The sequence below is a fragment of the Thermosulfurimonas sp. F29 genome, from assembly GCF_019688735.1.
In the GTDB taxonomy this organism is placed as follows: domain Bacteria; phylum Desulfobacterota; class Thermodesulfobacteria; order Thermodesulfobacteriales; family Thermodesulfobacteriaceae; genus Thermosulfurimonas_A.
Map to the genome: position 1 here is coordinate 499,837 of NZ_JAIFYA010000001.1, position 225,133 is coordinate 724,969.

The window sequence follows — 225,133 nt, forward strand, 5'->3', positions numbered from 1 at the left end:
TTCCCGAACTCAGAGGGGCCATCCTTTTTCTTGAGGACACGGGGGAGGCTCTCTATCGTCTGGATCGCTATCTCACTCACCTGGCCCTGGCCGGAATCTTCCAGAAAATAAAGGGCCTGGTACTGGGGGATCTGGGGCACCCTCTGGAGGCCATCTTCCCCATCCTGGAGGAGATCCTTCCCTCTCACCTCCCGGTGGCTGCGGGTTTTCCCCTGGGACACTTGCCCGGGACTCAGGCCTTTCCTCTGGGGGAAAGGGCACGCCTTGAGGTGAGGGGGGGAAGGGCCTTTCTAACTCAGGCGTACGATTAAAGGGATCACATGGAGCTCCTCGTGCACCTCCTCGGTGGGGCCGAGATCCCAGTCCGCCACCCGGAGTCCGTCGGGAAGGAGATCCTCCAGCGCCTTCACCACCCCGGAGAGATTTAGCGCCGGATGACGCTTGAAAACCTCCGGGAGGCCCCAGGTCAGGTTGCAGGCCAGACACTGCCCGGGCCGGGCCTTGAGACGAAGCTCTAGACGTACCACCCGGCGTTCCGGGTCAAAATGTCCCAGGCCGAGCTCCATGTCGTAAGCCGGCTCTTCTCCGAAATAAAAGGCCTCGAAGAACTCCCTAACCTTTTCCGGAGGGAGAAGAGCGCGCACGCGTAATTCATCTATCATCATCTCCCTCCCCAAAAGTTTGATCTAGTAGGAAGTCACCCTTATGTCCGTGAGAAGTACATACCTTCCGGTCTCAATGTCGGCATACCCGGAACCCAATATAAAGTACAGAGCGGAAGGAAGTCGATCAAGGGCCAGGGGATCGGCCCTGTCGGACAAAAGCTTCTTTCCGTCAAAAAAGATGCGTATGGTATCGCCCTTCTTCTGCAGGGCTACTCGATGAGGCCTTCCCACTATGTCCTGGTCAAGCGGGATGGGCTTGTTCATCCACTTAAAAGAGGTGTCTTGAGCGGTGGCTCCTTTGGCCAGGTAAAGGTAAAAAGGGGCATCGAACCGTCCCAGGCGCACAGAAGCCTGTCCGTGGGGAACATAGGTTCCACAATAGAAAGTGTACTCAATGGCCCAGTCTCCGGACCAGCGAAATCTTTGCAAATTTTTATAGAAAACTGTCTCTCCCTTAATCGTGGCCAGCCACTTCTTGCCCTGAAAGGAGACGCACTCCGCGGTCCCCTTAACTATTCTGATGGAGGAGGGGACCTCCGTGCATCGAGAAAAGTCCTCCTGCCATACCACCTTTTTTCCCGGCTCGAACCGGGCCTCCGGTCGTACCAGCCCTCCGGTGGGGGCAGGAGCCACCGAGGAGTCCCGGGGGGCCGAAGTCGCCGCCGGACGGGGAGCCGCCGAGGGATTGTTATATCCCTGGGTGTCCGAACCCCAGCGATAATAATTTTCCGGTACCATCTTGGCGATGGCGTCCACGGCGTTGTAAAGCATCACCCGGATGGCCTTCTCCATGGGGGTGTTCTTGTAGGCCCCCAGAGCCCCGCCCAGGGCTACGGTCCCCAGAATGGTGCCCATTCCACCGCCCACCTTCCAGGAGGTGGCCTTCCCCTCCACACTGGTGGCATTTATGACCCGCCCGGTGCGCACATCCACCAACCGGATGTCCGCGGCAATGTACGCTTCTTTCTTGGAGATCTTGGCCCCCCCGATAAGGGGAATATTGAAAGGCACCACTATACCGCCCCCTCCCACTCCCGAGGCGTTGGGCTCGAAGGCGGTGATGGCTCCGATGACCAGAATGTCCGCCCCCTCCATGAGCCCGGTCTTGGGGCCGGCCCCCTGCCTCACATATCCGGACTGGGCCAGGTTAAGTTCCTCCTGAATGGCCTTCAGTCCCTCTCCCCGTTCGAGCACTATGAAACGACCGGTTCGGAAGAGGGCCGTGGCCAGCATGTCCGCCAGACCATCTCCTATGGCCCCGCTGCACTTGGCGGCCTTGCACCTGAAACTCGCTACCGCTATACGGGCCTTGGGCCCCCTATAGGTGATCACCTCCTGTACCGTTGGCCCGGTACTCTCCACGCGAGTCTGAACCCCGGAGGATACACAGGAGGTCAAAAAAAGAAAAATTCCCAAGCCCAATAAAACCGATACTCTCTTCTGTAAAGCGTCCATAATACCCCCCTGCAAATTCGACATTTGTTTTTTAAATACAAAAAAGAAAAGTCTCTGTCAAGCTTGACGGGGCGGGACTTTTCAACCTATTATAAGTCGGGAGTTTCAAGGGGTGAGGTTTCATAAAAATTGGACGCTACACTTTTTGAAAAACTCCTGAAGCAAGAAAAAAAGGCACTGGTTACGGCCTGGGAAAGTTTTCTCTCTATACAGAAGGAGGGGAAGGTTCCCTATCCATCGATTTACTCTCAAGTCTTCACCAGAAAACAGGGGGAAACTAAAACCGAAGAGCCTGAAATTCTTGAAATTTTTGAAGAAGCCAGACAATTTTTGGACAATATTCTCAAAAAAGTCCGCAAAGAATCGGTCAAGCGTTTCTCTGTAACCTTTAAGACAGAGGAAGTACTCACGCTATACCAATTACGAAAGCGCATAGAAAAACTGGAAAAGGAAATTGCTTTTCTGAAGGAAGAATTGCTTAAGGATCCCCTTACTAATTTCTGGAACCTTCGGGGGCTACAACGCATCTTTGATTATGCAGTAAGGCCACACATTTATAGCGAGGACTACAGTCTTCTGGTCTTTCATCTTCTTTTACCAGAAAAAGAATATGCCGCTTTCACAGACAGAATAATTCTGGCCTGTGCGCATTTTCTAAGAAGTCTTTTTTCTCCTCGTGACTTTTTCTGTCGCCCTTCGGAAAAAACCTTTGCCATCGTATGTGTTGGACAACGGGTGGGCGAGGCCCGCAGATTGATCGAGCTGTTGAGGGAGAAGACCTTCCCCTGCCGCATAAAGGGCCGCCCTCTGGCCGTGCGTTACAAGGTGGGGGGAACAAACATTTTGGGGGCTGACCACCTTCAGGTGGTACTGGAGAGGGCCCTTTCCGCTGCGGAAAAGGGAACCTTCATTCGGGTCTAGCCGTTTCGGTAAAGATCCATTCCAGGAAGGGCCCATGACCTCCGGATACCGGTATTATGAGCACACACGGACAGGAGTAGGAATGGTGCCTGACGATTTCCTCCCGGGCCGGTTCAGCCAGTCTCTGAGTGGTCTTAACGATGAGTACGGCCTCCCGGGAACTTTCGATCTTACCCTCCCACCAGTAAAAGGATCGCATCTCGGGAAAGATGTTCACACAGGCGCAGAGTCTTTTTTCCAGTAGGATTCTTCCCAGTGTCTCGGCCTCCTCGAGTCCCGAAACGGTGACATAAAGGAGCACCACCCCGCTCATGTCTTAACCTCCCTCGGCAAGCTCTTCGCGAAATTTTTGGGTCTCTTCTTTCAGGGGATGCCCCTCCGGGAGCTCGGCCCAGAAGGCTTCCACCAGGGTACGCACCCGCCTCCGGTATCCATTCAGGGGATACCCGTGTCTCTTGAGAAACCGACACAGCCGATTCCAGTTGATCCGGGCTCGCTCCGGTCCTCTATAAAAGGATTTATTCATATTCTCCACCCGCAGGTCCCGCTCAATGATGAGGATATAACGGCGAATTACGGCTTCCCGCAGGGTGGCTTCCTCCTCTACCCGGAGTACCAGTCCGAGTCCCTCGGGAGGAGCCCCGGTAAGATAAAACCAGGCGTTCCAGAAGGCCACCTCCGGAATCTCTCCACCTTCATGTACTATGAGCTCGGCTTCCTCAAGCACCTCCGTTCTTATCATGTCCGTCCCGCAAGTTTTCTAATTTCCTCAAGAGGGGGAAGGTCCTGGAGACTTTTGAGACCGAAGAATTCCAAAAAATAATTCGTGGTTCCGTAAAGAAGAGGACGTCCGGGAACCTCCTTGCGTCCCACCACCCGGACAAATCCCGTCTCCAGCAGAAAGCGGAGCGGCCCAGAGGAGTCCACACCCCGGGCGGCCTCTATCTCGGCCCGGGTCACCGGTTGCCGATAGGCCACCACCGCGAGGGTCTCCAGGGCAGCGGGAGATAACCGTCGGGGTTTGGGCCGAAGATAGATTCGCACATATTCAGCCACCTCCGGAGCCGTCTCCAGTCTCCAACCTCCGGCTACCTCCCGAATACGCATCCCCCGCCCCCGGTAAGACTCACTCAGCTCCCGGAGGATCTCTTCGAGTTCCGACTCGGAGATCCCTGGGAAAACCTCCCGCAAATCCCTAACCCGCACCGTACGCCCTGCCGCAAGAAGAATGGCCTCGATCGCCTTTGCCAGGAGCCCCCGATCCATCACTATTCCAGAAATCCCTTGTCCCGCAGGAATTCCTCGGTGAGATCCCGGGTGTAATAGGGTCGGAGGAAATTCTCTACATATTTGGCCAGAAGATCAGCCTCCAGGTTCACCCTGTCGCCGGGTTTGCGGAACCCCATGGTGGTGACTCGGGCCGTGTGCGGAATAATAGCCAGCTCGAACACGGGGCCCTCCACACGGTTTACCGTTAGACTCACCCCGTCTACCGCCACCGACCCCTTCTCCACCAGATAGCGGACCACATTTTCCGGGGCCCGAATACGCAAAAAAAGAAATTCACCGGTCTCCTCCCGGCTCAGGACTTCCCCTACTCCGTCCACATGTCCGGTCACTAGGTGCCCTCCCAGACGATCCCCCAGGCGCAGGGCCCTTTCCAGGTTGACCCGTTCACCGGATCGCAGATGCCCCAGGGTGGTCCGACGCAGGGTCTCGGGGGAGATCACAACCTCAAAAAAAGGTGGAGAGAGCGCCGCAACCGTAAGACAGGCCCCGTTCACGGCAATGCTGTCCCCCACCCGGGTATCCTCAAGGGGGAAGGGAGCCTCTATTCGCAAAACAAGTCCCCCTTTTTGGGCCCTGGCCTCCCGGACCACCCCGAGTCCTTCCACAAGACCGGTAAACATCTAACCCAGATCGTGCGTGCCCAGAACCACTTTGGCCCCGGTCTTATCCTGAATCATCTTGACCAGCTCGTCTATGTCGTGATTCTTACAGGCCGGTCTGGCCTTAACCAGACAATTGGTGAGGTGAACCACCTCGAACCCGGTCTTCTCCTTGGCCATGGCAATGTTCGCCACCAGAGAGCGTCCCGGACAGCGACACTTTAGAAATCCCATTACCTTCACCTCGTCCGGATACTCGGCGAAGGGCCCCTTTTTCTCCGCCGCGGAGGAAAGACACTTCCAATCCGCGACGCAGGAATGAGAGGTATCGGCATAGGATCCACAGGCCACGATAAGCACCTTGGGCATTGCACACCTCCTTGATTGTATTCTGTTTGATCTTAAAACTAATCGGTGGAACGCCTCAGGGCAAGAAAACCCCATTCCTCCCGACGGTGTTCCTCCACAACCATGAGGCCGATCTCCCGAAAGGATTTCGCCATCTCCGGGATCTCCTTACCCAGGAATCCGGAAATAAAGAGCAGCCCTCCGGGGGCGAGTCTTTTCCTAAGGCTATAACGCAGACGGTGAAGCTCCCAGGTCGAGAGGTTGGCCAGCACCAGATCGAAGACCCCGTGGAGATCATCCAGGATTCCCGGAAAGATCTCCACTTTTACCCGGTTAAGCAGAACATTATGACGGGTGGCCTCCCGAGCCATAGGGTCGATGTCTAGCGCTACCACCCGATGGGCTCCCAGCTTGGCCGCGGCGATGGCCAGGATTCCCGTTCCGCAGCCCACATCAAGGACCCTTTTCGGGATCCCCTTCCGGAAGGAGAGGTTATCCAGGGCCCGGAGCATCAGGGCTGTGGTGGGATGGTGTCCGGTTCCGAAGGCCTGCCCGGGATCCAGGACAATCTCTATTTTTCCCTCGGACAGATCCAGACTCTCCCACGGCGGACGCACCCATAGGCGTGCCGAGACCTGAAACGCCCGGAAATGTTCCTGCCAGGTTCGAGCCCAGTCCTCCGCCGGGACCTCCGTAATCGAGATCACCTCAAGCCCCCGACGACGGCAATCTCTCCGAAAGGGTTCCACCTCCTCGGCGGAGTTCAGGTAGAACTCGGCCCGTACCCCGGAGGAGCATTCCTTAAACAGAAATCCTCCCCAGCGTTCGGCAAGCTCCGGGAGTTCCTTTTCAAGGACTCCGAAGCTGCCGCCGACCTCCACCCGAAGATAGGTTTGAGGTTTACCCCTGTCCATGGTAGAGATAGGCTAATAAATACTTACGCTGTTTCAAGGAGACGCAAAGATGAAGAAAGCAATTCCGTTACTTTTAATACTCGGTGCCCTTATCACCGGCAAGCTTCTGGCAGCCCTTCCTCCGGAAATAAAGTCAGATCTTTCTCCCCTCTCGGCTCTGGTGATCGGGGTTGACGGGAATCGGGTCATTCTGGACAAGGGACGGATCCAGGGAGTCAGGCTGGGCGATCTTTTTACCATCTATCGTAAGGGACAACCGGTGGTCCATCCGGAGACCAAAAAAGTGCTCGGATACCTGAAAAAACCGGTGGCCCTGGCCGAGGTTGTGCAGGTGGAGGAGAACTTTGCCACCGCTCGCATCCTCTCCCGATCCGGGGAATTTCCCGTACCCACTCCGGCCATCCGTTACGGAGACATCAAGATCCTGCTGGTGGCTCAGAACCGGCGCCTTGCCGAAAAATACCTGCCGGAACTGGAGAGTGTTCTTTCCCGCAGCCGGATTCTTTATGAACCTCAAAGGACTCTGGGGGCCCTTTCTCCGCAGGATCTTTCCCGGGAAGGGGTGAACCTGGTGCTTTACCTTGAGGAAGGGGCTTTACGCCTTTACAGTCCGCGGTTAAATCTTCTCCGGGTTTACACCCTTCCGGAGGTGGCCCCTTCTCCTGCAAGGACCACCTTGCCATCGGCAGCTCCCTCCTCTCAGATGGTTCCTTCCCCGCTGACCGCCAGCCCTTACCGAAAATCCGCGCCTTCCGTTACCACCCCCGTCCAGCCCGTGAGTCGTCCTGAGATCCTGCCGCAGGCTCCCCCTTCCGCGCAGTCTGCTCCATCCCGGTATCCCTATACCACTCTGGGATATACCCGACCCCAGGTGCCGCGTTTCCGGCGGGTGGGACGGCTTCCGCAGGTGGTGGCTGACTTTGAGATCGGAGATCTGAACGGAGACGGAATTCCCGAAGTGGTCTACCTCACCCCCAAGGCCCTTTATGTGGCCCGTTATCAGGGAGCACTTCTGGCCCAATATCGCTTCAGGGGCTTCGGGAAGGTGCTCAATTTCTCCCTAGGTCCCCGGGGCTGGATCGCCCTCAACATCTATCAGGAAGGCGAGGGGCTACGGAGTGAGCTTCTCCATTTTACCGACGGGGCCCTCAAGCCTGAAATAAAGGGGATTAACCTGATTCTTTCTTTTGTGGATTTCAACGGTGATGGTCGTAACGATACCCTCCTCGGTCAGACCTTTGATGAGGAGAACTTTTTCGGCCCCAGGGTATATGTTCTGTCCCGGAAGGGGAACAAGATCACCTACCGTGAGCCGCTCACGGTTCCAACGGGATTCCGGCTCATCGGAGCCGCTTTCGCCGATCTCGATGGGGATGGATATCTTGAAACCATCTTTATTAACCGGGGACACAAGCTGGCCGTTTACCGATATACCCAAAAACTCTGGGTCTCCACCCAAAAAGTCGGGGGGAGTTTATACGGAATCAAGGTCCGCGTAGGGCCTTATCGGCAGACTTATATGGAAACCATTCCGGCCGAGGTAAACTTTCTGGTACGCGACCTCAACGGAGACGGGCGTCCGGAGGTCCTTCTGGTGGCCAATCATAGCGCTCATCACGATCTCCTTCCGGGGTTCCCGGCCTACACTTCGGGAGAGGTGATGGTGCTCTCTTACTCCACCACCGGGTTCGAACTCCGTCCCTTCTCCGGAGGATTTGAAGGGCCCCTCCAGGGACTCGGCATAGTGGATTCGGAACTTCTGGTAGTGCTAACCAAAGGGAACCCCTTTACCCAAGAAGGGGAATCCTACCTTCTGGCTTTACCTTTGCCGACTCAATCCTATCGAAGAAGCCTAGGATATGGTAGATAATCAATTTCCGGGCAACCGTTCTTGTGAGGGTTAAATATTTCTAAAGTATGCTGGCGGAACTCCGGCTGAAAAACCTCCTCCTCATCGAGGAGGCCTCGCTTTCCTTTGCCCCGGGGTTTACGGTCTTTACGGGAGAGACCGGGGCCGGGAAGTCCCTGCTGGTAAAGGCCCTTCGGCTGGTCCTCGGAGAGCGGGGGAGTCCCGATTATGTGCGGCCCGGGGCACGGGAGGCGGTGGTGGAGGCCTTCCTGGTCTCTCCGGAGCTTCCGGAAAGACTTTCCGCTCTGGGGTTTGATCCGGCCGAGGAGGTCCTGATCCGGCGGGTGCTGGCCCCGGAACGGTCCCGGGCCTTCGTAAACGGCACCCCGGTGCCCCTGCGAATGCTCTCCGAGCTCACCCGGGGGCTGGTCATTCTCACCGGACAGCACGAGTTCCGGGCCCTTCTCTCTCCGGAGTACCGTCTCCGGGTGCTGGACACCTTTGCCGGTCTTGAGGAGCAGCGGAAGGCCTATGCCGATCTTTACCGGAAATGGCGTGGGGTCCACGAGGAGAGGACGCGACTGGAGGGGGAGCTCCTCCGGGCGGCCCGGGAACGCGACTTTCTGGAGTTTCAGATCCGGGAGATCGAGGAGGCCGACCTCAGCCCCGGTGAGGACGAAGCCCTCCTGCGGGAAAGGGAAATCCTCCGGAACCTTACCCGTCTAAAGACGGGACTTTTCGAGGGGAGCCGGGCCCTGGAGGAGGCCTCCGAGGCTCTCTCAAGGGCCCTTTCCTCCCTGAGGGATCTCTCCCGAATAGAGGGCGAGCTGGCCCCCCTTCTTGCCCGGCTCGAGGAGGTTTATTACGAATTGCTCGAGGCCTCCCGGGAGCTTTCCGGACGGCTCGCCGATCTTCCCGAGGACGACGCCCGGCTGGAGGAGGTGGAGGCCCGGCTGAGCCGGATCGAGAACCTCAAGCGCAAGTACGGAGCCACGGTGGAGGAAATCCTTTCCACCCTGGAGGAACTCCGGAGGCGCCGGGAGGGACTTGAAGTGGGGGAGGAGCGTCTCGGCGAACTCAGGTCCCGGGAAAAGGAGCTCGCCGAAAGAGTCCTTTCCTCGGCCCTGGAGATCTCTTCCGCCAGACATTCCGCGGCCCGCCGCCTTTCCCGGGCCATGAACCGGGAGCTGGAGGCCCTGGCGCTTTCCGGAGCGGAATTCCGGGTGGAGGTGGAAACCCCCGCGGCCCGACCGGAAAACCTCACCCCTTTCGGGCTGGATCGGGTGCGTTTCCTGGTGCGCACCAATCCCGGCACCCCGGCCAGACCCCTGGAAAAAGTGGTCTCCGGCGGAGAACTATCGCGGATCTTTCTGGCCCTTAAGAGCCTTCTGGCCGAAAGGGATCGAGCGGCCTGCCTGGTCTTCGACGAGGTGGACGCCGGAATCGGAGGGATGGTGGCGGTGCGGGTGGGAGAAAAGTTGAAAGAACTTGCCCGGAGGGAGCAGGTCCTCTGCATCACCCACCTTCCCCAGATCGCCCGTCTCGCCGATCACCACTTTGCCGTGGAAAAGGAGGTGGTGGACGGGCTGACCTACACCCGGGTAAGGGTCCTCGGTCCGGAGGAAAGGGAGAGGGAACTTCGGCGCATGATGGGGGAGGCCGATGGCTAGAGCGCGGGCGCTTCTTCTCTTCTCCGGCGGGCTCGACAGTATGCTGGCCGGAAAGGTCCTTCAGGCCCAGGGCATCGAGGTGCTGGCCGTGCGTTTCGTTACCCCGTTTTTTCACTGGAAGTGGCGGGGACGGGAGGAGGAGTTCGATCGGGTGCTCCGGGAAAAGTACGGTTTCCGGGGGCTCGTCCGGGATATCAGCAACGAGTATCTGGCCATGCTCCGGGATCCCCCTCACGGCTACGGCTCCGCGGCCAATCCCTGCATAGACTGCAAGATCCTCATGCTGCGAAAGGCCCGGGAAATGATGCCCGAGGTGGGGGCGGACTTCCTGGCCACCGGCGAGGTGGTGGGTCAGAGACCCATGAGCCAGCGTCGGAACATCATGCGTCACATCGAAAAGGAGGCCGGGGTTAGCGGCATCCTCCTGCGCCCCCTGTGTGCCCGGAGACTTCCTCCCACCGAACCGGAGAAGAGGGGTTTAGTGGATCGGGAAAAGCTCTACGACTTTTGCGGTAGGGGACGAAAACCTCAGATGCGGCTTGCCGAGGCCTTCGGGATTCGGGACTATCCCACTCCGGCGGGAGGATGCGTGCTCACGGACCCCATCATCGGGGAAAGGCTCCTGCGGCTTCTGGAACTTCGCGGTGGACTTTCCGTGCGTGAGGCCGAGCTGGCCCTGCTGGGTCGTCACTTTATAGAGGAGGGAATGTGGCTGGTGGTGGGGCGTCGGGAGGCCGAAAACAGGAAACTCCGGGAGTTAGCCCGTCCGGGGGACCGGCTTTTCCGGTTGCGCGGGGTCCCCGGGCCCACCGGTCTTCTGGTGGAGGGACGGGGAGACCCGGACAGGGTGAGGGAGATCCTCAAGCGTTATACCCCCCGGGCCCGGAATCTCGAAGCCGTGGAACTGGAGGAACTTTCCCCGTGAAGGGGCCGGTGGTGCTCCTTACGGACTTCGGCCTGCGGGATCACTATGTGGGGGTGATGAAGGGAGTGATTCTTTCCCGGGTTCCGGAGGCGGTGCTGGTGGATCTCACTCACGAGATACCTCCCCAGAATGTACGGGCCGCCGCCTACGAACTGGCGGTTTCCTGGTCCTATTTCCCGGAAGGCTCCGTCTTTCTCTGCGTGGTGGATCCGGGGGTGGGCACCGCCCGCCGGGCCCTCGCCGCCGTGATCGAAGGTCGGTTTTTCGTGGGACCGGACAACGGACTCCTCACCCTGGTACTGCGACGGCACGGAGCCTTTGAGATCAGGGCGGTGGAGGCGGAGCGGTTTTCCCTCCCCGGAGCCAGCACCACCTTTCACGGCCGGGACCTATTCGCCCCGGTGGCGGCGGAGATCCTGCGCGGACGCCCTCTGAGGGATTTCGGTCCCCGGATCGAGGATCCCGTCCTGCTTCCCTTCCCAGAACCGGAACCTGTGCCCGGGGGATGGAGGGCCCGGGTTTTGCGGGTGGACCGTTTCGGAAACCTGATCCTTAACCTCTCGGTGCGGGAACTTCCCTTCGGGTCCTTCCGGGTGGAGGTGGAGGGACGCCGGGTGCCTCTGGCGAGGACCTACGCCGAGGTGCCCGAGGGGGAGCCTCTGGCTCTCATCGGAAGCGACGGTTTTCTGGAGATCGCGGTAAATCGCGGATCAGCCGCCGAACTCTTCGGAGAGGATCCCGAGATCCTGGTCCTTAAAGAATGACCGATTCCCTTACGCGCCCTCCTCACCCATCTCAATCCGGTTTTTTACGGTTCAGAGTTCCTCCCGGGAGGTGATTTCTCCGGCGGTAAGGATCGTCGGAAGATTATGCGCTCGATGCCTCGTTCCCGAATCACCCGGGAATACATACACCCGATACCGAGGGCCTCAGCACCTTTTTTACAGGTCGTTAGGCCTTTGAGGGTATTTTTGATGATGTGATAGCGGTTTATATACTTTCACGATCTACCCCTCCTTTTAGAAGTGTTCGAGCCCGTGGTTATACCCAACTTTGACACCCCGGGCAAAAAAATTCTCTTGTATCAACGGTTTTCGGGCACACTACCTCCACGTTCCACAACACCTTCTTCCTCTCCTGCCTCCAGCACCCTTCCCGGCACCCTCATACCCACCGCCCTGAACGCCTCATACGCCCTCCCCTCAAGCTCCGTCCTCACCAAATACTTCTTCCCGTCAACCGCAACCTCCACCGCCTTGAGCCTCTCAAGATCCCTCATCACCTCCCTGTAAGACCCCTTACATCCCGCCTCCTTAAGCCTCCTCATCATCACCACCTCCAGCACAAAGGCCAAAAAGCAAACCATTATGTGGCCCCGTATCCGCTTCTCTGTCCAGTGATAAATAGGCCTCAGCTCCAAACCACTCTTGATCTCCCGAAAAGCCCTCTCCACCCTCCAAAGATCCCTATACGCCAGCGCCGCCTCCTCCACCCCAAGCTCCGTATTCGTCTCAAGCACATACTTCCCATCATACCGCGCCTCCTCCTCCAATACCTCCCGATCTATCGTAACCTCCGCCCCCTTCACCTTCAAATATCGACGATAACCCCTATTCCCTATAAGCCCCTTAAGACCACCCGCCTTAAGCTTCTCCTCAAGCTTCCTTACCACCTCCTCCCTCGCAGCCCTCTCCCTCTCCGCCTCCTCCGGATTAAAACAAACCAGGTAACGCCTGCCTTCATGCCAGACCTCTTTTACCCTCAAATTCCCTTTCACCTTCCGGAAACGGCCCCCTCTACCCAAAACCTCCTTCATGGCCCTAAGCTTCCGCATCCTCACCCCCACCAAATACTCAAGCCCCAAAGCCTCGATCTCCTCCAAAATCTTCCGGCTCACCATCCCACGGTCAGCCACCAAAATCACCCGCCTCACCCGAAACCGACCCCGCAACTCCTTAAGCACCGCCCAAAATGTCTCTACATCCGCCGTAGCCCCGGGAAACACCTCGTGCCCTATCGGCATCCCCTCCCGCGTCATAAGTAAACCCAATATCACCTGCACACGGTCCGGCCTCCGGTCCTTCGAATATCCATACTCGCAAAACCCCTCCGCCCCTCTCCCCTCAAAATACGCGCTCGTCGTGTCCCAAAACACCAAATCAAGCTCCAGACTGAAAAGATCCTTTATCCTCTCGAAAAGCTCTACCTCAATCTCGTCCTTATGATCGGCCAAAAAATCAAGAGCCCGGTAAAAATGATGAAGCTCAAGCCTCTCAAACTCCGGCCGATATACCGTCTCCTTCCATCGGCTAACCCCAAGCTTCGAGGCCGGGTCACAGAGCCTGTTCAAAACCATGGCAAAAACCGCTTCTTCCACATCTATGGAAATTTCCGTCCCAGAAAGAAGCTTCCTCAGAATCCTATCAAGCTTAAGATCTTCCCATAGCCTTCTAAAGATCAACGCCGGACCGAAATCCTTGGCCCATTTGGCCTCAAGGGATCGGGCACAAGCCTCTATCCATTGCCTCCGGGAAAACCTGGCCAGCCCTTCTATCAGCTTGTCCAGTTGACCCTCCTTAAGTTTTTCCAGCCGTCCCAGGTTGGCTACGATCCTCTGGCGTACTTTTCCGTTAACCCGCTTGCCCTCAACGATATAGAGGTAGGTCCTGGTGGAGCCGTCTTTGTTTTTGAAGGTTTTGGTGCGGATATACATAGCACTAAAATAGTAGCATGATTTTCTTGTTTGTCAAGATGTAATTTTGTAGGCATAGCACAACATTTGAAGGCTAAGAGGATGAGTCGTAGGTGGAAGGAGGGAATTAGAGGGGCATTTAGGGGTTATTTCGGGCCGAAAATGCTCACTTGAGATTCCCCAGCCCCTTCCGACTGTCAAACTTGGGTTATACTAGGAGGGGGGTGACATTTTAGGTTTGCAATTAAGGGTGACAAAATCGCTCTGCAATAACCCAAGAAGCAATTCGCCCCCTTGACAATGTGAAGGGAGCCTAATAATTTTTAAAATCGGATTTGGTTCCCCGGTAGCTCAATCGGCAGAGCGGCGGGCTGTTAACCCGTAGGTTGCAGGTTCGAGTCCTGCCCGGGGAGCCAAATGATACGCTCAGTAAAACTCTCCCCTGAGGAAATAGGTCCGATATCCCATAATTCGAGTTTGATCTTAGTCGCTTCTTGGCCGTCCCGGACTTCTTTTCCGTAATAGACGATGCGCTTTATTAGAAGGTGTAGGAGATCGTATTTCTCCTGGGGCGTGAGGTGTTCAAAGACCTCTTTGAAGTACTTGAAATTGGCTTTGAGACTTTCGGCATTTAAATAGTTGTTCTCCACCTCGTTAATTTTGAATTCCAGAAGCTCGATTTCCTTTTTCAATCCGTCTCGTTCTTCTCCAAGTTCCTTTAGTTTCTGGAGTATAAAAGCGAAACGGGGGTCCGTTTCTTCCAACCCCTCAAGAAGGTTCATCATTTTGCGAGCGCTACCTTCTACTTCCTGTAGTCTTTTTGCCAAGGCCTGTTTTTTCTTTTTTAAACGCTCCCCCTCCTCCCTTTCCTCCCGAATAGCCTCCTCCACCACCTCGTCCACAAACTCCGGGCTTTCAGCAAGGAATTGAAGTTTTTTTACGATCAGATCTTCAAGTGCTTTGGCATTTACGGCCCCTATAGGGCATTTACCTTTGCTGGGGTCGTTATTCACCAGGCACCGATAGTAGTAATATTTTCGGCCCTTTGAGTAAGCAAAAGAGGGGGCCATGGCACACCCACAATGTCCACAGTAAACTAGCCCCTTTAAGAGGAATTTTTCGGTACCGGCCCTGAAACCGGTGTTCGATGCACGATTCTGGTCAAGCATTTCCTGCACGTAATATTACTGGGAGCACTTTTTATGTGACACTCAGACCTCATGATTCCAAGGTTTTAGAGGCTGAAAATGTCACCTATTTGATAACCCCATTAATAGTAAAAAGTCCCAGCCTTTAGCAGTGATACACGCATTTAAATAAATTTCTAAGTTTTTTTGGCGGGTAAAATTAGCTTCTATTAGTCCTCTTTCTTTTAAACTTTTGAAATGAAAGCTAAGTTCTTCAGGTGTTTTGCACCAAGCAAGGGCTATAAATTCTGGCGACCTCACATCAATCCATTCGCCAGGATAATTTGTTCTTCGTTCTAAGGCTTGCATCAAAAGGAGCTGTTTTTCACTTACACTTGGCACAGTTAAAGAGCTTTTTAATCTTTTAAAATCATAATCTGTTAGTTTTGGAGTTTTAGCTCTTTCATTTTGTTCTCTGATCCATGAAGAAATAAGAAAAAGTGTCTTTTCTTCATAATATAATTCCGCTAATAAGGATCCGGATATAAAAAATTTTCCGCACCTTTGACAATCAAAGCACTCATAATCTCCACTTGTTGTGTATTCTTTTATATCGTAACCCTTACATATAGGACATACTTTCTTTTGTGTCATATGATATTTCTTATTTTAGTTTGTCGTTTCTTTAATCTTTTCATTATTTTAAGATTATTTTACTGATAGTTGAGAAATCTTTAATGAAATTCAATTTTTATTGTCTATCTTAATTTTATATCTCAACTATGATGAATTTGTCAATTGCTAGATATAGATAATTACTTAAAAATATCTTGCAGTAATTCTTCAGAAAGTCCAGTAGAAGAACAAAAAAACTTTGCCAAGTCTCTAGTTAATTTTTTAGTAATATCAGAAAAATTAGAATCAATATATTTAATTCCATTGACGTTATTGCCTTGATAAAGTACTTTCTCAAAAAGAACAAGTTGTAAATAACGCAATATTTGGCTAGAATCTTTTGGTTTATTTAAAAGTCTAAAAGCAATATCAAATAAATTTGGTAAATAGTCTGGATCTAATTGTAAGGTAGGAACTTCAAACAATTGTCCCTGTTTGCACATCTTTTGTAAAAGTTTATTGATATAATCGACTATAGTTTCCCGTCTTTTCATTTCATCATAGCCACCATAAAAGTATGATCTAAGCTCTAATTCTGGATTTTCTGGATTGATGTGAAAAACATATGAACTCATTTGAAGAATAGATAAACTAAACAAAGTTAATAAATCAACAGCGAGTGCTTTGTGGAATTTGTCTTTAGGGTTAAATTTCCCGGCATATTTTGTAGTATATATAAGAAGTCTAGAAATATTTTGATAAGGCGAATTCATCCAAAAGTAATGTTTTCTAAAAAGTAATAAAAATTCTAAATCTTTTGAGATTTGAGAAATATTTCGTTCAAAATATAGCCAACATTCTGGATTAGAGAAGTTCAGATATTTAGTATTTGTATCTAAAACTCTTTTTTCTAAATTTAGCAGATTATCTTGGTTAAGGATAGTTATACCTAGTTTTTGTGCCACAATTCGTTGATTTTCTGGTATGGATTGATTAGTTCCTAAGCATAAATAACCTTTTTTAGTTCCAAAAAAATCCATCACGCCTTTTAACCAAAAAATCCGTTGGATTGGACTTTTTATAATTTTTTTATTTGTTGTGCAATCTGCTACAATATAGTCTATAATCATGTCAGAAAATACTCTTATTCCTAAAACATCTATGTCTGTCAATTCAGTTGGTTTTCTTGTTTGAGAGCTATATTCTGCAAGTTTAATTTCAATGCGTGTGTAACAATTTAAAGACCAAAGAATATTATTAATACGAACTTTTAATTCAAAATCCTTATCCATTTTTATCTCCCTTTCAAGCTGTTTATATTAAATTAGTCATTTATGTTCTTAAAATATCCATTACGTTACAAATAATGCTATCGATTTCCTCTTGCACCATACTTGAAATTTTAGGTGTTCTTTTCATCTTGGGTAAGGTCCTTAATGCTTCTTCATAAGAACCAGGATAAAACAGAATTTTTCGTATTTCTTCTGATAGTCCTTTTTCTTCGATTTTTTCTCCAATTTTCAATAGATCTTTAGCAAGTTTTACAGCTTTTATATTTTCTTCTGTATCAATAAGTTCGAAATAATATCTATCTTTATGAAATCTATCTCGATATATTTTGCCTATACCTCTGCTTACAAGAATTCCATATTGTTGTTTTATCTCAGTATGACTTCCTATTTTATGAGGGGGCTCAAGTAATTTGTTTATAATTGCTTCTGGATATTTTATTTTTGTAATCGATCCAAAATGTTGTCCATATCTAATACACGCTAAGATAGCCATTGCTTTTTCAAAAATAATCTTTTCTTCTAATGAGATCCCAATAGATGGTATAAATCCAAAAAATTTTTCACCTTTAAATGAACGCACTTTTGGAGCGAGAATTATTCCCCTTTTTATAGCTTCTATAATTATCTTTCTTTCGTCATTTAATTCTTGATTGACGCTTATAGAAATATTTATTGGGAATCCTTGATATTCTTTAATCATTTGAAGAACTTTATGAATATTTTCTGCACCAAAAGTTCTAATAAGCTTGTATAGCTCAGCAATTTTTTCAGGATTTTCTATCCAATATTGAGGAGAATACAATACTTTTTCTCCTGTTTCTCTTGATTGATACTCTTGTATTAACCCTCCGCTTTTCCCTATACTTAAAACCATTTCATATAATTTATCTTCCCCCAATTCTTCTTTTATCTTTTCTTCAGGTAGTGGAGATATAGCTAATGTATCGCAAATTTTTATGGTAGCCTCTTCAACTTCTGAATGAGGAATATTTTTAAAATATTCTCCAGCTAATGAATAAATATCACTAAAATATGGCACACTTTCTTCTATCTTCTTTATTTGGGTGCCGATTTTTTCAATTCTAGCCCATTCAAGTTCCTGAAGGACGTTGAGCACATTAGGTAACACTAAAGAGTCGATTCCAAATTGACTTGCAATATATTCTAATCTTTTATAATCGCTTATTACATCTGATCCACGAATATGAATTGCTAAACGTTCAGCCATTCCTATTAATCGAACATTTTTAGTCTCTGCAGCTAACGCTCCTAAATCCACATCTTGGAGACCTGTTTGAATATCTTGTGCTCTCAATCCTACTTTTAGAGGTTCAAATGTCCATCTCATACTAAAACTCCTATTTTTTAATATCAAATATGCTTCAGGTTCTCCCACGCCTCCAATACGAGGCGTTTGGTGCGGTATTCGCCGAATTGCCTAATTTCTTTTTCTTCCAGAACTCTAAAAGTCTCACCTGGGAAATCTGGGCCAAAAACATCTTGAGGGTCGAGGGTGTAGCGGAGTTCTTCCTCGGTGAGGCCGTAGAGTTTGGCGAAAAGCGCGTCGAGTTCGGCGCGCAGGCGGGCGCGGCGCTCTTCGTTCCACTTGAAGGGTGGAAGGGGGCAAGCATCCTGGTTAGGGTTGTCAGGATTAAGGGAATAAATGATCTCAAGCCACTCGGGTGGGGTTGCGTTTCCATGGCCTCCGGTTTCGCGGGCGTTTTCTTCCCATTGCTTGCGGATGGCGGCGCGGAGTTCCTGGTCGGCTTCTGCCCAGATGTCATCGGCAAAGGGCTTCATGTCCCAAGCGGTGTAGACTAGCTCCATAATTCGGGGAATGGCGAATAGCAAGTGGCGAGTGGTGTAGGTTTCGGGAGGAAGGACGGGGAGTTGTTTGACATAGTGGAAAGTGAAATTAGTTCCTCCAACTTTTTGTCTTGTTACATAATCAAAAACCATTGAGGATAAATTCGCTAAAAGACAAGGGGAGAATTTGATTTTTTCTACAAATAGTAAAGGGGTACTATGACCTACTCCGGATAGAGGGATGAGACTGAAAATAGCGGTGCGTTCGTTTGTAGCGCTGGTAATATTTCTAAAACTCAATAACCAATTATAAATCCATCTCCAAAGAAGACCTTCTTGAGAATCGTAGCGAACAAGTCGTTGCTTAACTTCTAAGAAAGATACCCAATACCAAGGTTGGATAACATAACAAGCATTTTGGTATTTAGATAATGGGGTTTGTGGTAAAACCCTATATCCTCTTTCTTCGCTTCGCGTTTCGTATGATCCGAATCTATGATCATAAAAATCGACAAATTTGGCTTCATACAGAGGCAAATAAACATCGCCGTTTGCTTTCACAAAGATATTCCCCTTGAGCTCGTATCCCGCGGCGAAAAGCTCCTTGCGGGTGCGGAAGAGGTGGCTGTCGTTAGACATATCAAACATGCGTAAGAACCGCACGCCCCAAGGATTTTCGCCGGTCTTTTCGTTCACCAGCACCGGGACGCGACGGTAGATCTTTTTCGTAAGTTCGGCGTCGTAGCTGGTGCGGAAGATAGGGGTGGTGCGGGTGTTGGGATTTATACAGGCGATGTCCTCAGCTGTGAGGGTGAAGCGGCGTTGCTTGTCCTTCAAGTGCTCCACACGGGTGGCGAAAAAGACGAATTCTGGCGAATGGCGAGTGGCGAATGACGAACGGTAAAGAGTGAGTAAAGAAAATTTATAGGAGCGATGGACTGCGGGGAAGATACCTTCCCGGTTTTCAAAGTCGTAAAGGCTGGCAAGAAAGCCGTTTTCCATAAGGTGGCTAAAGAATTGTTTGTTTGTGTCGTCAGTAGCGATGCCGGTGGGAACGATGATTCCGGCGCGGCCCTCGGGGCATGTGAGCCGCAGGGCCAGCTCGGCAAAGACGCTGTAGGTGTTGATGTCGCCTCTCGCAGTTAAAGGGAACCTTCCCGAAGCCCGGAGAAAAAGGCTTGTAGCGTCGGCGTTGCGCTTTGCTTCGAGGAACTCTCTGTAAAGCGCTGGATTTTCTTCTTTGAGCTTTTTGATCAATTTCTGGCGGGCGGCGCGGTTTGCGGCATTGGCTATCTCCGGCGCACGGACGACGAAAAATTCCTTCTCTTGGAGCTTGATTTTCTCCCACGGCGGATTACCCAAAACCACATCGAAACCGCCCCGAGCAAAGACTTCCGGGAACTCAAGCGGCCAGTGGAAGAAGCGGAGAGCTTCTCTCTCGGCTAGGGCGTCCGCCTGCCCGATAAGCCTTCCGTCGGCAGCCTTGGGGCGCTCAAGATAACGGAAGAGCTCCTCCGAGGTGGGAACGAAGGCCTGAGTTTCGGCGGTCTTCGGCATGAAGAAGGCCGCGGTCCAGAGGTTGCAGGCCCGTTCCAGGATCCACCACTCCTCGCTTCTCGTTATTTCGCGGTAGCGCTCGGCTTTGGCCTTAAGTTCCTCAAGCGTTCGATCCGGAAGGTCCTCAAGCTCCTGGAATCTCCGGCTTAACTCCTCAAGCTTTTTAAGTGGATTGAAAAGGGAAGATCCTCCAAAGTGCGTTCGTGCCCGTTTGTTTTTCTTGGCGAGCTCGCGGCAGACTTTACGGTCGTCTCCCTCAAGGGGCTTGAAAGCCTCATCCGGGATGCCTTTCTCAAGGACTTTGAAATCAAAAACTCCCACCAGAGAATCACCGCACTTTATACGGTGGTCAAGAAAGGTAAGGGGCTCTCCCCGGCAGGCACCCTCAAGCCAGAGGGCCACCTTGCAAAGGTCAACCGCAAGGGGATTCTTGTCTACCCCGTAGAGGCAGTGCTGAATGACCTCGCGCGTAGCGTGGCGCACCTCGTCAACCGAGGGGTGCTCCTCGCCGGTGCGCACACGGGCCAGCTCGAACCCGAGCCTCCTTGCCGCCGCCAGCAGAAAATGTCCCGATCCACAGGCGGGATCGCAAACCTTGAGATCGAGGATAGCGCGTTCTTTTTCTTCGCGAGTTGAAGCCTTTTTAAGGCGTTCTTCAAGGACTGGTTCAAGGGCGCTTTTGATGAGCTCCTGCACTAGGGCCGGAGGGGTGTAATAGGAACCTGTTGATTTGCGCTCTGTTCCGGGAATCAGGTCAAACTTTATGTTCAACGTTTTCAGTTTTTCTCGCAGGTCTTCCTCGGTGTAGATACCAGATTCCTCTTCCATATCTCGCATGGCGGATATCAAAGAAAATTCTGACCACTTAGAAATTTCTTCGTGAACTTCAACAAACACCGGCTGGTAGTCAAGGAGGCTCTCGTAAACGCTTCCCAGTTCCTCTACATCAAGGGCCGCGTAATTTACGCGAATCTTGCGGCCGTCCTGCTCGAAATAGGAAAGGTGGTTCAGGGCTTTCAAAAAATCGGCGTTTGAGAGTTTGTAATCCTTAAAGAAGAAATTTTCCCATTGGAAAAGGCCTCCATTCAGTACCGTGAGGCCGAGTTTTTCGCCGTCTTTGGTGGAAAGCAGATAGAAAAGGCGCTTTACGCCTTCCCACAGATCGTGGAAACCGGGGTTTAGCACCTCGGGCTCGGCACTCATGGCCCGAAGCCGGGAAAGTCCATAGTAGTTATCGTAAATCTCCCGGAGTTTAAGGTCTTCCGGCTGGATAAGATCGCGCTCCTCCGCCACCATGATGAAGAGCAGGCGGTAGATGAGCTGAAGGAGCTCGCGATAAAAGTAAGAGGGGCTGATTTCCCCTCGGGCTATTTTTTCCCGCAACTCCTGGTTTTCGGGATGAGAAAGAAAGCCGTTTCCCAGGATTTTGAGGGCCTCCTCCACACTGTCGCGCAGACGGTCGCGGATACGGGCACCCTGTTCAAGACTTTCCTGATGGTATTTTTCGAGCCAGCATTCATGGGCCGTGGCAAGATCCTTTGGCAGGCGGCTCCGGTGTGCCAGGCGGAAAAAGAGAAGAAAGGCCGGGAAGTCTTCGCTTTCAAAGATGTGCTCAAGGTCAAACTCGATGTAGGAGTGGCGGGTAAGTTTGTTGCTTGCCCTAACCAGCCGAAAGCGAAGACCGTTGGTTACTACACCCCAAAGGTGGTCAGTGAGATTGAGATACTCCTGAACCGTGGCCTGGGGAGACAATTTCAGCCTTTGGGGACGTCGGTCAAGATCCTGGCGAAAACCCACGATGTGAACCGGGGGAGACGCTGGAGATTCATCTGCCCTATGAGAAATGGGAAAAAGCCTTCCGGAGACTTCCTCGGCCTTTTTGACAAATACCGGATTGTAACCAAGGAGGGTTAAAAGGGGCACCATCCATAGGTTTCTGGTGACGGTTGTGCCCAGATCATCGGAGGAGATATTTTCTCTCTTTCGGCGAAACTTGCGCCAGTAATCGCGGGCGTCGTTCCAGATAGAAGCAGTTTCTTCGATAAACCGCTTGAGGCCGAAATCTTTGGCACTCTGTCCCGGTGCCTCGCCGTTTCGGATTTTCTCGAGTATTTCTGGATTTAAAAGTCCGCCCTCAACGCGCAAACTGGCCATTTTTTCTTTCAAAGAAAGAGAACTTTAATGAAGTTTTCAGCTTTTTTGAAATCTTTATCCATTGTCACTATTTGCAAATCGTATTCTTTACAGAGGGCTACTTGATAAGAATCGTCATAATCTAAATCGTAGGTATTACTTATTACAAGAAGGTCTTTTCGTTTTTCTAGGGGAAGGCTAATTATGCGAATTTTAGAAAGAATATCTTCAACGAATGCAACGAAACTTTCTTTTTGGTTATAACGAAATAGTATAACTCCTATAGAATGTAAAGAAAAATCGCTTATATAGGATTTGCTTCCGTTTTCTTTTATAAAATGCTTACATATATCTTTCTTTTCTTGAGATAACGCTATTTCTAGGAAAATGTTAGTGTCTAGCAAAAACATGCTACCACCATTCCAAAGCTTTATGTTGTAATTCCACAGACGAATATTTTTCTTTTATGTGTTTCAAACAACCTTCCCAACGAAATTCAAAATCTTTTTCTTTATTTGTAGGGGTTAAGTATTTTTTTTCCAAAAATTCTAAATAATCCAGCACTTCTTTTTGTAAATCTAAAGGTAATTTTTCAATGCGTTTTAATAATTCTTTGGCCATCATGTTTTGCTCCTCCTTAGTGTATTTTAGGTTTCGGAAAAAGCACATAAAGCCCCAAGAGGTCTGCCGGAGGGATAAACCTAACTTTTATGCGGCGCTCACCGGCTCGACGGAGACGATTTATATTTTCTTCCACTTCGGAAGCCCTTTGCTCCAGGAAAGATTCAATTTCAGGCTTTAAGATTTCAAACTCTTCCAGAGCCTTACGAAAGGCTTCTCTTTTGTGTTCGGGAAGGACTTCGCCCGCGGGTTCGGCCCAGTAAAGGAGTTCCCGAGCCTCGTCTTCGTTGAGAGATGGAGAATAAATAACCAACTCTTCTATAAGTTTATTGCGGGCTTGATAGCGGACCCGTAGAAGGTAAAGAACCGTGCGTCGGGAAACGGCTTCGGTGCGGATAACTGCGGCCCGGGCAGCCGGCAAATAGCGAGTGGTGAGTGGCGAGTGGCGAGTGGAAAGGGCTTGTCCTAAAATGTAAGAAGATAGGGCCTCCACTATCATATGGTTTCTGCCAATAAAAACTGCTCCCTCAGGCGGCGGAAAATGAAACGATATCTTTAGGCGGGCGTCTTCAAGGCCGGTGCGAACACGGACTTCGGGCGGAAGAGTACTTAAGTGTAAAAGATAAACACCCTCTTTCTCTTTTCGGATATCCCCTCCGAGAGCTTCCACAGCTTCAAGGACAAAGCGTTCAACATCTTTTTGAGTCCCCAAGCGCTTTGCCACTTCGGCAAGCTCTCTCGCCACTTCATCCTGGAGTTTGATGGCCCTCTGGGCGAAGATGCTTCGGCTTTTCTTTTCGCGACTTGCGGCTTCGTCCCAAAGACGAGTTACCTGGTTGATGTCCGGTTCTTCGAAAAGACTGTACTGTCGAAATTTGTGCCCGCTTTTTAAAAAGAGAGATTCGATTAAAGCTTCCATGACTTTGGCGTGATCCTGTGGAAGAGGTACTAGAATACCCAAGCTCTTGTGGATTTCTCTGGCTTTGCGTAGAAGGACCTCAAGTACTGCGCCGTCCACCGGATTGTCCTGACCATAGACGAGAAATGTTTTGACTACTGGATGAGGCTGACCAAAGCGATCCACCCGGCCTTCACGTTGCTCAAGACGATTAGGATTCCAGGGAAGATCGTAATGAATGACGGCATTAAAATGTTCCTGAAGATTTATACCTTCACTGAGGCAGTCCGTAGCTACCAAAACCCGCTTGGGGTAGCGGGAAAGTTCCTCTACTTTCAAGCGGCGTTCGTCTTCGGTAATACGTCCGGTAATAGCAGAAATGCCAAGATCAGAAAAAGATTTTTCAAGCTCGTGGCGCAGGCCTTTAGCCACATACTCCGCCGTGGTGATGTAGCGGCAGTAAATAACAGGTGAAAACCCTTCCTCAAGAAGACTCCTAACTGTAGCGACAACTTTTCGGAATTTTTCATCCTCCTCATAAGATAAAGACCTAGCTTTTTTAAGGAATTCTCTTAACCGTCTAATTTCATGGGATTGGAAAGAGGCTTCCTCGGTTTCTAACTGGTGTTCAATAACGGCTTGAGGATTGGTGTCGTCAGCCACCTCTTTTGTAAGGGGATCGTACACTAAAGGGGAAAAAAGGGTTTCTTCTTCGGTCTCATCGAGAGCGTAGTCTTCCTGGGATTCAGAAGTCTTTTTGAGTTTGGTCCGGAGCCTGGTTTCAAAAGCGGCCACGGCCGAGGCCGGGCTTGACATGACCGAACGCAGTAGGGCCAAGGCGGCCCAAAACCGGAGCCTGCGTCGTCTAGGAATTTCGGCCTGCTTTGCGGTCCTTACCAACTCATGGGCAAACTCGTATACCTCGTCAAAAAGCTCACGGTAGGCAGGGCTTAAGGTGTAAGGAAGATCAAAAGACTTTCTTTCTGGGAAGGGAGTATCTGCGCCAAGCCATTCTTTTACATCTTTTCGGGTGCGCTGGATGAAGTGACGGGCTAAGCGTTCGCGCTCCCTCCGGCGCTCTTCTTGGCTTAGGCCGTCTAAATCAAGGGTTTCAAAGTCGGGATTCAAAAAACCAATCAGAGACCTAAAAGATTCTTCGATACCGCTGTGAGGGGTGGCGGTTAACAGTACAAGATGACGGCCTGGATCTTCGGCAAGAGCTTTGACCAACTCATAGCGTAGATGTTGATCCCGACTTCCGGCCTGTGGCGGCCGAGCACAGATGTGGACCTCATCAACTACTACTAATTCAGGAGCATATTTCAGTAAAATGGAACGCCAACGCTCACCCTTGAGGTAGTCAATGCTAGCTACGAGATAGGGATAATAATTAAAAATGGTTGCATCTCCTGGAGTTTTTCTTTCAAGTATAGCCATAGTTTTGGGAGAAATAACTTCTGCTGGCAAAGCAAATTTCTCTCGCAGTTCATAAGCCCACTGATCTGCCAAATACGGAGGGCAGAGCACAATAAAGCGATTTATCTCTCCGCGCTCGATTAACTCCTTGAGGATAAGACCAGCCTCGATGGTTTTACCTACGCCTACATCGTCGGCAATAAGAATGCGCACGGGTTCAAGGCGAAGAGCCATTATCAAGGGCACCAACTGGTAGGGACGGGGGTCAAAATTGAGTTTGCCTGCGGACTGAAGAGAAGTAATGCCGTATCGAAGAGAAAGGCGTAAAGCCTCAGCTAGAAGTCGGGCTCTGGCAAAATTCCCTAAGTCCTTTTCGTCCGGCAGGGGGAAAGAAGCAGATTTAATATCCTCAAGATAAGCCAGTGGTTTATAGATGGCCCAGGTTTCGGATTCCTGCCCCACCAAAGGCTTTAAGTGCACAAGGTCTTTCGTTACGCTGGAGATGACCCACTCACGCCCCCGACAATGGACAATAGCTCCCGGCGAGAACTCAAACATCTTCCCTTAAAATGCTATCTAGATTTGGTATTTTAGACAAGAGCAAAAAAGCTGAGGGGGGACCAATGGATGCCTTTCAGCTCTGTAAAAGCCTTATTTCCGACTACAGTGAATATGTTAGCGGTTTTCTGAATATCAGGGACGAACGACTGAGAGATTATGTGGATAGATTTTTGAGCCGTGGTTCTCTCTGGCCCGAGGCGAGAGTTCAGCTTAATCCTGCTTATGAAAAAGGGGCTACGGTAGAAGATCTGGTCCGCGAAGGCCTTCTTCATCCTGACTGTGCCCAAATTTTAAGAACCAAAGAAGGGAAACCTTTTCATCTTTATCGGCACCAGGAAGAAGCCATAATAAAAGCAGCCAAGGGAGAATCCTATGTTCTTACTACCGGAACGGGTTCAGGAAAGAGCCTTTGTTTTTTTATTCCTATTGTGGATTATGTCCTGAAAAACGACCCTCAAGACAAAAGGGTGAGGGCCATCATTGTTTATCCGATGAACGCCCTAATCAATTCTCAGCTTGAAGGCTTTAAAAACCTTCTTTCAAATCTACCCGAATGCCCTGTAACCGTAGCCCGCTATACCGGCCAGGAAGATGCTCAAACCAGAGAACGCCTTCAAAAAAATCCACCCCACATTTTGCTTACCAATTATGTCATGCTGGAACTCATGCTTGCTCGGCATCACGAGCAAGTTTTTGTGGATCAGAATTATGCTCGCATTAAATTTTTGGTATTTGACGAACTTCATACCTATACCGGGCGCCAGGGAGCAGATGTCGCCTTATTGATTCGCCGATTGGCGGAAAGAACCGGAAATCAAGATCTAATTTTAATAGGTACAAGCGCCACCCTGGCCACAGAAGGAGACCGTTTCCATCGCAAAGAAGTAGTGGCCCAGGTAGCCTCAAATTTCTTCGGAAGAAGGATACCGCCAGAAAATGTAATTGATGAAACTCTGAAAAGAGTCACCTGTGGCCATTTTTCGAAAGAGAGTCTAAGAGAAGCTCTGGCTTCTCCGCCTCCTTCGGAAGATATTTCTCTGGACGAGTTTTTGAGGCATCCGGTTGCGGCTTGGATTGAGGATACTTTTGGTCTTACGGAAAAAGACGGATATTTAATGCGCAGAGAGCCCATTACCCTTTCCGAAGGCGCGAAAAAGCTGGCCGAAGAAACCGGTGTATCTGAAGGAACGGCCGTTAAGTACCTTCAGCACATGTTTAATCTCGGGAGTCGCTTAAAACTTCCCGATGGCACCACAGTTTTCCCTTTCAAACTTCACCAATTTGTGGCGCAGGGTGAAAACATTTTGGCTACCTTAGAAAAGCCTTCAACTAGATTTTTTACCGCCGAGATCAAAAATTTTGCTCCCGATGTGGAAGGTCTTAAGCGCCCTCTTTTTCCACTGGTTTTTTGCCGAGAGTGCGGACAGGAATATTACCAAGTGGTTTGGGATACTCAAGAAAACCAGTTTTTACCTCTGGAAGAAACCCTGGAAGAAGAAGCTGAGGAGATTCAAGCCGGTTATTTGGTTATCGAAGAGGAACCGGACACCGTCTGGAACGAAGCTTCCCTTGAGGAACTACCGGATACCTGGAAAACGCCAAAAGGAAGAATTAGTAAAAAGTACGAAGATCATGTCCCCCGGAGGGTATGGGTTACTCCCGATGGGAAAATTTCCTTTGAAGAGACCGAAGATTCCGCTCCTGGTTGGTTTGTGAGATATCCTTTTCTTTTTTGTCTCAATTGTGGAATAGTTTATACCCGCAAGGAAAGAGAATTTAAAAAGTTGGCCCGTTTTTCTTCCGAAGGGAGGAGTACAGCCACCACACTTCTCAGCGTCTCAACTATAGTCCATCTACGCAAGCAGGGAATTTCACAAGAGGCTTGTAAACTTCTTTCTTTTACTGACAATCGGCAAGATGCCTCTCTTCAGGCGGGACATTTTAATGATTTTGTTCAAGTGGCTCTGATAAGGTCTGGCGTTTACCGTGCCCTAGAAGAAGCGCGAGAGCTCACTCACGAGAACATAGCCTTTGCTGTATATGAAGCCCTCAATCTACCCCAGGAGATGTACGCCAAAGAACCGGCAGAACCAGGAACTCCGGGATTTGAGCGCAAACGGAAGGCCTTTATCCGGTTGCTTGAATATCGGATTTTAGAGGACCTGAGGCGAGGGTGGCGGGTAGTTCAGCCCAATCTTGAGCAGGTCGGTTTGCTGAAAATAGAGTATCACGGCCTGAGAGAAATTTGCCATAAAGACAGTCTCTTTCAGGCTCATCCACTTTTGGCTAAGGCTACCCCTGAGAAGCGCTTCTTTGTGGTGAAGAACTTTCTGGACTTTATGCGGCAGGCCCTAGCCATAGATGCTCATGTTCTTACTCCCGAAGCCCAGGAAAGCCTTCTTAGGGAGGTGCGCCAAGAAATCAAAGAGCCTTGGAATTTTGCTGACGATGAGATTTTACGGAGAGCTTCGTGGTTTGTGATTGATCCCTATCATGAGAGAAGAGAAAACGAATGGAGCCTTTCGGCAAGAAGCAAGCTAGGAAGATTCCTAAGATCACCTGAAACCTGGGACGGACTTTTAACCAAACCGCTTTCGGAAGAGGAGTATCAGGAGGAGTTTTTACCGGCGTTCGTAGATCTTCTTATTGGCTGTGGATTCGTAAGGAAGAGACCGGACGGAAAAGCCATTCAGGTTCAGGTGGGATCAATCGTCTGGCAAAAAGGCACGGGAGAAATTCCGGTCCCGGATCCGATTCGTTCTAAATGGCTCAAAGGGGCCGACATCGACAAACTTCTACGCCGAGCCCATCCCTTCTTTGTGAGACTTTATAAAGAACTTGCTTCAGAATTTAAAAACCTTCAGGCTGCCGAACATACTGGACAGATTGGCAAGGAAGTTCGTGAAAAAAGAGAGAAGCTTTTCAGGAAAGGGGAGGTTCCGGTACTTTATTGTTCCCCTACCATGGAGCTTGGGATTGATATTGCGGATTTAAATGTGGTTCACATGCGAAATGTTCCGCCCTCTCCGGCCAATTATGCCCAGCGAAGCGGACGAGCAGGAAGAGGGGGACAGCCTGCGGTAGTCATTACTTATTGTGCAGCTAAAAGTCCGCATGACCAGTACTTCTTCCATCGTCCAGTAAAGATGATTGCCGGAGCAGTGACGCCACCACGGTTTGATCTTTCAAATGAAGACATGCTTAGAGAACATCTACATGCTATTTGGCTGGCAAAGACTGGACTCAATTTGGGGCATAGTATACGTGAGATACTAGATTTAGAGTTTTCAGGATATCCCCTGCATGAAGACATCAAAAAGACCATTTCTGATCCTCGCTACATTGAAGCTGCTTTTGAGGAAGCTAAAAGACTGATTGAAAGAGAAAAAAGACTAAATAATGAAGAAGAAAAATTCTTCCCCGATGAAAAGTGGATTAAAGAGACTTTGGAAAGGGCTCCCGAATTATTTGATAAGGCCTTTGATAGGTGGCGAACTCTTTACCATCTTGCTGAAGAGCAGATACGAAAAGCTCAAGATGAGATCTTAAAGCTACTTATGATTAAAGGGAATCGCAAAGAAATGCAGGAAAGGCGCCAAAAAGCAGAGAGGATGCAAAGGGAGGCTTTAAGACAGATAGAGCTCCTTCTTAATCAAGCTGAAAATACCGAATCAGATTTTTATCCTTATCGTTATCTCGCCTGTGAAGGATTTTTGCCGGGTTACAATTTTCCGAGGCTACCCATAAGAGCCTATCTTTCTGTGGGGGAACAGGGAGAATTCATCACAAGACCAAGATTTTTGGCTATTCGGGAGTTTGCCCCTTTCAATCTGATCTATCATGAGGGACAGATATTTATGGTTGATAGAGTCCAGATGCCGTTAAGCCAAATTCATTCACGCCTTAAAAGTGTGAGACTATGTAAACAATGTGGGTATATTCATGAAATTCAGGAAATTGATTGTTGTGAAAATTGTGGTGTCTCTTTAAATGCTGAAACCTCAATAACTACTGACAGCCTGTTCGATCTTCCAGATGTTGTGGCTATCAAATGCCGTAGAATCACCTGTGATGAGGAAGAGCGGGTAAGACTTGGTTATAAAATAGATACCTTTTTCCGTTATTCAGTCGGTAAATCGGGGATTCGAAAAAGAGGCTATAAAGTAATGGTTGGCCGAGAAGAACTTTTTCGAGCTACCTTCGGGCCTTCGGCTACTCTTTGGCTCGTCAATCAAGGATGGCTCCAAAGTAAAACTCCCCGGGGATTTTTGTTGGACTTCGAGAGCGGGAAATGGCTTAAAGATTCAAAGGAAAGTGATCTTTCCCCTGAAAGGGTCAAACGTGTTTTACCTTTTACAAAAGATACCAAAAACATTCTACTAATTCAGCCTATCGCACCTGAACATAGAGAAGACGCCATTCTGGCTTCCTTTCAGGCGGCCATGCTCTCTGCTATAGAAACATATTTTCAACTTGCGGAGGGTGAAATTTCAGCGACTAGACTGGGAGAAGGAGAACAAAAGGGCATTCTTTTCTGGGAAGCCAGTGAAGGAAGCCTTGGAGTGTTAAGAAGACTTGTAGATGAACCCGACATTTTCCGTAAGTTAGCCCACTTAGCTTTGGAAATTTGCCATTTTTCTCCTGAAGGAGATGATCTGGAACCAAAAGATTCTGAAGAACGTTGTACCAGAGCGTGCTATCGGTGTCTTCTTTCTTATCAGAATCAGCCGGATCATTTGATTTTAGACAGGTTTTTGGTTAGGGATTTGCTCTTGAAACTTAGAGAAGCGGATTTGGTAGCCCAAGATTTTTCTAGTAGAGAAGAACAATACCACTTTCTTTTAAAGCAAATTGATCCTCGTTCTTCCTTGGAGAAACGCTTTTTAGAGTATTTGTACAAAACCGGTAGGAAGCTTCCCGATGAAGCTCAGAAATTAATTATAGATGAAAATTTAGGTCTTAAAGCCTGTCCTGATTTTTATTACAGAGCTGGCAATGTATGTATTTTCTGTGATGGCTCAGTTCATGACGAAAAGAGAATTCAGGAAAGGGATTATGAACAGCGAAAATTGTTAGAAGAAGCTGGATACCTGGTGATTTCTATAAAGTATGATGAGGATCTGGAAGACCAGATAAACCGGTATCCTAATGTATTTGGTGCATTAGCTCAGACTTAATCTGACAGTGAGGCCTTCCCAAAGGGGGGTGGTCCGGGCTACCCTCCAGGGAGCTCCACCCAAAACTCAAAACAAGGAGGAGTAGCCATGACCACCCAAGAGAAGCTTATCAAGAACAAGCTAGGTTTGCTAGAGTTGGCGGCGTACTTGAAAAACGTATCCGAGGCCTGCCGAGTCATGGGCTTCAGCCGGGACACCTTCTACCGGATCAAGAAAGCCTATGAGTAAGGCGGGATAGAGGCTCTTTACGAGAAGAGCCGCCGGAAACCCAACCTCAAGAACCGGGTTTCGAAGGAGGTAGAGCGGGCGGTAGTGGAGCTGGCCCTGGAGGATCCCTCTTTAGGGCAGAAGAGGGTAAGTGATGAACTGAGGAAACGAGGGATATTTGTATCACCGGCAGGGGTAAGGAGCATTTGGTTAAGGCATGGGCTTGAGCGATTTGAAAAGAGGCTCAAGGCCTTGGAGGAGCGGGTAGCCAGGACGGGGGAGGTTCTTACGGAAAGGCAGCTTCAAGCGCTTGAGAAGGCCAGGGAGGAGAAGGTAGCCCAGGGGGAGATAGAGACCGAGCACGTGGGCTATCTAGGAGCCCAGGACACTTACTATGTGGGGACCATCAAAGGGGTGGGCCGAATCTACCAGCAGACCTTTATAGACACCTATTCCAAGGTGGCTTTTGCCAAGCTTTACACCAGCAAGCATCCCATCAATAGTGCGGACTTACTGAACGATCGGGTGATACCGTTTTTTGAAGAGCACGGGATATCGGTATTGAGGATACTGACGGATCGGGGAACGGAGTTTTGTGGACGTATAGACCGGCACGAGTACGAGCTCTTTTTGGCCTTAAACGACATAGAGCACACGAAGACCAAGGCCAAGAATCCGCAGACCAACGGGATATGCGAGAGGTTTCATCGGACGATCAGGAGGAGTTTTACTCGATAGCGTTGAGGAGGAAGCTTTATCGGAGTTTGGAGGAGCTTCAGGAGGACTTGGATTTGTGGATAGAGAGGTACAACCGGCAGAGGCCGCATCAGGGGAAGTACTGTGAAGGCAAGACGCCGATGGAGACGTTTTTGGGAAATGTGCCCTTGGCAAAGGAAAAGATGCATTCTAATGTGGAGGCAGGATTTGGGTTCTGACCGAGCCTGACAGGTGGAGCCTCTGGAGGGGCCAACTGTCAGATCAAGTCTAAACTTTTACAATTTGGTCTCTAAATATTTATACTAATTGATAAGTCTCGAAAACTAAATTAATTGAATGTGAGTTTTTGTAGTCGCCTCCTGGTAGCGCCCATTCAATCTTCTTCCTTGGAAAATAAGCTATATTGCTTTAATGTTATACTTTTTTAATATTTTCGATTTTCTGTTTTTTGTATCTTTTGGAAGGTATGGTAGGCAATTCGAACAAAGGTATTTGTTCTGAGGGCACTTGTGCTCTTCGTTCGATTTTGCTATTCTCTTTCTTGACTGATGAGGCTATAGTGAATTCGAAGCTCAAGTTAGGGGGTGTATACTGTACAAAACGGGTTCCTCGAAGCAGTCCACCGGGGCCATGGCGGCTTTGTACCAGGGTTTGTTCTTATCTTCTTCTGTGACGGGTCGGAAGCCTTCTCTTTCGAGAAGTTCGATTATCAGTTCGACCTCTGTTTTTCTTCTTCGAGCCATTTCAGGTACCTCTCTATGTAAAATCGGACCCCTCCTTTGTCTGATCTTTTCACCTTACCACACTGTACAAATTTCGGGGTCCACTTCACAGGATGCTGGTCGCCAGGCTTGAGGAAATCGAGGGCCGGGTCGGCCCGGGAGGAAAAGTGTATCTCACGCTTGAGGAGGCGGAGAAGCTCACCTCCATCCCGGCGGAGACCCTGAAAAAGAAGATATACGCGCAGGAGCTTCCTGCCTACAAACCGGGAAAACAGCTTCTCGTAAGGTGGTCGGACTTAAGAGCCTTCATCGAGAGGCATCCGGTGAACCGGAATGCTTTTACCGAACCGGAGAGGACGCTAACCGGAAGGAGAGCTTCACGGGGGAGGCCTCCCGTCAGGTATTATCCGAAGTGATGTCTAATCCAGTTTAGGGGAACTAAGGGGTAGGGGTACCGGTCTTTATGTGGTATTTAATTCCCTGTTTTTCACAAAATTCGATCACTCTTTCGCTCATTTTTCGATAAAATTCTTCATATTTGTGATAGGCATTTGAGCTCACGTTATAGTTTAGCTTTCCGAAAATTATCCGGTCCACAAAATCAATTTGTTGAAGCAACTTTTCTATCTGTGAACTTTCAGGATCAATATTTGGAGTGGGGTAGGGCTCGATCGAGACCCAGGTTTTAAAGCCCGCCCTGGCCAGTTTTTTCAGTGACTCGATGCGCATCTTGTATGGAGCGGAATAAGGCTCAAAGTTTTCTTTAAATTTCGAATTAAGAGAAATCAAAGTAATTCCATATTCATTGTCTTTGGAGAGATCCCTAACTTCCTCTGGGTAATACCCTTTGGTAAGAGTAGTAACTCTGATCCCTTTTTCGTTCAAAAACCGGATGATTTTGAGGGTCATATCCACAAAGGTTTGGGCGAGTTTTCCTTCACGGTGGTCGAACATGAAAGGATCGGTCATGAAGGAGAGATGTACGCACTCTATCTCGCGCCCATACTTGAGCCATTCCCGATAGAGCAGATCCATAGCATTGAGAACCAGCCTGGGGCGTATCCAATCCTCATAAGAACGCACCCATCCGAATCTCCTGGCCATCATGAAGGCGTAGCAGGGGAAACGGCATCCATGCATGCATCCTAGGAAGTGGTTTATGGTCCAGTCGGAATATTCCACCTTCGTGCGATAAAGAAGCGACTTCCGGTATATCCCTTCTTGTGGAGTAGTGTTGCCGTTATCTGCCTCGACAGAAAAAAGGTTTTTTTTGTAAATCTCCGGGCCCCAGATGGAAGGATGTTGCCGTTGCTTCATCCTGGCATAAACATCTTTAACGATTTGGGTGATGCTTCCTTTACGAGAGGCAAAGATGAGGTAATAGATTACGTCCCTTTTGTGCGGGTAGGGCATGTCGTAAGCTACCACTTTCATTCCCGGAAAGTTTTTTTCTACGAAAAATCTGAGCATTTCGAGGCTGTCTTTGGGAATAACATTCACATCGGCCCCCATGAACTCTTCGAGAGTCTTTAAGGTTTTGAGTTCCTTGATCGCCACATTTTCTTTATTCTTAACCCTTTCGGCAAACCCTCTTACTCTCTGCACCCCTTCCAGGATGAAGTTGAACATTATGTCCTTGCGATTGGGAAGCCCAAGAAGAGTTCTAAGCGTGTCTACTTTTATCTGAAGTCCGTAAGGATCGATGAAAATAAAAAGAGGGTTTCCCAGGGTTTTATGCTTGTCGGGGATGCTGGCGCAAACTTCATGAATGACCTCGTTGCAGTCCCCCTGAATGATCTGTATTCGGCAGAGGTCCCTTAGCTCCGGGTATCTTCCGAGAAACTGATGCGTTAAAGTTTGGAGAACACCAGCGTTGCTAGCTCTTTTCTCCACGAGAATGAGATGGACGCGGGTTCTTTTTTTAAATTTTCCCTGCCGATGAAATTGGGCGAAACAATTAAGGAATATTATCGGAGATCCCGGCCAGTAGGTGATTTGATCAGAGGTTTTCAGCGAGTATATTCCTCTTCCGGCAAAGAGATCGATGTAATACCAGTCTCGGTTAATCCAATTCTGGTTGTTCCATATTTTTAGCCAGATGTCATAATATTGAGCGAGGATTTGCAGTTTGGTTTGGGTGTGGATGCGTCCGGTAAGATCCCATTTTTCATCATAGAGGGAAGCAAGATCGATATCACTCCACGAGAGATCGGCCCAATAAGGTCTTGCTTCGGATCTTCCGCTCATTTGGCTAAACGCATATCTTAAAAATTCGAAAATCTCAAGCGGAAATTTGAGATTTACTTCCCCTCCCTCATATACGGCAGGGCGTCCTCGAAGATGGTGGGATTTGCGGGATGGCTGTAGTGTAGCAGCATGTCCACGGAGGAATGGCCGGTGCGTGCCATGGCCTCGACCGGAGAGGCTCCCGCCAGGATCTGGAGATGTGTGGCGTAGGTGTGTCTGGCGTCGTGGAAGCGGACGCCCGAAAGTCCGCACCTGCGGAATACTCTTGCGGCGGCCGAGGTTATGGAGTCGTGGTGGATGGGAGGAAGTATTCTTCCCTTCGGGATTTCACCTCTTTCGAGCAATTTTTCCTTCAGTCTCACGAGTTCACGATAGAGTCTTTCCCCCAGGCCCACGAACCTGGGTTTACCTGTTTTGGTTTTCTTTACGAAGACAAGTCGTCTTTCCCAGTCGATCCATTCCCACTGGAGGGAAAGTATTTCCGACCTTCTCAGTCCGCATCCGAAGGCAAAAAGAAAGATCAGATACATCCATCCGTAAAGGAGTCTGGATTTCCTGGCTTCGGCGAGGACCATTTCCACCTCCTGAGGGGAGAGCACCCGGGGCTGGAAGGGTTTGTGGTTTTTCAACGGTTTGACGGCGGAGAAGGGATTGCTCGGAAGGAGACCGAGGGATACGGCTCTTTCTGCGATCCTTTTGAGATCTCTCAGGTGTTTGTTTACGGTATTCGGGGAGTAGCCTTTCTCGAGAAGAACTCTTTTAAGGATTTCGGCGTCTGAGGGTTTTAGGGAGGCAAGGGGTGTAGAGAGCCCCAGGATACGGAGAATGTTGCGGGATCTTATTCCCCTGGCCTGACGTTCTCCCCGGGATAGATGTTTGCTTTCGGCGAGGTAATCCGAGACGGCCTCCTTCAGGGTGTAGCCCGGAAGCCCGGTATCGAACACGGACATAAGGGCCTGGAGATCCGGTCTTGAGAGAAGCCCCGCGCCCTGCCACTGTTTCACTTCTTCGGGGGTGTAGTTCGCAAATCTGGTCATTTCCTCGAGCATTTCGGCTCTGGCAAGAAGGGCTCTGGCTTCCTTTTTGGTGTGGCAGAGACGGGAGCGTTCAACCTTTCTTCCGTCGGGGTAGGTGATCTTATACCGGACCCGGAAGCGACGCTTATAGGGGTGGCGGGAGAGGGTGGCCATGGGCCGGACCTCCTTTTACCGTATTTTTACCGTGTGATAGCATAAAACGACCCGGAACGACGCAGATCGGTCCGGAAAACGGAGGTCCGGGAGTGTTGAAATTACGGAAATTTGTAGAGGGCGCGGCGGGATTCGAACCCACGACCTCTGGCTCCGGAGGCCAACGCTCTATCCAACTGAGCTACGCGCCCGTCGTTTACACAGAAAATTTTAAAAGCCCCGCCGGTTCTGTCAACTATTCGTCCTCGAGTCGGGCGGTTTTATACCTTTTGACCAGGTGGGGAATGAGCCCCCCGTCGCGCAGCAACTCCCGCATGAAGGGCGGAAGGGGTTTCACCCGGTAAACCCGATCCTTGGTCAGGTTCCGAATCTCCCCGGCTTCGGCGTCCACCTCCACCTCGTCGCCCTCGTCTATGTCCCGACTGGCCTCGGGACTTTCCAGAATGAGAAGTCCGGTGTTAAAGGCGTTGCGGTAGAAGATGCGGGCGAAACTTTCCGCGATCACGCAGGAGATTCCCGCCGCCTTTATGGCCACCGGGGCGTGTTCCCGGGAGGACCCGCAGCCGAAGTTCCTTCCGGCCACGATGAGGTCCCCGGGCCGGACCTTTTTCACGAAGTCCGGGTCAGCGTCCTCCATGCAGTGTCGGGCCAGTTCCTCCGGATCGGTGGTGTTGAGATACCGGGCCGGGATGATCACATCGGTGTCCACATTGTCCCCGAACTTGAAAGCGCGCCCCTTTATCCGCGTCATGATTTACCCCTCCTTAAGGCCCAGCTCTTCGGGGCTTCCTATCCGTCCCAGAACCGCCGAGGCCGCGGCCACCGCCGGCCCGGCGAGATAAACCTCACTTTCCGGATGTCCCATGCGCCCCACGAAGTTCCGGTTGGTGGTGGCTACGGCCCGCTCCCCCCTGGCCAGAATCCCCATGTGCCCTCCCAGACACGGACCGCAGGTGGGCGGAGACACGATGGCCCCGGCCTCGAGGAAGGTTCTTATGTAGCCCCGGCGAAGGGCTTCGCGATAGATCCCCGGGGTGGCCGGAATGATGATGGTCCGTACATTGGGGTTTACCTTCCGTCCCCGAAGGATCCTTGCGGCCACGGCCAGGTCTTCCAAACGCCCGTTGGTGCAGGATCCGATCACCACCTGATCAATGGGGATTTCCGGGATGTCGGTGATCGGTTTTACATTGGAAGGCAAATGCGGAAAGGCCACCTGTAGCTCAATGCGGGAACAGTCGTATTCCCGAACCTCCCGATAGCGGGCCCTGCGATCACTCCGGTACACGCGCGGTGTCCTCCGGCTGCGCCTCCTTACATAATTGAGGGTCTTGCGGTCGGGCTCGATCAGTCCCACCTTGCCCCCGGCCTCGATGGCCATGTTGGCCATGGTGAGGCGTTCGGAAAGGGAGAGTCTGCGCACAACCTCCCCCGTAAATTCCATGGCCATGTAGAGGGCCCCGTCCACCCCGATGTCGCCTATGGTGTGGAGAATTAGATCTTTACCACTGACCCAGGGTTTGAGCCGCCCCCGATAAACGAAACGAATGGTCTCCGGGACCTTGAACCAGGTCTTTCCCGTGATCCAGGTGGCGGCCAGATCCGTGGAGCCCACTCCGGTGGCAAAGGCCCCCAGGGCCCCGTAGGTGCAGGTGTGGCTATCGGCCCCGATCACTACATCGCCCGGGACCACCAACCCCAGTTCCGGGAGGAGGGCGTGTTCTATGCCGCAGGCTCCCCCCTCGTAATAGTGCCGGATTCCGAAACGCCGGGCGAATTCCCGACACATGCGCACCTGTTCGGCACTCTTGATGTCCTTGTTCGGGGTAAAATGGTCCATAACCAGGACGATACGCTCCGGGTCGAAGACCCGGTTTATTCCGGTTTCGTCAAAGATTTTGATGGCGAGCGGTGCGGTGATGTCGTTGGCCAGCGTGAGATCCACCGGGACCTCCACCAGTTCCCCGGGCTCCACCGCCTCGAGTCCGGCTCGATCAGCCAGAATCTTTTCCGCCATGGTCATGGGTCTTTTCATTGCGGCCTCCGTCCCGCAAACATGGACTTTTTAAATACTACCAAAAGGAGGGCTCGGCAAGGTGGAAAGGCTGATACGAGCCGCGCGGGACTTCGCCTGGTTGCTGGATCGAGGCTATCCGGAGCGGGCGGCCTTAAAACTGGTAGGCGATCGTTATGATCTCAACACCGGGGAAAGGGAGCTCGTCCTGCGAGGTACGGTGCCCCGCGAGGTGGCCCGCTGCAGACGGGAAAAACGGGTGCGTCCCGGTGAGCTCGTCGGGGCTTCCGTGGCCGTGGACGGCTACAATGTACTCGCCACCCTGGCGCACGCCCTGCGGAGACGCCCCCTGGTGCTGGCCCGGGATGGTTTCGTGCGGGACGCAGAGAGAGCCGGCCCCCGTCTTTGCCTGAGCCCGGAACTCCCCCGCCTGGAAGCCCTGCTTCTGGGATTTCTTCGCCGTTATAGACCGGCCTTTTTGGGCTTTTACCTGGACGCCCCCGTCTCCGGTTCCGGGGAACTGGCAGCAAGGCTCCGTCGCAGTCTCCTGGAACCCCTGGGGATCCCCGGAGAGGTGCTGGCCCTCCGGGATGCGGAAACCAGGGTGCTTGAGGCCGCGGTGGTCTGTACCGCCGACGGGGCCCTGGTGGACCGGGCCCGGCGGGTGTTTGATCTTGCCGGCCACCTCATCGTGCGAACCCTCCGGCACCCGCTGCTGCGTCCGTTCCCGTGATTGAAAGGAGACGGCCCGGCGGTATAATGGGATAGCCTTTGCCGGAGGAGGGGTTTTTATGGCCGGTCATTCTCACTGGGCTCAGATCAAACGCAAAAAGGCGGCCCAGGACGCCAAACGGGGGCGTCTTTTCACCAAGATCACCCGCGAGATCATGGTGGCGGCGCGGCTCGGAGGCGGGGATCCGGACTCCAACCCCCGCCTGCGGGCGGCCATAGCCGCGGCCAAGGCCGCCAACATGCCCAAGGAGAACATCGAGCGGGCCATCCGTAAAGGACTGGGCCTGGAGGAGGGAACCCGTTACGAGGAGGCCACCTTTGAGGGCTACGGCCCCGGGGGTGTGGCGGTCTTCATTGAAAGCGTCACCGACAACCGTCGTCGCACCGTATCGGAGCTCCGGCACATCTTCAGTAAGTGCGGGGGAAACCTCGCCGAGCCCGGGGCGGTGTCCTGGATTTTTGAAAAGAAGGGCCTCATCGTGATCCCGAGGAACGGACTTTCCGAGGATCAGGTCCTGGAGGCAGCCCTTGAGGCCGGAGCCGAGGATGTGCGCGTCTACGAAGGGGAGTTCGAGATCATCACCGCTCCCGAGGACTTCGAGGAGGTTAAGGCCGGGGTGGAGAAGGCGGGGATGAAGCCCTCCTCGGCCCGGATTACCCTGGTGCCCAAGAGCACGGTGCGCATAGAGGACGAGAAAACCGCTCAGCAGATGCTCCGCCTCATGGAAATGCTGGAGGACCACGACGATGTCCAGCGCGTTTACGCCAACTTCGACATCCCGGAGGCCATTATGGAAAAACTCTCCGGGAGTTAATGGTGCGCGTGCTCGGGGTGGATCCCGGTTCCCGGATTACCGGTTACGGAGTGGTGGAAAGCGGTCCACCGCCCCGGGCTATCGCCTGGGGGGAACTCCGTCTTCCCGAGCGGGAGGGGTTGCCCCGACGACTCCACACGCTCTACCAGGGTCTTTCGGCGCTTCTGGACAGATTCGCTCCGGAAGCTCTGGCCCTGGAGGAGGTGATTCCGGAGCGTTTCCCCCGGGCGGCCCTCACCCTGGGTCAGGCCCAGGGAGTGGTTCTGCTCCTGGCGGCCCGGGCCGATCTTCCCGTCTTCACCTACCATCCTGCGGTTATTAAACAGGCCCTTACCGGGAACGGTAGGGCACCGAAGCACCAGGTGGCTTACATGGTAAGAGCCCTCCTCGCGCTCAATGGGGAAACCTCTCCGGATGCCGCCGATGCCCTGGCCGTGGCTCTTACCCACATCCTGAGGGAAGAAGGGTGCTTTCAGAAATTCGTGGGCGAGTGATACGCAAAATTCCGGGCAAGGTGTGGCTTGAGGTCGGAGCCCTGGTATTTGAGGTTACCGTACCTTTCACCCTTACCGAAAAACTTCCCGCCCCCGGGCAGGTGCTTCGACTTCCGATCTGTCTATGGATCCAGGAGGGCGTTCCGGAACTTTTTGGCTTTGCTGACGAGGAGTCCCGGGATACCTTCCGGCTCCTGGCTTCTCTTTCCGGGGTGGGACCGCGTCTGGCCCTGAACATACTGGCCCTTTTTCGCCCGGAAGAACTGGAGGAAGCGGTGCGAAGTGAGGATGTGGAGGCGCTCTCCCGGGTGCCGGGCATAGGTCCTAGACGGGCCGAGAAACTTTGTGTGGAACTTCGTGGGCGACTCGCTCTCAGGAAGAAAGACCGGCCGCGCCCTCCGCTTTACGAGGAGGCCCTTCGTATCCTTCGACACCTGGGGTTCCCCGTTACCGAGGCCGAGAAGGCCCTCTCGGAGGTCTATACCGGCGAGGAGGATCTGGACGCCCTGCTACGGGAGGCCCTGAAACGCCTCTCTCCAGTTTAAATCCTGCGGGCGGCCGGTTTGGGTTATAATTGCTTCTGAGCATACCATGGATCGGTTGCGTCCCCGGACCCTTGCGGAATACATCGGCCAGGAGGCCGTAAAGAGGGAGCTTTCCGTCTATCTTTCCGCGGCCCGATCCCGCGGAGAGGCCCTGGATCACATGCTTCTCACCGGATTTCCCGGGCTGGGGAAGACCACCCTGGCCCAGGTGGTGGCCAACGAGCTCTCCGTAAACCTCAAAATCACCTCCGGGGCGGCGCTGGAAAGACCGGGAGACCTCGCCGCCATCCTCACCACGCTGGAGGACCGGGACATCCTCTTCATAGACGAGATCCACCGCCTCCCCCGGGCCTGCGAGGAGGTCCTTTATCCGGCGATGGAGGACTTCGCCCTGGATTTCGTGGTGGGAAAAGGGCCGGGGGCCCGGGCGGTGCGGCTCAAACTCCCCCGGTTTACCCTCATCGGGGCCACCACCCGTCCCGGTCTCCTATCCGCCCCCCTGCGGGATCGGTTCGGCATCGTCTTCAAGCTGGACTTTTACGACGAGGAGGCCCTCACCCTCATCGTGAAGCGCTCGGCCGGGATCCTGGGGCTTTCCATTACCGAGGAGGCCGCCCGGCTTATCGCCTCCCGGTCCCGGGGCACTCCCCGCATCGCCAATCGCCTTCTCCGCCGGGTCAGGGACTTCGCCCAGGTCCACGGCTGCAATGAGATTACCTCCCGCGTGGCCGAGGAGGCCCTTTCCCTGATGGATCTCGATCCCCTGGGACTTTCCCCCCTGGATCGCCGAATCCTTGAAACCATCCTTGAAAAGTTCGACGGGGGGCCGGTGGGGCTCTCCACCCTGGCCACCGCCCTCTGCGAGGATCCTCAGACCCTGGAGGATCTTCACGAACCCTATCTGATTCGCTGCGGGCTTCTGCGCCGTACCAGAAAGGGACGGGTGCTTACCGAACGGGCCTACGCCTATTTAAAAGCCCGGCGAAATGCGCTACCTTTTTAAGGGATGGGTCGTCTCACTGCCGCGGACATCCGGGCCCGGAAGGGCGGAGAGCCGCTGGTGGCTCTCACCGCCTACGACTTTCTTTCCGCCAGGCTGGCGGAAGAGGCCGGAGTGGAACTGCTCCTGGTGGGGGATTCCGCGGCCATGGTGATCCTGGGACACGAGGATACCCTGCCCATCACCATGGAAGAAATGCTGGTGTTCTCCCGGGCAGTGGCGCGGGGGGCCCGGCGGGCCCTTATCGTGGGAGACATGCCCTTCCTCTCCTATCAGACCGGCCCAGGGGAGGCCATCCGCAACGCGGGGCGTTTCCTGAAAGAAGGAGGGTGCCAGGCGGTAAAGATCGAGGGTGGTGAGGAGGTGGCCGAGATAGTGGCGGCGGTGGTTCGGGCCGGGATCCCGGTCCTGGGACACATCGGGCTCACTCCTCAGCGGGCCTCTGCACTCGGAGGATATCGGGTGCAGGGACGAGACCTGGACTCCGCCCGCAAGCTTATGCGAGACGCCGAAGCCCTGGTGGAGGCCGGAATCTTTGCTCTGGTCCTGGAATGCGTGCCTGCGGAGTTGGCCCGTCGTCTCACCGAAAGGGTCCCGGTGCCCACCATCGGCATAGGAGCCGGCCCCCACACCGACGGCCAGATCCTGGTCTTTCACGATGTAGTGGGCCTCTGGCCCCGTTTCAGACCACGATTCGTACGGGCTTACGGCAACGCAGCCGACGAAATCCTCCGGGCCGTGCGCGCTTATACGCAGGAGGTGAAAATGCGGCGCTTCCCCGGCCCGGAAGAAAGCTTCGGGATCTCTCAGGAGGTCCTAGAGGCCCTGAAGCTCTAACTCCTCCTGATCGTGAATCCCCAGAAGCTTGATGCGAAAGATGACATTCTTGCCGGCCAGAGGGGGATTCAGGTCCAGAACGATTTTTTGATCATCCACCGCGGTGACCAGAGCCGGAAACTGCATCTCCCCCTGGGGGGTGTCCACGATGAGATTGAGCATCATGCCCACCTGGGGCTCCGTTTCAAGGGAGATGGCCTCCCGGGGAATCTCCCGCACCAGGTTCTCGTCCCTCTCCCCGAAGGCCTTGTCCGGGGAAAGAAGCACCTCCTTCTCCTCACCCTCGGCCATACCCACCACGGCCTCGGACAACCCGGGGATGATTTCCGGAGAACCCACCTGGAAGTAGAAAGGTTCCCCTTCCGGGGTCTGTTCGAAGATCTCCCCGTTTTCCAGCATACCCACGCAATAAATACTTACCACATCTCCTACCTTGGCCCTGCGCATAAAATACTCCTTTTAACTGAAATTCCGACCGGGAGAAGAGTCTCCTCCACCCCCGTCGTTGAATCCATTTTACCATAGATAGAAAAAGATCAACACCTAGGACGAACGGCCCGATTCCGGGGCTGGGCCAGGAAAAAAAGGGCCAGAGCCGGAAGGCCATCGGAGAAACGCACCGCCTGGGGAGCGGAAAGAAGGCTCTTCACCGCTTCGATGTGGAGACGGTGCCCGGAGAGTTCGGCCTGAATCTCGCCGCGAAGGGCCCAGCCGGCCACGAAAAGATCCCCCAGAAGGTCGAGGGCTTTGTGCCGCACGAATTCGTCACGGGCCCGCAATTTACCATTGATCACCCCTTTATCGTCCAGCACCAGAGCGTTCTCCAGGCTCCCCCCGCGAAGAAGACCCTTCTCGCGCCGGCGCAGGAGATCCTCCTTGAAGCCGAAGGTCCGGGCAAAGGCCACCTCCTTCTGGTAGGAAAGAGGATTGACCCGCAGGGATAGTTCCTGTTCCCCGATAAGGGGATGATCAAAGGCAATGCGCACCGATATGCGCAGTTCATCGGCCGGGCGAAATAGAACGCGCCCCACCCCGTTGCGCACCTCGAAGGGACGCAAAACCTCCACGAAACGCTTGGCCGCGGGTTGCAACCGCAGACCGCAGGCCAGAATCTCGCGCACAAACACCTCCGCCGAGCCGTCAAAAAGCGGTATCTCCGGTCCCCATACCCGCACGATCACATTGTCGATGCCCAGGCCGTGGAGGGCCGAAAGGAGGTGTTCCACCAGGTACACGCTGTTTTTCCCGTCAGAAATCACCGTGGCCCCTTCGGTGCCCAGGACATTTTCCGGACGCAACGCAATGCGCGGCGCTCCGGGAAGATCCTCCCGCACAAAGACTACCCCGGCGTCCGCTTCCGCCGGCTCAAGCCACACCCTTACGGTCTTCCCGGAAAATACTCCCTCCCCTTCCAGAACTACACTTGCCGCAAGCGTCTGCTGAAACTTCTGCATCCCTCCTCCGGACCCGGATGGTCTTTATCTCATTATGATAACAAAAACCGTGCCACAAAGCCCGGGGGGCGGAGATCCCCTCCCGGCCCCGAAACGACCCTTCCCGGAGTGGGATCAGGGTCGGGATGATGTTCACTTCGAGAGACAGTGTGCCCTAAAAGTACGGAAACTCCAGGCGTCGCAGAAGGCGTTCTTCCTTCCTCCAGCCCTTGAGCACCTTGACCCAGAGGTCAAGATACACCCTCTTTCCGAAGATGAACTCTAGTTCCTCCCGGGCGAGCGTTCCGATCTTTTTAAGCATCTGTCCGCCCTTCCCTATCACGATGCCCTTCTGCGAATCCTTTTCCACATATATGGTAGCCTGAATGACCAGCAGATTCTTTCCCGGATCCTCCCGGAATTCCTCCACCACCACCGCGGTGGAGTAGGGAATCTCCTGCCGGGTGAGCATGAAGAGTTTTTCCCGGATGATTTCCGCGGCGAGCACCCTTTCCGGCTGGTCGGTCACCATTTCCGACGGATAGTAGGGCGGCCCCTCCGGAAGGAGGGCCACGATCTCCTGGAGCAGATCCGGAAGACCGTCCCGCTCCAGGGCCGAGACCGGCACGATAGCCCGGAAGGGATAGATGCGCGAGAAGTAGTCGATCATGGGGAGGAGCTCAGCCTTTTTGACCAGGTCGATCTTGTTCAGGGCCAGCACCGCGGGTTTGTTGACCCGGCGCAGAATCTCCAGGATCTTCTCTTCCGCCTCTGGTCGGCGTTCGGAGGCATCCACCACCCACAGAACCCCGTCAACCTCCTCAATGGCTCGCACGGCCTGCTCCACCATGAGACGATTAAAGAGGTCCCGGGCCTGGTGAATACCCGGCGTGTCCACGAAGACCACCTGATAGTCCGGCCCGGTAAGGATGCCCCGGACCTGAAAACGCGTGGTCTGGGGCTTGGGGGTGGCTATGGCCACTTTGGTGCCCAGGAGCTGGTTCATGAGAGTGGATTTTCCCACATTGGGGAGCCCCACTATGGCCACGAACCCGGAACGAAAAGATCTCTCCTTATCTCCCTTAGCCTCACTCACTATCTTTCTCCGCGGGATCAATTTTTTACCCAAAATAATGCCAAAACGCCGTCCGTGCAAAACCGAACCTGGTCCACCAGAGGAGATGAGGACTAGAAACGATAGAGGTGGAGGTTTCCGTAGCGGTCGCAGGCGGCCCGGAATCCGGGAGGGAGGTAAACGGTGGCGAAGTCGCTCACCACCAGGGCGGGTCCGGAAAATTCCGCCTCCACCGGCAGCTCCTCCCAGAGGTAGACCGGGCTCCGGAGCCGGCGTCCCTTCCCCACCAGGAGGCCGGTATGCTCCACGGGGCGAAGCCCTTCTCCTCCCCGGAAGGGAGGCAGCTCCGGAACGGGGCGGCACACCGTGGCCGAGAGCCGTACCGCGGTGGCCTCGAGGGGCTTTTCCGGGAGCCGGAACCCGTAAAGTCTTTCGTGTTCCCGATGAAAGGCCTCCTCGAAGTCCGGACCGAAGGGCACGGTTATTTCGAAGGACTGGCCGCGATAGCGCAGGTCCACGAACTCCCGGAAGGAGAGGTCCCCCTCGGGAAAGCCCAGACGCCGGATCTCCTCCCGGGCCTTCTCCCGGAGGGCGGCGAGTCTTGCCGCCAGAAACTCCCGGGAGACGGGATCCCGGGAGGGACGCAGGCCGGCGGTGAAGTCGAAGCGCGGCTCGGCGGTGAGTATTCCCAGGGCCGAAAGGACTCCCGAAAGTCTGGGGACCAGCACCCGGGGGATGGCCAGCCGTTCGGTGAGCTCCGCGGCGTGAAGGGCCCCGGCTCCGCCGAAGGCCACCAGGACGAATTCCCGGGGATCGTAGCCCCGCTCAAGGGAGACCCTGCGCAGGGCGGTTTCCATGTTGGTGTTGGTGATCTCGATGATGGCCCTGGCGAGGGCCTCGGGGGAGAGCCCCCGTGGGGCTCCGGTCTCGGCAAGCGCCCGGGTGGCCCGCTCCGGGTGAAGGGGCATGCGCCCGCCCAGGAACCGGTGCGGAAGAAGGCGACCGGCCAGCACATGGGCGTCGGTTACGGTGGGTCGGGTGCCTCCCCGTCCGTAGCAGGCCGGCCCGGGGTCCGCACCGGCGCTCTGCGGCCCCACCCTGAGCGCCCCGCCCGCGTCAAACCAGGCCAGCGACCCACCCCCGGCCCCGATGGTGTGAATGTCGATGAGGGGAAGGGCCACCGGGTGTCCCTCGATCTCGTACTCCCGGGTGTAGGTGGGGGCTCCGTCGCAGAGAGAGACATCCGTGGAGGTCCCGCCCATGTCGAGGGTGATAATCCTCTCGAACCCGACCTTTCGGGCCACGGCGAGCGCCCCCATTACCCCTCCGGCCGGCCCGGAAAGGAGGGTCGTCACCGCCCGGGCCTCCACGGCCTCCGCCGGCATGAGCCCACCGTTGGACTGCATGATGAAGATGCGGCTTTCGGGAAGAGCCGCGGCGAGGTTCCTCACATAGCGGCCCATCACCGGGGCCAGATAGGCATTGAGCAGGGTGGTGGAGGTGCGCTCGAACTCCCGGAACTCCGGCCGCACCTCCGAGGAAAGGGAGATGTGAAGCCCCAGATCCGCAAGGACCCGGGCCACGCGACGCTCGTGTTCCGGAAACGCGTAAGCGTGCAGGAAACATACCGCTACCGCCTCCGGACGCCTGTTCTTCACCCAGGTCCGCACCCGCTCCAGTTCCTCCCCGGTGAGGGGGACTTCCACCGTGCCGTCGGCGAGCACCCGCTCCCGCACTCCCAGCACCAGGCTCCTGGCCACCACCGGCCGGGGTTTTTCCACCATGAAGTCGTAAAGAGCCGGCCGGGCCTGGCGCCCGATAAAGACGACATCCTCGAAACCGCGGGTGGTGAGAAGGGCCACGCGAGCCCCCCGGCGGGTGAGAAAGGCGTTGGTGCCCACGGTGGTGCCGTGAAGGACCTCCGCCACGGGCTCACCGGTGCGTTCGGCCAGCTCGGAAAGCCCCCGAAGGATGGCCCGGGAGGGATCCTCCGGAGTGGAGGGCACCTTGTGGGTTAAAAGGACACCCTCCGCCTCGGCCACGAAGTCGGTGAAGGTTCCCCCGGTGTCAACCGCAACGCGCACTTCAGCTACCGGAAACCTTACTTCGATGACGCTCCAGTCTTGAAAGGAGAAAGGCCTCGGCCCCCAGGAGAAGTATGCCTATCACCAGTAAAAGACCTATCTCCATTTTCAATCCTCCGGATAGAGCATCCAGCCCAAAAAGAAGGATATCAGTCCTACCAGCAGAATAAAACCCAAAAGCTCCACGGTCAAATGTTGAGAGAGCACCGCACCGATCACTCCTGCGCCGAAGCTGTATTTGGAAACATCAAAAAAGACCCGAGCGGCCTCTTTTTGTTTCTCTCGTGCTCTATCCCTCAAGTTCCACCCTCTCTACCTCGCCGCTTTCGGTGTCGTAGAGGACGAAGGTGGGGGCTCCCTCCTTGCCCAGGATCTCGCCGGGATTGATCACCAGGGTCCGGCCCACCCGAAGGACCTTGTAAACATGCGTGTGCCCGCAGAGGACCAGGTCGTAGTCCCCGGTGGCGGCAAACCCCCGGGCCAGCTCCGGATAGTGGACCATGGCTATGGAGAGTCCGCCTTCCTCGAGGAAGGCGAATTCTCCGTGAAAGTGCACATTCTCGAAGCGGGCCACCTGTTTTTCGAGAAGGTGCGGGTCCCCCCGGTTGTTGCCCAGGATCAGGTGCACCGGCCCCGGAAACTCGGCCAGCACCGGGACCATGAAGGGGGAGATGAGGTCGCCGCAGTGGAAACACACCCGGGCCCCGGCCTCCCGGGCCCGCGAGATGGCCCGGCGCAGGTTGGGGATGTGGTCGTGGCTGTCGCTCAGGATGGCCAGTTTCACCGGATCACCTCCCGCCTCGGAGTGGTGAAAGGAGTATTTCCCGCGAGCCCGAAAGCGTCAAGAGGCGGACCGGAGGCGTTTTTTGAGTTCCACCAGCACGAAAAGCAGGATTCCTCCTCCCAGGATGGGTCCCCAGGCCACGGGAGGGAGCGGAGCCACCCGGAAGATGCGGTCCAGAAAGGGAAGGTAGGTGAAGAGCGCCTGAAGAATCACTATCACCGCCAGCCCGGGCAGAAGGGCCGGATTTCCGGAAACAAGCCGGCGCGGGTCCCAGGGGGCCCGTCCCAAGAATCGGGTGTTGAGTAGATAAAAGGCTTCCATGAAGACCAGCAGGTTCACGGCTACGGCGCGGGCCTCGGCCAGCGTTCCCCGGGCTTTCCACCAGGAAAATCCCGCCCAGGTGATTCCCGCCATGAGCACCGAGACCAGAAGGATCTGAACGAGTAACCCCCGATCCAGCAGGGGGGCGTCCGGGGGACGAGGAGGACGGGCCATGACCACCTCCTCCGCGGGCTCGAAGGCCAGGGTTACCGCCAGGGCCACGGTGGTCACCAGGTTGATCCAGAGGATGTGCAGAGGAAGCACCGGAAGCGCCGAGGCCAGAAGCAGGCTCCCCAGGAGAAGGAGACATTCTCCCCCGTTGGTGGGGAGGATGAAGAGCAGGGTCTTCCTGAGGTTGTCGAAGACGGTGCGACCTTCCTCCACCGCGGCCACCAGGGTGGCGAAGTTGTCGTCGAGAAGGACCATGTCCGCGGCCTCCTTGGCCACCTCGGTGCCGCTCCCCATGGCCACGCCTATGTGTGCGGCCCTGAGCGCCGGAGCATCGTTCACCCCGTCCCCGGTCATGGCCACGATCTCTCCCCGCGCCTTGAAGGCCTCGATGAGACGAAGCTTGGTCTCCGGGGTGGCCCGGGCCACGAGATCCGTCCCGGAAAGAAGGGCGTAAGCCTCCTCCGGGGCGAGACGAGTGATCTCCTCCCCGGTGACGGCTTTTCCCGAAAGCCCCACCCGGTGGCCTATGGCTTCGGCGGTGAGGGGATGATCCCCGGTGACCATCTTGACCCTTATGCCTGCGGAAAGGCAGGTTCGGATCGCCTCCGCGGCCTCGGGCCGGGGAGGATCCCGGAAGCCCAGGAGTCCCAGGGGCTCAAACCCTTTTTCGGGAAGGTCCCCCAGGCTCTCATCCCGGGTTTCTCTGCGGGCAAAGGCGATGAGACGGAGTCCGTCGGCGGCGAGTTCGGTTAGAACCCCCTCCAGCGGGGAGGCGGCCTCGCAGCGGGCCAGGACGATTTCCGGAGCCCCCTTGAGGAGGATCCAGCGCCGTCCTTCCTTTTCCACCAACAGAACGGAATACTTGCGCGAGGAGTCAAAGGGTTTCTTGTCCAACACTCTATAGCCGGTGCTCCACTCCCCGCCCAGGGGGAGGCTCTCCCGGATGGCCTCGTCCAGAGGATGGCCTTCCTCCAGGGTGAGGGCCACGCTCTCGAGGAGGGGATCCGGAGGCGCGAGCCGCTCCGGGGAGCGGACCTCTCCCCCGGGCCGAACCACCACCTCGAGCACCAGCTGGTTCCGGGTCAGGGTGCCGGTCTTGTCCGTGAAGATCACGGTGGTGCTGCCTAGGGTCTCCACCGCCGGAAGGTAACGCACCACGGCCTTCTTACGGGCCATGCGTTTCACCCCCATGGCCAGGGCCACGGTGAGGATCACCGGAAGGCCCTCCGGGATGGCCGAGACCGCGAGCGCCACCGCGGCCATGAAGGATTCCTCCAGGGGAAACTTCCGGAGGTAGCCCACCCCGAAGGTGAGACCGGCCAGGATCACTATGGCCACGCTTACCACCCGGGTGAATCCCTCCAGCTTCCGGGCGAGAGGGGTCTTGGGCAGACGCACCTCCCCCATGAGGCGGGCTATCTTGCCGAATTCGGTGTGGGCCCCGGTGGCTACCACCACGGCCCGGCCCTCGCCGTTCACCACCAGAGTTCCGGAAAAAACCATGTTTTTGCGTTCCGCCAGGGGAGCTCCTTCCGGAACCTCCCCGGGGGCCTTTTCCACCGGGAGACTTTCTCCGGTGAGCACGGATTCGTCCACCAGAAGCCCCCGGGCCTCCAGCAACCGGGCGTCCGCCGGGATCTTCATCCCCGCCCGGAGAATCAGCACATCCCCGGGGACCAGCTCCTCGGCCGGAATGCTCTGCACCCGGCCCTCCCTGACCACCAGGGCCCTGGGGCTAAGATACTCTTTAAGGCCTTCCAGGGTGCGTTCGGCCTTGTATTCCTGGAAGAAACCGATCAGGGCGTTGATGAAGACCACGGCCAGAATCACCGCCGCATCCACCGCCTCTCCCACGAAGTAGGAAACCACGCCGGCCACGATCAGGGCGTAGATGAAGAGGGAGCGGAACTGCGCCAGGAGGATCTTAAGGGGGGATCGCCCGGGAAGCGCCGGCAGAAGATTGGGACCGTAACGGGCCCGAAGCCGACGAACCTCCTCCCCGGAAAGACCCCGCACGGGATCCGTCTTTTCCATACCCGGATCTTACCAGACCTCGGGATCGATTTGAATGTGTCTGAGCCAACGGCTTGCTATAAGTTGAAATCTCGTGCTACTTTAGGTAGTTAAAGGGGGCCCTCCCATGAGCACCGCGGTCCTTACCCTGGAAGGCGGCTATCAGCTCAGAACTTCCCCGGACGGAATGGAGGCCTGGCTGGAGCCTCCTCCGTCCCCTGCGGAGTATCCTTCCCTCAGGGAAAAGCTGAAAGAAGTGGGGCTTACCGGCCTCCTGGATCCTCCCGTCCGGGAAGACGGGCGTCTGATCGTGGCCCGCGGGCGGCCTCCGGAGCCCGGGGAGGACGGCAAGATCGAGTTTCTGGTGGACTTCTCCCGGGGACCGCGGGAGATCTCCCCCCACCGGGTGGACTGGCGCGAGGTTAACGCCCTAGTCTCGGTGCCCGCGGGAACGGTGGTGGCCCGCATCACTCCCCCCACGCCGGGCATTCCCGGGCTCACGGTGTGGGGCGAGCCCGTTCCGGCCCAGCCGGGCCGAAAGATCCGGATACGGGAAGAACTCCCTTCCACGGATCAGGATCTCGCAGCCGTGGAGGATCTCATCAAGACCGAAGAAAAAGGAGGACAGGTGGACCTGACCCTGGGCCCCGGACTGATCTACGATAGCCGCGAGGGCACCATCGTGGCCCGGGAAGGGGGGTTCCTGGAGTTGCGGGGGAAGCACCTGCGACTGTATCCGGTCTATACCCTGGGGGGAGATGTGGACTGGACTACGGGAAACATCCGGTTTTATGGTAAAAAGTTAACAATCAAAGGCACGGTGCGAAGGGGTTTCCTGGTGGAAAGTGCCGGGGACCTGGAGATCCACGGCAATGTGGAGGACGGAGTCAGGATCCAGACCGGCGGGTCTCTGATCGTTCAGGGAATCGTGAAGGGGGAACGCATCGAGGTCCATGCTGAACGCGAGGCCTTCCTCAACATCGTGGAGTATGCCTCGGTAAAAGTCCGGGGAAACCTCACCGTGAGCGGGTATCTGCTTCAGGCCCGGGTGATCGTTGGGGGGATGCTTTCGGTGATGGGAAAGGAGGGTATTCTGGGGGGAGAGGTCTTCGTGGAGGGCTCGGCGGTGGTGAGTGTGCTGGGCAGCCCTGCCTTCGTAAAGACCCTGATCAAGGTGGGCTACAATTACGAGGTGGCCGAGGAGGTAAAAAAACTGGAGGAGGAATTTTCCAGGCTGGACGAGGTCACCGACCGCATGAAAGAGGCCCTGGTTCAGGGGATAAGATTGGCCCGGGCCGGGCGCCTGACCCCGGAAAAGAGGGTTATAGTGGAAAAACTCTATCAGGTGCTCAAAAAAAGAATCCTGGAGATGGCGGACATCAAAGAGAGGATCAAGGCCCTGGAGACCCGGCTTGATAAGGGGGACTTTGCCTTCCTACAGGTTACCATGCGGGCCTATCCCAATGTGGTGGTGGGTATAGGGAAAAATGCCATTCTGCTAAAAAAAGAACATGGCCCCGGAATCTTTCGACTGGAGGGTGCCAAAATAGCCTTCAGGGGGCAAAATTGAAAAATAAACCTTCCTCACAATTGAAACACCTCCGGAAAGCCCTTGAGAAAGTAGTTAAAGAAATCTCGGAACTCTTTGAAAAGGAAGTATCCTTCGAGAAAAGACTCAAAGACCGGAAGGATCCTTCCCGGATGGATTCTCTTTACATAGAACTGGTAATTTTGGACTTCCTGCAAAAAAAAGCCCTTCTCATAAAAGAGGCCCTCAAGTGCAAGGATTTCTCCGAACATCTGGAACTTGATCCTCAAAAATGTGCGGTGGGGAAGTTCCTTTCCTCCTTCTGTCCCTTGACGGAGGTGGGCAGGTATCTGGTGGAGGAAATCCGAGGGGTGCACGAGAAGCTTCACGAGGAGGCCCGTCGGCTGGCCGAAGAGATCCGCACCCGGAATCCCGACTGTGAGGATATTCGAAAGATCCTGCAGGAACGGCTCTTTCCCCTCTTCAACGAACTCCTGGAATTGCTAATAGATCTCTCCAATCATCTCGAAAAAGGAGAACCCGAGAACTGATCCTCCCGGCCGGGTGTGCGGAGACCATGGCGATTTTTGTCGGTTCCGGGGCCCTTAACCTGGACCTCTTCTACGAGGTGTCCGAGCTGGCGGAGCTTTCCTTTCCGGGGGTGGAGTTTCGTCCCGGGGGAGAGGCCGCCGGCGACCGGGAGACCCTCTACGCCCTGCGGGATTATCTGGAGGCCCGGGGAAGGTTCGTAGCGGCCCTGGGAGGGGGGTCCGCGGCCAACACGGTGTGGGCGCTTTCCCGTTTCGGCTTTAAAACCGCCTTCATCGGGGCCGCCGGCCGCGACGAGGAGGGCGAGCGCGCGCTCGCCGAGCTTGCGGAAGAGGGCGTGGACCTTTCCCGGGTGGTGATCTCCGGCACCACCGGCATGGCCCTCATCGTGCTCGATCGGAGGAGGGATCGCTTCATCTTCGTTTCCCCCGGGACGGCCGAAAAGGCCCTGGCGGAGTTCGATCCCCCCCTCAAAAAGGGTGAGTGGCTGCACCTGAGCTCCCTGATCACCGGGGAAGGTCTGGCCTTCCACCGGCGTCTGATCCGGAGGGCTTTCGGGCCGACGAGCCTTGACCCCGGTGAAATCTACGCCGCCCGCGGTTTCAAAACCCTGAGACCCCTCCTCGAAAGGACCTCTCTCCTTTTCATTACCGAGGCCGAACTCGACACCCTGGGCCTTCCTCCGGAAAGACTCCTGGCCACGGGACCGGAGTTGATCTTCGTAAAACGAGGCCCCCGGGGGGTTACGGTTTTTAGCAGGAGGAACGGGGCTTTCAGTCTTCCGGCGGAAAGCCCCCCACGGGTGGTGGACAACACCGGGGCCGGAGACTTCTTCAACGCCGGCGTGCTTGCGGGTCTGGCCCGGGGGCTTTCCCCGGAGGCGGCGGCCCGCCTGGGAGTCACGGTGGCCGCGGTGAGCCTTCGCGACTACGGCCGCCGGGGTTGTCCGTCCCGGAAGGAGTTTTTAAACTGGCTTGGCGAACTCTTCGCCGGAGATAAGAGAAATGGAACTTCCCGGAGGTACGGATAAGGTTCTCGCCGCGCTTTCGGCCGGGGCCCTCTTTGCCGACCTTTACTTCGAAAACACCCGGGCCCTGCGCATAGTCCTCGAAGGGGAAAAGATCGAGGAGCTTTCCGCCGGAGAGGACGCCGGGGTGGGCCTGCGTCGCATCGAGGGGGACTTCGAGACCCGTTACGCCTTCTCCAACGACTTTTCCACCGGCACCCTGCTGGCCCTGGCCAGAAGACTCGGCGGTCGGGAAGCCCGTTCGGTCCAGGATCCAGGCCCGAGAGCCTCCGGGCAGCTTCCGGTAAAGGTGGTCCCGGAAGAGGTGGACCTTTCTCGTAAGATAGCCCTGGTGAAGCGGGCCGGAGAGGTGGCCCGCAGACTTTCCCCGGAGATCCGTCAGGTGCGGGTGCTCTACCAGGAGACCGAAAAGCGCCTGGCCATGCTCGATTCCGAAGGAGGGTGGGTGGAGGAGACCCGGGTTTACACCCTCTTTGCGGTCCAGGTGGTGGCCGAGAGGGAGGGCCTCCTTCAGCAGGGTTATGAACCGGTTGGAGGTACGATGGGGTTTGAGCTTTTCGAGGAGCACCCCCCGGAGGAGGTGGCCCGGCGGGCGGCCGAGAGGGCCCTTCTCATGCTCTCGGCCCGCAGGGCCCCCGGAGGGCGCATGCCGGTGGTGCTTTCCTCCGAGGCGGGAGGCACCATGATCCACGAGGCCGTGGGGCACGGTCTTGAGGCCGACCACGCCGAGGAGGGCTTCTCGGTCTACGCCGGTCGCCTGGGAGAACGGGTGGCCTCGCCCCTCATCACCGTAATCGACGATCCCACCCTCCCGGGAAAGCGAGGATCCTATCTCTTCGACGACGAAGGGGTTCCGGCCGAAAAGGTAATCCTCATCGAAAATGGGGTGCTCAAAAACTTCCTCTACGATCGGGCCACGGCCCTCAAGTTCGGGAAGACCCCCAACGGCCACGGGCGCCGGGAGTCTTACCGGTATCGTCCCATTCCCCGCATGGCCAACACCTACATCGCCCCCGGTCCCCACGACCCCGGGGAGATCGTCCGCAGCGTGGATCGGGGACTCCTCGTGAAAAAGATGGGCGGAGGAGAGGTCAATCCCGTGACCGGGGATTTCGTTTTCGAGGTCACCGAGGGCTACCTCATCGAGGACGGAGAGGTGGGAGAACCGGTGAGGGGGGCCACCCTGGTGGGCAACGGCCCGGAGGTTCTCAGGATCATCGACATGGTGGGCCGGGACCTCGGCTTCGGTATCGGCACCTGCGGTAAGGACGGCCAGGGCGTCCCCGTCTCCGACGCCCAGCCCACCCTCCGCATCCCCGAGCTCATCGTGGGCGGCGAGGTGAAGTAACCCCCGAGTTCAATGTATTCCTCCGGGGTCTTAACCCGGCAGGCATTGACTGCCCGTCCTCCAGCCATGAAAACAAAAATATTTTCCGGACACGATTAAAGTCCCGAAAATTTCTTTTTCTTCCACAGGACATACAGGAAGACGACCACCAAAGAAAAAACTATCATCCCTCCACTGACTTGATGAAGGAATTTGTGAAGCATGGACTCATTTTTTCCCACCACATATCCACAGATGGCCAGCACGGTTACCCAGAGGCCGGCTCCCAGGAGTGTGAAAACCGAAAACAGCCAGGGGTTCATGCGTCCGAGTCCTGCGGGAAGGCTTATGTACTGCCTTATGCCCGGAAGAAGTCTACCTATAAAGGTGGAAACATGCCCGTGACGATCAAAAAAGTCTTCCACTTTGTACAGAGTAAATTCAGAAAGAAAAAGATATTTTCCGTAACGACGCAAAAACGCTTCCAAGGCCGGTCGGCCCAGTTTGAGAGCCAGAAGGTAATTAAACCAGGCCCCGGCAAGACTTCCCGCGACTCCAGCCCCGATAATCCCGTAAAGGTCCATCTCACCCCGGGATGCAAGATAGGCTGCCGGAGGGATGACCACCTCGCTGGGGAAAGGAAAAAAAGACGATTCCAGCGCCATCAAAAGGAATATTCCCGGATACCCTAACCGACCAACGGTATCAAGCAAAAAGCTTATCAGCTCTTCCATTCAGACTACTTCGGAGGGGCGCACGGCCCCTCTCTGGATCTAAGCTCAGCCGAATCCGAAACCGTGCCCACCGGTTCCGCAGGAACCGAATCCGAAGCCTCCCCCGCCCCCGATGCCGCACGCAAAGGTGGAAAATTCCCTTCGCACCCGATAACTCCCACACCGGGGGCAACGGGTTTCTCTTTCATCACGAGAGCTAAAACAAAGCTTCTCGAAACGCTCGCCACAATTCTCACACCGAAATTCGTAGATGGGCATTTCTGCTCACCTCCCGATTTGACCTCTCGATCTGTTAAATTTAAATCCTTTCGCACAAAAGTAAACTCCTTCTTAAAGATCTATTCCCCCCTCCGCAATAGAAACCTATTGTGCGGCCTCGTCATTTTTGTCCAGTAGCTGGAGGGCCCTGCGAGCGGCTTCCTGAGCGGCCTCTTTTTTGGACCTTCCTCGCCCTCTGGCCAGGACCCGACCGTTCACCACTACCTCCACCTCGAAACAGGGAGCGTGCGGAGGCCCCTCTTCGGCCACCACTCGATATATCGGAGTCTCCCGGAAGCGGGCCTGAGTCAATTCCTGGAGCCGGGAGCGATAGTCCGTCTCAAGTCCCCTTTCGGCCTGGGCCACGAGCCTTCCGAACAGTTGCTTCAGACAATCGAAAGCCCTTCCGTAGCCCCCGTCGAGATACACGGCCCCGATCACCGCCTCGAGCGCTCCGGCCAGGATGGAGGCCTTGTGCTGTCCGCCGGAGCGTTCCTCTCCCCGGCTGACCAGGACGAAATCCGGGAGCCCCAGCCGCTCGGCCAACCGGGCCAGCCTCTCTTCCCGGATCAGCCAGGCCCGCATCCGCGAAAGATCCCCCTCGGCCCGATCGGGGAAGCGTTCGTAGAGGAGGTGCGAGATCACCGCCGAAAGCACCGCGTCTCCCAGAAACTCCAGGCGCTCGTTGTCCGCAAAGGGACCGAGCCGCTTTTCAGCGGCGTAGGAGCGATGGGTCAGGGCCCTCACCAGGAGCCCCGGATCCCGGAAACGGAACCCCAGCCGTTCCTCGAGAATCCCCAGACGCCGGTAGAGTTCCTTCATCGGGCCACCAGAAAGGCCCGGGGAAATTCCCGCCGCAGGGCCGCGGCCCTCCTCCGGGCCTCGGAGAGATCGTAGGCCAGAAATACCCTCACCCGGTAAAAGGTGCCCTCCGGGGCCTCGAATGGTTCGATAAGCACGGACCGAAAACGCCGGGAAAGACGCTCTCTCAAACGCACCGCATTGGCATAATTCTTAAAAGACCCCACCTGAAGGTAAAATTCCCCCCGACGCAGGGAGGGGAGGCGGGTGAACACGATCCCCCTCGGGCCCGGGCGCCCCTCGGCCAGGGCCACCACCCGCACCCGGGCCACCCCCTTCTCCACCATACCCAGGGCCCGGGCCGCGGCGTAGGAGAGGTCGATGATCCGGCCCGGCACGAAAGGTCCCCGGTCGTTGATGCGCACCACCACCCTCCGGCCGTTTTCCAGATTGGTCACCAGCACATAGGTGCCGAGGGGAAGAAGGCGATGCGCCGCGGTGAAAGCGTACATGTTGTAGATTTCACCGCTTGCGGTGCGGCGTCCGTGAAATCCCGGACCGTACCAGGAGGCCAGCCCCTCCTCCACATAACCCGCCGCCGAGGGAAGGGGATAGTAGGTGCGTCCGTTGACGGTGTAGGGTTTCTGAGAAGCGGGAAGGGGCGGCCCCTTCCCCCCCAGAGGCACATGCACGATCTTCACTGTGTGTCTCGGCCCCCCGCACGAAGAAAGAAAAACTAAAAGCAGCGCTGCGACCAGACTCCGACCAAAAAACATACCCTTCCTTTAGAGAGGGGATTATACTACAATTTCCCCGTGTCCTACATAGAAAAATTACCGGGGCTCTTCGAGGGGCTGGGGCTGGCCGCTCTTTCCGCCGGGGCTATGCCCATCCTGATGGGAATATGGCCGGGACGGGGGCTTTACCTCTTCCTGGCGGGTCTGATTTACCTCCATTACCTGCGCCGCTACCGGAGGTCCGGGCGCATGGGCCTGTGGGTGCGCTTTCACCTCCTGGAGGTGATCCTGGCTCAGGTGGCCGGAGCCGTAGCCGGAGCCCTGACCCTCGTCCTCACCCTGTTTTTTATGGGAGGAAGGGACTACGGCGTGCCCATGCTGGCCGGTTTCGTCTTCGGCCTCCTGGTGCTGGTCCTTTTCCCGCCCCTTTTCGTGGGGGCCCACCTGCCTCTTCTGTGGGTGGTGCGGCGTTTCTTCTTTAGGGAGATGTCCCTACGGGAAGCCTGGCGACTGACCATGCTGGGCCTCATCCTCTATGTGCCTCTGCTTGCCGCGGGCAAAGGCCTCGTTTCCCTTTACGCACGGACCGCCTATCGCTCCTCCCCGGAGGTCCTATCCGGCCCGGCCGTGGTACTTTATAGGTGGTCCCTTCCCTACAACGAAACCGCCTACTTCGCCTTCCTCGACGGAGAATTCCTCCACGGGAGAAGAGTCGTCTCCGCGGAGTTGCGCTACGGTGAGGGCGGGAGGGACTTCTTCTGGACCGAGGAACTGGAACGGGGCTTTCTGGTGTGGAGGGCTCCGATGCGGAAAGCGCCCGATTCCGGGGCCCTGCTGCGCCTGGCCACCGAGGAGTCCGTCCCCTTCGTGGGAACCCGGCCCGGCCCTTTCTACGAGCTTCCGGTAAAGGGCGTGGAACCCCTTCATCCCTTCGTGATCCACGATCTACACTGGGAGAGGGGAGGAAACCCCGCCCTGGTGCTGGAGTTCGAGGGTCGTCTTCCCGTGCGGCTCACGGAGGTCTGCTTCAATTTCGGGGGACACCTGGTTCTCAGGGCCGGATCCGGACTCAACTATCGCGACCTTCGCCTCAAGGCCGCCTCGGCCCACTACCTCGTCCGGGGGAAGGAGGAGTATTACTGTTACGAGCCCCTGAGGTCTCCGGAGCCCTCTCCCGGGAGACGGAGCCGGGTGCGCTTTCCCATGCCCCGGGAGGACTTCCGGGACATGCAGGAGCGGGGGCTCCTGGGGACGGGACGGGCCCCTGTCGAGGTGAGGGGGCTCGTGAGGGGGGAGCTCACCCTAGGGGGTGCTCTTCAGGGACAGGCGGTGGAAGAGGCCTTCCAGATCCGGGTGCCCTTTCCCGACGGACGATGAGGGACCTTCGGGAGATCAAGCAGCGTCTGCGGGAGGAGGTGTGGCGGCGGCTCACGGAGGCCGGGGTGGCCCGTTTCCCCGGGGCCTACGGGAGGATTCCCAACTTCGCGGGGGCCGAGGCCGCGGCCAAAAGGGCCCTTGCCCTGGAAGAGGTGAAAAGGGCCCGGGTGGTCTTCGTCAATCCGGACAGTCCCCAGTATCCCCTGCGGGCGGAACTCCTTTCGGCCGGAAAGATCCTGGTCGTGGCCGCCCCCGGTCTCCGGGGCGAGAAACCCTTCATCCTGCTACATCCCGAAAGGCTCCGCCCGCACCCTCTCCGGGTGGCCACCCTCAAGGGAGCCTTCCGCTACGGGGAAAGACTCTCCCTTGCGGAGGTCCCCCCTCTCGACCTTTTCGTCACCGGATGCGTGGCGGTGAGCCCCCGGGGGGAAAGACTGGGTAAAGGGGGAGGATTTGCCGACCGGGAGCACGCCCTCCTGCTTGAGGCCGGAAAGATAACCCCCGAAACGCCGATCCTCACCACCGTGCACGAGCTCCAGATCCTTTCCGAAATCCCCCGGGAGCCCCACGACCTCTCGGTGGACCTGATCGTGACCCCGGAGAGGGTGGTACGCGTTTCACGTGAAACATGAGCTTGTTTCCTAAGGAGTGGAAGGCTAAAATGTTTTCGACATGAAAAATTGTTTTGATCCCCGCGTACTGGATCTCCTTCCCGACGGGGTGATGGTGCTGGATGCCGAGGGGAGGATTCTTTACGCCAATTCCGCCATGGCCGAGATCCTGCGAAAGCCCCTTCCGGAGATCCTGGGGGGATACTGCTACAAACTCGTTCACGGCACGGAGACCCGGCCCTCCTTCTGCGTTCAGATGCGCATGGAGGCAGAAATGCGGCCCATCGTGGAGGAATTTTACGAGCCCCACCTGGGGACCTGGCTCTGGGTATATGCGGCCCCGGTAAAGAACGAAAAGGGATGTTGCGTGGCCTGTTTTCATCTCACCCGGAATATTTCCAGGGAGGAAAAGGGATTTGTTGGTAATTATCTCTTTGCCAGGATTGTGGAAACCCTTCCCGGTTTTTTCTACCTTTCGGATCGAAACTATCGCATTCTTGCGGCCAATCGTCGGTTCAAGGAATGGGTGGGGAAGGATCCCACGGGCAGACTCTGTTATGAGGTGATCTACGGGCGGAAAGTTCCCTGCGACTGGTGCCGGCAGGATGAGGTCTTTGAGGAGGGAAAGGCCCTTCAATGGGAGGCCCGCAATCCCCGGGATCACCGCTGGTATCTGGCGGTCAATTCCCCCTTTGACTCTCCCTCCGGAGAGCGCTTCAAGATCGGCCTGATCTTTGACATCCACGAACGAAAGATCCTGGAAGAAAAGCTTTTTCGCCTCTTCGAGGACAATCCCGCCGGTCTCGCGGTGACGGATTTCGAGGGACGCATCCTTATGGTCAATCGGGCCCTGAGGGCGCTGATGGGTATTGAGGAAAAAGCTCTTCAGGGAAAAACCGTCTGGGAATATTACCTCCAGCCCGAGGATCGTCATCATTTCATGAAAACCCTGAAGAGAAAAGGAGAAATTTCCGGATACGAACTTCAGCTGCGGGATCACCGGGGACGGATTCGGACCGTTTTGGTTTCGGCCAGGGTCTTCGGCGAGGGCGAACACCGGGAGATCTGGAGCACGGTCCAGGACATCACCGCCCTCAAGGAGGCCGAGGCGGCCCTGGCCGAAAGCGAGGCCCGTTTCCGGACCCTGGCGGAAAACGCCCCGCTGGCGGTAATCCTCATGGACGATGTCGGACGCATAACCTACTTCAACCCCATGGCCGAGAGGATCTTCGGCTGGATGGAGCGCGAGGTGCTGGGGAAGGAGCTTCATTTAGTTCTGGCCCCGCCCAAGTATCATCAGCGCTACCGGGAGGCCTTTGCCCGGGTGCGGGCCACGGGAAAGAGCCGTCTCTTCGGAAAACGCCTGGAGTTCGAGGCCCTCCGCAAGGACGGCTCCGTTTTTCCGGCCGAGGTGTTCTTCTCTATCATAGAGGTGAGGGGGCGGCGCCTTTACCTCGGTCTGGTTCAGGACATAAGCGAACGGAAACGCCTGGAGGAGGAACGCCTCAAGCTGGAAAAACACCGGGCTCTGGAGCTTCTCGCCGGCGGGGTGGCCCACGACTTCAACAACCTTCTCACCTCCATCCTGGGGAATCTGGATCTTCTCGAGCGTCTGGTGGAAAACGGAAAGGCACGGGAGATCATCGAGCGCAGTCGAAAGGTGGCCCGGGAGGCCCGGGATCTGGCCCGGGATCTACTGATATTCTCCAAGGGGGACATTCCCATTCCCAAGGAGGTGGTGATCCGGGACTTCCTCAAGGATCTGGTGCGCTTCCTTACCCATGGATCCCCGGTGCGGGTGCACTTTGAGATCCCTCCGGGGCTCCCCCCGATAAAAATCGACAGTTCACACTTCGCGCAGATGGTCCAGAATCTCGTGTTGAACGCCCTTGAGGCCATGCCCGAGGGAGGGGATCTTTTCATCCAGGCCGAAGCCGTGGAAGAGCGAGTAATTCTTACCGTAAGGGATACCGGGCCGGGAATTCCCCCGGAGATACTTCCCCAAATCTTTGAGCCGGGTTTTACCACCAAGAGGGCCGGCTCCGGACTGGGATTGGCCGTGGTAAAAAGCATCGTGGAAAGGTACGGGGGAAGCATTGAGGTCTTCTCCCCTCCCGGCGAAGGAGCCATGTTTCGCATTGTTCTCCCGGCGAGCAAGACGGAGCCCCTGGTCAGGCTTTCCCGGGAATTTCCTTCTTTCAAGGGAAAGGAGAAATTCTCCGGGCGTGTTCTGGTGATGGACGACGAGGAACCTATAAGGACCCTCCTTTTCGAGGCCCTGAGTCATCTGGGTGTGGAGGTGGAGACCGCGGCCTCCGGGGAGGAGGCCCTTCACAAGTACCGCAGGGCTCTTGAGGAGGGGAAACCCTTTGACCTTCTTATCCTGGATCTAACCGTACCCGGGGGCAAGGGGGCCATCTGGGTGGCCGAGCGTCTCAGGGAGGAAACCGGCCCCCGTCCCCGTCTTGTCCTTTCCACGGGATATGCCCTGGAGGTTTTCAGGGACAGGGATCTGGCGGCTCCCTTTGATGATGTATTGAAAAAGCCCTATACCCTGGAGGAGCTCTCCAATCTTCTCCGCAAACACCTCGCCTCATGATCTTGGCGCTCACCAATCAGAAGGGAGGAGTGGGTAAGACCACCCTGGCGATAAATCTCTCCGCGGCCCTTGCGGAAAAAGGTCTTTCGGTGCTCCTGGTGGACCTGGATCCCCAGGCCAACGCCTCAAGCGGTCTGGGCGTAAGGGTTTCGGCCTCAAGAAGCCTCTACGCGGCCCTTGCCGGAAAGCGTCCTCCCGGAGACCTGATAATTTCTACCCCTTACGGAGTCTCGCTTCTGCCCTCCTCGGTGGACCTTGCCGGGGGTGAGGTGGAGTTGCTGGATCTTCCGGACCGGGAGTTTCTTTTACGAAACATCCTTGCGGATCTCTCCCCCCGCTACGACTTCGTTATCCTGGATTGTCCCCCTTCCTTGGGTATTCTGACGGTGAACGCCCTCTGTGCGGCCGAGGGGGTGGTCATTCCCCTTCAGTGCGAGTACTATGCCCTGGAGGGGTTGTCCCTTCTGGTGAGGACCCTGCGGCGGGTGCGGGAGGGACTTAATTCGGGGCTTTTTCTTTTCGGGATCGTCCTCACCATGTACGACGGACGAAACCGGCTCTCCCGGGAGGTGGCCGAGGAGGTGCGGCGACACTTTCGCTGGACGGTCTTTGAGACCCTCATCCCTCGCACCGTGCGCTTGAGTGAGGCCCCCAGCCATGGTAAGCCCATAACGGCCTACGAGCCCCGGGGACGGGCGGCGGAGGCCTTCCGGAGACTGGCCGAGGAGGTGGCAAGGCGTGCCCGGCAAAAAGGTCAAGCGATTGGGTAGGGGGCTTGCGGCGCTTCTGCCCGAGGCGGAGGGGGAACTCCGGATGGTATCTCCGGACGCCATAGTGCCCTCCCCCTTTCAGCCCCGCAGGAAGTTTTCCGAGGAGGAGCTGGCCCGGCTGGCGGATTCCATCCGGGAGAAGGGGGTCCTTCAGCCCCTTCTGGTGCGGGAGATCGCCCCCGGGACTTACGAGCTGGTGGCCGGGGAGAGACGCCTGCGGGCGGCTAAAATGGCCGGTCTTTCCGAGGTTCCGGTTCTGGTCAAGGCCCTTTCCGACGAGGAGGCCCTTTCCGTGGCCCTCATCGAGAACCTGCAGCGGGAGGACCTCAATCCTCTGGAGGAGGCGGAGGGTTACCGGCGCCTAATGGAGGAGTTCGGGTTCACCCAGGAAGAGATCGCCCGGCGGGTGGGAAAGGATCGTTCCACCGTGGCCAACGCCCTGAGGCTCCTCAGGCTGCCGGAGGAGATCCGGGAGGATCTGTGGGAGGGACGCCTCAGCGCCGGACACGCCCGGGCCCTCCTCGCCCTCGAGGATCGGGAACTCATGCTCACGGCCCGGGAGGAGATCCTCCGCCGGGGCCTTTCGGTGCGGGAGACCGAAAGACTGGTCAAACGCCTTCGGGAGGGTTCTCCCTCCCGAAGGCGCCCCGCGCCGGATCCGGATCTCGAGGCCCTGGCTCGGGAGCTTTCCGAGATCTGCGGCGGCAGAGTTCGGGTGGAAATGGGTCGCCGCGGACCACGCTTTCGCCTCGAATTTGACGATCTTTCGACTGCGGAACGTTTTATATCCGATTTGCGTAAATTGAAGGAATTATAAGGGACGCGATTTTACCTTATTTTCCTCCCAATAAAACTCCACCGGTCCCGGGATTTCCTCCTTTATCCGGTACTCGTATCGGCCTATGGCTATAATTACCCCGGGATACACCTTCTCCAGAACCCGCAGGGTGTATTTCAGCTGCGCTTGAAGGATGTTCTCTTTCTCCTTCAATTTTTCTTGAAGATCGGCCTGAGCAAGCATTTTTTCTCCGAAAACCTTCTGAAGCTTGGCCAGGATTTTGGCCTTCTTGGGGGTGAGTTTTCCCTCCTTTTTTAACTTCAGACCCAGAGCTATTGCTTTACGGAGTTTCTCGGTGACCTCATCAAGAAGGACCAATTCGGAACGAAGCCCATCGATTTCCTCAAGGATTCGAGGTGGACTCCCTACGCCTATTCGGGTGGGTACATAAGAGTCGTTCCCGGCCACCTTTAAGATCGCATCCTCCCCCACCGTGATTTCTCCGGCAGCCACAAGACCGCGCCCCTCCATCACCTCCAGATGCTTTCCCACCTTGAGTCGGGCCTGCAGGACATAGTCCCGCACGGTGAGATCGCCTTCCACCTCCACCCTGGCGTACTCCACGCTTCCCAGAACGGCGTTTCCGGAGACCCGCACCACCGTACCGGCCCCGTGCACCAGACCTCCCACCGAAAGATTTCCTTCTATCTCTATCTCGGCTTCGTCCTCGACTCCGCCCTGTATTTCCACTTCTCCTTTGGCCAGGACCTTGAAGCCCCGCCGCACGGATCCGGTTACAGTGAGTTTTTCGCCGTAAAAACGCACATTCCCGGAGTCCCAGTCCACATCCCCTTCCAGGGTATAGGTGGGTTCCACGGCAAGTTTGCCCTGTTTTTCCACCAGACACCCGTCACGCTCGGCGATAAGAACCTGGTTTCCTTCATCAGGCCGGAGACCTTCTCCGTAGTTGAATTCCACATCCTTTACCGGTGGAGGGGTAAGGACCTCGCCCCAGACATTGTATCCGGGCTGACCGGGCTGGGGAGGGATGCGGCGCAGCACCGGGGTTCCGGCCTGTACGGATACCACCAGGTTCATCTCCCGGAGATCGACCCGATATTTGTCGATCTTTCGCGGGCCGTGGGAGAGGTCCACCAGGAATTCCAGACGCCCGTCCTGCCCGGGCACAGGGGGTTTCCCCCGGGCCACGATCACCCATCCATCCGGGGTCGGTTCCGGGTGTTCGAGAAGGCCGGAAAGGCCCAGTTCGGAAAGGCTCTGACGGAGCTTTGGCCATTCCTTTTCTTCAGGCATCCCTCCCTCGAGCCAGGCCTCCATTTCGTCGGGGGAGACCCGGAGTACATAGCGGTCGTTCAGGGGATAGCCCTTCTTTCTGGCCTCTTCCCGGACTCCCACGGTCAGTTCTTCCTCCAGGACTTTTCCTCCCCCCGAACGAGGCGCCGGAGGTTTTCCCGGTGCTTTATCCAGATGAGAAGGCTCATCAGGACGGTCATGAGGAAGTAGGCCGGTTCAGGGGAAAGAAGGCGCACCAGGAAGGGAGCCGCCGCGGCGGCGGAAAGAGAGCCCACAGATACATAACCCGAGAGGGCCACGGCGATCACGAAAAGAGGAATTAGGAGGGCTAAGGCCTTGGGACAGACCACGAGCAGCACTCCCGCGGCGCTGGCCACGCCCTTTCCACCCCGAAAACGGAGGTAAACCGGAAAAAGGTGCCCCAGGAAGGCGGCAAACCCGGCAGCCGCTATCCCCCAGGAGGCCCCCGGCATGCCCGCTAGCCACTTCTTGGCCAGCCAGACCGGAAAGACGGCTTTGCCCAGATCCAGAACCAGGGTGAGGAATCCCCATCGCTTACCCAGAAGGCGGGCCACATTGGTGGCTCCGGGATTCCCCGACCCAGCCCGGCGGGGATCCACCCCGAAGGGACGGCAGACCAGAAGGGCAAAAGGTACGGATCCCAATAAATAAGCCCCCGCTATTAAAGGTGAGGACCAGTAAATCAAATTGCTCATTAGAAGGAGACCCGCACCTTGAATAATTTCAAAAAAATTCTGGGATAAGGTTATCAATTTTAGGCCAGACAATCAAGGGCAGAGCCCGAAATGGAGGGCTCTTCGAGGGAGTATCCTCCCCCTTTTCAGAACTCAGAAGAAAACACAAAATTCATAGTTTAAGGTCAAAAAGCAATAATGGAGAGGATTTAAAAGTTAAGTGACGATACAAAATCAATCCGAATCTCATAAAAAAGTGGAAATTTTTAAATACTACTTGACATGCCAGAAACTTATAGGATACTCTTACATTAAACAAGATAAGAAACTATGAATACCTGAAAAAGAGGTTATTATCTTGAGATTGCGAGAAATAAAGTTCACCCCTTCATGGGGAAGACTGGCAAGAGGGGAGATCAGAGCAAATAAAAACAACAAAAGGAGGGGATTATGAGGTTATCAAGGAGGGACTTTCTGGCCACATCGGGATTGATGATGGGGGTAATGGCGGCGGGGAAGCTCTTTGAGGGAAAGGCCTGGGCCTATCCTTACGGATCCGAGTTCGAATATGCGGAACTCGATCCGGATGAGGTGGCCTGGGAGGCGTACCGGCACTACTTCAAGAAGTGGTGTTGTTCCACGGTGCTTGAGGGGCTGGTGAGTCAGTTGCGGAAGACGGTAGGCGGGCCCTGGAACGATTTCCCCGTGGACGCCTATCGCTGGGCGCACGGAGGTCTGGCCGGATGGGGGGCACTTTGCGGTACTCTAACAGGGGCGGGAATCGTGATCGGTCTGGTCACCAAGGATACGGATACCGCCGAGGCCATGGTGAACGACATTGCCTTCTTCTATTCGTATACTCCTCTTCCTAAGTACGAACCGCGCAAGATTCTCAAGGCCGAGATCCAGAACATGAGCGTGGCGGGGACTCCGGTGTGTCACATCTCCGTGGGGCGCTGGATGGCCGCCGAGGGCGTGGCCTTCCTTACCGACGAGCGGGCGGAAAGGTGTGCCCGCCTTTCGGCGGATATAGCCCGTCAGGCGGCGCTTTACCTCAACGAGTGGTTGCGGAACGGCAAGAAGTACAAGCCGCGCAACAGGATGCTTTACAACCTTCTGCACAACGGCATAACCTCTCAGAACAACTGCATGGACTGTCACGGCCAGAATGTACCGAACCCCGAGGAGACCTACGCGACCCTTAAAAAGTAAATTTAAGTAAGTTACATCATTAAAAACTAATTAAGGGGGATCTTTTGGGGGTCCCCCTTAATTATTGAATGTTAGAGACGATTAAACCCCAAAAAAATCTTTTTGGATCAGATTTAGAAAAAAAATTTATAAAAATGTGCTCAATTATTTAATTTATTCCATTTGACAGGGAATAAGGTTTTTGCTAAAGAGGTGGAGAAAGGTTTCCCCGTTCCGGCGGGAAAAAATTAGCAGGGAGGGGTTTTATGGGTGCTCTTAAACGGACCTATGAAAATCTCTGTGCCAAACACTGGTCCCCCATGATGGGGGGGATACTGCTGGCTTTTCTGGTGGTGGTATTGGAGGCATGGTATCGTCCGTGGGGAATTGTGGGGGGGCTTCGGAACTGGGCGGACTGGTTTTTTTATCACATAGGGCTTTATGATGAACCGCCGGCTTTACATCCCTTGTGGTCTTCCACCTCTTCCATTCTGGACATAGGTCTCATCTGGGGGGCTTTTATCTCCGCGGCTCTGGGGCGGGAGTTTGCCATTCGAATTCCCCCGCCCATCGAATTCGTTAAGGCTGTGGTGGCCGGGATCCTCATGGGCATAGGGGCTTCTCTCGCCATGGGCTGTAATGTGGGGGGCTTTTACATGGCGGTGAACAATCTCGCCGCTAACGGTTTCATCATGCTCATCGGTCTTATTTTCGGGGTCATCCTGGCCATAAAGTATCTCTACTGGGAGCTCGAGCACTTTCCGAGTTCCGGGGGTTTTGAAATAGGTTTTCAGAAGATTGATCCCTTTCTGGGGGTAATCGCTCTGGCGGGACTTCTTGTGGCGACCCGGGCCTATTTCGGAAGTGAGCTCGATCGGGGAGAAGTGATGGGCGGCTGTCTCATTCTGGCCGCGGGTATCGGTTATGTGATGCACCGGAGTCGTTTCTGCATGGTGAACGCCCTGCGGGAGCCTTTCATGACGGGTAATGCAGAAATGGGCAGGGCCCTCACGGTGAGTATTATTCTTTCGGCCATAGGGATTGCCATTCTCAAGTACAACGGCGTGCGCCCGGAAAGCGCCTATGTGACCCCCACCTTCATTCAGGGGGCCCTTATCGGAGGTTTCATCTTCGGCTTCGGGATGACCGTGGCCGGAGGGTGCGGTTCCGGGAGCCTGTGGCGAGTGGGCGAGGGGCAGGTCAAGCTTATGATTGTGGCTACCGTTTTTGGTCTTAGCAACTCGATTGTACGGCATATCTTCGCTGAATACGATGTTATTGAGAATGGCTATCTTGGCAAGGCTGTTTTTATGCCTGATTATCTTGGATATGCCGGGACCATCCTTCTTATTGCTTTGATAGTGCTGGTATGGTATATCGTGATCGACTGGAATGAGGAAAGCAACAGGCTGGTTCTTGAAATGTAGTGAAAAGGTTTGGAAAAGCGTCTTAAAAAAATAAAATACTTGAAAGGAGGTAGAACATGGGAGTCAATCTGGATGAAATCAAACCGGACATGACCATCGATTGTAAGGGGCTTTCCTGTCCTATGCCACTTCTTAAGACCAAGAAGGCCATTCAGAAGCTTCAGCCCGGGCAGATCCTCGAGGTTCTCGGCACCGACCCCGGTTCCAAGAACGACATCCCGGGCTGGTGCGAGCGGGCCGGACACGAGTATCTCGGGGTAAAAGAGGACGCCGGTTTTATGCGCTTTTACATCAAGAAAGGGCAGTAAAAGTTAATTCCATTTAAGGAGGGGAGCAATGGGTAAGGATCCTGATAAGCTGGGTATATTTGTAACCACGCCTCAGTACATGCCTCATCTGGTTAAGATTGTGGAGGCCGCTCAGCGTGCCGGTAAAAAGGTAAAAGTGTTTTTCACCTTTAAGGCCATCCATCTCACGAAACAGCCCGACTTCCCGAAACTGGTTCAGATGATCCCCGAGGACGACCTCGCCATTTGCGCGGACAGCTACACCTGCGAAGGCTTCGATGTGGAAACGGATGTTCCCGGTGGGATGTCCCCCAAGCAGATGCGCACCCAGGCCTTTCACGGAGCGATCCTGGAAGAATGCGGTAAGTATTTGGTGCTCTAAAAAATTATTCACAAGGAGGGGTGAAAATGTCTCTCAAGATATACTTTTTGATCGCCAATCGGCAGTATATCACCGATGGAATTCGTTCCACCCTGGGACAGGCGGTGGAAAACCACTACTCTCATGCTTGTGTTTTCTACAACAAGATGCCCCGTCTCACCGAGTATGTAAAGGAAAACATTGAGTGGATTAGGGACATGGAAGGTGATGTGTTTGCGGTGGTGGACACCATGGATGAGGAGGCCAAAAAGTACAATGTAGAGGAGGCTGGACTCACTCCTATAACTCTGGAAGAGCTGGCTCAACGGTTGAAGGAAGCCGATGTTATCATTGGCTACGGGCTTCCCAAACAGAAACACGGTCCGCCTCCGGCCTGTGCGGACTAGGCTAAGGTTTTAAAACCTCAATCTCGAAGGCAGGAGGGGAAACAATGAAAATTCTTCATGTATACAGGAACGAACCCAACGAGGAAGTTCAAAAGTTGGTGTCCATCCTCAACGAGGGTAACGAGGCCATGGAGTTCAAGCTTTACGAGGCCAAGGACGACGCCGACTACGATCGGCTCATCCAGATGATCTGGGAGGCCGACAAGACCATAAGCTGGTGGTAGTTCGGGTTTCGGGAGAATTTGTCCCTAGGGCTCCGGGCGTCCTCAGGGCGCCCGGAGTTTTTTTATGAAACCCCAAATTCTTCTGGAGAGCCTTCCAGACCGAATTCTAGCACGGGCGAGGTCCCTGCTAGAAAGGGGAGCTATAGCCCACCTCGAAAGAGGGGAGAGCGAGCTCCTCGCCTCCGTTCAGGGCACCACCCCCGAACCTTACGAGGTCCGCATCCGGTTTTCCCGGGAGGACATAACCGACTGGAGCTGCACCTGCCCCTACGAAGGGGAGGTGTGCAAGCATGTGGCGGCGGTGGTGCTTAAGGTCTTCGGTCCCGGGAAGATCCGGCCCGGACGCCGGCGTAAAACCAAAGTGGAGCTGGCCAGGGAGATTCTCACAAAACTCAACGCCGAGGAACTCCGGGAATTCGTGGGTGAACTGGCGGAGCGGGAAAAGGCGGTCCGGGACGCCCTTCTGGCCCGTTTTTCCGCCTATGCCGATCCGGGCACCCGCAGCCTGGAGGCAAAGTACAACTTCATCTTCCGGGCCATTCTCCAGGGCTATAAGAGACAAGGGTTCGTCCACTACTGGGAGACCCTGGAGTTCGGACAGAGGGTGAGCGAGCTCGTGGAGTCGGGCCGGAAGCTCGTGGCGGAGGGAAAAACGGAGGAGGCCTTAGCCCTGGCGAAAGCCGTGCTCCAGGGCTGGATCAAGGCACTGGACGCGATGGATGACTCCGGGGGAAGTACCGGAGTGGTGCTCGCTGAAGTGCTCGATCTGATGGTGCAGATCTACCGAGCCGGGCGCACGGAGGTCTTCGAGTTCCTCCTGGAAGAAGCCCGGAAGGATCGATATCGACAGTGGGGAATAGATCTCAACCTGGCCGAGGCCCTGGTGGAAATGGCCGAGACCCGTTCGCAGGCCAAAAAACTGCGGGACTTTCTCGACCCTCATCCTTACGGCCAAGAAATCCTGGCTCGCCTCCTGGCTCGTTTCTTCCCCGAGGAATACGAAGAGTTCGTGTGGAAGGAGGAAAACCTCCTCCAGGTCTGGAAATTCCATCTGGAGCGGCTGGAAGGGGAAAAACGCCTGGAGGCGATCCTGCCTTACCTAGAGCACCTCCTTTCCTCTAAGGCTTTTCCTTCTCGCCTTAAGGCCGAAGTCCTGTGGAGAAAGGCCCGGGTTCTGCGGCTTCTCGGGCGCAACGAGGAGGCCCTTTCGGTGCTCGAGACCCTCTTCAAGAGGGAACCCTCCCTGGAGGTGGTGCGCGAAATACAGGATCTTGCCTCCCCTGAAAGGTGGCGAAAGATAAGGCCGGGGTTGGAAGGGCGCCTCCGCAAGGACGAGCTCTTCCGTTTTCTCGTGGAAGAGGAGGAGTGGGAGAGGGCGCTCGCCCTGCTTGAGAAGGAGGGCTGTCAGATCCTTTCCACCTCCTCGACCCTTGAGCGGTTGAGAGATCTTCTCCTGAGGTTTCCCGAGGGGCTCCGGGAAAGGGCCCTGAGGAAGGTGCTCGAGATTTCGGTGGACTTTTTCGAAGAGCCGGGCTCCAGGGATCGGTACCGGTATCACCTTTCCGTTATCCGTCCGGTTCTGGAGCGTCTGGAGCCGGAGGAGATACGGGATTTTCTGGACGGCCTGGTGAAGAGATATCCCCGCCGGCGGGCCCTGCGGGAGGAGGCGGAGGCCCTCGGGAGGAAGCTCATTCCCTGATCACCTCATAGAGTCCCGGAAGGTGGCGATAGCGTTCGGCGAAGTCCAGGCCGTAGCCCACCAGGAATCCCGAGGGGATCTCGAAGGCCTTGAAGTGAATGGGGACTTCCACCTTCCGGCGCTCGCTCTTGTCCACGAAACAGCACACCCGCACCGAGGCCGGTTCGTGAAGCCTCAGGTGTTCCAGGAGATAGGCCAGGGTGTAGCCGGTGTCCACGATGTCCTCCACCACCAGGACATGTTTTCCCCGCAGGCTGAGTTCCACATCTTTGGTAATCTGGACCTCTCCCGCGGAGGTGTCCGAGAAACCGTAGCTCTTAAGCCTCACGAAGTCCACCTCCACCCGGGATAGATCCAGGGCCCGCACGAGGTCCGCCAGGAACACGAAGGCCCCCTTGAGTATTCCTATCAGAACCACCTCCTGATCTCTATAGTAACTACTGATTTCCCGTCCAAGTTTCTGAACCCTTTTGGCAATTACTTCAGGGGACAGAAGAAGCTTCAACCTTTCCATACTTACCCCCTTCGGAAATTCTCCTTTCGAAACTTTAAGTGTCCCCTCAGGCCCTGAAAAATACCGGTAAGGGAAGAGGTCCCCGCCGTCCCTCCTGAAGCCAGGATTTTAGAAGCATTTTGTGTTTGTACATGGCCATGTCAGCCCTGTGAAGACAGCTTTCCAGGCTGTCGGAGGCGAGAATATCCGTAGCTCCACAGGCCAGATACTTTTTTAGACCGTGTATCTCCACCGGCGGGGAAGACAACTTTAAAAGCATTGAGGGAACCTCCTCAAGGGTGGGTACGGCCAGAAGAAATACAAATTCGTCTCCCCCCAACCGTACGGGAACATCCTTCCCCTTGGCCCATTCCCGCAATCGTCGAGCAACTTTTAGGAGTATTTTATCACCGGCACGATGTCCGTAGAGGTCGTTAACCTCTCGAAAATCGCAGATATCCAAAAATACGGCCAGGTATGTCTCCTTGCCCTGGGTAATCCGTCTAAGAATTTCTGGAAAGAATACCCTTAAGGCGCGACGATTCCATAGCTTGGTGAGATCATCCCGAAGAAGCTCTTCCTTAAGATAATCCACCTCGTTTTCGATTTCAAATAGTCGCTGAGCCAGTGCTTCGATTTCGCCCAGGCGTCCCTTGCGGGCTACAACCTCCCTGAGGTCCGCCTGCGAGAGTAGCCAGGAAATAATCTCCCGGGTCTCCCGAAGAACGGTTAGAAGAGCTGCTTTCTTTTTCTCCGGGGACAAAAGCTCCGCCCGGCGAAATTCTTCGGTATATCGGGGAGGGAGAGGTAAAGAAAAATTTCGAAAAGGAGTAAGAAAAGCTACCCAACAGGTTCTAAGTCTTTCTTCCTCCTTCTCCAGGAATCTGGTCCAGAGGTCCATGCCTATTTCTATTATTATGAATATCCTCTCTTGCCAAGCCTGCACTTAAAGATTAAAAAATTCAACATGTTTCCGGAGATCCATCCCCCGGAGAAAAGGTTTAAGGAGCTGGCCGCAGAGGCCAACCTCATTCCGGTCTACACCGAGCTTCTGGTGGATCTGGAGACCCCCATATCCCTCTTCTACAAGGCCTTTTCCGGCCACTACGGTTTTCTTCTGGAGAGCCTCGAGGGCGGGGAAAAGTGGGCCCGCTACAGCTTCATCGGGCTCAATCCCTTTCTCATCTTCCGGGCCAAGGGGCGTCGGGTCACCCTTCTCGATCGGCACGGAGAGACCACTCGAGAAGTGGAGGACCCCCTTCTGGCCTTAAGGGAGGTCCTTTGCCGTTTCAGGGCCGCGGAGGTGCCGGAGCTTCCCCGCTTTTTCGGGGGGGCGGTGGGATTCCTTTCCTACGATGTAGTGCGTTTCATCGAGAGGCTTCCGGATCTTTCCCCCGACCCCATGGGGTTTTCCGACCTTCACTTCATGTTTCCGGAGATCCTCCTGGCCTACGATCGGCTGCGGCATGTGCTTCAGGTGATTTACAACGCCCGGGTGGAACCGGGTGTGCAGCCCGAGGCCCTTTACGAGCGGGCCCGGGCCGAAATCGCGGCCACGGTGGCCCGCGTCCGTGCCCCCCTCATCTACCCGGCGGCCACCCCGGACCGGGAGACCGTGGAGCTCCGGCCGGAAATCGAAAAGGAACGATTTCTGGAGATGGTTCGCCGGGCCAAGGACTACATCGCCGCCGGGGATGTGATCCAGGTGGTGCTTTCCCAGCGTTTCTCGGGCCGCTCCCATCTTCCGCCCTTCGCCCTTTACCGGGCCCTGCGCAAGATCAACCCCTCGCCCTACCTCTTTTTCCTGAGGCTGGCGGACGAGACCCTCATCGGCTCCTCTCCGGAGATCCTGGTGCGGGTGGAGGGCCGACGGGTGGAGACCCGTCCCATCGCCGGGACCCGCCCCCGGGGACGCACCGAGACCGAGGATCTGGCGCTGGCCGAGGACCTGGTGAACGATCCCAAGGAGCGGGCCGAGCACCTCATGCTGGTGGACCTGGGCCGGAACGACCTGGGTCGGGTCTGCACTTACGGAAGCGTCGAGGTGTACGAACTGATGGTGATCGAGCGCTACTCCCATGTGATGCACCTGGTCTCGGGAGTGAGAGGCGAACTCGCCCCGGGCAGGGACATGTTCGATGTCTTCCGGGCGGCCTTTCCCGCGGGAACCGTTTCCGGAGCCCCCAAGATCCGGGCCATGGAGATCATCGAGGAGCTCGAGCCGGAAAAACGTGGCCCCTATGCCGGGGCGGTGGGCTACTTCGGTTTTTCCGGGAATATGGACCTCTGCATCACTATCCGGACCCTCTTTCAGAAGGGCGACCGGCTCTATCTTCAGGCCGGAGCCGGGATTGTGGCCGACTCCGATCCCGAACGGGAGTACGAGGAGACCCTCAACAAGGCCCGGGGCATGATGAAGGCCTTAGAAATGGTCAAGAAGGGGGTGGTCTGAGCCGTGCGGCTTCTCGTCATAGACAACTACGACTCCTTTACCTACAACCTGGTACAGCTCCTGGGGGTGATGTTCGACAAGCTCTTTCCCGGAGGCGAGATCCTGGTCTTCCGCAACGACGAGATCGATCTCGAGCGGGCCGAGGCCCTTGAGCCCACGCACATCCTCATCTCCCCGGGGCCCTGCGATCCTCCCAAGGCCGGTATTTCCGTGCCCCTGATCCGGCACTTCGCCGGACGCGTCCCCATCCTGGGGGTGTGCCTGGGACACCAGTGTATCGGGGAGGCCTTCGGGGGGCGCATAGTGCGGGCCCGGAGACTCATGCACGGAAAGACCTCCGAAATCACCCACGACGGAAGAGGCGTTTTCGCCGGACTTCCGAATCCCTTCGAGGCCATGCGCTATCACTCGCTGGCCATCGAGGAGGCGAGCCTTCCGGACTGTCTCGAGGTCACGGCCCGGGCCGAAGACGGCGAGATCATGGGCGTGAGACACCGGGAGTACCCCGTGGAAGGGGTCCAGTTCCATCCCGAATCCATAGGGACCTCCCTTTCCGCCTGGCGGAGGCTGAACCGCCCCCCGCGGGACTGGGACTTCACCGGGAACGACCTTCCCGAGGGGGTCCTTCTCCTCCGGAACTTCCTGAACTTTCCGCAAAAAGCTTGAGACGCACCTTCTTGTATTCCTTCAGGGTGCGGAGGGAGGGGAAGTCCCCCGGAGTTTTTAGAGTTCTTCCTCCTCGAGGCCCGCTATTTTCATGAAATGTTTCAGAAGACCCTTCTTGAGAGGTTTGTTTCCATGTATGGGTACCGAAATTCTGGCCGGATACCCCTCTTTCATGTAAATGTGATGACTTCCCTTCATCCTGACCAGCTTCCAGCCCTTTTTCTCCAGGAGGCGGGCGAATTCCTTTCCGCTTACGATTTTCAAACGGCGATTTCCAGGACCGTAGTCTCTCCGGCGGGTTCAGGGATGGAAACGGACGGGGCTTCCACTTCAAGCCACCCTTCTATGGCCTCATAGAGGTTTTGAAGTAGTTCTTCGAAAGTTTCGCCCTGGGTGGCACATCCGGGCAGAGCCGGAACCTCGGCCCAGTATCCTCCTTCCTCGGCTTTGTGAATTACCACTTTAAGTTTCATACCATTTAAATATCTCTTTTCTCTCCGGATCGCAAGCCCGGAGGAAGCCGGAGATCAGCTCACAAACAGCTTGAGACGCACCTTTTTGTATTCCTTCAGGGTGCGGAGGGCCAGGTATTCGGGGATTCCGTGGGTTTCGGCGAGCCGACGCACCCGATCCTTAAGGCCCTGCCGGGCGTGGATCATGGTGTAGAGGTTGTAGGGCCAGTCCGGATAGCTCACCCTTTCGTAGCAGTGAGTTACGCCGGGCTCCCGGGCCAGGGCCTCGCCCACCTTCACTATTTTCTCCTCCGGCACCCGCCAGGCCACCATCACATTTTCCCGGAAACCGGCACGCCGATGGCGCACCAGCCCGGCAAACCGGCGCATAACCCCCCGCGCAAGCATCTCCCGGATCCAGGAAAGGAGCTCCTCCTCGGAAAGCCCCACCCTTTCGGCCACCTCCCGGAAAGGCCTGGGCACCAGGGGCAAAGGCTCCTGAACCGCCCGGACCAGCCGGACGGTCTCCGCGTCGGGCGGCAAAATCTCCCGCACGGTCTCGAAGCTCCCGTTCCCGGCGGTGCCCTCCTCGAGATCAAAGATCACGGCTATACGGAACACCCGTTTTATGGGAAGAAGCAGGAGGCGGACGGCTCCGGCCCCGCGGGCCAGACCCTGCACCTCGTCCTCCAGAGAGGTTCCCGGAGGCACGGCAATGGTGAACCAGAAGTTGAAACGATGGTCGCGAAGGTAGTTGTGGCTTACTCCGGGGTGAGCGTTTATAATCCCGGCCGCCCGGGCGCAAAGATCCTCCGGCACCTCGAAGGCCACCAGGCTGGTCCGATACCCCAGGGCCGGGGGATTGAAGATGCCCCCGATCTGGCGCAGGATGCCTTCCCGGGAGAGCCGCCCCAGGCGTTCTATTACCTCTTCCTCGGGAAGCCCCAGCCTTCGCCCCACCTCGGCGTAGGGCCTGGAGACCAGCGGAAAATCCCTCTGTATAATATTTAGAAGCTTGCGATTCCGCTCGTCCATGTCTTAAAGTAGAGGTTAAAGGAGAGAGCGCAAAATGGCAAGCAGGGTCTATTTTGTGGATCTCCATTTAAAGAAAAAGACCACGCTTCTGGACAAGGTGTCGGCGTTGCTCGAGGCGGTGGGGGTTTCCGGGCGTTTCAGGAAGGGGGCTCTGGTGGCGGTGAAGCTCCACTTCGGTGAGGCCGGGAACCTGGCTCACCTTCGGCCCCAGTGGGTGCGCCGGGTGGTGGAGGAGCTCCGCCGGGCGGGGGCCAGACCCTTTCTCACCGACACCAACACCCTTTATCGAGGAAGTCGTTCGGATGCGGTGGTGCACCTCGAGACGGCCATCCGGAACGGCTTCGACTTCGCCGTGGTGGGCGCCCCGATCGTGATCGCCGACGGTCTGCGGGGCAACACCTACGAACGGGTGGAGATGGACCTTCCGGTGCTCAAGGAGTTCTATGTGGCCAAGGAGATTGCCCGGGCCGACGGTCTGGTGGTGCTCACCCACTTCAAGGGGCACGAGCTTTCGGCCTTCGGAGGGGCGATCAAGAATGTGGGCATGGGGTGTGCGGCCCGGAAGGGAAAGCTCGAGCAGCACTCCACCGTGGCCCCCAAAATAGACAAGAAGCGCTGCGTGGCCTGCGGGACCTGTGCGGAGTTCTGTCCGGTGGGGGCCCCGGAGCCGGCCAAAGGGGTGAAGAAACCCCGCTACCGCATAAACGAGAAACGCTGTATCGGCTGCGGGGAATGTATCGCGGTTTGCCCTCAAGAGGCCATCAGGGTCCAGTGGAACGAGAAGGCCGAACTTTTCATGCGCAAGATGGCCGAATACGCCGCAGCGGTGCTCCGGGACAAAAAGGGACGGACGGTCTTCCTGAACTTCGTGCTTCAGGTCTCCCCGGCCTGCGACTGTTATCCCTTTAACGACTATCCCCTGGTGCGGGACCTCGGGATCCTGGCCTCGGAGGATCCGGTGGCCATAGACCAGGCCTCGGTGGACCTGGTGAACCGGGAGGCGGGACTTCCCGGATCAAAGACCGAGGCGGCGGGGCCCGGAGAGGACAAGTTCCGGGCCCTTTATCCCGGGCTCAACTGGGAGATCACCCTGGAGCACGCCGAAAGGATCGGCCTGGGAACCAGAGAATACGAGCTGATAAGGCTTGAGGTCTGAGGAATGAGGCTTTCGGAGCACTATCGCCGGGTCATCAGGGAGACGGCGGAAAAAATCTTCGGCCCCGGAACGGAAGTCTATCTTTTCGGAAGCCGGGTGGACGACAGCCGGCGGGGAGGGGACATAGATCTATACATCGTTCCCGGGGAAAGGACGGAACTTTTCGAAAAAAAGGGGCGTTTCCTGGCCCGACTGTGGAGCCTTCTGGGGGAACAGAAGATCGATGTGGTGATAGCTAAAGATCCCGAACGGCCCATAGAAAAGATAGCCCGCAGGGAAGGGATAAGACTGTGAACGGCCTGCGGCTGAAGTTTCAGAAAAAGCGGGAAGAGGTTAGAAAACACCTCGGAGTCCTGGAGAGGGCCTTTCGGGCTCTGCACGAAAAGCTGGGGCCTTCCTTCAATGAGGAGACGATGGAAAGGGCGCGGGAGGATCCGATTCTTCTTCCTTATCTGGATCAAGTCGCCTACCGTTTTTCCAGACTTCAGGATAGTCTGGGGGATCTCCTTCGCCTCTATCTTTTGATCAAGGGGGAGAGCGTGGAAAATTTACCCATGCTGGATCTGGTTAATCTGGCGGAAAAGCGGGGTCTTTCCGTTAACGGGGAGAGGTGGTGGCACCTTCGGCGACTGCGAAACATCCTGGTCCACGAGTATCCGGAGGAGGACGAAGAGGTGGCCCGGGCTTTGAGAGAGATAGAGTCCGAACTTTCCGGGGTGAGAAAACTTCTTGCGGAGATGGAGGATGGGCTTTCGACCCTTTGAGATCCTGAGGGAGAGGGTGGCCAGGGACCGTCTTCCGGCGGGGCCGGAGCGGCCCCTCTGTGAGGAGGATCCGGAGGAATTTTTCCGGAAGGTTCGGCCCCTTGAGGATCGGAATTTCTTCTGGGCCCCGTGTCCGCGGTCTCCCCGGAGGGAGGAGGAAAGGGACTGGCCTCCGGAACCCCTTCGGGTGCGGGTGTGGCAGACCTCGGAATATATGGAGGGGCGGGCTCCGGGGGTGACTAAAGAGCTCCTGCGCCGTCTTCGCGAGGGACGCATCGCCTACAGCCGGGTGCTCGACCTCCACGGGTTAACCGTGGCCGAGGCGGAGGTGGTCTTCCACCGGTTTTTGCGGGAATGTCTCTTTCGCGGGGATCGGTGCGTGCTGGTGGTTCACGGCCGGGGGCTTTCCTCGCCCCGGGGTCCGGTGTTAAAAGAGAAGGTGAGGTTCTGGCTTGAGCGCGGGCCTTTAAGACGCCACATACTGGCCTACGCCAGCGCCCGACCCTGTGACGGTGGTCCGGGGGCCACCTATGTGTTGCTTACCCGGAAGGGGTGGAGGAAGAAATGAAGGCTCCGGCCCACGGACGGAACAAGGTTCTGGTGCACGGGCTTCCGGGCTCGGGCAAGACCACCCTGATCGAGAGGGTAGCGGGCGGGATCCCGGGTCCGAAGAGGGGGTTCGTCACCCGGGAGGTGCGGGAGGGGGGGCGCCGGATAGGGTTCAAGATCCACACCCTAGACGGACGGGAGGCCTGGCTGGCCAAAAAAGGCCGGGGCTGGCCCCAGGTGGGAAAGTACAAGGTCTTCCTTGAAACCTTTGAAAAACTGGCCCTTTCGGCTCTCGCCCCGGCCGAGCCCGACACCCTCTATGTGGTGGACGAGATCGGCAAGATGGAGATCTTCTCCGAGGCCTTTCGCGAGCGTATCCGGGAGCTTCTTTCCGGGCCGGATCCCGTTCTGGCCTCGGTGGGCTACGGGCAGATCCCCTTCCTGGAGGAGATTTTCAGGCTCAAAGGCCCCGTCTTCTGCGAGATTACCCCGGACAATCGGGATTACCTGGTGGAGAGAATAACCGTGGAATTCGAACGCCCCGGGCGTCTTATCGTGTTCGAGGGGATAGACGGCTCCGGCAAGAGCACCCTGGCCCGGGAGGTTTACCGGGCCCTCAGGAAGGAGGGGCTTCCCGTGCTGCTTACCCGGGAGCCCTCCGAGGGAGAATGGGGGCGCAAGGTCAGGGAACATCTGGCCAAGGGAACCCCGCTCTCCCCGCAGGCCTACGCCGAGCTCTTCCTCCGTGACCGGAGAGAGCACGCGGAAAAGGTCCTCACCCCTTCGCTTAAGGCTGGAAAGGTCGTTCTCTGTGATCGCTACTATCCGTCCACCCTGGCCTATCAGGGAAGCGAAGGGCTGGAGGTGGAGGAACTCCTTCGCCGCAACGAGACCGTGGCCCCGGTACCGGATCTGGTGGTGTTCGTGGATGTGCCGGTGGAGGTGGCCTTGGAACGGGTGCGGCAGAGGAAAAAGATCCGAGAGCTTTTCGAGACCCGGGAAAAACTCACGAACATCAGGAAACTGTACCTGGAGATCCTTCCGCGTTTCCGGCACCTGTGCCTTCCCGGGGACAAACCGGTGGCGGAACTCTGTGAGGAGGTCCTGAATGCCCTACCCCATCCGGATCACCATTGAGGACCTGGTCCTTCGGGCCGAGCTTTTCGAGACCGAATGTGGCCGCCGGATCTACGAGAGCCTTCCGCTTGAGGCGGAGATTCAGGAATGGGGGGACGAATTCTACTTCAGGGTACCGGTGGACTGCGAGCCCGACGAAACCTACACCCTGGAGGTCAGGGTCGGAGACATAGGCTACTGGCCTCCGGGACGGGCCCTGGCCATCTTCTTCGGCCCCACCCCGGCCTCTACCGGCCCGGATCCGGTCCCGGCCAGCGAGGTCAACCTGGTGGGCCGTCTCCTCGACGATCCCTCTCACCTTAAAAAAGTAAAAGGCGCCCGTCTCCTTCGCCTCGAGCCCGTTTAATCCTCTCCTCGGCCTTGACTCCGGATTTTTGTTTGAATTAAAATTCAACTTATGAACACCCGTTCAAAAAGAAAAATCTGGCGCGAGGAGGTTAAAAGGGAGATCCTTGCGGCTGCGCTTTCGGTCTTCTCGGAAAGGGGCTTTCATCGAGCCAAAATGACTGAAATTGCCGAAAGGGCCGGAGTGGCGGTGGGGACCCTTTATCAGTATTTCCCGAGCAAAAAGGCCCTTTACGAAACCCTTCTTTTTGAGGCCGCCTCAAGGATACACGAAAGGGTAATAAAGGTTCTTTCCCGGGAGGGCCCTCCGGAGGAAATTTTAATGAAGTTCCTGGAAGTAAAGCTGGAGACCCTTCGCGAAAACGAAACTCTGCTCAAGCTTCACCTTCGGGAACTCTGGGAGGCGAGATTCCGCGGGGTGCATACGGAAAAGATCCGGGCCCTTTTTGAGGACTATCTGGAAAGACTGGCCGGAATACTCAAAAAGTTACCCTCTCCTCTTTCCAAGAATCCTAGATTTTATGCCGCTTTAGTGGACGGAGTGATCGCCACCGCGGTGGTGGAGGCCCTGGAGGGAAGAATCCCTTTCCCCGGCCCGAAGGATCTGTGGGAAGTTCTCAGTCAGGCCCTTATCCCCGGGGAGAGAGCCCATGAATAGCAAACACCGGAGACTGGCGTTATTTATCCTTCTCGCCATTTTTCTTGCCCTCCTGGTCTTCCTGGCCAGGTTCCTCTGGCATCGTCACCTCTACGCCGTAACCAACGCCGTTTTCGTGGAGACCGACGCCCTGGTGTTTACCTCCTTCGATCAGGTGAACGGACGGATCGTAAAACTTTACCGCCGGGAGGGGGACAGGGTGCGGAAGGGCGAGCCGCTGGCCGAGATCGACAACTCCACCTATGCCCTGCGGGTAAGGGAGCTTGAGGCCGGCCTTTCGGCGTTGAGGGAGCGGGCGCGGGCCCTTTCCATCGAGATAAAGAGACTCCGTAGGGAGATCACCCTCCGGGAGGCCCGGGCGGAAAACGAAATCCGGAGGATCGAGGCCGAAAGAAGGGCCCTGATAGGCGAACGGAAAGCCCTGCGGGAGGAACTGGCCCAGGCCGAACGGGATTTCCGGAGATTTTCCAGACTCTACCGGGAGAATCTAATTCCCCGTCACCGGCTGGAGGAAGCGGAGTTGCGTTTTCGAACCCTGCGGGCCAGGGAGGAGGCGCTTTCGGCCCGGGTGGAGTCCCTTTCCGCGGCCCTTGAGGCCGCCCGGAAGGAAAAACGCCTGGTGCAGAACAGCCGCAAACTCGTGCGGGAGAAAGAAAAGGAGCTCTCGGCTCTCAGGGCCCGGATCGAGGCCCGCGAACAGGCCCTCGCCGAGGCCCGTCTTCTCCTGGCCCGCTGCCGGCTCACCAGTCCGGTTTCCGGCTACATCGCCAAGCGCTTCCACGCCGAAGGCGATGTGGTGGGCCCCGGAGAACCGGTTTACGCGGTGGTGGATTTTTCTAAACTGTATGTCCTGGTTCTTCTTGAGGAAACCAAGCTTCGGGGCGTAAAACCCGGCTGTGAGGCCAGAATAAAAATAGACGCCTACCCCGACCGGGTGTACCGGGGGGTGGTAACGGCCGTTCTTCCGGCCACCGCCGCCAAATTCGCCCTGGTGCCCCGGGACATCTCCGCGGGAGAGTTTACCAAGGTGGCCCAGAGGGTTCCGGTCAAGATCCGAATCACCCAGGGAGATCTCTCCCTCCTTCGGGTGGGACTCGGGGGAGAGGTGGAGATCCGCAGGAAGTTCTGATGGCCGAGGCCCCGGTCTCCCAGAGCTTCTACTATCCCGTCTCCCGCTTCGACCGGGCGCTGATCACCTTCATCGTCATGATCGGTTTTTTTATGGCCATTCTGGATACCACCATCGTGGACATCGTGGTGCCCAAGATGATGGGTCCGCTTTCCACGGACCTTTACGGCATCCAGTGGGTGGTCACCGCCTACATGACCGCGGCCGCGGCCGGTCTCATCTTCGTGGTCTCGCTCGCCCCGAAGATCGGCTACGCCTGGACCTTTCTCTCCGGGCTCACCCTCTTCACCTTTTCCTCGGCCATGTGCGGAATGAGCGGAAGCCTCCCCTCCATGGTCTTCTGGCGGGTTTGTCAGGGGCTGGGGGAGGCCTTCATCGCCGCCTCCGCCCAGACCATACTCCTTGCGGTCTATCCCCCGGAGCGGCAAGGGCTCGCCATGGGCATCTTCGGGCTGGGGGTAAGCTTCGCCCCGGCCCTGGGGCCGACCCTGGGAGGTTTCCTCACCGATCACCTCTCCTGGCGCTGGGTCTTCTACATCAACCTCCCGGTGGGTCTCCTGAACCTCACCGCCGGGCTATTCTTCCTTCCCCGGGACCTGGGACGCACCGGACGCTTCGAATTCAACCTGAGAAGCTACCTCTTCCTGACCTCCTTCACGGTTTCCCTCCTGGTTCTCCTCTCCAAGGGACAGCAGCTCGGCTGGTTCCAGTCCCGCACCATAGGGCTCCTTGCCTTCGTGTCGGCTCTCTCGCTGACCGCCTATCTGGCCAGCGAGCTCCTCTCCCGCCGCCCGCTTCTCGACCTCTCCATCTACCTGATCCCCACCTTCGGGCTCACCATGGCCTATCACTTTTTCGTACTGGGATTCTCCATGTATCAGGTCTTCTACCTCCTTCCGCTTTACTACGAGAACCTGAAGGGCCTCACCACCTTTCAGGCCGGAGTCCACATGCTGGCCTTTGCCAGTTTCATCGGTCTTTTTTCCGTTATCTCGGGGAGCCTTAGCGATCGGGTGCGTCCTCAGTACATCCTGGTGGTCAGTTTTCTGCTCTATTCCGTGGCCTCCCTCTTTCTCCTTCCCCGGCTCAATTACTACACCCCCGCCCTCACCGCGGCCCTTTACACCATCCCCGTGGGCATGGCCATCGGGACCTTTTTCCCGCCGCTTACCCGGATCACCCTTTCCGGGCTCGGTCCCCGCACCGGCCTGGGGGTGGTGCTTCTCCACTACCAGAGGTTCATCGGGGGCTCCTTCGGCACCGCCATCGCCACCAACACCCTCACCTACCGCACCGACTTCCACTTTCAGGAGATGACCGCCCTCCAAAACCCCGTGCTGGTGAAAAAAATGCTGGCGAAGGGACGGCACTTTCTGGACCTTTTTTTCCCCTCCTCCACGGCCCTACACAAGGCCAAGGCCCTTCTTTTCAAGGTGGAGACCCTTTACGCCGCAAGTTACGCCTTTCAGGACACCTTCCGCCGCACCTACTACTGGGCCCTCCTGGGAGCGTTCTTCCTCTTCCTCCTCTTTTTACGGGAATGGCACCACAAATGGGTCCTGAGGAGGAGGTAAAAAATGAGGCGGATCTGGTGGATTTTTTTCGTTCTTATTCTTTCAAGTCCCGGTTTTTCGGCCGGGGACCGGGTTTTCACCCTTGAGGAATGTCTGAGGCTTGCTCTTTCCCGGTATCCGGCCTTAAAGGCCGCTCTGGCCCGGAAGCGGGCCGCAGAGGAGAGGGAAAGGGCCGCTTTTCGGGAACACCTCCCGAAACTCTACGCCGGTTACGAATATCGCCGTTATCGGGATCAGGAGACCTTCAAGACCCCCTTCGGGACCTATCCCCTCAGGGGACGGGAGGAGGCCTTTTTTGCCGTAACGGTAAAGCTTCCCGTGTTTCACGGGCTGGCCATCTCCACCCGGCACGCTCTCCGCAGGCTTGCGATTAAAGTCTCCGAGGTGGAGGAGGCCCGGGTAAGACAGGAGCTCATCTTCCGGGTAAAAGAGGCCTACTTCCGTCTGGTTCAGGCGGAACGCGAGATCGAGCTTGCCCGCAAATCCCTCGAAAGACGCAGGGCTCACCTCAGGGATGTTCGGGGATTCTTCCGGGAGGGGTTGGTGGCGGAAAATCAGGTCCTTCAGGCCGAGGCCGAGACCCGGGAGGCCGAGTATCGACTCCTTTCGGCCGAAAACCGGTTAAAGGTGGCCCGGGCCCGTTTGAATATGTTGCTTCAGCGGCCCCTCACCGCTCCACTGAGGGTGGAGCCCCGGTTTCCCGGGAGACCCGTCAGGGAATCCTACGAGAAGCTGCTCAGGCTGGCTCTCCGGAATCGGCCGGAGGTCAAGGCGGCGCTTCTGGCCGTAAGATCCAAGCGGGAGGAGCTCAAGCTGGTCCGGAGCCGTTACTTCCCCTGGGTGGATCTGGAGGCGCAGTACTACAAACGGGGGGATACCCTGGACCTTTCGGAAAACCCTTACGGAGATCGGGAAAACGCCTGGGTGGGTCTTTCCCTGAACTGGGAGTTGTGGGACTGGGGGATCCGGGGCAGGGAGATGGCGGCGGTCCGGGCCGAGATCCTGGCTCGCAGAGAGGCGCTGCGGGAGATAGAGGATCGGGTGCGGCTCGAGGTGCGGGAGGCCTATCTGGATCTGGAAGCCGCCCGGAAGAAGGTGAGCGTAGCCCGGGCGGCCCTTTCCGCGGCCCGGGAGAACTTTCGACTGGTAAAGGCCCGTTTCCGGGAGGGACTCGCGGACACCACCGATGTGATTGACGCCGAAACCCTGCTTACCCGGGCCCGGTCCGAGGAGATCGCCGCCCGGGCCGACTTCGAGATCGCCCGGGCCCGCCTGGCCTACGCCGTGGGGCTGACGGAGCTTCCCTGACGGCGTTCCACGGTGATCACGGTGTGCACATTGCCCCTGGGATTAAAGTCCCCCACCACGCGAAGCTCCCTGGGCTCGAGAAGTTTCCAGAGAGCGTCGAAGATCTCGTTGGTGGCGGCCTCGTGCGAGATGTAACGCCCCCGGAACTTGTTCAGCCAGAGCTTAAGGGAGCGGAGCTCCACGATTTTTTTATCCGGTATGTAGGAAATCTTGATGGTGGCGAAGTCCGGATAGCCCGAACGAGGGCACAGACAGGTAAACTCCGGAAAGGTGATGTCTATACGATAGTCCCGGTCGGGATAGGGATTGGGCCAGGCCTCAAGCTCGGCCTCCTCAATAGCCCTCTCGCCGTAGCGTTTTTCCTCGTTCATGGTCCACTTTAAGCAAATAATTTCTCTAAAACTTCTTTTATAATCTCACAGATCTCTTTTACACTCAAGGGCTCGATTTTCTTGTGCTCTTCAGGATTTTCAAGAGGATGCTCATGCCATCCTCTCATATTGTCGAAATCTACCCCCCAAACCCTTACTTCATTTTTAATCAATGCAAAACATCTTGTTTTTGTTTGAGAATTGTAGTAAATCTGCAGAAAATAGTTTTCTTTAAAAGTAATTCTTGCTTTTAATATGAAAACTTCAGTTTTTAAATCAATATCTTTTACATAAGGAAGCTCCACGACACACTCAATAAGCTCATTTGCAAGACTGATTACATCCATGAATTTTTAATCTCCATATAGTATTTCTTGAGACTTTCTGCTTCTTCCCACTCCCAGAAATCTTTTTCTACTTCATAACTGTACTCTGACTTGGTCTTTTTTCTGAAGCTTTCGAAATCCATGCCCCATTTTTCTTCAAAATATTTGATGGTTTCGTTCAGGTATTTTAGTTTCAAGTCAATGTAGTCGCGAAATATCTTGCTGAAAGCAGCTTCAATATCCGCAGTCTTTGTAGTTTCTATCAAAAATTTGCACAGCCTGGGAGATATAGTTAGCATTTTTTGCCTCCGCTCTTCAAAAATTCTCATCAATTTTAATTTCCGGTAAAGTTTAAATATACACTACAAACGATATATGGGGGAGGGTGCGGCCCTCCCGTTCCTGATTCCCGGCCATCCGTGGGGACGGGCCCGGATTTCCGGGCAAGTCCGGCTTCCCTCAAAAAATTTTTAAGTTTGTGCTATAGAAAGGACATGAAACGGTGGGTCGGGTTGTTGATTCTGATAATTCTCGTCTCCTGCGGGCGCAAGGGGCCTCCGCTTCCTCCGGAGGCGGTCCGTCCGGAGGTTCCCCGGGATTTCAGGCTCACCCTTCATCCCCTTTTTGCGGAGCTTTCGGTAAGGGTTCCGGTGGAGGACATCCGGGGAGAGGCCCTTCGCCGAATTAAGGCCTTTGAGATAGAGAGGGTGATGCGGCGTCCGGGGGGGGAGGGACCGGAACTCCGGAAGGTTTTACGGGTCCCCTTCGGGGGCTCCCCGGCCCGGAGCCCCCGATTTTACTGGCGGGATCGGGATCTACATCCGGGATGGTGCTATCGCTACCGCGTGCGGGCGGTAAAGGGATGGCGATCGGTAAGCCCCTGGACCCCGGCCCGGAAATTCTGCTGGTCCACCCCGCCCCGCACGCCGGAGGGCTTCGAGGTCCACCGGATTCTTCCTCACACCGTCTTTCTTTCCTGGTGGCCCTCCCGCACGGATCTCCACGGTCTCCCCCTCCCCGGGCCGGTGCTTTACCGGATACGGCGCCGCTCCGCCGGAGAAGAGATCACCTTCCCGCCCCTCCGGGCCACCTCCTTTTTCGATTCCTCGGCCCGGGCGGGAACCCGGTATTGCTACTCCGTGGAGCCTCTTTTATCATACTACGGCACCCTGGTTCCGGGGTTCCGGACGCCGGAAATCTGCATTATCCCCTGAGCGAGGAGGGCTTATGCACCATTTCGTTTATCGGCAAGGGGAGCTTTTCGCCGAAGAGGTGCCGGTGAGCCGGATCGCCGAGGAGGTGGGTACGCCGGTCTACATCTACTCCGCCGCCACCCTCAGGCGCCACTATCGCGTCTTCGACGAGGCCTTCTCCGACCTGCCGCATCTGGTCTGCTATTCGGTCAAGGCCAATTCCAATCTGGCGGTCCTGAGGTTGCTCGCCCGGGAGGGTGCCGGGGCGGACATCGTCTCCGGAGGGGAACTCTTTCGGGCCCTCCGGGCCGGGATTCCCCCGGAAAGGATCGTTTTCTCCGGGGTGGGGAAGACCGAACGGGAAATGGAGGAGGCCCTCTCGGCCGGGATCCTCATGTTCAATGTGGAAAGCCTGGGGGAACTGGAGGCCCTCTCCCGGGTGGCCCGCCGGCTCGGAAGACCCGCCCCCTTCAGCATCCGGGTAAATCCGGATGTGGATCCCCGCACCCACCCCTACATTTCCACCGGGCTCAAGAAGAACAAGTTCGGACTGCCCGAGGAGGTGGCCTATCGGGCCTACCTCCGGGCGAAGGAGGACCCCTATCTCCGTCCGGTGGGGGTGGACTGCCACATAGGTTCCCAGCTCACGGAGCTTTCCCCCTTCGTGGAGGCCCTGAGGAGGCTTAAAGGGCTCTACCTGCGTCTTCGGGAGGAGGGCTTTGAGGAACTCCGGTATCTGGATCTCGGAGGGGGGCTCGGCATTGTTTACGGGGAGGAGGAGCCTCCGCCCCCGGCGGCCTACGCCGAGGCCATTAAGCGCGAGTTCCGGGATCTGGACGCCGTTCTCGTTCTTGAGCCCGGACGGGTGATCGCCGGAAACGCCGGCATCCTGGTGACCCGCGTGCTCTATGTAAAGACCAACCCGCCCTCGGGGGAATCCTCCGAGGGGCGCACCTTCGTGATCGTGGACGCCGGCATGAACGACCTCATCCGTCCCACCCTTTACCAGGCCTACCACCGGATCTCGCCGGTGAGGGAAAGGCCCGGAATCGAGAGTATCAGGGCCGATGTGGTGGGCCCCATCTGTGAGAGCGGGGATTTCCTGGCCCGGGAGAGGCGTTTGCCCCCGGTATCCCCTGGGGATCTCCTGTGTGTCTTCAGTGCCGGGGCCTACGGCTTCGTGATGGCCTCCAACTACAACTCCCGTCCCCGGGCCGCGGAGGTCCTGGTGGACGGAGAACGCTATTTCGTGGTAAGGAAAAGGGAGGACTATGAGGACCTGGTGCGCCTGGAAGAAATCCCCGACGAACTTTAGGTATGCAGGAGGGAGACCATGAGGATCCTGGTAATAGGAGGGGGCGGTCGCGAGCACGCCCTTTGCTGGAAGCTGGCTCAGAGTCCGCGGGTGGAGAGGGTTTACTGCGCTCCGGGCAACGCCGGTATAGCCATGGAGGAGAAGTGTGAGTGCGTATCCATTGACCCCTTCGATTTCGAGGCTCTGGCCCGGTTTGCCGAGGAAAAGGGGGTGGCTTTCACGGTGGTGGGTCCCGAGGACCCCCTGGCCCGGGGCGTTGCGGATTATTTCGAGGAACGGGGGCTTCGGGTTTTCGGGCCCTCGGCGGCCGCGGCCCGGATCGAGGCCAGCAAGGTCTTCACCAAGGAGTTGCTGGCCCGGCACGGAATTCCCACCGCGTCCTTTGAGGTCTTCGACGATCCCGGAGCCGCCAGGCGTTACATAGAAAAGAAAGGGGCTCCCATCGTGGTCAAGGCCGACGGACTGGCCGCGGGCAAAGGAGTGGTCGTGGCCCGCACGGTGGAGGAGGCCCTCTCCGCCGTGGATCGGATCATGGTGGAAAAGGTCTTCGGGGAGGCCGGAAACCGCGTGATCATCGAGGAGTGTCTCACCGGCGAGGAGGCCTCCTTCATGGTCATCACCGACGGCGAGACCGTGCTTCCTCTCCCCACCTCCCAGGATCACAAACCCCTTCTCGACGGAGATCGGGGGCCGAACACCGGGGGCATGGGAGCCTATTCTCCGGCTCCGGTGGTCACCCCGGAGCTCGCGGAGGAGATCCTGGAGACCATCATGAAGCCCACCATTCGGGCCCTGGCCAGGGAGGGACTTCCCTACCGGGGGGTCCTTTACGGAGGGTTAATGATAAGTAACGGGCGGCCCTATGTGCTCGAGTTCAACTGTCGCTTCGGCGACCCGGAGGCCCAGCCGGTCCTCATGCGACTTGAGACCGATCTCGTGGAACTCATCGAGGCCGCCTTTGAGGGAAGGCTTGCGGAGGTGGAGGTGCGGGAGAGGCCCGAGGCCGCGGTCTGCGTGGTGCTGGCCTCCGGAGGTTATCCCGGAAAGTACGAAAAGGGGAAGGAGATCCGGGGGATCTCCGAGGCGGAGGCCCTTCCCGGGGTCAAGGTCTTTCACGCCGGAACCGCCCTTCGCGACGGCCGGCTCGTTACCGCCGGCGGAAGGGTACTGGGGGTGACGGCCCTCGGACCGGACATTCCCTCGGCCATCCGCCGGGCCTACGAGGCCGTGGAGAAGATCCGCTTCGAGAACATGCACTATCGCCGGGACATCGGGGCCAAGGCCTTAAAACACCTCCGTCAACCCCTGGTGGGGATCCTGGTGGGTAGCAAGAGCGATCTTCCCCAGGTGGAGGCCGCGGAGAGGGTCCTGCGGGAGTTCGGGATCCCCTACGAGGTGGAGGTGGCTTCGGCGCATCGGCAGCCGGATAGGGTGAGACGGTATGCGGAGGAAGCCGAGAAACGAGGGCTCAGGGTGATCATCGCCGGGGCGGGGCTTGCGGCCCATCTGCCGGGGGTCATAGCGGCCCACACCACCCTCCCGGTGATAGGGGTTCCGGTTCCGGCCGGGCCGCTGAAGGGTATGGACGCCCTGCTTTCCATCGTGCAGATGCCCCGGGGGGTGCCGGTGGCCGCGGTGGGCATCGGCAACATGGCCAACGCCGCCCTTCTCGCCGTGGAGATCCTGGCCGTTGCCGATCCGGATCTCCGGGAGAGGCTCAGAAGGTATCGGGAAAGGCTCGCTCAGGGATGAGGATCCTCCGGGCCGAAGAGGAAGAGGCCTTAAGCGAGGCCCTCCGGGTGCTTTCGGAGGGCGGGGTGGTGGCCCTTCCCACGGAGACCTTTTACGGTCTTGCGGTGGATCCCTTTTCGGAGCTTGCGGTGAAACGCCTTTACGAGGTCAAGCGGCGCCGGCGGGACAAGCCCGTGCTCCTACTTGTCGGGGATGCCGGCGAGGTGGAAAGGTTTGCGGCCGAGGTCCCGGAGGCGGCCAGGGAGTTGATGGCCAGGTTCTGGCCGGGTCCCCTCACGCTGGTCTTTCGGGCCCGGCCGGAGGTGCCTCCTTGGGTGACCGCGGAGACCGGCACCGTGGCCCTCAGGGTCTCCTCGCATCCCCTGGCCCGGGAGATACCCCGTCTTTTCGGGACCGCCGTCACCGGAACCAGCGCCAACCTTTCCGAGGAACCCCCGGCCCGCACCGCCGAGGAGGTGGCCCATTACTTCCCGGACATAGATCTCGTGCTCGACGGCGGCCCCACTCCGGGACGAAAACCCTCCACCCTGGTCTCGGTGGTCTCCGGCAAACCCGAGCTCCTGCGACCGGGCGAGATCCCCTGGGAAACCATTGAAAAGGTGTTAGAATCTTAACCATGAAGATCGCCTTTTGTGGCAAGGGCGGGGTGGGCAAAAGCACGATTGCGGCCCTGTTGTGTGCGGGGCTGCGGGAGGAGGGTTATCAGGTCCTGGCCATCGACGCCGATCCCAGCCCGCACCTGGGTCGGCTCCTGGGTTTTGAGGATTCGGAGAAGCTGACCCCCCTTTCCGAGATGCGGGATCTTCTGGCCGAGCGGGCCCAGAAGCAGGGCCCCTATTACACCCTGAATCCCCGCATCGAAGACCTCCCCGAAAGGTTCATGCTCACCCGGGACGGGCTTCGACTCATGGTGCTGGGGGCCATTAGGGAGGCCGGTGGGGGCTGTGCCTGCCCGGAACAGACCGTCCTGCGCCGTCTTCTCTCTCACCTGATCCTTACCGCCCGGGAGGCCGTGGTGGTGGACATGGAGGCCGGGGTGGAACACTTCGGCCGGGCCACGGTGGTGCCCATGGACTTCATCCTGGTGGTCACCCAGCCCTACCGGGGAAGCCTCGAGACCGCAAGACAGATCCTGCGCCTGGCCCGGGAGCTCAGGATGGAACGGGTTTTCGTGGTGGGGAATGCCGTGCGCAACGAGGAGGACGAGGCCTTCATCGCCGAAAGCCTCGGGGTGAAGCCGGTAATTTCCTTTCCCGAGGACGAAGAAGTCCTGCGGGCCGAAAGACAGGGGCGCAGTCTTCTCGAGGTGAGGGGGCCGTGCCGGGAGAGGGCCCGCGAACTGGTGAGATACCTCAAGACTCATGGAGCTTAAGGACATCCAGAGTCTTTACGACCCCCGCGAGATCCCCATCGACAAGGTAGGTATCAAGGGGATCCGCTATCCGGTTTCGGTGCTGGACCGACGCCGCGGGGTTCAGCACACCGTGGCCGAGGTCAACATGTTCGTGGATCTGCCCCGGGAGTTCAAGGGCACCCACATGAGCCGTTTCATCGAGGTTCTCAACGAATTCCGGGAGGAGATTCACATCAAAAACATTCCCTTTATCCTGGAGCGCATGCGGGAGAAGCTTTCCGCCCGGGCCGCCCATCTGGAGATCTCCTTCCCCTACTTTCTCAAGAAGGAGGCCCCGGTCACCGGCTCCCCCTCCCTCATGGAGTATCAGTGTCTTATCGCCGGGGCCAAGACGGAGGATCGGCTGGACATCGTTCTGGGGGTGAAGGTGCCGGTGATGACGGTGTGCCCCTGCTCCCAGGCCATAAGCGAGATCGGGGCCCACAATCAGAGGGGAGAGGTGACCCTCCGCGTGCGTTTTCGGCGCTTCGTGTGGATCGAGGACCTCATCGAGATCGTGGAGGAGTCGGCCTCAAGTCCGGTCTATCCCCTCCTCAAGAGGCCGGACGAGAAGCATGTCACCGAGACCGCCCATCGCCGTCCCCGGTTCGTGGAGGATGTAGTGCGGGAGGTGGCACGGCGACTGCTGGAGCACCCCGAGATTACCTGGTTCGCGGTCTCGGCGGAGAACTTCGAATCCATCCACGCCCACAACGCCTACGCCTACATCGAGAGACACCGCGGGACCATACGCATACAGGCTGAATAAGCCTTTCAGCTTCTTCGGTGGCTCAACTCGGGGGGATATAGCCCCAGATTTCAAAACGCTCAAGACGGGTTCGGCGTACCTCGCGAATCAATTCCCGCACATGATCCAGGTTTTCCGATACCAGGGCGGTCAGTTCCGGATCGAGGGCGTGGCCGGAGAGCTTCTGGAGTACCTTTCGGGCCTCTCGGAGGGACATACCGGCACGGTATGGACGATCCTCGAGAATGGCCGTGGTCACATCCGCCACCGCCATAACCCGGGCCCCCAGGGAGAGGTCTCCGGCGGAGAGCCTTGCCGGATAACCCCTGCCGTCGAGCCTCTCGTGATGGGAGGAGGCCCAGGCGTTGATGGTCTCGAAGTGGGGAATCCTCTCCAGGATACGGTAGGTGATGAAGGGATGGGCCTTCATCACGGCCCACTCCTCCTCGGTAAGGCGCCCGGGCTTGTTGAGGATGCTATCCGGTACGGCGAGCTTTCCCAGATCGTGAAGATAACCGGCCACCCGCAGCGAACTCAAAAGATAGGGGGAAAACCCCAGGGCCTCGCCCAGCCAGGTGGCCACCTCCGCCACCCCGGCGGAGTGGACCCGGGTGAAGGGACTCTTCAGGTCCACCACCAGGGAAAACAGGGCCGCCAGGGACTCCATCTCCCCGCAGGGAAGGTAGGTGGAGTGCTCCACCTGGAAGACGAGCTCGGTCTCTTTTTCGAACCGCTCCAGGCGGAGCCAGAAAAGCTCGGCCTCGGACACCCTGCGCAGGGCCTCGAGGACCTCCGGGGCGAACCGGGCTGATAGAGTTCTGACCTCCCCCGTAATCTCCGAAGTGTGAAGTAACAAAGGGGACCTTCCTCGCAGTCTGGTCTCCAGGGTGTCGGCCAGGTGGAGGATATTCCCCCCGAGGGCCACCCACGGATCCTCCACTTCGTCTCGAAGCGTCTCCCAGGGGGTGTGGTGGTGGAGGATGAACTCCGCGGCCCGACGCAGGTAGGGGAATTCCCGCAGCATGAGGTAGCCGATCCGGGTGTGTTTTTCCAGGATCCGGGAATCCTCCTCCAGGGCCCGGGTGCGCTCCTCCGCGGTGAAAAGACCTATGTCGTGGAGGGCCCCGGCCACCACCAGGGACTCAAGCTCTCTTCCCCGGAAGCCCAGCTCCCGCCCCACCATGCGGGAGATGTAGGAGACCCGCAGCTGGTGGTTCACCAGGTGAGGGTCCGCACTGTCCAGGGCCTCGGAAAGGGCGAAGACCACGCTCTCGAGGGGGATGAGGGGATAGTTGGGCATAGTCGTTCACTCCAGACGCGCCAGCGCCCTCTTCAGGCGTTCCGCGGCCTCGGCCAGGGTCTCCATCCCCTGGGCGAACGAAAGCCTGAGGAACCGGTCGTCGCCGAAGGCCACTCCCGGCACCGTGGCCACCCGGCCCTCCTCCAGCAGGTATTCGGCCAGGCTCACGGAATCCCGAATTTCCCCGCCGATCGGGGACCTCCGGCCATAAAACACGGAAAAATCCGCAAAAAGATAAAAGGTCCCCTGAGGGCGCACGGATTTCACCCCCGGAATCTCTGAAAGGGCCCGGTGGAGGAAGGCGGCCCTTTCGGCGAAGGCCCGCTTCATCTCCTCCACGCAGTCCTGCGGGCCGGTAAGCGCAGCCACCGCGGCCTTCTGGGCGAAGGCCGTGGCGTTGGAGGTGCTCTGTCCCTGGAGCTTGGCCGCAGCCCGGATGACCTCCTCCGGCCCCACCGCCCAGCCGATGCGCCAGCCGGTCATGGCGTAGGCCTTGGAAACCCCGTTGACCAGGATGACCCTTTCCCGGAGGTCCGGAGCCACGGAGAGGATGTTCTCCGGGCCCTGACCGTCGAAACGCAAACGGTCGTATATGTCGTCGCTTATCACCCACAGGTCGTGGTTCCGGACTATCTCCGCCACCGCGGAAAGGAACTCGCGCGAGTACACGCAACCGGTGGGGTTTGAGGGGCTGTTCAGGATGATGCCCCGGGTGCGGGGGGAGATCCGGGTCCGGATCTCCTCGGGATCCGGCTCGAAGTTTCGCTCCGCCTCGGAGGGCACGATCACCGGCACCCCGCCGGCCAGTTCCACGATGGGAGGGTAGGACACCCAGTAAGGAGACAGAACGAGCACCTCGTCTCCCGGGTCGAGCAGGGCCTGGGCCAGGTTGAAAAGGGCCTGCTTGGCCCCGCAGGTGACGAGGACCTCCTCGGGCCGGTACGCGAATCCGTAGTCCTCCTTCAGGCGGAAGCAGACCGCCTCGCGCAGCTCCGGAAGCCCCACCGCGGGAAGATAGCGGGTAAATCCCTCGTCCAGGGCCCGCTTGGCCGCCTCCCTGATGTGGGGAGGGGTGTCAAAGTCGGGCTCCCCGGCGGAAAGGTTGATCACATCCACCCCCCGGGCCCTGAGGGCCTTGGCCTTGGCGTCCACGGCGAGCGTGGCCGAGGGTTTGAGCCGTCTGATCCTCTCCGAAAGCTTCATCGGCGCACTCCTCTGGGGGCATAATCCTTCGCTCTTCCCTTTTTACCGTAATAGACCTCCTTAAGGAAGAGCCCCTGCGGAGGAGCCGGAGGCGGGGCTACGGAGCGATCCCGGGCCTCGAGGATCCGCTGAAAGTCCTCGGGGGTAAGGCGGCCCCGACCCACCTCCACCAGGGCCCCCACGATGTTCCGCACCATGTAGCGCATAAACCCCCGCCCGGTGATCTCGAAACGGATCACATGCGCCATGCCCACGGCGCGTTTGAGCGTGGCCTCGTAAACCGTGCGTACCGTGCTCTTGAGGTCCGTCCCGGATTTTCGGAAACTGGCAAAGTCCTTCTCCCCGATGATGAGGGGAAGACAGGCCCGCATGGCCTCGAGATCCAGAGGCTCAGGTACCCACCAGGAGTAAAGCCTCAGGAGGGGATTGCGCACCGGGTGATTGTAGATCTGGTAGAAGTAGGTCTTGCGCAGGGCGTCGTGCTGAGCGTGAAAGCGGAAGTCCACCTCCTCCACCCGGATCACGGAGATGTCCCTGGGCAGAAGGGCGTTCAGGGCCCGGAAAAGGGTTTCGAGGTCCCTTTTGGAGGTGGTGTGAAAGTGGGCCACCTGCCCCAGGGCGTGTACGCCGGCGTCGGTGCGTCCGGCGGCCCGGAGCTTCACCCTGTGCCCCACGATCTGGCGCAGGGTGTCCTCCAGCACGCCCTGAATGGTGGGCCCCTGCTTCTGCCGTTGCCAGCCCAAATAGTTGGTCCCGTCGTAGGCGATGATGAGCTTAATGTTGCGCATCTCTTACGGGAAGACCGGGGCTCGCGGAAGGCCCAGGTCCTCGGGCCATCCCTGCACGAGGTTAAGGTTCTGCAGGGCCTGGCCGCTGGCTCCCTTGACCAGGTTGTCGATCACCGAAAGGAGGACGAGGCGCCCGGTGCGGTGATCCAGGCGGAGACCGATGCGACAGAGGTTGGTGCCCCGCACCTCGGCCACCCGGGGCACCCTCCCCGGCGGCAGGACCTCCACGAAGGGACTTTCCGCGTAAAAGTCCCGCAGGGCTTCGTGAATCTCCCCTTCACCGGTGCGGGGATACGCATATATCGTGGCGAAGATCCCCCGCTGCATGGGGGTGAGGTGAGGGGTAAAGAGCACGCGGACCTCGCTTCCGGCGGCCCGGGTTAGCTCGGCCTCCATCTCCGGGGTGTGTCGATGGGCGGCCACCCTGTAGGCCCGGAAGTCCTCGTTCACCTCACAGAAGGAGAGGGAGACCTCGGCCTTGCGGCCCGCTCCGGAGACCCCGCTCTTGGCGTCGATGAGGATGTCCCGGGGCTCCACCAGCCCCTCCCGCACAAGGGGCACCAGCGGCAAAAGCGCCGCGGTGGGATAACAGCCGGGATTGGCCACGAGACGGGCCCTCCGAATCTCCTCCCGGTGAATCTCCGAAAGACCGTAAACCGCCTCGGAAAGGAGCCCGGGGAAACGGTGCGGGGTCTCGTACCAGCGCTGATAGACCTCCGGATCCGGAATTCGAAAGTCCGCCGAAAGGTCAATGACCTTAATGCCCCGGGAAAGGAGCTCCGCCGCCATTTCCTGGGCCGTCCCGTGAGGCACGCACAGGAAGGCCACCTCGGCCTCCGCAGCCAGGTGATCCGGGTCCGGAGAAGTGATGCGCACCTCGTACGGAAGGGGAGAGAAGCCCCAGTATTCGGAGAGGGTCTTTCCGGCCTCACGGCGGGAGGTGGCCACCGTGACCCGAATCTCCGGGTGGCCGGCGGCAAGCCTCAGTAGTTCAAGCCCCGTATACCCCGTGGCCCCCACCACGGCCACCCGCACCACGGTCACCACCTCCGGGGAAAAGACGGGTTACCGCTTGGAGTACTGCTGCCCGCGACGGGCCCCGCGCAGACCGTACTTCTTCCGTTCCTTGACCCGGGCATCCCGGGTGAGCAGCCCCGCCTTCTTGAGCGGGGGACGAAAGTCGGGATGATACTCGAGGAGGGCCTTGGCAATGCCGTGACGGATGGCCTCGGCCTGGGCGTTTTTACCCCCGCCCTTGACCGTGCAGTAGACATCGAACTTGCCCTCGGTCCCGGTGAGCCGGAAGGGCTGCTCCACTATGTAACGGGCCACCAGGTGATCGTAAAAGTACTCGTCAAAGTCCTTCTTGTTCACGACGATGCGCCCGCTTCCCGGGGTGAGCCACACCCGGGCGATGGCGGTCTTTCTCTTTCCCGTGGCGTAATATCTCTCCTGGGATTCAGCCATGTTCGTTCACCTCCTAAAGGTCAAGCGGCCTGGGATTCTGGGCCTTATGGGGATGTTCGGGACCGGCATAGACCTTGAGTTTCCTGAGGAGCTTGCGCCCCAGCCGGTTCTTGGGAAGCATCCGCTTCACCGCCAGCCGGATTAGCTCCTCGGGTTTTTCCTGAAGCATCTGCCGGGCCGTGCGCAACTTAAGCCCGCCCATGTAGCCCGAGTGCCGCCAGTAGACCTTCTGATCCCACTTCTTTCCGGTGAGACGCACCTTGTCGGCGTTCACCACCACGATGAAGTCCCCCACATCCACATGAGGGGCGAAATAGGGACGATGTTTACCCCGGAGACGCTTGGCGATCTCCGAGGCCAGACGCCCGAGCACCTTTCCCGAGGCGTCCACCACATACCACTCGCGCTCGACCTCTTCCTTCCTGGGCATGGGTGTCTGCGGCGTAAAGATGTCCATCCTGTCAACCCCTTTCCCCGAAATTCCGGACCCTTAACTAAAAAACACTCCCCCCTTTTTGTCAAGAAGGAGCCTCTGGCCTTTTCACGATACAATAATTAACATTAGAGCCATGATCAACTTTTCGCTGGAACCAACCTGCGAGAAGTATTTGGTCGGTATTCCCGCCGGGGTCTATCTCCTGGAGGCTCGCCGGGAGGGAGACGAACTCCTTCCGGTAAGGGTCCTCTTCGCCAGTCCCAGATTGAGAGAGATTCTGGGACCCGCCGCACCGGAAAACATGTGGGATCCGGAGCACATCCATCCGGAGGATCGGGCTTCCTTCCTGGAGGACGCCCGGTCTCTTCTGGAGACTCCGGGGGAGAGCTGGCGTCTCTTCCGGTTTCGGAAGGAAGACGGGGGCTTTCTCTGGATCAAAGAAGGGATCGCCGTGCTGGAGAAAGAATCCGACCGCTGGCTCCTCCTGGGGCTCTGGGTGGATCTTACGGAAGAGAAGACGGGGACGGGCACCTTCGCCCTGGACTCCGTGTTCTGGCAGAGCCTTTTCGGAAAGGCTCCGGTGGGATTGATCGTGTACGACCTGGAGGACGGTCGCATCCTCCACGCCAATCCCTACACCCTTCGGGTGCTGGGCTACACCCTGAATGAACTCCGGGAGAAACGGGTGTGGGAGGTGGTGCATCCGCGTTTCCATTGGGAGATCCGAGAAAACCTGGCCCGCCGGATTCGGGGTGAGATATCGTCTCATACCTACAGGGACCTTGTCCTGGTTACCAAGGATGGAAGGGAACGGGTCATCAACCTCGTCACCGATAGTCTCGAATGGGAGGGACGGCGGGTGGGCGTGGGGCTGGGAGTGGACACCACCCCCCAGCGTCTCCTGGAGCGACGGTTAATTGAGGTGGCCTTCTTCGACACCCTTACCGGACTCCCCAACCGGCACCTTTTCCTGGAAAAACTCCGGGCCCTCACCCTGCGAGGGGCCCGTCGGAGGGAACAGCTCCTGGTGGCCGTTATCGACCTGGTAGACTTCCGCGAGGTGAACGCCACCTTCGGATACGAGGCCGGAAATCGCATCCTCTCCGAGGTGGCCCGCCGGCTTCAGGAGGGACTCCGCCGGGACGATGTCAAAAGCCGCTTCTTTGCGGACAAGTTCGGGATCATTTTTACCGACATTCGGGGTACCTACAGCCTGCAGGTGGTTCTGAACAAGGTGCAGCGCCTACTGCAGAAGCCCTTCCGGATCGAGGGGCAGGATCTCATCCTTTCGGTGCGGATCGGGGGAGCCCTGTTTCCCCGGGACGGGGAGAGCCCCGAGGATCTTCTCAGCAAGGCCGAGGCCGCTCTAAAACGGGCCAAGGAAAACGACGAGACCGTGGCCCTCTATTCCCCGGAGATCGAGAAGCACCTTTCCGAGGAGGCCTTTCTGCGCACGGCCATGGTGGAGGGGCTCAAACGGGGGGAATTTTTCCCCGTTTATCAACCCATCGTGAGGCTTTCGGACCGAGGCCTGGTCGGGGCCGAGGCCCTGATCCGCTGGAGACATCCCCAGCTGGGGCTCCTTTCCCCGATCAAGTTCATCGGCCTGGCCGAAAAGACCGGGTTCATAAACGAACTGGGGGAGTTCGTCCTTCACCGGGCCCTGACCGATCTCGCTCCCCTGGTGAAACGAAAGGGACTATTCCTGTGCCTTAACTTCTCCGCCCGGCAGTTCCGCGAGGCTTCGCTCCCCCAAAGGATAGAAAAAGTCCTCTCCGAGACGGGGTTTCCTCCGGAGAGGTTTCACCTGGAGATCACCGAGACCACGGCCATGGAGAAGGCGGAAAGGACGCTGGCCATCCTGGAAAAACTCCGTCACCTGGGTATAAAGATCGTGCTCGACGACTTCGGTATGGGGTACTCCTCCATGCGGTACCTGGTGGAATTCGAGGTGGACAAGATCAAGATCGACCGTTTTTTCGTGAGCAACATGCTCAGGGAGGACAAGACCCGCTTCGTGGTCCGGACCATCGTGGGGCTGGCCCGCAATGTGGGGGCCCGGTGCCTGGCCGAGGGGATCGAGAGGGAGGAGGAACTTCGGCTTCTCAGGGAGATGGGCTGTGAGGAGGGGCAGGGGTTTCTCTTCTCTCCGCCCCTGGGGCTGGAGGAATTTATGGAGTTCGCGGAAAGATGCGCGCGGTAATCCAGCGGGTAAAGGAAGCGACGGTGCGGGTGGAGGGAAAGGAGGTGGCCCGGATCGGACGGGGTTTTCTGGTTCTCGTGGGGGTGGAGAAGGGCGACGGACCGGGGGACCTCGACTGGATGGCCGGAAAGATCGCGGGGCTTCGCCTTTTCGAGGACGAGGCCGGCAGGATGAACCACGATCTCTCGCAGGTGGGGGGCGAGGTGCTTCTCGTCTCCAACTTTACCCTGTGCGGGGACTGTCGAAAGGGAAAACGCCCGTCCTTTGATCCCGCGGAACGCCCGGAAAGGGCCCGCGAGCTCTGCGAGGCCTTAGTAAAGGCCCTCTCCCAAAAGGGGCTTTCCGTGAAGACCGGGGTCTTCGGAGCCTACATGCAGGTGGAACTGATAAACGACGGACCGGTCACGGTAATCCTGGACTCCCGCAAGAGGCTGTGAAGGACTACCTTCGGGTCAAAATCCGCACGGCGCATCCCGGGAGGGTGCTGGAGAGACTCCGGGCGGCGGGTCTGTCTCCCCTTGCCGAGACCTTCTTCCCGGATACCGGGCTTCTGGTGCTGGGCTATCCGGCGGAGGGAGTCCACGAACGCCTGCGAGCGCTGGCCCGGACCCTTCCCGGGGTGGAGATCGAGGAAACGGAACTGGCCGAAAGCCCCCGCCCGGTACCCAGGCGGTTCCGGGTGGGACCCTTTCACTTCTTTTCCCCTCTCGGGGTGGAGAGACCGGAGCCGGGAGAGATCTACCTCCGGGCGGACCTCTCCTTCGGAAGCGGAAGTCACCCCACCACGGTGCTGTGCCTGAGGGCCCTTTCGATCCTGTGCGAAGACGGCCCACCCGGACGGGTGCTGGATCTGGGGTGCGGAAGCGGTATTCTGGCCCTGGCCGCGGCCCGGCTCGGAGCCAAACGGGTGCTGGCGGTGGACATAGATCCCCGGGCCTGCCGGGAGGCCCTGCACAATGTGAAAACGAACGGGCTTTCCGGGCGCATCCTCGTGATACGGGGAAGCGCGGAGGTGGCCCGGAGGGGAAGGTTCGATCTGGTGCTGGCCAACCTGACCATCGGGACCATTCTGGCCCTGGCGCCGGAGATACGAAAGGCCCTGCGGCCGGGAGGCCGGGCCGTTCTTTCGGGGTTTTCCGAGGCTCAGGCCCCCGAGGTGCTCCGCCGACTCACCGGAGCCCGGGTCTTCTCCCGCCTAACCCTTGAGGGCTGGCTGGCCCTGGTTCTCGGCTTCTAGCCCGGTCCGGCCGTGCCAGAAGACCGCAAGCGTGAAGGCAATCTTGCCCTGGGTGAGAAGAGCCAGCACCGGAAAGAGCTCCCTCGTCCAGCCCATAACGCAGAAGAAAAAGATGAGAAAGATCCTTTCGTCGCGTTTGCCGGGAAAATAATGGAGGACGGGAAAGACCGCGTAGGCGTCCCTGCCGTAAGCTCCCTTGAAGCGTTCGGTCACATAGCTGACCATCACGGTGCCGAGAAGGGCGAGAAGAGCCACGGCCAGTTCAAATCCCTCCGGACGCAACCGGAGAAGAAGGACCGAAAGAAAGACGAAATCCACATACCGATCGAGCACGGAGTCCAGAAGCCCGCCGAACCGGGAGCGTTTCAGCGCGGCCCGGGCGATCTCGCCGTCCACCCCGTCGAGCACGGAGTGGATCTGATACAGCACGGCCCCGAGGGAAGCGTTAAACCAGGCCAGAAGGGCGGCTAGAAGCCCGAGAAAAAAACTCAGTACCGTGGCCTGATTAGGAGAGAGTCTTTCACAAAGGTAGGGGGAAATGGCGGTGGAAAGACGGCGATTGAGGAGTCTCGAGATCCAGCCATCCCCGGCTCCCTTTACGCTCGCCCGCACCAGGGCCCTTCCGGCCCGGCCGAGGTCCTCCGGGGTGTCCACATCCGTCCAGAAAAGGCCGGAAACTTCGGTCACCGTAAGTTCCGCTTCCCGAACGATTTCTGAAAGGGTGACCTCACCCGGATTACGCCTCACCACCTCCCCGGCCACGGCAAAGATCTCCGGATCGAGAACGAAAAAACCCGTGTCAAATCCGTGGTAGTCCGAGAGGTCCTTTCCGATCTCCCGGACCCGCCCGGCGGCGACCCGAACCTTGGTGGCCTCCTCCGGATCGATGTAACGCCCCTGCCGATCCATTATCAGCCCTCGTCCGGCGAGGGCACGCTCCACGAAGTCCTCTTCGTAAAGGTGGTCGGACATGGTGAGCACGAAGGGCCCCCGGACCGCCTCCCGCGCACACCACAGGGAATAACCGTTGCCCCGTTCCGGATGGGGATTATCCACCAGGACCACCCGGTAGTCGGGATGCCGGGAGAGGAACTCCTCGAAAAGCCGCCGGTTTCGGGGATTTACTACCAGGACGAACTCGCGGATCCCCCGGTGGGAAAGGAGTATAAGATGGCGCAGGAGGAGCTCCCGACCGGCCACCCGGAGAAGCCCCTTGGGATAACCGGTGCGAGCGAGCCCCATGCGGCTTCCCAGCCCGGCCGCAAGGATTACCGCCTGCACCGCCCCTACCTCCTTTCCGTGGTACACTAAACACATGAGCATCGGCACGGTCTCTTTCAACCCCTGGATCGAGGGAGAGGTAAACTTTTTTCAGTTTACCGCCCTCACGGAGGAGGTTATCGCCGCCCTCCGAAGGGCCCGGGCCGTCTTTCTCCCCCAGACCGTGAGCCCGGAGCTCTACTTCTTCGTCCGCAGGCTCGGAAAACGCGTGTTTCCCAACTACGACCTGCGCTTCGCCTTCCCGGGAAAGATAGGACAGATCCTCCTTTTCCGGGTCCTGGGACTTCCCCATCCCCGTACGATTTGCGTGCCGAGGATCTGCGCCCTGGGTCCGCACCCCGGAACGGTGGAAGTCTCCCTCCCCCCCTACCCCTTCGTGGTCAAGGGCAACCACGGCCACGAGGGCCGGGAGGTCTTCCTGGTGCGGAACGCCGGGGAATGGGAGGAGGCCCTGAAGATCCTCCGCACCTTCGAGGCCTCGGGGCGTTACGGTTTCCTCGTCCAGGAGTACCTCCCCTGGGAATACGACCTGCGGGTGGTGGTGATCGGGAACCGAAGGCTTCCCTTCTGGCGAAAGGGCCGTTTCCTGAAGAACCTGGTTCAGGAAGGAGAGGTGGTGGCCTGCCCCGATCCCGGGCTCGAGGCCCGGGCCCTGGAAGTGGTGGCGGAGCTCTGCGAGAAGACCGGCTTCAACCTGATGGCCGTGGATTTCCTCTTCCGTCCGGAAAGGGGCGAGGTCCTTATCAACGAAATAAACTTCGTCTTCGGCCTGCGACTCCTCGGGGGCGAGGAACGCTTCCGGACCTACCTCCGGGAAGCGGGAGAGGCCTTCCTGAGGGCAAATTCGTAACCCCGCCGGAATACCCTCCGGTTGGGCTCGAGAAGGTGTTTTCTTTCCGGGGGGAGGAGGTGTTTCAGCCCCGAGAGCACCTTTTCCGGGGAGACGATTCCGGAAGCGGCCACCAGGGCCCCGAGAGCGGCCATGTTTCCCAGACCGGGACATCCCTCCTCCTCGGCCAGTTCGTCCGCGGGAACGAAGACGAACCGGCGCCCCGGCTGTCTCTCCGCCAGTTCCCAGGGAACCAGGCTGGCGTTTACCACGGCAAGCCCTCCGGGTTTGAGTCGCGGAACGAACTTTTCGAAGGAGGGCCGGTTCATGATGAGAAGGGCCGAGGGGCGGGTGACCACCGGGGAGGCGATCTCCCTGTCCGAAAGAACCACGGTGCAATTGCAGGTGCCCCCGCGCATCTCCGGACCGTAAACTGGAAGATAGGTCACCTCCAAGCCCGCCTCCATACCGGCCTGGGCCAGGAGGTTCCCGGCAAAGAGGATGCCCTGCCCCCCGAAACCGGCCAGAATCACTTCAAACTTCACGGGCCCGCGTCTTTTCCCGTTTCTCCAGCCAGTCGCTCACCTTGAGCATGACCAGGGCAAAGATAACGAAAACTACGCCCATCAATAGCAGGTTAAGGGTGAAAGGATCCATTTTTCTTCCTCCCTACCTTAATCAAAAAGAATCCACACAGGAGAAATATCAGGGCTAAACCAGAACTCACCCCAAAAGAATACCAGGAAAACCCTTTTTCCAAAAGCGGTCTCACTATCCCGGCCACCACCACGGCCAGGGCCAGGTGATAGAACCATTTCCCCAGTTCGACGAGCTCTTCCCTCACGATAGATCCCTGAATACCCCCAGGGGGAAGGTCTCGGCCAGTTCGTCCACCTTTTCGGCGGCCCGCACCGGATCCAGCTTCCAGTTCACCGGACAGGCGGAAAGAAACTCCACATAACCGAAACCCCGGTCCTCGATCTGGGCCAGAAAGGCCTTGCGCAGGGCCTCCCTGGCCTCGAGCACCCTTTTGGGCCGATTCACCGCCACCCGGGCGCAGAAGGCCACCCCGGGAAAGGCGGCCAGTATTTCGGCCACCTTCAGGGGATATCCGTAGATCCTGGGATCCCGGCCCTCGGGGGTGGTGGTGGTGCGCTGGCCGGGAAGGGTGGTGGGGGAGAGCTGGCCCCCGGTCATGCCGTAAACGGTGTTGTTGATCATGATGGCGGTGATGCGTTCCCCCCGGGCGGCGGCGTGCAGGCTTTCCGTAAGCCCGATGGCGGCGAAGTCGCCGTCGCCCTGGTAGGTGAAGACCACCAGTTCCGGCCGGGCCCGTTTGGCTCCGGTGGCGGCGGCGCAGGCCCGGCCGTGCGGGGCCTCGCAGATGTCCACATCGAAGTAGTGGTAGAGAAAACAGGCGCAACCGATGGAGGCCACCCCGTAGGCCCGCTCCCGCACGCCCAGTTCCTCAATGACCTCGGCCAGCAACCGGTGGGCGATGCCGTGATGACATCCGGGACAATAGTGAAAGGTCCGCTCGGTGAGGACCCGGGGAAAGGTAAAGGCCTTTACCTCTTTCGCACGAGGCACCGTTTGATCCTCCGATAAATGTCCTCCGGGGCCGGAAGGTCGCTGGGGGGAAGCGCAAGAGATTCCACCTCGGACCTCCCGCACACGGAAAGTTTTACATCCTCCACCATCTGGCCGCAGTTCAGTTCCACCACCAGAAAACGGACCCCGGCGCGGGAGAGCTTCCGGAAGGTCGTTTCCGGGAAGGGGAAGAGGGTGACGGGGCGCACGAAGGCCACCGGATAACCTTTTTCCCGGGCCACATCCACGGCCTCCTTCACGATCCGGGCCATGGACCCGAAGGCCACCACGAAAAGGTCCGCCTCCTCGGCGTAGAGGACCTCGGCCCGGACCTCCCGGCGCATGGCCCGATACTTGCGCTGGAGGAGTTCGTTCCGGGCCCGCAGTTCCCCCGGCCCCAGGAAAAGACTGCGCAGGGTGCGTCCCGGCCGACCCCGGGCTCCGGTAAGCGCCCAATCCTTGGGATACTCCCGCACCCTTATCTTTTTCGGACGCAGGGGTTCCTTCATCTGGCCCAGCAGGGCGTCGGTGAGGATCATGGCCGGCTGGCGATACTTTTCGGCCAGCTCGAAGGCCTTGGCCGTAAGCTCGTAGGCCTCCTGAATGCTGGACGGAGCCAGAACCAGGAAGTGATAATCGCCGTGACCGGCCCCGCGGGTGGCCTGAAAGTAATCGCCCTGAGAGGCCTCGATTCCCCCGAGGCCCGGACCGCCCCGGGAGACATTTACGATCACCGCGGGAAGCTCCAGGGCCGCAAGGTAAGAAAAAGTCTCGGCCATCAGGGAAATGCCCGGGCTTGAGGAGGAGGTCATGGCCCGCACCCCGGTGGAGGCGGCCCCGAGGAGCATGTTCACCGCCGCCAGTTCGCTTTCCGCCTGAAGAAACACCCCCCCGCGTTTGGGAAGCTCCCGGGCCATGAGCTCGGGGATCTCGTTCTGGGGGGTGATGGGATAACCGAAATAGCAGCGACACCCCGCCGCCAGCGCCCCTAGGGCAATGGCCTCGGAACCCTTGACCAGAATCGGTCTCACCCTCAGGCTACCTCCAGCACCACATCCGGACACATAAGATAGCACACCCCGCAACCGGTGCACTTCCCCGGGGCCGTAATTTCCACTATCCGGTAGCCCAGAAGGTTGCGTCGATTCCCCACGGAAAGGACCTTTTTGGGACAGAAGTGAACGCAGAGCCCGCAGCCCTTGCAGCGTTCCGGAAAGGACACCCGCACCCTCACCCGGGTCACTCAAACCTCCCCAGTCCCTCGAGGGCCTTGTCCATCTCCTCCGGGGTTTCGGCCTGAAGGATCCGGACCTCTTTCCCGGAAAGAATCCGTTTTATGAGCCCGGAAAGGACCCTCTTAGGGCCGGCTTCGAGGAAGTTCCGCACTCCCTGGTGATACATGAAAAGCACGCTTTCCACCCAGCGCACCGGGGAGAGCATCTGGCGACTCAGGGCCTCGCGGATCCTTTCCGGATCGGTCTCCGCCCGGGCGGTAACATTGAGCACCACCGGCACGGAGGCCCTGCGCATGGGCACCTTCCATAGAGCCTCGGTGAAACTTTCGGCCGCTTCCTTCATCAGGGGGGAATGAAAGGCTCCGGAAACGGCCAGGCGCACCACCCTTCTGGCCCCGGCGGCCCGGGCCCTTTCGGCGGCCTCCGAAGCCGCCTTCTCCTCCCCGCTGATCACGATCTGTTCCGGAGAATTGTGGTTGGCCAGATAGACCTGTCCCGGAACCTCCGCCAGGACCTCCTCCAGCCTTTCTCGGGCAAGCCCGATCACCGCGTACATGGCCCCCGGAGCTGTCTCCCCGGCCTGCGCCATGAGTTCTCCGCGGAGCTTCACCAACCTGAAGGTGTCTTCCAGAGAAATAACCCCCGCAGCACACAGGGCCGAAAACTCCCCCAGGCTGTGCCCGGCGACGAAGACCGGACTCACCCCCTTTTTCGCGAGAACCCTCCATACGGCCAGGTTTACCGCCGTGAGGGCCGGCTGAAGATTTTCCGTCCGGGTAAGCTCGTCCTCGGGCCCCTCAAAGCAAAGTCTACCCAGGGGAAGACCGGTCACCTCCTCGGCCAGGAGAAACACTTCCCGGGCCTCGGGGAACCCCTCCACCAGGGCCCGCCCCATTCCCACATACTGAGACCCCTGGCCGGGGAAAACCACCGCCAGCACCTATTCCTCCTCCTCACCGAAGTCGAATTCCTCCTCTTCCTCGAAGACCTCCTCGGCCTCCTCCTCAAGGTAGTCCTCGTACTCGTCGGCACTCATCAGTTCCTCGAGCTCGTCCGGGTCCTCCAGCTTGACCCGCAGAAGCCAGCCGTCCCCGTAGGCGTCCTCGCTCACCAGTTCCGGATCCTCCAGCACCTCCTCGTTTACCTCCAGCACCTCTCCGGTGACCGGCGCCACCAGCTCCTCCACACCCCGGGGGGTCTCCACGGTGCCGAAAACCTCTCCCTTCTCGAGTTCCTCTCCCTCCTCGGGAAGCTCAAGGTCTATGATCTCACCGAAACGCCGACAGGCAAAGTTCGAAAGCCCCACCACAACCCGCCCCCCTCGTTCTCTTTTAATCCACAGATGCTCCTCGGAATAAAGCCGGTCTTCGGGAATGCTCATTACTCCACCTCCGCCACGATTTAACTCCACCGATTAGCCGAAAACCCACCGTTTGACAAGGGGGAAAGGAAGAGGGTTGTCTCACCCTCAAAAAGGTTTATGGTTAACCATGAAAGAAAAAGATCGAGGGCGAAAAACAGAGATCGCAAGGAGGTAAGCCATGAGGAAGGGAATGGCTATAATGGTGGGATTGGTGGTGTGGTTGGCGGCCACGCTGGCCTGGGCGGTGCCCACCCGCATCGTGGTGGGGGTTAGGGCCCGGGACGCCAAGTTCATCGGCACCTCCATGGGTGGCGTCCTGGTGACCATTCAGGATACGGAAACGGGAGAGGTCCTGGCCCGGGGGATAGCCCGGGGAAGCACCGGGGATACCCGGCTTCTCATGAAGACCCCGAAGGGCCGCTACACGCAACTCCTCGTGGGGAACACCGCCCGATTCGAGGCCGTGCTGGATCTGGAAGAACCCCGGAGGGTACGGATCGTGGCCCGGGGGCCTCTCGGGCAGATTCAGGCCATGCAGGAGGTCTCGGTGACCACCTGGGTGGTGCCGGGCAAGGACATAAACGAACTGGTGCTGGAGATGCCGGGACTGGTGGTGCGGGCCCTTTCCCCGGTGCCGCATTCCATGATCAAGGGACCGGCCCGGGTGGAGGTACGGGCCTCGGTAACCCCCATGTGCGGCTGCCCCGTGGACCCGCGCTTCTTCTGGCCGCCCAAAAACTACGAGGTGGCGGTGATGGTCAGGAGAAACGGAAGGTTCCTCAAGACGGTGCCGCTCACCTTCACCGGGAAGACCAGTCTCTTTGCCACCACGCTGGATCTTCCCGAAAAGGGCGCCTACGAGTTAATCATTTACGCCTATGATAAGCTTACCGGAAACACCGGGGTGGATCGCACCACCGTGGTGATACGCTAATCCCTTAAGGAGGTGAGCAAAAATGAGAAACGGATGGTCTCCCTATCTCGGAGGGGCCCTTACCGGACTCCTCCTGGTGCTTTCGGTGCTGGTGACCTATCAGCTTTTCGGTCACCCCCGTTATCTCGGGACCTCCACGGCCTATGTGCGGGTCTCCGGAATGATCGAAAAGACGATCTCGCCGGAGGCTGTAACGCGGAACGAGTACTACCGTGAAGAGGGGACGGGGATCGACTGGAAGGTCATGCTGGTGCTGGGGGTGCCGCTGGGTGTCCTCATCGCGGCCCTCAGGAACGGCGAGTTCCGTCCCCGCTGGGTCCCCGGGGTGTGGCGGGAGCGTTTCGGGGATTCTCCGGTAGTGCGGGCCCTGGGGGCCTTCGTGGGGGGATTCCTCCTCATTTACGGCGCCAGACTGGCCGGAGGATGCCCCAGCGGGCACGGTCTTTCGGGAATGAGTCAGCTTGCGGCCAGTGCCTTCATCGTGGTGGCCGGGTTCTTCGCCGGAGGCATTCCCCTGGCCCTAATCCTTTACGGAAGAAGGAGGTAAGCCATGGAACTCTTGGTGGGACTCGTAACCGGCATAATCTGGGGATACATCTTTCAGCGGGCCCGGATCGTGCGTTTTGAAAAACACGCCGGGCTCCTCACCCTTACCGATCTTACGGTGCTCAAGTTTCTCCTTTCCGGAGTGGTGGTGGGGGCCATCGGGATCCAGCTTCTCACCACCCTGGGGCTGGCCCCCTATCACCTCAAGCCCACCCATGTGGCGGCCAACTTCGTGGGCGGGGTGATCTACGGCCTGGGCTGGGCCTTCCTGGGTTACTGCCCGGGGACCATGCCCGGCGCCGTGGGCGAAGGGTCCTTCGACGCCCTGTTCGGAATTCTGGGGGGACTTCTCGGGGCCATGGCCTACGCCCACACCTATCCCTTCTGGAAGAAGACCCTCCTCGGGATCGGCGCCTACGGAAAGGTCTCGCTCCCCATGCTGCTTCACCTTCCTCCGCTTCTGGTAGCGGTGGTGTTCGCAGGCCTCCTCTTGGCCTTCATCGTTTTTCTTGAGAAAATGGGCTGGTGATCCGGGTCAGGGTAAAGGGCCAGAGGAGACTAAGCCCGGGCTATCTGCTTCTGGATCTCGAAGCCCCGGAGGTGGCCGAGAGGGCCCGTCCGGGGCAATTCGTGCGGGTTAAGGCCTGGTGGGGACGGGATCCGCTGCTCCCCCGTCCCTTTTCGGTGCACGAGGTCCTCGGGGGACGGATCCGCCTTCTTTACGGGGTGCGGGGCCCGGGCACGGAGACCCTTTCGAGGCTTTCGCGGGGCGATGTACTCCTTCTGGACGGCCCCCTGGGACGCCCCTTTCCCCTGCCGGAGCGGGGACCGGTGTGGCTCGTGGCTGGGGGAATCGGGGTGGCTCCCTTTCTTTTCTACCTTTCGGAACTCAGAAACCGGGGACTTCCCACCCGGCTCTTTTACGGGGGACGGAGCCGTGGGGACCTCCTGCGGGTGGACCGGCTCCGGGAGCTTTCCGGGGCGCTGGTACTTACCACCGAAGACGGCTCCAGGGGACGGAAGGGGCTCGTCACCGACCCCCTTTCCAGGGCCCTCGGGAGGGAGAGACCGGCCCTAATGGTGGCCTGCGGCCCGCCGGGACTGCTCAAGGCGGTGGGGCGTCTTGCGGAGGCCCGGGGAATTCCGGCCTACCTCTCCCTGGAGGCTCTTATGGCCTGCGGGAGAGGGCTCTGCCTAGGCTGCGCGGTGGCCAGACGCGGTGGAGGCACGCTCAAGGTCTGCGTGGAGGGGCCGGCGGTGGATTCCCGGGAGGTGGATCTTGAGACCCTGGTCTGAAATCCCCCATCTTTCCCTCAGGAATCCCCTCTTTCTGGCCTCGGGCACCTGGGGCTTCGGGGAAACGCTTCCACCGCGGGTAATCTCCGCCGCCGGGGCCCTGGTGACCAAGGGCGTATCCCTGAACCCCCGAACGGGAAATCCTCCGCCCCGGCTCTCCGAGACCCCCTGCGGCCTCATCAACTCCATAGGGCTTGAAAATCCGGGACTTTCCACCTTTCGCGAGAGGATCCTACCGCGTCTTCTCTCCCACGGGCCACCGGTGGTGGTGAACATCCTGGGGGAATCCGAGGAGGAATTTCTGGATCTGGTGCGAGGCCTCGCGGAAAGCGGCGTGGCGGGTTTCGAGGTCAACATCTCCTGTCCCAATGTAAAGAAAGGGGGCATCGCCTTTGCCGGGGATCCGGAGGGGGTGTTTCGTCTGGTGCGGAGGCTGCGGGAGGAGTGGAAGGGATTTCTGGCGGTGAAACTTTCCCCGGTGGGACCGGTGCTGGAGGTGGCCCGGGCGGCGGAGGAGGCCGGAGCCAGCGCCCTCACCTGCGCCAACACCTATCCGGCCCTTTCGGTAGATCTCTCCCGGGGGCGGCCCCGTTTTCATCAGGGAGGACTTTCCGGTCCGGCCATAAAACCCCTCACCCTCCGCCTGGTCTACGAGCTTTCCCGAAAGGTAAAGGTTCCTCTCATCGCCTCCGGGGGGATAATCACCGGACGCGACGCCTACGAGTATTTCCTCTGCGGAGCCCGGGCCTTTCAGGTGGGCACGGCCACCCTGATCGATCCCGAGGCCCCCCTGCGCATCCTCTCGGAGCTTGACGCTTTCCTCAAATCCGACTTTAGCCACGGGTAAAAATGGGAATGCTTGAACTCCTGACCGGCAAGCGCCCCCGGGAGGACTCGAACCTCCGACTCCAGGATTAGGAAGTATCTCTGAACCTTTCAATCTTTATCAATCTCATTTTTTCTTTTGATTTTAGCAAATCTTTTTTGTTCAAACCCAACTTTGACACCCCGGGCAAAAAAATTCTCTTGTATCAACGGTTTTCGGGCACACTACCTCCACGTTCCACAACACCTTCTTCCTCTCCTGCCTCCAGCACCCTTCCCGGCACCCTCATACCCACCGCCCTGAACGCCTCATACGCCCTCCCCTCAAGCTCCGTCCTCACCAAATACTGAAGTGGACCCCATCTTTTGGACAGGTCAACCCCTAAATTGAGGTGATGCCTCATGCCGCAACTCTCTCCCGAACCCCTGGCAAATTGCCCCCAAAATAAACCTCATCCGGTGTCCTCCCTCCTAACCCAAAATGCGGCCTCTCCCCATTGTAGCTCCCAATCCACCTCCCTATCGCCTCCCGAGCTTCCTTCCCTCCCTCAAATTCCAGTAAATATACGCACTCGTACTTCAGCGACCTCCAAAAACGCTCCACCATTCGGTTGTCTTGCCATCGCCCACGACCGTCCATCGAAATCGCTACCCCTGCCTCCTCTAATACCTCCAAAAACTCCCTGCTCGTGTATTGACTCCCTTGATCCGTGTTGAATATCGCCGGCCTCCCGTACTTCTCCAACGCCTCCTCCAGTACCTGGCGGCAAAATCCAGCCTCCATCGTGTTCGATAACCCCCACGAAAGCACCTTCCGACTGTACCAGTCTAGCACTACCACCAGATAAAGATAGCCTCCCCTTACGGGAATGTATGTAATGTCCGAACACCATACCTCATTGGGCCTCTCCACCTTCCGATCCCTCAACAAATAAGGATAAGTCCGATGATCTTTCGCTTTTTCACTGGTCCTCCTGGGCCTGGGATAAAATACCTTGAGCCCCATAAGCCGCATCAGACGCTGCACCCTCTTGCGGTTCACCCTGTACCCTTCTTGCCTCAAAACCTCCGTCATCCTCCGGCTCCCATAGTAAGGCTTCTTAAGATAAATCTGGTCGATCCTCCGCATCAGCTCAAGGTTCTCCGGTCTCTCTCCTCGACCTCGATAGTAATAACCGGAACGACTGAAACCCAATAGCTCGCACTGCCGACTAACGCTTATCTCCTCTTCCTTAGAGATCGCCCCCTTCTTCTCCTCCAGGCTCAACTTCTCCTGGAGATTCCGGCTAAAAAATCGCGTTCCACCACCAGCTCCCCGATCTTGGCCTGTAGCCTTCGTATCTCTTCCTTATACCCCCTGGTATCCGAAGACTTGCCCCGGGCAAAAACTGATACCAGCCCCTCCTGGGCCTGCCTTTTCCATTTCGAGATCATATTGGGATGAAGATCAAATTGCGCAGCCAGCTCCGCAAGGGACTTCTCTTCCCTCAGAGCCTCAAGGGCTACCTTGGCCTTGAATTCCGGAGAATACCTCTTGGACTTTTTCCTGGACATTGGACCCCTCCTTTGTCTGATTTTTTCACCTTACCACACTGTCCAAATTTCGGGGTCCACTTCAAACATCCCAGGTGGTTCGAAAAATGGAGAGCAGGTCAGTTTTCCGAATCTTCCTGATGCTCGTGGGAGTGAGTAGCTTGATGAAAGCTGTACTGGCAGACGCCTCGTCTCTCAACTAAATCTTCTCCAGCACCCCTCTGAGAGTCTCCGGGTTCAGGTGCGCGTATTTCAAAGTGGTGCTGATTTGCCGGTGCCCTAGAAGAGCCTGTATCTGTTGAAGAGGAACTCCGCGCATAGCCAACCAGCTTGCGAAGGTGTGGCGGAGGTCGTGGATGCGGATGGTGGTGGGGAAACCGGCTTTCTTGAGGGCCTTCTTGAAAGCTGTCTGAAACCACTTCTTGCTGAGCGGGAAGACGCGTTCTTCCTGGGGGACGCCGGAACCGTTCCAGCGCGAGGCTCTCTCCCGAAGAACGCGCAGGGCTCGGGGGTGGAGGGGAAAGCCAAAGGTTCTTCCCGACTTGTTGCGGGAACCACGGAGGAAGAGAACGCCGCGGTCGAAGTCCACGTCGCGCCACCGGAGTTCCAAAGCTTCTCCGAGCCTGCGTCCGGAGTAGAGCAGAAACTCCACGAACTGGCGATAATCCGGGTTCTCCACATTTTTCAGGAGTCTTTCCGCCTCTTCCTCGGTGAGGTAAGTCCACCGGTCGTCGTTTTTTTCGGGGAGGTTCCCCAACCCGGCGAGCGGGTTCTGAAGGAGAAGTCCCCACCGTACGGCCATGGTAAGCATGTGTCTTAACAAGCTGGTTTCACGATTCACCGTGGACGGTCTCGCGCCCTCGGAGAGACGCTTCTGCCGATAAGTCTCCACCAGGGGAATGGTGATTTCGGAGAGTCTGCGCTTCCCGAAAGCGGGTTCCAGGTGCTTCTTCCAGCGCTGGACTTTGTGTTCCACGTCCCGGTTGTGAATGCGGCACCATGCGAGTATCTTACCCACAGCGACTCCAGGGTGAGGCCGTCGTCTTCCCCCAGGACTTTCCTGCGGGCGTGCGCTTTCCGGAACTCCAGCTCGGCAAGCTCTGCGGCTTTCCTGTCGGGACCAATGCGCTTCCGGACGCGTATTCCGTTGAAGTGAAGGTCTACCCACCAGACCACGGAAGCTCCCAGCTCTCGCCCGCACTTCCTGCACCTGCGGGCTTTAGCCGGGTTTCGGTATTTGCACTCCGGGCACTCTTTCTTGAGCGCCACCGGGACTCCTCTCCGCGTCCTTTTCTCCCTTTTGACTGCCAGGGCTGGACAGAAAAAGTCAAATCTGATTAGGATTGATTAAACCGAAAGGAAAAAGTCCGGAGTTTGGACACCTATATGGACACCAGGAAAGGAGAGGTTCTGAAAACCTTGACAGATGCGCCCCCGGGAGGACTCGAACCTCCGACTCCGGGATTAGGAATCCCGTGCTCTATCCGCCTGAGCTACGGGGGCAAAGTGCCGAAATTGAAAACCTTTTAAAAAATTCTATTTTGTTGTGTTGATTTTATCAAAACTGATTTCCGGCTTCAAGCCCTCGAATTGCCTCATTAAAAATCTACTCGAACCCCATATCGTTGCCTCATTTAAAAATCTGCTCGAAAACCTTTAACCTCCTCCCCAGATCATCTTCCAAGGGAGGAGAATTATGCCCAATAAGGAAGTTTGACCTTATGACCCGTAAGAAGCTTGTCCTCTCTTACGCCAAAAATACTAGACGAATTCATTCAATTGACTAACCACAACCGCTCTTATGCCTCCTGGCTACTGCGTCACGCCGGACGAAAAATCCACCTCAAAACCCCAAACGGTACTAAAGTCATCCTCGTGGCCGATCCCAACCGCAAAATCAAACGCAAACGAAAAAAGATCTACGACCAAGAGGTCCTAAAACCTCTCCGAAAGATCTGGGCCATCCTCGATTACCCTTCAAGCCTAAGACTTAAAGCCATTCTCCCTAAAATCATCCCTAAACTCGAAAAACACGGCGAAATCCAATTGACCACAACCGTAAGGAATAAGCTCCTGCGTATCTCAAAAGCTACCATAGACCGCCTGCTGGCCCCGGAAAGGAAACGCCTGGACCTTAAACCCAAAGCCAGGACCAAGCCCGGAACCCTCCTCAAAAAAGACATCCCTATCCGCACTCATGCCGACTGGAAAGAAAGTGAGCCGGGTTTCGTAGAGATGGATCTCGTAAGTCACGATGGAGGCCTGGCCAAAGGAGATCACGCCTGGTCTCTGATGGTGGTCGATTTTTGTACCCAATGGACCGAGACCGCTCCCCTTAAAAATCGGGCCCAAAAGTGGACTTTTGAGGCCTTGCAAAAGATCTCCCGAAGGATGCCCTTTCCGCTCAAAGGTATAGATTGCGACAATGATGGCGCTTTTATCAATCATCATCTTCTCAAGTGGTCTCAGGAAAAAGGGATCGTTTTCACGCGCTCAAGACCTTACCGAAAGAACGATAATTGTCGGGTGGGAGAAGCACCGGACGGTAGCCCGAAGATATTTTGGCTATTTTCGGTATGATACGGAGGAAGCCCTGGAGGTTCTTGAGGAGCTTAGCGAGGTCTTGAGTCTTTACATAAATTTCTTTCAGCCTTAGGTGAAGCTGATTGAGAAGAGGCGTATAGGGAGCAACGTTAAGAAGATTTACGAGGAGCCGAAGACGCCGTACGAGAGGGTACCGGAGCATCCGGCCATCCCGGAGGACACCAAAGAGGAGTTGAGGCAGAAATACGAGGAGCTGAACCCCGCAGAGCTTAGAAGGAAGATTCTTCGGCTACAACGGAGGCTATTTGGTCTAGCCACACCTGTCAAAGGAGTAACCTATGAATAGATTTTCTCATGAGGCAATTAGGCCCTGCATCTCCATCCGGGAAAAACCCTCCTCGGTCTTAAAACTTTACGAAATCGTATTATTTTTTGAAAAGTCCGGCCAGTGTTCCCCTTCATACAAGAGCAGGCTCGTTTCCCTCTTCATGAATTTCGGGATCTTTTGTTCGAGATTCAAAAACCGGATAGTGAAGGATGGTCTTTCAAGTATGGTGGAAGAGGTAAAAATAGCTGATTCGGCATAAAAGGCATCGGTAGCATATCTCCGGCGGAACATAAAGAGCGGTAACGCGGAAAATACACGAATGATAGACCGGCAAAAAACCAAAACTTATTTCGAAAAAATGTCTTCTTCACGAAACGATCAGGGGACAGGTCTTTCGATGATGACTCGAATCGTAAATCGGAGAAGCTTGTCGGGAGAGAGCCTGAGACGCCAGAGGATCTTGCCCTGGGGAGTGCGTTCATCCCAGGGTGGGTCCGCGGAGGCCTGAATCTTTATCTCCTCCCGACGGCTTACGGGGATTCGATCGTAAAGGACCGCCGGAATGGTCCGGGGATGAGCGCTCTTTACGGTAAGACGCCATTCCAGTGTCCGCCGGAGACGCCGCTTTACCACCCCCACCCTTTCTTTGTAGTCCCTGAGCACCTCCCTTTCCACCTTCACCCAGGGATCCTCGCCCAGGTAAAGGTTCACCTCGGCTCCGGGATTGAGGGCGGGAATATTCCGCGCGGGGAGTTCTCTTTTGCCCAGGAAGATGCGGGTTCGACCTCCGGGAAGGTAGGTGTCCGGTCGAAGGGAAAGACTCAGGAAGGCCCGAGGGAGGCGATAGGCCGGGATTTCCACCCGCAGCTTTGCCGGGAAACTCCTCTCTTCGAGAAGGAGGAAGCGAGGGACCCCGGGAGGAAGTTCGGCAAGACGGAGGTGATAGCTCTTGCCCCGAAAAGTGGGCTCCACCACGGTCTCCCGGACTTTCGGGAGTTTTATCGTGGCCCGCAGGACTTTCTTCAGCGGAGCGTCCACATACCAGGGCTGGAAGGGCGGGGGAGCCAGGATGGTGAACCTTCGAGGATAGGTCTCGTATACCACGGACAAGGGAGGCCACTTGCGCCCCAGGCGCTGGATCAGACGCAGGCCCAGTTCTACTCGAACCCGATCCTCCCCGGGGGTAACGAAAATTAGGCGTTCCTCCCGGAACTCCACCGCCGGGAGGGGATAACGCACCCGCACCACATACCCGGATTGAGGAGCGGGGCATTCCACATAGGGAGTGAAGAAGGAGACCCTCTTCAGGGCCAGACTTTCCCCGAGCACCGTCAGCCGGGCCCGTATCCCGGCCAGCTCCCCCTTCAGGGTGGCCCGGCGTTCCCCTATCCGGCGGAGACTTTCGGAGATCCGGGAAAGGGCACCCCAGGGATCCTTCCCCAGGTCCCCGGGACGGAGGGCCCGTAGCCAGCTTTCCTCAAACTTTAGGACTTCCAGTTCCCTCTCCAGGGCCTCTTCACGCTTCCGAAGGGTCTTCCGTTTCTCAGCGATCTCCCCCTCCGGCTCCCCCTCGCCGCGGAACTCCCAGGTGACCACGCATCCGGGAGGAGCCAGAAGGGTTTCCAGGTCCCCGGCCCGGTGGGAACCGGGAAAGGGGATACGGGGAGCCTCCCTAGCGGAGAACCGGATCTCCTCGGTCAGATAAGCTCCCTCCGGAGAGAGCGTCAGCACCAGAGGCTTTCTCTCCAGGGAGAACCCCGCGGAAGACAGCAGGACGAACCCGATAAGACTCAGCAAAAAACATCGCATAGTTTCCTTTTACGCGAGGGGGACTTAAAATTCAACCCGTGGCCCGTATAAGAAAGGAAGAGGCCCTGCGCTGGCTCGCGGAGAGACTGGGAAAACTCTCCCCCGGCGAGTGCCTGGACTTTCTGTGTAAGAAACGGAACCGCCTGGTGCGGGTGATCCGGGGCCTCGAGGGGTTCAGAGTGGAAGAGAGGGGCTTTTTTCGGGAGGACTTTCAGACCCGCGACGAGAGGGAGACCGTGAAGATCTGTGAGCGTCTTTTCGCCAGGGAGTTTCCCCGCAGCCACATGCTCTGGGCCCACCGCCGCCGTGCCTGAGGGGAGAGGGCTACCCCTCGGTTCCCCCCGAACCCGGAAGGACCTCCGGATTCAGGGCCTCGAGGTAGTCTCCTCCCATCCTCACCAGAAGGACGCCCCGCCTGCTGGCCGGGGCCACCAGATCCTGCGGAATACGCAGGGCCGCCAGGATGGGTACCAGGGGCTTCTCCCTCCACTCCGGCTCGTAATGGAAAAGATTTTCCAGCTTGGCCCGGAACTCATCAAAGTGTTCGGCCCTGAGCTGACTCTTCACCTCCGCCACAAAGAGGATCTCCCGCCCCCCTTCGTCCTCGGCAAGCACTATGGCGTCGTACTGGTTATAACGACCGTCCTTCCGGTATTCCACATCGAGCATCCGCTTTTTTACCTTAAAGCCCAGTCTTTCGGCCAGATAGGGAAGCCCCGGAGCGAAAATGTCCTCGGTAAGGGTCCCCAGACGATTGGCCAGATCTCCCCACTTCCTGTTCATCTCGTCCTTAAAGGCCCTCATCTCCTCCTTAAAAGCCCTCATCTCGTCCTTAAAGGCTCTCATCTCGTCCTTAAAGGAGCGGAACTCCTGAGAAAGGGTCTCCATGGACTTGCGCAGCTCCAGCACGGCTATGAGGTTGTCGGTGGAGATCTGCTTGAGGATCTCGAGCTCCCAGGAGACACCTTCTATCCTTTTTTCGTGTCTTTCCACCCTCTCCCTGAGGCGTTCTATCTCCTCGAGAAGCCGGGCTTCGTTCACGATCCTCCCTCCATCGTTGGGGACGAAGCCCCCAGACCCCCACGGTGTCTGTGGGGGCACCCTTGAGGTCTTACCAATTTTTTTCTATCATGAAAGTCCATCCGGGAAAAGGAGGCGTATTTTCGTGAAGATCAGGGTGTGGCGCAGGGACCCTCGGGCCCGGCTTCCGGAACGGGCCTCGGAGGGAGCGGTGGGGTTCGACCTCTTCGCCCTCGAGGACCAGGAGATCCCTCCCGGGGAGCCCACCTTCGTCCGCACCGGGCTCGTCATCCAGACCGAACCTCCCTACGCCCTATTCCTCTTTCCCCGCTCGAGCCTCTTTCGCCAAAAGGGCCTGATCTTTCCCCATTCGGCCGGGGTCATCGACTTCGATTACTGCGGGGAGGAGGACGAGCTCAAGATCCTGGTTTTGAATCTGAAAGAGCGCCCGGTACGGGTGGCCGCCGGCGAGAGGCTGGCCCAGATGGTTCTGCTTCCGGTGGCCACGGAGGTGGAGGTGGAGGTGGTTTCCTCACCCCTGGCAAGGAACTCCAGGGGCGGGTTCGGAAGCACCGGAGGCTATCGTTGAAGGACCTGCGGGACACTTACCGGAGACACCAGAGGGCCTTTCTTTATCGCCTTTTCGAAGAGCTCGGCGGGGAGGCCTTCCGGCAAACCCTGTTTCTGAGTTTCCTGGGAGCCCGGATCTGCTACGCCGACACCCCACCCCTTTCCCTCTTTGCCGAGGAGAGGTTTCGCGATCCCGAAAAACTCGGTGCCTTTCTGGTGCGCCTTAAGGCCGCGGGACACGGAAGCGTCTTCGCCCACTCTCCTCTGGTGGTAAAGCCGGAGGAGCCCTCCCCGGCCCTCCTTGCCTCCTTATACAAGGCCTGGTTTGACCCGGAGACCGGAAGCCTTCAGCTCAACCTCCGGCACTTTGCCGAGATCCTGGAGCCTTCGGACTTCGAGGCCCTGATCGCCCCCGGGGTGGCCGACCGCACCTTTCTGGATTTCGAGGCTGTTCTCTTTGAAGGCCCGGAGCTCTCTTTGAACTACTCTGGCCCCCTACGGGACCTCCTCCCCCGCTTCGAAGAGCCCCAGGAGGAGAGTCTCTGGGCTCGCTCCCGGGTTGCGGTCATCCGGGTCCCCGGGCAGGAGCCCTTCGGCTGGCTGGCGGTCATCGTGGAGGGATTCTCCCGGATATTCTCTCACCAGTTCGTGCGCCACACCTGGCTGAACTTCAACCAGCGTTCCCACCGCTACACCGCGGTGGATCAGTTCGTGCGCCCCCCCTCCTTTGAAGAGGTCCCGGAGGCCACCCGGCTCTACGGAGAGGAGGTGGAAAGGGGGCTTTCCGCCTATCGGAAACTGGTCAAGGCCGGGGTGCGCAAGGAGGACGCCCGCTTCCTCACCCCTCAGGGGGCCGCCACCACGGTCCTGGCCACCGGCCCCTGGTTCGTGTGGAAGGACTTCGTGGAAAAACGCGCCCACCCCAAAGCCCAGTGGGAAATACGAACCCTCGCCCGCGCCCTGAGCAAACTCCTCTAATTATTTGCGTCGTCTATTTCTTTACCCGGATTGCATCAATAAAAACTCTTTGACAGGGCCTATAAAACCCCTTAGTTATCTCGATAAATTTTGTCGGGGAGGGGGAGATGCCCGCGAGGAGGGACTTCCTTAAAATGATGGGCATGCTCGGGGTGATGGTCGGGTTTCCGGGGGTTGCGGAGGGATTTCGGCGGGCCGGGGGTGAATTCGCGGCCCGGCGCTGTATTGGTTGTCAGGCCTGCGTGGTGGCCTGTGCGGAGACCCGGGGGCTCCCCGCAGACCGGTTCCTGCACCGGATCGTTTTTGCGGAGAGGGGACATTTTCCGGAGGTGAAGGGGGGCTTCCGCCGGGAGGTTACGGGGTGCGATCTGTGTGCCGGGCGCGCCGAGGGCCCGGTCTGCGTGCGGGTATGTCCCACGGGAGCCCTCAGAATCCCCGGGGCCGTCAAAACACGCCCCCTCCCCGGAGAACGGGTGGTGCACACGGTATGCCTGGCCTGTAACGCCCGGTGCGGATTGCGGGTGCGGGTCCGGGGAGAACGCCCGGTTTTCTTCGAGGGCAATCCCTACCATCCCTACAACCGCGCCGGAGAACCCTTACCCTACGATACTCCGGTGGCGGAAAGTCTCGCGCAATCCGCGGCCACCTGCGGCAAACCCCAGTGCGATGGGGACTATCTGGAGAATCCCTACCGGGTGCTCGTGCCCCTGAAACGCAACGGCCCCCGGGGCTCGGGGCGGTTCGTGCCCATCCCCTGGAGTCAGCTTATCCGGGAAATCGCCGAGGGCGGAAAGCTCTTTGCCCATTTGGGGGACGAACGCCACTATCCGGGTCTCAGAGAGATCCTTTCCGACGAGCCTCTGGACCCCTCGGCGCCGGAGCTGAGTCCTAAACGCAACCAGCTGGTCTGGATCACCGGGCGGTCCCAGGCCGGGCGCAAGCACTTTATAAACCGGTTCGTGAGCCAGGCCGTGGGCTCGATAAATCACATCGGACACACCGACATCTGCGGCCTGGGGTTTCGGATGGGGAACTTCATCCTCACCGACGGCACCGAGGTGGAGCTCAAGGCCGACTTCAAACGGGCGCGCTACATCATAGCCTTCGGAGCCAACTTCTTTGCCGCGGGTCAGCCCGGACCGAGCACCGCCGGAGCCATTATGGCCCGTCGGGTGGCCGCCGGGGATCTCCGGGTGGTAGTGGTGGATCCCCGGGGCCACGAGGGGCTCTCCATTGCGCACGAGTGGCTGCCGGTGCGCCCCGGAGAGGACGGGGCGCTAGCCATGGGGATGCTCCGGGTGATGCTCGAGGAAGGACTCTACGACCGGGAGTTCCTGGAACGGCCCTCGGAGAGGGCCGCGCGGAAGGCCGGACGCAACCTCTACACCAACGCCACGCACCTCGTGGTGGTGGAGGAGGGACACGCCCTTTACGGCCGCATCCTGCGGGTCGGGGATCTTGCGCTCCCCGGTCCGGCGGAAGAACCGGTGGTCGTCGATCCGGAAACAGAAAGGCCCGTTCCGGCCTCGAAAGTCCTCCGGGCAAAGCTCCTCTGGGAGGGGCGGCTCGGGCTTTCCGATGGTTCTTCCGTGCGGGTCAAGACCGCCTTTTCTCTTTTCCGCGAGGCCGTGTTCGAGCACGCGCTTGATTTTTACGCCGAACGGGCCGGCGTTCCGGTGGAAAAGATCCGAAAGGTGGCCCGGGAATTCGCCGCGGCGGCCCCTTACGCCGCGGCCTACGCCTATCACGGAGGAGGCAACTATCCGGGCGGGGCCTACGCCAGCTTCGCCATAGCCCTCTTGAACCTTTTGGTGGGCAATGTGAATCGTCGCGGAGGCTACCTTCCCGCCGGAGGCGGAGCCGCGGACTGGCAGCGGGGCCCCTACGATCTAAGACACTTTCCCGGGGCCCTTCGCCCCCGCGGGGTAAAAATCTCCCGCGAAAAGGCCTCTTACGAAAACACCGCGGAGTTCCGCCGGCGCGGCTATCCGGCGAGGCTCCCCTGGTTCCCCTTCACCAGGGGAGGGCTTTCGGTCTCGGCCCTGGAGGGCATCGCCGCCGGTTATCCCTATCCCGTAAAGATCCTCTTCACCTACTTCTTCAATCCCCTTTACAGCATTCCGGGAGGGACGCGGTTTGCGGAGGCCCTTTCCGATCCGGAAAGGGTGCCCCTTCATGTCTCCGTGGATGTCACCGTGAACGAGACCAATGTTTACGCCGACTACATCGTGCCGGATGTGACCTATCTCGAGGGTCACTACGGATTTCTCACCCCCCACGCCCCGGGGGAGCGTTTCACCGCGGTGCGCACCCCGGTGGTGGAACCCCGCACCGGACGCACCCCGGACGGAAGACCCTTCTCGCTGGAGACCTTTCTCGTTGACCTGGCCGAGCATCTCGGGCTTCCCGGTTTCGGGAAAAACGCCATCCCCGGGAGGGACGGCCGGCTTCACCCCCTGCACCGGGCCGAGGACTTTTACCTGCGGGGAATCGCGAACCTTGCGGAAAACGCCGGCGTGCCCGAAGCCCCGGAGGAGGAAAGGCGTTTTGTAGAGGAGAACTATCCCGTGGCCCGCTACCGAAAGATTCTTGAGCCCGGACAGTGGCGCAGGTGCTGCACGGTGCTCGCCCGGGGCGGGGTCTTTCTCCGGGAGGAAAGGGCCTTCGATTCCCGGGGGAATCTCCGTTCCCGGCTTGAGGGGCGCTGTCTCTGCCTGTGGAACGAGAGGCTTGCGGCCTCCGGAGACGGGCTCTCCCCCCGCAGATTCCACGGCACCCTGCGCTATCCCTATCGCCGGTCGAAGGACAGGGGAGAGTTCCCCTTCTTCCTCATCACCCACAAAATGGCCCTTCACACCCAGTCGCGGACCATCTGTTACGAAAGGGCACTGGCCCTCTCCCCGGATCCGCCGCTTCTCATGAATCCCGGGGATGCCTCCGCCCTCGGCCTTCGGGAGGGAGATCGGGTGCGCGTGGTCTCAGGAGCCCGTCCCGAGGCAGTGGTGGCCCGGGTGTCCCTTTCGGAAAGGGTGCGACCGGGATGCGTGGTCCTTCCTCATCACTACGGACACTGGCAGCACGGGGCCGGAAGGCTCCTCGTCCCCGGGGCCGAAAGGGTCTTTCTGGGAGGCCGCAGGGTGAGCCGGGGCGAAGAGGTGATCGCCGACCCGCAAAGGGCCGCCGGGGTCTCTCCGAACCTCCTCTACGGGGTGCGGGTGGATCCCCTGGGAGGCATACCGGACTTCAGCGGCGAGCGGGTGCGGGTGGAAAAGCTTTCCTGAGGAGGAAGCCTCCATGCTCAGAAAGGCAGTGATCCCGGTTTTTATCCTTCTGTGGCTGGCCGGGACGGTCCGGGCCGCGCGGGAGGTCTCGGGAAAGGTGACCTGGCACCTCCTGCTACACCCTCCAGAGGGCATACACCGGATCCGACTCTGGCTCCCCTATCCTCCGAGTAACCGTTTCCAGCACATATCCGGGCTGGAGATTCGCGGCAACTACCGGTGCGAGGGGTTCTACACCGACCAACGGGGCAATCCCATTCTCTACTTCGAGTGGAATGATCCTCACCCCCCGGAAGCGGAGGTAACGGTGAGCTGGGCGGTGCGGCGCCGGGAGGTGGTGCGGCGGGACTTCTCCCGGCAAAGGCCCCTTCCTCCGGATCCGGCGGTGTTCCGGGAATATCTCTCCGGCAATCGTTACATCAATCTTAACGATCCCCGCCTCGCCGAAATCCTGGCCGGGGTCCTTCCGGGAAAAAGGACGGTGGTGGAGAAGGCCCGGGCCCTTTACCTCTGGGTGATCGCCCATCTGCGTCGGGATCCCCGGGTGAAGGGATGCGGCCCCGGGATCGTGTGCGATGTGCTCAGGAGGGGTTGCGGAAAGTGTGCGGACCTCAACTCGGTCTTCGTGGCCCTGTGTCGGGCCGCGGGAATTCCGGCCCGCGAGGTCTTCGGCCTGCGACTGGGGCGCGAGCCTCGAGAGACCCTCACCGGGGCCCAGCACTGCTGGACGGAGTTCTTCGTGCCGGGCTACGGCTGGGTGCCGGCGGATCCGGCGGATGTGCTCAAGGCCGCCCTGCAAAAGGACCTGGATCCCCTATCCCCTGAGCTGGCCCCTCTGCGGGAATATTACTTCGGGGCGGTGGACCCTTACCGGGTGGAGCTTTCCCGGGGGCGGGATCTGCTGCTTAACCCCCCTCAGAGCGGTCCTCCGGTGAACTACTTCGTCTATCCCTATCTGGAATACGACGGGAAACCGGTGGACCTTTTCACCTCCCCCACCGTGGACTTCGAGATCCGCTGGGAGACCCGGGATCCCGCCGGAAGCGTTGAGAGCCTTGCCGCCGGCGACTAAAATAGAGGGCGATGTCCGTTCCGGAGGTTTTCGGGGCGCTGGTTCTCGTGGCCCTGGGCGGTCTTTTCCTTTACGCCCTTTCCACGACCCTGGTCCTTCCGAAAACCCGGGGGGCCATGTTCGTGGGGACCTCCCCGCGGAGGATCCGGGCGGCTCTCGGGGTGCTTGTGCTTTGCCCCGGGGCCCGGGTGGTGGATCTGGGCTCGGGCGACGGGCGCATCCTTCGGGCCCTGTGGCGACGCTACCGCGTCCGGGCCGTGGGCTACGAGATCAATCCCCTGGCCTACATCCTCTCCCGGGTGTGGAACCTCATGGCCCGGGTGCCGGCAGAGGTCCGCTTCCGGGACTTCATGCGGGCCGACCTTTCCGAATACGAGGTCATTTTCTGCTACCTCTTTCCGGATGTGATGCCGCAACTGGCCGAGAAACTGCGCCGGGAGGCCTTACCGGGGACCCTGGTGGTGAGCTTCAACTTTCCCCTTCCGGGCTTGAGGCCCTTTCGCGTCCTGAACGAGGGGGAACCCATTTACTTTTATCGCTTAGGAAACGAGGAAGGGGAGGACGGTCATAAGCCGGGTTCTGTAACCCCGGGGAGACCCCGGGGCGGCGGCCATTCCTCTGGGCGGCCGGTTACCCGGCCGCTCTAGCGGCCTACCCGGGGGCATCGGGCGGGCCACCCTCAGGCGCCCCCCTATGCGGCCTTTCTCCGGGCGGGGTTTGCCGTGCCCTCCCCCCTCTCGGGGGGAGGCGGTGGGCTCTTACCCCACCTTTTCACCCTTACCCCGGACCCGCGGCCCGGGGCGGTCTGTTTTCTGTGGCACTTTCCAGGGGTTACCCCCTCCGGGTGTTACCCGGCGCCCTGCCCTGCGGAGCCCGGACTTTCCTCCGGAGGCCCCGAAGACCTCCGGCGGCCGCCGACCGTCCTCCCCTGAATAAAGTTAAGACCCTCCCTCCTCGGCTTCAAGCCGGGCCGCGCAATAGTCCCGAATAAGCTCCTCAATCAGTTCCCGCACCGAGACGATCCGGTCCACTCGCCAGGCGTTGGCCCCGGCGAAGACGAAACCGGCCTCGAGGTTTCCCCGCTGGGCGTTGATGAGGGCCGCAGCTATGCAGTAGGGACTTTTCCGGTAGTCGCAGGTGCGCAGACAGTGGTAAATGCACCTGTAGGGTCTCTTTTCCCCGGCCTCCACCCTCTTCAGAAAGGTTCCCTTTAGGGCCCGGCCCGGGAGACCCACCGGGCTCTTGATGATGGTGAGATCCTCCTTTCGGGCCCTGACGAAGGCCTCCTTGAAGGCCGGGGAGGCGTTGCACTCGTGGGTGGCCACAAATCGGGTGCCCATCTGGACCCCGGCGGCCCCGATCTCGTGAAGATACCGGTAGATGTCCCGGCCCGTGTAGATGCCCCCGGCGGCAATCACCGGGATGGCCCTTCCGGCTTTGTCCTCGAAGGGTTTCATGGCCTCGATGACCCGGGGCACCAGGACCTCTAGCCGCGATTCCTCGGCCTCGAGCTTCTCCGGGGAAAACCCCAGGTGTCCCCCGGCCATGGGCCCCTCCACCACCACGGCATCGGGCACATAACCGTATTTGCTCCACCAGCGCTGGGCCACCAGTTTGGCCGCCCGGGCCGAGGACACGATGGGAGCCAGCCTGGTGGAGGAACCTTCGGGGCGCAATTCGGGAAGGTTCAGGGGCAGACCGGCCCCGGCGAAGATGATGTCCGCTCCGGCCTCGCAGGCCGCCCGGCACAAAGGCTCGAAGTCCGTGAGCGCCACCATGATGTTCACCCCGATGATCCCCCCCGGGGCCTTTTCCCGGGCCAGACGGATCTGCCTCTTGAGCCCCCGGATGTTGGCCTCGGTGGGGTTCCGAAAGAACTCCGCCTCCCCCTCGTAAAACCCCACCAGGGCCGCAGAGATGACCCCCACGGCCCCCTCGCGGGCCACCGCCGAGGCCAGACCCGCAAGGGAAATACCCACCCCCATGCCTCCCTGCACGATGGGCACCCGGGCGGTGAGATCCCCTATTCTAAGGGGAGGAACCTCACAGGGAAAGTCGCGTTCCATGGTTCTTCTCGATCCTCCTTGGTCTCAGGGTTTGCCTCTTCCGGGTTCAAACCGGGGGACCCTCTCCAGGGCCTCCCGGATCTTTTCCTCCGGATACTCGTAATCCTCGAGCCGTCCCTCGAGGTAGGCCTGATAGGCCGCGAGGTCGAAGTGCCCATGACCGCTGAAGTTGAAGACGATGACCTTTTCTTCCCCGGTTTCCCGGCACCGGAGAGCCTCGTCTATAGCGGCTCTAATGGCGTGACCGGTCTCGGGAGCGGGAACGATCCCCTCGGTGCGGGCGAAAAGCACCGCGGCCTCGAAACAGGCCGTCTGGGGATAGGCCCGGGCCCGAACCAGCCCCTCCTTCACCAGCTGACACACCAGCGGGGCGTCTCCGTGGTAACGCAGCCCCCCGGCGTGTATCCCCGGGGGCTCGAAGGTGTGGCCCAGGGTGTGCATGAGGAGAAGAGGGGTGAGACCGGCGGTGTCGCCGTAATCGTAGGTGTAAACGCCCTTGGTAAGGGTGGGGCAACTGGCCGGTTCCACGGCCAGTACCTCCGCCGAAAGCCGTCCCTCCAGGATCTCCCCGATGAAGGGGAAGGTGAATCCGCCGAAGTTGCTGCCTCCACCCACGCAGGCGATGAGTACATCGGGCTTTTCTCCCAGGATTTCCAGCTGTTTTCGGGTCTCGAGGCCTATGACCGTCTGGTGCAGCAGCACATGGTTGAGGACGCTTCCCAGGGCGTAATTGGTGTCCCGATGGGTGGCGGCATCCTCCACGGCCTCGGAGATGGCGATCCCGAGACTTCCGGGGGTGTTCGGATTTTCAGAGAGGATGCGTCGGCCGGCCTCGGTGCGCTCCGTGGGCGAGGGGTGCACCTCCGCACCCCAGAGGTGCATGAGGGTGCGCCGGTAGGGTTTCTGCTCGTAGCTTACCCGGACCATGTAAACCGTGCACTCGAGACCGAAGAGCCTACAGGCAAAGGCCAGGGCGCTTCCCCACTGCCCGGCACCGGTCTCGGTGGCCAGCCGGCGAATGCCCTCCCTCCGGTTGTAATAGGCCTGGGCCACGGCGGTGTTGGGTTTGTGGCTGCCGGGAGGGCTTACGCTTTCGTCCTTATAATAAATCCGGGCCGGGGTCTTCAGGGCCTTTTCCAGGTTGCGGGCCCGGCGCAGCGGCGTGGGCCGCCAGAGACGGTAGACCTTCCTTACTTCCTCGGGGATCTCGATCCAGGGCTCGGTGCTCATCTCCTGTTCGATGAGGGCCCGGGGAAAGATCCTCTCCAGGTCCTCCGGGCGCACGGGCTCCCCGGTACGGGGATCAAGCGGTGGCGCCGGCGGGGAAGGAAGGCGCGGAATAATGTTAAACCAGGCCTCGGGAAGGTCCCTTTCGGAAAGGATTACTCTGGTCTCCGAAGACAAAACTTCCTCCGGACGAAGGCTTCTAGAACTTTAACAGAAGCCCTCTCCAATGCAACCACCCGAACCATTCACGCTTTACGGCGTCAACGATGTGTTTATTTCGGCTCGCTTTTCTGATGGGGTTGCGGGGAGAAAAAAGATGCGCATTTTTAAAAAGAAACAATATGAAGGAGTCCCCTGATGGAGCTAAAAAAGCTGGTTCAACGGGACGAGTGCGAGTGGGAGATCCCCCCGCGGGGGGAGATGCGGGTTCCGGGTCGCATCTACGCCAGCCGGGAGCTCCTGGAGGAGATGGACGAAAAGGTCTACGAGCAGGTGAGCAATGTGGCCTGTCTTCCGGGGATCGTTAAGGCCTCCATAGCCATGCCCGATGCGCACTGGGGTTACGGGTTCCCCATCGGCGGAGTGGCGGCCTTTGATCCCGAAGAAGGCGGCATCATCTCCGTGGGAGGCGTGGGCTACGACATCTCCTGCGGGGTGCGGACGCTTCGGACCGGTCTCAAGCGGGAGGAGGTGCTGCCGGTGCTGGAGCGTCTGGTGGACGAGCTCTTCGAGACCGTTCCCTCCGGGGTGGGATCGGAGGGAGAGATCCGGCTTTCGCCCTCCAAGCTCGACGAGGTGCTGGTGGGGGGAGCCCGCTGGGCGGTGGAAAAGGGATACGGCGAGCCCGAGGACCTGGAATACATAGAGGAGAAGGGGTGTATGCCCGGCGGGGATCCGGCCTGCGTTTCCCCGGAGGCCAAAAAGAGGCAGCACCGCCAGGTGGGTACCCTGGGTTCGGGCAACCACTATCTCGAGATTCAGTATGTGGCCGAGGTGTACGATCGTGCGGCGGCGGAGACCTTCGGGCTTGAGGAGGACGATGTGGTGATCACCATCCACTGCGGCTCCAGGGCCCTGGGGCACCAGATCGCCACGGATTACCTCCCGGTGCTGGCCAAGGCCGCCCGCAAGTACGGCATCCCCATCCGGGAAAAGGAGCTGGTGTGTGCTCCCATCGAGTCTCCGGAGGGGCAGCGCTACTTCAGGGCCATGATCTGCGGGGTGAACTGCGCGCTGGCCAATCGTCAGGTGATCACCCACCTGGTGCGGGAGGTGGTGAACGGGTTCTTCAAGCACGCCCGGGTCACCCTGCTCTACGATGTGAGCCACAACACCTGCAAGGTGGAGTGGCACGAGGTGGACGGAAAGCGCCGGAGACTCTTCGTGCATCGCAAGGGGGCCACGCGGGCCTGGGGACCCGGACGGGCCGAGCTTCCGGAACGCTACCGGGCCGTGGGTCAGCCGGTGATCATCGGGGGCTCCATGGGCACGGCCTCCTACATCCTGGTGGGCACCGAGGAGGGAGAAAGGAAGGCCTTCGGCAGCGCCTGCCACGGGGCCGGCCGCAGCATGAGCCGTCACCAGGCCCTGAAACGCTTTCGCGGAGAGAGGGTGATCGAGGAACTGCGCAAACGGGGGATCATCGTGCGGGCCAAGAGCCGCCGCGGGGCCGCGGAGGAGGCCCCCGAGGCCTACAAGGATGTGACCCGGGTGATCGAGGCCACCTGCCGGGCCGGTCTCACCCGTAAGGTGGTAAAACTCCTCCCCTTGGGTTGCATCAAGGGATAAGCTCCCCTTGTATTATTCTTCTTACCGTCGTATTTTAGATATATGAAGCGATTTATATCCTTTTTGCTCCTCTCCGCCATCTATTCTTTTTTCCTCCAGCCCCTGGCCTGGAGCACACCTGGTACGATTACTCTCGCGGTACTGGCCAAGCGGGGGCGCGAGGCCACGGTGAAGCGCTGGCAACCGCTGGTGGACTACCTGAACCGGCTTACCCCCTATACCATTCAACTGGAACCCCTACCTTTTGAGGCACTGGAGAGAGCCGTACGCAGCGGAACGGTGGATCTGGTGCTGGCCAATCCGGCCATGTTCGTGAAGTTCGAGATTTGTTGCGGGCTGGCCCCTATAGTGACCATGAAAAACCTCAAGTTCGGAAGGGCCTATACCCGCTTCGGCGGAGTCATTTTTACCCGGGCCGACCGAAGGGATCTCCGCCGCCTGAGGGACCTGAAGCGGGGGAAGATTCTGGTGGGGGCGGTGGATCCGGACTCCTTCGGCGGCTGGCTCATGCAGTGGCGGGAGTTCCGGCGGGCCGGGCTCAAACGGGGGAGAGACTTCCGGGTCCGCTTCTACGGCACCCACGATGCGGTGGTCTACGCGGTGCTGAGGGGGGAGGTGGATGTGGGGTGCGTGCGCACGGACACCCTGGAGACCATGGCCGCCGAGGGAAAGATTCGCCTCCGGGACTTCCGGATCCTGCACCCCCGCCATCACCCGGGTTTTGACCTCCTGGTAAGCACGGACCTTTACCCGGAATGGCCCCTGGCCCGCACGCCCCGGCTTTCGGACGAAGTGGCCGAAATGCTGGCCTCGGTCCTGCTGGCCCTGCCCTCCTCCTCGGAGGTGGCCCGCAGGTCCGGGGCGGCCTGGACCATCCCCCACAATTACCAGCCGGTGCACGAATGCCTGCGGGAACTGGGCGTGGGCCCCTATGCCGAACTACGGGCCCGGCTGCTTGAACAGGCCCGCAAAAAATACCTGAGAATCGTGGTCTTCCTGTCTGTTCTCTCTATAATCGGCGCCTCTATCACCCTCTATATCCTCTCGCTTCATCGCCGACTCACCCGGGCTTACCGGGATCTCAGACAATATCGTGATCACCTGGAAGAGCTGGTTCGGGAGCGGACCGTTCACCTGGAAAGACTGGCCCAGAAGCTCCGAGAAGAAAGAGAACGGCTGGAGGTAATTCTGGTGTCTCTGGCCGACGCGGTGATCGTTACCGATACCAAGGGGAAAATCCTCCTCCTGAATCCCGCGGCAGAAAAGCTTCTGGAAATTTCGGCCGAGGAGGCGTTAGGAAGAGATTTTTGCAAACTGGCCCCTCTCGAAATGCTGGACAAAGACAAAAAATGCGGAGAATATCTCCGTACCCTATCGGATACCAACCGGGTGGAGTTTCGAGAAGCCCTTCTAAAGCTACCCTCCGGAAAGAAGGTCCTGGTAGAAGGCACGGCTACGCCCATATTGGAAGACTCCAGAGAGGTTCAGGGAAGCGTGATCGTGCTTAGGGATATAACCCTGCGCAAGAAACTGGAGGAGGAGGCCCGCAAGACCACCAAGCTCGAGGCCCTGAGTCTGGTGGCCTCCGGTCTGGCTCACGACTTTAACAACCTGCTGGCCACCATCATGGGGTATCTGGAGGTCCTGCGCCTCAGGGGTGGTGAGGAGCTGGCCCCGCTGGTGGAAAAGGCGGAACGGGCCTGTCTCACCGCCCGCACGCTTACCCGGGAGCTTCTCACCTACACCGCAGGCGGCGGCCCGGTAAAACGCATGGCCTCCATAGAGGAGGTCCTGCGCGAGGCGGTGGAATTCGCCATGGCCGGATCCGGGATCCGGGTGGAGATGGAGCAGGAAACCCTCTGGCCGGTGGAGATGGATCCGGATCAGATCGCCGTCTGTCTTCACAACATCCTGCTCAACGCTCGGCAGGCCATGGGGGATCGGGGCACCGTGTTCGTGCGGGCCACAAACCGCCACCTTCCCCGGGAAAACCCCGCGGGACTTCCCCCCGGCCCGTATGTGGAGATAGAAATCGAGGACACCGGCCCGGGAATCCCGCCGGAGGTCCTCACCCGTCTCTTCGAGCCCTTTTTCACCACCCGGGAGGGCGGATCGGGTCTGGGGCTCTTCACCTGTCGGCGGATCGTAGAGGCCCACGGAGGGAGGATCGTGGCGGAATCCCCTCCGGGCCGTGGGGCCGTGTTTCGCCTGTACCTCCCGGCTCACCCGGAGGTCGAACGCCCGCGGGATACGGAAAAGGAAACGCGGATCGAGCCGAGGGTGTCGGCCCGAATCCTGGTCATGGACGACGAGGAGGGGGTGCGTGAAACCCTGGCCGAGATCCTGCGACTGAACGGTTTTGAGGTGGAAACGGCTCGGGACGGGAACGAGGCGCTGGAGAAGTTCCGGAAGGCCCTCTCCGAGGGACGCCCCTTCGGGCTGGTGATCCTGGACCTCACCGTGCCCGGGGGACTGGGAGGGCGAGAGATCCTTCCCCGGCTAAAGGAACTGGATCCGGAGGTTAGGACCGTGGTGGCGAGCGGTTACTCCCAGGATCCGGTGATGGAAAACTTCCGGGAGCACGGCTTCGACGGAGCGCTCCTCAAGCCCTTTACCGCCAGAGACCTCATCGAGACCATCTCCCGGATTCTCGCTCCCGGGAGAGAATGAGCTCCGCGGCCTCCCGCAGGTCCCGGGCCACGAGGTCGGGCTCGATGCCCTTGCCCGGAAGCACATACTCCAGTTCTCCCCGGCCGTATCCGGTGAGCACCAGCACCCCGCAGGCTCCGAGGCGCCGGGCCAGCGCGAGATCCACCCAGCGATCCCCCACCACATAGGCCCGGGAGAGGTCCAGATTGAGTTCCTCGGCGGCCTGTCGGGCCAGCCCGGTTTCCGGCTTCCGGCAGGCGCATCCTGCCTCGGGGTGATGCAGACACACATAGACCCCGTCCACCCGGGCCCCGCGGGCGGCGAGCCTCCGCAGGAGCTCCCGGTTGACCTCGTGCACCAGCGTCTCGGGAAAGTATCCCCGGGCCGGTCCGCTCTGATTGGTCACGATCACCACGGCAAACCCCGCCTCCTTAAGACGCCTTATCCCCTCGGCGGCCCCGGGAAGGAGACGCAGACGGGAGAGGTGGTTGAGATACCCCACCTCCTCGTTCACCGTGCCGTCCCGATCCAGGAAGACCACCGGCCTTCTCATCCCCCCCTTTCCTCCCGTTTTATTCTTCCGGCCTCGCTCGACCCGAAAAGCTTTCCCTTCATGGAGTCCCACAGCACCCGCACGGCCGGATTATCCGGAAGCTTCTTATAGTCCCACAGAAGAATCTCAGGGGGTCTCTTCATCGGGCCTTTTTCCTTCTTTGGTGAAGCGTTTAAGTTCCTCGGCCCAGGCCGTCTCATAGGCTTCCGCCAGTCTCTCCACCCATACGCTTAACTGTAAACGATCTCCTCCACGGCTTGAAGGACCTCCTCCACCGATACGGTGGTGAGGCAGGGGTAGCCCCGGCTGCAGGTCCTCCGCAGACAGGGGCTGCAGGGGAGCCCTTTCCAGACCACCCGGGCCCGGGGATTGAGGGGGCCGGTGGCCCGGGGATCGGTGGAACCGAAGATGGCCACCTGGGGGCGTCCCAGGGCCGCGGCCACATGCATGAGTCCGGAGTCGTTGGAGACGAAGACCGTGGCCCTTTCGATGACCGCGGCGGCGGTGGCCACATCGGTCCTTCCGCAGAGGTTGTGCACCCGGGAAAGGCCGGCGGAAATCCCTTCGGCGGCGTCCCGTTCGTTTACTCCCCCCACCAGGGCCACGGACCAGCCCCGGCGGACGAGCTCTTCGGCCAGTTTCCGGAACCTATCGGGGGGCCAGCGTTTGGCCGGTCCGTAGGCCGCGCCGGGGGCCAGCACCGCAAGGGGCCCGGGAAGCCCGGAGAGGAGCTCCCCGGCCCGCCGCCGGGCCGCCTCCGGCACCGAAAGGGTAAGGCTCCGCTCCGGCACGGAAAAGCCCAGGGCCTCGAGCAAATACACATAGTAGTCCCGCTGATGGAGGGATTCGGCCGGGGGGTTTACGGCCCGCGTAAGAAGTAACCGGCGACCGTCCGTGGAAAACCCCATGCGTTCCGGTATCCCGGCCAGAAAGACCAGGAGGGCGGAGGACAGGGAATTGGGAAGGAGAAGCGCCTCCCTGAAGCCCCGACCTCGCAGGGAACGCGCAGTTCGGAGCAGGCCGAGAGACCCTTCGGAAAGAGCGGAAAAACCCCGCACCCCCGGAAAGCAAGCAAAAAGCGGTTCAAGAAAACCCCTTCCCAGAAGCCAGACCGTGGTCCTGCGGGAGAGGGCCCGCACCACCGGCGTGGCCATCACCGCATCCCCCAGCCAGTTGGGCAACCGCACCAGTAACATCTCCCACAAAATACCACAACCCGGAACCCCGGAAAGAGAATCCCTACCTTGACAGTAGGAATTAACGGGATTATTTTACTACCAAAACAGTAGGATTTCGGAGGGGCGGTCATGAGGTTCGTGGAGGACATAAAGGCTGATCTGAGCGTGGATCTGGTCTATCGCATGTGCCCCATGCACCTTCTCGAGCCGGAGGAGTTCCTCCGGAAGCTCCGGGTGGGGCAGATCCTGGAGATTCTCACGGACTACGACGGCGCCCTGGAGGACATCCCGGCCTGGTGCGCCCGCAGGGGACAGGAATTTCTGGGCGTGAAAGAAGACGACGGCTTTTTCCGTCTTTACATCAAAAAAATCCGAGAGGTGTGACATGGGAAAGAAGATCATTTACCTGGATCACGCCGCGGCCTCTCCGGTGCTACCGGAGGTATGGGAGGCCATAAGGCCGTATTTTTCCGAAAGGTTCTGGAATCCCTCGGCGGTTTACGATCTGGGCACGGAGATCCGGGAAAAGGTCGAGGAAGCCCGTCGCCGGGTGGCCGGACTCATCGGGGCGGAGCCGGAGGAAATTATCTTCACCTCCTGCGGTGCGGAGGCCAACAACATGGCCATCAAAGGTCTGGCCCTGGCCCACGAGAAAAAGGGAAAACGCATCCTGGTGTCCGCCATCGAACATCACTCGGTATTGAACAGCGCCCGTTTCCTCGAACGGCTCGGTTTTGAGATGGCCCTCATCCCGGTGGACTCCCGCGGTCGGGTCACCCCCGAGGCCCTGCAGAAAATGCTCACCCCGGACACCGTCCTGGTGTCCATCGGTCACGCCAATAACGAAATAGGAACCGTACAGGACCTGAAACCCCTGGTGGAACTGACCCATCAGAACGGCACCTTTTTCCACACCGACGCTGTGGCTTCGGTGGGACAGATCCCGGTGGAGGTAAGGGAACTGGGGGTGGACCTCCTGTCCCTTTCCGGAATCAGCCTTGGAGCCCCCAAGGGAGTGGGAGCCCTTTATGTGCGCAAGGGCGTACGGATCATGCCCCTCATTCACGGAGGTATCCAGGAACGGGGATGGAGAGCCGGAACGGAGAATGTCCCGGCCATTATAGGCCTGGGGGTAGCGGCGGAGATCCAGAAAAACCGCCTCCCGCAAAAAATGAAACGCCTTCGAAAACTCCGGGATCGGCTGGTGGAGGGGATCCTGGAACGGATCCCGAAAACCCATTATACCGGAGACCCTCAAAACAGACTCCCCGGCCACGCCAGCTTCTGCTTCGAGGGCCTGGAGGGTGAGGCCCTGGTCTTCATGCTTGCGGCCCACGGAATATACGGAAACACCGGTTCCGCCTGTGCCTCCAAGGCCCTCAAGACCTCCCCCGTCCTTAAGGCCCTGGGGCTTCCCGAGGTGGTGGCCCAGGGATCTCTGGTCCTCACCCTGGAGGAGGAAAATACCGACGAAGAGGTGGACCGGGTCCTGGAGGTCCTGCCGCAGGTGGTAGCCCGCCTGCGGGCCATGAGTCCCATCTGGGAGGACTGAACGATGCGTCTTTCCACACGCAGTCGGTATGCCACGCGCATCCTCCTCGAACTGGCCAAACATTACCCCCGGGGGCCTCTCCAGCTAAAGGAGATCGCCCGCCGCCAGGAACTGTCCCCTAAATATGTGGAACAGATTCTCCTGCGACTAAAGAAGGCCGGGCTGGTTCAGGGAGAAAGAGGGGCCCGGGGAGGATATCGCCTGGGGCGTCCGCCGGAGGAAATATCCCTCTTCGACATCCTCTCCGCCACCGGCGAACGATCCCTTACACCCTGCACCGAAGACCCTCCCCGGTGCTACCGGTTTCCCTATTGTGAGGCCAAGGAGGTCTGGCGGAACCTCAATCAGCTTCTGATCCGCCGGCTGAAAGACCTTTCCCTGTCCGAAATTCTCGAAAAAGGAGGTTCGCATGTTTACGGAAAAATACACCGATAAGGTCATGGAACACTTCGCCCATCCCCGAAATGTAGGCACCATCGAGGACGCCGACGGGGTGGGAGAGGTGGGGAACCCGGCCTGCGGCGACATGATGACCTTTTACATACGGGTTCAGGATGGTCGAATCGCGGAAATTAAGTACAAGACCTTCGGCTGTGTGGCCGCCATTGCGGTGGCCAGTGTGGTGAGTGAACTGGCCAAGGGAAAGACCCTGGAGGAGGCCAAGGCCCTCAGAAACGAGGACATCGCCCGGGAGCTGGGCGGGCTACCCAAACAGAAATGGCACTGTTCCGTGCTGGGATTAAAGGCCCTTCGGGAGGCCATAGAGGATTACGAGGCCCGGGTTAGCGGAAAACCCCGACAAAAAACCACCAGACCCAAACGGAAGCAGACCTGCCCCTCCTGCGGCGTGGAAAATCCCCTTACGGCCCGTTTTTGCATGAATTGCGGGACCGCACTGGAGGGTTCCTGCGGATCCTAAAAAGCGGTCCGGAAGATCCTCTTCAAAACCAGGGTGGCGTAGGAACCCTTGGGGAGGAAAAAGCGCAGCCGCACCACTCCTTTCTCCACGATTTCGCAGGAGAGATCCCGGGGGAAGACCACGGCCTCCCGGGGGTAGGTCTTAAAGATGAGCCCCTTGACCAGGCTGCGGAGGCGAGAGAGTCCCTGGATCCCCTCCCTCCGGAGCACGGCCTCGTAGAGCTCCGAAAGTTCCGGAGAGAGCCTGAGCCGGGGACTGGGGAGCGGAAGGTGTAGTTGCGAAAGCTCCCCGAGGGTCTCCGGCGGGAGTTCCCCGTAAAAGTAGAGCTCTCCCAGGAGATAGGGGATGCGGAAGTGGACCAGCGCCCGCCTTTCCAGGTAGAGCTTGAGGACCTCGTTCCAGAGGTAGGCCTGATAGGCGTGCGCCAGCATCAGAAGATATTCTCCGTCCACCAGGGCGAAGGCCCGCTTGAAGGTGCGCCGGCTCGGTTGACGGGTGGCCAGGAATTCCACCAGGCGCCGCTCCCAGGGACTGGGGGCCAGTTCCGCGCAGGGAGCCACCCGGGGCCAGTGCCTGCGCAGGCATTCCCGAAAGGTCTGGGTGCGGGTGTACTCGTACTGGGAACCCTCCACCAGGAGGAGGTAAAGGGCCCTCTCGAAATTTCCCAGCACCGCCTCCCGGGCGGCAAAACCCTTCCGGTGGCGCACGGAACCGAAGCGCTGCTCGTCAAAGTAGTTGGGCACCCCGAACCGCCGCACCCTTTCCGCCTCCCGCAAAATCTCGTCCTCAGGCAGGTCCACCTCCCGCACGGTGATCTCGAAGAGGTTGCCCCTGAGACGGGCCTTGGACATGGGAGAGGAGACCTGCCCCAGGTACTCCAGGTGCCAGTCTTTCCCCCGGAGGTCCCGCCGGGGCCCCCGGGGAACGGTCACGAATTGATGGGAGACGGCGTGCCGGTCCTTGAGTCCTCCGTAACCGATCAGGTCCTGACGAAGACGAAGCCTCCGGGCGATCTCCCCCAGGACATCCCAGGTGGTAAGGCCCCTCTTGCGCAGGCGATAGAGGGCGTACTCCCCCCTCCCCTCCGGATGGATGTCCGCCACCTCGTAGACCACGAAATCTTCCGGACGGGCCTTTATCTTCACGCTTTCCCTTCCGTCTCTTTCAAGTTATAAAATTTTCCGGAGCCCTCCATGAGCGACGACAGGGAAATCCTCAAAAAACGCCTCTCCGAGTGCGAGGAGGAGCTGGCCCGCACCCGGGAACTTCTCCTTATAGACCCGGTTACCGGTTTTTTCAACGAAAGGGGATTCCTGCGGGCTCTAAGCGCGGAGATCTCCCGGTGTCTCCGCGAGGGGAGCTTTCTGGCCCTCACCCTGGCGGAGATTCAGAACCTGGAGTCCGTGGAGAATCTTTACGGACTCTACGGCGTTCAGAAGGTCCTCACCTTCGTGGCCGAACACCTGAAACGCCACCTCCGTGACTACGACCTGCTGGGGATCACCCCGCGCAACCACCTGTGGATCGTGTCTTCCATCCGGAAGTCCGGGGAAGGGGCCCGGCTGGCCCAGCGCATCTATCGCCTGCTCAACGAGATCTCCTACGACGACGGGGAGCTGGTCTTCCCGGTTCGCAGCGCGGTGATAACCCGCATCGTTTGCGGAGGGGCCACCCCGGGGGAACTCCTTAACCAGTCCCTGAAGCTCCTGCCCGATGCCCGCCTGGCCCGCGAACCGCTGATCCTCCTCGGCGGTGAAACCCCCCGTCAGAAGACCCTGGAACGGGAGGTCTTCCGCACCATAGCCCGGGGCGAACTGGCCATAGCCCTCCAGCCGGTCATCAACATTCAGACCCGCAAGACCGTGTTCTACGAGGTCCTGGCCCGCTTCGTGTCCGAGGAGGATACCTTCTCCGCCGGCACCTTCATGCCCTCGGTGGAACACCTCGGTCTTTTCGAGGAGATGGATCGTCAGATCCTCTACAAGGCCATGGTCCTTCTCAAGGAATCGCCGGAGATCGGTCGAGTGGCGGTGAACATATCCCAGGAATACGCCCTGAGGGACCTGGCCAACGAGGTTCTGGAATGGACCCGTTCCCTAGAGATCTATCCCCAGGACCTCATCCTGGAGATCAACGAAAGGAAGAGCCACTTCTCTCCCCTGGCCCTCTCCTCGAAACTCAACTTCCTCAAGGCCGAGGGTTTCACCCTGAGTCTCGACGACTTCGGGGTGGAGAGCGCCAACCTCTTTCTCCTCCGGGACATTCCTTGGGATCTGGTCAAGGTGGACGGCCGCTTCGTGAGGGGGCTCCTCACCAACGACTTCGACCGCAAGGTCCTGCGCTTTCTTTCCGATTGTGCCGCGCTGCTGGGGTTCAGGCTGGTGGCCGAACAGGTGGAGGAGGAGAGGATCCTCAAGGAGGTGGCCCGATTCGGAGTCCTTTACGCCCAGGGGTTCTACTGCGGGGAACCGGAACTCATCCCCGAGACCCGCCTCATCAAACCCCCGCGCAGGGATTGATCACCGCCGGAGGAGATTCAGGATCAGGGTAAGAAGCACGCTCAGGAGGAGACAGGTGGCCAGGGGAAAGTAAAAGGTGAAGTTGCCCCGGCGGATGAGTATGTCGCCGGGCAGACGGGGAAGGAAGGAAATCTTGGGAAGGACCCAGACGATCAACCCCGCCAGAACCAGAAAAAGACCGAAGAGGACGAGCATCTTCCCGAGGTCCGCAAAAGGGTTCATGAGGACCCCCTCCTTCGGCGACGGAGTTTTTTGTCGTAGCGTTCCTCTTCGCTAAAGATACATCCGCAGTAGGCCTGACGGTAGATCCCCAGCTCCAGGGCCTCCTTCTGGCCCCTGCGGTAGCCCTCCCGAAAGTCCCGGTAAAGAAAAGCAATCCCGAAGCGCCGGGCGAGTTCCTCGCCCATGTCCCGCAGGAGCTCGTGTTTCTGGAAGGGACTGTAGAGGAGCGTGGTGGAGAAAGCGGGATAGCCGAGGCTTCTGGCCAACCGGGCCGTCTCGCGCAGGCGAAGGTAATAACAGACCTCACAGCGGTCCTCCTCCCGGAAGACCACCTCCCGCAGAAATTCCCGCAGTCCGTAATCCCGGTGCCAGATCACCTCCAGATCGCGCTTTTCCGCCACCTCTCTCAGGGCGGCCATCCGCCTGCGAAACTCTCGGTAGGGATGGATGTTGGGATTGTAAAAGAAACCCACCGGTTCCACCCCCTCCCCTCTCAGGACCCGGAGGGGATAAAGGGTGCAGGGTCCGCAGCAGGTGTGAAGCAACACCTTCCTTTCCATCCCTTTCAAAAGTGTAATCCCTTGGACGGTTTGATCCAGATCAAGGTATGCTGGAGAAAAGGGTCCTAAATTAAAGGCACGAGGAGGTAAGGGATGCGCTGTCCGGGACAGGATACGAGATACTGGGGCGAGGACGCCATCTTTGAGGAGCCCTGTCCCTTCTGCGGAAGGGAACTGGAGTTCTTCAAGGACGACACCGTGCGGAGGTGCCCCGGATGCGGCCGTCAGGTGCCCAATCCCCGTATGGACTTCGGGTGTGCGGCCTACTGCAAGTACGCGGAACAGTGTCTGGGAAACCTCCCGCCGGAATTGCTCGCCCAGAGGGGAGAACTCCTGCGCGAACGGGTGGGACTGGTGGTGAAGCGGACGCTGGGAAGGGACTTCGCCCGGCTGGAAAGGACCCTGGAGCTGGTGCAAAAGGTGGAGGCCCTGATACGGGTTCACAGGGATTCTCCCGGGGCCTCCCTTATCGCCGCCTACCTCTTTTACCTCTCTCCCGAGGAAAGGAAGCGGGTGGCGGAGGAAGCCCGGCTCCCGGAGGTGCTGCTGGAGGAGGTTCGGGAAATCCTTTCCGGGATTTCCGGAGAACCCCTTCCGGAAAAATTCCTGAAAAGGGAGGAAGACCATGGCCAGGACTCTGCGTAAGATCATCGAGATCGACGAGGAACTGTGCGACGGTTGCGGTCAGTGCGTGACCGCCTGCGAGGAGGGGGCCATTCAGATCGTAAACGGAAAGGCCCGCCTGGTGGCGGAGAAGCTCTGTGACGGTCTGGGGGCCTGCATAGGAGAGTGTCCGCGGGGAGCGCTTCGCATCGTGGAACGCGAGGCCGAGCCCTTCGATCACCACGCCGTGGAGGAGCACCTGAAACGCCTCCGTGCCGAGGAAAAACCCCTGAAGCTTGCCTGCGGCTGTCCCGGTAGTCAGGTGCGGGAATTCGCCCCGGTGAAGGCCCCCGCGGCCCCGGGACACATTCCCTCGGCCTTAACCCAGTGGCCGGTCCAGATCCGCCTGGTGCCTCCCTCGGCTCCTTTTCTCAAGGGGGCCGACCTTCTCGTCGCCGCCGACTGCGTCCCGGTGGCCTATCCGGAGCTCCACACCCGGCTCCTTCCGGGAAAAAAGATCCTGATCGGCTGTCCCAAGTTCGATCCCGCGGAGGAGTATGTGGCCCGCCTCAGTGAGGTCCTGCGCCAGGCGAGACCCGGAAGCGTAACGCTCGCCATCATGGAGGTGCCCTGTTGCCGGGGTCTGGCCCTCATCCTGGAGGAGGCCCGGCGCCGGGCCGAAACGAATATCCCCATACGGGTCGTGGTTATAAGCGCCCGGGGCGAAGTCGTCCGCGAGGAGGAACTTTAGGTGGGTTTCTTCTCGGTCTTTAAAAACCAGAAGAGAAAAACTGCCAGTATTAGGGAAGACATAACGAATAACCAGAATAGAGAGTCCATTTTACAGCCTCCTGAGGAGAAGAGTACCGGTAATTACGCTCAAGGTTACAAAACATAAACCACCGATGAGCGTCTTAAAAGGACCTCCTTTAATCAAAGCACCGACCACTAATCCTCCGAAGCTAATTTTGGCGATATCAAAACAAAACTCGGAAAGCTTTTTCTTCTGTTCGGCGTTAAGCATTTATTCCATTCTATCGAGGAGGAAAATCCCATGCAATGGACTCCCGGGGCGGAGGCTCTCCTAAAAAGGGTGCCCTTTTTCGTGAGAAAACGGGTAAGGAAGGAGGTGGAGGCCTGGATCTCCGCGCAGGGAAAGGACCTGGTCACCGAGGAGGATTTTCTGCGGGCCAGGGAGACCCTGAGAGGTAAGGCCGCGGAGGCCCGGGAGGGCTGGTCGGTGGAGGCCTGCTTCGGGGGGTCGGGTTGCGAAAACGCCCTTACCGACTCCCGGGACCTCCTCAATAAGGTGGAAGAAATTCTGAGGGAGGCCGACCTTACCTCCTTTCTAAGGGAGAGGGTGGGGGGTCCGCTGAAACACCATCACCAGTTTCGGGTGGCCTTTTCGGAATGCCCCAACGCCTGTTCCCGGATCCACATCGCCGATTTCGCCGTCCACGGTCGGATCCTTCTCGAAATAGAACCCGGTCTTTGCAGTTTCTGCGAATCTTGCCTCGAGGTGTGCGAGGAGGAGGCGGTGCGTCTCACCGAAGCCGGTCCCCTGGTGGACGAGGAGAGGTGCGTGGCCTGCGGAGCCTGCACCCGGATCTGTCCCACCGGGGCTCTCCGGGAAGCGCAACGCGGATATCGGGTGCTGGTGGGTGGGAAGCTGGGTCGTCGCCCCCGTCTGGCCACCGAACTGGTCCCCTTCACCGACGCCGAGGGAGTGCTTCGGGCCCTGAAAAGCGTGCTCGCGCTCTACCGGGCCGAAAACCGTCGCGGCGAACGCCTGGGGGCCATCATCGAGCGGATGGGCTGGGAGGAGTTTCGGAAAAGAGCCCTTTTAGAAAAATAATCACCTCCTCCGGGAGCTTCTTCACCCACATCATGTGGAGGTAAGTTCGCTCTCCCTCTACCCGCACCCCGCGGTTGAGCCCCACCAGCCCCAGACTCAGAGCCATTCCCTTATCCCCCTCCGTAAGACCGGTACGGAAGTAAAGGGGAAAGGTCTCCCTGGGAAAAGTAAGAATCTTACGGATAAAAACGCAGGCCCCGCTGCGGGAGATATCCTTCAGAAAGAAGATCTTTCCCGGGGAGGCCATTATCCTTTCGAACTCCTCGGCCACATTTTCGCTCTCATCGATGATGAGGTCATAAACATAGAACTTCCCGATGTGTCCCAGGGCCTCCCTCGAGACATTGGTATCCCGCAAAAGGAAAAACTTTCCGGAAAGCAGGGCCTCGAAGAGTTCCAGCGGAAGCGGAGAAAGAAAAACCACCCTCTCACCGGGAATCTCCAGACGGGGATCCACCCGGGGATTAACGAATTCAAGGTAAACCAGAGACTCCCCTATCTTTCTGATGACACCCTGAAGCACATACCGCACCCGATCCGTGGCGATCACCACGAGAAGATTTTCCTTCTCCTGAAGGGATGGAGGTGTAGAAAGGAACTCCAGCAGGGCGGACTCGGGAGAGGCCTTCTTCACCCGGGCCGGGTGGATCTTTCCGTCGTGGAAGACCAGAACGGGCCTTTTTCCGGCCAGGACCTCCTTCTTTAGATCCCGGGGCAACCTCTCCAGGGAATTGATCTGAACATTTCTCTTATAAAGGGTCTCACGGAGGTAGGCCGGAATGACGATCTTCTCGGGCATGGATCTCTCCTTTGAGTATTCTGGCGAAAAGGGGCATGTCCAGCCCGAAGCGGTGCAGGAGCTCCTCGTCTAGGAGAGCGCTACGGGGGTCTCCCGCCTCGGTGGCCCGCCCCCGGTAAAGAAAGATCACGCGATCCGCGACCTCGTAAGCCAGCTCCAGGTCGTGGGTGGCTATGAGTTTGGTCTCCGGAAGCTCCCTCATTAGCCCCACGAAGCGCCGGCGGGCCCGGGGATCGAGATTGCTGGTGGGTTCGTCGAGGAGAAGCACCCTCGGACGCATGGAAAGGACCGTGGCCAGAGCCACCCGTCGTTTTTCCCCGAAGCTCAGGTGGTGCGGACTTCGTTCCTCGAATCCGGAAAGACCCACCCGGGCCAGGGCCTCCCGCACCCGTTCGGCCACCTCTTCCTCGGAAAGGCCCATCTGCCGCGGTCCGAAGGCCACATCCTCAAACACAGTAAGGGAAAAGAGCTGATGGTCCGGATCCTGGAAGAGAAAACCTATCTCCAGGCGCCGGGGATCCCGGAGACCGGAAAGAGGCCGCCCCCGATAGAGGACCTCCCCGGAAGAGGGTTCCAGGAGCCCGGCCATAACGAGAAGCAGGGTGGACTTTCCCGCACCGTTCGGTCCCAGAAGGACCACCGTCTCCCCCTCCTGAACCTCAAGATCCACCCCGCCGAGGGCCTCCCGGCCCCCGGGATAGCTGTAACGCACCCCCCGCACCACGAAGACGGAGGACATGTTCAGATCCTTTCCAGCCTGGCGAATTTGAGGTGGAGGGTCTTTTCACCGTGGCCCGTAAAGTAAACCCTGACCTTCTCGCCCCCCAGCACATCCCGCACCTCGCCCTCCCCGAAGCGGGGATGCCAGACCACATCTCCAGGCCGAAACCCGTCCCCCGCGGGCTCTTCCTCCGCCGGGGGTTCGGCTTCCTCGCGCCAGGGTTCGTAAAGATCCGGAGGAATCTCCTCCAGAAAACGCGAGGGTTTCAGGATAACTCTTCCCTCCCCGGGCACATAACCGGTGACCGGATGACACAGGAAGAGATTTTCCCGGGCCCGGGTGACCGCCACATAAAAAAGCCTCCTTTCCTCCTCGAGGTCCTCCTCGCGGGCGGCGTAAGCCGAGGGAAAACGACCCTCCGAAAGGGAAATCACGAAGACGGTGTGCCACTCCAGCCCCTTGGCGGAGTGAACGGTGGAAAGGATCAGGTGATCCTCGTCCTCGGTCTCGGGTTCCAGCCCCGCCACCGAGGACTCCGGAGGCTCCAGGGCGAGATCGGCCAGAAACTCGGAAAGATCCCCGTACTTGTGGGCCAGGGTGAGGAGGCTTTCGAGGTCCCGTTCCCTCTTCGGGTAGTCGTCGTGATAGATCCTTTCGAGAAGGGGTTGATAGTACTCGATGAGACGGGCCAGTCTCTCCTCCACCGAGGACCCTCGTCTAAGGTCGAGTAAGGTCTCGGCCAGACGCGTAAGCCCCCTTTCGAAGGAGGGTCGGGCCGGAAAGCGCCGAAGAACCTCCACCGGATCGGGGGCCTGGCGTAGATAGGCGATGATCTTCTCGGCGGTCCGGGGTCCCACCCCTTCCAGGAGAAGAAGCACCCTGTGCCAGGAGAGAAAATCGCGGGGATTGAGGATGATCCGGAGGTGCGCCACCACATCCTTTATGTGCGCGGCCTCGATGAGCTTGAGCCCCCCGTACTTTACGAAGGGCAAATCCCTCTTGGCCAGCTCAAGCTCCAGGTCAAAGGAGTGAAAGGCCGCCCGAAAAAGCACCGCTATCTCCGAAAGGGGTATCCCCTCCTCCCGGAGCTCCAGGATCCTCTCGGCGATGAAACGGCTCTGATCCGCCTCGTCCCGGGCTCGATAGAGCACCGGTTTGCGCCCCCCCTCCCGCCTGGTGAAAAGACACTTGGTATACTTTTCCCGGGCCCGGGCGATCACCGCATTGGCCAGATCCAGGATGGGCTGGGTGCTGCGGTAATTCTCCTCCAGTTTAATGATCCTGGTTCCGGGAAAGAGTTTCGGAAAGTCCAGAATGTTTCTAAAGTTGGCCCCGCGAAAGGCGTAAATGCTCTGAGAGTCGTCCCCCACCACCATCACATTTCCGTGGCCCTCGGCCATGAGACGCACGATCTCGGCCTGAAGACGGTTGGTGTCCTGATACTCGTCCACCATGATGAACTCGAACCGCCGGGAAACCTCCTCCCGCACCCCGCGGTGCTCGAGAAGCACCCGGTACCAGTTGAGCAGAAGATCGTCGTAGTCCATGAGCTGGTGTTCCCGCTTGTAGCGCTGGTACTCCGCAAAGAGACGCTCTATCTCGGGAAGGTGGTCCAGAAAGTGGGGATATTCCCTCTCCAGGATCTCCTTAAGGCTCCGTCCCTGATTGATGGACTTGCTGAAAAGGGAAAGCAGGGTGTCCTTTTTGGGGAAACGCCGCCCTTTTTCGGAAAGACCCAGAGCCGAACGGAGGAGGTTTACGGCGTCCTCGGCATCCCCCCGGTCGAGCACGGTAAAGTTGGGACCGTAACCCAGGAGGTATCCGTATTCCCTGAGCATCTGGTGGGAAAGCGAGTGAAAGGTCCCCCCGGAGACGCGTTCACAGGAGGCGTCGAGGACCAGAGCCGCCCGCCGGAGCATCTCCCGGGCGGCCTTGCGGGTGAAGGTGAGAAGGAGGATCCTTTCCGGAGGCACGCCCTCCTCCACCAGCCGGGCCACGCGGAAGACCAGGGTCCGGGTCTTACCGGAACCGGCCCCGGCGATGACCAGAACCGGCCCGAAAATGGTTCGCACCGCCTCAAGCTGGGCCGGATTTAGCTCCCTCGCGTAGTCCACTCGCCTTCCCATCATAGGTCCCCTGTAGTATAATCCGCCCCGGAGATCTTTTAAATTCCCCGGAGAAAACCTGTGGAAAAGTCGGTGGAAAGAAGGGGCCTCGAATTTGAACCAAACTTTCAACACGATTTTCTACCGCCTGGATGCGCAACTTTCGGCGATTTTAAAACGGGTTATCCCTTTCACGGGTACAATTCACCCGTAACAATAAAAATCTTTTAAGAAGGGGAAATACCATGAAAGCGATACTGGAACGGGAAAAGTTCCTCAGGGTTCTGAGTCGGGTGCAGGCCGTGGCGGATCGCAAGTCCTCCATGGCCATTCTTTCCACGGTTCTGATTGAGTCCCGGGAGGGAGGGCTAACGCTTTCGGCCACGGATCTCGAGATCGGCTATCGGGGAATGGTTTCGGCGGAGGTAGAGGGCGAGGGGGCCTTCTGTCTTCCGGCCCGCAAGCTCTACGAGATAGTCAAGAGCTTTCCCTCCGAGACCCTCGTTCTGGAGAGGGAGGGTGAGGGAGCGCGGATCAGGGATCTGGACGGGGATCTGGACTTTCACCTTTCCGTACTTCCGGCCGAGGACTTCCCCACCCTCCCGGAGCTCTCCGGAGAGACGGTGGTGGAGATCCCCGGCGAGACCCTGGAGACCATGATCGAAAAGACCCTCTACGCCGCGGCCACGGACGAGGCCCGCTATGCCCTCTCCGGGATCCTGATCACCCGGGAGGAGGACAGGCTCCGTCTGGTGGCCACGGACGGTCATCGTCTCTCCATGATCGATCACGAACTGCCGGGGGTGGAGAACCTGCCCCTTGAGGAGGGGGTGATCGTACCCCGCAAGGCCGCCCAGGAGGTCAAACGGATTGCCGGCGAGGAGGTGGTGGTGCGCGTGGGAATTCAGGATAGTCACTTCGTCCTTTCCTCATCGGAGGGCACCCTTCTGGCCAGGCTTATCGAGGGCCAGTTCCCGGACTATCGGGCGGTGATTCCCCGGGAGCCCGGCCGCAGGGTGCTGGCCCATCGGGAACGCCTATCCGAGGCCCTGAAGAGGGTCACCCTTCTTTCCACCGACAAGTACCGGGTGGTACGGTTTGAGTTTTCCCCCGGTGAGGTGGTGCTTACCGGAAGCGGAGGAGAACTGGGGGAGGCCCGGGAGAGGCTCGCACTGGCCTACGAGGGTGATCCCTTTAGCATAAACTTCAACGCCCGGTATCTGCTGGATGTCTTTCAGGTGATGGATTCCGAGGAGGTGGAGATGGACATCGGCTCCGAGAGGACCCCCTGTCGCATCACCGGTCCGGAGGACCCGGGCTTTTTGGCCCTGGTGATGCCCATGGCGGTGTAGCCGGAGGCCTGGGGGTATGGAGAGGAATCTCGCTACGGACTACGGTGCCGAGGCCATACGGGTTCTTTCCGGGCTGGAGGGGGTCCGGGTCCGTCCGGCCATGTACATCGGATCCACCGGGCCGGAGGGGTTTCATCACCTCCTCTGGGAGGTCCTGGACAACTCCGTGGACGAGGCCCTGGCCGGTTACTGTAACGAGATCCGGGTGATCCTCCACGCCGATGGTTCGGCCACCGTGGAGGACAACGGCCGGGGTATCCCGGTGGACATCCATCCCCAGGAGGGGGTTTCGGCCCTGGAAGTGGTCATGACCAGGTTGCACGCCGGGGGAAAGTTCGAAAAGGCCGCTTACAAGGTCTCCGGGGGTCTTCACGGGGTGGGGGTTTCGGTGGTGAACGCCCTTTCGGAATGGCTGGTGGCCGAGGTTCACCGGGAAGGTTTCGTCTATCGCCAGAGTTATAGCCGGGGAGTGCCGGAGGGACCGGTGCAAAGGGTGGGCCGGACCTCCCGGACCGGCACCCGGGTGACCTTTAAGCCGGATCCGGAGATCTTCGGGGAACAGGAATTCGACTACGAGGTGGTGAGGCATCGTCTTCGGGAACTGGCCTTTCTCAATCCGGCGGTTCGTTTTTTTCTCTCCGACGAACGCACCGGGGCCGAGGAAAAGTTTCACTTCAAGGGCGGGATTGTCGAGTTCGTAAGGTATCTGAACCGCAAGCGTGAGCCGGTACACCGCAAAATCGCCTATGTTTCCGGGGAAAAGGACCTGGTTCAGGTGGAGGTGGCCCTCCAGTATCACACCGGCTACACCGAGACCGTTTACGCTTATGTGAACAACATTCACACCCGGGAGGGGGGCACTCATGTGGTGGGGTTTCGCACCGCCCTCACCCGGGCTGTAAACCGCTATCTTTCCACGGCAGAAGGCCTTCCCAGGAACATGCGGGTGAAGGTGGAGGGCGAGGATGTCCGGGAGGGTCTCTGCGCGGTAATCTCGCTGCGCATGCCGGACCCTCAGTTTGAGGGTCAGACCAAGATGAAGCTGGGAAACAGCGAGATAAAACCCCTGGTGGAGTCCATCGTCTTTGAAGGGGTGATGCGGTTTTTTGAGGAAAACCCCCCGGAGGCCCGTCGGATCATGGCCCGGGTGGTTCAGGCCGCCAGGGCCCGGGAGGCCGCCCGCAAGGCCCGGGAGATCGCCCGCAAGAAGGGCGAGGCCCTGGAGGTGATCACCGCGGGAAAACTGGCCGAGTGCCAGGAAAAAGATCCGGAAAAGAGGGAACTTTTCATCGTGGAGGGGGACTCCGCCGGGGGGTCGGCCAAGCAGGCCCGGGATCGGCGTTTTCAGGCCATCCTGCCCCTTCGCGGAAAGATCCTCAATGTGGAAAAGGCGCGGATCGACCGGGTCCTTTCCTCGGAGGAGATAAAACAGCTGGTGGCCTCGCTCGGGGCCGGGATCGGCCCGGATTTCGATCCGGAGAAGAGTCGCTTTCGCCGGATCATCATCATGACCGATGCGGATGTGGACGGAGCCCACATCCGGACCCTTCTTCTCACCTTCTTCTACCGTCAGATGACCGAAATCATCGAGAGGGGCTGGCTATACATCGCTCAGCCTCCTCTCTACCGGGTAAGCGAGGGGAAAAAGGATCTGTACTTAAAGGACGAGGCCGCCCTCGACGCCTACCTCTTTCAGAGGGCTTTGAAGAGCGTGACCCTGAGTCTCGGGGGGGACACCCTCTCGCCGGAGGAGACCAGACGGGTGCTCGAGGACATGGCCGGGCTTGAGCGGGCCCTTTCCGAGCTTCTTCGCCGGGGAATTCCCCCGGAAGGGGTGCTTCTCATGATCTCTTCGGGATTCACCAGGGCCGATCACTTCGACTCGGAGGAGAGGGTGGCAGCCCTGGCGGAGGAGTTCCGTAAGAGGGGCTACGCGGTGGGACGGATCAAGGCCAGCTCCGAGCGGGCCAGTGCCTACGAATTCCAGGTCACCTCCAGAAAGGAGGGATATCTCTCTTACACGGTGGGGCCCTCCATTCCCGTGCGCCGGGAATTCCGGGAGGTTCTGCGCTACTACCGTCGCCTGGAACCCCACCTGGGAACCCCCGTGCGGGTGACGGTGGGGGAAGAGGTTCGGGACTACGGTGATCTCCTTTCCGGTCTTTCCGAGATCCTTTCCCGGGTGCGGGAAGCGGGTCGGAAGGGCCTTTACATCCAGCGCTACAAGGGTCTGGGAGAGATGAACCCCACCCAGCTCTGGGAGACCACCATGGATCCGGAGCGCAGGGTTTTACTCAAGGTGGAGGTGCAGGATGCCGCCGAGGCCGACGAACTCTTTACCACTCTCATGGGGGACAAGGTGGAGCCCCGTCGGGAGTTCATTCAGACCCACGCCCTGGAATACCGGGAGCTCGATGTTTAAGAAGACTATATTATTCGTACTCGTGGTTGGCTTGTTTTTAGACGCGGCTGCGGCTTTTTCCTATGTGGGTTCGGAGGTCTGTAAAAACTGTCATCCCAAAATCTATCGAGGATGGCGTTCCACACTTCATCCCTATATGCTTCAGAAAGCCACCCCGAGTACGATGAGAGCTCCCTGGTTTGAAACTACTTTACGATTCGGTAAGAAAAAATTTCATCTATTTCAAAAAAATAAGGAATTCTGGATGGAAATAGAGCAAAAGGGCGGTAAAAAAGAGGTCTATAGGGTGGACTATGTAATGGGAGGAAACTGGAAGCAGCTATTTTTGACCACCCTTCCCGACGGAGAGATAAAAATTCTCCCTCTCAGCTGGCTGGTTGAGGGTCAAAAATGGAACCTTAATCATTACTGGCCTTCGGTAATTTATCAGGAGAAATGTATGGGCTGTCATGTAACCGGTCTTAAAATTAGACGGAGGGGAAAGAAATGGATAACCTCTTTCGAGGAATTGGGCGTGGGCTGTGAGGCCTGCCATGGCCCGGGGGACAAGCATATAGAGGCTCCGCCGGAGAAAAAGTTCCAGACCATCATCAATCCTGCCCGCATACCGAACGCTCGTATTGCTTCCATGGTCTGTGGAGCGTGTCATAGCCGGGGTGAGACCCCGGATGGACGGTATCGTTATCCCTTACATTATCTTCCCGGACAATCTTTTGACTTTATTTTTGTACTCAAGCCCATTGTTTATCCGGATGGAAGTCCCAAGGCAAATTACCAGCAATATACGGATTGGTTGAAGAGCGGGCATTATCGAGCGGGGGTAATGTGCTGGGATTGTCATGAGGTTCACAGTAAGGGAAGGGCTAATCGCTTTCAGACAAAACTTCCGGGGAGCCGTCTCTGTCGAGAGTGCCATCTGGTGGTGAATAAAGGGGTGCACGGCATCCACAGCGTAAACAACTGTGTAGGGTGTCATATGCCTCTGGTGGCCAGACGGGGTCTCGTGAGGGATATTCACAGTCATCAATTCAGGGTGGTTCCTCCTTCCTGGACTTTAAAGATAGGCAGTTTTGAAAAACAGCCCAATTCCTGTAATGCATGTCACTATCACCGAAACGATTCCCCGGAACGACTGCAAAAGATCCTGGATTATGCCCGTGAAGGACTTAACTATTAATGAGGGAGGTGGATTGATGGAGTGCAAGAGGGAGACCAATCTCAAGCGTTGCAACTGCACCTACGAGCCCTGTCCCAAGAAGGGCATCTGTTGCGAGTGTCTCAAGTATCACCTTTCCATGCGCCAGCTTCCGGCCTGCTGTTTTCCCCCCGAGGCCGAGCGGACCTATGATCGGAGTTTCGAGCACTTCGCCCGTCTGGTCTCGGAGGGGCGGGTCTAGATGGTGCGGGATTCGGTGGAGCTTGCGCGCTGGCTGGCCCGCCTGATCGTGGAGAAGAAGGGCGAGGATCTGGTGATCCTGGATGTGCGGGGAAGGGCTCCCTACACGGACTTCATCCTGATCGCGAGCGCCCGTTCGGCCCGCCATGTGCAGGGTCTTGCCGAATACCTCGAAGCCGAGACCGCCCGGTACGGAGTTTATCCCATGGGCGTGGAGGGACTAACCCAGGGGCACTGGGTGGTTCTCGATTACGGAGACGCGGTGGTGCACCTCTTTTACGAACCGGTGCGAGAGGTTTACGACCTGGAGGGGCTCTGGGCCGAGGTACCCAGACTGGCCCCGGAGGAGACGAGGGAGGAAAGCGGTGGCGGAGATTAGACCCCTTCTTTTGGTCATCATGGACGGCTGGGGTTTTCGGGAGGAGGAGCGGTACAACGCCGTGAAACTGGCCGGGACCCCGAATCTGGACGCCCTGCGCGAGGCCTATCCCTTCACGCTGCTTGAGGCCTCGGGGGAGGCCGTGGGGCTTCCGGCCGGTCAGATGGGCAATTCCGAGGTAGGACACCTCAACATCGGGGCCGGCCGCATCGTCTATCAGGATCTGACCCGCATAAACCTGGCCATCCGCGAGGGGTCCTTTTTCCGCAATCCCGAACTCCTGCGGGTGGCCGAACGGGTGCGGGAGACCGGGGGTAAGATCCATCTCCTGGGACTGGTTTCCGACGGAGGGGTGCACAGCTCCATCGAACACCTTTACGCCCTCCTCGAACTTTACGCCCGGGAGGGGCTTAACGACCGGGTCTTCGTGCACGCCTTTACCGACGGGCGGGATACCGCTCCGGATGTGGCCGATCGGTTCCTGGAGGCCCTTCTAGGAAAGATGGCGGAGCTTTCCTGCGGCAGGGTGGCCACGGTTTCCGGACGCTACTACGCCATGGACCGGGACCGGCGCTGGGAGCGTACCCGCCTGGCCTACGAGGCCCTGGTTCTGGGAAGGGGTCTAACGGCCCCAGATCCCCTCACCGCGGTGCGCGAAGCCTTCGCCCGGGGGGAGACGGACGAGTTCATCAAACCCACGGTGATCCTAGAGGGGGATCGTCCCGTGGCCACCATCGACGACGGGGACGCGGTGGTCTTTTTTAACTTCCGGGCCGATCGGGCCCGTCAGCTCACCCGGGCCCTCACCGATCCGGACTTTTCCGGGTTCCAGCGGGAGAAGTTTCCCTCTCTGGCCTACTTCGTGTGTTTCACCCTTTACGACGAAACCTTTGACCTTCCCGTGGCCTTTCCCCCGGAAAAACTTCACCGTATCTGGGGGGAGGAAGTGAGCCGGGCCGGATTGACTCAGCTTCGCATCGCGGAGACCGAGAAGTACGCCCATGTTACCTATTTTTTTAACGGCGGGGAGGAAAGGACCTTCCCCGGAGAGGAGAGAAAACTGATCCCCTCCCCCCGGGAGGTGCCCACCTATGACCTCAAGCCGGAGATGAGCGCTTACGGCATTACCGAGGAATTAATCCGTCGTCTCCGGGAAAAGCGCTACGGACTGGTGGTGCTCAACTTCGCCAACGGCGACATGGTGGGACACACCGGGGTGCTCGAGGCGGCGATCAAGGCCGTGAGGGTGGTGGACGAGTGCGTGGGACGGGTGGTGAGGGCCTTTCGCGAGACCCACGGTGGACCCGTAATCGTCACCGCGGATCACGGAAACTGCGAACTAATGGCCGACGAGAATGGTCATCCTCATACCGCCCACACGGGAAATCCCGTGCCCCTCTATCTGGTGGACGATCGTTTCCGGGGTAGAAGGCTTCGTCGGGGAATTCTGGCCGACATAGCTCCCACCGCCCTTCACCTCATGGGGATTCCCGTCCCGGAGGAAATGACCGGAAGGGTCCTTTTTTAGGAATTTTCCGGCTCTCCGAAAAGGACGAGCAAGCGATCCAGCAGGGTCTTTATCTCTTCCTCCCGCCGAAGGATTTCTTCCATCTTTCTTTCACACCATTCGAGCTCCTCCAGGGAGAGCTGGTGCCAGGTGAGTTTCTTAAAGAAGGAGGAGAAGAGCCGCCTCTGTCGTAATCTATTCTGAAGTTCCCGGGAGATTTCCACGGAGACCCTGGGTCTTTCCAGAAGGTCCAGCAGAAACTGAAGGTCCTCTTCCTGTTTTCGGGAGAAGGCCTCAAGCCAGTCCTTTAAAGTGCACAGCCGAGCCACGACTTTATTATAACCCGTTTTTCCCCGAGTGGCTCAGGTCTTCTCGTTTTCACTCTGGCGGTAAAAGTTGAGAAAGGCCTGGGCCGGGGGGGAGAGGGTGCGCCGGGCCGGATAGACCAGAAAGAAGTGGCGCCGGATCTCCAGCCCCTTTACGGGAAGGATCTGAATTTCCTTTCGGGAGACCTCCTCCTCCACGGCCCTTTTCGAGACGAAGGCCACCCCCAGCCCGGCTCTGACCGCCTGTTTGACCGCCTCGGTGGAGCCCATTTCCGCCACCAGCGTGAGCTTTTGAAGAGAGATTCCGCACTCTTCCAGTGCCTTGAGGGCCGTGCGCCAGGTCCCCGAGCCGGGCTCCCGGGCGATGAGGGGGAGCTCGACGATCTTTTCCGGGGTCAAACGCGGGAACTTTTCCCGGGCCGGAGCGATGAGGACGATCTCGTCCTCGCAACAGGCCTCAAAGGACAACTCCGGATCCTCCTCCCGGGCCCCCACCATGCCCAGCTCGAGTTCCCCTTCCCTTACCTTCTTGATGATCTCCTCGGTGTCCCCCACCTTGAGAAAAACCGAGATGCCGGGATAGGCGGTGCGGAATTCGGCGATGAGCCGGGGCAGGATGTACTGCCCCGGGATGGTGCTCCCTCCCAGGTCCAGCTTTCCCGTTTTTTCTCCGCGGAAGTAAGCCATCTCCCGTTCCAGTTCCCGATAAAGGATAAGGAGTTTTTTGGCATATTCATAAAGCATTTTTCCGGCCCGGGTGGGCACCACGGAGCGGGTGTGCCGGTCAAATAGGCGCAGGCCGAAGTAGTCCTCCAGAGCCTTTATGTGGCCGGATACGGTGGGCTGGGTGAGGTGGATTTTTTCCGCCGCCTTGGAGAAGCTTCCGGTGTCCACCACCGCAACCAGGGCCTCGAGTTTTCGGAGATCCACCACCGCTCGCCTCCTTGGCAAAATTTGGATAAAATTTAATCAAACTATCGGCTTTTGTCTATCATTCATGTCTATGAATCGGCGCCGGACCAGGGAAATAAGGGTGGGCTGGGTGCGCATCGGGGGTGACAATCCGGTGGTGGTGCAGAGCATGACCAACACGGACACCCGGGATGTGGAGGCCACGGTGGCCCAGATCCGGGAACTGGAGGAGGAGGGGTGCGAGGTGATAAGGGTGGCGGTGCCGGACGAGGCCGCGGCCGAGGCGGTGGCCAGGATCGTCTCCCGCATCAACATTCCCCTCATCGCGGACATACACTTTGACTGGAGGCTGGCGGTCTCGGCCCTTCGGGCCGGGGCACACGGAGTTCGCATAAATCCGGGAAACATAAAGGGGCGCGAGAATGTGCGCCGGATTATCGAGGAGGCCCGGGCCCGCGGGGCCTGCGTTCGCATAGGGGTGAATGCGGGGTCCCTGGAGAGGGATCTCCTGCGCAAGTACGGATGGCCCCGTCCGGAGGCCCTGGTGGAAAGCGCGCTTCGCTGGCTGGACTTCGTGGTGGGGGATCTCGGCTTTGAGAATGTCAAGGTGTCCCTCAAGAGCTCCGATCTGTGGCACACCGTGGCGGCCTACCGGGAATTCTCCCGTCGCTCGGACTTTCCGGTGCACATAGGGGTAACCGAGGCCGGTGGTCTCATCCCCGGAACGGTAAAAAGTGCCCTGGGTCTGGGAATCCTCCTTTCCGAGGGCATAGGGGATACGCTGCGGGTCTCCCTCACCGCTCCACCGGTGGAGGAGGTGCGGGTGGCCTGGGAGATTCTCAAGGCGGTGGGGGTGCGTCGCCGGGGTCTGGAGATCGTGGCCTGTCCTACCTGCGGGCGCTGCGAAATAGACCTCATGGGACTTTACGAGGAGGTGGAACGCCGGGTGCGCGGGATCAGGGTCCCCCTCAGGATTGCGGTGATGGGTTGCGTGGTGAACGGACCGGGTGAGGCCCGGGAGGCGGACCTGGGACTTGCCGGGGGCAAGGGGGTGGGACTCATCTTCAGGAGGGGAAAGATCGTGCGCAAGGTTCCGGAAGCACAGCTGCTCGAGGCCTTCTGGGAGGAGCTCCAGCGGTTGCTCAGGGAGGAATCCGGCTCCGGAGAAATCCGGGGCTTGACATCGAGATCCGGAGAGTTAAATTAAGGGCCGTCAGTTGCTCTTTGGAAGTTTTCAGGATGCTCTTTCACTCGCTCCCCCACAAATGGGGGTTGACAGGTTTTCGGGATTGGTTACAATAAGAGATCGGCAGTTAAGGCTGATCTTTGAAAACTGAATAGTGGCGCATGGGCAGGCCTCCGTGGTTTCAGCCTCGGCGGCCTGGAATCTCCCCTTGAGGGTGATTCCGGAGCCGGGAGGTTTGAATTCTGCTGAGGGTTTGATCCTGGCTCAGGGCGAACGCTGGCGGCGTGCCTAACACATGCAAGTCGAGGGGGAAAGGGAGGCTTCGGCCTCCCGAGTACACCGGCAGACGGGTGAGTAACACGTGGGTAACCTGCCCCCAGGTCCGGGATAACCCTGGGAAACTGGGGCTAATACCGGATAATGTGCGTGGGCGCAAGCTCACGCACCAAAGGGGGCCTCTGCATAGCAAGCTCCTGCCTGGGGAGGGGCCCGCGGCCCATCAGCTAGTTGGTGGGGTAACGGCCCACCAAGGCTACGACGGGTAGCCGGCCTGAGAGGGTGGTCGGCCACACGGGCACTGAGACACGGGCCCGACTCCTACGGGAGGCAGCAGTGGGGAATCTTGGGCAATGGGCGAAAGCCTGACCCAGCGACGCCGCGTGGGGGAAGAAGGCCTTCGGGTCGTAAACCCCTGTCAGGGGGGAAGAACCCGGCGCGGGTGAATAACCCGATGCCGGCTGACGGTACCCCCAGAGGAAGCCACGGCTAACTCCGTGCCAGCAGCCGCGGTAATACGGAGGTGGCGAGCGTTGCCCGGAATCACTGGGCGTAAAGGGGGCGTAGGCGGCCAGGCAAGTCGGAGGTTAAAGCCCGGGGCTCAACCCCGGAAAGGCCTCCGATACTGCCTGGCTTGAGGGCCGGAGAGGCTGGCGGAATTCCCGGTGTAGGGGTGAAATCCGTAGATATCGGGAGGAACACCGGTGGGGAAGCCGGCCAGCTGGACGGTCCCTGACGCTGAGGCCCGAAAGCGTGGGGAGCAAACCGGATTAGATACCCGGGTAGTCCACGCCGTAAACGATGGGCGCTAGGTGTGGGGGGTTAATCCCTCCGTGCCGTAGCTAACGCGTTAAGCGCCCCGCCTGGGGAGTACGGCCGCAAGGCTGAAACTCAAAGGAATTGACGGGGGCCCGCACAAGCGGTGGAGCACGTGGTTTAATTCGATGCAAAGCGAAGAACCTTACCCGGGCTTGACATGCCAGGGTCGTACTCGGCAGAGATGTCGGGGAGGGAGAGCTTTGCTCTCCCGCTCTGGCACAGGTGCTGCATGGCTGTCGTCAGCTCGTGTCGTGAGATGTTGGGTTAAGTCCCGCAACGAGCGCAACCCTCGCCCCTAGTTGCCAGCGGTTCGGCCGGGCACTCTAGGGGGACTGCCGGGGACAACCCGGAGGAAGGAGGGGATGACGTCAAGTCCTCATGGCCCTTATGCCCGGGGCTACACACGTGCTACAATGGGCGGTACAGAGGGTTGCGAACCCGCAAGGGGGAGCTAATCCCAGAAAGCCGCCCTCAGTTCGGATCGGGGTCTGCAACTCGACCCCGTGAAGCCGGAATCGCTAGTAACGGCGGATCAGCATGCCGCCGTGAATACGTTCCCGGGCCTTGTACACACCGCCCGTCACACCACGGAAGCCGGCTCTGCCCGAAGTCGCTGTCCCAACCCGCGCGAGCGGGAGGGAGGCGCCTACGGCAGGGCTGGTGACTGGGGTGAAGTCGTAACAAGGTATCCCTACCGGAAGGTGGGGATGGATCACCTCCTTTCTAAGGAGAATTCCTTGAAACTTTGAAAGAACGGCCTGCCCATGTTAGCCACTATTCAGCTTTCAGGGATCAGTTTTTTTGCTCTTTAAAAGATTTGGTTTGGGGTGAACGGGCAAGGTTGGGCCTATAGCTCAGCGTAGGTCAGAGCGCACGCCTGATAAGCGTGAGGTCGGTGGTTCGAATCCACCTAGGCCCACCATATATTTGGGGGCCGAAGGGCCTCAGGCGTGGGGGTGTAGCTCAGTTGGGAGAGCACCGGCTTTGCAAGCCGGGGGTCGACGGTTCGAGTCCGTTCACCTCCACCAGCCGACGGGTTTAAGAGAGGGGTGTGGGCCTTCGCTTAAGCCCGTGGGTTGGGCTTGTTCTTTGACAAGTGAATATGGGTATCCGTTGGCATCTTGACCGGCCTGAGCATGATTTAAAGGTTTGTGGCCAAGCTACTAAGGGCCGGCGGTGGATGCCTCGGGCGGGGGAGGCGATGAAGGGCGTGGCAAGCTGCGATAAGCCCCGGGGAGCCGCAAGCAGGCGTTGATCCGGGGATGCCCGAATGGGGAAACCCGGCCGGGGTAATACCCGGTCATCCGCGGGTGAATCCATAGCCCGCGGAGGCGATACCCGGGGAAGTGAAACATCTCAGTACCCGGAGGAAAAGAAATCAACCGAGATTCCCCGAGTAGCGGCGAGCGAAAGGGGAGGAGCCCAAACCGGATGGGTGTCAAAGCCCCTGGGCGTTGCCCATCCGGGGTAGTGGGGGCGTGCCGGAGGGGGCCAGGGACCCCTCAGGGAGTTACAAAACCGCGCGTCTAGCCGAAGGCGCCTGGAATGGCCCGCCAGAGAGGGTGAAAGCCCCGTAGGCGAAAGGCGCGTGGTCTCCCGGGGCACGCTACCCAAGTAGCGCGGGACACGGGAAATCCCGCGTGAATCTGGGGGGACCACCCTCCAAGGCTAAATACTACCCCCGCACCGATAGCGCATCAGTACCGTGAGGGAAAGGTGAAAAGAACCCCGGGAGGGGAGTGAAATAGAACCTGAAACCGCCGGCCTACAAGCGGTCGGAGGGGGCTTCGGCCCCTGACGGCGTGCCTTTTGCATAATGAGCCCGGGAGTTGCCGTCGGTGGCGAGGCTAAGCCGTTTAGGCGGAGCCGTAGCGAAAGCGAGTCCGAACAGGGCGTTTAGTCGCCGGCGGCAGACCCGAAGCGGGACGAGCTACCCCTGGGCAGGGTGAAGGCGGGCTAAACCCCGCTGGAGGCCCGAACCGGTGGAGGGTGAAAACTCCTCGGATGACCTGGGGGTAGGAGTGAAAAGCTAATCGAGTCCCGTGATAGCTGGTTCTCCCCGAAATATATTGAGGTATAGCCTCGGGCGGTCGCTGCGGGGGGTAGAGCACTGTTGGGGCTAGGGGGGTTACCGCCCTACCGAACCCCGGCAAACTCCGAATACCCGCAAGCGCAGCCCGGGAGTCAGCCCTAGGGCGATAAAGTCCTAGGACGAGAGGGGAACAACCCAGACCGCCAGCTAAGGCCCCCAAGTCCCGGCTAAGTGGTAAAGGAGGTGCCCCTGCTTAGACACCCAGGATGTTGGCTTAGAAGCAGCCATCATTTAAAGAGTGCGTAACAGCTCACTGGGTGAGCGGGGGTGCGCCGAAAATACCACGGGGCTTAAGCCGGGCGCCGAAGCTGCGGGTCTGCGCGCGTTGAGCGCGCAGGCGGTAGGGGAGCACTCCGGTTGCCGATGAAGGCGGACCCGCGAGGGCCGCTGGAGGCCCCGGAGGAGAGAATCCGGGCACGAGTAGCGATAAGGAGGGTGAGAATCCCTCCCGCCGTAAGCCCAAGGTTTCCTGGGGAAGGGTCGTCCGCCCAGGGTTAGCCGGCCCCTAACCCGAGGCCGAAAGGCGTAGGGGATGGGAAGTGGGGTTAATATTCCCCCGCCACCGGAGTGGAGGCCGAGGGGTGACGCAGGAGGGAAGGGCCCCGGGGCTGTATGGTTGGCCCTCCAAACCTCTAGCCCGATGATGGCCCGAGGCAAATCCCGGGCCGGAGGGTGAGGGGGAGTAAGTAACCGCGAGCTACGGCTCGCGGGAAGGGGCTCGGACCACACTGCCAAGAAATAGCCTCGCGGCCGTTGAAGCTCCGGTGACCGTACCGCAAACCGACACAGGTGGGCGGGCAGAATATGCTCAGGCGCGTGGGGTAACCCCGGCTAAGGAACTCGGCAAAATGGCCCCGTAACTTCGGGAGAAGGGGTGCCCGCGTGTAGGTGTAGGTCCCTCGTCGGACCTGCGCCGAGGCGGGTCGCAGTGAAGAGGCGGTGGCGACTGTTTACCAAAAACACAGGGCTCTGCTAACTCGTAAGAGGACGTATAGGGCCTGACGCCTGCCCGGTGCCGGAAGGTGAAGGGGCGGGGTTAGGGAGGCAACTCCCGAAGCTCTGCCCTTAAGCCCCGGTAAACGGCGGCCGTAACTATAACGGTCCTAAGGTAGCGCAAGCTGCCTGAACCCGGCTGTATGCGGGGAAGCCCTTAGAGCCCTGGCTACGAGGCTGAGGCTGGCGCCTCGGGCCCGTAAAAAGGCCAGGGATTGGGCAATCCGCAGGAAACCCGCTCTTTTCGGGCGGGGATCCTCAGAGGCCATACGCCGGGCGCAGAGTCCCCCGGAGGAGAGCCTTATGAAGCTTTCGCCGGACTGGGTGGTGGGTTTTGTGGACGGAGAGGGTTGTTTTCACATCTCCGTCCTTCGCCACCCGGAGATGAAGACGGGCTATCAGGTGCTTCCGGAGTTCACCGTGGTGCAGCACGAGAGGGACATTCAGATCCTCTATGCTCTCAAGGCCTTTTTCGGGTGTGGGGTGGTGCGGCGCAATCACGGTGATCGATGGGCATATCGGGTGCGCAAGCTTTCGTGTCTTGAGAGGATATGCGAGTTTTTTACCCGTCATCCGCTCAAGACCAAGAAACAGGTGGAGTTTGTGCGGTTCCGGCGGGTGGTGCAGATGATGAAGGAGGGGCGCCATCTCACGCCGGAGGGCCTGAGGGAGATAGTGGAGATAGCCTGCAGGATGAACCGAGGGGCTCGCGAGGCTCTTCTCCGGATGGAGGGGACCGAGGGGCTCTGCGAAGATATGGTCCACCCCCGGACCGAAAGGCCGGGATAAGGGTGAGCGAAATTCCTTGTCGGGTAAGTTCCGACCTGCATGAATGGCGTAACGACCGCCGCGCTGTCTCGGCCGGGGGCCCAGCGAAACTGTAGTCTCGGTGAAGATGCCGGGTACCCGCGGTGGGACGGAAAGACCCCGTGGAGCTTTACTGCAGCTTGGCATTGATCTTCGGGGTAGGATGTGCAGGATAGGTGGGAGGCTGCGAAGCCGGGGCGCCAGCTCCGGTGGAGCCGCCCTTGAGATACCACCCTTCCTGCTCCGGGGATCTAACCTGCGGGGGTTATCCCCCCGAGGGACAGTGCCTGGCGGGCAGTTTGACTGGGGCGGTCGCCTCCTGAAAGGTAACGGAGGCGCCCAAAGGTCCCCTCAGGCGGATTGGAAACCCGCCGTTGAGTGCAAGGGCATAAGGGGGCTTGACTGCGAGGCCGACGGGCCGAGCAGGGGCGAAAGCCGGGCCTAGTGATCCGGCGGCTCCGCGTGGAAGGGCCGTCGCTCAACGGATAAAAGTTACCCCGGGGATAACAGGCTGATCACCCCCAAGAGTTCACATCGACGGGGTGGTTTGGCACCTCGATGTCGGCTCATCCCATCCTGGGGCTGGAGAAGGTCCCAAGGGTCGGGCTGTTCGCCCGTTAAAGGGGTACGTGAGCTGGGTTCAGAACGTCGTGAGACAGTTCGGTCCCTATCCACCGCGGGCGCAGGAGGCTTGAGGGGAGCTGCCCCTAGTACGAGAGGACCGGGGTGGACGCACCTCTGGTGGCCCGGTTGTCGCACCAGCGGCACAGCCGGGTAGCCATGTGCGGACGGGATAACCGCTGAAAGCATCTAAGCGGGAAGCCCACCCCAAGATTAGGCCTCCCGCGGGTGGGGCAACCCACCCCCTGAAGGGCCCTCCGAGAACAGGAGGTTGATAGGCCGGAGGTGGAAGCCCGGTAACGGGTGGAGCCGACCGGTACTAATCGCCCGTGCGGCTTGGCCACAGCTGGCTTTTTAAAAGAATTCTCGGGCCGGCAGGGTGCCGGCGGTATACCCATATTCGCTTGTCCTAAATTTGGACAGGTTTCCCGGGTGCCCATACCGGAGGGGCCACACCCGTTCCCATTCCGAACACGGTCGTTAAGCCCTCCAGGGCCGATGGTACTGGGGCGTTACCGCCCTGGGAGAGTAGGTCGGTGCCCGGGGTTGATTTTCCGGCCCGGCTGGGAGCAATCCTGGCCGGGCTTTTTTTATTTTTCATCGTCCTAGAAGCAACCAGTAGGTAAAGCTTAGGTGTCTTCGGTAAATTGACCGTTCTATGGTCGATTTGTAGGGAAAGTTAGCTATTACAATTTTTCCCTGAAGGCTTATTTTAATATAGACTGCTCAAGACGGTTAAGCTCGGCCGGATTTTTGCAACTTCACTCATCGCCAGCCTTTGGGAAGTTTGCAGGGGCCTTTGGTCTTGTGGTTTCCTCCATATCTAATCCCAGATCTTTTGCCAAGGCTTTTTCTACTTTGGATAGAAGATACTTTATAGTTATGTCAATTAAATCACGAGCAGTTTTAAAATGCTCCCTTGTTAAACAAATATCTTTATAATCACGAATTTTCTTTCCTGGATGAACCAAATTCCTCAGTTCTTTCACATAGTTTAAAAGCCAATCGCCTAAATCTCCCTGATCGGGATCATCAATATCTTTAAAAGGGATCCAGCCTATTTTGAAAGCAATTTGAAGTAAATCACTTAAACTCCAATACCTTGGATCAGTGTATTTTATATTGGGGAGATTCTTTAAAGCTTTTTGAACTTCTTCTGGAAATACATCAACCATAGCCAATAACATAGCCTCTAAAGCAGAACCTAAAACTATACAACCTGCAAGATAAGCTTGAACAGAAGCGCATTTGTTTGCTTCTTCTAGTAATTTTTCGATAAGTTTTTGAAGCTCTTCAAATTTACTTTCGTTTAAGAATTTTATGTCTTTAGGCATTTTTCGTGAGGATATAGTTTTTCGATATTAAGTTCTTTAATTTCAGCTATTACATCCGCTGGGCCTTGCGCCAGCCGAGGGCCTTAAGACGCTCCACCCGGCGCTGGGCCCAGGCGCGCAGTTCCTCGAAGTAGCGCTTTGGGTCCTCCTTGAGGAGAGCCACGATCCTCTCCTTTTCGGCCTCGATCTCCGCGAGCTCGCCGGGGTAGGTCTCCTTCCAGGTGGCGTAGCCCTCGTCGAAGAGAAACTCCGGGGTCACCCGCTCGGGGTCCACCCCCAGTTTCGAGACCGCCATGAAGCGGGCCAGCTCCATGTCGTAGGCGATGATCCAGTCGCGGTCCCGCAGCATGGTGGCGGGGTCGTAGGGGGCCTCTCGGGAGCACTCCGGGCAGTAAAGCGCGTCCACCACCTCCGGCGGCATAATGTTGTCCCGCAGGTTGAAGGCCGCCTCCCGGGCTCCGCAATGGCAACGCACCCGAATCTCCATACACATCTTTTCTCTCCTTTGTTAAGTATTTTTATCTACTATTACATAAATTGACGGAGGCGGTCAAGAGGGGGTAGTCTTTATGGGTCAGCGAGACCCTGGGGGATGGTGAGCCGGCGGCTAAACGGAAATTCCTGCCTCAGGAGGAAGGGATGAGGTTGGGATGGATAGGCGTGGGGGCCTTGGGAAGGGCCATGGTGGAGAGGCTTCTTTCCAGGGGATGGAACCTGAGGGTGTGGAACCGGTCTCCGGAAAAACTGACGGATCTTCCCGTAGAGAAGGTGGCCTCACCCGAGGAGCTCCTGGGGGAAAGCGAGGTGGTGGCCCTGTGCCTTCACGATTCCGGAGCGGTGGAGGAAGTCCTGGGGAGACTCGGCGAAAGCGGCCTTGAGGGGAAGGTTCTGGTGGACTTTACCACCAATCACTTCAGGGCCGTGGTGGGTTTCCACGAGAGGGTTCGCCGTTTGGGCGGAAGTTATCTGGAGAGCCCGGTGCTGGGGAGCGTGATACCCGCCTCCCGGGGGGAGCTCACCGTACTGGTGAGCGGGGAACGAGGTGTATTTGAGAGGGTTCGTGATCTTCTTGAGACCGTGGGGCGACGGGTGTTTTTTATGGGAGGTCCCGGACGGGCCACCCGATTTAAACTGATAAACAACCTGGTTCTGGGGGGCTTCATGGCGGTATTGGGCGAGGCGGTGGCCCTGGGCGAGGCCCTGGGATTCGAACGGAACGAGCTCCTGGAGGTCCTGGAAAACGGGGCCGGGCGTTCCCTGGTGCTTTCCGCCAAAAGGGCCAAAATGCTGGCGGAGGATTTCTCCCCGCACTTTTCGGTCAAGAACATGGTAAAGGACCTGGACTACCTGGCGGACCTGGCTCGCGAGGCGAGGAAGCCGCTTCCCGTTATCTCCGGGGTGCGCGAGCTTTACCGGAGCGCTCTGCGCCGGGACCCGGAAAAGGACTTTTTGCTGGTGTGGCAGGTCCTGCGTGAGTTATAAAGAGGCCTTGAGGAAAGCGCAGCGCAGACCTCCGTGCTCGGTGAAAAGAAGGGGTTTTAGCCGCAACCCCGTAAGGGTTCGGAGCCTCCGGCCTTCTCTTTCCGGAAAGATCAGGGTGAGTGACCAGCCCGGGAACCGCTGTTGCAGCACCCGTCCCAGGGTGCGGTAGAGGGAGGGGTGGGGACGGAGACGGCGTCCGTAAGGGGGGTCGGTGACGATGTTCCCCGTCCGGTAACGGGGTGGGCTCAGGTCCTTTAGTTCCCGGTGCAGGACCCGAATCCAGCCGGAGAGCCCGGCGGCTTCGAGGTTCCTGCGGGTGGCCTCCACCATCTCCGGGGAGGCGTCCAGGGCGAAGATGAAGGGGCTTTCCGGGGGAGGCTTTTCCCGTCCCCGGGCCTCTTCCTTTAGTTCCTCCCACAGGGCGGGGTCAAAGCCGGGCCAGCTTTCGAAGGGGAACCGCCTATAAAGACCGGGGGCCCTGCCGGAGGCGAGTAGGGCCGCTTCGATGGGGATGGTGCCGGTGCCGCAGAAGGGATCGAGAAGGGGTTTCCTCCCGTCCCAGCCCGAGGCAAGAATCAGGGCCGCGGCCAGGTTTTCCCGCAGCGCCGCAGGCCCGGGGGCCTTTTTGTAGCCCCGACGGAAAAGGTCTCCCCCGGAGGTGTCCACGCTGACCGTGCACAGATCCCGTACGAAACGGACCACCACCAGCACGCTCCCGGGGGTGCTGGAAACCTCCCTGCCCAGGCGTCTGGCGATCACGCGCTCGAAACGCTCGCGTATGGCCCCCTCGTGATAGAGCCGCGAACGGTAGGAGGTCACCCGAAGGCGCACCCCGAATCCCTCCGGGACGAACCTCTCCCAGGGTAACCGCTCGATCTTCTTCTCCAGTTCGGCGAAGGTCTCGGCTCGGAACCGGGCCAGGCGCAAAAGGACCCGACTGGCCACGCGCAACCAGAGGTTGGCGAGAGCCATTTCCCGGAAACCGCCCCGGAAGCGTACGCCGCCTTCCTCAGAGGAGGCTTCTATTCCCAGGGCCCTGAGTTCCCGGAGGACGAAGTCTTCCAGACCCGGAGGGGTGACGGCGAAGAACTCGAGAGACATAAAAAAACTGGTTCCGGGGCCTGGATTCGAACCAGGATTCTGGGAGCCAAAGTCCCATGTCCTGCCAGTTAGACGACCCCGGAACTACATTTAATAATTTAGCCTTTTCCCCAAAACTGTAAAGATCCCGGGGGCTTTTGGGTAAAAATGGCCCCGGACCATCTTTTCGTGTGGTTGACAGGGGCCGGGATATGTGTAATTAGAGGTCTAACCGTCATTTAACTAATCGTCAAAGGAGAGGGCCATGATCGAAGTGAGGCTTCACGGACGAGGAGGTCAGGGGGCGGTAACCTCGGCGGAACTGATCGCGGTGGCCGCCATCAATCAGGGCAAATATGCACAGGCCTTTCCCAGCTTCGGTCCGGAGAGGCGAGGGGCCCCGGTGCAGGCCTTCGTCAGGGTGAGCGAGAAGCCCATTCGCACCCGGGAAAAGATCTACTTTCCGGATGTGGTGCTGGTGCTGGATCCCTCCCTTCCCACCATTGTTAAGGTGACGGCGGGGCTCAAGGAGGACGGGCTGGTGATCCTCAATTCCCACAAGAGCGAAAGGGAGCTCCGGGAGATGCTCGGGGGGTGGTCCGGACGGCTTGCGGTGGTGGACGCCACCAGGATCGCGCTGGAGGAGTTGGGACTCCCCATTACCAATACCACCATGCTGGGGGCCTTTCTCAAGGCCACGGGACTGGTGGATCAGAGGTATCTGGAGGAGGCCCTGGAGGCACGGTTCGGGCGCCTGGCCGAGAAGAACAAGAAGGCCATGGCCCGGGCCATCAAGGAAACCCAGATCTATCAATAAAGGAGAAGAGCCATGCCCAAAGGAAAAGACACGGCGCTCATGAGCTGGAAGGAGGTGCCTTTCGGTTGCTATGTCCTGGAGCCGGGGAATTCGGCCCGCTTCAAGACCGGCGACTGGCGGTCCTTCCGGCCGGTTCTGGATCGGGAAAAGTGCGTTAAGTGCGGTCAATGTTATATCATGTGTCCCGAGCCGGCCTACAACCAGGACGAGGAGGGCTACTACATCGTGGATCTCACCTACTGCAAGGGGTGCGGGATCTGTGCGGCCATCTGTCCCAAGGGGGCCATTACCATGGTGGTAGAGGAGGTTTAAAATGGGTAAGCGCATAGCCAAAGAGGTATCCATAGCCATTGCCGAGGCCGTAAAGCAGTGTCGGGTGGATGTCATTGCGGCCTATCCCATCACGCCCCAGACTCACATCGTGGAACACCTCAGTGAACTGGTGGCCAACGGGGAGCTGGATGCCGAGTACATCACGGTGGAGTCCGAGCATTCGGCCATCAGTGCCTGTCTGGGGTCGGTGGCCACCGGAGCCCGCACCTTTACCTCCACTAGTTCCCAGGGGCTGGCGCTGATGCACGAGATTCTCTTCATCGCTCCGGCCCTGCGTCTTCCGGTGGTGATGGTGGTGGCCAATCGAGCCCTCTCGGCGCCCATCAGCATCTGGAACGACCACGGGGACATCATGGCCGAACGGGACATTGGCTGGATCCAGACCTTTGCCGAAAACGGTCAGGAGGCCGTGGATCTGGTGTATCACGCCTTTCGGGTGGCCGAGGATCGCCGGGTGATGTTCCCGGTCATCGTGAACATCGACGGGTTCACCCTGAGCCACATGATCGAGCCCATAGAGCTTCCGGATCAGGAGCAGGTGGATCAGTACCTTCCCCCCTTCAAGCCCCGCTACAGGCTCGATCCGCGCAAACCCATCAGCATGGGGCCGGTGGGGATTCCGGAGATCTACACGGAGGCCAAAAAGGCCCAGGACGAGGCCTTCAAGAACGCTTACCGGGTGATCGTTAAGGCCTGGGACGAGTTCGAGAAGATCTTCGGGCGCCGCTATCGTCCGGTGGAAACCTATCGGATGGAGGACGCCGAGGTGGCCCTTCTCATCATGGGGTCGCTCGCGGAGACGGCCATGACGGCGGTGGATCGCCTGCGTGAGGCCGGGAAAAAGGTGGGGCTGGTGCGGATTCGTCTCTGGCGCCCCTTCCCTCTGCGGGACTTCGTGCGGGCGGTGAAGGGGGTCCGGGTGCTCGGAGTGATCGACCGGGCCCTTTCACCCGGGGCCACCGGAGGGCCGGTGGGCGTGGAGGTGCGCTCGGCCCTTTACCAGGTGCCGGGGCGTCCCCGGGTGGTGAACTTCGTCGCCGGTCTGGGTGGACGGGATGTCACGGTGGAGGACTTTGAGGAGATGGCCGACAAGGCCTTCTTCTACATGAAGAAGAAACCCAAGGAACCCTACGAGATGATCGGGGTAAAGGAGTAGAGCCATGCTGAAAGAACTAGCCAGATTCAAGGGGTTCAGTGCGAAAAACCTTCCCAAGGAGGAGCCCTTTGCTCCGGGACACCGGGCCTGTCAGGGCTGCGGGGAGGTGCTGGCCTTAAGGCTTGCACTCAAGGCCCTGGGGATGAATGTTATCGCGGTGAGCGCCACGGGATGCATGGAGATCATCTCCAGTCCCTTTCCCTACACCTCCTGGCGGGTGCCCTGGATTCACATCGCCTTTGAGAACGCCGCGGCGGTGGCCTCCGGAGTGGAGGCCGCCCTCAAGGCCCTGAAGCGCAAGGGCCGTTTTCCGAAGAATCGCCGGGTGGATGTGGTGGCCTTTGCCGGAGACGGCGGCACGGCCGACATCGGACTTCAGGCCCTTTCCGGGGCGCTCGAACGCGGTCACGATTTTGTCTACATCTGTCTGGACAACGAGGCCTACATGAACACCGGGGTCCAGCGTTCGAGCTGTACCCCCTACGGGGCCATGACCACCACCAGTCCTCCCGGGTCGCGATCCTTTGGGCAGATGACCTGGAAGAAGAACCTGCCGGCCATTGCGGCGGCCCACGGTATTCCCTATGTGGCCACGGCCACGCCGGCCTTCTTCCTGGACCTCATGAACAAGGTGAAGAAGGCCGCCCTGGTGGAGGGGCCGGCCTATGTGCACATCTATGCCCCCTGCCCCACGGGATGGGGAACCAAGGGTGAGGATTCCATCCGGTTGGCCAAGCTCGCGGTGGAGACCCGGATCTTCCCCCTCTACGAGGTGATCGAGGGGAAGTATTACATCACCCGCAAGGTGACCAAGCCCAAGCCGGTGGAGGAGTACCTTAAGCTTCAGCGCCGGTTCCGGCACCTCACCGAGGACCACATTCGCCAGATCCAGGAGCGGGTGGACGCGGAATACGAGCGACTTCTTAAACTGGCGGAGTGCCTCTAGCCCTTGACAGGGGCCGAGGGGCCGTTTTAACTTTTAAATACGCCGGAGCGGGAATAGCTCAGGTGGTAGAGCGCCACCTTGCCAAGGTGGAGGTCGCGGGTTCGAGTCCCGTTTCCCGCTCCATTTTTTATTTTTAGGGAGATCTCTATGGGCACCATTCGGGCCGAACTTCTCCTCTCTAATCCCCGCAGACCGGATGTGAAACCCATTAAGGTAAATGCTTTGGTGGACACCGGAGCGCTTCATTTGTGTATCCCGGAGCATGTGCGTATCCAACTGGGGCTTGAGGAACTGGAAAAACGAGAGGTGATATTGGCCACCGGAGATCGCCGAACGGTTTCTTATGTAGGACCTATCGAAGTTTCCTTTGCTAACCGACGATCTTTCTGTGGGGCTCTGGTGATGGGAGACGAGGTTCTCCTGGGAGCCATTCCGATTGAGGACATGGATCTGGTGGTGATTTCCTCGAGGCGGAGGCTCGAGGTTAATCCCGAGAGTCCCGACCTTCCGGTAAGTATAGCCAAGTAAGGGGGGCGAGATGGAGATAACCTTTTACGGCCACGCGACCTTTAAGGTGGTTTCCCCGGGTGGGGTCAAGATTCTGATCGATCCGTGGCTTTCGAATCCTCAGGCCCCGGCCGAGGTGGATCGGGGGCCCTACGACCTCATCCTGATTACCCACGCCCACGGAGACCACCTGGGGGATGTACTGGAGCTTGCTCGCGACGAGGCCACCGAGGTGGTGGCCATCCACGAGATCCAGCAGTACCTTTCGGCGCGGGGGATCCCCCGGGTCACGGGAATGAACATCGGGGGGAGCTACGAGGTCCGCGGTCTCCGGATCACCATGGTGCCGGCCCTTCACAGTTCCTCCTTCCCCGACGGGAGTTACGGAGGGGAGGCCTGCGGCTTCGTGGTGCGGCTCGAGGACGGCCGTTCCTTCTATCATGCCGGAGACACCGGGCTCTTTCAGGACATGGCCCTCATAGGGGAACTTTACGCGCCCGAGGTGGTCTTTCTCCCCATAGGGAGTCACTATGTGATGGGGCCGAGGGAGGCGGCCAGGGCCTGTGAACTCCTCAAACCCAGGCTGGTTATTCCCATGCATTACGGCACCTTTCCCCTGCTCACGGGCACCCCGGAGGAGCTAGAGAGAGAGCTTTCCTCCCGGGGGCTTTCCCTGGAGGTGCGGGCCCTTTCGCCCGGGGAGAGCCTTCGTTACGGGGCCTAGCCCGTGGTGCCGGTGGTGACCTTCATCGGATTCCACTCCGTGGGGAAGACCACCGTGGCCACCGCGGTGGTGGGGGCGCTGCGGAGGCGCGGCTTACGGGTGGGGGTGCTCAAGTCCACCAAGGAGCCCCGGGGAGAGACGGATCGGACCGGGACGGACACCTTCCGCTACAGGGAAGCCGGGGCCGAGCCGGTGGCCCTCTGGGCCGGAGAGGAAGCGGTGGTCTATTACAAGGCCCCCTCCCGGGAGGAGTTCTGGGCCTTCGTCTGGCGACACTTTGCGGACTGTGATCTGGTGGTGGCGGAAGGGTTCAAGACCCTGGCCTTCCTTCCCAAGATAGAGGTGGTGCGCCGGGACCTCAGCCCCCGGCTTCTGGCCCGGGAGGTGCCCGGAGTGGTGGCGCTCGTGGCGGACTTCTCTCCGGGGGTCAACCTTCCGACTTTTGCGCCGGAGGATACCGAAGGGCTGGCGGACTTTATCCGGGAAAGGTTCGTGCGGAGTTTCTCCCCCCGGGTGAGCCTTCTGGTGGACGGAAGACCGGTGGGGCTCAACCGGTATGTCCGGAGCGCTCTGGCCGGGGTGGTGCGGGGCTTTCTGGGGAGTCTCCGCGGCCTGCCCCACCGGTTCTCCAGGGTAGAGGTCAGGCTGGAGGGCTCAGAAGACTAGCACCTCGTCGGCCTGCTCCACCATCTCGTAAAGAATTTTCGAGGTCCGGGTAAACCCGGTGGAGTTGCCGTGAGGCCTTATTGCAGGAGGAGGTACAAGAGGCCGCAGGTGATGAAAAGAAGGTTGATGAGGAGGTAGTTTTTAAGGGGGACCAGACCTTCGAATTCCCTTCGGTAGAAGTAGTGGGCTATGTAGAATCCTCCGGCGAGGCCCAGAAAGATCAGGAAAAAGGAAATGAGTTTTATCCAGAAAGGATCCACGGTGAAGCGGTAGTTTTCCAGGAAGGTGAGGTGGATCTGTCGGCCCAGGGTGGGGAGGAAGTCACCCGCTTCGCGCAGGAAGTACCGCAGCCTATAGACCAGTTCTCCGGTGAAGGCCAGAGGCATCACCACCGGGATCATGGGCGAGAAGCGCCCGAAGAGTTCGTCCTCGTAATAGACGAAGAGGACGGAGCCGGCCTTTATCAGTTCGATGAAAAAAAGGGTGGCCACCGCGAAGAGAAAGGTAAAGGTGAGGGCGTTTCCGAACCCGAGGAGATTTTTGAAAAAGGAGAAGTGGGGGCCTTCGTAAACGAAGCGGGCGACCTGGGAGCCCATGAGGAGGGGGATGACATAACCGCAGGTGATGTAGCGCCCCTTGTTGATGATCTGTTCGCGCAGGGGGTGGCGGAGATAGAGGGCCGGGGAGTCCCTTTCGCAGAGGACCAGGCAGTGTCCGCAGACCAGGCACACCAGGTTGTTTTTGGCGTGATAGGCTCCCAGGAAGACCGGACAGGGTCGCAGGCCCTCGCGTCCCCTGCGACAGGAGAAGGTGCGACAATCCCTGCATTTTTCGTAATCCGAGCGGAATTCGGTCAGGGCCATGGTGGCCGCGGAACCGATGATCTTGCCCAGGGGACAGAGGTAGCGACACCAGGTATATCCCCGGTAAAGAACTCCCAGGAGGGTGGCGCCGGCCACGATGCTCAGTAAAAGTAGGGCGGTGAGGAGGGGGGAGTGTTTCATGTCGGTTACGGTCTCCGCCCATATTATGAAGAAGAAGCCCGCGGTGGCCAGATGAAGTCCCTTGCAGGTCATCCACCTGGGGGGATTTTTGAGCCTGGAGAGCCCCAGGTTCTGGAGGAGCCGGGCCAGTCCGGGGAAGGGACAGAAGGCACACCACATTCGCCCCACGAAAAACCAGGAAAGCACCACGCTGGTCCACCACACGCCCCAGGCCAGGAAGAGCATGACATTTCTCCGGGGATCCTGGGGACCGAAGAGTCCCAGAAGGATGAGCCCGAGGAAGACGATGTCCCCGAAGGTCCTGATCCAGGCGAAGTAAGTACGGTTGTAGAAAAAGCGTTTCAGCCAGGGGAAGAGCTCAAACAGGTTGAGTCTTCCGTCGGTGAGATCCAGGACGAATACGGTACGAAGTATCTGTTTCCATTTTTTCATGAAAGTTATTTTAACCGGTTTCTTCCTCAAAAAATAGGATCCGATCCCATTTTTGGGGTGGAGGGGGTTAACAAGAGTAGGGTTCGGGAGTATTTTCTCCTCCCGCGGAGGCGTGATATGGAGGAGAATCGGGAAAGATCCCCTTACTATGTTACCGAGGCGGTGTTTCGGGAGGGATATCCCGGAATTCATGTGGAGTCCACCTTTCCCATCCGTCCCAGGAGTTATGTGCTGGTGCAGGTGGAGGAAAAGCGGCGCGAGGTGCTGCTGACGGTGTCCCGAAGCGTGCCTCTTCCCCTTGCCGAGGGCACCCTGCCCCGGGTGCTCCGTATGGCCAATCGCAGGGAGATACGCCGTTTCCGCGAAAATCTGGAATTTGAAAGGAAGGCCGAGGGTTATTGCCGTCAGTTTGCCGCGGACCTGGGTCTTGCGATGAAGCTGGTTCGGGTGGAGCGGTTCTTCGACCGCAGTAAGGTGATCTTTTACTACACGGCGGAGGGGCGCATCGACTTCCGGGAACTGGTGAAGCAGCTGGTGCGGGCCCTCCGGACCCGGATTGAGATGCGCCAGATCGGGGTGCGCAACGAGACGGCCATGTGCGGGGGGCTGGCGGCCTGCGGGCGGGAGCTGTGCTGCGCGGCCTTTCTTAAACAGTTTGCTCCCATTTCCATCAAGATGGCCAAGGAACAGAGCCTGCCCCTGGATCCGGAAAAGATTTCCGGTCTCTGCGGGCGGCTCCTCTGCTGCCTTCTTTACGAATATCAGGTCTACCAGGAGCTCTCGCAGAGCCTTCCCAAGATCGGCAAGAAGATCCAGACCCCGGCCGGTCCCTGCCGGGTGGTGCGATACAATATCTTTCGTCAGACCGTGGTCCTGGAAAACCAGGAGGGACGGGAGGTGGAGATCCCGGCCGAGGAGTTGCGGGAAATACTCTCTCAGGGAGGGGCGGCCTGATGGCTTACTACATCACCACCCCCATCTACTATGTAAACGCCGAGCCCCATCTGGGGCACGCCTACACCACCGTGGTGGCGGATACCGTGGCCCGGCTCAAGCGCCTCAAGGGGGAAGAGGTCTTTTTCCTGACCGGCACCGACGAACACGGGGACAAGATCGTGCGGGCCGCCGAAAAGGTTGGCCTTACCCCTAAGGAATATGTGGACCGGATAGCCGCCAAGTTCCGGGAGACCTGGCCCATCCTTCACATAGAATACACCCGCTTCATCCGCACCACCGATCCCGGGCACAAACGGGTGGTGCAGCGGGTGCTCCAGACCCTCTACGACAGGGGAGACATTTCCTTCGGAGAATACGAGGGGCTCTACTGTTTCGGTTGCGAGCGTTTCCTCACGGGGAAGGAGCTGGTGGACGGCCGGTGTCCGGATCACCAGAGCCCACCCACCCCCCTTAAAGAGAGCAACTATTTTTTTGACCTACCCCGTTACCAGGACTGGCTTCTAGATCACCTGAAAAGGCATCCCGATTTCATCAACCCTCCGGGATATCGGGAGGAGGTTCTCGGGCTTCTCCGCGAGGATCTGGGGCCCCTCTGCATTTCCCGCCCCAGGAGTCGCCTTTCCTGGGGCATAGAATTCCCCTTCGACGAGAACTATGTCACCTATGTGTGGTTTGACGCCCTGCTGAACTACCTTTCCGGAATCGGGTATCCGGAGGATCCCTCGTGGGAGAAGTGGTGGGCCGTGGCGGAGCATGTGATCGCCAAGGACATCCTCAAGCCCCACGCCATCTACTGGCCCATCATGCTCCGCGCCCTGGGACTTCCGGTCTATCGCCGTCTCCATGTGCACGGCTACTGGAACATGCATCACGCCAAGATGTCCAAGAGCCTGGGCAATGTGGTGCGCCCCCGGGATCTGGTGGAGCGCTACGGGGCGGATCGGGTGCGTTACTTTTTGTTGCGCGAGATGGCCTTCGGACAGGACGCGGAGTTCAGCGAGGAGGCGCTGGTGGTGCGTACCAACGCGGAACTGGCCAACGATTTCGGAAACCTGGTTTTCCGCACCCTTTCCATGGTGAAAAAGTACCACGGTGGTCGGGTGCCCGGGCCCGGGCCGGAAACTCCGGCGGATCGGGCCCTTGCCGAAAGGATTCTCACCGCGGTGAGGGAGTACTTCTCCGAAATGGAGGCCTTCCGGTTCCATCGGGCCCTCGCCCTTATCAACGAAGCGGTGGGAGAGGCCAATAGGTATGTGGATCGGGAGGCCCCCTGGGAACTCCGCAAGAAGGGAAACACGGAGCGCCTTTCCCGCGTGCTCTACACCCTGCTCGAGGCGTTACGGATCTTCGCGGTGGCCCTGTGGCCGGTGATGCCCCGATCCATGGAGACCCTCCTCCGCAATCTGGGGCTTTCCCCCCGGGAGGCCCTTTCCGCGGAGGAGGCCCTCTCGTGGGGAAGACTCCGGCCCGAGGGAGCCACGGAGCGAGGGCCGGTCCTCTTCCCGCGGCTGGAAAGACCCGTTTCTTCTCCGAGTCCGGAATCGCAAAAGGAGGAAGAGATGGAGACCAGGGAACTTCCCATCGAGGAATTCAGGAAGTGGGACCTCCGGGTGGCTGAGGTGGTGGCTGCGGAAAGGGTTCCCGGCACCGATCGTCTCCTCAAGCTCACGGTGCGTTGCCCCGAGGAACGCACCGTGGTGGCCGGTATAGCGGAATACTACCGGCCGGAGGAACTGGTGGGCAAGAAGGTGGTGCTGGTGGCCAACCTCAAGCCGGCCAAGATCAGGGGAGTCCTCTCCCGGGGAATGATCCTCGCCGCCAGAGACGAAACCGGCCTCAGGCTTCTCGTTCCCGAGGGGGAGGTCTCCCCGGGTGCGGAGGTGGGCTAATGGAGGGACGGAAGGTTTCCGAACTCATGTTGCGCACTCTGCGTCTCTACCACGAGCCGGTGGCGGTTTACTTTCTGGAGGGGGAACCCTCCCGACCCCTGGCCCGTCCCAAAAACCGGCTTTCCATCTGCCAGGTGGTGGCCCATGTGCGGGAGGTGGGTGAGGGCGTTTTTCTCACCCCGGAGGGGCTTCACTGTCAGACCGCGGCCTTCGTATGCGGTTTTCCCTTCAGGGAGGAAAGGGTCAAGAAGACCCTCCACAAGTTTCTCCAGCCCGAGGCAGCCGAGAGGCTCTATGCGGAGAGGTTGAGGCTTCCCGAGGGGAGGTTCCGGGGGATGGCCTTTTTGCCCCTTGAGGAGGTTACGGAGCGTCCGGACGCGGTGCTCATGGTGGTGGACGCCCTTCAGGCCGCGCATCTCCTGGATTTCTACCTCTTCGGCTCCGGCAGGTCCGAGCTTCCGCTGGTGCACTATCCCAACGCCGCGGTCTGCGGCACTATGGTCAGGGCCTATCTTACCGGCGAGCCGGCCCTGAGTCTTCCCTGCCCCGGGGCCTTTTCTTCCGGCAAGATGGATCGCGGGGAGCTCTTTCTGGCCTTTTCCGGTCCGGCCTTTGAGACGGTGCTCCGCGTGCTCGAGGACAAGGCCGGCAAAGGACGGGTGTCCTTCCTGGGTGGTCCCCGGCTGGTGGGAGAGGACACATGTCGCAACTGTCCTCTCATTTCCTTCCGCGTCCCCGGGGAAGATCGATGAGGGAAAGGCTTGCGGAACTGATCCTTAGGCTGGCGGAGATCCCCAGTGAAAGCGGTCGAGAGGGGGCGATCCAGGACTTCATCGCCCGCTGGTTGCGGCACCGGGGGCTCGAGCCCATCTTCCAGGAGGTTTCGCACTGCGGGCCGAACCTCCTCCTGTTTTTTTCCGAGGATCCGCATCTGCTGCTCACCACCCATGTGGATACGGTGCCCCTCCATCTGGGGATTTATCCCCCCCGCCGGAGGGATGACGAGCTTCTGGGCGTGGGAGTCTGCGACGCCAAGGCCGGGGTGGCCCTTCTTCTCCTCCTGGCCGAGGAGTTACATAGGCAGGGGTTACGCCCCTCCCTGGCCCTGGCCTTTCTGGTGGACGAAGAGAACGAGGGGCGGGGATCCCTCGAGCTTTCCCGAGCCTACCGTTTCCCGTACGCGGTGGTGCTCGAGCCCACCCGTCTCACCGTGGCCGTATCCGAAGGGGGATCGGTGGAGTACGAGATAGAGGTGCGGGGGAGGGCGGTCCACGGAAGTCTGGCCTTTCGGGGGGACAACGCCATAGAGCGGGCCATGGATCTGGTGAGCGGTCTCAAGAGGCTCTCTTTTCTCTACGAGGAGGATCCCCTGATCGGGCCTTCCGGGTTCAATGTGGAAAAATTCGTGGGGGGCGACGGCGAGCTCAGGGTGCCGGATCGGGTGGAACTCGAGATCGAGTTCAGGATCCTTCCCGGCCAGGATCTTTCGAGAATCATGAAGGAGATCGAGGATTACCTGGGGCGTTTCCCCTGGGTGAGTTATCGGGTGAAGGATGTTTCCGAGGCTTACAGCCTGGGGGCCGAGGCCGAGGTGGCCAGGAGGCTGGGGGAGGCCTATCGCCGGGCCACGGGTAGGAAACCCGTTTTCTCCGGAATGCCCAGCTGGACGGACGCCGCGCATCTGGTGGCCGCCGGTACCGAGGCCGTGGTCTTCGGCCCCGGAGACCTTTCCCTGTGTCACACCCCGGAGGAGAAGCTCCCCCTCTCCGAAGCGGAGACGGCGCTGGCGGTGCTCCGGGAGCTGGTGCACTCTTTTTCCTGAAGTTCCTTTTCCATGCGCAACCAGATGCCCACCCTGTCCGTGATCCTGAATCCCAGTCGGCGATAGAACCGCTGCGCCCGGAAGTTGTATTCCCCCACCCAGAGGGCCACCCGCCTCCAGCCTCTTTGCCGGAGGTAGGCGAGGGCCTCCTCCATGAGGCGCTCGGCGAGTCCCCGACCCTGCCATTCCGGAGCGACCACGATCTCGTGGATCTCCGGCACCGGATCGAGTTCCTCAAGGGCCAGGAAGCCCACCGGCTTTTCCCCGGACCAGGCGATCCAGAAGGCCCCCCGGGCGTGCCTCAGCAACCAGCGGAGATACCGGCGGATTCGTTTAGACCCCTTCTCCGAATAAAGCTCGTCGTCCCGATAGGCAGCCTCGTAGAGGGCGACGAGGGACTTGAGTTGATCCGGTCCGACCTCGGTGACTCTTTCCAGTCGCGGCTCCCGGACCTTGGCAACGGATGAGCTCATAGTTTAAAATTAAGACCGACGCCGAGGTGGCGGAACTGGCAGACGCGGTGGACTCAAAATCCACTGGGCCTTGCGCCCGTGCGGGTTCGACTCCCGCCCTCGGCACCATCTTTTCCTTGATTATCAAGGCTTTCAGAGACTACAAATCCCTCTTGGGGACAACCTGGGGACAAATTCTCGGAAACTCTTGATACACAAGGGATAGAGACCTGAGACTCTTTCTCAATAAGAGGGGTTTTAGGAATTTGACTTCCTATTTTGGCTGATTATTCCCGATTAGAGGAAGCCTTCTTTTCCCGCTTTTCAACCCAGTCCCCAAGGGAAACCAGCTTACGGGACCGGTCCTCCACCTCGGAAAGAGTGATAAGCTTCGGGTTAAGGCGGGCATACTTCCGAGTGGTTCTCACATCCGAATGTCCCATGTAAGCTCCAATCTCCTCATAGGAAAGTCCCTGTTTGAGCAGCTGATAGGCGAAAGAGTGCCTCACGCCCTCATAAAGACTAACTCCTTCAAGACCTATCTCAGCGCAAGCCTTCCTCCAGAGCTTTGAAAGCAGGGCCTCCCCGTAGTGGTCCGCCCTCGAATGCGAGAACACAAAAAGGGACCTTTTGCGCCGGGCAAGCTCTCTCAGGATCTCCTCGATCCCGGAGTGCATGGGTAAAACCTTCCATTTTCCCTCTTTGGGAAGCTCCACAAGCTTCCGGTGGCTGAAAGTCCGTTTGATAAGTATCTCTTTGGACGAAAAGTTAACGCAATCCCACATCAAGGCCCTTGCCTCGCCGGGACGACAACCGTAGGTCATCATGAACTGAAAGATGGGGCGGTGTTCAACCGAAATGCGTTTTAAGATCTCAAGCTGAACCTCAAGATCCAAGCCCGCCGGTATGCGTTCGGGAAGCTTTATCTCCGGAAACTGCGGCACCTTTTCCAAATCTTCCCGCCGGTGGGCGTAGTTTAGAAGCGCCTTTAACTCGGCCACGATGTTGTAAATCGTCTTGGGAGCTTTCCCTCTTTTACGCAGATGATCCACGAATTCCTCGATGTGTTTCTTCCGAATGTCTCGAATGTCGTCTATCCCCAAAGACATGAAAAACCCCAGAACATGGGTCCTCAGGATTCTCTTGCGATCTTTCAAGGCGCTGGGTTTAAGACCCTTTCTTTCGGAGTGCTCTATAAACCTTTCAATGTAGGTCGGGAACAAAAATTCCTTCTGGTCCCGAAGGACATACCTTGAGGGATCAAAAGTGCGGTTTTCTATCTCAAAGGCGATGACTTGCTGGAGCTGTTTGGCCTGCTCAAAGCTACTCAAAGGGTTTCCCTGTTTGTCGGAATAGAGCCGGATGCGTCTTCCCTGCCAGGAAAGGTCTATGAAGTAGCGTCTCGGTGTGGTGAAGCACTTGGGGCAGATGAGACCCACCGGGGTTTCCTGAAAGTTCCTTTTGCACCGGGGGCACTTCTCTTTGGTACGAATGTGCACTCGGCCCCTCCGTAGCTCCCCGGACTCGAGGAACTTTTCCAGGATGATCAACCACGCGGCCCTTTTTCTGTCAAGAAGTTCCCCACCCCCGATCAGTCTCCGCCCCCAAATTTCCATCTCTTTCTTTTTTGTGGCCATGCGGCGTATGCTGGCTCTTTTTCAATTTTTGATCTTTCACTTTTTCGGAGAAAAAAACTTTCGGGGGTGGAGAGATCTCCCTAGTCTAGAGGAACAGCCTGATCAAATGTTTTCTTGTCTCTTCTTTTTTTAAAAGGACCAAAAAGCACTTAAGCAGAGAGTCGTATTATGAGAAGGGGCTTGAAGCCTTTTCTGCGGTGGGTGGGAGGCAAGAGGTGGCTTACCGTAAGGTATGGGGATATGTTTCCCAGAGAGTTCAACCGCTACATCGAGCCCTTTCTGGGCTCCGGAGCAGTCTTTTTCTCTCTTCTTCCCGAAAAGGCCATTCTCGGAGACATAAACGAAGATCTGATCCTTACCTATGAGGCACTGCGGGAGGACTGGTGCCGTGTCTACGAGCTTCTCAAGGTCCACTACGAAAAACATTCAAAGGAGTATTACACCCGAGTTCGGAGAGAGCGGCCTGAAAGGATCTTTGAGCGGGCCGCATGGTTCCTGTATCTAAACAGTGCCTGTTTCAATGGGCTTTGTCGGTACAACATGCGGGGCGAGTTCAACGCTCCCCATGGGAAAGAGGATCAGGGCTCTTCCGCCCCCGGAATTCTGGGAGGAGGTTTCCTGGGCCCTTCAAGCTGCGGATCTCCGCGTGAGTGATTTTGAGGCCCTGGTAGATCTAGCGGGTGAGGGTGACTTTCTCTTTATAGATCCTCCGTATGCGCTTCGCGAAAAAGTAGGGTTCAAAGACTATGTGCTCAAGGCCTTCGGATGGGAGGATCAGGAGAGGCTCCTCAAGGCTCTATCGCGGGCGCTTGAGCGGGGAGCCGTGATCCTGGGGACGAATGTTTTTCACGAGGGGCTTGTTGAGATGTACCGGGAGGTCTTCGGGGAGAACCTGGCCCTGGTGGAGAGGGTAAGCTGTTTGGCCGCTAAAAAGGAAGGGCGAGGGAAGTATCGGGAGTTCATCTTCTGGGGGAACCTGGAGATCTCGGCCGAGCTGAGGCCCGGGTTACCTCTTGAGGATCTTCCTCGGAATTGCGTTTCGCTTCCGATCTCGGAGGGCAATTTTTCGAAAGATGGTTTTCAAAACACTTCCCCTTCTGAGTCTTCTAGAGAGGGGATAGGTTGGATAGTGACGGAGATCGCCACTTGGCGGTGGCCGTATGTTTCTAAGGAATGCCACCGTGCCGCAGGCTTGGTAGCCGTAATCAAATCCGTTTTCAAAAATTGGTCTCGAGTAAGAGACGGTCCTTTCATGGAGGATCAAGGCTTTACCTGAAGAATGATCCGACTCAGGCATCTTTAAGTTGCAGTAATGTAGGCCTCTTCTTCTCAAAGGCTGGCCGAAAGAGGGATATTGCGAAAAAAATCGCCTGCCAGAGGCCTCTCTGGATCGAGCCCTTTTCTTCTGCGGACTCCCCCAGACCCTTCCCACAGGAAGAGTCTCAGCAGAATCAAAAAAATGATCGAAAATGATGACCGTTCCACGAATTTCTGCCATACTGAGTTTTTTCGAAAATCGTTTTTCAATTTGAGAAGGCGTCGTTTTTCGACAACCGTTGGGCATTTTTAGGACAGACTTGCCGAAAACCTGCTGGCCACCCCAGTAGAGGGAGAACCTGGCTCTGAGATAGCAGGAGATCTACTCTTTGGCGGGAAGGATCGACTCTGCCAGGAAGAACTAATCATTATTGGATCTATATATTCTTCCACGAGACCCCCTCTGAGACCCTTCTGAAAGCTTTCTTAGTCCTTCCGGAAAGATCTTTTCCTCGGATCTTTCTTTAGGTGAGGACACCGAAGGGAAGGACGAAAGGAAATGGATCTTGGTCTGGATCTGGATCTCATGGCGATCTTGGTTGCGCTGGTTCCGTGGTGCTCCTCCTTGTGCGGAGTTTCCGGATATCCGGACCTGCGGTATCCGCTCCTTCAGAGAGGCCCAATAGTGAAAAAAACTTAAAAGCTAGCCCCGAGGAGGGGCCGGCTAGGCCACTCCTCGGGGAGTTCAGGAGGCAGTGGATAATAAGCAGCTGGTTGTTTTAAAATTACTACAGATTTAATCTGACGGTGAGGACTCCCCAAGGGGGCCAAAATTCGGAGCATATCAACCAAAGTATCGGACTTAATTTAAGAATGATAACGCTTTACATAACATTGTGGCTAAAGCTAAAGCATGAGATTTTGAGTACATAGAACCAGCGGATTTTTCTAGAAAATTAAATAACTCTTTAGCCCTCCTGGAGCTTAGACCTTTTCGGATAGCGGAGCGAACAAATTTCTCCCGCTGGAATTCTATCTCCTCCCTAAATTTTCTTCCCAAGATCCGAGCAAACCAATAAGCTTCCTCCAGGGAGTATCCAGTAACCAGATGGGCTATATCCATGTATTGTTCACGGAAAATAAGCACACCGCGTGTTTCTTTCAAAATATGGACTATCTCTGGAAGTAAAGGTCTAGTTTTTCCCTTTGGGGCTTCAATGTATTGGTCCGCTAGCCCGAGCTCGACCGGTGCCGGTCTGAAGAGGGCAATGACCGTGGCTAACTCAATTAAACTTGTAGGGCGAGCTTCAAGAATAAACTCCCGGAATTCATTCGAATACTCAGGTTCTAATACTTCTAGGACCTTACTTTCGGCAAGATATTTCCATGGTTCGCCTTTTTTGAGAGAGTTCCAATTTTGGTCCCACCCTTCACGGCTCTCTAGATAGTCTAGCAGAGAAAAACTTTTAATTTCGACTGGAAGCTTTTTTTCTACGATCTGGCTTTTTAGCCAGATACTGCCTTTGCTCGAGAGAACTAAAGTAATAACGGGCTGCTCCCGGCAAGCGAAACACTCGAAATGGAGTCCGTACTCTAAGGGATCAATAGCTGTTATTTCGTAATAATAGGCCAAAAAAGACGAGGGCATAACATCAAATCCCGGCCCCACCACAAAACCCTTTTTCCGGGCCTCTTTTACCCATCTAGCGGCTTCCATAAAAACATGCTCAAGGTTTAATTTTGCGATCATACGAAGTTCTTTTTGAAGTCTGGCAGTTATATAATCCCTCATTCGGTCTTACTGAGAAAGTCTTCCAAGTCTCTTTCGATTTTTTGAGCGAGGCTCTGAGGAGCTATTACCTTGAAATAAGGTATCCAGCGATAAAGCCAGTGTTTGAATCCTTCCAGTCCCCGGATCATAAAGCGCACCTCAAGCCATCCGTTCCCAAGTTCCCGGCACGACTGATCTTTCACCCATTTGCGGCGCAAAAAATATTGCCTTACTTCAGGGGCGAAATGTACGATCACCTCCTGCGGACACTCATCTACGTAAGGCCCGAAGGTTTCCTGAATCTCTTCAACCGAAGGAAGTTCTTTTCGAGGAACAAAGTAGCGATCCGTGAGCTGCCAGGTACGGATCTTGTCGAGGGCAAAGGTTCGCTGTCCTTCTTTGGTGCGGCACCAGGCATGTACATACCAGAATTCCCCGGTGAAAAACACGAAGTATGGCTCGATTTCTCGTTCCTCCGGTGTCTCTCCAGGCTCCCGCTCATACTCGATTTTCACCACCCGGTGCTCCCGGATGGCGGAAGACAAGTCCTTTAGGAGATCCAGTAGATGGGGCGGGTCACAGAGGCCCTGAACTCCGAAGACCTCGGTGAAATGCGAGAATCTTTCCCTGGGGGAGGCCGTTATTTTGTTCTCTATTTGATTTAGCGCGCGGGCCGCCGCCTCCCCCAGCAGAGGTTCGAGGAACCTCCGGGCGAGTGCCAGCACCAGGGCCTCTTCGGTCTCAAGAAGAGCCCGGCGCAGGCTGAAGTTCGAGGTAAAGGCGTAAGTGCCGCGCTCCTTGTCGTAGTAGATGGGAAAGCCGGCCTCCATGAGGGAATTTAGGTAGCGGTAAACCGTGCGTTCGCTTACCTCAAGCTCCTGCGCCAGCTCCGGCACCCTCACCCGCTCCCGCCGATCAAGCTTGTTCAGTATGTAGAGCAGCCGATCGAATTTGTTCATGGCCTCATAATAATCTTCTTGATCTGACACCATTATGTCATGCGCACAAGGGGTTTTCCTCCGTTCTCACCAAAGGCCAGGAGCAATCCCTCTTTTTCCGCCGCTTCCGTCAATCTACTATCGAAGGCCCCGAACCATATTTCCTCTCTGCTCATTTTTAGAAACAGTGCTGAAGCCAGATGTATTCCGTCGAAGCCTCTCAATCCATGCTTCAGAATCAAGTCCCTGGCCGTTTCCAAGACCAAATCGCTCACCCTCACCAAAGTGTAACCTCCACCTCGCCAGTCATTTTCGAATTTACGGATTGCCTCCTTGAAGCCCTCTTCCGTAATCCTTCTCTCCACCCGAAAAGCCCTCCTGAAAGCCGAATAGGCCTCGGTATAAGCCACGACGCTGGTCGCTATTTCCTGCGCCCGCCCTCTGTACGCCCTTACCATATCGCTCCCCGGCTCCTTGATATAAAGCTTTACCAGTGCTGAAGTGTCCAGATAAAGAATCATCTCCTATCCTCTATAACCATTTCAGAGACCAGTTTTCCTTCTCCCTGGAGTTCTACCTCTGCGCCCTCGGGCTTGCCTCTAGCCCTAAGAATCTCCCCTTCTGTTTCTTTCAAGAGATCCTCCATGAGTTTCAACCGGATCAGAGTCCTATACCCTATGCCCAGCTTGGCCGCCTTCTTCTTGTAATGCTCTATAAGAACCTCTGGAAGAAGAAGAGTGATCTGTTTCAACTCCTGTTTCCTTATCTTGTGGGGCTGCATCTCGCTCCTCCAAACTCATTTTTTATCTAAAGAATAACCAATTTTAGATCTTTAAACAATGTTTTATAGATCTTTTTCCGGTTCGATCCAGATCTTGAAATTTACTGACATAAGGGTGTCACTATCCCTTTCCATAATTAAAGATGCGGAAAATTACAAAAGCACGGAGGTGATAACCTTGGAGGAAATTTTTTTAGAGAACGGGCTTGTGGCCTACTGGATCGCCAAGTTATCTATTATTTGTAGGCCGCGTATTGAATTAAGACTTAGAGAAATTTTTGAAGCTTTTGATTATCATAGTCAAAATTGGGTAAATCTCCTATTATCGTATTTTGACAAAGATGCTCTTGAATTTCTTGTTGAAAAGAAAAACATTCCTGCTTCAGCTAAGAGTGAATACTTTTTTGATCAACTCTATAAATTGCTACCAAAAATTGAAAATAAAGCTGAAATTTCCGATCCAATTTTAAAGAAAAATTTAGAAATTTTTTCTAAAGCTCGGTTTAGATGAGAAAGAGGAGCTTCTTTTTATCTTTGCTTTATTAGCTTCTAGCGAGCCAATTCTTGAAAAATTTTTGCAAGATCTGGGAGAGATGTCTCTAAATTTTGCCTTAAACTGTTTGGCACAACTTTTTAACTTATCTCTGGGAGAGCTTTGTCAAGTTTTAACAACTGGACGTCTTATTACAGGAAAATTGCTTTCTATAAAAGAATTATGGCAAGGAGGGATGACATGTTTACACAATCTTTTTGAAATAGAATACAAAACATTTCTTTTACAATTTTTTGTTTCGCATCGGGATCGGTGGGAATTCTTTTCCGGTTACTTCCGTCGAGTTTCTTCTTCCGCCTTCCCATTAGAAAGATTTTCCCATATTCCGGAGTTAGAAATTCTTGTAGGTTATCTTGATAAAGTCCTTCGGGAAAGGCGTCCCGGAGTAAATGTGCTTCTCTACGGGCCTCCGGGGACTGGCAAGACCGAACTTTCCAAAGCCTTAGCTTCCCATCTCAAGGCCCATCTTTTTGAGGTGGCCTTTCTCAAGCCGGATCTCGAACCTTTCACGCCTGCGGATCGCCTCAGGGCACTCTTTGTGGCTCAGCAGGTCCTCTCCTCCGGCCCGGAGCGTTCCATTATTCTTCTCGACGAAGCCGAGGACATTTTGGGAGGAATGAATTCGTTAGGCCCTTCCAAGAAAGATCTTCCGAGCAAAATCCAGGTCAACCGTTTCCTCGAAAGCAATCCGATTCCGGTGATCTGGATAGTAAATGTCCTGAGAGGCATAGACCCGGCCCATCTGCGTCGTTTCGACCTTGTGGTTCCGGTGGAGAGCATGCCTGTGGAGATCCGCCTGCAGTTAATTCGGGAGGCCACGGAGAGGCTTCCGGTGAGCGAGGTCTGGCGGCAAACCCTGGCCCGGGAGGAGATCCCTCCGGCCCTCATCACCCGGGCCGCGCGGGTGGTGGCCACGGTAAACTCCGGAGAGCCCGAGCGCGACCTGGAAAGACTCCTTTCCTCCACCCTCCAGGTTATGGGGAAAGGGCCCGTCTCTGCCCGTAAGAGCCGGCCCCAGCTCCCCTTCCGAGCGGAGGTCCTGAACACCAGCCCGCCTATCGAGGAGATCTTCGCCCTGACCGAAAGCGACTATCCTGCCCGACTTCTTTTCTACGGGCCACCGGGAACCGGAAAGACCGAGCTTGCCCACCGCCTGGCCGAACGCCTGGGGCGTCCTCTCCTGGTGCGCCGGGCCTCGGATCTCTTCTCTCCCTATGTAGGCGAGACGGAAAGAGCCATCGCCGCCATGTTCCGGGAGGCCGAGCGGAAGGGGGCGGTTCTTCTCCTCGACGAGGTGGACAGCTTTCTGCGCACGCGCCGCGAGGCCCGTCACTCCTGGGAGATCACCTGGGTCAACGAGATGCTCACCGGGATGGAGAGATACGAGGGCTGGTTCATCTGCACCACCAATTTTGCCGAGATACTGGATGAAGCCACGGCCCGGCGGTTTGACCTTCGGGTGGAATTTCGCCCCATGGAGCCGGAGCAGGCCTGGCGACTTTTCGTGGCCCTCTTTGGGGATGCGGCCCGAGAGGAACACCGCCGGCGCCTTTACACCCTGAGGCTCACCCCGGGAAACTTCGCCACCGTTTATCGCCGACTTTCTCTTCTTGGCGCGGAGAAAGATCCCGCCCGGTTTTTACGGGAACTGGAACGCGAGACTGAAGGCCTGCGTTCTCGACCTTCGATAGGGTTTGCCGTGGACAAACCCGGTTTTTTAATTTAGAAAATAGCCTAAATGCGCTATTATTTCGAATGGGATCCACAAAAAGCGAAGCTCAACCTTCAAAAACATAAAGTTTCCTTTGAGAGAGCATGTACAATTTTTAAAGATCCTAACGCTTTATCCATTTACGATGAAGAACATAGTGAAAAAGAAGATCGTTGGATTACTTTAAGTGAAGGGCTTTGAAATGAAAAAAGAATACGATTTTTCCAAAGGAGAGAGGGGAAAATTTTACCGTCCTGATGCCGAATTCTATATTCCGATTTATTTAGAACGTGAAATTCTAGAAGAGCTTGAAAAGATTGCTTTAAAAAAGAATTTAGAAATAAATACTATCGTGAACCAATTTTTAAAGAAAGAATTAGAAATTATAAAATATGTTGAAGAATAATTTTTAATAATTTAATTTTACAAAGATTTCAAAAATGGATATGAATTGTGAATTTCGTGAGAGTTTTAATATTTTAAAATTTCTTCTTTCTAACGAAGATAGCGTATCTTCTTTTCTTAAAGGATTGATGTTTTTTAAACCTATCCGAGAGAGTTTGATTAGACTTTTTGTAGGTAAAGATCTTGGAACTCAAGATGTAAAATTTGAAGATATTTATTTTCAATTTGTCTTAAATGAAAATCAATCTAGACCAGACTTGGCAATAATAAATGAAAAATTAAAAATGTTGATAGAAGTTAAAATAAGTCCTTATAGAAGATTAACCGAAAATCAACCTGAAAGTTATTTAGAATGGTTGGCCAATCAGCAGGGTGAAAATTTGTCTTTGCATTTTGTGGCAATAATTCCTCCTGATTATGATTATAAGAGTGATTTAGAAAGAAGATTATGCGAATTTAAAGATAAAAAGAAAAGCAAAGAAATTCACATAAAAATAATAAATTGGCTAGAAATAAAAAAAGAATTGCAGGACAACAATTTACATTTATTAAGTCCATATATTGCTGATTTTTGTAATTTATTGTCCGAATGGTATGAAAATTCAGTTATAAATTTCTCTTTAGAGGAGGTTAATGTGCTATACAGCCGAGAAACTTTTTGTGCTTTATCTAAACTTTTTAATATCATAGAAAAAACGGTACAGCAATTAGAAACTAAAGAAAAAATAGATGAAGTTTCTATTCATAAGGCTTTCAGAAATAAATGGTGGGAAGACGAATATGGAGTATATTTTAGTTTTAAAAATAATGTTTTACTTTGGTTTGGTATTTGGTCAAAAGCTTGGAGAAAATATGGTTCACCATTATGGATAGGTGTACATAAAGATTGTGATAAAAATATTATAGAGCTTTTTAAGTATAAAGCAAACAAAGAGAAAAGAGAATATTTTAAAGATTGTTGTGTGATAATAGAAAATTATATAGTATGTTCTTTTGCAGAAAAATTACTTCAAGACAAAGATAATTACCAAAAAATAATAAAATTCATTAGGAATTATTTAGAAAGTTGTTTGCAATTTGTTTACAATGAAGATTAACTTTATTTAAACATTTTCCTTTCTTCAGGTGACAATTCTCTTTCAGATTTTACAACTCCCGGAAGATAAATCTCGATACGATCCAAAGTATTTTTGACCTGAATTACATAAAAAGTTCCTGTGCGGATGGTTGCTTTTCCGCAGAAATAACCTATAAAAATCGGCTCTTCCCGAAGGCGGACGATGTACATTTTGTCTCCATAACGGCAATCGCCATCTTCTCGACCGAGCTGCAGCCCTTGATATCCCATAAGGGTATCCCGCCCCTCCATACCTTTATCCACAAACGGAATTTTTGCGTCTCAGGGTAACTTGCCTCGGTGACAGCGGTATATTAGGAATAAAAATGAAAATACCTCTGTCATAATGTTGTCATAATTTTGAAGGTAAACTTTTCCAAGAATTTAAGGAGCTTAAAGTGGAGCTCGTAAAGATGTAGAGGGAAAATCTTTTTGACATAATGGTGTCAGAAAAAGACGATAAAGTAATTATACAGCGATAAATTTTTAAGTTGCGAGGAGCAAAATGGCAAATTTTGTACATCTCCATTTGCATACAGAATGGAGTCTTTTTGATGGAATCATTCGGATTGATGATCTTTTTCTTAAAGCTAAAGAATTTGGTTATGAAGCTGTTGCTATTACAGATCATGCTTCTCTTTTTGGGCTTATTTATTTCTACAAAAAAGCAATTTCTTTAGGAATAAAACCTATTTTAGGGTGTGAAATTTTTGTTTCTAATGAGAATATTGATAAAAATACTGTTTATCACTTAGTATTGCTTTGCGAGAACAATATAGGATATAAAAATCTTTTAAAACTATGTACGGAAGCTTATTTGAAAAGTTCAGGGAAAAAACCTATAGTAAACAAAGAACTTCTTTACAGATTTAATGAAGGGTTAATTGCTCTTTCTGGATGTCTTTACGGAGAAATTCCTTCTGCTATTCTTAGAGGAAAATTAGATAAAGCGAGACATATTGCTAAAGAGTATGCTCAAATTTTTTCAGGACGTTTTTATCTTGAAGTGCAGGAAAATGGTCTTGTAGAACAAAAAATTATTAATGATGGTCTACTAAAACTTGCTGAAGAACTTAATATTCCACTTGTAGCAACTAATGATTGTCATTATCTTCTTCCGGAAGATGCCTATGCTCAAAAGATAAAAGTATGTATGCGATCCGATAAAACTTTCTCTAAAAAAGAAAATTCTAATTGTTTTACGGATAAGCTTTATTTTGCCCCTCCTGATGAAATGATCGGTCGATTTTCCTGGTGTAGAGAAGCAATAGAGAATACATTACGCATTGCAGATCGTTGTAATGTAAAACTAGAATTGAATGCGCCTATATATTTAAAATTTTCTCAAAAACACAACTATGAAGAAATTTTTGAAAAGAAATTATGGGAAAATTTTGAGAAACGCTTAAGCGAATTGAAGAATTTTGGGGATTTTTCTGCTCCGGAAAAAGAATATCGTAAACGTCTTGAATATGAAGCAGAAATTATCAAGAAAATAGGATTATGTGAATATTTTATTATCTCTGCAGAAATTGTAAATTGGGCAAAGGCTGAAGGAATTTTAAAGATATTAATGGGGTCATCAAACAGGTGACATTTTCAGCCTCTAAAACCTTGGAATCATGAGGTCTGAGTGTCACATAAAAAGTGCTCCCAGTAATATCAAGCTTCGCGAAAAGGGCGAAGAAATCTACCTTCTTAAACCCGAAAAACTTGGAAAGTGTGCGTCTCTTTACGCAGAATGGTTTAAGACCAAATTTCCCGAACTCGTGAAGTATCTGATCATGCACATTATCGAAGCTCCCTACTGGTATCCGGCCACAAACGAATCTGCCTGCGAATATTGTGATCTTTGGAAGATGTGTAGGTATGGAGCCTTATAAGTCCACCAAGTCTTTGTCCAGGGTCCAGAATCTGTAATGACTGGTTCTGCCGATCTTTTCCTATCTTTTTCTATTGCCTTAGACTATTGAAGTTATAAGAAATCTCTTGGGGACACTTTGGGGACAGATACTACCTTGACATAGCTTTGAATTTCTTCTAATTTCTTATCGAACGAGGGCGGTTAGTGCGGGTTCGAGTCCCGCCCTCGGCACCAGGAAGCTTTCTTTAGCGCCGCCGGGAGCGTTTTTTCTTTTTACGGGCCCGCTGGTCCAGCGAGCAACTGTCCATGGAGCCTCAGGTGGGGACCCCCAGGCGGGGAAGGATGAACCGGTTGAGGAGGACCCAGAATACGATAATGAGGGTGAGAACCAGGAGATCGTTCATGATCGTTACCTCTTGCGGATGAATTCCAGAGCCCGTTGTAGCCGACGCAACACCCTCTCCCGTCCCAGAACGCGCATGACCTCGAAAAGCCCAGGACTCACCGTCTTTCCGGTAAGGGCCACCCGCACCGGCTGGGCGATCTTTTTGAGCTTTAGCCCCAATTCCTCGGAAAGACCCCGAAAGAGTCTCTCCAGGGCCTCGTCCGAAAATTCCACCCCGGCAAGCTCTCGCACCAGGCGCTCAAAGACCGGCTCCATCTCCGGGGTGAGAAACTTCTCCGCGGCCTTGGGGTCGTAGGTCACCTCCTCCACCAGATAGAAAGCGAGCATCTCGGCGGCCTCGAGGAGGGTGCGGGCCCGGGGTTTCACCGTCTCCAGGGCTTCCACCAGATAGGCCTTTTCCGGCACGGGAAGTCCCAGGCGGACCAGGAAGGGTTTGACCTCCTCGGCAAGCTCCGGAGTGGGGGTGGCCCGGAGCCAGTGGGCGTTTATGGCCAGGAGTTTGTCCGGATCAAAGCGGGCTGCGGACTTGTTGACCCTGGTGAGATCGAACTTTGCGATCATCTCCTCCAGGGTGAAGATCTCCTGATCTCCGTAGGACCAGCCCAGGCGCACCAGGTAATTCCGCAGGGCCTGGGGAAGATACCCTTCGTCCCGGTAAGCCAGGATGGAGAGGGCCCCGTGGCGCTTGGAGAGCCGGGTGCCGTCCGGCCCCAGGATCATGGGCACATGGGCGAAGTGCGGAGGCTCGGCCCCCAGGGCCTCGTAGAGGAGGATCTGTTTGGGGGTGTTGGAGAGGTGGTCGTCCCCCCGGATGACATGGGTTATGCCCATGGTGAGGTCGTCTACCACCACGGCGAATTGATAGGTGGGGGTGCCGTCGCTGCGCACCAGAATGAAGTCGTCTATCTCCCGGTGGTCGAAGGCCACCGCCCCCCGGATCAGGTCCTCCACCACCGTGGTTCCCGTCTCCGGCACCCGAAGCCGCAGGACCCGCCCCGGACCGGGGGGAAGATTCTTGTCCCGGCAGGTGCCGTCGTAGCCGGGTTTGCGGCCGGCGGCCAGGGCCTCACGGCGCTTTTGTTCCAGCTCCTCCGGGGAACACTCGCAGTAATAGGCCTTGCCCTCCTCGTAAAGTCGGCGCGCGTACTCCCGGTATACCTCCAGCCTCTCGGACTGGAAGTAAGGCCCCTCATCCCAGTAAAGCCCCAGCCACTCCAGGGCCTCCCGGATGGAGTCCACATATTCCTGACGGGATCTCTCCCGATCGGTGTCCTCAAAGCGCAGAACGAAGGTGCCGCCGTGGTGCCGGGCAAAGAGCCAGTTGAAAAGTGCGGTACGGGCTCCTCCCAGATGGAGGTGTCCGGTGGGACTGGGGGGGAAACGGGTCTTTACGCTCTTCATGATTCCTCACCAGATCAGTATTCCGGCGTATCCTACCACCTGAGCGTAGTCTCCCGAAACTTCGCCGGAGGTGGCGTATTTTACCAACTCTCCCCGGGAGGCTCCCAGGAGCCGGGCGGCCTCCAGAGCCACCGCCGTGGGAATTACCCCGCACATGCTGATGTCCTCCCGCCACACCACCTCCACCAGCCCCTGTGAATCCAGTTCCAGGATGCGTTCTATAGCCAGGCGATCTTTTTCGCGGGCCACCCGGTCGGGCACATAGTGGCTGAAGTCAGTGCTGGCCACCAGCAATACCCGTCGGGGATAGTGCCTCACCGCCTCGGCCAGCCCCCTTCCGAGGGCCAGAATCTCTTCCATGGAGAGTCGCGAAAGACACAGGGGCACCAGACTCAGCTCGGGCTGGATGTACTGGAGGAAGGGGAGCTGCACCTCCAGGGAATGCTCGTAGAGATGGGCCAGGGCGTCGTCTTTGACGAAATCCACGCGGGAGAGAACCTCTTCGGCGAGCTCGCTTTCAACGGGGACCTCACCCAGGGGGGTGAGGAAGGCCCCGTACGGCACGAGGGCGGCCCTGGTCCCCAGACCGGTGTGATTGGGCCCCAGGACCACCGCCACCTCCGGAGGCTCCAGCCGGCCGTAGACCGCCCCGGCCACCGCCCCCGAATACATGTACCCGGCGTGAGGGGAGACCACCATCCGGGCCTCTATCCGGGGCTCCGCGGGTTTTATAAGTCGGGCCACCTCGGCCCGGAGAACCGCGGGATCATCGGGATAGAATTGCCCGGCCACCGAAGGATTTCGAATCATAGATATAACATAACCCCCCGAGGAGTTAGCGTAAAGTATTCTTGCTGCTTCAGGAAAAAGTTGCTAGAGTAATGAGCGTTATGATTAAGTCTCTTTTCGGTTTCTTTTCCATGGACATGGCCGTGGATCTGGGCACGGCCAACACCCTTATTTATGTGAAGGGCAAGGGTATCGTTTTGCGCGAGCCCTCGGTGGTGGCGGTGAAGGAGGACGGGCGTTACAAGCGGGTGCTTGCGGTGGGGGAGGAGGCCAAGAGGATGCTCGGCCGCACCCCCGGTAACATCGAGGCCATAAGGCCGCTCAAGGAGGGCGTTATCGCCGACTTCGAGGTGGCCGAGGCCATGCTGCGTTACTTCATTCAGAAGATCCACAATCGCCGGTTTCTGGTGCGTCCCCGCATCATCATCAGTGTGCCCTCCCGCACCACCCAGGTGGAAAGGAGGGCCGTGCGGGAGAGCGCCGAAAGCGCCGGGGCCCGGGAGGTCTATCTCATTGAGGAACCCATGGCCGCGGCCATAGGGGCCGGGCTCCCCATCACCGAACCCACCGCCAACATGGTGGTGGACATCGGCGGGGGGACCACGGAGGTGGCGGTGATTTCCCTGGCCGGGGTGGTTTACAGCAACTCCGTCCGGGTGGCGGGGGACCGGCTGGACGAGGCCATCATGCAATATGTCAAACGCAAGTACAACCTCCTCATCGGGGAACACACCGCCGAACAGATCAAGATCAAGATCGGTAATGTCCTTCCGGAACCTCCGTATCAGACCATGGAAATCAAGGGTAGGGATCTGGTCAGCGGGGTTCCCAAAACCATTACCATTTCCTCGGAGGAGGTGCGGGAGGCCATTGACGAACCCATCCAGGTCATCGTGCAGGCCATAAAGGAGGCCCTGGAGCAGACGCCTCCGGAGCTCGCCGCCGACATCGTGGATCGGGGGATAGTCCTTACCGGGGGCGGTTCTCTCCTCAAGAATCTGGACAAGCTTATTCGGGATGAGACCAGTCTCCCGGTGATGGTGGCCGAGGACCCTCTGTGTTCGGTGGTTTTAGGGTGCGGCAAGGCCCTGGAAAACATCGATGTGCTCCGGGAATTGATGTTCACCTCTTAAAGGGTGTCGCGGATCAGAATAAGGATCCTTTTGCCGCTTTTTTTGATTTTCGGTGTCGGGATTTTTTCCCTCTTTCTTATTCTAGACCTTCATCCCCCTCGACTGGTTCTCGGCCTGTTAGGCCCGGTCTTAAAGGTAACCTCCTATCTCGGGAACACCTTTCGGGAGGGATTCGATCACTATGTTTATCTGGTAAGGGTCAAGCAGGAGAACCGTATTCTGAGAAGCGAGAACGAACGCCTCAGGAACGAACTCGTACGCCTCAGAGAAGAAATGGCCATTTGTCAGGGGCTTGAGGCCCTGGAGAAGGAGAAACTTTTTCGAAAGTATCCTTATGTGCCGGCCCGGGTGATTTACAATCCCCTGGATTCCTTTGAGGGGTATCTAATTATCGATCGGGGGGAGAAGGACCAGGTCAAGCCGGAGTCCCCGGTGGTCACGCTGGTGGGAGACACTCCCGGGGTTCTCGTGGGGCAGGTGGTGGAGGTGGCGGCTCACTACGCCCGGGTTCTCCCTATAGTGAGCCCCGAAAGCGGGGTAGAGGTCTATAGCCCTCGTTCCGGGGAAAGAGGTATCCTCAAAGGGCAGGGGCTCGGACGCCCCCTTCTTCTGGACTATGTGCCTTACGGAACGGATTTTCGTGAGGGGGATCTGTTGCTTACGGCCGGCACCGATGCCCTTTATCCGCCGGGAATAAGAGCGGGAAAAATTATCCGGATCCTTCCCCGGAAACGCCAGGGCTTTTTTCAGACCATAGAGGCTCGTCCTCTGGTAAATATTCGGAAACTTCGTTATGTAGCCGTCTTGATCACGAGCCGGGAATATAAACCCTGATGCGTGAACTGACCCTTCTCGTGGGAGTCTTTTTGCTACAGCACTGGCTGGAGACCCTTTTTTTGCGATCCTTTGGAGACTTCTTTCTGGCTCTGGGGCTTTACCTGGCCTTAAAGAATAGACCACCGGGGAGGGCCGGGCTTCTCCTTTTAACGGGGCTCTGGGAGGGATACTTCCGGTCCCCCGGGATCTTTTCCGGATTGCTGGCCGCTTCTGCGGTGTTCTGGGCCCAGAGATTCCTGGAAAAGCATCTGAACCTCGAAAGCCCCGGGCCGCTTGTCTTTACCCTGCTGTTTAGCCTTTTTCTTTTTCAGGCGTTCTTTTTTATCCTGATCCCTTACCTTTTAGAAAGGGGGCTTCCGGCCCTCTGGTGGAGGGCCTTTTTCTGGCAGAATCTTCTCACCACCCTGGCGCTTCTTTTGATCGTCGCCATTGGGGAGAGACGGCGATAGAGGGAATCTTCAACGCCGTTAGCGGATCGGGGGAGGCTTTCGGACCGGTGGATGCTGAAGTTTAAGTGTTGTAAGATGGCAATAGCATGTATTACAGATGCAGGAGGGATGCCAAAATGAGAAAGACAAAACGAGTAACCCTGACCTTGCCGGAGGTGTTGATCGACCACCTGAAACGAGAAGCCGCGGAATTGGGTATCGGCTACCAGACGCTCATCAGAATAAAGCTGATGGAAGATTACAGGCGAAAGGTGCCGATCCGATGGGGAAAAGGAAAGCCCCGGGGGACAAAAATAAAGCCGAAACCGGGCAGGCCAATTTCTGATTTTGTGGTGGAAGATCGAAGATGATTTTCTATTTGGATACCTCGGCAATGGTGAAGCTTTACATAGATGAAGAACACAGCGAACGGGTGAAAAACTGGGTAAGACGCTCGGACATAATAGTTTCAAGCGATGTATCTTACGCGGAAATGGCTTCGGCTCTAACGAGAGCTTTTAAAGAGGGGAGGATCTCGGAAGGAGATCTGGATTCCCTGTGGAATGCATTTGTCGAAGACTGGAACTGTTATACCGTGGTGGAGGTTAGCCGGGAGGTTTTAGACCTGGCTGCAGAATTGATATTTCGGCATGGATTGAGAGTTTTTGACGGAATACATTTGGCCTCCGCGCTTATAGTGACCGGTGAGGGCGAAGTAGTGTTCGGGGCTTTTGACCAGCGATTGATCAAAGCGGCAGAAAAAGAGGGTTTAAAGTTGATGGAGTAAAAAAGTCGAAAATGACCTCCCGTAAGACCGAGGAGATTTATCAGAGGAGGTTCGTGGCGGCGGGATACTTCGTTCTGTTTGCTTTATTGATCCTTTTGATCAAACTTTTCTATCTTCAAATTGTTAGACACGATTACTTCTGGAAGCTGGCCCGGGCGAGGACCTTTTACCGGGTCTCCGTTCCGGCCCCCCGGGGGCGCATCTTCGATCGACGGGGGGTGCTTCTTGCCGGGGACCGTCCCTCCTTCAACCTTTATCTGGATCCCTTTTATCTTAGAGGCAAGGAGGACCGGGTCCTTCGGGTTCTGGCCCGGATCCTGGATGAGGATTTCGTTGCGTTAAAGACCGAATACATCCTCAAGAAGAGAAAGTCTTACGGAGAGATACTTTTCCGCCGGGGGCTCGATTGGGAGAAGGTGGCCCGGCTTGAAGCCCGTCGATACTATCTGCCCGGGGTTCGGGTGGAGGCCCGCCCGGAACGCTTTTACCCCTTCGGAAGGAGTTTTTTTCACCTTTTGGGGTATGTTTCCACGGTGTCCCGTAAGGATCTTGCACGGCTCAAGGCCAGAGGATACGGACCGCAGGATGTGGTGGGAAGGACCGGTCTGGAAAGGGCCTTTGAGGAGGTGCTGCGCGGGAAAAAGGGGGAAAGGGAGGTCGAACGGGATGCCCTCGGGCGAACGGTGAGAATCGTGAGCGAGGTTCCGCCGCGTCCCGGAAAGGATCTCTTTCTCACGGTGGATGCCTCCCTGCAGAAGGCCATTTACGGCTTTTTAAAAGGGCGTTCCGGGGCGGTGGTGGTGATGGATCCGCGCACGGGGGCTCTTCTGGCGCTGGTGAGCGCCCCGGCACCGGATCCGGAAAAATTCCTGCGGGGTTTTTCCTCCCTGGAGTGGAAGGACCTCAATCGGGATCCCCTCCGTCCGCTTCTCAACAAGGCCCTTCTGGCCTATCATCCCGGCTCCACCTTTAAGCCGGTCACCCTCCTCGCGGCGCTTGAGGCCGGGGTCATATCACCTTCGGAAAAGATTTATTGCCCGGGTTTTTACCGTCTGGGACGCCGGGTCTTTCGCTGCTGGCGCAAGTGGGGGCACGGCAAGGTTTCTCTGGTTCAGGCCCTGGCGCAATCCTGCGATGTGTACTTTTATGTGCTGGGAGAGAGGCTGGACATCGATTATCTGGCCAGGTTCGCCCGGGCCTGCGGTTTCGGAAGACCCTCGGGGCTCGGCCTTCCGGGGGAAAATCCCGGCCTGGTTCCGGATAGGGAGTGGAAGAGGCGGGCGTATCACGAGCCCTGGCAGAAGGGAGAGAATCTGGTAGTGGCCATCGGCCAGGGGGCGCTTGAGGTGAACCTCCTCCAGCTGGTCAAGTTCTACGGAGCTATTGCGAACGGGGGACGACTGTGGAGGCCCTTTGTGGTTCGGGAGATCGCCGATCCCTCCGGAAAAGAGGTGGATCTGTTTTCTCCTCAACAAGAGGGACGCCTGCCGGTTAAGTCCTCCAGTCTCAGGTGGGTCCTCGCGGGACTTGTTGAGGCGGTTAACGGTAAATACGGTACCGGGAAGGCCGCCCGCCTTAAAGAGATCCTGGTGGCCGGTAAAACGGGGACCGCTCAGGTGGTGAGGAAGACGATGGAGGAAGGGAAGGAGGTCCCCTACGAAAAGAGGGATCACGCCTGGTTCGTGGCCTTCGCTCCGGCGCGGGATCCCCGGCTGGTGGTGGGAGTGCTGGTGGAACACGGAGGACACGGAGGGAGGGTCGCCGCCCCCATAGCGGCCAGAGTATTGCGTCTTTACTTCGGGGGAGAGAGTCCGTGAGGATAAAGATCTGGCTCGTGGAGTGGCCCTTTTTCCTGGCGCTCTTTGGGCTATTCGCCTGCGGCCTTCTCAATCAGTACAGCGCCGGTGGCTGGAGCCATTTTGTGCGTCAGGCCCTTTTTATGGGTACCGGGGTGGTGGTTTTCCTGGGGCTGTATTTCGTGGATTACCGGCGTCTCCTCACCTGGCCCAGGATTTTTTCGATCTACATGATGTATGTGTTGCTTTTGCTCTACATGGCCGTTTCGGGTAAGAGATGGCTCGTCTTTGGTGGGTTCAGCGTACAGCCCTCCGAATTCGCCAAGCCCCTTCTGGTGGCCCTTCTGGCCCTCTTTTTCGCCCATCAGCACGAGCCCCGTTTGCGCTTTCCCCTTTTTGTGCTGGCCAACCTCCTGATAGGGGTGCCCATGGTGCTGATCGCGGTCACCGATCTGGATCAGGCTTTTTTGTTATTTTTGATCGGAGAGAGCCTGATCTTCATGGCCGGACTTTCCCGACGGTTGATCCTGGCTATCGCGGTGGCCGGGCTGGCCCTTTCCCTGATGGTGGGCCCCCCTTTCTGGAGACACCTGAAACCCTATCAAAGGGCGCGCATCCTGGCCTTCCTCAAACCCGGTAAGACTCAGAAAAAGTGGTCCTATCAGACCAGGCAGGCCCTCATCGCCGTGGGCTCCGGCGGACTCCTGGGGCAGGGTTTCCGGAAGGGTCTTTCTTCCCGTCTTCATTATCTTCCGGCCAAGCACACCGATCTGGCCTTTGCCGTGTGGGCGGAGGAATGGGGATTCGTCGGCTCTATCCTGGTTCTGGCCCTTTACGCTCTGCTGGTCTTCTACGCTCTTAAGGCCGGGTATCTGGCCCGGGATCCCCTGGGGAGGTTTCTGGCCTTCGGAGCGGCGATGGGCCTTTTCTGGCAGGTTTTCGTCAATCTGGGTGGGGTGCTTCACATCCTTCCCGCCGCAAGCCTCCCTCTGCCCTTTCTCAGTTACGGGGGGTCTTCCATCCTTTCCACATTGATTATGTTAGGAATGGTGGCTTCGGTGATGAGAAGGCGCTTTTCTTTTCTATAATTCGGAATTTTGGATCTAAACATTGCTTGACATAACATCCACTTTACGCTAAAAGCGAACTTGGTCTGCAAAAGCTGGGGAGGCAGAGGAGGCCATGCTTAATTTTGACATCACGCTGTGGCTTACCATCATTGAGGCCCTGATCTTCACCTTTATTTTTAATGCCCTTCTCATCCGTCCGGTGATGCGCACCCTGGAGGAGCGCCGGAGCAGGTTTGAGGGGCTCAAGTCCGAGACGGAGACCCTTCTGGCCAGGGCTGAGGAGAGTTTGCGGGCTTATGAGGAGGGTTTGGCCGAGGCCCGCAGTCGGGCTGCGGCCGAGCGGGAGGCTCTGCGGGCTAAGGCCCGGGAGGAGGAGCGTCGCATTCTGGAGGAGGCGGCCCGGGAGGCCGAGGCCTACAAGGAGAAAGTTTTTGCCGAGATCCAGGCTCAGATAGAGAGCGCCCGGAAGGCCCTTTCCGAGCAGGTAGAGGTCTTTTCGCGGGCCATGGCGGAGAAGATCCTGGGGAGGGCGCTATGAGGAAGTGGGTAGGCGTTCTGGGGCTGGGGTTGCTGGTAGCGGTGGTGTGGTGTGTGCTGGGGCTGGCCGCGGGGGAAACGCTTATGCACGGGGCATCCGCTCCGCACGAGGCGGCGGTGCACGCCGGGGTGACCCGGGAGCAGCTTACCAATTTCATCTGGTGGCTGGTCAACTTTCTCCTTCTGGTGGCGATTCTTTACAAGTTTGGTAAGGATCCCATAGTTAACATGTTCCGTTCCCGGCGGGAGGCCATTCTTAACGAGTACGAGGACCTTATGGCCAAGAAGCGGGAGGCCGAGCAGCGTTACGCGGAGCTCCAGGAGAAGCTGAAGGGGCTTGAGGCCGAGGCGCAGCGGTTGCTCGAGTCCTTCCGCGAGCAGGGGGAGCACGAGGCCCAGAGGATCGTCGAGGAGGCCAGGAAGAACGCCGAGCGCATCAAGCAGCAGGCCGAGCTTTACATACAGCAGGAGCTCGCCCGGGCCCGGGCTGAGCTTCAGCGGGAGGTGGCGGAGCTGGCGGTAAAGATGGCCGAAGAGATCCTCCGCAAGAACATCACCGAGGAGGATCAGAGGCGGCTCTTTGAGGAATTCGTGGAAAAGATAGAAACCGTGGAGAGGGTGGTCCATTGATTAGGACGATAGTTGCCCAGAAATACGCCAGGGGTCTTTTTGCGGCGGCCAGGGATCGCGGCAAGGTTAAGGAGTACGGGGAGGAGCTCAAGAAGGTGAGCGCCTTTCTGGCTTCCTCTCCGGAGGTGCTCGAGGCGCTGGAGAGCCCCATCTATCCTCCGGATCTCAAGATGGAGATCGTGGAGGACATCATTAAGGGGCTCGCGCTCGACGAGGAGGTGGCGCGCTTTCTGCGATTGCTGGTGGAGAAGAAGCGCATTCAGTACATCCAGGGGATTCTCGAGGCCTACGATCAGTTGCTGGACGAGGAGCTGGGTATCGTGCGGGCGGAGGTGCGGGCGGCCTTTGCGCTGGGTGAGGAGGAGAGGGGGCGGCTGGCCGAGGCCCTCAAGAAGATGACCGGCAAGGAGGTGAAGCTCCTCGTTCAGGAGGACCCCGACCTCATCGGGGGACTGGTGGTAAGAATTGGCGATCTGGTCCTGGACGGCAGCGTCCGGACCCAGCTTGAGGCCTTTAAAGAATCCATAATAAAGGGAGAGGTGGCCTGATATGCAGCAGGGAATTAGAGCCGAGGAAATTAGTGATCTGATCAAAAAGAGAATTGAGGAATACGAGAAGAAGGTAGACCTCAACGAGATGGGTGTGGTCATCTCCGTGGGAGACGGAGTGGCCCGGGTGTACGGTCTGCGCAACTGTCAGGCCATGGAGCTCGTTGAGTTCCCGGGCGGTGAGATGGGTATTGCGCTCAACCTGGAGTTCGACAATGTGGGTGTGCCCATTATGGGTGACGCCACCAAGATTAAGGAGGGGGACATTGCCAAGCGCACCGGACGCATCGCCGAGGTGCCGGTGGGCGAGGCGGTGATCGGGCGCGTGGTGGATCCTCTGGGCCGTCCGCTGGATGGCAAGGGGCCCATCGAGGCCAAGGAATTCCGGCGAATTGAGGTAAAGGCGCCGGGGATCATTGCGCGGCGTCCGGTGCACGAGCCTATGTACACCGGTCTCAAGGCCATCGACGCCATGACTCCCATCGGTCGGGGGCAGCGTGAGCTCATAATCGGAGACCGTCAGACCGGAAAGACGGCCATCTGCGTGGACGCCATCCTGGCGCAGAAAGACACCGATGTCTACTGCATTTATGTGGCCGTTGGGCAGAAGAAGTCCACGGTGGCGCAGATCGTGGAGACCCTGCGTAAGTACGGGGCCATGGAGTACACCACGGTGGTGGTGGCCTGTGCTTCGGATCCCGCCACGCTGCAGTACATTGCACCCTACGCCGGTTGCGCCATGGGGGAATACTTCCGGGACACGGGCCGGCACGCCCTCATCATTTACGACGACCTTTCCAAGCAGGCCAATGCTTACCGTGAGGTGTCGCTGCTTCTCAGGCGTCCGCCGGGGCGTGAGGCCTATCCCGGGGACATCTTTTACAACCACTCGCGGTTGCTGGAGCGGGCGGCCAAGCTCAACGAGAATTACGGTGGTGGGTCGCTCACGGCGCTTCCCATTATTGAGACCCTGCAGGGAGATGTGTCGGCCTACATTCCCACCAATGTGATTTCCATTACCGACGGTCAGGTGTATCTGGAGCCGGGGCTCTTTTTCGCCGGAATTCGTCCGGCCATTAATGTGGGGCTTTCGGTGTCCCGGGTGGGAGGTGCGGCGCAGATCAAGGCCATGAAGCAGGTGGCCGGAAGGCTGCGTCTGGAGCTTGCGCAGTATCGGGAGCTTGCGGCCTTTGCCCAGTTCGGCTCCGAGCTCGACCGGGCCACCCAGCGGGTGCTCCACCGCGGGGCGCGGCTCACCGAGATCCTGAAACAGCCCCAGTATCAGCCGCTTCCGGTGGAGAAACAGGTCTGTATTCTCTTTGCGGGTACCAGGGGGTATCTGGACGAGATGCCTCTGGAGGTGCTCGCGGACTACGAGCGGGAGCTTTATCAATTCATTGAGAACCGTTATCCCGAGATTTACAAGGAGATTCGGGAGAAGCAGGAGATCAGTCCGGAGCTTGAGGAGAAGATGCACGCGGCCATGAAGGAGTTTAACGAGGAATTCAAGAAGAACTACAATGTAGAGCCCGTACCGGTGCCGTAAGGGGTTGAGCGATGCCTAACCTGAGGGACATTCGGAGAAAGATAGAGGCCATCAAGAAGATCGGGCAGATCACGCGGGCCATGAACATGGTGGCCGCGGCCAAGCTCCGCGGCGCCCAGACCCGCCTGGAGAAGTTCCGTCCCTACGGGGAGAAGTTTAGGGAGGTCATTGCCGAGCTCGTAGCGAGCGGGGCGGTGCTCCCCTCGCAGTTTCCTCTGATGGAGACGCGCGAGGTGCGCACGGTGGGGCTGGTGCTGGTGACTGCGGATCGGGGGTTGTGCGGGGCCTTCAACACCAACCTCATCAAGGAGGCGGAAAAGTTTATTGCTGAGCGGGAGCGTGAGGGGCAAAGCGTTAAGCTCATTTGTGTGGGCAAGAAGGGGTATCAGTATTTCAGGCGGCGGGCGGAGGTCCTGGAGGGCTATACCGATGTGATGGGGCGGGTCCTCATGCAGGATGCGCGGACCATTGCGCGGCGCACCATGCGGGCCTTCCTGGACGGGGAGATTGACGAGGCGCATGTGATTTACGGGTACTTTATAAATGTAGTGCGTCAGATCCCCAAACGCGAGAAACTTCTGCCCATCAGCGTGGAGGAGGGTCCGCAGGCGGAGAAGACCTTTAAGGGAGCCCCCATCTACGAGCCCTCGCCGGAGGAGCTATTCGAGCAGATCCTTCCCATGTATGTGAACACGCGGATTTATGCGGCCATGCTGGAGACGGCGGTGAGCGAGCAGGCGGCCCGGATGACGGCGATGGACAATGCGAACCGGGCCTGCGGGGACATGGTGCGGGATCTCACGCTTCTTTTCAACAAGACCAGGCAGGCCTCCATCACCAAGGAGCTTATGGACATCGTTGGTGGTGCGGAGGCCATTAAGCAGGGTTAAAATCAACCCGAATACTTGAAGGAGGAGTGAGGGATATGGCGGAAAAGGTGATCGAGGTCGCGGGCCAAAAGATAGAGGTCAAGGCGGTGGGCAGGGTGGTGCAGGTCATGGGTCCGGTGGTGGATGTGGAGTTTTCGGGAGATTATCTTCCTGGCATTCTGGAGGCCCTGCGGGTGACCAATCCGGCCATTGACGATCGTCCCTGGAACCTGGTGCTGGAGGTGGCCCAGCAGCTGGGGGACAATGTGGTCCGGACCATCGCCATGGACACCACGGATGGTCTTTACCGGGGTCAGGAGGTGGTGGCCACCGGGGCTCCCATCAAGGTGCCGGTGGGCAAGGCCACCCTAGGGCGGATTATGAATGTGGTGGGCGACCCCGTGGACGAGGCCGGTCCCATCAAGGCGGACAAGTTTTATCCCATTCACCGTCCGGCCCCGGCCCTTACCGATCAGGATGTGAACATCCGGGTGCTGGAGACCGGAATCAAGGTCTTCGACCTCCTCATTCCCTTCCCCCGCGGTGGTAAGATGGGCACCTTCGGGGGTGCCGGAGTGGGCAAGACCGTGGTCATGATGGAGATGATTCACAACATCGCCATGCAGCACGGTGGTATTTCGGTATTCTGCGGGGTAGGGGAACGCACCCGTGAAGGTAACGACCTTTACTTGGAGATGAAGCACTCCGGGGTTATCGACAAGGCGGCTCTGGTTTACGGACAGATGAACGAGCCGCCGGGAGCCCGGGCCCGGGTAGGGCTTACCGGGGTTACGGTGGCGGAGTACTTCCGCGACGAGGAAGGTCAGGATGTGCTGCTTTTCATCGACAACATCTTCCGGTTCACCCAGGCCGGATCCGAGGTCTCGGCCCTTCTGGGGCGGATCCCCTCGGCGGTGGGATATCAGCCCACCCTGGCCACCGACCTGGGTGCCCTTCAGGAGCGGATCACCTCCACCACCAAGGGGTCCATTACCTCGGTGCAGTGTGTTTATGTGCCGGCCGACGACCTGACCGACCCGGCTCCGGCCACCACCTTCGCCCATCTGGACGGGACGGTGGTGCTTTCCCGGCAGATCGCCGAGCTGGGAATCTATCCGGCGGTGGATCCGCTGGATTCGCAGTCCCGCATTCTCGACCCCAATGTACTGGGTGAGGAACACTATCAGGTGGCGCGGCAGGTGCAGCAGGTTCTTCAGCGCTACAAGGACCTTCAGGACATCATTGCCATTCTCGGAATGGACGAGCTTTCCGAGGAGGACAAGATCATCGTGGCCCGGGCCCGTCGAATTCAGCGGTTTCTCTCGCAGCCCTTCCATGTGGCCGAGCAGTTCACCGGTACTCCCGGGCGGTATGTGAAACTGGAGGACACCATTCGGGGGTTCAAGGAGATTCTGGAGGGCAAGCACGACGACCTTCCGGAGCAGGCCTTTTACATGGTGGGTTCCATTGAGGAGGCGGTGGAAAAGGCCAAACAGATGGCGGCCGGAGGCTAAACGATGGCGCGCATTCTCCTGGAGATAGTTACGCCGGACAAGGTGGTGGTAAGCGAAGAGGTGGACATCGTGACCGCACCGGGCGTGGCCGGTGAGTTTGGAGTGATGGCCGGCCACGCCCCCATGGTGGCGGGGATAAAGATCGGTCCTCTTCACTACCGGGTGGGGGACAAGGAAGAGTGGGTGGCGGTGAGCGGTGGTTTCTGTGAGGTTACCGGCAAGAAGGTGACCTTCCTGGTGGAGGCGGCGGAGAGGGCTTACGAAATCGATGTGGAGCGGGCCCTCCGGGCCAAGGAAAGGGCGGAGAAGCGCCTGCAGGAGGCTCAGGCCAGGGGCGATCGGGTGGCCGAGGCCCGGGCCCGGGCGGCTCTACAGAGGGCACTTACGAGGATTGCTCTTGCGGAGAGAGTTAAGGCCGGGCACCCCCGTTAATTTCCTCTCTTGTAGTTCGTCTCTTTTCTACTTATCATTTAAGCATGAGGTGGTGGTCTCTTTTCGGGGCCTTAGTCTTGTTTGTGATCCTTTTTAACGGCAGGGGGGTGGCCATGAGGATATGGTCTCCGGAGATTCCCGACGAAGGGAAGATACCGAAAAAGTATGTGATGCCCGCGGCCGGGGGGGAGAACCTTTCTCCTCCTCTCAGGTGGGAAGGGGTGCCGAAGGAGGCCCGGTCTCTGGTCCTGATTTGCGTGGACACGCATCCCGTGGCGCGAAACTGGATGCACTGGGTGGTGATCAACATTCCTCCCACGGTTACGGAGTTGCCGGAGGGGGCTTCGGGGAAGGGTCTGCCGGCCGGGGCGCGAGAGCTCGTAAATTCCTACGGTTTTACCGGATACGGTGGGCCCCAGCCTCCGCCGGGCACGGGCCCCCATCCGTACCACTTCATCCTCTACGCCCTGGATGTGGAGAGGGTGAATCTGCCGGAAAGACCTTCCTTTGCCGAGGTGGAGCGTTATCTGGCCGGGCACATTCTGGAGAAGGCGTCCTTCGTGGGCTACTATGAAAGATAGGGAGGCCGCAAAGATGACCAAGAACGCCAATTCTCCGGAGAGGCGCCATCGCATCGTGGCCCGCAAGCCGGTCACGGTCCTGGTGCGGGAGAAGGTGGTCTGTCCCTACTGCGGAAACGACGAGGAGTTTTACGAGGTGGCGGAAAACGCCTATGTAATAGTGCATTTTCTCCAGAACGAGGACGGGACCTTCGTCCCGGTGGAGGAGAACATGGAGGTGGCCGGTCTGGTCAGATTTTATTGCGGGAGGTGTCAGGCGGACCTCAGTCATCTTCGGGACAAGTTTTGATGCGCCCTCCCTGGGTAATTACCTCCAACCGCACCCTGCGGGAGCGGTACGAGGAGCTCGGGGCCGGAGATCTGATCCTTACGCGAATCAGCCTTAAGCCCGGAGAGGAGGGACTTCTTCTGGATCTGGCGACACGGGGAGTGCGGGCCTTCCCCTCGCTTCTTTCCCAGGCCCTTTCCCGTTCCAAGGCCCTTCAGGCCACCGTGCTCGGCAGCTTCATGCCCCCGGGGACCCGGGTGATCCGGGATCGCCACGATGTCATTCGGGCGCTTACCGAATACGCGGAGCTCGGGGTGGAGGAGGTGGTGACCAAGGAAGATCGGGCGAACTGCGGACTGGGGGTACACCTCTGGAGAAGTGTGGAGGAGATTTTTAACCACGCCGGTCGCGAGCCCCTGCGGTTCCCCTTCGTGTTGCAACCCCGTTTTCGGGAACTGCGGGACATCCGGGTGGTGATCCTGGGAGATTATGTGGAGGCTTACGAGAGGTGCCATCCTTACAGTTTCAGGCATAATCTTTATTTCGGCGGGCACTCGAGACCCTATGAGTTGTCGGAGGGGGAGCTGGAGTTCTGTCGTCGGGTCATGCGGCGCGGGGATTTCCCCTATGCGCATCTGGACATGGTCTACACTCGGGAGGGCGGCCCCTACCTCATGGAGATAAATCTTCGTGGCGGACTTAAGGGATCCCGGTTAACTCAGGAGGAGTACCAGAAACGCCTGGCCGCTATTACGGAGTCCTTTCTGGAAAGCTGGCTTGAGACCCATCCGGGGGCCCGGGTGTTTTGATTCTTCGCTTGGCAAAGGGAAGAGTTTCTGTGCGAACGGAGATGCTGAATTTTACTTTCTGGAGGACCGTCTGGCGACGCTTTTCCGCGGATCGCTGTTTCACCGAGGCCCAGGCCCTCACCTATACCACCCTTTTTTCCCTGGTGCCGCTCCTGGCCCTGGCCTTCGCCATAGCCAGGCTCTTCATCCAGGCCGAGGACATCGTAGCCGTAAGTGAACAATTCCTCACCCGCTTCCTGAATCCCGCCGCCATCGAGACCGTTCAGGAGACTCTTCTCCGGCTGCTGGCCAAGGCCCAGCAGGCCCCTCTGGGACGGGCCAGCATGCTCATCTTCTTCGTCATGATTCTTGGACTGCTGATGGAAACCGAAGGGGTGCTGAACCGAATCTTTCGAGTGAAAAAGGGCCGAAGTTTTCCTCAGAAGATCGCGGCTTACTGGATGATCCTTACGCTGGGGCCCATCTTTCTGCTACTTCCTCCGGCCGGGGCCTTCTACCTTTCCCACTTCGCCAAAAAGTTCGTGGCGACCCTCCTGCTGAAGGTGCTCTATGTGCTCACGGTGGTCCTTTTCTTCACCGGGCTTTACCTCTACCTCCCCAACCGACGCATTCCCCTCCGGGCGGCCCTTTTCGGAGGAGGGGTGGCCGGGCTGATGTGGCTCCTTACCGCCTACCTTTACACCTTTTACACCTCCAAGGCGGTGGCCTACTCCAAGCTTTACGGTTCCCTTTCGGCGCTGCCCTTCTTCCTGCTATGGCTCTTTCTCTCCTGGGCGGTGACCCTCTTCGGAGCCGAAGCGGCGGGGGTTTACGAGGAAAAGGACTGGCTGGGAAACGGCTATCGCCTGCCCCCCGCGATGCTGTCCGTGGCGGTGATGCTGGAGCTCGTTGAGGCCTACACCCGGGGGGAGACCCCCCTTTCCCTGGTGACCCTATCTCAAACCCTTCGGGTGCCCCCCGGGGAGGTGGAGAGGGTGATCGAGGAGTTCGAGGTCCGGGGTCTCGTGCTCGTAACCGAAGAGGGGGTGATTCCGACGCGGTCCCCTTCGGCCATCTCCCTCCGGGAGCTGGTCGTCCCCTTCGAGGGAGACCTCCCCGAGACTCCTCCGGAACCCCCGAACTTGAAAAGGGCCTATTTTCTGTTTAAACATCGGGAAGCTCCCCTGGAGATCACCCTGGAGGCGCTGAGGAATGGCCAGGTGTCGTTTGTGCCGAAGTGAGAGAGAGCGCACCCCGGCCGAGATATACCTTCCGGCCCACCGGCTTCCCCTGTGCCGCAAACACTTTCTTTCCTGGTTCGAACGGTATCTGGAGCGCACCATACGGACCTTCAGGATGTTCACCCGCCGCGAAAGGATCCTGGTGGCCGTCTCCGGGGGAAAGGACAGCCTCACCCTCTGGCAGGCCCTGGTCAACCTGGGCTACGAGGCCGACGGGCTTTTCGTCTATCTCGGCATAGAGGAGAATTCCTTTTCCCTCCTTTCCCGGAGGGCGGTGGAGGCCATGGCCGAAAGGCTCGGCCGACCGCTTCATGTGGTGGACATGAAAAGCGAGCTCGGCTTCACCATTCCGGATCTCCGTCGCAAGACGCGCAAGTACTGTTCCATGTGCGGAACGGTGAAGCGCCACTACCTGAACTCGCTTGCCAAGCGACTGGGCTACTCCGTGATCGTCACCGGTCACAACCTGGACGACGAGGCCTCCTCCCTGCTGGGCAACCTCCTCAACTGGAACCTCAAGTACCTTTCCCGTAAGTATCCGGTGCTTCCGGCGGAACGCGGTTTCGTGCGCAAGGCCAAACCCCTGTGTCGCCATTACGAAAGGGACATCCGTCTTTACGCCGAACTTCGCCGGTTGCCCTATCTTGCCGAAAGCTGTCCCCTCTCCGAGGAGGCCATCCGGCCCTTTTACGCGGAGCTCATGGACCGGCTGGAGGAGCGGGCTCCGGGCACGAAACTGCGTTTCTATCTGGATTACCTCCGTAAAGCCCTTCCCCTCTTTGCCGAGCACAAAGAGGAATTCATGGAACGGGATCTCGTCGTGTGCGAACGCTGCGGGGAGCCGGCGGTGGGAAGTCCGTGTCTGGTGTGCCGTTTGCGGGAGGAGTTCGGCGGTGCGGGTACCTAAACGCTACCTTCCTTTCGTGGCCGGGGGGTTGTGGCTGGCCGTGGGCACGGGGCTGGCCCTGCGAGGGCTTTTCTGGTGGCGGCCCTGGCGCTCTCCCGGGGCCGAGCTCCTGGCCGTGGTCCTCCTTCCGGTGGCCTTCCTGTTCGCCACCCGTATTCTCTTCCGCGTGGCCCGGCGCAACCTGGCCTACATCGCCACCCTCCCGGAACGGGTCTCCTTCTGGTCCTTCCAGCCCCCGCGGAGCTGGCTCCTCATGGGCGGCATGATCCTTCTGGGCCTAACCCTCCGCCGCTCGGCCCTCCCCCGGGAGTGGCTGGGGATCCTTTACTTCGTCATGGGCACGGCCCTGATCCTTACCGGCCCCCGCTTCTGGGTGGCTCCCAAAATGCGATAAATCCCCCCACCCGTCCGGACTTCCGGAACCGGCCAAACCGAGAACCGGATCGTCCCGGGGACATTTCCGGCCCGGTGGTGATGGGATCGGCGGACCGGGAAGAGGAGACTCAGGATGAATCGGTGGAGGCGTCCTAGGGCGTAAGATACTTCTGGAGCCCCCGGGGCACCCACCAGCGTTCCAGATTGTAGGAAATGCCGATGGGGGCGGGCTTTATCCCCCGAAAGCGTCTGTGAATGCAGGGGAGGGCCATGGGCACATAGAGAAAGGTGTAGGGCTGATCCTCGGCCAGGATCTCCTGGAAGCGATCGTAAATCTCCTTGCGCTTTCTGCGGTCGAAGGTCCGGCGTCCCTCCTCAAGCAACCGATCCACCTCCGGATTGGCGTAGCCCACGAAGTTGAGCCCCGGAGGCGGGATCTTGCTCGAGTGCCAGATGTCGTAAAGGTCGGGCTCGGGACCGGTGGTCCAGCCCAGGATCACCGCCTCGAAACGCCGTTTGTCGATGAACTCGTGGATGAAGGCCGTCCACTCCACGGTGCGGATGTGGACCCGGATGCCGATCTCGGAAAGCCTGCGCTGGATAATCTGGGCGGTAAGAAGCCGGGAGAGATTCCCCTGATTGGTGAGGATGGTGAACTCAAAGGGGCGTCCGTCCTTGTCCAGGATCCCGTCGCCGTCGGTGTCGCGCCATCCGGCCTCGGCAAGAAGCCTCCTGGCCCGTTCCGGATCGTAGGGATACCGTTTCACGCGGGGGTTGTACCAGTAGGTGTCCGGTTTGTAGGGCCCGGTGGCCGGAACTCCCAGTCCGAAGAGCACCCCCTCCACGATCTCCCGTTTGTCGATGGCGTAGGACAGGGCCTGGCGCACCCTGCGGTCCCGGAAAAGGGGATGCCGGAGGTTGTAGCCCAGGTAGGTGTAAGAGAAGGCCAGGTACCTGTACTTGCGGAAGTGTTTGCGGAAAAACGGGGTGTCGGTCTCCCGGGCGTACTGAAGGGGAGTGAGATCCATCCAGTCCAGGCCTCCGGCCTTGAGTTCCATGAACATGGTGGCCGGGTCGGGAATGACCCGGAAGATGATCCAGTTGAGATAAGGCCGGCCGGCGAAGTAGTCCGGATTGGCGGAAAGGACGATCTTTTCCTGGCTGCGCCATTCCCTGAAGCGGAAGGGGCCGGTGCCCACGGGGTGGCGTCCGAAGTCGGTCCGGGTGATGTCTTTGCCCTCAAGGAGGTGCTTGGGGAGCACCACCAGATTCCCCCAGGAGGAAAGGGCCGGGGCGAAGGGCTCCCGGTAGTGCACCCTAAAGGTGTAGCGGTCCACCACCTCGGCCCGGTCCACCTCCAGGAAGTCCCCGGCGTAGGCCGTGGGGGTCTTCGGATCGGTGATGAGCCGGAAGCCGAACAGCACATCCTCGGCGGTAAACTCCACTCCGTCGTGCCACCGCACCCCCCGGCGGAGGTAGAAGGTGATGGTGCGACCGTCGGGGGAGATCTCGTAGCGTTCGGCCAGATCCCCCACGATGTTGAGGTTGGGATCGTACTTCACCAGGCCGTTAAAGATGAGTCCGGCCACCTCGTGACTGGCCGCATCCGTGGCGAGCATCGGAATCAGGGTGCTCGCGTCCCCGATGGTACCGACGACCAGGGCGTCGCCGTAGTCCTCGGCCCGGAGCACCGGAGGAAACAGGGAAAGAAGGGAAAGGAGGAGAAAGGTCCGCCGGGTCATCTAAAAGGGACCGCTTACCAGGGGAAACTGGTAGGAAAAGTAAAGCCGTAGGCCTTTCTTCCTTACATACTGCCGGACCTGGGGAGAGGTCTGATAGGTCACCAGAAGGGGAAGAATTTTCTTTCCCATGAGCCACCTTTCCACCTCTTTCAGATAGCGTAGAAACCGGTCCACATCCCGTTTCTTGAGCTGGGTCTTGGCCTCACCAATGACATAAAACTTCTCCCCGGCCCTGCGAACCACCCCGTAAATGTTCACCTCCAGCCAGCGTTCGTGCCCCACCTCCAGATACTCCCGTCGAAAGGGCTCCTCCACCGTAAATCCTTCCTCCCGGAGAAGCTTGGGAAGTCCCACAAAGGCGCGATCCTCCAGAAGGTATCCCACCGCGTGGGCCACATTTCTCTCATAAGAAGGCGCAGACTTTCCAGCATTTTTTAAAATCTTATTCCCCTTCCCCTCTCAGGGCAACCTCCCTGAGAGCCGTGTACACGGCCCCGTCGGGGCGAAGTTCGCTCCGGAAAAAGGTAAGGCGTTCCACCCTAAAGGCGTGCTCGGGGATCCGGAGATTAGCGGTTCGACGACGCAACTCCTCCGCACCGCGGGGTGTCTTCACCCGGCCCAGGGTGAGGTGCGGATGAAAGGGGCGCCGCTCCGGGGGGAATCCCACCCTTTCGAAGGCCCGTTCCAGGCGCCGGTGAAGTTCCAGGAGGGGGTCTAGATCTCCGGAAAGTCCCACCCACACCACCCGCGGCGTTCCGCGGGGCGGGAAAAAGCCTGCGCCCTTAAGGGATAGGACGAAGGGACGCAGGCCGGAGGCGGCCCTCTCCGCGGCCTTCACCAGCTCCTCAAGCTTCCCCTCGGGAATGGAACCGAAAAACTTGAGGGTCAGATGGAAACCCTCCGGACGCACCCACCGCACATCGGCTCCGGCGGCCCGAAGTTCCCGTTGCAGGCCGGCCAGGACCTCCTTCGTTTCCCCGGGGAGATCAACGGCCAGAAAACACCGGATCGTGACCTTCCTTTTCGACACCCTATCCGGATAACCGAGAATTCGCGTCGTGTCAAAGGGTATCGTCCCGGGCGAATCGGTAGCCGGGAAAGAGGTTTCCGGTGAGGAGGTAGCGTCGCAGCCAGTCGAGGGCAGTGTAGGCGGAAAGGAGCTGGATCTCGTGGCGGGTTCCGGGGAAGAGGAATCGTCGGGCCACGGTTTCGGTGGGAGTGGAAAGTCCGATCCAGACCGTGCCCACGGGTTTTTCCGGGCTTCCTCCGGTGGGACCGGCGATCCCGGTAAGGGAAAGGGCGTAGGTGGCCTTAAGGTACCGTCGGATCCCCTCGGCCATGGCGCAGGCCACCTCCCGGGAGACCGCTCCGAAAAGGGAGAGGAAACGCTCCGGCACCCCGAGCACCTCCCTTTTGACCTCGTTAGCGTAGGTCACCGCCCCGCCCAGGAAGTACTCCGAGGAACCGGGTACGCGGGTCACCAGGGAGGAGGCCAGCCCTCCGGTGCAGGATTCCGCCAGGGCAAGGGTGGCCCCTCTTTCCCGGAGAAGGTCCCCGAGGGCCCGGGCCAGTTCCCGGTCGTCCTCCCCGAAGAGGTGCTCGGGGAAACGGTGCCGCAGGGCGCGGGCCACCTCCTCCACCCGGGCCTCGGCCTCGCGGCTGCTTTTCGCCCGGGCCGAAAGCGTTACCCACACCTCCGGGAAAACGGGGTAAAACCCCACTTCCACCCCCGAAGGACCGATCTCCCGCACGGCCCGGTTGATCTCCGCCTCGCGCAGATCGAAAAAGCGCAGGGTGCGCACGAAGACCTTCTCCCCCGGCGGAAGGGCGTCGAGCAGTATGGGGATCACCCGATCCACCAGGAGCCTTTCGAACTGTTCCGGCACCCCCGGCAGGAAAAAGAGAAGCCTTCCCCGGTGGCTCAGAAAATAGCCGGCCACGGAGAGGTCGGGGGATAAGGGTTCGGCCCCGCGGGGAAGGTAGGCCATCCTGTCGCGCAGGGGATTGGGGGAAAGGCCCTGTTCCCTTTCGTTTTCCCGGATTCGGGAAAGGATCGCCTCGTTGAGTTCAAGGGGAAGACCCAGGGCCTCGGCCGCGGCCTCGGTGGTGAGGTCGTCCTCCGTGGGCCCGAGACCACCGCTCACCAGGAGGAAACGCACCTCCTCGAGGAGACGCCGCAGGTGTCGGACAATCCGGCTCTTCTCGTCGCCGACGGTGACGATTTCCCCGATCCGATATCCGTAACGGGAAAGGAGGTCCGCAGCGCGATAACTGGTGACATTGCGGATGCGGCCCGAGGTGAGCTCGTCCCCTACGGCCAGAATGGCTCCCTTCATCCCCAAAAGATTAGCACGAAGGAGGCTTTTCTTCAATCACAGATACTTATTCCTGATCACCTCAATAGGTTCGGGTTTCCCGACGAAATAGCCCTGAGAATAGTCGATGCCGAGCTCCCGCACCAGGTTGAAGATCCTCTCGTCGGAAACGAATTCGGCGATGGTGCGAATGCCCACCCGCCGGGCGAATTGCAGAATGGCCTCCACCAGAAGCCTTACCGTCTCGTCCCCGGGAAGGCGCCTGATGAGGGAGGCGTCGATCTTGAGGTAGTCCACCCGCAACTCGATGAGACGCTCCAGGTTGGAGTAGCCGGTTCCGAAATCGTCTATGGCGATACGGCAGCCCCGTTCCTTGAGCTGTTTCAGGAAGTCCACCACCATCTCGTAGTTGCGAATGTGCTCGGTCTCCACCACCTCGAAGACCAGCTTTTGGGGTTCCACCAGGAGCCTCTCCACCGGGCTCTTCATCAGCTGGTGGAGGAGAAATTCCTTCACCTCCTGAGATTCGAAGTCCTCGAAGGAGAGGTTGATGGAGACCGCAAAGGGCAGATCGCGGAAGTCCCGGAGGGCCTTCTCGATGACCCTTCGGGTGATTTCCGGATAAAGCCCCATCTTCTGGGAGACCTCCAGGAACCTGGAGGGAGGGATAACGGTTTCGTCCTCGTCGATCAGGCGTACCAGGGCCTCGAATTTTTCGACTTTTCCGGTGCGGTTGTTGAGGATGGGCTGGTAGAAGGGCAGGATCCGGTCCTCGCGCAGGGCCACCCGGGTCTTGCGGATCCAGATCATGCGTTCCTCGTAGAGGGGGCGGCGTTTTTCCACGGGGGAGGCCACCCTGACGAGTTTTGTGCGACTTTCCTTGGCCTCCTTGAGGGCGTCGTAGGCGAAGATGAGGAGCTTTTCCGGATGCACGCATTCGCACACCGCCGCCCCGAAGAAAGAGAGGTAGACCTCTTCCCCCTGCCAGAGGAAGGGTCGGCCTTCCAGCTCCCGGAGTCCTTTTTCCGCCAGGGCAAAGAACTCCTCCCGCGAAAGCTCCCTGCGGGCCAGATCGAAGACCACGGCGAACTCATCCGGCCCGATGCGATAGACCGGGGTGGGAAAGATTTCCCTGAGCCGGAGGGCCAGATCCCGAAGGATCAGGTCCCCGCATTCCTCCCCGCACACGAAGTTCAGGTCCTTGAAGTTGTGAATGTCCAGGAGGATAAGGGCAGGGGCCTCGAGTCCCCTGAGATCTTCTAAAAGTTTGTCCCGATTGGGAAGTTCCGTAAGGCGATCGTAATAGTGAAGGAAGTAGATCTCCTGGAGGTTCTTACGGAGTTTCTCCACCGATTGGTTGAGGACCTGGGCCACCTGGCCGATCTCATCGGTGGGCGAGAGGTCTATGCGGGTGGAGAGGTCCCCCTGGGCGATTCGCTGGACCCCTTCCATGATGATGGAGAGTTTTCGGATGATGCTGCGGTAAGAGAGGTAGAAGCCCAGGCTGAGAAGGGTAAACACCAGTGAGAAAATCAAACTCGAGAGCAACCATTCCCGGAACAGTCTTTCCTGTTTCCGTTTGAGTCGGATCATGAGCTCCCGGGTGAGCTGAAGATAGATCTCGTAAAAGATTTCTATGACCTGTGTGGCCATTTCGAAATATCCCCGGGCGCTGAATCCCTTCAGGGATTTGCTGGTGATCAGATCCTCGCTTCGATCTAGAAAGGCTTCCAGTTCCCGGGAGCCGGTCTGGAGGAGGCTTATGGTTTCCTGAGGGAGCCGGATGTTCTTAACGGTCCACTCCAGGGCCCCGGCGTAGCCGTGGGCCACGGCGTAGAGACGCAGGAGCTGGCGGCGCTCCGCGGGGTTGATGCTTCCCCGGGCCAGGTATCCGCTTCCGAGCCCCCGGATGCGTCCCAGGATCTCGGCCAGCTTGGGAATCTCGATGAGGGCCACCTCGGCCAGAGTTCGCACATAGATATCCGGATCCGAAAAGAGTCCGTGCCGATGTCCCTCCGTTTCGGTGAGGACCAGCAGGCGTTCAATGAGACGGGTGTGTCTCCAGAAGCTTTCCTCCGGATCCCCGGAAAAGGTCTTCAGTCCAAGAGAGGAAAAGGACTCCCTTAGTCCGGAAATCTCTTTTATACGGTGATGATCCTCCTGAAGGATCATCTCCTCCAGCCTGTTCGCGGATTTTTCGAATTCTTCCTCTAGGGCAAGAAGGGCCTTTTTCAGAGAGGGGTCTCTGGCCTCCTTGGGAAGATTGGCATAGAGGAAATAAAGCCCCCGGTGCCTCTGCAGGAGATTGATCAGCTGGATATAAGGGCCGAGATGTCTGGTTCCCTGGATCTCGTTTCGGAGTATACGGATCTCGGGCCAGCTACGCCACACCAGATATCCCAGCCCCAGAAACCAGGGAATCAGGGCCAGGATCTCTAACACGAGAAGTTTTTGTTTTAAAGTGAGGAAATATCTTCTCAAACCGACTTTCCGCAAGGTTTGGTAGCCATTAAAGCCGCTTTTTCCAGATTAGGCAAGTTAAATAAGCGTTAAATTTTTTAAGAAATTCAAAAAAAAAAAAAAAAAAAAAAAAAAAAAAAAAAAAAAAAAAAAAAAAAAAAAAAAAAAAATTGAAAAATACACAGAATAGTTGTAAAATATATCGGTGGGAGTTAATATATAGTTAAAAGCAATATGTTCAAATATATTAAATAAGGGAGGCGAAGATGAAAAAGGTGCACTTTTCTATTCAAAATCTTTTAATTTTATTCATATTCTTAACCATACTCCTTCAATTCTTTTCGATGGGGGCGGTCTGGCACCTTTTTCGTTATCAGGGGGAGCTGGCCCGGCTTATCAACCTTTCCGGGCGCCAGCGCATGCTCACCCAGCGGATGACCAAGGAACTGCTGGAATTTCTCCGGGAGCCCTCCGGCAAGATGCGGGAGAGGTTGGAGGCCACGGTGGCCCTTTACGACGAGACCCTGAAAAAACTTTCCGGACATCCGGCGCTTCGCGGGGACGAGGCCGTCCGGAGGGCCCTTTCCGAAAACCTGGCCTTCTGGAAGAGATTCCGGGGAGAGCTGGAGACCCTTCTTACCCTTTCCCCGGAGGATCCCTCGTTTGAGGAGCACCTGCGGTTTGTAAAGGAAAACAATCTCCATCTCCTGGAGCTTTCCCACCAGGTGGTAAGAAACATCGAAGGCCTGGCCCTCAGGAGACAGGTTCAGACGAGGTGGGCCCTGGGGGGGACCACGGTGGCATTTTTGGTGCTGCTGGTTTTTCTCTTCCTTTTCGCCCGTAGGGCGGTAATCCGTCCCCTTTCCGAGATCACGGAGGTGTTCCGGCACCTTGGGGCGGGGGACCTTTCGGTGGAGATACCGCGGGCGCGACTTTACGAGGTGAGGGTTCTGGCCGAGGCGGCCCGGGGGATGGCCAATTTCGTTTCCCGCACCCTTCAGGCCGTAGGGGTCCAGAACGAGCTTCAGCAGGCCTCGGAGGAGGTTGTCCGCACCACCGGGGAAAGGCTGAATACCGGTTCCCGGGAACTGGAGGACTTTGCCGAGGAGATAGGCCGGGCCATAGTGAACGCCAGAGAATCGGTGGAGGCGGTGAATCGGTCCTCCCGGGAGCTCACGCAGGCCATAAACGAGATCTCGGAAAGCGTGACCCGCACCGCCACCGCCACTGGTGAGGCCCGGACGAAGGCCGAGGCCACCGACGCGGTGGTCAAGCGCCTGGGGGAGCAGGCGCAGGAGATCGGCTCCATCGTGGAGACCATACGCCAGATCGCCGAACAGACCAATCTTCTGGCCCTTAACGCCACCATCGAGGCGGCCCGGGCCGGGGAGGCCGGAAAGGGATTCGCCGTGGTGGCGGGTGAGGTGAAGGAACTCGCCCGGCAGACCGCCGAAGCCACCGAACGCATTACCGAGACCATCCAGCGCATTCGCCAGGGGGTGGAGGAGGCCGTGGCCTCCACCGACGAGATCACCCGCACGGTGATCGAACTCAACGAACACGCCAACACCATAGCCAGTGCCGTGGAGGAACAGACCGCGGTGGTTTCGGAAATATCCCGCAGTCTGGAAGGGGTGGCGCGGGAGGTGGAGGGACTCTCCGGTCGTTCGGAACAGTTGACCCGGATGGCCTCGGAATTCACGGAAATGGCCACGGAACTGGCCGGTTCCCTGCGCGGCGTTCGGGAAAGCGTGGAGGAATTGGGACGCATTAATCGCCTTTTCAGATCCCGTGAGGTTTCGCTTGAGGTCCGGGGGGTGTCCTCCACCCTGGCCCTTCAGGAGGCCGTGCTGGCACACATCATGTGGCGCTGCCGGGTGATCGAAGCGGTGCTCAAAAACGAAAGCCCTCAGGTGCAGAGGGATCCCACCAAGTGTTACCTGGGACGCGTATTGCAGACCTGGCATCCGGAGGATTCCCGGGCCGCGGATCTGCTGGAAAAGGTGCGCGAACCCCATCGCCGTCTCCACGCCCTGGTGGATGAGTACGATGCCTGGGCCGGAGAGGCCGAGCGAAGCGTTGAGGAACGACTCTCCTGGCTGGAGGAAAATCTCTATCCGGTCTTCCAGGAGGTAATAGGAATCCTTCTGGAACTCCTGGATTATTGCCGTCGTCGCTATATGGCCGGGGTGGACGAGGTGATTTAGGCCCCTTGACAAGTTTACAAAGCCTCATAAAAATGCGGTGATACTCGGTTCAAGGGAGGAGGTAGCGGTGTTTGCGGTGATCAAGACCGGTGGAAAACAGTACAAGGTGGCGCCGGGGGATACCCTGCGGGTGGAGAAGCTTCCGGGCGAGCCCGGGGAGACCGTGGAACTTTCCGAAGTGTTGCTCGTGGCCGGCGAGGGAGATCTCCGGATCGGCACTCCCGTGGTGGAAGGGGCCCGGGTACGGGCCACCATCCTGGAGCAGGGGCGCAGCAGGAAGATTATCGTTTTCAAGAAAAAGCGGCGCAAAAACTACAAACGCAAGCGCGGCCATCGGCAGTACTTCACCGTGCTGAAGATTGAGGAGATCGTGGTATAAGGGCCGGCGCATCCCGGAATAACTTCAGGAGGTGAAATCATGGCCCACAAAAAGTCCGGCGGGGCCTCGAGAAACGGCCGGGACAGTCACAGTAAGCGACTGGGGGTCAAGCGCTACGACGGTCAGGTGGTACGGGCCGGGAACATTCTGGTGCGCCAGCGGGGAACCAGGATCCGTCCCGGGTTCAATGTGGGTATGGGGCGGGACTTCACCCTTTTTGCCAGGATCGACGGGGTGGTGCGGTACGAGACCCGCGGCGGACACAAGGTGGTGAGCGTATATCCCCTGGAGTCCGCACGGGCGGCCTAAGCGCGCCTTTTTGTGGAGCTTCCGCAAGAGCTAAGGAATCTTGAAGACTTCCTTTCGCAGGGCCGGGGGGATTTCAGATTAGGGGGATTGCGTCCGGTCTCCCTGGCCTTTCTTTTTTCGAGAATTTCCCTTCCCCCGTCTCTGTTGCTGATCTTTCCCGGGGAAAAGGAGGGCCACGAGTTCGCCAGGGCCTTTCGTTTCTTCTCCGGGGAGGAGGTGGAGGAATTCCCGGCGGTGGAGCACCCTCCTTTCGCCGAGGTCCTGGCCTCCCCGGAGGAGGGAGCGGCCCGCATGGGGGTCCTCTCCAGGCTCCTTCTGGGGAAGGGGCGTCTCCTCGCCCTTTCCGTGGAGGCCCTTTTCCGGAGACTCCCCCCTCCGGAACTCCTCAGAGAGGTCTACGAATACCTCATCCCCGGCGAGGAGTTCCCGCGGGAGGAATTGCTGGAAAAGCTCGTGGGATTCGGCTACGAACGCGTGGGAGTGGTCCAGAGGAGGGGAGAGTTTGCGGTCCGGGGTTCGGTGATCGACCTCTGGCCGCCGGGTTACGAGAAACCCTTGCGGTTTGACTTTTTCGGGGATCAGCTGGAAAGGATCAAGGTCTTCGACCCCGACTCCCAGCGCACCGAGGCGAGCCTGGAGGAGGCCTATGTCTTTCCGGTAAGAGAGGCCTTTTTTTCCGGGGATAGTGCCCGGATTTACGAGAAGCTTTTACGCCGGGCCGAAAGGTACAGGGTCCCCTCGGAAAGGCTCGAGGGACTGCGTGAGGAAGTGGCCCTCAGGCAATTTTTTGATCCGGAGGAGTTCTGGCTTCCCGTGCTTTTCGAAAGGCTCGTTACCCTGTTCGACTATCTTCCCCCGGAGACCCCGGTGGTGCTCTTTGAGCCGGAAAGGATCCACCGGAGGGCCGAGGCCTTCCGGGAGAGGGTGCTTTCGGGTGCCCGGAGGGCCGCGCGTCGGCTCCTTTCCGAGCCCGAGGAGGTCTTCCTCACCCCGGAGGAGCTACGGGAGATTCTTTCCGGATTTCGAGGGCGTCTTCTGGTGCGCGAACTTCCCCTCTCCGGGGATCTCGATCCGGGGATCAGGCCCCCCGCGGCCCTCGAGGCTCCGGGAACCCCGGGGCGGGGGCTCGAACGGGGCCTATCCCTGGTGCGAACCGTGCTCGATCAGGGGGAACACCTGGTGCTCGCGGTGTCCCGTGAGATGGCGGCCCGAAAACTGGCCGAGCTACTGGTCCGGGAGGGGCTGATCCGGAACACCCCCGTCGTGAAAGGGGCTCCTTTCCGGGAGGAAGACCGGCGGGTACCACTCGAGATCGTGATCGGGGATCTGCCGGAGGGCCTTTTCTGGCCGAGGCTGGCCCTGGTGGTGCTCTCCGAGGCCGAGCTCTTCGGGAAACCCCCTTCGACGGAGCGGGCCCGGAGGTGGCCGTCCGCCCTCCGGTTCGAGGAGCTCAAACCCGGAGACTATGTGGTGCACCGGGAACACGGGATCGGGATCTACCGGGGTCTCGTAAGGCTAGAGGTCGGTGGGGTGCCGGGTGAGTTTCTCCTGGTGGAATACGCGGAGGGCGACAAACTCTACCTTCCCGTGGATCGGCTCGGAGAGATCCACCGGTATGTGGGAGTTGACGAAAGGCCTCCCAGGCTTGACCGTCTCGGCGGACGATCCTTCGCCCGTCGCAAGGAGAAGGTCAAAAAGGCCGTCCGTGAGATCGCCCAGGAACTGGTGGCCCTCTACGCGGCCCGCAAGGTGGCCCGCGGGCACGCTTTTTCTCCGCCGGACCTGGTCTTCCGGGAGTTCGAGGCGTCCTTTCCCTACGAGGAGACCCCGGATCAGGAGGCCGCCATTCAGGAAGTGCTTTCCGACATGCAGAGCCCCCGGCCCATGGATCGGTTGCTCGCCGGGGATGTGGGTTACGGGAAGACCGAGGTGGCCCTGCGGGCGACGATGCTGGCCGTGCGGGACGGAAAACAGGTGGCGGTGCTGGTTCCCACCACGGTGCTGGCCGAACAGCACTATCGCACCTTTACCGAGCGATTGGGGCCCTTCGGGGTCAGAGTGGGCGTGCTTTCCAGACTCAGGCCCCCCGCCGAACAGCGGGAGACCCTGCGCGGACTCGCCTCCGGGGAGATCCAGGTGGTTATCGGCACCCACCGGCTTCTTTCCACGGATGTGCGTTTCCGGGATCTGGGGCTTCTCATAATCGACGAGGAACATCGCTTCGGCGTCCGGCACAAGGAACGCCTCAAGGAACTCAAAAAGACCGTGGATGTCCTGGCGCTTTCGGCCACGCCCATTCCCCGGACGCTTCAGATGTCGCTGCTAGGGATCCGGGACCTCTCGGTGATCGAGACCCCTCCGCCGGGCCGTCTCCCGGTGAAAACGGTGCTGGCCAAGATGGAGGCCGAGGTGGTGAAGGAGGCCATCGAACGGGAGCTCTCCCGGGGGGGACAGGTCTTCTTCGTCTATCCCAGGGTGAGAGGGCTTTCGGCGCTGGCCGGCTGGATCCGGAAACTGGTCCCCCGGGCCCGGGTGGAGGTGGCCCACGGCCAGATGCCGGCCCGGGATCTGGAAACCATCATGGCCCGTTTCGTGCGTCGGGAGATCGATGTCCTGGTCTGTACCACCATCATCGAAAGCGGACTGGACATCCCCACCGCCAACACTATCATCATCTGTCGGGCCGACCGTTTCGGTCTTTCCGAAATCTATCAGCTACGGGGCCGGGTGGGACGCGGTCGGGTTCAGGCCTACGCCTACCTGCTGGTCCCCTCGCTTTCCGGCCTAACGGAGGAGGCCCGTAAGAGGCTCAAAGCCCTCCTGCAGTTCACCGACCTGGGATCCGGATTCCGGCTGGCCCTGAGCGATCTCAAGATCCGAGGAGCGGGAAATCTCCTGGGCACCACCCAGTCCGGACACATCGCCGCGGTGGGCTACGACCTCTACCTGGAGATTCTGGAAAAGACCGTGCGGGAGATGAAGGGAGAAAGGATCGAGGAGGCCCCGGAACCGGAGGTAAGGCTCAACCTTCCGGCCTACTTCCCCGAGACCTATGTGCCGGATGTGGAGCAGAGACTGCATCTCTACCGGGAACTTTCGCTGATCCGGAACGAGAAGGACCTGGCCGATTTCCGGGAATCCCTCCTCGACCGTTTCGGGGAACCTCCCCCGGAGGGAGAGAACCTTCTGGCCCTCACCGAGCTCAAGATAAAGCTGAGACGGCTCAGGGTGTTGGCCCTCGAAGCCCGGGGGGAAGAACTGGTCTTCCACCTGGGAGAGGATCCGACCTTTTACGAACGGGGGGTGCGTAGAGTTAGCCAGACCTTCCGCTTCGTGCGCCTCACCCGCAAGGGGCAGCTGCGGGTCAAGCCCGAGGGAGAAATTCTTAAAGAAGCCCTGCGGATCTGTGCTATCATGGAAGAAGGGAAAACGGAAAAGGAGGTCTCCAAATAATGGGATGGCGCCGGGTTTTCGTCCTGATTTTACTGTTTGTTTTTCCGGTGGCAGGAGTTACGAAAGGAAAGATTCTGGATCGCATAGCCGCGGTGGTCAACGACGAGGTCATCACCCTCTCCGAGGTGGACGAGGCCGCGCTTCCTCTCTACAGGAAATATCTCCGCGGAGTAACCGATCCCCTTGAGGAGGAAAAATTAGTTCACAGGATCCGGCGGGAGGTTCTGAATCAGCTCATCGAAGAGAAGCTTATCGAGCAGGAGGTAAAGAAGTACAAGATCACCGTGAGTGACGAGGAGGTGGAGGCCTTCCTGAAGGAGGTGGTGTCCCGGGTAGGGGGGGAGGAGGCCTTCCGGCGTTTTCTGGCCGAGCAGGGCCTTACCCCGGAGGAGTATCGGCAGAGGATCCGGGATCAGTTGCGGAAGATCAAGTTGATACGGGGAAGCGTTCAGGCCCGGATAGTCATAACCGACGAAGACATCGAACGGTACTATCGCGAGCATTATCTCTCCGCCAAAAATCGGGTGTATCACCTGGCCGCCATCGTCACCACGGAGGAATCCCGCATCCGCAAGGCCTGGAAGGCCCTGCAGAAAGGGGCGGATTTTGCGGAGGTGGCCCGCAGGTACTCCGAAATTCCGGGGAGCGGAAGCGACCTCGGTCGCTTCAAGCTGGAGGAGCTGGCTCCGGAGGCCCGCAAAGCCCTGGCCGGGGCCAAAGCCGGACAGGTCCTCCCTCCGCTAAAGGCTTCCGGACGCTGGTACATATTCAAGGTCCTTTCCGTGGAGTCCCCGGCGACGAGACCCCTGGCGGAGGTACGGGAGGAGATTCGTCAGAAACTCTATCAGAAGGCCCTTGACGAATACTTTCAAAAGTGGTTGAAAGAGCTGAAAGAAAGGGCTTTCATTAAGGTTTTTATTTGACATGACGGAAAAATTCGGTCTAGGAGCGTATTTGCGGGAAATCCGGGAGCGCCAGGGGCTTACCCTGGAGGAAATCGCCGAGGAGACCAAGATAAACTGCCGGTTCCTGCGCGCCATAGAGGAAGAGGCCTGGGAGGATCTCCCGGGGGAGGTCTATGTGAGGGGATATCTCAGGGCCTATGCCGAGGCCGTGGGACTCGATCCCGGGGAGGTTCTGGCCCGGTATTCCGAGAGGCGTCTCCGTCCCGAAAACGAGTGCGGAACGGCCACTCACCATCGCCGGCTGACCGTTTCCGGGTATCTTATCGGGGCGGTTATCCTCCTGATTCTGGCGATGGTATTTTACCTCATGGTCTCACACTGGCACTGAGAGGTGAAGACCCCTTTTGAGGCCCTGGTTTTATCCACGCACGAAATTTCCGAGAGCGATCTCCTGGTGAGTTTCCTTTCGGCCGCGCGGGGGCGTTTTTCCGCGGTGGCCAAGGGGGCCCGGCGCAGCCGGCGGCGTTTCGTAAACAAGCTCGAATCCGGGCACCTTCTTCGGATCCACCTGCGTCGATCCCGACGGGGTCTGGCCCCTATTATCGAGGCCGCAGACCTTCTGTGGGCTCCCGAAAGACTCCGAAGCCATCCCCGGGCTTTTGTCCTGATGCACTACTTTCTGGAGACATGCGAGCGTTCCTCCCCCCCGGCGGAGGGTCGCGAGGTCTTTCCCCTCCTTAAAAAGGCTCTGGAGGTTCTCGAGGAGAGTCCGGATCTCCCTCCGCTCAAGTCTTACTTCGAATTCCGTCTGATGGGGCTTCTGGGCTGGGCCCCGGAGTTCTCCCTCTGCCTGGGTTGCGGAAGGGAACTTCCCGGGGGAGCCTTTTTCTCCTTTACCAGAGGCGGAGCGGTGTGCGGGGACTGTGCCCTTGAGGGAGACCGAAGGCTTTCGGCCCGGGCCCGGGGACTTCTCCGTTCCTTTTCGCGTCTTTCCTTTGCGGGACTTTTCCGTGTTTCCGTCCCCGGAAAGGTGCTCAAAGAGGTGGAGGAGGTGCTGGAGGCCTTCTTGTTAAAGGTGCTCGATCAGGATATAAAAGCCCTTAAAGTTCTGCGGGAGTTTGAGGCATGAAGAGGGACCTCGAGGACAAACAGTATGTATTGAACGGACTGGCCGCCCGGGAGTCCTGGCGTCTTTTCAGGATCATGGCGGAATTCGTGGAGGGGTTTGAGGAGCTCCCCAGAGTCTATCCCGCGGTGACCATCTTCGGTTCCACCCGGGTCCGGCCCGGGGATCCCTGTTACGCCAAGGCCGAGGAGGTGGCCCGGGAGCTGGTCCGGGCCGGTTTTTCGGTAATCACCGGGGGAGGTCCCGGGGTCATGGAGGCGGCCAACAAGGGTGCCGCCGAGGAAGGCGGCTGGTCCGTGGGGATAAACATAAAACTTCCCCTGGAGCAGGAGCCCAATCCTTACGCCAACCTGCGCCTCGAGGTGCGTTACTTCTTCGTACGGAAGGTCCTTATGGCCAAGTATGCGGTGGGCTTCGTGTTTCTCCCCGGAGGTTACGGGACTCTGGACGAACTCTTCGAGGTTATCACCCTGGTGCAGACCCGAAAGATAAGACCCGTGCCGGTGGTGCTGGTGGGAGAGGACTACTGGCACGGGCTCGTCGAGTGGCTGCGGGGAACGGTCCTTGCCGGAGGCAAGATCTCCGAAAGCGACCTGGAACTCTTCACCGTGCTCGACGACCCCGGGGAGGTAGTGGACTACATTAAAGAGAAGGTGCGGTTGAGGGCTTGAGTGGATGAGTGGACGGACCCTGATTCTCGTCGCGGTGGGGATCTTCGGGATCGGATACCTCTTTTACGGAAGGTTGCTTTCCCGCTGGTTCGGGGTGGACGACCGGCGCATCACCCCGGCCCATCGATTCCGGGACGGTCTCGACTTCGTGCCCACCTCCACGCCGGTTCTCTTCGGTCACCACTTTGCCTCCATAGCCGGGGCCGGTCCCATCGTGGGGCCCATCCTGGCCGCCTCGTACGGCTGGCTGGGGGTGTTTCTCTGGCTGATCCTGGGGGCGGTACTGGCCGGAGGGGTGCACGACATGGGGGCCATCATGGCCTCCCTGCGTCACGACGGCCGCTCCATAGGGGAAATCCTGAGGCAGTATCTCGGCCCCACGGCCCAGCGTCTCTTCCTCCTTTTTGCCACCGCCACCCTGATCCTGGTGGTGGCCGCCTTCGATGTCATCGTGGCCAAGACCTTCGTGGCCTCCCCTCCCGTGGCCACGGCCTCCGCGGGCTTTCTGGTCCTGGCAATCCTTTTCGGAATACTTTACTACAGGGCCGGAGTTTCTCTTCCCTTCCTTACCTTCCTGGGTATTCTCGGTCTTCTTTTCTCCATCTGGATAGGGTTCAGGTTTCCCCTGCGCCTTCCGGAGAATACCTGGCGCCTCGTCCTTTTCGGGTATGTCTTCCTGGCCGCGACCTTTCCCGTATGGCTCCTCCTGCAACCCCGGGACTACCTCAACGCCTTTCTCCTGTACGGGCTGCTTTTCGGGGCCTTTCTGGGATTGCTGCTAAGCCATCCCCCGGTGCGTCTTCCGGCCTATACCGGTTTCACGAACGAGCTCGGCCCCCTCTTTCCCATCCTGTTCGTGATCACTTCCTGCGGGGCCATCTCGGGGTTTCACTCCCTGGTGGGTTCCGGAACCACGGCCCGCCAGGTGGCCCGCGAGTCCCAGGCCCGTTCGGTGGGCTACGGAGCCATGCTTCTTGAGGGCGTTCTGGGAGTGATCGCCCTGTGTGCGGTGGTGGGCCTGAGCCTTCCGGAATATCGGGAACTCCTCAAAACCCGGGGGCCCATCGCCACCTTCGCCTCCGGAGTGGCCGGCTTTTTCGCCGCCCTGGGTATTTCTCCACCCAAGGGCCGGGCCTTTGCCGCGCTCGCGGTTTCGGCCTTTGCCCTCACCTCCCTGGATACCGCCACGCGGGTGGCCCGGTTCATGCTCGAGGAGCTGTTTTCTCCGGGGAGTTCCCATGTGTCCACCCCCCGCAGTCGCGTGGTGTTTACCCTTGCGGTGGTGGGACTTTCGGCGGGCCTGGCCTTTTCCGGGGCCTGGCAACGGATCTGGCCCCTCATGGGCACGGCCAATCAGCTGCTGGCGGCCCTGGCCCTTCTGGCCCTCTCCGTGTGGTTAACCTCCTCCCGGCGGTTCTCCCTCTTCGTTAAGGTTCCGGCCCTTTTCATGCTCGCGGTAACCCTCACGGCCCTGGTCCTTCTCGTGCGGCGCAATGTTCTTTCCGCAAACTGGCTGCTCGCCACCCTGGGGGCCGGACTCCTGGCCCTCACCGTGCTCCTCCTGCGCCTGGCCCTCCGCAGACTCAGAGGAGCCGCCTGAACCGGTGTGGACCCGGCTCATCGCCCCCCTTTCAGGGGAGCCCCAGAAGTTTGTGTAGCTGGATTTGGAGGCGCACCGGAAGACGGTCCGCAAGGATCAGCCGGGCCAGTTTCTCCGGGGGCATCTCCTCCCATACCGGCGAGAAAAGGACCTCCACGAAGCGGAAAAGACCCCGGGAGAGGACCTCCCTCTTCGCCCAGAGGTAGTCTTCCTCGTCAGCAATGACGAACTTGATTTGATCGGGGTAGCGAAGATACCGGAGGTTTTCGGGATTCATGCGGTTGCTCATCCCCGAGGAGGGGGGCTTCCAGTCCACGATCTTGATCACCTCCCGGGGGACGCGCCTTAAGGAGAGGCTCCCGTTGGTCTCGAGATACACCCGCACCCCTTCGGCGAGAAGGGCCTCCATGAGGGTGTAGACCGCCTCCTGAAGCAGCGGTTCTCCTCCGGTGATGAGCACCTCGGAAAGTCCCGAACGGCGTCTTCGCTCCAGGATTTCGTTTACGGGAAGCGGGGTGCCGGAGCCCGGGAGTCGGCTTTCAGGGGTGTCGCACCATCGGCAGGAGAGATTGCATCCGGAGAGTCTCACGAAAAAGGCCGGACGCCCCGCCGCCGTTCCCTCACCCTGAAGGCTCACGAAGGTTTCCCGGACCCTCAGAACGCCCTCAGTGGCCGAGGAAGGAGGCACAGGACCTTTCCGTTTCGCAGACCGTGACCCGAAAGACCCGCACCGGTTTGCCGGAGAGTTTTTCCGAGAGTCTCTCGAAGATGTAACGGGCCAGGTTTTCGGAGGAAGGATTTTTCTCCCGAAAGGCCGGAAGCTCGTTCAGATGGCGATGATCCAGTTCGGAGAGCACCTCCCGCAGGGCCGCCTTAAGTTCCCTGAAATCGATGAGAAAACCTGTTTCGTCTAATTCCTCTCCGCGCACGGCCACCTCCACCCTCCAGTTGTGGCCGTGGAGGTTCTCGCAGGACCCCCGGTAGCCCCGGAGTTGATGCGCCGCGGAAAATTCGTCCCTTACCGTGAGCTCAAACATGGCCATCGAAGGCGAAAAATGGAGGCGGCGCGGGGATTCGAACCCCGGATTCACGGCTTTGCAGGCCGTCGCCTTACCACTTGGCTACGCCGCCGGCCTCGTCCTTTGATTATATCCCAGTTTACCATGGCGGCGGAGGGACTCGAACCCCCGACCTAGGACTTATGAGATCCCCGCTCTACCGCTGAGCTACGCCGCCACCGTTCTATATTAATCTTTCAGGGGTTGCCCTCTTTGTCAAGGGCCCATCCCCCTATAAAATTAGACCCGGATATGGATACCCGGAGCGCGCTCAGAAAGGCCTCCCTTTTCAGGGGGCTTCCCGAGCAGGATCTCCTGCGTCTGGCCGAGATAGCGCTTCCCAGGCGCTACGGTAAGGGCGAGGTCATCTTCTCTGCCGGCGAGGAGGCCAGGGGCTTCTACCTGGTGGCCGAGGGAATGGTGAAGATCTATCGTCTCTCCTCCCGGGGGCGCCAGCAGATCCTTCATGTCTTCGGACCGGGAGAGGTCTTTGCCGAAGCGGCCCTCTTTTCCGGATCCCGGTATCCGGCCTGGGCCGAGACCCTGGCCCCCTCCGTGGTGTTGTTTTTCCCCCGTCAGAGCTTCCTCGATCTAGTGCGCCGGCGACCGGAATTAGCCCTGAACATGCTGGCCGTTCTTTCCCTCCGTCTCCGCTCCCTTGCTGCCCTGGTGGATTCCCTTTCCCTGAAGGAGGTGCCGGAACGGCTGGCTGCTTACCTCCTCTATCTCGCCGAAAACCACGGTCCGGAGTTCGAGCTGGAGATCCCCAAGGGGGAACTGGCCGCCCTCCTCGGGACCGTCCCGGAGACCCTTTCCCGGGTCCTGAGCAGGCTTTCCGAGGAGGGTCTGATCGAGGTTTCCGGTCGCCG

The 225,133-nt window shown here is 58.1% G+C and carries 228 protein-coding genes, 10 tRNA genes, 3 rRNA genes, 1 other RNA gene and 1 pseudogene (2 of these 243 running past the window's edge); 142 read left to right on the forward strand and 101 right to left on the reverse strand.

What is annotated here, in order from left to right; translation table 11 throughout:
• A protein-coding gene (locus K3767_RS02595; RefSeq protein ID WP_221172006.1) for an LD-carboxypeptidase crosses the window boundary here: on the forward strand, positions 1–311 show its final stretch. The gene continues 547 nt to the left of window position 1, outside the view; only the last 311 of its 858 coding nucleotides appear in the window; the start codon falls outside the window, past its left edge; it ends in the stop codon at positions 309–311.
• Here the strand turns inward: K3767_RS02595 and K3767_RS02600 are convergent.
• Positions 291–662 carry a hypothetical protein gene (locus K3767_RS02600; RefSeq protein ID WP_221172007.1) on the reverse strand — a complete coding sequence of 124 codons (372 nt, stop codon included), beginning with the start codon at positions 660–662 and terminating at the stop codon, positions 291–293. The genes K3767_RS02595 and K3767_RS02600 overlap by 21 nt on opposite strands.
• 24 nt (positions 663–686) lie before the next feature.
• On the reverse strand, positions 687–1,997 hold the full coding sequence (locus K3767_RS02605) for a CsgG/HfaB family protein (protein WP_221172008.1): 1,311 nt from the start codon (positions 1,995–1,997) through the stop codon (positions 687–689).
• A gap of 597 nt (positions 1,998–2,594) precedes the next feature.
• On the opposite strand from K3767_RS02605, the gene K3767_RS02610 reads away from it, so the two are divergent.
• Positions 2,595–3,041 carry a hypothetical protein gene (locus K3767_RS02610; protein WP_221172009.1) on the forward strand — a complete coding sequence of 149 codons (447 nt, stop codon included), beginning with the start codon at positions 2,595–2,597 and terminating at the stop codon, positions 3,039–3,041.
• On the opposite strand, the gene cutA is transcribed toward K3767_RS02610, so the two are convergent.
• The 6 genes from cutA to K3767_RS02640 are packed head-to-tail and all read right to left on the reverse strand — an operon-like array spanning position 3,028 to position 6,192.
• Positions 3,028–3,354: a divalent-cation tolerance protein CutA gene (cutA, locus tag K3767_RS02615; RefSeq protein ID WP_221172010.1), complete on the reverse strand. Its 327-nt coding sequence runs from the start codon at positions 3,352–3,354 to the stop codon at positions 3,028–3,030. The two genes, K3767_RS02610 and cutA, sit on opposite strands and share 14 nt — an antisense overlap.
• Positions 3,355–3,357: 3 nt before the next feature.
• Positions 3,358–3,783 (reverse strand): hypothetical protein, encoded by a 426-nt coding sequence (locus K3767_RS02620; RefSeq protein WP_221172011.1) that lies wholly within the window; start codon positions 3,781–3,783, stop codon positions 3,358–3,360.
• The gene (gene scpB / locus K3767_RS02625) at positions 3,780–4,307 is read right to left on the reverse strand and encodes an SMC-Scp complex subunit ScpB (RefSeq protein WP_221172012.1); all 528 of its coding nucleotides are present in this window, start codon (positions 4,305–4,307) and stop codon (positions 3,780–3,782) included. The genes K3767_RS02620 and scpB overlap by 4 nt, the downstream gene beginning before the upstream one ends.
• Positions 4,308–4,309: 2 nt before the next feature.
• A complete protein-coding gene (locus K3767_RS02630) occupies positions 4,310–4,951 on the reverse strand; it encodes a riboflavin synthase (RefSeq protein WP_221172013.1) in 642 nt (213 codons plus the stop codon).
• Positions 4,952–5,299: a CGGC domain-containing protein gene (locus K3767_RS02635; RefSeq protein WP_221172014.1), complete on the reverse strand. Its 348-nt coding sequence runs from the start codon at positions 5,297–5,299 to the stop codon at positions 4,952–4,954.
• Between the two features lie 38 nt (positions 5,300–5,337).
• Positions 5,338–6,192 (reverse strand): 50S ribosomal protein L11 methyltransferase, encoded by an 855-nt coding sequence (locus K3767_RS02640; protein ID WP_221172015.1) that lies wholly within the window; start codon positions 6,190–6,192, stop codon positions 5,338–5,340.
• 49 nt (positions 6,193–6,241) lie between these two features.
• On the opposite strand from K3767_RS02640, the gene K3767_RS02645 reads away from it, so the two are divergent.
• From K3767_RS02645 to K3767_RS02660, 4 genes are read left to right on the forward strand one after another with little or no spacing between them, the layout of a single operon-like run.
• A complete protein-coding gene (locus K3767_RS02645; RefSeq protein ID WP_221172016.1) occupies positions 6,242–8,062 on the forward strand; it encodes an FG-GAP-like repeat-containing protein in 1,821 nt (606 codons plus the stop codon).
• Between the two features lie 47 nt (positions 8,063–8,109).
• A complete protein-coding gene (recN, locus tag K3767_RS02650) occupies positions 8,110–9,711 on the forward strand; it encodes a DNA repair protein RecN (protein ID WP_221172017.1) in 1,602 nt (533 codons plus the stop codon).
• The gene (locus K3767_RS02655; protein ID WP_221172018.1) at positions 9,704–10,636 is read left to right on the forward strand and encodes a hypothetical protein; all 933 of its coding nucleotides are present in this window, start codon (positions 9,704–9,706) and stop codon (positions 10,634–10,636) included. The genes recN and K3767_RS02655 overlap by 8 nt, the downstream gene beginning before the upstream one ends.
• Positions 10,633–11,400 carry an S-adenosyl-l-methionine hydroxide adenosyltransferase family protein gene (locus tag K3767_RS02660; RefSeq protein WP_221172019.1) on the forward strand — a complete coding sequence of 256 codons (768 nt, stop codon included), beginning with the start codon at positions 10,633–10,635 and terminating at the stop codon, positions 11,398–11,400. The genes K3767_RS02655 and K3767_RS02660 overlap by 4 nt, the downstream gene beginning before the upstream one ends.
• Positions 11,401–11,720: 320 nt before the next feature.
• Here the strand turns inward: K3767_RS02660 and K3767_RS02665 are convergent, their stop codons facing one another.
• Positions 11,721–13,349, reverse strand: coding sequence for an IS1634 family transposase (locus K3767_RS02665; protein ID WP_255592095.1), 1,629 nt, complete (start codon positions 13,347–13,349; stop codon positions 11,721–11,723).
• Positions 13,350–13,668: 319 nt separating this feature from the next.
• Here K3767_RS02665 and K3767_RS02670 point away from each other — a divergent pair.
• Positions 13,669–13,744, forward strand: a tRNA-Asn gene (locus tag K3767_RS02670).
• Here the strand turns inward: K3767_RS02670 and K3767_RS12240 are convergent.
• The 5 genes from K3767_RS12240 to K3767_RS02695 form a co-directional block, all read right to left on the reverse strand.
• Positions 13,703–14,497, reverse strand: coding sequence for a zinc ribbon domain-containing protein (locus K3767_RS12240; RefSeq protein WP_221172381.1), 795 nt, complete (start codon positions 14,495–14,497; stop codon positions 13,703–13,705). The genes K3767_RS02670 and K3767_RS12240 overlap by 42 nt on opposite strands.
• Before the next feature lie 81 nt (positions 14,498–14,578).
• Complete coding sequence (locus K3767_RS02680) at positions 14,579–15,109, reverse strand: hypothetical protein (RefSeq protein ID WP_221172020.1); 531 nt, start codon at positions 15,107–15,109, stop codon at positions 14,579–14,581.
• A 161-nt stretch (positions 15,110–15,270) separates the two neighbouring features.
• The gene (locus K3767_RS02685) at positions 15,271–16,362 is read right to left on the reverse strand and encodes a hypothetical protein (protein ID WP_221172021.1); all 1,092 of its coding nucleotides are present in this window, start codon (positions 16,360–16,362) and stop codon (positions 15,271–15,273) included.
• 40 nt (positions 16,363–16,402) lie between these two features.
• The gene (locus tag K3767_RS02690; protein ID WP_221172022.1) at positions 16,403–17,758 is read right to left on the reverse strand and encodes a hypothetical protein; all 1,356 of its coding nucleotides are present in this window, start codon (positions 17,756–17,758) and stop codon (positions 16,403–16,405) included.
• On the reverse strand, positions 17,734–21,108 hold the full coding sequence (locus tag K3767_RS02695) for an N-6 DNA methylase (RefSeq protein ID WP_221172023.1): 3,375 nt from the start codon (positions 21,106–21,108) through the stop codon (positions 17,734–17,736). The genes K3767_RS02690 and K3767_RS02695 overlap by 25 nt, the downstream gene beginning before the upstream one ends.
• Positions 21,109–21,123: 15 nt before the next feature.
• Between K3767_RS02695 and K3767_RS02700 the strand changes: the two genes are divergently transcribed.
• The gene (locus K3767_RS02700) at positions 21,124–21,639 is read left to right on the forward strand and encodes a hypothetical protein (RefSeq protein WP_221172024.1); all 516 of its coding nucleotides are present in this window, start codon (positions 21,124–21,126) and stop codon (positions 21,637–21,639) included.
• A gap of 248 nt (positions 21,640–21,887) precedes the next feature.
• Here K3767_RS02700 and K3767_RS02705 read toward each other — a convergent pair whose 3' ends face one another.
• Genes K3767_RS02705 through K3767_RS02715 form a run of 3 tightly spaced genes read right to left on the reverse strand, consistent with a single transcriptional unit; the run spans position 21,888 to position 25,351 of the window.
• Positions 21,888–22,268: a PIN domain-containing protein gene (locus K3767_RS02705; protein WP_221172025.1), complete on the reverse strand. Its 381-nt coding sequence runs from the start codon at positions 22,266–22,268 to the stop codon at positions 21,888–21,890.
• Between the two features lies 1 nt (position 22,269).
• The gene (locus K3767_RS02710) at positions 22,270–22,482 is read right to left on the reverse strand and encodes a DUF2281 domain-containing protein (RefSeq protein WP_221172026.1); all 213 of its coding nucleotides are present in this window, start codon (positions 22,480–22,482) and stop codon (positions 22,270–22,272) included.
• 13 nt (positions 22,483–22,495) lie between these two features.
• Positions 22,496–25,351 carry a helicase-related protein gene (locus K3767_RS02715; RefSeq protein WP_221172027.1) on the reverse strand — a complete coding sequence of 952 codons (2,856 nt, stop codon included), beginning with the start codon at positions 25,349–25,351 and terminating at the stop codon, positions 22,496–22,498.
• Between the two features lie 65 nt (positions 25,352–25,416).
• Here K3767_RS02715 and K3767_RS02720 point away from each other — a divergent pair, with 65 nt between their 5' ends.
• Together K3767_RS02720 and K3767_RS02725 are read left to right on the forward strand one after the other, a co-directional pair.
• A complete protein-coding gene (locus K3767_RS02720) occupies positions 25,417–30,531 on the forward strand; it encodes a DEAD/DEAH box helicase (protein ID WP_221172028.1) in 5,115 nt (1,704 codons plus the stop codon).
• Positions 30,532–30,618: 87 nt separating this feature from the next.
• Positions 30,619–31,673, forward strand: a pseudogene (locus K3767_RS02725) (IS481 family transposase).
• A 354-nt stretch (positions 31,674–32,027) separates the two neighbouring features.
• On the opposite strand, the gene K3767_RS02730 reads toward K3767_RS02725, so the two are convergent.
• Positions 32,028–32,198 carry a hypothetical protein gene (locus K3767_RS02730; RefSeq protein WP_221172029.1) on the reverse strand — a complete coding sequence of 57 codons (171 nt, stop codon included), beginning with the start codon at positions 32,196–32,198 and terminating at the stop codon, positions 32,028–32,030.
• A 92-nt stretch (positions 32,199–32,290) separates the two neighbouring features.
• Between K3767_RS02730 and K3767_RS02735 the strand changes: the two genes are divergently transcribed.
• Positions 32,291–32,593: a helix-turn-helix domain-containing protein gene (locus K3767_RS02735; protein ID WP_221172030.1), complete on the forward strand. Its 303-nt coding sequence runs from the start codon at positions 32,291–32,293 to the stop codon at positions 32,591–32,593.
• 22 nt (positions 32,594–32,615) lie between these two features.
• Here K3767_RS02735 and tcmP read toward each other — a convergent pair whose 3' ends face one another.
• From tcmP to leuC, 5 genes are all read right to left on the reverse strand, one after another.
• Positions 32,616–34,424, reverse strand: coding sequence for a three-Cys-motif partner protein TcmP (tcmP, locus tag K3767_RS02740; protein ID WP_221172031.1), 1,809 nt, complete (start codon positions 34,422–34,424; stop codon positions 32,616–32,618).
• A 53-nt stretch (positions 34,425–34,477) separates the two neighbouring features.
• Positions 34,478–35,614 (reverse strand): site-specific integrase, encoded by a 1,137-nt coding sequence (locus K3767_RS02745; protein ID WP_221172032.1) that lies wholly within the window; start codon positions 35,612–35,614, stop codon positions 34,478–34,480.
• Positions 35,615–35,731: 117 nt separating this feature from the next.
• Positions 35,732–35,805 (reverse strand) — tRNA-Arg (locus K3767_RS02750).
• 44 nt (positions 35,806–35,849) lie between these two features.
• On the reverse strand, positions 35,850–36,365 hold the full coding sequence (leuD, locus tag K3767_RS02755) for a 3-isopropylmalate dehydratase small subunit (protein WP_221172033.1): 516 nt from the start codon (positions 36,363–36,365) through the stop codon (positions 35,850–35,852).
• 3 nt (positions 36,366–36,368) lie between these two features.
• A complete protein-coding gene (gene leuC, locus K3767_RS02760) occupies positions 36,369–37,649 on the reverse strand; it encodes a 3-isopropylmalate dehydratase large subunit (RefSeq protein ID WP_221172034.1) in 1,281 nt (426 codons plus the stop codon).
• Positions 37,650–37,710: 61 nt separating this feature from the next.
• Here leuC and K3767_RS02765 point away from each other — a divergent pair, with 61 nt between their 5' ends.
• From K3767_RS02765 to panB, 6 genes are read left to right on the forward strand one after another with little or no spacing between them, the layout of a single operon-like run.
• Positions 37,711–38,361: a DUF434 domain-containing protein gene (locus tag K3767_RS02765; protein ID WP_221172035.1), complete on the forward strand. Its 651-nt coding sequence runs from the start codon at positions 37,711–37,713 to the stop codon at positions 38,359–38,361.
• Positions 38,362–38,419: 58 nt separating this feature from the next.
• A complete protein-coding gene (locus K3767_RS02770) occupies positions 38,420–39,175 on the forward strand; it encodes a YebC/PmpR family DNA-binding transcriptional regulator (protein WP_221172036.1) in 756 nt (251 codons plus the stop codon).
• The gene (ruvC, locus tag K3767_RS02775) at positions 39,175–39,669 is read left to right on the forward strand and encodes a crossover junction endodeoxyribonuclease RuvC (RefSeq protein WP_221172037.1); all 495 of its coding nucleotides are present in this window, start codon (positions 39,175–39,177) and stop codon (positions 39,667–39,669) included. The genes K3767_RS02770 and ruvC overlap by 1 nt, the downstream gene beginning before the upstream one ends.
• Positions 39,666–40,214 carry a Holliday junction branch migration protein RuvA gene (ruvA, locus tag K3767_RS02780; RefSeq protein ID WP_221172038.1) on the forward strand — a complete coding sequence of 183 codons (549 nt, stop codon included), beginning with the start codon at positions 39,666–39,668 and terminating at the stop codon, positions 40,212–40,214. The genes ruvC and ruvA overlap by 4 nt, the downstream gene beginning before the upstream one ends.
• A gap of 46 nt (positions 40,215–40,260) precedes the next feature.
• Positions 40,261–41,217, forward strand: coding sequence for a Holliday junction branch migration DNA helicase RuvB (gene ruvB / locus K3767_RS02785; RefSeq protein ID WP_221172039.1), 957 nt, complete (start codon positions 40,261–40,263; stop codon positions 41,215–41,217).
• A gap of 3 nt (positions 41,218–41,220) precedes the next feature.
• On the forward strand, positions 41,221–42,051 hold the full coding sequence (gene panB / locus K3767_RS02790) for a 3-methyl-2-oxobutanoate hydroxymethyltransferase (protein WP_221172040.1): 831 nt from the start codon (positions 41,221–41,223) through the stop codon (positions 42,049–42,051).
• On the opposite strand, the gene K3767_RS02795 is transcribed toward panB, so the two are convergent.
• The 7 genes from K3767_RS02795 to K3767_RS02825 form a co-directional block, all read right to left on the reverse strand.
• The gene (locus K3767_RS02795) at positions 42,031–42,498 is read right to left on the reverse strand and encodes a peptidylprolyl isomerase (protein ID WP_221172041.1); all 468 of its coding nucleotides are present in this window, start codon (positions 42,496–42,498) and stop codon (positions 42,031–42,033) included. The genes panB and K3767_RS02795 overlap by 21 nt on opposite strands.
• 89 nt (positions 42,499–42,587) lie before the next feature.
• The gene (gene lpxC, locus K3767_RS02800; protein WP_221172042.1) at positions 42,588–43,505 is read right to left on the reverse strand and encodes a UDP-3-O-acyl-N-acetylglucosamine deacetylase; all 918 of its coding nucleotides are present in this window, start codon (positions 43,503–43,505) and stop codon (positions 42,588–42,590) included.
• A 154-nt stretch (positions 43,506–43,659) separates the two neighbouring features.
• Positions 43,660–44,580, reverse strand: a complete 921-nt coding sequence (gene era / locus K3767_RS02805) for a GTPase Era (RefSeq protein WP_221172043.1) — start codon at positions 44,578–44,580, stop codon at positions 43,660–43,662.
• Positions 44,581–44,672: 92 nt separating this feature from the next.
• Complete coding sequence (locus K3767_RS02810) at positions 44,673–46,643, reverse strand: hydantoinase/oxoprolinase family protein (protein WP_221172044.1); 1,971 nt, start codon at positions 46,641–46,643, stop codon at positions 44,673–44,675.
• A gap of 108 nt (positions 46,644–46,751) precedes the next feature.
• Positions 46,752–46,943, reverse strand: coding sequence for a hypothetical protein (locus K3767_RS02815; RefSeq protein WP_221172045.1), 192 nt, complete (start codon positions 46,941–46,943; stop codon positions 46,752–46,754).
• Positions 46,933–47,427 (reverse strand): YfcE family phosphodiesterase, encoded by a 495-nt coding sequence (locus K3767_RS02820; protein WP_221172046.1) that lies wholly within the window; start codon positions 47,425–47,427, stop codon positions 46,933–46,935. The genes K3767_RS02815 and K3767_RS02820 overlap by 11 nt, the downstream gene beginning before the upstream one ends.
• A gap of 57 nt (positions 47,428–47,484) precedes the next feature.
• Positions 47,485–49,953: an HAD-IC family P-type ATPase gene (locus K3767_RS02825; protein ID WP_221172047.1), complete on the reverse strand. Its 2,469-nt coding sequence runs from the start codon at positions 49,951–49,953 to the stop codon at positions 47,485–47,487.
• Positions 49,954–50,059: 106 nt separating this feature from the next.
• On the opposite strand from K3767_RS02825, the gene K3767_RS02830 reads away from it, so the two are divergent.
• Genes K3767_RS02830 through K3767_RS02845 form a run of 4 tightly spaced genes read left to right on the forward strand, consistent with a single transcriptional unit; the run spans position 50,060 to position 54,384 of the window.
• A complete protein-coding gene (locus K3767_RS02830; protein WP_221172048.1) occupies positions 50,060–51,502 on the forward strand; it encodes a FapA family protein in 1,443 nt (480 codons plus the stop codon).
• Positions 51,499–52,011: a CZB domain-containing protein gene (locus tag K3767_RS02835; RefSeq protein WP_221172049.1), complete on the forward strand. Its 513-nt coding sequence runs from the start codon at positions 51,499–51,501 to the stop codon at positions 52,009–52,011. The genes K3767_RS02830 and K3767_RS02835 overlap by 4 nt, the downstream gene beginning before the upstream one ends.
• A gap of 26 nt (positions 52,012–52,037) precedes the next feature.
• Positions 52,038–53,039 (forward strand): carbohydrate kinase family protein, encoded by a 1,002-nt coding sequence (locus K3767_RS02840; RefSeq protein WP_221172050.1) that lies wholly within the window; start codon positions 52,038–52,040, stop codon positions 53,037–53,039.
• Entirely contained in the window at positions 53,014–54,384 is a 1,371-nt protein-coding gene (locus K3767_RS02845) for a TldD/PmbA family protein (RefSeq protein ID WP_221172382.1), read from the forward strand. Before K3767_RS02840 ends, K3767_RS02845 begins: the two co-directional genes overlap by 26 nt.
• 95 nt (positions 54,385–54,479) lie before the next feature.
• On the opposite strand, the gene K3767_RS02850 is transcribed toward K3767_RS02845, so the two are convergent.
• The 4 genes from K3767_RS02850 to K3767_RS12190 form a co-directional block, all read right to left on the reverse strand.
• Complete coding sequence (locus K3767_RS02850) at positions 54,480–55,097, reverse strand: DedA family protein (RefSeq protein ID WP_221172051.1); 618 nt, start codon at positions 55,095–55,097, stop codon at positions 54,480–54,482.
• A gap of 45 nt (positions 55,098–55,142) precedes the next feature.
• The gene (locus K3767_RS02855) at positions 55,143–55,355 is read right to left on the reverse strand and encodes an FmdB family zinc ribbon protein (RefSeq protein ID WP_221172052.1); all 213 of its coding nucleotides are present in this window, start codon (positions 55,353–55,355) and stop codon (positions 55,143–55,145) included.
• A gap of 105 nt (positions 55,356–55,460) precedes the next feature.
• Positions 55,461–56,177, reverse strand: coding sequence for a ribonuclease III (gene rnc / locus K3767_RS02860; protein WP_221172053.1), 717 nt, complete (start codon positions 56,175–56,177; stop codon positions 55,461–55,463).
• Entirely contained in the window at positions 56,174–56,857 is a 684-nt protein-coding gene (locus tag K3767_RS12190) for a septal ring lytic transglycosylase RlpA family protein (protein ID WP_304941221.1), read from the reverse strand. Before K3767_RS12190 ends, rnc begins: the two co-directional genes overlap by 4 nt.
• A 114-nt stretch (positions 56,858–56,971) precedes the next feature.
• Here K3767_RS12190 and K3767_RS02870 point away from each other — a divergent pair, with 114 nt between their 5' ends.
• Genes K3767_RS02870 through K3767_RS02890 form a run of 5 tightly spaced genes read left to right on the forward strand, consistent with a single transcriptional unit; the run spans position 56,972 to position 63,067 of the window.
• Positions 56,972–58,270 (forward strand): hypothetical protein, encoded by a 1,299-nt coding sequence (locus tag K3767_RS02870; protein ID WP_221172055.1) that lies wholly within the window; start codon positions 56,972–56,974, stop codon positions 58,268–58,270.
• Positions 58,267–58,902 (forward strand): 5-formyltetrahydrofolate cyclo-ligase, encoded by a 636-nt coding sequence (locus K3767_RS02875; RefSeq protein WP_221172056.1) that lies wholly within the window; start codon positions 58,267–58,269, stop codon positions 58,900–58,902. The genes K3767_RS02870 and K3767_RS02875 overlap by 4 nt, the downstream gene beginning before the upstream one ends.
• A gap of 40 nt (positions 58,903–58,942) precedes the next feature.
• On the forward strand, positions 58,943–61,480 hold the full coding sequence (locus K3767_RS02880; RefSeq protein WP_221172057.1) for a PAS domain S-box protein: 2,538 nt from the start codon (positions 58,943–58,945) through the stop codon (positions 61,478–61,480).
• Positions 61,477–62,250: a ParA family protein gene (locus K3767_RS02885; protein ID WP_221172058.1), complete on the forward strand. Its 774-nt coding sequence runs from the start codon at positions 61,477–61,479 to the stop codon at positions 62,248–62,250. Before K3767_RS02880 ends, K3767_RS02885 begins: the two co-directional genes overlap by 4 nt.
• The gene (locus K3767_RS02890) at positions 62,219–63,067 is read left to right on the forward strand and encodes a ParB/RepB/Spo0J family partition protein (RefSeq protein WP_255592175.1); all 849 of its coding nucleotides are present in this window, start codon (positions 62,219–62,221) and stop codon (positions 63,065–63,067) included. The genes K3767_RS02885 and K3767_RS02890 overlap by 32 nt, the downstream gene beginning before the upstream one ends.
• On the opposite strand, the gene K3767_RS02895 is transcribed toward K3767_RS02890, so the two are convergent.
• Together K3767_RS02895 and plsY are read right to left on the reverse strand one after the other, a co-directional pair.
• Positions 63,062–64,444 carry a DUF342 domain-containing protein gene (locus K3767_RS02895; RefSeq protein WP_221172059.1) on the reverse strand — a complete coding sequence of 461 codons (1,383 nt, stop codon included), beginning with the start codon at positions 64,442–64,444 and terminating at the stop codon, positions 63,062–63,064. The genes K3767_RS02890 and K3767_RS02895 overlap by 6 nt on opposite strands.
• Positions 64,445–64,446: 2 nt before the next feature.
• Positions 64,447–65,058, reverse strand: coding sequence for a glycerol-3-phosphate 1-O-acyltransferase PlsY (plsY, locus tag K3767_RS02900; RefSeq protein ID WP_221172060.1), 612 nt, complete (start codon positions 65,056–65,058; stop codon positions 64,447–64,449).
• A 429-nt stretch (positions 65,059–65,487) separates the two neighbouring features.
• Here plsY and K3767_RS02905 point away from each other — a divergent pair, with 429 nt between their 5' ends.
• The 7 genes from K3767_RS02905 (at position 65,488) to K3767_RS02935 (ending at position 70,633) form a co-directional block, all read left to right on the forward strand.
• A complete protein-coding gene (locus K3767_RS02905; protein ID WP_221172061.1) occupies positions 65,488–66,249 on the forward strand; it encodes a C-GCAxxG-C-C family (seleno)protein in 762 nt (253 codons plus the stop codon).
• 245 nt (positions 66,250–66,494) lie between these two features.
• Positions 66,495–67,655, forward strand: coding sequence for a YeeE/YedE thiosulfate transporter family protein (locus K3767_RS02910; protein WP_221172062.1), 1,161 nt, complete (start codon positions 66,495–66,497; stop codon positions 67,653–67,655).
• 56 nt (positions 67,656–67,711) lie between these two features.
• A complete protein-coding gene (locus K3767_RS02915; RefSeq protein WP_221172063.1) occupies positions 67,712–67,963 on the forward strand; it encodes a sulfurtransferase TusA family protein in 252 nt (83 codons plus the stop codon).
• A 28-nt stretch (positions 67,964–67,991) separates the two neighbouring features.
• On the forward strand, positions 67,992–68,324 hold the full coding sequence (locus K3767_RS02920) for a hypothetical protein (RefSeq protein WP_221172064.1): 333 nt from the start codon (positions 67,992–67,994) through the stop codon (positions 68,322–68,324).
• Between the two features lie 26 nt (positions 68,325–68,350).
• Positions 68,351–68,710: a hypothetical protein gene (locus tag K3767_RS02925; RefSeq protein WP_221172065.1), complete on the forward strand. Its 360-nt coding sequence runs from the start codon at positions 68,351–68,353 to the stop codon at positions 68,708–68,710.
• A 44-nt stretch (positions 68,711–68,754) separates the two neighbouring features.
• Complete coding sequence (locus K3767_RS02930) at positions 68,755–68,934, forward strand: hypothetical protein (protein ID WP_221172066.1); 180 nt, start codon at positions 68,755–68,757, stop codon at positions 68,932–68,934.
• 64 nt (positions 68,935–68,998) lie between these two features.
• On the forward strand, positions 68,999–70,633 hold the full coding sequence (locus K3767_RS02935) for an SWIM zinc finger domain-containing protein (RefSeq protein WP_221172067.1): 1,635 nt from the start codon (positions 68,999–69,001) through the stop codon (positions 70,631–70,633).
• On the opposite strand, the gene hpt is transcribed toward K3767_RS02935, so the two are convergent.
• Positions 70,623–71,147 (reverse strand): hypoxanthine phosphoribosyltransferase, encoded by a 525-nt coding sequence (gene hpt, locus K3767_RS02940; RefSeq protein ID WP_221172068.1) that lies wholly within the window; start codon positions 71,145–71,147, stop codon positions 70,623–70,625. The two genes, K3767_RS02935 and hpt, sit on opposite strands and share 11 nt — an antisense overlap.
• A 46-nt stretch (positions 71,148–71,193) precedes the next feature.
• Complete coding sequence (locus K3767_RS02945; protein WP_221172069.1) at positions 71,194–71,889, reverse strand: GGDEF domain-containing protein; 696 nt, start codon at positions 71,887–71,889, stop codon at positions 71,194–71,196.
• Positions 71,890–72,093: 204 nt separating this feature from the next.
• Between K3767_RS02945 and trpE the strand changes: the two genes are divergently transcribed.
• The gene (gene trpE, locus K3767_RS02950) at positions 72,094–73,578 is read left to right on the forward strand and encodes an anthranilate synthase component I (protein ID WP_221172070.1); all 1,485 of its coding nucleotides are present in this window, start codon (positions 72,094–72,096) and stop codon (positions 73,576–73,578) included.
• 3 nt (positions 73,579–73,581) lie between these two features.
• On the forward strand, positions 73,582–74,244 hold the full coding sequence (locus K3767_RS02955; protein ID WP_221172071.1) for an aminodeoxychorismate/anthranilate synthase component II: 663 nt from the start codon (positions 73,582–73,584) through the stop codon (positions 74,242–74,244).
• 57 nt (positions 74,245–74,301) lie between these two features.
• On the opposite strand, the gene K3767_RS02960 is transcribed toward K3767_RS02955, so the two are convergent.
• Genes K3767_RS02960 through K3767_RS02970 form a run of 3 tightly spaced genes read right to left on the reverse strand, consistent with a single transcriptional unit; the run spans position 74,302 to position 75,731 of the window.
• Positions 74,302–74,508: a type II toxin-antitoxin system HicA family toxin gene (locus K3767_RS02960; protein WP_221172072.1), complete on the reverse strand. Its 207-nt coding sequence runs from the start codon at positions 74,506–74,508 to the stop codon at positions 74,302–74,304.
• A complete protein-coding gene (locus K3767_RS02965) occupies positions 74,505–74,717 on the reverse strand; it encodes a type II toxin-antitoxin system HicB family antitoxin (RefSeq protein ID WP_221172073.1) in 213 nt (70 codons plus the stop codon). Before K3767_RS02965 ends, K3767_RS02960 begins: the two co-directional genes overlap by 4 nt.
• Before the next feature lie 54 nt (positions 74,718–74,771).
• The gene (locus K3767_RS02970; protein ID WP_221172074.1) at positions 74,772–75,731 is read right to left on the reverse strand and encodes an AsnC family transcriptional regulator; all 960 of its coding nucleotides are present in this window, start codon (positions 75,729–75,731) and stop codon (positions 74,772–74,774) included.
• A 34-nt stretch (positions 75,732–75,765) separates the two neighbouring features.
• Here K3767_RS02970 and K3767_RS02975 point away from each other — a divergent pair, with 34 nt between their 5' ends.
• From K3767_RS02975 to K3767_RS03020, 10 genes are read left to right on the forward strand one after another with little or no spacing between them, the layout of a single operon-like run.
• Positions 75,766–76,887 carry a DUF362 domain-containing protein gene (locus tag K3767_RS02975; RefSeq protein ID WP_221172075.1) on the forward strand — a complete coding sequence of 374 codons (1,122 nt, stop codon included), beginning with the start codon at positions 75,766–75,768 and terminating at the stop codon, positions 76,885–76,887.
• 3 nt (positions 76,888–76,890) lie between these two features.
• The gene (locus tag K3767_RS02980; protein WP_221172076.1) at positions 76,891–77,181 is read left to right on the forward strand and encodes a nucleotidyltransferase family protein; all 291 of its coding nucleotides are present in this window, start codon (positions 76,891–76,893) and stop codon (positions 77,179–77,181) included.
• Positions 77,178–77,651, forward strand: a complete 474-nt coding sequence (locus K3767_RS02985) for a hypothetical protein (protein ID WP_221172077.1) — start codon at positions 77,178–77,180, stop codon at positions 77,649–77,651. The genes K3767_RS02980 and K3767_RS02985 overlap by 4 nt, the downstream gene beginning before the upstream one ends.
• The gene (locus K3767_RS02990) at positions 77,632–78,219 is read left to right on the forward strand and encodes a Smr/MutS family protein (RefSeq protein WP_221172078.1); all 588 of its coding nucleotides are present in this window, start codon (positions 77,632–77,634) and stop codon (positions 78,217–78,219) included. The genes K3767_RS02985 and K3767_RS02990 overlap by 20 nt, the downstream gene beginning before the upstream one ends.
• Positions 78,216–79,337, forward strand: a complete 1,122-nt coding sequence (gene tmk, locus K3767_RS02995) for a dTMP kinase (RefSeq protein WP_221172079.1) — start codon at positions 78,216–78,218, stop codon at positions 79,335–79,337. The genes K3767_RS02990 and tmk overlap by 4 nt, the downstream gene beginning before the upstream one ends.
• Positions 79,309–79,683 (forward strand): cyclophilin-like fold protein, encoded by a 375-nt coding sequence (locus K3767_RS03000; RefSeq protein WP_221172080.1) that lies wholly within the window; start codon positions 79,309–79,311, stop codon positions 79,681–79,683. Before tmk ends, K3767_RS03000 begins: the two co-directional genes overlap by 29 nt.
• 51 nt (positions 79,684–79,734) lie before the next feature.
• The gene (locus K3767_RS03005) at positions 79,735–80,340 is read left to right on the forward strand and encodes a TetR/AcrR family transcriptional regulator (RefSeq protein ID WP_221172081.1); all 606 of its coding nucleotides are present in this window, start codon (positions 79,735–79,737) and stop codon (positions 80,338–80,340) included.
• Entirely contained in the window at positions 80,333–81,469 is a 1,137-nt protein-coding gene (locus tag K3767_RS03010; protein WP_221172082.1) for an HlyD family secretion protein, read from the forward strand. Before K3767_RS03005 ends, K3767_RS03010 begins: the two co-directional genes overlap by 8 nt.
• Positions 81,469–83,043 (forward strand): DHA2 family efflux MFS transporter permease subunit, encoded by a 1,575-nt coding sequence (locus K3767_RS03015; protein WP_221172083.1) that lies wholly within the window; start codon positions 81,469–81,471, stop codon positions 83,041–83,043. Before K3767_RS03010 ends, K3767_RS03015 begins: the two co-directional genes overlap by 1 nt.
• Positions 83,044–83,046: 3 nt before the next feature.
• Complete coding sequence (locus tag K3767_RS03020; protein ID WP_221172084.1) at positions 83,047–84,351, forward strand: TolC family protein; 1,305 nt, start codon at positions 83,047–83,049, stop codon at positions 84,349–84,351.
• Here K3767_RS03020 and queF read toward each other — a convergent pair.
• Genes queF through K3767_RS03035 form a run of 3 tightly spaced genes read right to left on the reverse strand, consistent with a single transcriptional unit; the run spans position 84,321 to position 85,377 of the window.
• Positions 84,321–84,722, reverse strand: coding sequence for a preQ(1) synthase (queF, locus tag K3767_RS03025; RefSeq protein ID WP_221172085.1), 402 nt, complete (start codon positions 84,720–84,722; stop codon positions 84,321–84,323). The two genes, K3767_RS03020 and queF, sit on opposite strands and share 31 nt — an antisense overlap.
• Before the next feature lie 8 nt (positions 84,723–84,730).
• Positions 84,731–85,069, reverse strand: coding sequence for a hypothetical protein (locus K3767_RS03030; RefSeq protein WP_221172086.1), 339 nt, complete (start codon positions 85,067–85,069; stop codon positions 84,731–84,733).
• Positions 85,060–85,377 carry a hypothetical protein gene (locus K3767_RS03035; RefSeq protein WP_221172087.1) on the reverse strand — a complete coding sequence of 106 codons (318 nt, stop codon included), beginning with the start codon at positions 85,375–85,377 and terminating at the stop codon, positions 85,060–85,062. Before K3767_RS03035 ends, K3767_RS03030 begins: the two co-directional genes overlap by 10 nt.
• 165 nt (positions 85,378–85,542) lie before the next feature.
• On the opposite strand from K3767_RS03035, the gene K3767_RS03040 reads away from it, so the two are divergent.
• Genes K3767_RS03040 through folE2 form a run of 6 tightly spaced genes read left to right on the forward strand, consistent with a single transcriptional unit; the run spans position 85,543 to position 91,470 of the window.
• Positions 85,543–86,262 carry a lipoprotein gene (locus tag K3767_RS03040; protein ID WP_221172088.1) on the forward strand — a complete coding sequence of 240 codons (720 nt, stop codon included), beginning with the start codon at positions 85,543–85,545 and terminating at the stop codon, positions 86,260–86,262.
• A gap of 13 nt (positions 86,263–86,275) precedes the next feature.
• Entirely contained in the window at positions 86,276–87,556 is a 1,281-nt protein-coding gene (gene lysA / locus K3767_RS03045; RefSeq protein WP_221172089.1) for a diaminopimelate decarboxylase, read from the forward strand.
• Positions 87,557–87,574: 18 nt separating this feature from the next.
• Entirely contained in the window at positions 87,575–89,308 is a 1,734-nt protein-coding gene (purD, locus tag K3767_RS03050; protein WP_221172090.1) for a phosphoribosylamine--glycine ligase, read from the forward strand.
• Positions 89,305–89,922 carry an L-threonylcarbamoyladenylate synthase gene (locus K3767_RS03055; RefSeq protein WP_221172091.1) on the forward strand — a complete coding sequence of 206 codons (618 nt, stop codon included), beginning with the start codon at positions 89,305–89,307 and terminating at the stop codon, positions 89,920–89,922. Before purD ends, K3767_RS03055 begins: the two co-directional genes overlap by 4 nt.
• 2 nt (positions 89,923–89,924) lie before the next feature.
• The gene (locus tag K3767_RS03060) at positions 89,925–90,680 is read left to right on the forward strand and encodes a P-loop NTPase (protein ID WP_221172092.1); all 756 of its coding nucleotides are present in this window, start codon (positions 89,925–89,927) and stop codon (positions 90,678–90,680) included.
• Complete coding sequence (gene folE2 / locus K3767_RS03065) at positions 90,670–91,470, forward strand: GTP cyclohydrolase FolE2 (RefSeq protein ID WP_221172093.1); 801 nt, start codon at positions 90,670–90,672, stop codon at positions 91,468–91,470. The genes K3767_RS03060 and folE2 overlap by 11 nt, the downstream gene beginning before the upstream one ends.
• 22 nt (positions 91,471–91,492) lie before the next feature.
• Here folE2 and K3767_RS03070 read toward each other — a convergent pair whose 3' ends face one another.
• From K3767_RS03070 to rplM, 6 genes are read right to left on the reverse strand one after another with little or no spacing between them, the layout of a single operon-like run.
• Positions 91,493–92,749 (reverse strand): HD domain-containing phosphohydrolase, encoded by a 1,257-nt coding sequence (locus K3767_RS03070; protein ID WP_221172094.1) that lies wholly within the window; start codon positions 92,747–92,749, stop codon positions 91,493–91,495.
• Positions 92,750–92,755: 6 nt separating this feature from the next.
• A complete protein-coding gene (locus K3767_RS03075) occupies positions 92,756–93,952 on the reverse strand; it encodes a pyridoxal phosphate-dependent aminotransferase (RefSeq protein WP_221172095.1) in 1,197 nt (398 codons plus the stop codon).
• Positions 93,949–94,740 carry a tRNA pseudouridine(38-40) synthase TruA gene (truA, locus tag K3767_RS03080; protein WP_221172096.1) on the reverse strand — a complete coding sequence of 264 codons (792 nt, stop codon included), beginning with the start codon at positions 94,738–94,740 and terminating at the stop codon, positions 93,949–93,951. Before truA ends, K3767_RS03075 begins: the two co-directional genes overlap by 4 nt.
• A 3-nt stretch (positions 94,741–94,743) precedes the next feature.
• Complete coding sequence (argC, locus tag K3767_RS03085) at positions 94,744–95,784, reverse strand: N-acetyl-gamma-glutamyl-phosphate reductase (RefSeq protein WP_255592177.1); 1,041 nt, start codon at positions 95,782–95,784, stop codon at positions 94,744–94,746.
• A 21-nt stretch (positions 95,785–95,805) separates the two neighbouring features.
• Positions 95,806–96,207 carry a 30S ribosomal protein S9 gene (rpsI, locus tag K3767_RS03090; RefSeq protein ID WP_221172097.1) on the reverse strand — a complete coding sequence of 134 codons (402 nt, stop codon included), beginning with the start codon at positions 96,205–96,207 and terminating at the stop codon, positions 95,806–95,808.
• A 13-nt stretch (positions 96,208–96,220) separates the two neighbouring features.
• Positions 96,221–96,664, reverse strand: coding sequence for a 50S ribosomal protein L13 (rplM, locus tag K3767_RS03095; RefSeq protein ID WP_221172098.1), 444 nt, complete (start codon positions 96,662–96,664; stop codon positions 96,221–96,223).
• 112 nt (positions 96,665–96,776) lie between these two features.
• Here rplM and K3767_RS03100 point away from each other — a divergent pair, with 112 nt between their 5' ends.
• The 3 genes from K3767_RS03100 to K3767_RS03110 are packed head-to-tail and all read left to right on the forward strand — an operon-like array spanning position 96,777 to position 100,083.
• Entirely contained in the window at positions 96,777–98,846 is a 2,070-nt protein-coding gene (locus K3767_RS03100) for a bifunctional diguanylate cyclase/phosphodiesterase (RefSeq protein WP_221172099.1), read from the forward strand.
• On the forward strand, positions 98,834–99,283 hold the full coding sequence (dtd, locus tag K3767_RS03105) for a D-aminoacyl-tRNA deacylase (protein WP_221172100.1): 450 nt from the start codon (positions 98,834–98,836) through the stop codon (positions 99,281–99,283). The genes K3767_RS03100 and dtd overlap by 13 nt, the downstream gene beginning before the upstream one ends.
• Entirely contained in the window at positions 99,280–100,083 is an 804-nt protein-coding gene (locus tag K3767_RS03110) for a 50S ribosomal protein L11 methyltransferase (RefSeq protein ID WP_221172101.1), read from the forward strand. The genes dtd and K3767_RS03110 overlap by 4 nt, the downstream gene beginning before the upstream one ends.
• On the opposite strand, the gene K3767_RS03115 is transcribed toward K3767_RS03110, so the two are convergent.
• Positions 100,042–101,406, reverse strand: coding sequence for a bifunctional L-myo-inositol-1-phosphate cytidylyltransferase/CDP-L-myo-inositol myo-inositolphosphotransferase (locus K3767_RS03115; RefSeq protein ID WP_221172102.1), 1,365 nt, complete (start codon positions 101,404–101,406; stop codon positions 100,042–100,044). The two genes, K3767_RS03110 and K3767_RS03115, sit on opposite strands and share 42 nt — an antisense overlap.
• Here K3767_RS03115 and K3767_RS03120 point away from each other — a divergent pair.
• The gene (locus K3767_RS03120; protein WP_221172103.1) at positions 101,399–102,214 is read left to right on the forward strand and encodes a RimK family alpha-L-glutamate ligase; all 816 of its coding nucleotides are present in this window, start codon (positions 101,399–101,401) and stop codon (positions 102,212–102,214) included. The two genes, K3767_RS03115 and K3767_RS03120, sit on opposite strands and share 8 nt — an antisense overlap.
• On the opposite strand, the gene K3767_RS03125 is transcribed toward K3767_RS03120, so the two are convergent.
• From K3767_RS03125 to gcvH, 7 genes are all read right to left on the reverse strand, one after another.
• On the reverse strand, positions 102,169–102,738 hold the full coding sequence (locus K3767_RS03125) for a 2-oxoacid:acceptor oxidoreductase family protein (protein ID WP_221172104.1): 570 nt from the start codon (positions 102,736–102,738) through the stop codon (positions 102,169–102,171). The two genes, K3767_RS03120 and K3767_RS03125, sit on opposite strands and share 46 nt — an antisense overlap.
• Positions 102,728–102,850, reverse strand: coding sequence for a hypothetical protein (locus K3767_RS12040; protein ID WP_255592179.1), 123 nt, complete (start codon positions 102,848–102,850; stop codon positions 102,728–102,730). Before K3767_RS12040 ends, K3767_RS03125 begins: the two co-directional genes overlap by 11 nt.
• A 183-nt stretch (positions 102,851–103,033) precedes the next feature.
• A complete protein-coding gene (locus K3767_RS03130; RefSeq protein WP_221172105.1) occupies positions 103,034–103,783 on the reverse strand; it encodes a thiamine pyrophosphate-dependent enzyme in 750 nt (249 codons plus the stop codon).
• Positions 103,762–104,820 (reverse strand): 3-methyl-2-oxobutanoate dehydrogenase subunit VorB, encoded by a 1,059-nt coding sequence (vorB, locus tag K3767_RS03135; protein WP_221172385.1) that lies wholly within the window; start codon positions 104,818–104,820, stop codon positions 103,762–103,764. Before vorB ends, K3767_RS03130 begins: the two co-directional genes overlap by 22 nt.
• A complete protein-coding gene (locus tag K3767_RS03140) occupies positions 104,817–105,026 on the reverse strand; it encodes a 4Fe-4S binding protein (protein WP_255592181.1) in 210 nt (69 codons plus the stop codon). Before K3767_RS03140 ends, vorB begins: the two co-directional genes overlap by 4 nt.
• Positions 105,023–105,958: an ACP S-malonyltransferase gene (fabD, locus tag K3767_RS03145; protein WP_221172106.1), complete on the reverse strand. Its 936-nt coding sequence runs from the start codon at positions 105,956–105,958 to the stop codon at positions 105,023–105,025. The genes K3767_RS03140 and fabD overlap by 4 nt, the downstream gene beginning before the upstream one ends.
• The gene (gene gcvH, locus K3767_RS03150) at positions 105,959–106,399 is read right to left on the reverse strand and encodes a glycine cleavage system protein GcvH (protein WP_221172107.1); all 441 of its coding nucleotides are present in this window, start codon (positions 106,397–106,399) and stop codon (positions 105,959–105,961) included.
• Between the two features lie 160 nt (positions 106,400–106,559).
• Here gcvH and K3767_RS03155 point away from each other — a divergent pair, with 160 nt between their 5' ends.
• From K3767_RS03155 to K3767_RS03175, 5 genes are read left to right on the forward strand one after another with little or no spacing between them, the layout of a single operon-like run.
• The gene (locus K3767_RS03155) at positions 106,560–107,315 is read left to right on the forward strand and encodes a hypothetical protein (RefSeq protein WP_221172108.1); all 756 of its coding nucleotides are present in this window, start codon (positions 106,560–106,562) and stop codon (positions 107,313–107,315) included.
• A 22-nt stretch (positions 107,316–107,337) separates the two neighbouring features.
• Entirely contained in the window at positions 107,338–107,862 is a 525-nt protein-coding gene (locus K3767_RS03160; RefSeq protein WP_221172109.1) for a YeeE/YedE thiosulfate transporter family protein, read from the forward strand.
• Between the two features lie 3 nt (positions 107,863–107,865).
• Positions 107,866–108,390: a YeeE/YedE thiosulfate transporter family protein gene (locus K3767_RS03165; protein WP_221172110.1), complete on the forward strand. Its 525-nt coding sequence runs from the start codon at positions 107,866–107,868 to the stop codon at positions 108,388–108,390.
• A complete protein-coding gene (locus K3767_RS03170; RefSeq protein ID WP_221172111.1) occupies positions 108,387–109,157 on the forward strand; it encodes a dihydroorotate dehydrogenase electron transfer subunit in 771 nt (256 codons plus the stop codon). Before K3767_RS03165 ends, K3767_RS03170 begins: the two co-directional genes overlap by 4 nt.
• Positions 109,141–110,004, forward strand: a complete 864-nt coding sequence (locus K3767_RS03175; protein ID WP_221172112.1) for a dihydroorotate dehydrogenase — start codon at positions 109,141–109,143, stop codon at positions 110,002–110,004. Before K3767_RS03170 ends, K3767_RS03175 begins: the two co-directional genes overlap by 17 nt.
• Before the next feature lie 378 nt (positions 110,005–110,382).
• Here the strand turns inward: K3767_RS03175 and K3767_RS03180 are convergent.
• The 3 genes from K3767_RS03180 to K3767_RS03190 form a co-directional block, all read right to left on the reverse strand.
• A protein-coding gene (locus tag K3767_RS03180; RefSeq protein ID WP_370630428.1) for an IS3 family transposase occupies positions 110,383–111,536 on the reverse strand; the annotation gives its coding sequence in 2 pieces (ribosomal slippage) (positions 110,383–111,252 and positions 111,255–111,536; 1,152 coding nt in all).
• A 178-nt stretch (positions 111,537–111,714) separates the two neighbouring features.
• Positions 111,715–112,533: a site-specific integrase gene (locus K3767_RS03185; protein ID WP_221172113.1), complete on the reverse strand. Its 819-nt coding sequence runs from the start codon at positions 112,531–112,533 to the stop codon at positions 111,715–111,717.
• A gap of 411 nt (positions 112,534–112,944) precedes the next feature.
• Positions 112,945–113,018, reverse strand: a tRNA-Arg gene (locus K3767_RS03190).
• 234 nt (positions 113,019–113,252) lie between these two features.
• On the opposite strand from K3767_RS03190, the gene K3767_RS03195 reads away from it, so the two are divergent.
• The 3 genes from K3767_RS03195 (at position 113,253) to K3767_RS03205 (ending at position 114,646) form a co-directional block, all read left to right on the forward strand.
• Complete coding sequence (locus K3767_RS03195; RefSeq protein WP_221172114.1) at positions 113,253–114,095, forward strand: transposase family protein; 843 nt, start codon at positions 113,253–113,255, stop codon at positions 114,093–114,095.
• Positions 114,096–114,171: 76 nt separating this feature from the next.
• Complete coding sequence (locus K3767_RS03200; RefSeq protein WP_221172115.1) at positions 114,172–114,405, forward strand: hypothetical protein; 234 nt, start codon at positions 114,172–114,174, stop codon at positions 114,403–114,405.
• Positions 114,398–114,646 (forward strand): hypothetical protein, encoded by a 249-nt coding sequence (locus tag K3767_RS03205; RefSeq protein ID WP_221172116.1) that lies wholly within the window; start codon positions 114,398–114,400, stop codon positions 114,644–114,646. The genes K3767_RS03200 and K3767_RS03205 overlap by 8 nt, the downstream gene beginning before the upstream one ends.
• A 119-nt stretch (positions 114,647–114,765) precedes the next feature.
• Here K3767_RS03205 and K3767_RS03210 read toward each other — a convergent pair whose 3' ends face one another.
• On the reverse strand, positions 114,766–116,196 hold the full coding sequence (locus K3767_RS03210) for a DUF4139 domain-containing protein (protein WP_221172117.1): 1,431 nt from the start codon (positions 116,194–116,196) through the stop codon (positions 114,766–114,768).
• A gap of 38 nt (positions 116,197–116,234) precedes the next feature.
• Here K3767_RS03210 and K3767_RS03215 point away from each other — a divergent pair, with 38 nt between their 5' ends.
• Positions 116,235–116,510, forward strand: coding sequence for a hypothetical protein (locus tag K3767_RS03215; RefSeq protein WP_221172118.1), 276 nt, complete (start codon positions 116,235–116,237; stop codon positions 116,508–116,510).
• 10 nt (positions 116,511–116,520) lie between these two features.
• On the opposite strand, the gene K3767_RS03220 is transcribed toward K3767_RS03215, so the two are convergent.
• Positions 116,521–117,237, reverse strand: coding sequence for a hypothetical protein (locus K3767_RS03220; protein WP_221172119.1), 717 nt, complete (start codon positions 117,235–117,237; stop codon positions 116,521–116,523).
• 124 nt (positions 117,238–117,361) lie between these two features.
• Here K3767_RS03220 and K3767_RS03225 point away from each other — a divergent pair, with 124 nt between their 5' ends.
• From K3767_RS03225 to K3767_RS03240, 4 genes are all read left to right on the forward strand, one after another.
• A complete protein-coding gene (locus K3767_RS03225; RefSeq protein ID WP_221172396.1) occupies positions 117,362–117,805 on the forward strand; it encodes a dUTP diphosphatase in 444 nt (147 codons plus the stop codon).
• Positions 117,802–118,764 carry an FAD-dependent thymidylate synthase gene (locus K3767_RS03230; RefSeq protein WP_221172120.1) on the forward strand — a complete coding sequence of 321 codons (963 nt, stop codon included), beginning with the start codon at positions 117,802–117,804 and terminating at the stop codon, positions 118,762–118,764. The genes K3767_RS03225 and K3767_RS03230 overlap by 4 nt, the downstream gene beginning before the upstream one ends.
• Before the next feature lie 107 nt (positions 118,765–118,871).
• Positions 118,872–122,045: a molybdopterin dinucleotide binding domain-containing protein gene (locus tag K3767_RS03235; protein ID WP_221172121.1), complete on the forward strand. Its 3,174-nt coding sequence runs from the start codon at positions 118,872–118,874 to the stop codon at positions 122,043–122,045.
• Between the two features lie 13 nt (positions 122,046–122,058).
• Entirely contained in the window at positions 122,059–123,117 is a 1,059-nt protein-coding gene (locus tag K3767_RS03240; RefSeq protein WP_221172122.1) for a transglutaminase family protein, read from the forward strand.
• Positions 123,118–123,669: 552 nt separating this feature from the next.
• On the opposite strand, the gene rnpB is transcribed toward K3767_RS03240, so the two are convergent.
• The 3 genes from rnpB to K3767_RS03255 all read right to left on the reverse strand — a co-directional run bounded on the left by rnpB (position 123,670) and on the right by K3767_RS03255 (position 126,587).
• An RNA gene (gene rnpB / locus K3767_RS03245) (RNase P RNA component class A) lies at positions 123,670–124,044 on the reverse strand.
• Between the two features lie 11 nt (positions 124,045–124,055).
• Positions 124,056–125,183, reverse strand: coding sequence for a nitronate monooxygenase family protein (locus K3767_RS03250; RefSeq protein ID WP_221172123.1), 1,128 nt, complete (start codon positions 125,181–125,183; stop codon positions 124,056–124,058).
• A gap of 24 nt (positions 125,184–125,207) precedes the next feature.
• Positions 125,208–126,587, reverse strand: a complete 1,380-nt coding sequence (locus tag K3767_RS03255; protein ID WP_221172124.1) for a TrpB-like pyridoxal phosphate-dependent enzyme — start codon at positions 126,585–126,587, stop codon at positions 125,208–125,210.
• A 180-nt stretch (positions 126,588–126,767) separates the two neighbouring features.
• Between K3767_RS03255 and K3767_RS03260 the strand changes: the two genes are divergently transcribed.
• A complete protein-coding gene (locus tag K3767_RS03260; RefSeq protein WP_221172125.1) occupies positions 126,768–128,198 on the forward strand; it encodes an RtcB family protein in 1,431 nt (476 codons plus the stop codon).
• A 42-nt stretch (positions 128,199–128,240) separates the two neighbouring features.
• The gene (locus K3767_RS03265) at positions 128,241–130,868 is read left to right on the forward strand and encodes a PhnD/SsuA/transferrin family substrate-binding protein (protein ID WP_221172126.1); all 2,628 of its coding nucleotides are present in this window, start codon (positions 128,241–128,243) and stop codon (positions 130,866–130,868) included.
• Here K3767_RS03265 and K3767_RS03270 read toward each other — a convergent pair.
• The 3 genes from K3767_RS03270 to waaF form a co-directional block, all read right to left on the reverse strand.
• A complete protein-coding gene (locus tag K3767_RS03270; protein WP_221172127.1) occupies positions 130,825–131,400 on the reverse strand; it encodes an HAD-IIIA family hydrolase in 576 nt (191 codons plus the stop codon). The two genes, K3767_RS03265 and K3767_RS03270, sit on opposite strands and share 44 nt — an antisense overlap.
• Entirely contained in the window at positions 131,397–131,543 is a 147-nt protein-coding gene (locus K3767_RS03275; protein ID WP_221172128.1) for a hypothetical protein, read from the reverse strand. The genes K3767_RS03270 and K3767_RS03275 overlap by 4 nt, the downstream gene beginning before the upstream one ends.
• A gap of 87 nt (positions 131,544–131,630) precedes the next feature.
• Positions 131,631–132,596, reverse strand: coding sequence for a lipopolysaccharide heptosyltransferase II (gene waaF, locus K3767_RS03280; RefSeq protein WP_255592238.1), 966 nt, complete (start codon positions 132,594–132,596; stop codon positions 131,631–131,633).
• Between the two features lie 111 nt (positions 132,597–132,707).
• On the opposite strand from waaF, the gene K3767_RS03285 reads away from it, so the two are divergent.
• Genes K3767_RS03285 through K3767_RS03300 form a run of 4 tightly spaced genes read left to right on the forward strand, consistent with a single transcriptional unit; the run spans position 132,708 to position 135,049 of the window.
• Positions 132,708–132,962 (forward strand): sulfurtransferase TusA family protein, encoded by a 255-nt coding sequence (locus K3767_RS03285; protein ID WP_221172130.1) that lies wholly within the window; start codon positions 132,708–132,710, stop codon positions 132,960–132,962.
• A 1-nt stretch (position 132,963) separates the two neighbouring features.
• Positions 132,964–134,130 carry a cysteine desulfurase family protein gene (locus K3767_RS03290; protein WP_221172131.1) on the forward strand — a complete coding sequence of 389 codons (1,167 nt, stop codon included), beginning with the start codon at positions 132,964–132,966 and terminating at the stop codon, positions 134,128–134,130.
• 3 nt (positions 134,131–134,133) lie between these two features.
• On the forward strand, positions 134,134–134,565 hold the full coding sequence (locus K3767_RS03295; RefSeq protein ID WP_221172132.1) for an Rrf2 family transcriptional regulator: 432 nt from the start codon (positions 134,134–134,136) through the stop codon (positions 134,563–134,565).
• Positions 134,540–135,049 carry an iron-sulfur cluster assembly scaffold protein gene (locus tag K3767_RS03300; RefSeq protein WP_221172387.1) on the forward strand — a complete coding sequence of 170 codons (510 nt, stop codon included), beginning with the start codon at positions 134,540–134,542 and terminating at the stop codon, positions 135,047–135,049. The genes K3767_RS03295 and K3767_RS03300 overlap by 26 nt, the downstream gene beginning before the upstream one ends.
• Here K3767_RS03300 and truD read toward each other — a convergent pair.
• Positions 135,046–136,194: a tRNA pseudouridine(13) synthase TruD gene (truD, locus tag K3767_RS03305; RefSeq protein WP_221172133.1), complete on the reverse strand. Its 1,149-nt coding sequence runs from the start codon at positions 136,192–136,194 to the stop codon at positions 135,046–135,048. The genes K3767_RS03300 and truD overlap by 4 nt on opposite strands.
• Before the next feature lie 48 nt (positions 136,195–136,242).
• Here truD and K3767_RS03310 point away from each other — a divergent pair, with 48 nt between their 5' ends.
• The gene (locus tag K3767_RS03310) at positions 136,243–137,568 is read left to right on the forward strand and encodes a GGDEF domain-containing phosphodiesterase (RefSeq protein WP_221172134.1); all 1,326 of its coding nucleotides are present in this window, start codon (positions 136,243–136,245) and stop codon (positions 137,566–137,568) included.
• On the opposite strand, the gene K3767_RS03315 is transcribed toward K3767_RS03310, so the two are convergent.
• Together K3767_RS03315 and K3767_RS03320 are read right to left on the reverse strand one after the other, a co-directional pair.
• A complete protein-coding gene (locus K3767_RS03315; protein WP_221172135.1) occupies positions 137,569–137,790 on the reverse strand; it encodes a DUF2905 domain-containing protein in 222 nt (73 codons plus the stop codon). It lies immediately after the preceding gene.
• Positions 137,787–138,350 carry an epoxyqueuosine reductase QueH gene (locus K3767_RS03320; RefSeq protein WP_221172136.1) on the reverse strand — a complete coding sequence of 188 codons (564 nt, stop codon included), beginning with the start codon at positions 138,348–138,350 and terminating at the stop codon, positions 137,787–137,789. The genes K3767_RS03315 and K3767_RS03320 overlap by 4 nt, the downstream gene beginning before the upstream one ends.
• Before the next feature lie 93 nt (positions 138,351–138,443).
• On the opposite strand from K3767_RS03320, the gene K3767_RS03325 reads away from it, so the two are divergent.
• Positions 138,444–138,995 carry a hypothetical protein gene (locus tag K3767_RS03325; protein WP_221172137.1) on the forward strand — a complete coding sequence of 184 codons (552 nt, stop codon included), beginning with the start codon at positions 138,444–138,446 and terminating at the stop codon, positions 138,993–138,995.
• A complete protein-coding gene (locus tag K3767_RS03330; RefSeq protein ID WP_221172138.1) occupies positions 138,976–139,704 on the forward strand; it encodes an ATP-binding protein in 729 nt (242 codons plus the stop codon). The genes K3767_RS03325 and K3767_RS03330 overlap by 20 nt, the downstream gene beginning before the upstream one ends.
• A 90-nt stretch (positions 139,705–139,794) precedes the next feature.
• On the opposite strand, the gene K3767_RS03335 is transcribed toward K3767_RS03330, so the two are convergent.
• Positions 139,795–139,977 carry a hypothetical protein gene (locus K3767_RS03335; protein WP_221172139.1) on the reverse strand — a complete coding sequence of 61 codons (183 nt, stop codon included), beginning with the start codon at positions 139,975–139,977 and terminating at the stop codon, positions 139,795–139,797.
• A gap of 30 nt (positions 139,978–140,007) precedes the next feature.
• On the opposite strand from K3767_RS03335, the gene K3767_RS03340 reads away from it, so the two are divergent.
• The gene (locus K3767_RS03340) at positions 140,008–140,808 is read left to right on the forward strand and encodes a 4Fe-4S binding protein (protein ID WP_221172140.1); all 801 of its coding nucleotides are present in this window, start codon (positions 140,008–140,010) and stop codon (positions 140,806–140,808) included.
• Here the strand turns inward: K3767_RS03340 and K3767_RS03345 are convergent.
• From K3767_RS03345 to K3767_RS03355, 3 genes are read right to left on the reverse strand one after another with little or no spacing between them, the layout of a single operon-like run.
• Positions 140,753–141,607: a hypothetical protein gene (locus K3767_RS03345; protein ID WP_221172141.1), complete on the reverse strand. Its 855-nt coding sequence runs from the start codon at positions 141,605–141,607 to the stop codon at positions 140,753–140,755. The genes K3767_RS03340 and K3767_RS03345 overlap by 56 nt on opposite strands.
• Positions 141,570–142,346 (reverse strand): energy-coupling factor ABC transporter ATP-binding protein, encoded by a 777-nt coding sequence (locus tag K3767_RS03350; protein WP_221172142.1) that lies wholly within the window; start codon positions 142,344–142,346, stop codon positions 141,570–141,572. Before K3767_RS03350 ends, K3767_RS03345 begins: the two co-directional genes overlap by 38 nt.
• A 2-nt stretch (positions 142,347–142,348) precedes the next feature.
• Positions 142,349–144,454 carry an ATP-dependent helicase gene (locus tag K3767_RS03355; RefSeq protein WP_221172143.1) on the reverse strand — a complete coding sequence of 702 codons (2,106 nt, stop codon included), beginning with the start codon at positions 144,452–144,454 and terminating at the stop codon, positions 142,349–142,351.
• A gap of 224 nt (positions 144,455–144,678) precedes the next feature.
• Here K3767_RS03355 and dnaN point away from each other — a divergent pair, with 224 nt between their 5' ends.
• The 6 genes from dnaN (at position 144,679) to gpmI (ending at position 151,510) form a co-directional block, all read left to right on the forward strand.
• Positions 144,679–145,785: a DNA polymerase III subunit beta gene (dnaN, locus tag K3767_RS03360; protein ID WP_221172144.1), complete on the forward strand. Its 1,107-nt coding sequence runs from the start codon at positions 144,679–144,681 to the stop codon at positions 145,783–145,785.
• A gap of 16 nt (positions 145,786–145,801) precedes the next feature.
• Positions 145,802–148,207: a DNA topoisomerase (ATP-hydrolyzing) subunit B gene (gyrB, locus tag K3767_RS03365; RefSeq protein ID WP_221172145.1), complete on the forward strand. Its 2,406-nt coding sequence runs from the start codon at positions 145,802–145,804 to the stop codon at positions 148,205–148,207.
• 244 nt (positions 148,208–148,451) lie between these two features.
• Positions 148,452–149,384, forward strand: a complete 933-nt coding sequence (locus tag K3767_RS03370; protein WP_221172146.1) for a cytochrome c family protein — start codon at positions 148,452–148,454, stop codon at positions 149,382–149,384.
• A gap of 16 nt (positions 149,385–149,400) precedes the next feature.
• Complete coding sequence (locus K3767_RS03375; protein ID WP_221172147.1) at positions 149,401–149,604, forward strand: DUF6485 family protein; 204 nt, start codon at positions 149,401–149,403, stop codon at positions 149,602–149,604.
• Positions 149,605–149,982: a ribosome silencing factor gene (gene rsfS, locus K3767_RS03380; RefSeq protein ID WP_221172148.1), complete on the forward strand. Its 378-nt coding sequence runs from the start codon at positions 149,605–149,607 to the stop codon at positions 149,980–149,982.
• The gene (gene gpmI / locus K3767_RS03385) at positions 149,969–151,510 is read left to right on the forward strand and encodes a 2,3-bisphosphoglycerate-independent phosphoglycerate mutase (protein WP_255592185.1); all 1,542 of its coding nucleotides are present in this window, start codon (positions 149,969–149,971) and stop codon (positions 151,508–151,510) included. Before rsfS ends, gpmI begins: the two co-directional genes overlap by 14 nt.
• Here the strand turns inward: gpmI and K3767_RS03390 are convergent.
• Together K3767_RS03390 and K3767_RS03395 are read right to left on the reverse strand one after the other, a co-directional pair.
• On the reverse strand, positions 151,507–151,818 hold the full coding sequence (locus K3767_RS03390; protein ID WP_221172149.1) for a hypothetical protein: 312 nt from the start codon (positions 151,816–151,818) through the stop codon (positions 151,507–151,509). The genes gpmI and K3767_RS03390 overlap by 4 nt on opposite strands.
• A gap of 33 nt (positions 151,819–151,851) precedes the next feature.
• The gene (locus tag K3767_RS03395; protein ID WP_221172150.1) at positions 151,852–152,748 is read right to left on the reverse strand and encodes a selenium metabolism-associated LysR family transcriptional regulator; all 897 of its coding nucleotides are present in this window, start codon (positions 152,746–152,748) and stop codon (positions 151,852–151,854) included.
• 64 nt (positions 152,749–152,812) lie between these two features.
• Between K3767_RS03395 and ispG the strand changes: the two genes are divergently transcribed.
• From ispG to rrf, 6 genes are all read left to right on the forward strand, one after another.
• The gene (gene ispG / locus K3767_RS03400; RefSeq protein ID WP_221172151.1) at positions 152,813–153,934 is read left to right on the forward strand and encodes a flavodoxin-dependent (E)-4-hydroxy-3-methylbut-2-enyl-diphosphate synthase; all 1,122 of its coding nucleotides are present in this window, start codon (positions 152,813–152,815) and stop codon (positions 153,932–153,934) included.
• A gap of 220 nt (positions 153,935–154,154) precedes the next feature.
• A 16S ribosomal RNA gene (locus K3767_RS03405) occupies positions 154,155–155,731 on the forward strand.
• 120 nt (positions 155,732–155,851) lie between these two features.
• Positions 155,852–155,930 (forward strand) — tRNA-Ile (locus tag K3767_RS03410).
• Between the two features lie 30 nt (positions 155,931–155,960).
• Positions 155,961–156,036 (forward strand) — tRNA-Ala (locus K3767_RS03415).
• Positions 156,037–156,161: 125 nt separating this feature from the next.
• Positions 156,162–159,865: ribosomal RNA gene (locus K3767_RS03420) — 23S ribosomal RNA — on the forward strand.
• A gap of 84 nt (positions 159,866–159,949) precedes the next feature.
• Positions 159,950–160,066, forward strand: a 5S ribosomal RNA gene (gene rrf / locus K3767_RS03425).
• Together the 16S, 23S and 5S rRNA genes with 2 tRNA genes alongside form the textbook arrangement of a ribosomal RNA operon.
• A 216-nt stretch (positions 160,067–160,282) precedes the next feature.
• On the opposite strand, the gene K3767_RS03430 is transcribed toward rrf, so the two are convergent.
• Positions 160,283–160,855 carry a hypothetical protein gene (locus K3767_RS03430; RefSeq protein WP_221172152.1) on the reverse strand — a complete coding sequence of 191 codons (573 nt, stop codon included), beginning with the start codon at positions 160,853–160,855 and terminating at the stop codon, positions 160,283–160,285.
• A 49-nt stretch (positions 160,856–160,904) separates the two neighbouring features.
• Positions 160,905–161,348: a hypothetical protein gene (locus K3767_RS03435; protein WP_221172153.1), complete on the reverse strand. Its 444-nt coding sequence runs from the start codon at positions 161,346–161,348 to the stop codon at positions 160,905–160,907.
• Between the two features lie 128 nt (positions 161,349–161,476).
• Between K3767_RS03435 and K3767_RS03440 the strand changes: the two genes are divergently transcribed.
• Entirely contained in the window at positions 161,477–162,337 is an 861-nt protein-coding gene (locus tag K3767_RS03440) for an NAD(P)-dependent oxidoreductase (protein WP_370630437.1), read from the forward strand.
• Here K3767_RS03440 and K3767_RS03445 read toward each other — a convergent pair.
• Together K3767_RS03445 and K3767_RS03450 are read right to left on the reverse strand one after the other, a co-directional pair.
• Positions 162,332–163,438 (reverse strand): class I SAM-dependent RNA methyltransferase, encoded by a 1,107-nt coding sequence (locus K3767_RS03445; RefSeq protein WP_221172155.1) that lies wholly within the window; start codon positions 163,436–163,438, stop codon positions 162,332–162,334. The genes K3767_RS03440 and K3767_RS03445 overlap by 6 nt on opposite strands.
• 8 nt (positions 163,439–163,446) lie before the next feature.
• A tRNA-Gln gene (locus tag K3767_RS03450) sits at positions 163,447–163,521 on the reverse strand.
• 161 nt (positions 163,522–163,682) lie between these two features.
• Between K3767_RS03450 and K3767_RS03455 the strand changes: the two genes are divergently transcribed.
• The 8 genes from K3767_RS03455 (at position 163,683) to mobB (ending at position 168,566) form a co-directional block, all read left to right on the forward strand.
• Positions 163,683–164,234 (forward strand): 2-oxoacid:acceptor oxidoreductase family protein, encoded by a 552-nt coding sequence (locus tag K3767_RS03455; protein WP_221172156.1) that lies wholly within the window; start codon positions 163,683–163,685, stop codon positions 164,232–164,234.
• Between the two features lie 12 nt (positions 164,235–164,246).
• On the forward strand, positions 164,247–164,546 hold the full coding sequence (locus tag K3767_RS03460; RefSeq protein ID WP_221172157.1) for a 4Fe-4S binding protein: 300 nt from the start codon (positions 164,247–164,249) through the stop codon (positions 164,544–164,546).
• A gap of 1 nt (position 164,547) precedes the next feature.
• Positions 164,548–165,723, forward strand: coding sequence for a pyruvate ferredoxin oxidoreductase (gene porA, locus K3767_RS03465; RefSeq protein WP_221172158.1), 1,176 nt, complete (start codon positions 164,548–164,550; stop codon positions 165,721–165,723).
• A 4-nt stretch (positions 165,724–165,727) separates the two neighbouring features.
• Complete coding sequence (gene porB, locus K3767_RS03470) at positions 165,728–166,669, forward strand: pyruvate synthase subunit PorB (protein ID WP_221172159.1); 942 nt, start codon at positions 165,728–165,730, stop codon at positions 166,667–166,669.
• A gap of 47 nt (positions 166,670–166,716) precedes the next feature.
• Positions 166,717–166,792 (forward strand) — tRNA-Gly (locus K3767_RS03475).
• A 24-nt stretch (positions 166,793–166,816) separates the two neighbouring features.
• Entirely contained in the window at positions 166,817–167,197 is a 381-nt protein-coding gene (locus tag K3767_RS03480) for a clan AA aspartic protease (protein WP_221172160.1), read from the forward strand.
• Between the two features lie 10 nt (positions 167,198–167,207).
• Positions 167,208–167,900, forward strand: a complete 693-nt coding sequence (locus tag K3767_RS03485) for a metal-dependent hydrolase (RefSeq protein ID WP_221172161.1) — start codon at positions 167,208–167,210, stop codon at positions 167,898–167,900.
• 3 nt (positions 167,901–167,903) lie between these two features.
• Positions 167,904–168,566, forward strand: a complete 663-nt coding sequence (mobB, locus tag K3767_RS03490) for a molybdopterin-guanine dinucleotide biosynthesis protein B (RefSeq protein ID WP_221172162.1) — start codon at positions 167,904–167,906, stop codon at positions 168,564–168,566.
• 77 nt (positions 168,567–168,643) lie between these two features.
• Here the strand turns inward: mobB and K3767_RS03495 are convergent, their stop codons facing one another.
• The gene (locus tag K3767_RS03495) at positions 168,644–170,002 is read right to left on the reverse strand and encodes a 4Fe-4S binding protein (RefSeq protein ID WP_221172163.1); all 1,359 of its coding nucleotides are present in this window, start codon (positions 170,000–170,002) and stop codon (positions 168,644–168,646) included.
• A gap of 117 nt (positions 170,003–170,119) precedes the next feature.
• On the opposite strand from K3767_RS03495, the gene K3767_RS03500 reads away from it, so the two are divergent.
• From K3767_RS03500 to K3767_RS03515, 4 genes are read left to right on the forward strand one after another with little or no spacing between them, the layout of a single operon-like run.
• Positions 170,120–170,956, forward strand: a complete 837-nt coding sequence (locus tag K3767_RS03500) for a regulatory iron-sulfur-containing complex subunit RicT (RefSeq protein ID WP_221172164.1) — start codon at positions 170,120–170,122, stop codon at positions 170,954–170,956.
• Positions 170,956–172,848 carry a methionine--tRNA ligase gene (metG, locus tag K3767_RS03505; RefSeq protein WP_221172165.1) on the forward strand — a complete coding sequence of 631 codons (1,893 nt, stop codon included), beginning with the start codon at positions 170,956–170,958 and terminating at the stop codon, positions 172,846–172,848. The genes K3767_RS03500 and metG overlap by 1 nt, the downstream gene beginning before the upstream one ends.
• Positions 172,848–173,600, forward strand: a complete 753-nt coding sequence (locus tag K3767_RS03510) for a DUF169 domain-containing protein (protein WP_221172166.1) — start codon at positions 172,848–172,850, stop codon at positions 173,598–173,600. The genes metG and K3767_RS03510 overlap by 1 nt, the downstream gene beginning before the upstream one ends.
• Positions 173,597–174,670 (forward strand): M20 family metallopeptidase, encoded by a 1,074-nt coding sequence (locus tag K3767_RS03515; RefSeq protein WP_221172167.1) that lies wholly within the window; start codon positions 173,597–173,599, stop codon positions 174,668–174,670. Before K3767_RS03510 ends, K3767_RS03515 begins: the two co-directional genes overlap by 4 nt.
• Here the strand turns inward: K3767_RS03515 and K3767_RS03520 are convergent.
• A complete protein-coding gene (locus K3767_RS03520; RefSeq protein ID WP_221172168.1) occupies positions 174,586–175,143 on the reverse strand; it encodes a GNAT family N-acetyltransferase in 558 nt (185 codons plus the stop codon). The two genes, K3767_RS03515 and K3767_RS03520, sit on opposite strands and share 85 nt — an antisense overlap.
• A gap of 20 nt (positions 175,144–175,163) precedes the next feature.
• Between K3767_RS03520 and K3767_RS03525 the strand changes: the two genes are divergently transcribed.
• Positions 175,164–175,251, forward strand: a tRNA-Leu gene (locus K3767_RS03525).
• Positions 175,252–175,409: 158 nt separating this feature from the next.
• Here the strand turns inward: K3767_RS03525 and K3767_RS03530 are convergent.
• Positions 175,410–176,738 carry a site-specific integrase gene (locus K3767_RS03530; RefSeq protein ID WP_221172169.1) on the reverse strand — a complete coding sequence of 443 codons (1,329 nt, stop codon included), beginning with the start codon at positions 176,736–176,738 and terminating at the stop codon, positions 175,410–175,412.
• Positions 176,739–176,939: 201 nt separating this feature from the next.
• On the opposite strand from K3767_RS03530, the gene K3767_RS03535 reads away from it, so the two are divergent.
• Together K3767_RS03535 and K3767_RS03540 are read left to right on the forward strand one after the other, a co-directional pair.
• Positions 176,940–177,413 (forward strand): Dam family site-specific DNA-(adenine-N6)-methyltransferase, encoded by a 474-nt coding sequence (locus tag K3767_RS03535; RefSeq protein ID WP_221172170.1) that lies wholly within the window; start codon positions 176,940–176,942, stop codon positions 177,411–177,413.
• Complete coding sequence (locus K3767_RS03540; RefSeq protein WP_221172171.1) at positions 177,325–178,035, forward strand: DNA adenine methylase; 711 nt, start codon at positions 177,325–177,327, stop codon at positions 178,033–178,035. Before K3767_RS03535 ends, K3767_RS03540 begins: the two co-directional genes overlap by 89 nt.
• 843 nt (positions 178,036–178,878) lie before the next feature.
• Here K3767_RS03540 and K3767_RS03545 read toward each other — a convergent pair.
• Genes K3767_RS03545 through K3767_RS03560 form a run of 4 tightly spaced genes read right to left on the reverse strand, consistent with a single transcriptional unit; the run spans position 178,879 to position 181,506 of the window.
• Positions 178,879–179,808, reverse strand: a complete 930-nt coding sequence (locus tag K3767_RS03545) for a hypothetical protein (protein ID WP_221172172.1) — start codon at positions 179,806–179,808, stop codon at positions 178,879–178,881.
• Positions 179,805–180,746, reverse strand: coding sequence for a YafY family protein (locus K3767_RS03550; RefSeq protein ID WP_221172173.1), 942 nt, complete (start codon positions 180,744–180,746; stop codon positions 179,805–179,807). Before K3767_RS03550 ends, K3767_RS03545 begins: the two co-directional genes overlap by 4 nt.
• Positions 180,747–180,778: 32 nt before the next feature.
• Positions 180,779–181,246 (reverse strand): type II toxin-antitoxin system VapC family toxin, encoded by a 468-nt coding sequence (locus K3767_RS03555; RefSeq protein ID WP_221172174.1) that lies wholly within the window; start codon positions 181,244–181,246, stop codon positions 180,779–180,781.
• On the reverse strand, positions 181,243–181,506 hold the full coding sequence (locus tag K3767_RS03560) for a BrnA antitoxin family protein (RefSeq protein WP_221172175.1): 264 nt from the start codon (positions 181,504–181,506) through the stop codon (positions 181,243–181,245). Before K3767_RS03560 ends, K3767_RS03555 begins: the two co-directional genes overlap by 4 nt.
• A gap of 178 nt (positions 181,507–181,684) precedes the next feature.
• Between K3767_RS03560 and K3767_RS03565 the strand changes: the two genes are divergently transcribed.
• The 5 genes from K3767_RS03565 (at position 181,685) to K3767_RS03585 (ending at position 185,272) form a co-directional block, all read left to right on the forward strand.
• Positions 181,685–182,017: a hypothetical protein gene (locus K3767_RS03565; RefSeq protein WP_221172176.1), complete on the forward strand. Its 333-nt coding sequence runs from the start codon at positions 181,685–181,687 to the stop codon at positions 182,015–182,017.
• Positions 182,018–182,450: 433 nt separating this feature from the next.
• The gene (locus K3767_RS03570; protein ID WP_255592190.1) at positions 182,451–183,785 is read left to right on the forward strand and encodes an AAA family ATPase; all 1,335 of its coding nucleotides are present in this window, start codon (positions 182,451–182,453) and stop codon (positions 183,783–183,785) included.
• Between the two features lie 12 nt (positions 183,786–183,797).
• Positions 183,798–183,971 (forward strand): BrnT family toxin, encoded by a 174-nt coding sequence (locus tag K3767_RS03575; protein ID WP_221172178.1) that lies wholly within the window; start codon positions 183,798–183,800, stop codon positions 183,969–183,971.
• The gene (locus K3767_RS03580) at positions 183,958–184,176 is read left to right on the forward strand and encodes a hypothetical protein (RefSeq protein ID WP_221172179.1); all 219 of its coding nucleotides are present in this window, start codon (positions 183,958–183,960) and stop codon (positions 184,174–184,176) included. Before K3767_RS03575 ends, K3767_RS03580 begins: the two co-directional genes overlap by 14 nt.
• A 34-nt stretch (positions 184,177–184,210) precedes the next feature.
• Positions 184,211–185,272 carry a hypothetical protein gene (locus K3767_RS03585; protein WP_221172180.1) on the forward strand — a complete coding sequence of 354 codons (1,062 nt, stop codon included), beginning with the start codon at positions 184,211–184,213 and terminating at the stop codon, positions 185,270–185,272.
• 2 nt (positions 185,273–185,274) lie between these two features.
• Here the strand turns inward: K3767_RS03585 and K3767_RS03590 are convergent, their stop codons facing one another.
• On the reverse strand, positions 185,275–185,556 hold the full coding sequence (locus K3767_RS03590) for a hypothetical protein (protein ID WP_221172181.1): 282 nt from the start codon (positions 185,554–185,556) through the stop codon (positions 185,275–185,277).
• Between the two features lie 241 nt (positions 185,557–185,797).
• On the opposite strand from K3767_RS03590, the gene K3767_RS03595 reads away from it, so the two are divergent.
• Positions 185,798–186,886, forward strand: coding sequence for a PHP domain-containing protein (locus K3767_RS03595; protein WP_221172182.1), 1,089 nt, complete (start codon positions 185,798–185,800; stop codon positions 186,884–186,886).
• Between the two features lie 679 nt (positions 186,887–187,565).
• On the opposite strand, the gene gltX is transcribed toward K3767_RS03595, so the two are convergent.
• A complete protein-coding gene (gene gltX / locus K3767_RS03600; protein WP_221172183.1) occupies positions 187,566–188,963 on the reverse strand; it encodes a glutamate--tRNA ligase in 1,398 nt (465 codons plus the stop codon).
• A gap of 6 nt (positions 188,964–188,969) precedes the next feature.
• Positions 188,970–189,773 carry an AmmeMemoRadiSam system protein B gene (amrB, locus tag K3767_RS03605; protein WP_221172184.1) on the reverse strand — a complete coding sequence of 268 codons (804 nt, stop codon included), beginning with the start codon at positions 189,771–189,773 and terminating at the stop codon, positions 188,970–188,972.
• 71 nt (positions 189,774–189,844) lie between these two features.
• Here amrB and K3767_RS03610 point away from each other — a divergent pair, with 71 nt between their 5' ends.
• From K3767_RS03610 to K3767_RS03705, 20 genes are all read left to right on the forward strand, one after another.
• Positions 189,845–190,885, forward strand: a complete 1,041-nt coding sequence (locus K3767_RS03610; protein WP_370630429.1) for a rod shape-determining protein — start codon at positions 189,845–189,847, stop codon at positions 190,883–190,885.
• A gap of 30 nt (positions 190,886–190,915) precedes the next feature.
• Complete coding sequence (gene mreC / locus K3767_RS03615) at positions 190,916–191,719, forward strand: rod shape-determining protein MreC (protein WP_221172186.1); 804 nt, start codon at positions 190,916–190,918, stop codon at positions 191,717–191,719.
• A complete protein-coding gene (locus K3767_RS03620; protein WP_221172187.1) occupies positions 191,719–192,171 on the forward strand; it encodes a hypothetical protein in 453 nt (150 codons plus the stop codon). Before mreC ends, K3767_RS03620 begins: the two co-directional genes overlap by 1 nt.
• Positions 192,172–192,257: 86 nt before the next feature.
• Complete coding sequence (locus tag K3767_RS03625; RefSeq protein WP_221172188.1) at positions 192,258–192,521, forward strand: CopG family antitoxin; 264 nt, start codon at positions 192,258–192,260, stop codon at positions 192,519–192,521.
• Positions 192,518–192,937, forward strand: a complete 420-nt coding sequence (locus K3767_RS03630) for a type II toxin-antitoxin system VapC family toxin (protein WP_221172189.1) — start codon at positions 192,518–192,520, stop codon at positions 192,935–192,937. Before K3767_RS03625 ends, K3767_RS03630 begins: the two co-directional genes overlap by 4 nt.
• A gap of 11 nt (positions 192,938–192,948) precedes the next feature.
• On the forward strand, positions 192,949–194,754 hold the full coding sequence (gene mrdA, locus K3767_RS03635) for a penicillin-binding protein 2 (RefSeq protein WP_221172190.1): 1,806 nt from the start codon (positions 192,949–192,951) through the stop codon (positions 194,752–194,754).
• A complete protein-coding gene (locus K3767_RS03640; protein ID WP_221172191.1) occupies positions 194,751–195,821 on the forward strand; it encodes an FtsW/RodA/SpoVE family cell cycle protein in 1,071 nt (356 codons plus the stop codon). Before mrdA ends, K3767_RS03640 begins: the two co-directional genes overlap by 4 nt.
• A 94-nt stretch (positions 195,822–195,915) precedes the next feature.
• The gene (locus K3767_RS03645) at positions 195,916–196,341 is read left to right on the forward strand and encodes a hypothetical protein (RefSeq protein WP_221172192.1); all 426 of its coding nucleotides are present in this window, start codon (positions 195,916–195,918) and stop codon (positions 196,339–196,341) included.
• Positions 196,338–196,970 carry a F0F1 ATP synthase subunit B gene (gene atpF, locus K3767_RS03650; RefSeq protein WP_221172193.1) on the forward strand — a complete coding sequence of 211 codons (633 nt, stop codon included), beginning with the start codon at positions 196,338–196,340 and terminating at the stop codon, positions 196,968–196,970. The genes K3767_RS03645 and atpF overlap by 4 nt, the downstream gene beginning before the upstream one ends.
• Positions 196,967–197,518: an ATP synthase F1 subunit delta gene (atpH, locus tag K3767_RS03655; RefSeq protein ID WP_221172194.1), complete on the forward strand. Its 552-nt coding sequence runs from the start codon at positions 196,967–196,969 to the stop codon at positions 197,516–197,518. Before atpF ends, atpH begins: the two co-directional genes overlap by 4 nt.
• Position 197,519: 1 nt before the next feature.
• The gene (gene atpA, locus K3767_RS03660; RefSeq protein WP_221172195.1) at positions 197,520–199,064 is read left to right on the forward strand and encodes a F0F1 ATP synthase subunit alpha; all 1,545 of its coding nucleotides are present in this window, start codon (positions 197,520–197,522) and stop codon (positions 199,062–199,064) included.
• A gap of 11 nt (positions 199,065–199,075) precedes the next feature.
• Positions 199,076–199,954, forward strand: a complete 879-nt coding sequence (gene atpG / locus K3767_RS03665) for an ATP synthase F1 subunit gamma (RefSeq protein ID WP_221172196.1) — start codon at positions 199,076–199,078, stop codon at positions 199,952–199,954.
• 35 nt (positions 199,955–199,989) lie between these two features.
• Positions 199,990–201,447, forward strand: coding sequence for a F0F1 ATP synthase subunit beta (gene atpD / locus K3767_RS03670; RefSeq protein ID WP_221172197.1), 1,458 nt, complete (start codon positions 199,990–199,992; stop codon positions 201,445–201,447).
• 3 nt (positions 201,448–201,450) lie between these two features.
• Positions 201,451–201,879, forward strand: coding sequence for a F0F1 ATP synthase subunit epsilon (locus K3767_RS03675; RefSeq protein ID WP_221172198.1), 429 nt, complete (start codon positions 201,451–201,453; stop codon positions 201,877–201,879).
• Between the two features lie 113 nt (positions 201,880–201,992).
• On the forward strand, positions 201,993–202,460 hold the full coding sequence (locus K3767_RS03680; protein ID WP_221172199.1) for a YbhB/YbcL family Raf kinase inhibitor-like protein: 468 nt from the start codon (positions 201,993–201,995) through the stop codon (positions 202,458–202,460).
• Positions 202,461–202,473: 13 nt separating this feature from the next.
• Positions 202,474–202,749, forward strand: a complete 276-nt coding sequence (locus K3767_RS03685; RefSeq protein WP_221172200.1) for a hypothetical protein — start codon at positions 202,474–202,476, stop codon at positions 202,747–202,749.
• Positions 202,749–203,537 (forward strand): RimK family alpha-L-glutamate ligase, encoded by a 789-nt coding sequence (locus tag K3767_RS03690; protein ID WP_221172201.1) that lies wholly within the window; start codon positions 202,749–202,751, stop codon positions 203,535–203,537. The genes K3767_RS03685 and K3767_RS03690 overlap by 1 nt, the downstream gene beginning before the upstream one ends.
• Positions 203,538–203,566: 29 nt before the next feature.
• Positions 203,567–204,757, forward strand: coding sequence for a YihY/virulence factor BrkB family protein (locus K3767_RS03695; protein ID WP_221172202.1), 1,191 nt, complete (start codon positions 203,567–203,569; stop codon positions 204,755–204,757).
• Positions 204,729–205,664: an ATP-binding protein gene (locus tag K3767_RS03700; RefSeq protein WP_221172203.1), complete on the forward strand. Its 936-nt coding sequence runs from the start codon at positions 204,729–204,731 to the stop codon at positions 205,662–205,664. Before K3767_RS03695 ends, K3767_RS03700 begins: the two co-directional genes overlap by 29 nt.
• Positions 205,651–206,058 (forward strand): hypothetical protein, encoded by a 408-nt coding sequence (locus K3767_RS03705; RefSeq protein WP_221172204.1) that lies wholly within the window; start codon positions 205,651–205,653, stop codon positions 206,056–206,058. The genes K3767_RS03700 and K3767_RS03705 overlap by 14 nt, the downstream gene beginning before the upstream one ends.
• Positions 206,059–206,191: 133 nt before the next feature.
• On the opposite strand, the gene K3767_RS03710 is transcribed toward K3767_RS03705, so the two are convergent.
• Genes K3767_RS03710 through K3767_RS03730 form a run of 5 tightly spaced genes read right to left on the reverse strand, consistent with a single transcriptional unit; the run spans position 206,192 to position 212,577 of the window.
• The gene (locus K3767_RS03710; protein WP_221172205.1) at positions 206,192–207,781 is read right to left on the reverse strand and encodes a peptide-binding protein; all 1,590 of its coding nucleotides are present in this window, start codon (positions 207,779–207,781) and stop codon (positions 206,192–206,194) included.
• Complete coding sequence (locus K3767_RS03715; protein ID WP_221172206.1) at positions 207,782–208,177, reverse strand: hypothetical protein; 396 nt, start codon at positions 208,175–208,177, stop codon at positions 207,782–207,784.
• A 46-nt stretch (positions 208,178–208,223) separates the two neighbouring features.
• The gene (gene thpR, locus K3767_RS03720) at positions 208,224–208,811 is read right to left on the reverse strand and encodes an RNA 2',3'-cyclic phosphodiesterase (protein WP_221172207.1); all 588 of its coding nucleotides are present in this window, start codon (positions 208,809–208,811) and stop codon (positions 208,224–208,226) included.
• Positions 208,812–208,842: 31 nt separating this feature from the next.
• A complete protein-coding gene (locus tag K3767_RS03725) occupies positions 208,843–210,153 on the reverse strand; it encodes a CinA family nicotinamide mononucleotide deamidase-related protein (protein ID WP_221172208.1) in 1,311 nt (436 codons plus the stop codon).
• Positions 210,154–212,577 carry an EAL domain-containing protein gene (locus K3767_RS03730; RefSeq protein WP_221172209.1) on the reverse strand — a complete coding sequence of 808 codons (2,424 nt, stop codon included), beginning with the start codon at positions 212,575–212,577 and terminating at the stop codon, positions 210,154–210,156.
• 245 nt (positions 212,578–212,822) lie between these two features.
• Here K3767_RS03730 and K3767_RS03735 point away from each other — a divergent pair, with 245 nt between their 5' ends.
• From K3767_RS03735 to K3767_RS03775, 9 genes are all read left to right on the forward strand, one after another.
• Entirely contained in the window at positions 212,823–214,763 is a 1,941-nt protein-coding gene (locus tag K3767_RS03735; RefSeq protein WP_221172210.1) for a methyl-accepting chemotaxis protein, read from the forward strand.
• Positions 214,764–214,830: 67 nt separating this feature from the next.
• A complete protein-coding gene (gene rplU / locus K3767_RS03740; protein ID WP_221172211.1) occupies positions 214,831–215,142 on the forward strand; it encodes a 50S ribosomal protein L21 in 312 nt (103 codons plus the stop codon).
• Positions 215,143–215,181: 39 nt separating this feature from the next.
• On the forward strand, positions 215,182–215,451 hold the full coding sequence (rpmA, locus tag K3767_RS03745) for a 50S ribosomal protein L27 (protein ID WP_221172212.1): 270 nt from the start codon (positions 215,182–215,184) through the stop codon (positions 215,449–215,451).
• 87 nt (positions 215,452–215,538) lie between these two features.
• The gene (gene mfd / locus K3767_RS03750; protein WP_221172213.1) at positions 215,539–218,904 is read left to right on the forward strand and encodes a transcription-repair coupling factor; all 3,366 of its coding nucleotides are present in this window, start codon (positions 215,539–215,541) and stop codon (positions 218,902–218,904) included.
• Complete coding sequence (locus K3767_RS03755; protein ID WP_221172214.1) at positions 218,904–219,827, forward strand: SurA N-terminal domain-containing protein; 924 nt, start codon at positions 218,904–218,906, stop codon at positions 219,825–219,827. Before mfd ends, K3767_RS03755 begins: the two co-directional genes overlap by 1 nt.
• Before the next feature lie 31 nt (positions 219,828–219,858).
• Positions 219,859–220,197: a helix-turn-helix transcriptional regulator gene (locus K3767_RS03760; protein ID WP_221172215.1), complete on the forward strand. Its 339-nt coding sequence runs from the start codon at positions 219,859–219,861 to the stop codon at positions 220,195–220,197.
• Positions 220,198–220,200: 3 nt separating this feature from the next.
• The gene (recO, locus tag K3767_RS03765; RefSeq protein ID WP_221172216.1) at positions 220,201–220,938 is read left to right on the forward strand and encodes a DNA repair protein RecO; all 738 of its coding nucleotides are present in this window, start codon (positions 220,201–220,203) and stop codon (positions 220,936–220,938) included.
• Positions 220,935–221,606, forward strand: coding sequence for a TIGR00730 family Rossman fold protein (locus tag K3767_RS03770; protein ID WP_221172217.1), 672 nt, complete (start codon positions 220,935–220,937; stop codon positions 221,604–221,606). Before recO ends, K3767_RS03770 begins: the two co-directional genes overlap by 4 nt.
• Before the next feature lie 4 nt (positions 221,607–221,610).
• Positions 221,611–223,206 carry a carbon starvation protein A gene (locus K3767_RS03775; RefSeq protein WP_221172218.1) on the forward strand — a complete coding sequence of 532 codons (1,596 nt, stop codon included), beginning with the start codon at positions 221,611–221,613 and terminating at the stop codon, positions 223,204–223,206.
• A 31-nt stretch (positions 223,207–223,237) separates the two neighbouring features.
• Here K3767_RS03775 and K3767_RS03780 read toward each other — a convergent pair whose 3' ends face one another.
• The 4 genes from K3767_RS03780 to K3767_RS03795 form a co-directional block, all read right to left on the reverse strand.
• The gene (locus K3767_RS03780; protein ID WP_221172219.1) at positions 223,238–223,894 is read right to left on the reverse strand and encodes a radical SAM protein; all 657 of its coding nucleotides are present in this window, start codon (positions 223,892–223,894) and stop codon (positions 223,238–223,240) included.
• A complete protein-coding gene (gene queD, locus K3767_RS03785) occupies positions 223,872–224,297 on the reverse strand; it encodes a 6-carboxytetrahydropterin synthase QueD (protein WP_255592197.1) in 426 nt (141 codons plus the stop codon). The genes K3767_RS03780 and queD overlap by 23 nt, the downstream gene beginning before the upstream one ends.
• Positions 224,263–224,337, reverse strand: a tRNA-Cys gene (locus tag K3767_RS03790). The genes queD and K3767_RS03790 overlap by 35 nt, the downstream gene beginning before the upstream one ends.
• A gap of 33 nt (positions 224,338–224,370) precedes the next feature.
• Positions 224,371–224,442, reverse strand: a tRNA-Met gene (locus K3767_RS03795).
• 74 nt (positions 224,443–224,516) lie between these two features.
• On the opposite strand from K3767_RS03795, the gene K3767_RS03800 reads away from it, so the two are divergent.
• Positions 224,517–225,133: the 5' portion of a Crp/Fnr family transcriptional regulator gene (locus tag K3767_RS03800; protein ID WP_221172220.1), read on the forward strand. 49 nt of this gene lie beyond the right edge of the window; 617 of the gene's 666 nt are visible here — the first part of the coding sequence; its start codon is at positions 224,517–224,519; the stop codon falls past the right edge of the window.

Coding starts and splice junctions, on each gene's coding strand:
- K3767_RS02600 (WP_221172007.1), bottom strand. CDS start 662: ATGATAGATGAATTACGCGTGCGCGCTCTTCTCCCTCCGGAAAAGGTT.
- cutA (WP_221172010.1), bottom strand. CDS start 3,354: ATGAGCGGGGTGGTGCTCCTTTATGTCACCGTTTCGGGACTCGAGGAG.
- K3767_RS02620 (WP_221172011.1), bottom strand. CDS start 3,783: ATGATAAGAACGGAGGTGCTTGAGGAAGCCGAGCTCATAGTACATGAA.
- scpB (WP_221172012.1), bottom strand. CDS start 4,307: ATGGATCGGGGGCTCCTGGCAAAGGCGATCGAGGCCATTCTTCTTGCG.
- K3767_RS02630 (WP_221172013.1), bottom strand. CDS start 4,951: ATGTTTACCGGTCTTGTGGAAGGACTCGGGGTGGTCCGGGAGGCCAGG.
- K3767_RS02635 (WP_221172014.1), bottom strand. CDS start 5,299: ATGCCCAAGGTGCTTATCGTGGCCTGTGGATCCTATGCCGATACCTCT.
- K3767_RS02640 (WP_221172015.1), bottom strand. CDS start 6,192: ATGGACAGGGGTAAACCTCAAACCTATCTTCGGGTGGAGGTCGGCGGC.
- K3767_RS02645 (WP_221172016.1), top strand. CDS start 6,242: ATGAAGAAAGCAATTCCGTTACTTTTAATACTCGGTGCCCTTATCACC.
- recN (WP_221172017.1), top strand. CDS start 8,110: ATGCTGGCGGAACTCCGGCTGAAAAACCTCCTCCTCATCGAGGAGGCC.
- K3767_RS02655 (WP_221172018.1), top strand. CDS start 9,704: ATGGCTAGAGCGCGGGCGCTTCTTCTCTTCTCCGGCGGGCTCGACAGT.
- K3767_RS02665 (WP_255592095.1), bottom strand. CDS start 13,349: ATGTATATCCGCACCAAAACCTTCAAAAACAAAGACGGCTCCACCAGG.
- K3767_RS12240 (WP_221172381.1), bottom strand. CDS start 14,497: ATGCTTGACCAGAATCGTGCATCGAACACCGGTTTCAGGGCCGGTACC.
- K3767_RS02680 (WP_221172020.1), bottom strand. CDS start 15,109: ATGACACAAAAGAAAGTATGTCCTATATGTAAGGGTTACGATATAAAA.
- K3767_RS02685 (WP_221172021.1), bottom strand. CDS start 16,362: ATGGATAAGGATTTTGAATTAAAAGTTCGTATTAATAATATTCTTTGG.
- K3767_RS02700 (WP_221172024.1), top strand. CDS start 21,124: ATGAGAAAGAAAGCCGTTTCCCAGGATTTTGAGGGCCTCCTCCACACT.
- K3767_RS02705 (WP_221172025.1), bottom strand. CDS start 22,268: ATGTTTTTGCTAGACACTAACATTTTCCTAGAAATAGCGTTATCTCAA.
- K3767_RS02710 (WP_221172026.1), bottom strand. CDS start 22,482: ATGATGGCCAAAGAATTATTAAAACGCATTGAAAAATTACCTTTAGAT.
- K3767_RS02715 (WP_221172027.1), bottom strand. CDS start 25,351: ATGTTTGAGTTCTCGCCGGGAGCTATTGTCCATTGTCGGGGGCGTGAG.
- K3767_RS02720 (WP_221172028.1), top strand. CDS start 25,417: ATGGATGCCTTTCAGCTCTGTAAAAGCCTTATTTCCGACTACAGTGAA.
- K3767_RS02730 (WP_221172029.1), bottom strand. CDS start 32,198: ATGGCTCGAAGAAGAAAAACAGAGGTCGAACTGATAATCGAACTTCTC.
- K3767_RS02735 (WP_221172030.1), top strand. CDS start 32,291: ATGCTGGTCGCCAGGCTTGAGGAAATCGAGGGCCGGGTCGGCCCGGGA.
- tcmP (WP_221172031.1), bottom strand. CDS start 34,424: ATGAGCGGAAGATCCGAAGCAAGACCTTATTGGGCCGATCTCTCGTGG.
- K3767_RS02745 (WP_221172032.1), bottom strand. CDS start 35,614: ATGGCCACCCTCTCCCGCCACCCCTATAAGCGTCGCTTCCGGGTCCGG.
- leuD (WP_221172033.1), bottom strand. CDS start 36,365: ATGACGCGGATAAAGGGGCGCGCTTTCAAGTTCGGGGACAATGTGGAC.
- leuC (WP_221172034.1), bottom strand. CDS start 37,649: ATGAAAAGACCCATGACCATGGCGGAAAAGATTCTGGCTGATCGAGCC.
- K3767_RS02770 (WP_221172036.1), top strand. CDS start 38,420: ATGGCCGGTCATTCTCACTGGGCTCAGATCAAACGCAAAAAGGCGGCC.
- ruvC (WP_221172037.1), top strand. CDS start 39,175: ATGGTGCGCGTGCTCGGGGTGGATCCCGGTTCCCGGATTACCGGTTAC.
- ruvB (WP_221172039.1), top strand. CDS start 40,261: ATGGATCGGTTGCGTCCCCGGACCCTTGCGGAATACATCGGCCAGGAG.
- panB (WP_221172040.1), top strand. CDS start 41,221: ATGGGTCGTCTCACTGCCGCGGACATCCGGGCCCGGAAGGGCGGAGAG.
- K3767_RS02795 (WP_221172041.1), bottom strand. CDS start 42,498: ATGCGCAGGGCCAAGGTAGGAGATGTGGTAAGTATTTATTGCGTGGGT.
- lpxC (WP_221172042.1), bottom strand. CDS start 43,505: ATGCAGAAGTTTCAGCAGACGCTTGCGGCAAGTGTAGTTCTGGAAGGG.
- K3767_RS02825 (WP_221172047.1), bottom strand. CDS start 49,953: ATGGAAAAGACGGATCCCGTGCGGGGTCTTTCCGGGGAGGAGGTTCGT.
- K3767_RS02830 (WP_221172048.1), top strand. CDS start 50,060: ATGAGCACCGCGGTCCTTACCCTGGAAGGCGGCTATCAGCTCAGAACT.
- K3767_RS02840 (WP_221172050.1), top strand. CDS start 52,038: ATGGCGATTTTTGTCGGTTCCGGGGCCCTTAACCTGGACCTCTTCTAC.
- K3767_RS02845 (WP_221172382.1), top strand. CDS start 53,014: ATGGAACTTCCCGGAGGTACGGATAAGGTTCTCGCCGCGCTTTCGGCC.
- K3767_RS02850 (WP_221172051.1), bottom strand. CDS start 55,097: ATGGAAGAGCTGATAAGCTTTTTGCTTGATACCGTTGGTCGGTTAGGG.
- K3767_RS02855 (WP_221172052.1), bottom strand. CDS start 55,355: ATGCCCATCTACGAATTTCGGTGTGAGAATTGTGGCGAGCGTTTCGAG.
- rnc (WP_221172053.1), bottom strand. CDS start 56,177: ATGAAGGAACTCTACCGGCGTCTGGGGATTCTCGAGGAACGGCTGGGG.
- K3767_RS02875 (WP_221172056.1), top strand. CDS start 58,267: ATGAGGGACCTTCGGGAGATCAAGCAGCGTCTGCGGGAGGAGGTGTGG.
- K3767_RS02880 (WP_221172057.1), top strand. CDS start 58,943: ATGAAAAATTGTTTTGATCCCCGCGTACTGGATCTCCTTCCCGACGGG.
- K3767_RS02885 (WP_221172058.1), top strand. CDS start 61,477: ATGATCTTGGCGCTCACCAATCAGAAGGGAGGAGTGGGTAAGACCACC.
- plsY (WP_221172060.1), bottom strand. CDS start 65,058: ATGAGCAATTTGATTTACTGGTCCTCACCTTTAATAGCGGGGGCTTAT.
- K3767_RS02905 (WP_221172061.1), top strand. CDS start 65,488: ATGAGGTTATCAAGGAGGGACTTTCTGGCCACATCGGGATTGATGATG.
- K3767_RS02910 (WP_221172062.1), top strand. CDS start 66,495: ATGGGTGCTCTTAAACGGACCTATGAAAATCTCTGTGCCAAACACTGG.
- K3767_RS02915 (WP_221172063.1), top strand. CDS start 67,712: ATGGGAGTCAATCTGGATGAAATCAAACCGGACATGACCATCGATTGT.
- K3767_RS02920 (WP_221172064.1), top strand. CDS start 67,992: ATGGGTAAGGATCCTGATAAGCTGGGTATATTTGTAACCACGCCTCAG.
- K3767_RS02925 (WP_221172065.1), top strand. CDS start 68,351: ATGTCTCTCAAGATATACTTTTTGATCGCCAATCGGCAGTATATCACC.
- K3767_RS02930 (WP_221172066.1), top strand. CDS start 68,755: ATGAAAATTCTTCATGTATACAGGAACGAACCCAACGAGGAAGTTCAA.
- K3767_RS02935 (WP_221172067.1), top strand. CDS start 68,999: ATGAAACCCCAAATTCTTCTGGAGAGCCTTCCAGACCGAATTCTAGCA.
- hpt (WP_221172068.1), bottom strand. CDS start 71,147: ATGGAAAGGTTGAAGCTTCTTCTGTCCCCTGAAGTAATTGCCAAAAGG.
- trpE (WP_221172070.1), top strand. CDS start 72,094: ATGTTTCCGGAGATCCATCCCCCGGAGAAAAGGTTTAAGGAGCTGGCC.
- K3767_RS02965 (WP_221172073.1), bottom strand. CDS start 74,717: ATGAAACTTAAAGTGGTAATTCACAAAGCCGAGGAAGGAGGATACTGG.
- K3767_RS02970 (WP_221172074.1), bottom strand. CDS start 75,731: ATGGACGAGCGGAATCGCAAGCTTCTAAATATTATACAGAGGGATTTT.
- K3767_RS02975 (WP_221172075.1), top strand. CDS start 75,766: ATGGCAAGCAGGGTCTATTTTGTGGATCTCCATTTAAAGAAAAAGACC.
- K3767_RS02980 (WP_221172076.1), top strand. CDS start 76,891: ATGAGGCTTTCGGAGCACTATCGCCGGGTCATCAGGGAGACGGCGGAA.
- K3767_RS02990 (WP_221172078.1), top strand. CDS start 77,632: ATGGGCTTTCGACCCTTTGAGATCCTGAGGGAGAGGGTGGCCAGGGAC.
- tmk (WP_221172079.1), top strand. CDS start 78,216: ATGAAGGCTCCGGCCCACGGACGGAACAAGGTTCTGGTGCACGGGCTT.
- K3767_RS03000 (WP_221172080.1), top strand. CDS start 79,309: ATGCCCTACCCCATCCGGATCACCATTGAGGACCTGGTCCTTCGGGCC.
- K3767_RS03005 (WP_221172081.1), top strand. CDS start 79,735: ATGAACACCCGTTCAAAAAGAAAAATCTGGCGCGAGGAGGTTAAAAGG.
- K3767_RS03010 (WP_221172082.1), top strand. CDS start 80,333: ATGAATAGCAAACACCGGAGACTGGCGTTATTTATCCTTCTCGCCATT.
- K3767_RS03015 (WP_221172083.1), top strand. CDS start 81,469: ATGGCCGAGGCCCCGGTCTCCCAGAGCTTCTACTATCCCGTCTCCCGC.
- K3767_RS03020 (WP_221172084.1), top strand. CDS start 83,047: ATGAGGCGGATCTGGTGGATTTTTTTCGTTCTTATTCTTTCAAGTCCC.
- queF (WP_221172085.1), bottom strand. CDS start 84,722: ATGAACGAGGAAAAACGCTACGGCGAGAGGGCTATTGAGGAGGCCGAG.
- K3767_RS03030 (WP_221172086.1), bottom strand. CDS start 85,069: ATGGATGTAATCAGTCTTGCAAATGAGCTTATTGAGTGTGTCGTGGAG.
- K3767_RS03035 (WP_221172087.1), bottom strand. CDS start 85,377: ATGAGAATTTTTGAAGAGCGGAGGCAAAAAATGCTAACTATATCTCCC.
- K3767_RS03040 (WP_221172088.1), top strand. CDS start 85,543: ATGAAACGGTGGGTCGGGTTGTTGATTCTGATAATTCTCGTCTCCTGC.
- lysA (WP_221172089.1), top strand. CDS start 86,276: ATGCACCATTTCGTTTATCGGCAAGGGGAGCTTTTCGCCGAAGAGGTG.
- purD (WP_221172090.1), top strand. CDS start 87,575: ATGAGGATCCTGGTAATAGGAGGGGGCGGTCGCGAGCACGCCCTTTGC.
- K3767_RS03055 (WP_221172091.1), top strand. CDS start 89,305: ATGAGGATCCTCCGGGCCGAAGAGGAAGAGGCCTTAAGCGAGGCCCTC.
- K3767_RS03060 (WP_221172092.1), top strand. CDS start 89,925: ATGAAGATCGCCTTTTGTGGCAAGGGCGGGGTGGGCAAAAGCACGATT.
- folE2 (WP_221172093.1), top strand. CDS start 90,670: ATGGAGCTTAAGGACATCCAGAGTCTTTACGACCCCCGCGAGATCCCC.
- K3767_RS03070 (WP_221172094.1), bottom strand. CDS start 92,749: ATGCCCAACTATCCCCTCATCCCCCTCGAGAGCGTGGTCTTCGCCCTT.
- K3767_RS03075 (WP_221172095.1), bottom strand. CDS start 93,952: ATGAAGCTTTCGGAGAGGATCAGACGGCTCAAACCCTCGGCCACGCTC.
- truA (WP_221172096.1), bottom strand. CDS start 94,740: ATGCGCAACATTAAGCTCATCATCGCCTACGACGGGACCAACTATTTG.
- rpsI (WP_221172097.1), bottom strand. CDS start 96,207: ATGGCTGAATCCCAGGAGAGATATTACGCCACGGGAAAGAGAAAGACC.
- rplM (WP_221172098.1), bottom strand. CDS start 96,664: ATGGACATCTTTACGCCGCAGACACCCATGCCCAGGAAGGAAGAGGTC.
- K3767_RS03100 (WP_221172099.1), top strand. CDS start 96,777: ATGATCAACTTTTCGCTGGAACCAACCTGCGAGAAGTATTTGGTCGGT.
- dtd (WP_221172100.1), top strand. CDS start 98,834: ATGCGCGCGGTAATCCAGCGGGTAAAGGAAGCGACGGTGCGGGTGGAG.
- K3767_RS03120 (WP_221172103.1), top strand. CDS start 101,399: ATGAGCATCGGCACGGTCTCTTTCAACCCCTGGATCGAGGGAGAGGTA.
- K3767_RS03115 (WP_221172102.1), bottom strand. CDS start 101,406: ATGCTCATGTGTTTAGTGTACCACGGAAAGGAGGTAGGGGCGGTGCAG.
- K3767_RS12040 (WP_255592179.1), bottom strand. CDS start 102,850: ATGGATCCTTTCACCCTTAACCTGCTATTGATGGGCGTAGTTTTCGTT.
- gcvH (WP_221172107.1), bottom strand. CDS start 106,399: ATGAGCATTCCCGAAGACCGGCTTTATTCCGAGGAGCATCTGTGGATT.
- K3767_RS03155 (WP_221172108.1), top strand. CDS start 106,560: ATGAGGAAGGGAATGGCTATAATGGTGGGATTGGTGGTGTGGTTGGCG.
- K3767_RS03160 (WP_221172109.1), top strand. CDS start 107,338: ATGAGAAACGGATGGTCTCCCTATCTCGGAGGGGCCCTTACCGGACTC.
- K3767_RS03165 (WP_221172110.1), top strand. CDS start 107,866: ATGGAACTCTTGGTGGGACTCGTAACCGGCATAATCTGGGGATACATC.
- K3767_RS03205 (WP_221172116.1), top strand. CDS start 114,398: ATGAATAGATTTTCTCATGAGGCAATTAGGCCCTGCATCTCCATCCGG.
- K3767_RS03210 (WP_221172117.1), bottom strand. CDS start 116,196: ATGCGATGTTTTTTGCTGAGTCTTATCGGGTTCGTCCTGCTGTCTTCC.
- K3767_RS03235 (WP_221172121.1), top strand. CDS start 118,872: ATGCCCGCGAGGAGGGACTTCCTTAAAATGATGGGCATGCTCGGGGTG.
- K3767_RS03240 (WP_221172122.1), top strand. CDS start 122,059: ATGCTCAGAAAGGCAGTGATCCCGGTTTTTATCCTTCTGTGGCTGGCC.
- K3767_RS03250 (WP_221172123.1), bottom strand. CDS start 125,183: ATGGAACGCGACTTTCCCTGTGAGGTTCCTCCCCTTAGAATAGGGGAT.
- K3767_RS03260 (WP_221172125.1), top strand. CDS start 126,768: ATGGAGCTAAAAAAGCTGGTTCAACGGGACGAGTGCGAGTGGGAGATC.
- K3767_RS03265 (WP_221172126.1), top strand. CDS start 128,241: ATGAAGCGATTTATATCCTTTTTGCTCCTCTCCGCCATCTATTCTTTT.
- K3767_RS03270 (WP_221172127.1), bottom strand. CDS start 131,400: ATGAGAAGGCCGGTGGTCTTCCTGGATCGGGACGGCACGGTGAACGAG.
- K3767_RS03275 (WP_221172128.1), bottom strand. CDS start 131,543: ATGAAGAGACCCCCTGAGATTCTTCTGTGGGACTATAAGAAGCTTCCG.
- waaF (WP_255592238.1), bottom strand. CDS start 132,596: ATGTTACTGGTGCGGTTGCCCAACTGGCTGGGGGATGCGGTGATGGCC.
- K3767_RS03285 (WP_221172130.1), top strand. CDS start 132,708: ATGAGGTTCGTGGAGGACATAAAGGCTGATCTGAGCGTGGATCTGGTC.
- K3767_RS03290 (WP_221172131.1), top strand. CDS start 132,964: ATGGGAAAGAAGATCATTTACCTGGATCACGCCGCGGCCTCTCCGGTG.
- K3767_RS03295 (WP_221172132.1), top strand. CDS start 134,134: ATGCGTCTTTCCACACGCAGTCGGTATGCCACGCGCATCCTCCTCGAA.
- K3767_RS03300 (WP_221172387.1), top strand. CDS start 134,540: ATGTTTACGGAAAAATACACCGATAAGGTCATGGAACACTTCGCCCAT.
- K3767_RS03310 (WP_221172134.1), top strand. CDS start 136,243: ATGAGCGACGACAGGGAAATCCTCAAAAAACGCCTCTCCGAGTGCGAG.
- K3767_RS03315 (WP_221172135.1), bottom strand. CDS start 137,790: ATGAACCCTTTTGCGGACCTCGGGAAGATGCTCGTCCTCTTCGGTCTT.
- K3767_RS03320 (WP_221172136.1), bottom strand. CDS start 138,350: ATGGAAAGGAAGGTGTTGCTTCACACCTGCTGCGGACCCTGCACCCTT.
- K3767_RS03325 (WP_221172137.1), top strand. CDS start 138,444: ATGCGCTGTCCGGGACAGGATACGAGATACTGGGGCGAGGACGCCATC.
- K3767_RS03330 (WP_221172138.1), top strand. CDS start 138,976: ATGGCCAGGACTCTGCGTAAGATCATCGAGATCGACGAGGAACTGTGC.
- K3767_RS03335 (WP_221172139.1), bottom strand. CDS start 139,977: ATGCTTAACGCCGAACAGAAGAAAAAGCTTTCCGAGTTTTGTTTTGAT.
- K3767_RS03340 (WP_221172140.1), top strand. CDS start 140,008: ATGCAATGGACTCCCGGGGCGGAGGCTCTCCTAAAAAGGGTGCCCTTT.
- K3767_RS03345 (WP_221172141.1), bottom strand. CDS start 141,607: ATGCCCGAGAAGATCGTCATTCCGGCCTACCTCCGTGAGACCCTTTAT.
- K3767_RS03350 (WP_221172142.1), bottom strand. CDS start 142,346: ATGTCCTCCGTCTTCGTGGTGCGGGGGGTGCGTTACAGCTATCCCGGG.
- K3767_RS03355 (WP_221172143.1), bottom strand. CDS start 144,454: ATGGGAAGGCGAGTGGACTACGCGAGGGAGCTAAATCCGGCCCAGCTT.
- dnaN (WP_221172144.1), top strand. CDS start 144,679: ATGAAAGCGATACTGGAACGGGAAAAGTTCCTCAGGGTTCTGAGTCGG.
- gyrB (WP_221172145.1), top strand. CDS start 145,802: ATGGAGAGGAATCTCGCTACGGACTACGGTGCCGAGGCCATACGGGTT.
- K3767_RS03370 (WP_221172146.1), top strand. CDS start 148,452: ATGGAAATAGAGCAAAAGGGCGGTAAAAAAGAGGTCTATAGGGTGGAC.
- K3767_RS03375 (WP_221172147.1), top strand. CDS start 149,401: ATGGAGTGCAAGAGGGAGACCAATCTCAAGCGTTGCAACTGCACCTAC.
- rsfS (WP_221172148.1), top strand. CDS start 149,605: ATGGTGCGGGATTCGGTGGAGCTTGCGCGCTGGCTGGCCCGCCTGATC.
- ispG (WP_221172151.1), top strand. CDS start 152,813: ATGTCTATGAATCGGCGCCGGACCAGGGAAATAAGGGTGGGCTGGGTG.
- K3767_RS03430 (WP_221172152.1), bottom strand. CDS start 160,855: ATGCCTAAAGACATAAAATTCTTAAACGAAAGTAAATTTGAAGAGCTT.
- K3767_RS03435 (WP_221172153.1), bottom strand. CDS start 161,348: ATGTGTATGGAGATTCGGGTGCGTTGCCATTGCGGAGCCCGGGAGGCG.
- K3767_RS03445 (WP_221172155.1), bottom strand. CDS start 163,438: ATGTCTCTCGAGTTCTTCGCCGTCACCCCTCCGGGTCTGGAAGACTTC.
- K3767_RS03455 (WP_221172156.1), top strand. CDS start 163,683: ATGATCGAAGTGAGGCTTCACGGACGAGGAGGTCAGGGGGCGGTAACC.
- K3767_RS03460 (WP_221172157.1), top strand. CDS start 164,247: ATGCCCAAAGGAAAAGACACGGCGCTCATGAGCTGGAAGGAGGTGCCT.
- porA (WP_221172158.1), top strand. CDS start 164,548: ATGGGTAAGCGCATAGCCAAAGAGGTATCCATAGCCATTGCCGAGGCC.
- porB (WP_221172159.1), top strand. CDS start 165,728: ATGCTGAAAGAACTAGCCAGATTCAAGGGGTTCAGTGCGAAAAACCTT.
- K3767_RS03480 (WP_221172160.1), top strand. CDS start 166,817: ATGGGCACCATTCGGGCCGAACTTCTCCTCTCTAATCCCCGCAGACCG.
- K3767_RS03485 (WP_221172161.1), top strand. CDS start 167,208: ATGGAGATAACCTTTTACGGCCACGCGACCTTTAAGGTGGTTTCCCCG.
- K3767_RS03495 (WP_221172163.1), bottom strand. CDS start 170,002: ATGAAAAAATGGAAACAGATACTTCGTACCGTATTCGTCCTGGATCTC.
- K3767_RS03500 (WP_221172164.1), top strand. CDS start 170,120: ATGGAGGAGAATCGGGAAAGATCCCCTTACTATGTTACCGAGGCGGTG.
- metG (WP_221172165.1), top strand. CDS start 170,956: ATGGCTTACTACATCACCACCCCCATCTACTATGTAAACGCCGAGCCC.
- K3767_RS03510 (WP_221172166.1), top strand. CDS start 172,848: ATGGAGGGACGGAAGGTTTCCGAACTCATGTTGCGCACTCTGCGTCTC.
- K3767_RS03515 (WP_221172167.1), top strand. CDS start 173,597: ATGAGGGAAAGGCTTGCGGAACTGATCCTTAGGCTGGCGGAGATCCCC.
- K3767_RS03520 (WP_221172168.1), bottom strand. CDS start 175,143: ATGAGCTCATCCGTTGCCAAGGTCCGGGAGCCGCGACTGGAAAGAGTC.
- K3767_RS03530 (WP_221172169.1), bottom strand. CDS start 176,738: ATGGAAATTTGGGGGCGGAGACTGATCGGGGGTGGGGAACTTCTTGAC.
- K3767_RS03540 (WP_221172171.1), top strand. CDS start 177,325: ATGGGAAAGAGGATCAGGGCTCTTCCGCCCCCGGAATTCTGGGAGGAG.
- K3767_RS03545 (WP_221172172.1), bottom strand. CDS start 179,808: ATGAGGGATTATATAACTGCCAGACTTCAAAAAGAACTTCGTATGATC.
- K3767_RS03550 (WP_221172173.1), bottom strand. CDS start 180,746: ATGAACAAATTCGATCGGCTGCTCTACATACTGAACAAGCTTGATCGG.
- K3767_RS03555 (WP_221172174.1), bottom strand. CDS start 181,246: ATGATTCTTTATCTGGACACTTCAGCACTGGTAAAGCTTTATATCAAG.
- K3767_RS03560 (WP_221172175.1), bottom strand. CDS start 181,506: ATGCAGCCCCACAAGATAAGGAAACAGGAGTTGAAACAGATCACTCTT.
- K3767_RS03575 (WP_221172178.1), top strand. CDS start 183,798: ATGCGCTATTATTTCGAATGGGATCCACAAAAAGCGAAGCTCAACCTT.
- K3767_RS03585 (WP_221172180.1), top strand. CDS start 184,211: ATGGATATGAATTGTGAATTTCGTGAGAGTTTTAATATTTTAAAATTT.
- K3767_RS03595 (WP_221172182.1), top strand. CDS start 185,798: ATGGCAAATTTTGTACATCTCCATTTGCATACAGAATGGAGTCTTTTT.
- gltX (WP_221172183.1), bottom strand. CDS start 188,963: ATGAAGAGCGTAAAGACCCGTTTCCCCCCCAGTCCCACCGGACACCTC.
- amrB (WP_221172184.1), bottom strand. CDS start 189,773: ATGATTCGAAATCCTTCGGTGGCCGGGCAATTCTATCCCGATGATCCC.
- K3767_RS03610 (WP_370630429.1), top strand. CDS start 189,845: ATGAGCGTTATGATTAAGTCTCTTTTCGGTTTCTTTTCCATGGACATG.
- K3767_RS03620 (WP_221172187.1), top strand. CDS start 191,719: ATGCGTGAACTGACCCTTCTCGTGGGAGTCTTTTTGCTACAGCACTGG.
- K3767_RS03625 (WP_221172188.1), top strand. CDS start 192,258: ATGTATTACAGATGCAGGAGGGATGCCAAAATGAGAAAGACAAAACGA.
- K3767_RS03630 (WP_221172189.1), top strand. CDS start 192,518: ATGATTTTCTATTTGGATACCTCGGCAATGGTGAAGCTTTACATAGAT.
- mrdA (WP_221172190.1), top strand. CDS start 192,949: ATGACCTCCCGTAAGACCGAGGAGATTTATCAGAGGAGGTTCGTGGCG.
- K3767_RS03645 (WP_221172192.1), top strand. CDS start 195,916: ATGCTTAATTTTGACATCACGCTGTGGCTTACCATCATTGAGGCCCTG.
- atpF (WP_221172193.1), top strand. CDS start 196,338: ATGAGGAAGTGGGTAGGCGTTCTGGGGCTGGGGTTGCTGGTAGCGGTG.
- atpA (WP_221172195.1), top strand. CDS start 197,520: ATGCAGCAGGGAATTAGAGCCGAGGAAATTAGTGATCTGATCAAAAAG.
- atpG (WP_221172196.1), top strand. CDS start 199,076: ATGCCTAACCTGAGGGACATTCGGAGAAAGATAGAGGCCATCAAGAAG.
- atpD (WP_221172197.1), top strand. CDS start 199,990: ATGGCGGAAAAGGTGATCGAGGTCGCGGGCCAAAAGATAGAGGTCAAG.
- K3767_RS03675 (WP_221172198.1), top strand. CDS start 201,451: ATGGCGCGCATTCTCCTGGAGATAGTTACGCCGGACAAGGTGGTGGTA.
- K3767_RS03680 (WP_221172199.1), top strand. CDS start 201,993: ATGAGGATATGGTCTCCGGAGATTCCCGACGAAGGGAAGATACCGAAA.
- K3767_RS03685 (WP_221172200.1), top strand. CDS start 202,474: ATGACCAAGAACGCCAATTCTCCGGAGAGGCGCCATCGCATCGTGGCC.
- K3767_RS03690 (WP_221172201.1), top strand. CDS start 202,749: ATGCGCCCTCCCTGGGTAATTACCTCCAACCGCACCCTGCGGGAGCGG.
- K3767_RS03700 (WP_221172203.1), top strand. CDS start 204,729: ATGGCCAGGTGTCGTTTGTGCCGAAGTGAGAGAGAGCGCACCCCGGCC.
- K3767_RS03710 (WP_221172205.1), bottom strand. CDS start 207,781: ATGACCCGGCGGACCTTTCTCCTCCTTTCCCTTCTTTCCCTGTTTCCT.
- K3767_RS03735 (WP_221172210.1), top strand. CDS start 212,823: ATGAAAAAGGTGCACTTTTCTATTCAAAATCTTTTAATTTTATTCATA.
- rpmA (WP_221172212.1), top strand. CDS start 215,182: ATGGCCCACAAAAAGTCCGGCGGGGCCTCGAGAAACGGCCGGGACAGT.
- K3767_RS03755 (WP_221172214.1), top strand. CDS start 218,904: ATGGGATGGCGCCGGGTTTTCGTCCTGATTTTACTGTTTGTTTTTCCG.
- K3767_RS03770 (WP_221172217.1), top strand. CDS start 220,935: ATGAAGAGGGACCTCGAGGACAAACAGTATGTATTGAACGGACTGGCC.
- K3767_RS03775 (WP_221172218.1), top strand. CDS start 221,611: ATGAGTGGACGGACCCTGATTCTCGTCGCGGTGGGGATCTTCGGGATC.